This window comes from Sphingomonas guangdongensis, from assembly GCF_900199185.1.
In the GTDB taxonomy this organism is placed as follows: Bacteria; Pseudomonadota; Alphaproteobacteria; order Sphingomonadales; family Sphingomonadaceae; genus Sphingomonas; species Sphingomonas guangdongensis.
In genome coordinates, this window is sequence record NZ_OBMI01000003.1 from 779,255 (window position 1) to 952,040 (window position 172,786).

The 172,786-nt window shown below is 69.0% G+C and carries 151 protein-coding genes, 4 tRNA genes and 1 pseudogene; 76 read left to right on the plus strand and 80 right to left on the minus strand.

All coding sequences use genetic code 11. From position 1 onward, the window contains the following. The first annotated feature begins 227 nt into the window (after positions 1-227). From CRO12_RS15950 to CRO12_RS15965, 4 genes are all read left to right on the plus strand, one after another. Positions 228-2,675: a tellurite resistance TerB family protein gene (locus CRO12_RS15950; protein ID WP_179641058.1), complete on the plus strand. Its 2,448-nt coding sequence runs from the start codon at positions 228-230 to the stop codon at positions 2,673-2,675. Continuing rightward, positions 2,672-3,955, plus strand: a complete 1,284-nt coding sequence (locus CRO12_RS15955; RefSeq protein ID WP_097064910.1) for an ATP-binding protein — start codon at positions 2,672-2,674, stop codon at positions 3,953-3,955. Before CRO12_RS15950 ends, CRO12_RS15955 begins: the two co-directional genes overlap by 4 nt. Continuing rightward, on the plus strand, positions 3,936-6,137 hold the full coding sequence (locus tag CRO12_RS15960; RefSeq protein ID WP_245858553.1) for a DEAD/DEAH box helicase: 2,202 nt from the start codon (positions 3,936-3,938) through the stop codon (positions 6,135-6,137). The genes CRO12_RS15955 and CRO12_RS15960 overlap by 20 nt, the downstream gene beginning before the upstream one ends. A 271-nt stretch (positions 6,138-6,408) precedes the next feature. Beyond that, positions 6,409-7,224 (plus strand): protein NO VEIN domain-containing protein, encoded by an 816-nt coding sequence (locus tag CRO12_RS15965; RefSeq protein ID WP_097064912.1) that lies wholly within the window; start codon positions 6,409-6,411, stop codon positions 7,222-7,224. 51 nt (positions 7,225-7,275) lie between these two features. Here the strand turns inward: CRO12_RS15965 and CRO12_RS15970 are convergent, their stop codons facing one another. The 7 genes from CRO12_RS15970 to CRO12_RS16000 all read right to left on the minus strand — a co-directional run bounded on the left by CRO12_RS15970 (position 7,276) and on the right by CRO12_RS16000 (position 15,090). Beyond that, positions 7,276-7,815, minus strand: a complete 540-nt coding sequence (locus tag CRO12_RS15970; RefSeq protein WP_097064913.1) for a ubiquitination-like system serine protease family protein — start codon at positions 7,813-7,815, stop codon at positions 7,276-7,278. Beyond that, positions 7,812-9,158, minus strand: a complete 1,347-nt coding sequence (locus tag CRO12_RS15975; RefSeq protein ID WP_097064914.1) for a HesA/MoeB/ThiF family protein — start codon at positions 9,156-9,158, stop codon at positions 7,812-7,814. Before CRO12_RS15975 ends, CRO12_RS15970 begins: the two co-directional genes overlap by 4 nt. Then, positions 9,155-9,538, minus strand: a complete 384-nt coding sequence (locus tag CRO12_RS15980) for an E2/UBC family protein (RefSeq protein ID WP_097064915.1) — start codon at positions 9,536-9,538, stop codon at positions 9,155-9,157. The genes CRO12_RS15975 and CRO12_RS15980 overlap by 4 nt, the downstream gene beginning before the upstream one ends. Next, positions 9,538-10,281 carry a multiubiquitin domain-containing protein gene (locus CRO12_RS15985; RefSeq protein ID WP_097064916.1) on the minus strand — a complete coding sequence of 248 codons (744 nt, stop codon included), beginning with the start codon at positions 10,279-10,281 and terminating at the stop codon, positions 9,538-9,540. Before CRO12_RS15985 ends, CRO12_RS15980 begins: the two co-directional genes overlap by 1 nt. A gap of 83 nt (positions 10,282-10,364) precedes the next feature. Then, a complete protein-coding gene (locus CRO12_RS15990) occupies positions 10,365-13,802 on the minus strand; it encodes an ATP-dependent helicase (RefSeq protein WP_097064917.1) in 3,438 nt (1,145 codons plus the stop codon). Positions 13,803-13,805: 3 nt separating this feature from the next. Beyond that, positions 13,806-14,402 carry a hypothetical protein gene (locus CRO12_RS15995; RefSeq protein WP_097064918.1) on the minus strand — a complete coding sequence of 199 codons (597 nt, stop codon included), beginning with the start codon at positions 14,400-14,402 and terminating at the stop codon, positions 13,806-13,808. Continuing rightward, a complete protein-coding gene (locus CRO12_RS16000; protein ID WP_097064919.1) occupies positions 14,395-15,090 on the minus strand; it encodes a response regulator receiver protein in 696 nt (231 codons plus the stop codon). The genes CRO12_RS15995 and CRO12_RS16000 overlap by 8 nt, the downstream gene beginning before the upstream one ends. A gap of 299 nt (positions 15,091-15,389) precedes the next feature. Between CRO12_RS16000 and CRO12_RS16005 the strand changes: the two genes are divergently transcribed. Then, positions 15,390-16,604, plus strand: a complete 1,215-nt coding sequence (locus CRO12_RS16005) for a hypothetical protein (protein WP_144033622.1) — start codon at positions 15,390-15,392, stop codon at positions 16,602-16,604. 175 nt (positions 16,605-16,779) lie between these two features. Here the strand turns inward: CRO12_RS16005 and CRO12_RS16010 are convergent, their stop codons facing one another. Genes CRO12_RS16010 through CRO12_RS16020 form a run of 3 tightly spaced genes read right to left on the minus strand, consistent with a single transcriptional unit; the run spans position 16,780 to position 22,063 of the window. Then, entirely contained in the window at positions 16,780-17,367 is a 588-nt protein-coding gene (locus CRO12_RS16010; protein ID WP_097064921.1) for a hypothetical protein, read from the minus strand. A gap of 14 nt (positions 17,368-17,381) precedes the next feature. Then, positions 17,382-20,816 (minus strand): ATP-binding protein, encoded by a 3,435-nt coding sequence (locus CRO12_RS16015; RefSeq protein ID WP_097064922.1) that lies wholly within the window; start codon positions 20,814-20,816, stop codon positions 17,382-17,384. Continuing rightward, entirely contained in the window at positions 20,816-22,063 is a 1,248-nt protein-coding gene (locus tag CRO12_RS16020; RefSeq protein ID WP_097064923.1) for a metallophosphoesterase family protein, read from the minus strand. The genes CRO12_RS16015 and CRO12_RS16020 overlap by 1 nt, the downstream gene beginning before the upstream one ends. 648 nt (positions 22,064-22,711) lie before the next feature. Here CRO12_RS16020 and CRO12_RS16025 point away from each other — a divergent pair. Beyond that, a complete protein-coding gene (locus tag CRO12_RS16025; protein WP_097064924.1) occupies positions 22,712-22,918 on the plus strand; it encodes a helix-turn-helix transcriptional regulator in 207 nt (68 codons plus the stop codon). Positions 22,919-23,090: 172 nt separating this feature from the next. Here the strand turns inward: CRO12_RS16025 and CRO12_RS16030 are convergent. Beyond that, positions 23,091-23,167: transfer RNA gene (locus CRO12_RS16030), tRNA-Arg, on the minus strand. Positions 23,168-23,250: 83 nt separating this feature from the next. Between CRO12_RS16030 and CRO12_RS16035 the strand changes: the two genes are divergently transcribed. Next, positions 23,251-23,742, plus strand: coding sequence for a hypothetical protein (locus CRO12_RS16035; protein WP_097064925.1), 492 nt, complete (start codon positions 23,251-23,253; stop codon positions 23,740-23,742). Here the strand turns inward: CRO12_RS16035 and CRO12_RS16040 are convergent. Genes CRO12_RS16040 through hemB form a run of 3 tightly spaced genes read right to left on the minus strand, consistent with a single transcriptional unit; the run spans position 23,739 to position 27,498 of the window. After that, positions 23,739-25,982, minus strand: a complete 2,244-nt coding sequence (locus CRO12_RS16040; RefSeq protein WP_097064926.1) for a spermidine synthase — start codon at positions 25,980-25,982, stop codon at positions 23,739-23,741. The two genes, CRO12_RS16035 and CRO12_RS16040, sit on opposite strands and share 4 nt — an antisense overlap. Further along, positions 25,979-26,515 carry a GNAT family N-acetyltransferase gene (locus CRO12_RS16045; RefSeq protein WP_097064927.1) on the minus strand — a complete coding sequence of 179 codons (537 nt, stop codon included), beginning with the start codon at positions 26,513-26,515 and terminating at the stop codon, positions 25,979-25,981. The genes CRO12_RS16040 and CRO12_RS16045 overlap by 4 nt, the downstream gene beginning before the upstream one ends. After that, positions 26,512-27,498: a porphobilinogen synthase gene (gene hemB, locus CRO12_RS16050; protein ID WP_097065130.1), complete on the minus strand. Its 987-nt coding sequence runs from the start codon at positions 27,496-27,498 to the stop codon at positions 26,512-26,514. Before hemB ends, CRO12_RS16045 begins: the two co-directional genes overlap by 4 nt. Positions 27,499-27,580: 82 nt before the next feature. Here hemB and CRO12_RS16055 point away from each other — a divergent pair, with 82 nt between their 5' ends. Beyond that, positions 27,581-28,468 carry a diacylglycerol/lipid kinase family protein gene (locus tag CRO12_RS16055; protein ID WP_097064928.1) on the plus strand — a complete coding sequence of 296 codons (888 nt, stop codon included), beginning with the start codon at positions 27,581-27,583 and terminating at the stop codon, positions 28,466-28,468. A 137-nt stretch (positions 28,469-28,605) separates the two neighbouring features. On the opposite strand, the gene CRO12_RS16060 is transcribed toward CRO12_RS16055, so the two are convergent. The 6 genes from CRO12_RS16060 to CRO12_RS16085 form a co-directional block, all read right to left on the minus strand. Next, entirely contained in the window at positions 28,606-31,317 is a 2,712-nt protein-coding gene (locus CRO12_RS16060) for a valine--tRNA ligase (RefSeq protein WP_097065131.1), read from the minus strand. 126 nt (positions 31,318-31,443) lie between these two features. Next, the gene (locus tag CRO12_RS16065; RefSeq protein ID WP_097064929.1) at positions 31,444-33,507 is read right to left on the minus strand and encodes a S9 family peptidase; all 2,064 of its coding nucleotides are present in this window, start codon (positions 33,505-33,507) and stop codon (positions 31,444-31,446) included. Positions 33,508-33,547: 40 nt separating this feature from the next. After that, the gene (locus CRO12_RS16070; protein WP_179641059.1) at positions 33,548-34,084 is read right to left on the minus strand and encodes a DUF2497 domain-containing protein; all 537 of its coding nucleotides are present in this window, start codon (positions 34,082-34,084) and stop codon (positions 33,548-33,550) included. A gap of 29 nt (positions 34,085-34,113) precedes the next feature. Next, positions 34,114-35,634, minus strand: a complete 1,521-nt coding sequence (locus tag CRO12_RS16075) for a TolC family outer membrane protein (RefSeq protein ID WP_425443030.1) — start codon at positions 35,632-35,634, stop codon at positions 34,114-34,116. A gap of 8 nt (positions 35,635-35,642) precedes the next feature. Beyond that, positions 35,643-36,308, minus strand: coding sequence for a protein-L-isoaspartate O-methyltransferase family protein (locus CRO12_RS16080; protein ID WP_097064930.1), 666 nt, complete (start codon positions 36,306-36,308; stop codon positions 35,643-35,645). Between the two features lie 119 nt (positions 36,309-36,427). Continuing rightward, positions 36,428-36,501 (minus strand) — tRNA-Cys (locus tag CRO12_RS16085). 115 nt (positions 36,502-36,616) lie between these two features. On the opposite strand from CRO12_RS16085, the gene CRO12_RS16090 reads away from it, so the two are divergent. The 4 genes from CRO12_RS16090 to CRO12_RS16105 are packed head-to-tail and all read left to right on the plus strand — an operon-like array spanning position 36,617 to position 39,779. Beyond that, complete coding sequence (locus CRO12_RS16090) at positions 36,617-36,895, plus strand: PqqD family protein (RefSeq protein WP_097064931.1); 279 nt, start codon at positions 36,617-36,619, stop codon at positions 36,893-36,895. A gap of 40 nt (positions 36,896-36,935) precedes the next feature. Then, positions 36,936-38,354, plus strand: a complete 1,419-nt coding sequence (gene cysS / locus CRO12_RS16095; RefSeq protein WP_097064932.1) for a cysteine--tRNA ligase — start codon at positions 36,936-36,938, stop codon at positions 38,352-38,354. Beyond that, a complete protein-coding gene (locus CRO12_RS16100; protein ID WP_097064933.1) occupies positions 38,351-39,286 on the plus strand; it encodes a D-2-hydroxyacid dehydrogenase in 936 nt (311 codons plus the stop codon). Before cysS ends, CRO12_RS16100 begins: the two co-directional genes overlap by 4 nt. A gap of 46 nt (positions 39,287-39,332) precedes the next feature. Next, positions 39,333-39,779, plus strand: a complete 447-nt coding sequence (locus tag CRO12_RS16105) for an NINE protein (protein WP_097064934.1) — start codon at positions 39,333-39,335, stop codon at positions 39,777-39,779. An 8-nt stretch (positions 39,780-39,787) separates the two neighbouring features. On the opposite strand, the gene CRO12_RS16110 is transcribed toward CRO12_RS16105, so the two are convergent. Together CRO12_RS16110 and CRO12_RS16115 are read right to left on the minus strand one after the other, a co-directional pair. Beyond that, positions 39,788-40,906 (minus strand): pyridoxal phosphate-dependent aminotransferase, encoded by a 1,119-nt coding sequence (locus CRO12_RS16110; protein ID WP_097064935.1) that lies wholly within the window; start codon positions 40,904-40,906, stop codon positions 39,788-39,790. A gap of 15 nt (positions 40,907-40,921) precedes the next feature. Continuing rightward, positions 40,922-41,770 (minus strand): sulfite exporter TauE/SafE family protein, encoded by an 849-nt coding sequence (locus tag CRO12_RS16115; RefSeq protein WP_245858554.1) that lies wholly within the window; start codon positions 41,768-41,770, stop codon positions 40,922-40,924. 450 nt (positions 41,771-42,220) lie between these two features. Between CRO12_RS16115 and CRO12_RS16120 the strand changes: the two genes are divergently transcribed. Next, positions 42,221-43,594: a class II 3-deoxy-7-phosphoheptulonate synthase gene (locus CRO12_RS16120; RefSeq protein WP_097065135.1), complete on the plus strand. Its 1,374-nt coding sequence runs from the start codon at positions 42,221-42,223 to the stop codon at positions 43,592-43,594. A gap of 103 nt (positions 43,595-43,697) precedes the next feature. After that, positions 43,698-43,773 (plus strand) — tRNA-Glu (locus CRO12_RS16125). Between the two features lie 78 nt (positions 43,774-43,851). Here CRO12_RS16125 and CRO12_RS16130 read toward each other — a convergent pair. Continuing rightward, entirely contained in the window at positions 43,852-44,040 is a 189-nt protein-coding gene (locus tag CRO12_RS16130) for a hypothetical protein (RefSeq protein ID WP_097064936.1), read from the minus strand. 503 nt (positions 44,041-44,543) lie between these two features. On the opposite strand from CRO12_RS16130, the gene CRO12_RS16135 reads away from it, so the two are divergent. From CRO12_RS16135 to CRO12_RS16165, 7 genes are all read left to right on the plus strand, one after another. Then, positions 44,544-45,635, plus strand: a complete 1,092-nt coding sequence (locus CRO12_RS16135; protein WP_097064937.1) for a DUF3616 domain-containing protein — start codon at positions 44,544-44,546, stop codon at positions 45,633-45,635. A gap of 175 nt (positions 45,636-45,810) precedes the next feature. Beyond that, positions 45,811-48,204 carry a TonB-dependent receptor gene (locus CRO12_RS16140; RefSeq protein ID WP_097064938.1) on the plus strand — a complete coding sequence of 798 codons (2,394 nt, stop codon included), beginning with the start codon at positions 45,811-45,813 and terminating at the stop codon, positions 48,202-48,204. 19 nt (positions 48,205-48,223) lie between these two features. Next, complete coding sequence (locus tag CRO12_RS16145) at positions 48,224-48,907, plus strand: Fe2+-dependent dioxygenase (protein WP_097064939.1); 684 nt, start codon at positions 48,224-48,226, stop codon at positions 48,905-48,907. Then, the gene (locus CRO12_RS16150; protein ID WP_097064940.1) at positions 48,904-49,530 is read left to right on the plus strand and encodes a PepSY-associated TM helix domain-containing protein; all 627 of its coding nucleotides are present in this window, start codon (positions 48,904-48,906) and stop codon (positions 49,528-49,530) included. Before CRO12_RS16145 ends, CRO12_RS16150 begins: the two co-directional genes overlap by 4 nt. 11 nt (positions 49,531-49,541) lie before the next feature. Next, the gene (locus CRO12_RS16155; protein ID WP_097064941.1) at positions 49,542-50,021 is read left to right on the plus strand and encodes a DUF2271 domain-containing protein; all 480 of its coding nucleotides are present in this window, start codon (positions 49,542-49,544) and stop codon (positions 50,019-50,021) included. A 13-nt stretch (positions 50,022-50,034) separates the two neighbouring features. Then, on the plus strand, positions 50,035-50,877 hold the full coding sequence (locus tag CRO12_RS16160; protein WP_097064942.1) for a DUF4198 domain-containing protein: 843 nt from the start codon (positions 50,035-50,037) through the stop codon (positions 50,875-50,877). A gap of 92 nt (positions 50,878-50,969) precedes the next feature. Further along, positions 50,970-51,839, plus strand: coding sequence for an FAD:protein FMN transferase (locus tag CRO12_RS16165; protein WP_097064943.1), 870 nt, complete (start codon positions 50,970-50,972; stop codon positions 51,837-51,839). 98 nt (positions 51,840-51,937) lie between these two features. On the opposite strand, the pseudogene lysA reads toward CRO12_RS16165, so the two are convergent. The 4 genes and pseudogenes from lysA to CRO12_RS16190 all read right to left on the minus strand — a co-directional run bounded on the left by lysA (position 51,938) and on the right by CRO12_RS16190 (position 55,118). Further along, positions 51,938-53,183, minus strand: a pseudogene (gene lysA / locus CRO12_RS16170) (diaminopimelate decarboxylase). A 20-nt stretch (positions 53,184-53,203) separates the two neighbouring features. Then, positions 53,204-53,449: a hypothetical protein gene (locus tag CRO12_RS16175; RefSeq protein WP_097064944.1), complete on the minus strand. Its 246-nt coding sequence runs from the start codon at positions 53,447-53,449 to the stop codon at positions 53,204-53,206. Further along, positions 53,446-53,832, minus strand: coding sequence for a methyltransferase domain-containing protein (locus CRO12_RS16180; protein WP_245858555.1), 387 nt, complete (start codon positions 53,830-53,832; stop codon positions 53,446-53,448). Before CRO12_RS16180 ends, CRO12_RS16175 begins: the two co-directional genes overlap by 4 nt. 755 nt (positions 53,833-54,587) lie before the next feature. Continuing rightward, positions 54,588-55,118 (minus strand): hypothetical protein, encoded by a 531-nt coding sequence (locus tag CRO12_RS16190; RefSeq protein WP_097064945.1) that lies wholly within the window; start codon positions 55,116-55,118, stop codon positions 54,588-54,590. A gap of 255 nt (positions 55,119-55,373) precedes the next feature. Here CRO12_RS16190 and CRO12_RS16195 point away from each other — a divergent pair, with 255 nt between their 5' ends. Next, the gene (locus tag CRO12_RS16195) at positions 55,374-55,739 is read left to right on the plus strand and encodes a hypothetical protein (protein WP_097064946.1); all 366 of its coding nucleotides are present in this window, start codon (positions 55,374-55,376) and stop codon (positions 55,737-55,739) included. A 101-nt stretch (positions 55,740-55,840) separates the two neighbouring features. Here CRO12_RS16195 and CRO12_RS16200 read toward each other — a convergent pair. Both CRO12_RS16200 and cpdR read right to left on the minus strand, forming a co-directional pair. After that, positions 55,841-55,915, minus strand: a tRNA-Val gene (locus CRO12_RS16200). A gap of 56 nt (positions 55,916-55,971) precedes the next feature. After that, positions 55,972-56,349 (minus strand): cell cycle two-component system response regulator CpdR, encoded by a 378-nt coding sequence (gene cpdR, locus CRO12_RS16205; protein WP_097064947.1) that lies wholly within the window; start codon positions 56,347-56,349, stop codon positions 55,972-55,974. Positions 56,350-56,452: 103 nt separating this feature from the next. Between cpdR and CRO12_RS16210 the strand changes: the two genes are divergently transcribed. Further along, on the plus strand, positions 56,453-57,289 hold the full coding sequence (locus tag CRO12_RS16210; RefSeq protein ID WP_245858556.1) for an N-formylglutamate amidohydrolase: 837 nt from the start codon (positions 56,453-56,455) through the stop codon (positions 57,287-57,289). Between the two features lie 175 nt (positions 57,290-57,464). Here the strand turns inward: CRO12_RS16210 and CRO12_RS16215 are convergent, their stop codons facing one another. After that, the gene (locus CRO12_RS16215) at positions 57,465-58,028 is read right to left on the minus strand and encodes a cytochrome b (RefSeq protein ID WP_097065138.1); all 564 of its coding nucleotides are present in this window, start codon (positions 58,026-58,028) and stop codon (positions 57,465-57,467) included. Between the two features lie 25 nt (positions 58,029-58,053). Then, positions 58,054-59,502 carry an FAD-binding oxidoreductase gene (locus CRO12_RS16220; protein ID WP_097064948.1) on the minus strand — a complete coding sequence of 483 codons (1,449 nt, stop codon included), beginning with the start codon at positions 59,500-59,502 and terminating at the stop codon, positions 58,054-58,056. Positions 59,503-59,584: 82 nt separating this feature from the next. Between CRO12_RS16220 and CRO12_RS16225 the strand changes: the two genes are divergently transcribed. The 3 genes from CRO12_RS16225 (at position 59,585) to CRO12_RS16235 (ending at position 61,743) form a co-directional block, all read left to right on the plus strand. Beyond that, positions 59,585-60,055 (plus strand): hypothetical protein, encoded by a 471-nt coding sequence (locus CRO12_RS16225; protein WP_245858557.1) that lies wholly within the window; start codon positions 59,585-59,587, stop codon positions 60,053-60,055. 90 nt (positions 60,056-60,145) lie between these two features. Beyond that, positions 60,146-61,519, plus strand: coding sequence for a DEAD/DEAH box helicase (locus CRO12_RS16230; RefSeq protein ID WP_097064949.1), 1,374 nt, complete (start codon positions 60,146-60,148; stop codon positions 61,517-61,519). 5 nt (positions 61,520-61,524) lie between these two features. Then, positions 61,525-61,743, plus strand: coding sequence for a DUF1289 domain-containing protein (locus tag CRO12_RS16235; RefSeq protein WP_245858558.1), 219 nt, complete (start codon positions 61,525-61,527; stop codon positions 61,741-61,743). Positions 61,744-61,808: 65 nt separating this feature from the next. On the opposite strand, the gene CRO12_RS16240 is transcribed toward CRO12_RS16235, so the two are convergent. The 7 genes from CRO12_RS16240 to CRO12_RS16270 all read right to left on the minus strand — a co-directional run bounded on the left by CRO12_RS16240 (position 61,809) and on the right by CRO12_RS16270 (position 67,546). Continuing rightward, positions 61,809-62,426, minus strand: a complete 618-nt coding sequence (locus tag CRO12_RS16240; RefSeq protein ID WP_425443032.1) for a glutathione S-transferase family protein — start codon at positions 62,424-62,426, stop codon at positions 61,809-61,811. Positions 62,427-62,482: 56 nt separating this feature from the next. Further along, complete coding sequence (locus CRO12_RS16245; RefSeq protein ID WP_097064952.1) at positions 62,483-63,112, minus strand: dienelactone hydrolase family protein; 630 nt, start codon at positions 63,110-63,112, stop codon at positions 62,483-62,485. 87 nt (positions 63,113-63,199) lie between these two features. After that, entirely contained in the window at positions 63,200-63,877 is a 678-nt protein-coding gene (locus CRO12_RS16250; protein ID WP_097064953.1) for a DUF1013 domain-containing protein, read from the minus strand. 97 nt (positions 63,878-63,974) lie between these two features. Then, positions 63,975-64,994 carry a glycosyltransferase family 4 protein gene (locus CRO12_RS16255; RefSeq protein WP_097064954.1) on the minus strand — a complete coding sequence of 340 codons (1,020 nt, stop codon included), beginning with the start codon at positions 64,992-64,994 and terminating at the stop codon, positions 63,975-63,977. Between the two features lie 8 nt (positions 64,995-65,002). Continuing rightward, a complete protein-coding gene (locus CRO12_RS16260) occupies positions 65,003-65,878 on the minus strand; it encodes a UDP-2,3-diacylglucosamine diphosphatase (protein WP_097064955.1) in 876 nt (291 codons plus the stop codon). Between the two features lie 82 nt (positions 65,879-65,960). Beyond that, a complete protein-coding gene (locus CRO12_RS16265) occupies positions 65,961-66,572 on the minus strand; it encodes a glutathione S-transferase family protein (RefSeq protein WP_097064956.1) in 612 nt (203 codons plus the stop codon). Continuing rightward, positions 66,569-67,546 carry an NAD(P)H-quinone oxidoreductase gene (locus CRO12_RS16270; RefSeq protein ID WP_097064957.1) on the minus strand — a complete coding sequence of 326 codons (978 nt, stop codon included), beginning with the start codon at positions 67,544-67,546 and terminating at the stop codon, positions 66,569-66,571. The genes CRO12_RS16265 and CRO12_RS16270 overlap by 4 nt, the downstream gene beginning before the upstream one ends. Positions 67,547-67,639: 93 nt before the next feature. On the opposite strand from CRO12_RS16270, the gene CRO12_RS16275 reads away from it, so the two are divergent. From CRO12_RS16275 to CRO12_RS16300, 6 genes are all read left to right on the plus strand, one after another. After that, positions 67,640-67,834 (plus strand): DUF1192 domain-containing protein, encoded by a 195-nt coding sequence (locus CRO12_RS16275; protein WP_097064958.1) that lies wholly within the window; start codon positions 67,640-67,642, stop codon positions 67,832-67,834. A gap of 135 nt (positions 67,835-67,969) precedes the next feature. Then, complete coding sequence (gene clpA / locus CRO12_RS16280; protein WP_097064959.1) at positions 67,970-70,291, plus strand: ATP-dependent Clp protease ATP-binding subunit ClpA; 2,322 nt, start codon at positions 67,970-67,972, stop codon at positions 70,289-70,291. A 326-nt stretch (positions 70,292-70,617) separates the two neighbouring features. After that, a complete protein-coding gene (locus tag CRO12_RS16285; RefSeq protein ID WP_097064960.1) occupies positions 70,618-72,675 on the plus strand; it encodes a S9 family peptidase in 2,058 nt (685 codons plus the stop codon). Between the two features lie 50 nt (positions 72,676-72,725). Next, positions 72,726-74,408: a sensor domain-containing diguanylate cyclase gene (locus CRO12_RS16290; protein ID WP_245858559.1), complete on the plus strand. Its 1,683-nt coding sequence runs from the start codon at positions 72,726-72,728 to the stop codon at positions 74,406-74,408. A 51-nt stretch (positions 74,409-74,459) separates the two neighbouring features. Next, entirely contained in the window at positions 74,460-74,660 is a 201-nt protein-coding gene (locus CRO12_RS16295) for a hypothetical protein (RefSeq protein WP_097064961.1), read from the plus strand. A 37-nt stretch (positions 74,661-74,697) separates the two neighbouring features. After that, complete coding sequence (locus CRO12_RS16300; RefSeq protein ID WP_097064962.1) at positions 74,698-76,395, plus strand: AMP-binding protein; 1,698 nt, start codon at positions 74,698-74,700, stop codon at positions 76,393-76,395. A gap of 99 nt (positions 76,396-76,494) precedes the next feature. Here the strand turns inward: CRO12_RS16300 and CRO12_RS16305 are convergent, their stop codons facing one another. Next, complete coding sequence (locus tag CRO12_RS16305; RefSeq protein ID WP_097064963.1) at positions 76,495-77,886, minus strand: NAD-dependent succinate-semialdehyde dehydrogenase; 1,392 nt, start codon at positions 77,884-77,886, stop codon at positions 76,495-76,497. An 82-nt stretch (positions 77,887-77,968) separates the two neighbouring features. On the opposite strand from CRO12_RS16305, the gene CRO12_RS16310 reads away from it, so the two are divergent. From CRO12_RS16310 to queA, 5 genes are all read left to right on the plus strand, one after another. Then, the gene (locus CRO12_RS16310) at positions 77,969-78,211 is read left to right on the plus strand and encodes an exodeoxyribonuclease VII small subunit (RefSeq protein ID WP_097064964.1); all 243 of its coding nucleotides are present in this window, start codon (positions 77,969-77,971) and stop codon (positions 78,209-78,211) included. After that, positions 78,212-79,123, plus strand: a complete 912-nt coding sequence (locus CRO12_RS16315; protein ID WP_097064965.1) for a polyprenyl synthetase family protein — start codon at positions 78,212-78,214, stop codon at positions 79,121-79,123. Then, positions 79,120-79,626 (plus strand): pantetheine-phosphate adenylyltransferase, encoded by a 507-nt coding sequence (gene coaD, locus CRO12_RS16320; protein WP_097064966.1) that lies wholly within the window; start codon positions 79,120-79,122, stop codon positions 79,624-79,626. Before CRO12_RS16315 ends, coaD begins: the two co-directional genes overlap by 4 nt. Before the next feature lie 73 nt (positions 79,627-79,699). After that, the gene (locus CRO12_RS16325; RefSeq protein WP_097064967.1) at positions 79,700-80,401 is read left to right on the plus strand and encodes a peptidylprolyl isomerase; all 702 of its coding nucleotides are present in this window, start codon (positions 79,700-79,702) and stop codon (positions 80,399-80,401) included. A gap of 25 nt (positions 80,402-80,426) precedes the next feature. Further along, a complete protein-coding gene (queA, locus tag CRO12_RS16330) occupies positions 80,427-81,470 on the plus strand; it encodes a tRNA preQ1(34) S-adenosylmethionine ribosyltransferase-isomerase QueA (protein ID WP_097064968.1) in 1,044 nt (347 codons plus the stop codon). Here the strand turns inward: queA and CRO12_RS16335 are convergent, their stop codons facing one another. Both CRO12_RS16335 and CRO12_RS16340 read right to left on the minus strand, forming a co-directional pair. Continuing rightward, complete coding sequence (locus CRO12_RS16335; RefSeq protein WP_097064969.1) at positions 81,471-83,804, minus strand: putative bifunctional diguanylate cyclase/phosphodiesterase; 2,334 nt, start codon at positions 83,802-83,804, stop codon at positions 81,471-81,473. Between the two features lie 46 nt (positions 83,805-83,850). Further along, positions 83,851-86,124, minus strand: coding sequence for a FecR domain-containing protein (locus CRO12_RS16340; RefSeq protein ID WP_179641061.1), 2,274 nt, complete (start codon positions 86,122-86,124; stop codon positions 83,851-83,853). Between the two features lie 145 nt (positions 86,125-86,269). Here CRO12_RS16340 and CRO12_RS16345 point away from each other — a divergent pair, with 145 nt between their 5' ends. The 4 genes from CRO12_RS16345 to CRO12_RS16360 are packed head-to-tail and all read left to right on the plus strand — an operon-like array spanning position 86,270 to position 89,657. Continuing rightward, complete coding sequence (locus tag CRO12_RS16345; protein ID WP_097064971.1) at positions 86,270-87,910, plus strand: ShlB/FhaC/HecB family hemolysin secretion/activation protein; 1,641 nt, start codon at positions 86,270-86,272, stop codon at positions 87,908-87,910. After that, a complete protein-coding gene (locus CRO12_RS16350; RefSeq protein ID WP_097064972.1) occupies positions 87,910-88,170 on the plus strand; it encodes a PilZ domain-containing protein in 261 nt (86 codons plus the stop codon). Before CRO12_RS16345 ends, CRO12_RS16350 begins: the two co-directional genes overlap by 1 nt. A 49-nt stretch (positions 88,171-88,219) precedes the next feature. Then, the gene (locus tag CRO12_RS16355; protein WP_097064973.1) at positions 88,220-88,711 is read left to right on the plus strand and encodes an EF-hand domain-containing protein; all 492 of its coding nucleotides are present in this window, start codon (positions 88,220-88,222) and stop codon (positions 88,709-88,711) included. Positions 88,712-88,724: 13 nt separating this feature from the next. Next, entirely contained in the window at positions 88,725-89,657 is a 933-nt protein-coding gene (locus CRO12_RS16360) for a cation diffusion facilitator family transporter (protein ID WP_097064974.1), read from the plus strand. On the opposite strand, the gene CRO12_RS18395 is transcribed toward CRO12_RS16360, so the two are convergent. Next, positions 89,654-90,268, minus strand: coding sequence for a cupin domain-containing protein (locus CRO12_RS18395; RefSeq protein ID WP_245858560.1), 615 nt, complete (start codon positions 90,266-90,268; stop codon positions 89,654-89,656). The genes CRO12_RS16360 and CRO12_RS18395 overlap by 4 nt on opposite strands. Positions 90,269-90,324: 56 nt before the next feature. Here CRO12_RS18395 and tgt point away from each other — a divergent pair, with 56 nt between their 5' ends. The 3 genes from tgt to CRO12_RS16380 all read left to right on the plus strand — a co-directional run bounded on the left by tgt (position 90,325) and on the right by CRO12_RS16380 (position 92,737). After that, positions 90,325-91,452, plus strand: a complete 1,128-nt coding sequence (gene tgt / locus CRO12_RS16370) for a tRNA guanosine(34) transglycosylase Tgt (RefSeq protein WP_097064975.1) — start codon at positions 90,325-90,327, stop codon at positions 91,450-91,452. A gap of 2 nt (positions 91,453-91,454) precedes the next feature. Further along, entirely contained in the window at positions 91,455-91,643 is a 189-nt protein-coding gene (locus tag CRO12_RS16375) for a hypothetical protein (protein ID WP_097064976.1), read from the plus strand. 89 nt (positions 91,644-91,732) lie between these two features. Then, positions 91,733-92,737, plus strand: coding sequence for a cell wall hydrolase (locus CRO12_RS16380; RefSeq protein ID WP_097065142.1), 1,005 nt, complete (start codon positions 91,733-91,735; stop codon positions 92,735-92,737). A 38-nt stretch (positions 92,738-92,775) separates the two neighbouring features. Here CRO12_RS16380 and CRO12_RS16385 read toward each other — a convergent pair whose 3' ends face one another. The 3 genes from CRO12_RS16385 to CRO12_RS16395 form a co-directional block, all read right to left on the minus strand. Then, positions 92,776-93,096, minus strand: a complete 321-nt coding sequence (locus CRO12_RS16385) for a hypothetical protein (RefSeq protein WP_097064977.1) — start codon at positions 93,094-93,096, stop codon at positions 92,776-92,778. Positions 93,097-93,218: 122 nt separating this feature from the next. Further along, the gene (locus CRO12_RS16390) at positions 93,219-94,976 is read right to left on the minus strand and encodes a DUF885 domain-containing protein (RefSeq protein ID WP_245858561.1); all 1,758 of its coding nucleotides are present in this window, start codon (positions 94,974-94,976) and stop codon (positions 93,219-93,221) included. A gap of 118 nt (positions 94,977-95,094) precedes the next feature. Next, complete coding sequence (locus CRO12_RS16395) at positions 95,095-95,577, minus strand: EF-hand domain-containing protein (protein WP_097064978.1); 483 nt, start codon at positions 95,575-95,577, stop codon at positions 95,095-95,097. Between the two features lie 175 nt (positions 95,578-95,752). On the opposite strand from CRO12_RS16395, the gene purB reads away from it, so the two are divergent. Continuing rightward, on the plus strand, positions 95,753-97,066 hold the full coding sequence (gene purB, locus CRO12_RS16400) for an adenylosuccinate lyase (RefSeq protein ID WP_097064979.1): 1,314 nt from the start codon (positions 95,753-95,755) through the stop codon (positions 97,064-97,066). Between the two features lie 90 nt (positions 97,067-97,156). Then, positions 97,157-98,464 carry a UDP-glucose dehydrogenase family protein gene (locus CRO12_RS16405; protein ID WP_097064980.1) on the plus strand — a complete coding sequence of 436 codons (1,308 nt, stop codon included), beginning with the start codon at positions 97,157-97,159 and terminating at the stop codon, positions 98,462-98,464. A gap of 9 nt (positions 98,465-98,473) precedes the next feature. Here the strand turns inward: CRO12_RS16405 and recN are convergent, their stop codons facing one another. Then, on the minus strand, positions 98,474-100,132 hold the full coding sequence (gene recN / locus CRO12_RS16410) for a DNA repair protein RecN (protein ID WP_097064981.1): 1,659 nt from the start codon (positions 100,130-100,132) through the stop codon (positions 98,474-98,476). A 195-nt stretch (positions 100,133-100,327) separates the two neighbouring features. Here recN and CRO12_RS16415 point away from each other — a divergent pair, with 195 nt between their 5' ends. Further along, on the plus strand, positions 100,328-100,975 hold the full coding sequence (locus CRO12_RS16415; RefSeq protein ID WP_097065144.1) for an RBBP9/YdeN family alpha/beta hydrolase: 648 nt from the start codon (positions 100,328-100,330) through the stop codon (positions 100,973-100,975). Between the two features lie 27 nt (positions 100,976-101,002). On the opposite strand, the gene dxs is transcribed toward CRO12_RS16415, so the two are convergent. After that, entirely contained in the window at positions 101,003-102,925 is a 1,923-nt protein-coding gene (gene dxs / locus CRO12_RS16420) for a 1-deoxy-D-xylulose-5-phosphate synthase (protein ID WP_097064982.1), read from the minus strand. A 39-nt stretch (positions 102,926-102,964) separates the two neighbouring features. Between dxs and CRO12_RS16425 the strand changes: the two genes are divergently transcribed. Then, positions 102,965-103,498, plus strand: coding sequence for a GNAT family N-acetyltransferase (locus CRO12_RS16425; RefSeq protein ID WP_425443039.1), 534 nt, complete (start codon positions 102,965-102,967; stop codon positions 103,496-103,498). Here CRO12_RS16425 and CRO12_RS16430 read toward each other — a convergent pair. Next, a complete protein-coding gene (locus CRO12_RS16430) occupies positions 103,495-103,962 on the minus strand; it encodes a Fur family transcriptional regulator (protein WP_097064983.1) in 468 nt (155 codons plus the stop codon). The genes CRO12_RS16425 and CRO12_RS16430 overlap by 4 nt on opposite strands. An 83-nt stretch (positions 103,963-104,045) precedes the next feature. Here CRO12_RS16430 and CRO12_RS16435 point away from each other — a divergent pair, with 83 nt between their 5' ends. The 8 genes from CRO12_RS16435 (at position 104,046) to CRO12_RS16470 (ending at position 112,217) form a co-directional block, all read left to right on the plus strand. After that, complete coding sequence (locus tag CRO12_RS16435) at positions 104,046-105,080, plus strand: COX15/CtaA family protein (protein ID WP_097064984.1); 1,035 nt, start codon at positions 104,046-104,048, stop codon at positions 105,078-105,080. Then, positions 105,077-105,391: a divalent-cation tolerance protein CutA gene (cutA, locus tag CRO12_RS16440; protein WP_097064985.1), complete on the plus strand. Its 315-nt coding sequence runs from the start codon at positions 105,077-105,079 to the stop codon at positions 105,389-105,391. Before CRO12_RS16435 ends, cutA begins: the two co-directional genes overlap by 4 nt. 156 nt (positions 105,392-105,547) lie before the next feature. Then, a complete protein-coding gene (gene rplM / locus CRO12_RS16445) occupies positions 105,548-106,027 on the plus strand; it encodes a 50S ribosomal protein L13 (protein ID WP_097064986.1) in 480 nt (159 codons plus the stop codon). Then, the gene (gene rpsI / locus CRO12_RS16450; protein ID WP_097064987.1) at positions 106,027-106,560 is read left to right on the plus strand and encodes a 30S ribosomal protein S9; all 534 of its coding nucleotides are present in this window, start codon (positions 106,027-106,029) and stop codon (positions 106,558-106,560) included. Before rplM ends, rpsI begins: the two co-directional genes overlap by 1 nt. Before the next feature lie 299 nt (positions 106,561-106,859). Beyond that, on the plus strand, positions 106,860-108,575 hold the full coding sequence (locus tag CRO12_RS16455) for a DUF1800 domain-containing protein (RefSeq protein ID WP_097064988.1): 1,716 nt from the start codon (positions 106,860-106,862) through the stop codon (positions 108,573-108,575). Between the two features lie 22 nt (positions 108,576-108,597). Further along, a complete protein-coding gene (locus tag CRO12_RS16460) occupies positions 108,598-109,953 on the plus strand; it encodes a DUF1501 domain-containing protein (protein WP_179641062.1) in 1,356 nt (451 codons plus the stop codon). Between the two features lie 95 nt (positions 109,954-110,048). Continuing rightward, positions 110,049-110,390 (plus strand): SWIB/MDM2 domain-containing protein, encoded by a 342-nt coding sequence (locus tag CRO12_RS16465; RefSeq protein WP_179641063.1) that lies wholly within the window; start codon positions 110,049-110,051, stop codon positions 110,388-110,390. Between the two features lie 51 nt (positions 110,391-110,441). Beyond that, positions 110,442-112,217: a M14 family metallopeptidase gene (locus CRO12_RS16470; RefSeq protein WP_097064990.1), complete on the plus strand. Its 1,776-nt coding sequence runs from the start codon at positions 110,442-110,444 to the stop codon at positions 112,215-112,217. Between the two features lie 2 nt (positions 112,218-112,219). On the opposite strand, the gene CRO12_RS16475 is transcribed toward CRO12_RS16470, so the two are convergent. The 5 genes from CRO12_RS16475 to ligK form a co-directional block, all read right to left on the minus strand. Next, the gene (locus tag CRO12_RS16475; protein ID WP_097064991.1) at positions 112,220-112,495 is read right to left on the minus strand and encodes a hypothetical protein; all 276 of its coding nucleotides are present in this window, start codon (positions 112,493-112,495) and stop codon (positions 112,220-112,222) included. A 29-nt stretch (positions 112,496-112,524) separates the two neighbouring features. After that, positions 112,525-114,072, minus strand: coding sequence for an alkaline phosphatase D family protein (locus CRO12_RS16480; RefSeq protein ID WP_097064992.1), 1,548 nt, complete (start codon positions 114,070-114,072; stop codon positions 112,525-112,527). 103 nt (positions 114,073-114,175) lie between these two features. After that, positions 114,176-115,072: an amidohydrolase family protein gene (locus CRO12_RS16485; protein WP_097064993.1), complete on the minus strand. Its 897-nt coding sequence runs from the start codon at positions 115,070-115,072 to the stop codon at positions 114,176-114,178. After that, positions 115,069-116,124, minus strand: a complete 1,056-nt coding sequence (locus CRO12_RS16490; protein ID WP_097064994.1) for a 4-oxalomesaconate tautomerase — start codon at positions 116,122-116,124, stop codon at positions 115,069-115,071. Before CRO12_RS16490 ends, CRO12_RS16485 begins: the two co-directional genes overlap by 4 nt. After that, the gene (gene ligK, locus CRO12_RS16495; RefSeq protein WP_097064995.1) at positions 116,117-116,791 is read right to left on the minus strand and encodes a 4-carboxy-4-hydroxy-2-oxoadipate aldolase/oxaloacetate decarboxylase; all 675 of its coding nucleotides are present in this window, start codon (positions 116,789-116,791) and stop codon (positions 116,117-116,119) included. The genes CRO12_RS16490 and ligK overlap by 8 nt, the downstream gene beginning before the upstream one ends. A gap of 104 nt (positions 116,792-116,895) precedes the next feature. Here ligK and CRO12_RS16500 point away from each other — a divergent pair, with 104 nt between their 5' ends. From CRO12_RS16500 to CRO12_RS16555, 12 genes are all read left to right on the plus strand, one after another. Next, complete coding sequence (locus tag CRO12_RS16500; RefSeq protein WP_245858562.1) at positions 116,896-118,092, plus strand: LysR family transcriptional regulator; 1,197 nt, start codon at positions 116,896-116,898, stop codon at positions 118,090-118,092. Between the two features lie 57 nt (positions 118,093-118,149). After that, complete coding sequence (locus tag CRO12_RS16505; RefSeq protein WP_097064997.1) at positions 118,150-119,028, plus strand: NAD(P)-dependent oxidoreductase; 879 nt, start codon at positions 118,150-118,152, stop codon at positions 119,026-119,028. Further along, positions 119,025-120,050, plus strand: a complete 1,026-nt coding sequence (locus CRO12_RS16510) for an amidohydrolase family protein (protein WP_097064998.1) — start codon at positions 119,025-119,027, stop codon at positions 120,048-120,050. Before CRO12_RS16505 ends, CRO12_RS16510 begins: the two co-directional genes overlap by 4 nt. Beyond that, positions 120,047-120,457 carry a protocatechuate 4,5-dioxygenase subunit alpha gene (ligA, locus tag CRO12_RS16515; RefSeq protein WP_097064999.1) on the plus strand — a complete coding sequence of 137 codons (411 nt, stop codon included), beginning with the start codon at positions 120,047-120,049 and terminating at the stop codon, positions 120,455-120,457. Before CRO12_RS16510 ends, ligA begins: the two co-directional genes overlap by 4 nt. Then, positions 120,457-121,299: a class III extradiol dioxygenase subunit beta gene (locus tag CRO12_RS16520; protein WP_097065000.1), complete on the plus strand. Its 843-nt coding sequence runs from the start codon at positions 120,457-120,459 to the stop codon at positions 121,297-121,299. Before ligA ends, CRO12_RS16520 begins: the two co-directional genes overlap by 1 nt. A 114-nt stretch (positions 121,300-121,413) precedes the next feature. Then, the gene (locus CRO12_RS16525) at positions 121,414-122,355 is read left to right on the plus strand and encodes a Gfo/Idh/MocA family oxidoreductase (protein ID WP_097065001.1); all 942 of its coding nucleotides are present in this window, start codon (positions 121,414-121,416) and stop codon (positions 122,353-122,355) included. After that, on the plus strand, positions 122,352-123,524 hold the full coding sequence (gene pobA, locus CRO12_RS16530; protein WP_097065002.1) for a 4-hydroxybenzoate 3-monooxygenase: 1,173 nt from the start codon (positions 122,352-122,354) through the stop codon (positions 123,522-123,524). Before CRO12_RS16525 ends, pobA begins: the two co-directional genes overlap by 4 nt. After that, the gene (locus CRO12_RS16535; protein WP_281253424.1) at positions 123,521-124,522 is read left to right on the plus strand and encodes an aldo/keto reductase; all 1,002 of its coding nucleotides are present in this window, start codon (positions 123,521-123,523) and stop codon (positions 124,520-124,522) included. The genes pobA and CRO12_RS16535 overlap by 4 nt, the downstream gene beginning before the upstream one ends. A 58-nt stretch (positions 124,523-124,580) precedes the next feature. Beyond that, positions 124,581-125,996: an aldehyde dehydrogenase gene (locus CRO12_RS16540; RefSeq protein WP_097065003.1), complete on the plus strand. Its 1,416-nt coding sequence runs from the start codon at positions 124,581-124,583 to the stop codon at positions 125,994-125,996. A 9-nt stretch (positions 125,997-126,005) separates the two neighbouring features. After that, positions 126,006-126,512, plus strand: coding sequence for a DUF3237 domain-containing protein (locus CRO12_RS16545; protein WP_218838909.1), 507 nt, complete (start codon positions 126,006-126,008; stop codon positions 126,510-126,512). 25 nt (positions 126,513-126,537) lie between these two features. Then, positions 126,538-127,380: a p-hydroxycinnamoyl CoA hydratase/lyase gene (locus tag CRO12_RS16550; RefSeq protein ID WP_097065004.1), complete on the plus strand. Its 843-nt coding sequence runs from the start codon at positions 126,538-126,540 to the stop codon at positions 127,378-127,380. A 42-nt stretch (positions 127,381-127,422) separates the two neighbouring features. After that, entirely contained in the window at positions 127,423-129,510 is a 2,088-nt protein-coding gene (locus CRO12_RS16555) for an acetate--CoA ligase family protein (RefSeq protein ID WP_097065005.1), read from the plus strand. A gap of 4 nt (positions 129,511-129,514) precedes the next feature. On the opposite strand, the gene CRO12_RS16560 is transcribed toward CRO12_RS16555, so the two are convergent. The 9 genes from CRO12_RS16560 to CRO12_RS16600 form a co-directional block, all read right to left on the minus strand. Then, positions 129,515-129,976 (minus strand): MarR family winged helix-turn-helix transcriptional regulator, encoded by a 462-nt coding sequence (locus tag CRO12_RS16560; protein ID WP_245858563.1) that lies wholly within the window; start codon positions 129,974-129,976, stop codon positions 129,515-129,517. Positions 129,977-129,990: 14 nt separating this feature from the next. Continuing rightward, positions 129,991-131,286: an MFS transporter gene (locus tag CRO12_RS16565; RefSeq protein WP_097065006.1), complete on the minus strand. Its 1,296-nt coding sequence runs from the start codon at positions 131,284-131,286 to the stop codon at positions 129,991-129,993. Between the two features lie 95 nt (positions 131,287-131,381). After that, the gene (locus CRO12_RS16570) at positions 131,382-132,128 is read right to left on the minus strand and encodes an IclR family transcriptional regulator (protein WP_097065007.1); all 747 of its coding nucleotides are present in this window, start codon (positions 132,126-132,128) and stop codon (positions 131,382-131,384) included. 51 nt (positions 132,129-132,179) lie between these two features. Then, entirely contained in the window at positions 132,180-133,286 is a 1,107-nt protein-coding gene (locus CRO12_RS16575; protein ID WP_097065008.1) for a 5-methyltetrahydropteroyltriglutamate--homocysteine S-methyltransferase, read from the minus strand. 87 nt (positions 133,287-133,373) lie between these two features. Continuing rightward, on the minus strand, positions 133,374-134,870 hold the full coding sequence (locus CRO12_RS16580) for a tannase/feruloyl esterase family alpha/beta hydrolase (protein ID WP_245858564.1): 1,497 nt from the start codon (positions 134,868-134,870) through the stop codon (positions 133,374-133,376). After that, positions 134,870-137,578, minus strand: a complete 2,709-nt coding sequence (locus CRO12_RS16585; RefSeq protein WP_097065009.1) for a TonB-dependent receptor plug domain-containing protein — start codon at positions 137,576-137,578, stop codon at positions 134,870-134,872. Before CRO12_RS16585 ends, CRO12_RS16580 begins: the two co-directional genes overlap by 1 nt. Positions 137,579-137,646: 68 nt before the next feature. Beyond that, positions 137,647-138,675, minus strand: a complete 1,029-nt coding sequence (locus CRO12_RS16590; RefSeq protein WP_097065010.1) for a hypothetical protein — start codon at positions 138,673-138,675, stop codon at positions 137,647-137,649. Next, positions 138,675-139,796 (minus strand): CapA family protein, encoded by a 1,122-nt coding sequence (locus tag CRO12_RS16595; protein WP_097065011.1) that lies wholly within the window; start codon positions 139,794-139,796, stop codon positions 138,675-138,677. The genes CRO12_RS16590 and CRO12_RS16595 overlap by 1 nt, the downstream gene beginning before the upstream one ends. Next, complete coding sequence (locus tag CRO12_RS16600; RefSeq protein ID WP_097065012.1) at positions 139,793-140,971, minus strand: cytochrome P450; 1,179 nt, start codon at positions 140,969-140,971, stop codon at positions 139,793-139,795. Before CRO12_RS16600 ends, CRO12_RS16595 begins: the two co-directional genes overlap by 4 nt. An 80-nt stretch (positions 140,972-141,051) precedes the next feature. On the opposite strand from CRO12_RS16600, the gene CRO12_RS16605 reads away from it, so the two are divergent. Together CRO12_RS16605 and CRO12_RS16610 are read left to right on the plus strand one after the other, a co-directional pair. Further along, positions 141,052-142,047: a LacI family DNA-binding transcriptional regulator gene (locus CRO12_RS16605; protein WP_097065013.1), complete on the plus strand. Its 996-nt coding sequence runs from the start codon at positions 141,052-141,054 to the stop codon at positions 142,045-142,047. A 62-nt stretch (positions 142,048-142,109) separates the two neighbouring features. Continuing rightward, on the plus strand, positions 142,110-143,072 hold the full coding sequence (locus CRO12_RS16610; RefSeq protein WP_144033624.1) for a poly(ethylene terephthalate) hydrolase family protein: 963 nt from the start codon (positions 142,110-142,112) through the stop codon (positions 143,070-143,072). A 6-nt stretch (positions 143,073-143,078) separates the two neighbouring features. On the opposite strand, the gene CRO12_RS16615 is transcribed toward CRO12_RS16610, so the two are convergent. Continuing rightward, positions 143,079-144,338 carry an alpha/beta fold hydrolase gene (locus tag CRO12_RS16615; RefSeq protein WP_097065014.1) on the minus strand — a complete coding sequence of 420 codons (1,260 nt, stop codon included), beginning with the start codon at positions 144,336-144,338 and terminating at the stop codon, positions 143,079-143,081. A gap of 81 nt (positions 144,339-144,419) precedes the next feature. Between CRO12_RS16615 and CRO12_RS16620 the strand changes: the two genes are divergently transcribed. Continuing rightward, positions 144,420-145,775 (plus strand): MmgE/PrpD family protein, encoded by a 1,356-nt coding sequence (locus CRO12_RS16620; RefSeq protein WP_245858565.1) that lies wholly within the window; start codon positions 144,420-144,422, stop codon positions 145,773-145,775. Positions 145,776-145,796: 21 nt separating this feature from the next. Here CRO12_RS16620 and desA read toward each other — a convergent pair whose 3' ends face one another. Beyond that, positions 145,797-147,194 (minus strand): syringate O-demethylase, encoded by a 1,398-nt coding sequence (desA, locus tag CRO12_RS16625; protein ID WP_097065016.1) that lies wholly within the window; start codon positions 147,192-147,194, stop codon positions 145,797-145,799. Between the two features lie 155 nt (positions 147,195-147,349). Here desA and CRO12_RS16630 point away from each other — a divergent pair, with 155 nt between their 5' ends. Together CRO12_RS16630 and purU are read left to right on the plus strand one after the other, a co-directional pair. After that, positions 147,350-148,246 carry a methylenetetrahydrofolate reductase gene (locus CRO12_RS16630; protein WP_097065017.1) on the plus strand — a complete coding sequence of 299 codons (897 nt, stop codon included), beginning with the start codon at positions 147,350-147,352 and terminating at the stop codon, positions 148,244-148,246. Next, positions 148,239-149,099 (plus strand): formyltetrahydrofolate deformylase, encoded by an 861-nt coding sequence (purU, locus tag CRO12_RS16635; protein WP_097065018.1) that lies wholly within the window; start codon positions 148,239-148,241, stop codon positions 149,097-149,099. Before CRO12_RS16630 ends, purU begins: the two co-directional genes overlap by 8 nt. Positions 149,100-149,109: 10 nt before the next feature. Here the strand turns inward: purU and CRO12_RS16640 are convergent, their stop codons facing one another. From CRO12_RS16640 to CRO12_RS16665, 6 genes are read right to left on the minus strand one after another with little or no spacing between them, the layout of a single operon-like run. After that, entirely contained in the window at positions 149,110-149,583 is a 474-nt protein-coding gene (locus tag CRO12_RS16640) for a MarR family winged helix-turn-helix transcriptional regulator (protein WP_179641064.1), read from the minus strand. Further along, a complete protein-coding gene (locus tag CRO12_RS16645) occupies positions 149,580-150,620 on the minus strand; it encodes a type 2 periplasmic-binding domain-containing protein (protein WP_097065019.1) in 1,041 nt (346 codons plus the stop codon). Before CRO12_RS16645 ends, CRO12_RS16640 begins: the two co-directional genes overlap by 4 nt. After that, complete coding sequence (locus CRO12_RS16650; RefSeq protein WP_097065020.1) at positions 150,617-151,918, minus strand: TRAP transporter large permease; 1,302 nt, start codon at positions 151,916-151,918, stop codon at positions 150,617-150,619. The genes CRO12_RS16645 and CRO12_RS16650 overlap by 4 nt, the downstream gene beginning before the upstream one ends. After that, positions 151,915-152,415, minus strand: a complete 501-nt coding sequence (locus CRO12_RS16655; RefSeq protein ID WP_097065021.1) for a TRAP transporter small permease — start codon at positions 152,413-152,415, stop codon at positions 151,915-151,917. The genes CRO12_RS16650 and CRO12_RS16655 overlap by 4 nt, the downstream gene beginning before the upstream one ends. Next, positions 152,412-154,223 carry a CocE/NonD family hydrolase gene (locus tag CRO12_RS16660; RefSeq protein WP_179641065.1) on the minus strand — a complete coding sequence of 604 codons (1,812 nt, stop codon included), beginning with the start codon at positions 154,221-154,223 and terminating at the stop codon, positions 152,412-152,414. The genes CRO12_RS16655 and CRO12_RS16660 overlap by 4 nt, the downstream gene beginning before the upstream one ends. Before the next feature lie 8 nt (positions 154,224-154,231). After that, positions 154,232-156,943 carry a TonB-dependent receptor domain-containing protein gene (locus CRO12_RS16665; RefSeq protein ID WP_179641066.1) on the minus strand — a complete coding sequence of 904 codons (2,712 nt, stop codon included), beginning with the start codon at positions 156,941-156,943 and terminating at the stop codon, positions 154,232-154,234. A gap of 92 nt (positions 156,944-157,035) precedes the next feature. Between CRO12_RS16665 and CRO12_RS16670 the strand changes: the two genes are divergently transcribed. Together CRO12_RS16670 and CRO12_RS16675 are read left to right on the plus strand one after the other, a co-directional pair. After that, a complete protein-coding gene (locus CRO12_RS16670) occupies positions 157,036-158,280 on the plus strand; it encodes a CaiB/BaiF CoA transferase family protein (protein WP_218838910.1) in 1,245 nt (414 codons plus the stop codon). Then, positions 158,280-160,367 carry a 2-hydroxyacyl-CoA dehydratase family protein gene (locus CRO12_RS16675; RefSeq protein WP_097065024.1) on the plus strand — a complete coding sequence of 696 codons (2,088 nt, stop codon included), beginning with the start codon at positions 158,280-158,282 and terminating at the stop codon, positions 160,365-160,367. Before CRO12_RS16670 ends, CRO12_RS16675 begins: the two co-directional genes overlap by 1 nt. Here CRO12_RS16675 and CRO12_RS16680 read toward each other — a convergent pair. From CRO12_RS16680 to CRO12_RS16690, 3 genes are read right to left on the minus strand one after another with little or no spacing between them, the layout of a single operon-like run. Then, positions 160,339-161,124, minus strand: a complete 786-nt coding sequence (locus CRO12_RS16680; RefSeq protein WP_097065025.1) for an OmpA family protein — start codon at positions 161,122-161,124, stop codon at positions 160,339-160,341. The two genes, CRO12_RS16675 and CRO12_RS16680, sit on opposite strands and share 29 nt — an antisense overlap. Next, complete coding sequence (locus CRO12_RS16685) at positions 161,121-162,605, minus strand: hypothetical protein (protein ID WP_245858566.1); 1,485 nt, start codon at positions 162,603-162,605, stop codon at positions 161,121-161,123. The genes CRO12_RS16680 and CRO12_RS16685 overlap by 4 nt, the downstream gene beginning before the upstream one ends. Next, positions 162,602-163,867: an MFS transporter gene (locus tag CRO12_RS16690; protein WP_097065026.1), complete on the minus strand. Its 1,266-nt coding sequence runs from the start codon at positions 163,865-163,867 to the stop codon at positions 162,602-162,604. Before CRO12_RS16690 ends, CRO12_RS16685 begins: the two co-directional genes overlap by 4 nt. Positions 163,868-163,947: 80 nt before the next feature. Between CRO12_RS16690 and CRO12_RS16695 the strand changes: the two genes are divergently transcribed. Next, positions 163,948-165,120: a cytochrome P450 gene (locus CRO12_RS16695; RefSeq protein ID WP_097065027.1), complete on the plus strand. Its 1,173-nt coding sequence runs from the start codon at positions 163,948-163,950 to the stop codon at positions 165,118-165,120. Positions 165,121-165,141: 21 nt separating this feature from the next. Here CRO12_RS16695 and CRO12_RS16700 read toward each other — a convergent pair whose 3' ends face one another. From CRO12_RS16700 to CRO12_RS18170, 7 genes are all read right to left on the minus strand, one after another. After that, the gene (locus tag CRO12_RS16700) at positions 165,142-168,099 is read right to left on the minus strand and encodes a TonB-dependent receptor plug domain-containing protein (protein ID WP_097065028.1); all 2,958 of its coding nucleotides are present in this window, start codon (positions 168,097-168,099) and stop codon (positions 165,142-165,144) included. Between the two features lie 121 nt (positions 168,100-168,220). After that, entirely contained in the window at positions 168,221-168,916 is a 696-nt protein-coding gene (locus CRO12_RS16705) for a GntR family transcriptional regulator (RefSeq protein ID WP_245858567.1), read from the minus strand. Between the two features lie 16 nt (positions 168,917-168,932). Further along, positions 168,933-170,345, minus strand: coding sequence for a hypothetical protein (locus CRO12_RS18400; protein WP_245858568.1), 1,413 nt, complete (start codon positions 170,343-170,345; stop codon positions 168,933-168,935). Between the two features lie 72 nt (positions 170,346-170,417). Continuing rightward, the gene (locus CRO12_RS16715; RefSeq protein WP_097065029.1) at positions 170,418-171,218 is read right to left on the minus strand and encodes a transglutaminase family protein; all 801 of its coding nucleotides are present in this window, start codon (positions 171,216-171,218) and stop codon (positions 170,418-170,420) included. Between the two features lie 57 nt (positions 171,219-171,275). Continuing rightward, positions 171,276-171,914, minus strand: coding sequence for a TetR/AcrR family transcriptional regulator (locus CRO12_RS16720; protein ID WP_097065030.1), 639 nt, complete (start codon positions 171,912-171,914; stop codon positions 171,276-171,278). Positions 171,915-171,970: 56 nt separating this feature from the next. Then, the gene (locus CRO12_RS18165; protein WP_218838911.1) at positions 171,971-172,081 is read right to left on the minus strand and encodes an SDR family oxidoreductase; all 111 of its coding nucleotides are present in this window, start codon (positions 172,079-172,081) and stop codon (positions 171,971-171,973) included. 18 nt (positions 172,082-172,099) lie between these two features. After that, positions 172,100-172,324, minus strand: a complete 225-nt coding sequence (locus CRO12_RS18170; RefSeq protein ID WP_218838912.1) for an SDR family oxidoreductase — start codon at positions 172,322-172,324, stop codon at positions 172,100-172,102. Positions 172,325-172,786 lie beyond the last annotated feature (462 nt).

Consider the following 172,786-nt stretch of genomic DNA (forward strand, 5'->3'; position numbering starts at 1 on the left):
GCTTCAGTTCCCCCCGACGGCGCGTCCCCAGCGCCGAATCCAGACAGAGCGTCCCGGATGCTTGTCATGCTGCAACAATTCGATCGCCCGTTCAAAGAGTAACAGCGGTCCGCGTGAGGACCTAAGACCCCGTTGCGATGCGAAAAACTATGGAAAAGCCGCCCGGACTGGGACAGCATGGCGACCGTGGGGGGAAGATGAGCGACTCTGGAGGCTGGATCGCGCGTATGGCGCGTCGATTCGGCGACATTCTCGGTGGCGGTGCCGCATCGAGCGTCGATCTTGGAACGTCGTCCGAGGTCCGCGACGACTTCTGGGCGGAGGAGCCCGAGCGGCATCGCGCCAGCGATGCCGCGCCCGCCTCGCCAGCCGCTTCGAACCAAACTAGCGGCGGTTCGGGCATTCGCCGTGACGGCAACGGCCGCTACGTGGTGGCGGGCTGGACCTTCTCGACGCTCGACCAGGCGCTCGAGTTCGAGGCGGACCGTGCTCCGGCTGTGCGGACGCCGACATCGCAGCCGCCGGCCTCACCCGCTCCTGCGGTCCCGGCCACTCCGGTGGCTTCCGTTCCCACGTCTCAGAGCGTGACTCCGGCTTCCAGCGGACGCGCCGCCCCGCGCTGGATCGGATCACCCGAGGCGCTTTCGGCGGGCGGCGTCGGCTTCGAGACCGAGATGGTGTACTTCGGAACGCCGCTTCGTCACGAACCGAGGCACGACCACTCGCGCATCGATCCGACGCTGAAGGTCGACACGCGCGGTGATCCCGCGGGCGCAACCCTTGGCTACTGGCCGTCGTATCGGGAGTTCGATCCACGCGCTCGCGCGACCTACCTCGGTTGGCTGACGGGCGGGCGCCGCGCCGTGTCCGTGCCCAGCGGCTACCTGTTCGTCTTCTTCTACGGATTGGAGCAGCGCCTGCTGGTGGACGACGCGCGTGCGGATGCGCCCGCGATCTTCTCCGAGCTGCGCCGGCTCATGGCGCTCCACCATCAGGACTACTCGTTCCAGGGCCACGCCTCCAGACTCCTCGCCCTCGCCGCACTGTACGAGGACGAGGACGACGCTCCTCCGACCGCCGAGTGCGCCCGCAACTGGGACGTCGAGCTTCCGCTCGACGTACGCATCCGGCTCGGGCGGCGGCTTAGGGACGGCGTACCCTTCAACGCCGACGACGCGCTCCGGTGGGTGCTGGCACTTCCCGACGTTCACCTCCGCACGCCTGGGCAGCGATGCTTCGCCGAGCTGCGTGACCTGTGGAGCGCCAGGTTTGCGATCCGGCACCCCGACGGGCTGACCGTGCGACGCCCCAAGAGGACGCTGCGGCACGAGTACAGGGCGGCCAGCGGCAAGTTCAGCGTCGACCTCAGCGTGGACGAACTACCCGACGTGTCCGGCATCTCCGCGCCGCTCGGACCGCTGCGGGCCATGCTCGACCTCTGCATCGACGACCTCTCGGCCTACAGCCGGCTCGTCGGCCGCGATCCGGACGCGAGGGGCAGGCTTCACGCCGAGCTCCTGCTCCCTGTCGAACTTCGGGACCGCAACCCGGCGCTCGCCTCCTGCCGCGAGCGGCTGGAGAAGCTGGTCAGCGGTGGGACGCGCGGCGTCATAGCGGCTGTCGAGCTCGCGCGACTGCTCGACCTCGACGTGAACGAGGCAGCCGACAAGCTGCCCACCGCGGTGGTTCGCCAGATTGGCATGGCGCTCGATGCGCTGCAGCACGGCTTCGAGCCTGACCGCCGTTACGGTCCGGCGCCGACCCCGCGGGCTGACACACCGATGGCCGTCTTCCCTGCCCATGGCGGCGGCGCGGTCGAGCACGAACGGCAGGCCTATGCCGATGCGCGAACGGCCATGGAGGTCGCCGTGCTCGCTGCCGCGTCCGACGGCGAGGTCGTCGCGGCCGAGCTCGAAGCGGTCGAACGGCGCCTCCGGTCAACGCCCAATCTCGCGGAGCACGAGATCGCCCGCCTGGTCGCGTCCGGTCGTGCCCTGGCGGCGGATCCGCCAAAGGTGCGGGCGGCGATGAAGCGCCTGGCGGACGCTCCCGCCACGGCCCGCGCCTCGATCGCGACCGCGGCCGTCGAGGCGGTGCTCGCCGATGGCATGGTGCAGCCGGGCGAGGTGAAGTTCCTCGAGACGCTGCACGCCACGCTGAACCTTCCCGCCTCCGCTCTCTACGCGGCGCTTCATCGCGGGGCGGAGGACGTGGGGCCGATCCTGGTGGAGCCCGGACGTCCTGAAGAGCTGATCTCCATACCGTCGGAGCCGGTCTCGTCCTCTGTCGCGATCGACGCTGCGAGGCTCGCGCGCATTCGGGGAGAGACGTCACGCGTTTCCGCGCTGCTCGCCACCATCTTCGTCGAGGAGGAGCAAGAGGCTTCGGCATCGGCCGTCGCGGCGCCCAGGCCCACTCCCCGCGCGACCAACGGCTTCGATGGTCTGGATGGACCGCACTCCGAGCTCCTGACGCGTCTCCTGTCCGGCCCGCTCGATCGTGACGCGTTCGACGGCGCGGCGGCCGCGCTTAGGCTCATGCCGGAAGGCGCAATCGAGACGATCAACGAATGGGGGTTCGACCGGTTCGGCGAGCCCGTCCTTGACGATGACGACATCGTCCGGGTTTCACCCGAGATCATGGACCAGATCATGCCCATGGGAGCCGCAGCTTGAACGCCATCCGTCGCAAGGACCGTGACCTGATCGTGCAGGCGCTCTCCGCCGGGGTCGTGCCCCGTGTCGGGCTGCGTCACATCCAGGTCGGCCGCTCGCGCGAGGTCGAGGCGCTCGTGCGCGACATCGATCGCATCGCGGACGCGGGTTCCGCCATGCGCTTCGTCATCGGCGAGTACGGCGCGGGCAAGACCTTCTTCCTCAACCTCGTCCGGCTCATCGCCCTCGAGCGGAAGCTCGTGACCGTCCATGCCGATCTCGCCCCGGACCGCCGCATTCACGCGACCGGAGGTCAGGCGCGAGGGCTCTACGCTGAGGCGGTGCGCAACATGGCGACCCGCACCCGACCCGAAGGCGGAGCGTTGCCGAGCGTCGTCGAGCGCTTCGTCACGGACTGCGTGCGCGAGGCCGAGGACGCCGGCAGCCCGGTCGAGCGGGTGATCGACCGGCGGCTCGCCCCGCTTCTCGACATGTTGGGTGGTCACGACTTCGCCTGCGTCCTCAAGGCGTATTGGCGCGCCCACGAGGACGGTGATGACGCATTGAAGGCGGCGGCGCTGCGCTGGCTACGAGCGGAGTTCCCGACCAAGACGGAGGCGAGACAGGCGTTGCCGGTCCGCAGCATCATCGACGATGTAGACGTCTACGATACCTTCAAGCTGCTGTCCGGGTTCGTGCGCATCGCCGGATACGCCGGCCTACTCGTGGTCTTCGACGAGCTCGTGAACCTCTACAAGCTGCAGAGTGCCCAGGCTCGAAACCAGAACTACGAGCAGATCCTGCGTATGCTGAACGACGTCCTCCAGGGCAACGTCGAGGGGCTCGGCTTCGTGTTGGGCGGCACCCCCGACTTCCTTCTCGATAGCCGCCGCGGGCTCTACAGCTACCAGGCGCTGCAGTCGCGTCTCGCCGAGAACAGCTTCGCGACCGAAGGCCGGATCGACATGACGGGGCCGGTCTTGCGCCTGCAGAGCCTCTCCCCGGAGGACCTGCTCGTGCTGCTCTCCAACATCCGGTCCGTGTTCGCGATCGGCGACCCCGCAGCCCAACTCGTGCCGGATGAGGCGCTCACCGCTTTCATGGAGCATTGCAATCGCCGCATCGGCGAGGCCTACTTCCGCACACCGCGCAACACGATCAAGGCGTTCGTGCAGCTTCTAGCCGTCCTGGAGCAGAACCCGGGCACGGACTGGCGAGGACTGATAGGCGGCGTCACGCCGGAGCCTGAGGAGGCCGAGGAGGCGGACGCGGACGACGAGCTTGTCGACCTCCGCCTCTGAGCCGTCCGCCTTCGACCGCCTTCATCCCGAGATAAGGCGCTGGATTCGAGACCAGGGATGGATGGGCCTGCGGCCCATCCAGGATGAGGCGATCCGCACGGTGCTCGGCTCCGAGGCGGACGTTGTGGTCATGGCGGGAACGGCCTCGGGCAAGACCGAGGCCGCCTTCCTGCCGCTTCTTACCCGAGCGGCGGAGCCTGGCGACGGCGGCCTGCGCATCCTGTACGTGAGCCCTCTTAAGGCTCTCATAAATGACCAGTACCGCCGGCTGGAAACGCTGTGCGAGCGGCTCGAGATGCCGGTGACCCGCTGGCACGGCGACGCGCCGGCAGCGGCCAAAGCCAAGCTGCTGCGTCACCCCGCGGGCGTCGCGCTGATCACGCCGGAGTCGATCGAGGCGCTGTTGCTTCGTCGGCAGGCGGACGCGGCCAGGCTCTTCCGGGGCCTCCAATCTATCGTCGTCGACGAGCTGCACGCGTTCCTCAAGGGACCACGCGGTCTCCACCTCTCCTCCCTGCTCGGACGTGTCGACCGGCTCTGCGAGAAACGGCCGCGGCGCATTGGATTGTCCGCTACCTTGGGCGACGATGATGCGGGCCGTTGCTGGCTGAATCCCGCGCAACCCGAAACGCCGGTCGTGCTCCGCTCGCGGGACGGCGGCTCTGGGCTCAAGCTGCAGGTGCGGGGCTACGAGGAGCCACCCGACGCCAGCGGCGTCGATGAGATCGCCGATGACGGAGACGACGCGCTCAGCCGCATCGCCGACCACATGTTCGAGCACCTGAGGGGTTCGAACAACCTGGCTTTCGCGGGGTCGCGCAGGACGGTGGAGGCGCTGGCCGATCGCCTCCGCCAGCGCTGCGTGGCGAAGGGCCTGCCCGAGGAGTTCTTTCCGCACCATGGCAGTCTCGCGAAGGAGCTGCGCGAGGAGCTTGAGCTGCGCCTCAAGTCGGGCGACCTTCCCACCACGGCGGTCGCGACTACCACGCTCGAACTCGGCATCGACCTCGGCAACGTCAAGTCGGTCGCGCAGGTCGGCGCGCCGAAGTCGCTGGCGGCGCTCAGGCAGCGGCTGGGTCGGAGCGGTCGTCGCGGGGATCCCGCCGTTCTGCGCATCTACGTGCGCGAGCGCCACGTCGCGGCGGACGCCGATCCGCTTGACCAGCTTAGGATCGCTACGGTCCGCTCGGTGGCGGCGGTGCGCCTGCTCGTCGACGGCTTCGTAGAACCCGCGGGCGACGACCCTTCGCTTGCCACCGTAGTGCTGCACCAGACCCTGTCGACGATTGCGGCGGATGGCGCGATCCGCCCGGTCGCGGCGCACAGGGCCATCTGCGACAAGAATAGCTATCTGGCGATGGGCACCTCCGACTATGCAGCCCTGCTGCGTGGTGCCGCGCGAGACGACGTTGGCCTGCTCGAGCAGAGCTCCGACGGCCTGCTGATGCTGGGGCCGGAGGGTGAGCGCGTTACCGCCGCGCACGACTTCTATGCCGTCTTCGAGACCGACGACGAGTGGCGTCTCGTTGCTGAAGGCCGGACGCTGGGCACCGTGCCCATCTCGAACGTTCTGGCGATTGGAGCGCTCGTAGGCTTCGCGGGACGGCGCTGGCGCGTTGAGTCAGTGGACGACAGGTCGAAGGTGCTCGTGGTTGCGCCGCACCGGGCGGGCAAGCTGCCGAAGTTCGATCCCCCGACCGGCGAGCCCGTCCACGCCCGGCTTTCGCAAGAGATTCGCCACGTCCTCGCGTCTGAAGATGTGCCGTCCTACCTGGACCCCGCCGCGCGCGCCTTTCTTCAGGAGGGCCGAGCGGCCTACAGGCGGCTCGGGTTGGATCGGAGCTGCGCGATCGCGTCGGGCAGTGACACTGTACTGGCAACTTGGGCCGGCACGGCGGTCAATGACATCCTTATGGTCCTCCTGCAGTCCGCGGGATTGGAGTGCCAGGCGGACGATGTCGCGATTGAGATCGCCGACTGCTCGCCGGACGAGCTGCGCAAGCTGCTCGGCACTATCTCTGAGGTACCCTCCACCGAGGCTCTTGCGAGTTTTGTAGAGAACCTGCGCAGCGCCAAATACGACCAGTTCGTGGACGAGGACCTGCTTCGCCGACTTTGGGCGAAGAGAGCCAAGCCTGCGCGCGAGCAGGCGATCGCCACAATCGGCGATCTTGTTTGGTGATTCGCGCGAAGGCGGAACGTGGGCGCTCAGCTAGTTCAACAAGACCCAGTTCCGGTCATCCGGCGGGCAGAACCGCATTCCCGACTCCGGCCGCTTGTTCACCTTGCACAGCGTCCGGCTTCCGCCGCCCGCCCCCTGGAACGCGAGCCGCCGTTTAGAGGGTCATTAGGAGCGGGCTACGATCTGCTGCATGCGGTGTAACGAGCGCTTGGGCCTAGTCTGCCGGGTGCTACCTGGTATCGTGCCCCGCGGTCTGGTTTCGGGATGGCCTATGGCGCGTGGGGAGGACTGGTCGGATATCGAGCTAGACGCCATCGTTGCGGACTATTTCGCGATGTTGCGGGACGAGATAGGCGGCATCTCCTTCTCGAAGACTGCTCATCGCCGCGCTCTGGCGGAACGCGTCGACCGTTCAGAAGGCTCGATCGAGTTCAAGCACTGCAACATCACGGCGGTGCTCGAGGAGCTCGGCGTCGCCGGGATCAGGGGGTACCGGGCGAGGGCCAATTATCAGGGTGCGATCCTGGAGGCGATCGAGCGGCATCTGGACCGCGACGGCGGGCGTGATCTGTCCATGGTGCCGACGGCTTCGGCCCCGACGATCCGCATGGTCGACGTACCTGGTATTGAGCTGAGGAACGAGCCCCCGCCGACGGCAGTGCAGCGGATGGTTCGCCGGTTCGATCCGGTCGAACGGGACATGCGCAACCGCGAATTGGGGCTTGCCGGCGAGCACGCCGTTTTAAGTTTCGAACGGCACCGCCTAGATTCGGCGGGCAGACCGGACCTTGCGGCGCGCGTGCGCCATGTCTCAGTCGAAATCGGTGATGGTCTCGGCTACGACATCGCCTCCTTCTCGGAACTGGGGGATGATCTGGTCATCGAGGTTAAGACGACGCGCGGGCTGGCGCGGACGCCGTTCTTCATGTCCCGCAATGAGCTTGAGGTCGCCGAGCGAATGGAGGGCGGGTATCGGCTCTATCGATTGCACGAGTTCGGCCCGAAACCCGCCCTGTTTATGATGACGCCGCCATTGGCCGGAAGCCTGCGGTTCACCACCGAGACGTGGCGCGCAGACTTCAGGTGATGGGCTTCCGGAGTTGATACCAGTCGCCTGCGCCCACTGCTGGCAGGCTCATCACCCTTCGTCTTCTTCGTCGGCCCTCACGAAATACCATGTCCCATCCTGCTTCCAGCTTCGGGCGAGCCCTTTTCCGACCAAGCGGTTTGCAGCGCGATTCACGTCCCAGACGATCTCGTCGATCGCGTCCGCGATGGCTTCCGCGGTGAGCGGGATCGTCGCATCCAACCCGGCGAGAACCCGCTTTTCGATGTCAGGGTTGTAGCGCGGTTCGACATTCCCCGAAGTGAAGCGGTCACACCAAATTAGCACGCCGCGCCAGACGACGAAGTGGCTCTCGCAGCCCCCATCCCGCCACACCGAAGGGTAGAGCGTGACGCCTTCCCCGCGCATGTCGAGACGCCACGCTTTGTTGGCGCGGGGGTCGAGATTGACGACCAGCGTCTCGCCACAGCCATCGGGGCAAGTCATGATGACCGAGCGGGCGCGGCCGCGCACGACCAGCGCGGCGTCCCCGGGCCCGTTCAGCAGGGCTTCCGCTTCATCGCGGTATTTGGCCTGGCCTACGAGCCGCAGCGACCTGGCGGGCGCCGTCACGATGCCTCTCCGTCATTCGGCGCGTGCCGAACCGGCATCGGCCACGACAGGCCCTTCGCATGTGCGCCTGCGCTCGAGCAGACGATGCACTCCGGGTGTATGGCAGCGGCCAACTCGCTCACCCGGCCGCGAATTCCGTCGTAGCTCAGATGCCGCGGACGGGTCGGAACCGGGGTCACGGCTCCGAGCAGCATGGTGATGGCCAGCGACGTCACCGTGGAGTTGATCGAGATGACTGCTGGCTGGGGCTCATGAACCCCCAGAACATACGGGTCGGCGGCCCGCTGTTCCGGGGTCTGCAGTTCGCGCAGAATGGCCTTCCCGTCCAGCGCTCCGGTGCAGGTGAGGCAGGGCAGTTCCGGCGCGATCATCTGGACCCGCCCAGTGATGTGCGTGATGACGTCGTCCTTGACGGTGATGCTGACGCCCATGTCGATCGCCGGGACGAGAAACTGGTGGGCCGCCTGGTTCACGACCGCCCGGCTGGCATGCGAATCCGTGCAGAGGAGGATGAAGTCGAACGTCGAGAGGAGATGCGCGACGTCGCTATCGACGATGTCCGCCTGAAGCGCCGTGACGTTCGCATCGGGGTTGATGCTGCGGATCATGGCTGCGGCGACCTCGACCTTGGCGACACCGACGGTTGCCGGCGTCGATCCCACCACACGATTGAGGTTGGTGGTCTCGACATTGTCGGGATCGATGACGGTGACGTCGCGCGCTCCCAGGTGCGCGAGCTGCTGGCAGACGAGGGATCCCGTGCCACCGGCACCGACCACGCAGTAGCGGAGGCTCTTGAGAAGACGCTGCCCCGGTTCGCCGAAGGCGCGCACCTGCCGATCGTGGCGCTCCTGAGCCTCGCCGTCCGGGCGTGGCGATAGGAGCGTCAGGTGCTTTCCAACCTCCCACACGCTGATCTCGTCGCCGGACCCCAGGCGCCGCGCCCGGCAGCCGTTGGGGCTGATCACGAGAGCGGCGTGCGGAACCGGCGCGCCACGCCTGCCGAGATAGGGAGCGAGCTGAGCTTCCCCGTTGTCGTCCGTCGTCGAGAACGCCGGCCAGTCCGGGCAATCGGGATGGGTATGGATGAGGATCGCCGCCATGCCGGTGACGCGGCTGCGGTTGGCGACGTCCAGCAGGTACTGCGCCTTCAGGACGGCGGAGATGCGATCGCGCCGCTCATATGCGTGTTCGGGCACGGCCGCCGCGTCCGCCACGATCCACGCATCGGCAAGGGCGACGTAGTGGGCGTAGGCGATCGCGCAGCTCTCGACGCCACCGGCGTCGAGAAGCGTCGCCGACAGTTGACGGTAGACCGGCGATGGGAATCTGATGCCGCTCATCGCACTTCCTTCAGACGGTTGATCACCACGTTCATCCAGGTGGTGAGGGTGTCGCGGTTGGGGTCCCACGGTGCAGTGAGATGCCACGAGAACCAGAGCATGGGATCGGCGACGCCGGGGATCGGGTTGAATCCCGTGTTCTGCGGCTGACCGCCGTTCGCCAGCTTCAGGTCGGCATCGGCCCAGAAGCAGTCGAGATGCGCGTAGGGATACCCGGACGGGATGATGAAGCGGATGGTGGTCGAGGGCTTCGACCACCCATCCGGCAGGCGGACGTTCGGCACGGTGACGAGCATGGTACCGCTCATCGCCGGCCGAACGTCAGCGCCGCCGAACCGCTCCCGCAGCTTGTCCAGCTGCATGGTGACAGGGCCGGACATCAGCCGAAGTTCGCCTTCGGGACCGACGAGAAGCGGCGGACGCCGTGCTTCGGGTCGAGGCTGACGGTCTCTTCGTCGCCGATGGTGCGGTCGGGCTCGTCACCGTGCCCTTCCAGCGCCAGATCGTGCGTCGGGTCCCAGCCGGGCACCATCGCCTTGATCTCGGCGCCGGACAGCTTCTTCTTGTCGGTCTCGTAGCGCTTGCCGTTCACGAAGAAGAAGTAGGTGACCTTGATCGTCGCGGTGATGAACTTCTCGACGCCGGGGGCGGTGAGATCGACCTCGCTGCCCTCCTCGATCAGCTTGTCGGTACCGCCGCGGACCTCGAGGAACACCGCCTTGTCGGGGCCGATGCCCGCGAGGGTGCGGAGAACCGCTTCGGGGATGCTCGGCTTGCCCCAGACGATGCGGCTGTCGTCGAGCATGATGCGGTAGAGCGGGTCGGTGCTGAAGGCGACGAAGTGGTGGGCGACGCGATCGCGCAGGTCGATTTCCTCGTCGGCGCGGACATCTTCGAAATCGCCCTCGGGGGTGATCACGAAGAGCGAGTGACCATCGACGTCCTTGATCCCCGCGGCCTTCAGGACCTGACGGCCGAGCGGGACGGGGTCATCGAGAACGGTGGGGCGGTAGTCCACGCTGTCGAGGGCGAACGACACGCGGTAGCGCCCGGAGCGCAGCGGGCGGTTCTCCCGAACGGCGAGCTCGACGTCGTCGATGTCGGGGTGGTCGGTGATGGACATGGCTTGGTGTTCCTCTTGCGACCGCGGCGGCATTGCGTCGGTCTCAAAGGGTCAATCTCGCCAGCGCCGGACGACCGGTAATTTCAGTCGAAGATTTTTTTCAGGCCGCCTTCCGCGATCGGGCCGCAGGTGAAGAAGGCGGGACAAAAGGGGCACGTCCGGTCGGAACGCTTCGGTTCGAAGCGTCCGTTGCTGATCGCGGTGAGCGCCTCGACCAGCTTCTCCGATCGCTTGCCCAGGTCCTTCTGGTCGAAGGTCACCGGCACGATGGGATCATCGTCGCCGAGGTGGACGATTTCGACGGCGCAGCCTGGCAGTGCGTCGGCCGCGGCCATTTGGAAGGCTGCGTCCGCAAGATCCTTTCCGGTCGTGGAGGAGCGATGGCCTGTCCTGATCATCCGCGTGATGTGGCGTCCGCCGGCCGTGGTGACGACGTCGTCTGCGACTGCCGTCACCGTGTCGTTCCCGATGCGGGTGCGCATCGGACTGGGATCGAGCCGACTGGAACCGGCGCGGATCTCCACGAACTTCTGGATCAGCAGGTCGGCGATTTCGCGATAAAGTCCGTATTCGTCGCCTGCGAGCGGCCCCTCCGACCACAGTCGTTCCAGAATCGTGGCGGCCTCGGCGGACGAGGCCGGAGTGGGCTGCCTGCTCGAGATCTCGTCGATCACGGATCGCACGATGTCGTGCATGCTGGTCATCGTGGTCGGTGTGCGCCTGCCGCCGACGCCCAGGACGTGTGTGTACAGGAACCGGCGACGGCAGCGGGAATAGAGGTGTAGCTGGGCCGTCGCGATCTTGATGGGCGGGCCGAGCCGGATCGGTAGCGGTTCTTCCTCCGGGTCGCCGATGCGATCGGCGCGCGGTGTCGCCGCGCGCGTGCCCGTCACGCCCAGGCGGGCGATGAAGGGCGAGGGATCGCGACGCCTCGTGGCCCCGGTTGCCGACGGTGCCGTTCGGGTCGCCGAATACAGAAGGAGACGGTCGCGCGCGCGCGAGGCGGCCACATAGAAGAGGCATTCCTGCTCCAGGTCGTGGTCCATCGCGGCGAGGGCCATGGTGCTGCGTTCGCCCTGGTCATCTCCCTCGATCAGCCCGTCCGGCACCGGGCAGGTCGGCCTGCGCGTGGCGGATGAGGTGGGAAGGCTGTTCTTGTTGAGCCCCATGACGTGCACGACCGGGAACTCCAGCCCCTTGCTGCCATGGATCGTCATCAGCCTGACGGCATCGATACCTTGAGCCGCCTGTGGCAGCTGCCTGAGGTCGCGTTCGTCGGCGAGCTGGACGAGGCGGCGCACGCCGTCGAGCATCCGTTGCACCGGCAGGCCCGGGCCCGCACGCTCGGCGCGAAGGAACCCCATGAACTGCCAGATCGCGACGCCCATGGCCCGGCTGGCGACGCTGTCGGTCGCGGCGAGAAGGGCGGCGGTGCGTGTGCGGTCGAGAAGAAGTCGAGCCAGTATCGGCCACGGCCTCCCCGTGACCTCGAAGCCCGCAAGCATGTTGACCATGCGCTGAAGCGCGGCGGCATCTTCTTGAGACAGCTTGGGCAGCGAATTTTTCACGTCGGTCCAGGCGAGTGGTTCGGCGTCGGTAGCCCGCAGGTGCTCGACGACAGTCGCGGCGCCGGCGAGGCTGAGCCCGGTCTCCAGCCCCGCGAGAGACGGCTTTCGGACAAGGCCCATGGCCCGGCGGTCGACGAGCAGCGAGAGGATGGACAGCAGATCCTTGATCTCGGGACGTTCGAACAGGTTTCCGAGATAGAGGACCGGAATGCCGCGCCGTTCCAGTTCGCGCCCGATGCGGGTCAACCGGTCGTTGCCGGAGCATAGCACCGCATGGTCACGGTATTCGGTGTCCACCGATCGACGTTCGATCTCGTCGGCGAGCGCGTCGGCCTCGTCGTCATTGTCTCCGAACGTCACGTGTTCCGGTGCATTCCCGGTGGCAGGGCGATCAGCCGTCAGCGCCGCGTCGCTCGTTCCGGCCTTCATCTCCCGGCCGAAGGCGGAGAAGGCGCCGACGATCTCGGGCGTCGATCTGTAGTTCAGGCGGAGCCTTCCACCCTTCGCTCCGGGGAAGTCGCCGGTGGCGAACCTCGACATGTTGTAGGACGACGCGCCGCGGAACCGGTAGATCGCCTGGCGCGCGTCCCCGACCGCCCAGAGGTTGGCGCCGCCGTCGGTCAGCAGTTGGAGCAATCTCACGCTGCTTCGGTTCACATCCTGATACTCGTCGACGAGGATGTGGGTGTAGGTGTTGCGAAGGATCGACGCGGCTTCCGGATCGGAATCCAGGAGCGTGACCGGCAGCGACACCAGGTCGCCGAAGTCGACGGCTCCGGCAGCGTGCTTCAGCTCCTCGTAGCGGCTGTAGACGAGACCGATCTCGGCGCAGCGCTCCGCGGCCATGCGCTCGGCCGGATTCGAAGCCAGATCGAGCATCGTCCGGGCGAGAGTGGCGAAGCGTTCCGGGCCGGCGACCTCGTCCTTCGCGCGGGACATCGCGCCGAGCATCTCCTTCAGCGGCTTTGCTGGATTCATGATTTCGCGATGATGCTTGAGATCGAGGGCGAGATATTCCCGCTCCATGATCGCGATCGCCTCGCTCCGATCCATCATCCGGGGTTCGGAGGCGAAGCCCAGCTGCCGATGGTAGCGCCGCACGATGTCCAGCCCGAAAGCATGGAAGGTTCCGATCCACATCGCGGACGCCGCCTCGGGCCGCATCCCCGCGATGCGCTCCGAGAGTTCTCCGGCAGCCTTATTGGAGAACGTCAGGACGAGCATGTTCCTTGGGTCGACGCCCTCGTCGACAAGCCCGGCGACGCGTCCGACGAGCGTCTGCGTCTTGCCGGTGCCGGGACCCGCCTCCAGCAGATATGGCACGCCGCGATGCCGTGCTGCCTCGGCCTGCTCGGGATTCAGGGGCTTCGGGGGCTTCTCCGCCGCGTCTTCGGCCTGCGGCTCAATCTCCGGAAGCAGCAGTGCGTCGAACAGCTGCATCGCGACGACGTCGAAGGGTGCGCCCAGCCGTTCTGCGATCTCGGTCGCGGTAATTCCGTCCAGATGGAGGGCTTTGGCTCGCTTGCGGGGTAGGATGAGCTCGCGACCGAAGAGATCCATCTGGATCTCGCGGCGTTGTCGCCGACTGTAGTCCACGACCCGGTCCTCTCCGACCGGCGCTGCCTCGGAGGACCGGGTCGGATCGACGTCATGGGCGACATGCTCGATGCGATCGTCACCGAGCGTCGCGTGGCCGAGTTCATGGCCAACCAGGAAGGCTTTGTAGAAGTCCGTGCCGGCGTCTTCGTGCCGGATCGTCCTGTTCCTGGGATCGAACTGCGCGCGGCCACCGGCGAGCAGCGTACTGCCGGGCTCGATCGGTTCGATGTCGAGCCCGATCGCCGAAGCCGCGGCGCTGACGATCGCCTGGGGAGACCAGGGATCCGCACCATTGGCCGCCGCGCTCGCATGGAGGGCGGCAGCCCGATGTCTGGCGAGTTCGACGGCGTCCAATGGTCAGGCCCGATCTTCCAGCAGCCGCTGCCGCTTTTCCTCGGGCACCTTGCACTGAACGAGAAGCTCCTCGAACGATATCTTGCCGTCCGCCACGCGGGGCGCTTCGTCGGACTTGTAGCTCAGTCCGGTGGCAAGCCGGTTTGATCCCGCCATGAACGCGCGGATGTCGTCGGCGGTCGCCCGGATGCCCTGCGCGATGGTTTCGACGACCCACGCCGGAACGGACGCGATGTCGACGAGCCTCGTACTGAAGGCATGGATAACGCCGCTCGGCACTCCGAGAGTCCGACGCAGGGCGACGAGTTCGTCCGCCGTGGCCGACGCGAATGGATCGGCGACGGTACTCCCTGCAGGAGCACGAGCAGGGGCTGCTGACTGAAAAGCCGTCCACGACGCTTCGACCCAGGCCTCGTCAACCGAAGCGCTGGCGCCGTCGCTCGCTCGTAGAAGACGCAGGTCGAGCGACAGGTCGATCAGGTCGTCGGCGAGGTGCGGGTACGCCTGCAGATACCGTTCGAGCGTCGAACGGTCGTGCGCCGGCTCTACGGCGAACGCGAGGAGGATTTCCTCGTCGTCGTGTGGCAGACGATCAGTCATGGTCTGATCCGATCTCGAGCGCCTTGCGTATCGAGGCGAACGCGGCGTCGCGACGGTTGCGGACGGTCTTCTCGGACGAGACCCCGATCGCCTTGCGGATCGATAGGACGCCCTCGTCCGAGGAGTCGATGGGCATTTCCTGGAGTATCATCTCAATCACCCGGCGTTGCTTGTCTGGTAGGGCTTGTATCGCGGCGACGACGCGGGACCGGTAAATCGGGTCCTCCGACAGCAGCTCCTGCTTCAGGTCCAGGCTGCCGACGGCCTTCTCGACGGCGAGCGACGGTTCGTTGGTCTCGTCGTCGGCCTCGATGCGTTCGCTCCGCGCAGCCTGTCGTGTCGCGCGCTTCATGGCCGTCTTGCGCAGGGCGGCGATGGCGTCGGCGAACATGACCTCGAAATAGTCGAGCGCGGATCCCGATTGGGTGCGGTCGACGCTCAGCCTCTCGTTGAACAGGTCTCGGACGCGGTCGCGAGCGTCCGCTGCATGGACGTTTTCCACAAGGCCGGATCGTTCGCCTTCGACCCGCGGAAGCACGGCACCGATGCGTCGCATCAATTCCCGATAGAGCTCGGCGAAGTAGGACTGGTCGTTGTCGTTGCGAGCGGCCCGGATCAGATGGACGACGCACTCTGACTGAACATAGAGGTCGGAGCGCGCATCGCGTATCTTCAGGGCGGCGATCACTTCCGAGCGCGGTAGTTCGACGAGCCTCTCGAGCGACCCCTCAACGTCTGCGCGGCGGGAATATATTGTTCCGTCCGGCTTCTGCTTCGTCAGTGGCGGTACTGTCCGCGTTCCCAAAGTCGACCCCTCGCACAACTTCGATTTCGGGCCATCGTATCGCCCGTCGGATTCCCCGTCGATGGAAAGCGGATCGGATTTGCCGACTAAATGCGTCTTTGCCCCTCGCGTTTCAGGAGGGTGTGCTCCATCCACCAAGCGGGTAGTTGCGATCCCGAACCGCAGTCAGAGGGGGATCGTTCTTGATCGTCAGGGAGTACGTCAGGTGCACGGAGTGCGGCACCGCGCATGTCCTGCGGATCGGATTGGGCGGCGAATCCGTGCAGGCGCACCAGTTCGCGTGCAACAGTTGCGCTCAGGAGATGGGGGTTCGCCTCGAGCTCGGGGTCGGCTGGTCCTATGGGCCGAATACCGAGAAATCCGAGGAAGACAACGACGCGCCGATCGTGAACCTTCACCCGTCGTTCGTCTTCTCGAAATCGAAGATCGGCAGCGCGGACGCGTTCCCCAGCCTGGATTTCGGGAAGCGGATGATCGACGGGATACTGGCGGCTCGGACGCGTGCCGGCCTGCCGGCGACGCTTGAGCTCCTGTCGGACGGGCAGCCTCGACGGGCGCGCATTACAGAGGAGTGGGATCAGCTGAGGGCGGCCTGGTCGCTGCATCGGAACGGTAAGGATGAGCTTGCGAGGAAGCGGCTGGAGAAGTTCATCCCGGGCGCGGGATATTCCGATCCCCCCGACACGCTGGCCGACTGGGTGTTCCAGTTCGCGGCGAGCCTGATCCAACCACGGTTCGAGGAGCATTTCGAGGGCCTGTTCCAGCAGCTGATGATCGCGAAGGACAAGCCGGACTTCGACCGCTTCGTTCGTCATTTCGGTGACACGATGAGCGTCGCGCATGCGCGGCGCGCCTTCGAGGTCTGTAAGGCCTATCTCGGCGCCTTCTCCGAATTCTCGCAGGTACACCATCTGGTCGCATCCGGCGTCGAGGTCGGCGATGATCATACGGCGGCATCGACCAATTTCGACGCGACGCGGATGTTCTACGGAAATGCCTTCGAGGCGTTCGGCGACAATGTCGAGTTCCTCACCTGCCTCAATAACCTGATCGAGGGTCGGCCATTCGACCAGCTGCGCAACATCGCGCTGGCCGACTACCAGCGCACCGACAAGGCCGGACGGTGCAGGGCGATTTCCGAGAATGCCGCAATGGCTTTGGTCTGCGTGGAGTTCGACAACCAGGTGCGCAATGCCTCTCACCACGGTGGGATGGTCTTCGACAGGGCGACCGGCAGCATCGAGTACCGGTCGGGCAAAGGTGGTCAGGCCGACGTGCAATCCATGGGATATGCGTCATATCTTGCCCGGTGCTCGACCTTGTTCGCCCAGATACTCCTTCTCATGCGGCATGAAATCCTGGTCGCCAACGAGTTCAAGGTCCGGCTTCCGCTCTGACTCAAGTCCGGCGCCGTTCGGCGACTGGCTTGCGAGCGCTGAGCATTCTTTCTGCTTCATTGTACTGGATGGTGCATTCGGGCTGACAGCGCACTCTCCTCGCTTCGCCTAGTTCAACCTACCTGGCCCGAGGGGCGCCATAGTTAGGTTGCCGGCGCGCAGCCGCTCCAAGCTTTTAGTCGACAATCCGGAAGGTGAGCCAGACCGGCCCCATCCTACCAGCAATGCGGAATGCCACGTCCCCGTCGGCGTTGAGTTCGTCCACGTGCGCGATGAACTCCTCGCTCGGCTTGACGGCCGATCGCGGCACGGTCACGAGGCAGCCGACGCGGCGATCCGCCTCGTTCCTGTCGACCTCGCGGGCGTCCTTCGACGCTCGGTCCAGTTTGGCCTCGAAAGTGCCGCGACGCAGCCCGGCAGCGGCGAATTGCTGCTTTACCTCGAACGCCCAGGAGATCTCCTCGGCGACCTCAGCCACCCAGAGGTCACATCGACCCTGTCGGAAGGGCCTGCCACGCGAGGCGTGCCGCTTGAGCGCGACGTATTCCGTATGTGCGAGGTAGCCCGCCTGCGCCGCCGCGTTGGCGAGCACGGCGACGCTCGCCGCCTCGTTCGAGTGGAATGGATCGAAGTCCTGAGACCAGCGACAGAACTTGCGTCTGATCGCGGGCACGCGCCGGAACCACTCGGTCCAGTGCTTGACCTCTCGCGTCCGACGGTCGCCGGCCAGCAGCTTAACGCTCCGATGTTCGCGCAGGATCATCGCTCTCCCCCCTGTCAGGCCACCGCGCTAAGAGCTCGCTGAAGGCGGTGCAGCACGAATCGATCAGTGCCGATCGCGGCTGTCGCGACGTCGACCAGGTGCTCGTGGTGCGTGAAGAGGATCACCTGCGTGCCCGCGGATGCCGCAGCCAGCACCCTCAGCATGGCGCCCGCGCGCGCATCGTCCGCCGTGATCAGCAGGTCGTCGCACACGATCGGCAGCGGATGACCGCCAGTATCTATCGAGCCCAGGCGCAGCGCGAGATAGAGCTGATCCCGCGTCCCCTCCGACAGTCCCTCGACGCCGACTATCAAGCCGTCCTGGCGAACTGCAACGATCGTAGGCCGATCCTCTTCATCGTAATCGACCCGGAGTCCCTGGTAGGCGCCGTCGGTGACAGTAGCGAACAGTCCTCCCGCCCGCGCGATGAGCGGCGCCTGGTTCACCTGCCTGTGACGATCCAGAACCCACCTGAGCAACGCGGCCGCCGCGGCGGCCTCGACGTGCGCCTCCGCCGCCGTCGCGAGCGCCGCGCCGGTCTCCGCGACGACCTGCTGCGCGTCGGCGGCCGCGCTGTCGCGCGCCGCTTGGTTCCAAGCCTCGTCGGCCTCGGCGAGCGCCCGGCCGACCTCCTCGCGTGCCGCCGCCAGCGCTTCGCGGCGCTCCTCGATGCCCCGGCGCGCCGCCGCCTCCTCGTGGGCGGGGAACTCGGCGACCGCCGCGGCGAGCGCGTCCGGTCCGGACCCGTCGTCGAGCAGCCTGAGCTCCTCCTCCGCCGCGCCGATCGCGGCGACAAGTTCCGAACGTCGCCTCGCCGCGGCGACGGCGGCGTCGAGCTGCCGCTCGTCGGAGACGCCCGCCCGGGCCACGAGCTCGTCCAGCTCCGACTGGGCGCTCTTAATTCGCAGTCCGGACTTCTCAAGCTCCGCACTAAGCCTCGTGCGATCACCCGCCATCTGCTCCAATCTGTCCCTCGCCGTCTGCGCCGCCCGAACCTGCGATGCGAGGTCGGCGACTGTGCGGGTCGGCGTCTCGGACGCCGTCCTGCCGAGGGCGGCCAGCACCTCGGCCAGTCCGCCCACGAACTCGCGCACGTCGCGTTCCATTCCGGCGATCTGCCGCTCCAGGCCAGCACGCACCACGACGTCCTCCGAGATTGCTTCGAGGGCGACAAGGGCGTCGGACAATCCAGTCTCCCCGAGTTCAACCGCCAGCCCGACCTCGTTGACGAGCTCGGCCAGAGCCCGGTCGCGCTCGTCCGAGAGCTTCCGCTCGGAGTCGGCGGCGGTGGTCGCGACGGCAACCGCGTTGGAAGCCTCGGCAATCCGCTCCTCGAGCTGCTCGTGCCGAACCGCGGCGTCGGCCGCTTGGCGCACCAATGCGCTCGCCGCGGAGATCCGGCCGGATAGCGTCTCCGGCGCTTCGGCACCGGCCCCAGTCAGCGCCTGCTTCAGCGCGTCGGAGGATTCGCTCAGCGTCCGGCGCAGCTCGCTGGCGGACTCCTCGGCGTCGCGTACCTCGTCCGCGGCCGCTAGCGCCAGGGAGCGCCGATCCAGCCAGGACGCGAGGTCACCGGGCGCGACGGCTCGGGCGAACCCGAGCGCCGCCAACCGCCCAGTCCACTCTTCCTCCAGCGCACCAAGTTCCTGCTCCCGGCCTGCCACACGGGTTCGCGCGAGCTGCTCGAGTTGCACTGCGGTCGCCTCGGCGGCCCTCGCGGCAGCGTGCTCGGCGACCCGTTCGGCCTCCGCATCCCGCCGGTCCGCAAGTTGATCCGCCTCTGCGACGGCCGCGAGCGCCTCCTCGCCGCGGGCGAGCGCCCCCGCCACCACCTCGTTCAGCAGCATGTCGCGCCTCCGCCGGGCGTCACCGATCACCTCGGGCGTCGGCAGCGCGCCGCTGCCCGCCAGCGCCGTAGCCCGCGCCTGCGACCGGGTGGCGTCCGACAGGTGGGTGTCCGCCTCGCGGCGCGCCGCCTGGATATCGGCGCGCAGGTCGTCGGTTTTCCGCGCCGCTGCGGCACCCTCGCTCGCGCCGGGCGGGTCGAGCGAGCGAAGCTTCGCCACGTCGCCCGTCCAGGGCGCGAGCGCCGCCAGCGCCTCGTCCGCCCTCGTCCGCTTGCGCGTGGCCTCCTGCTGAAGCCGCTGTAGCCGATCGTCTCCCTCGGCGGGAACCGCGGCGAGGGCGGCTTCGACCGCCGCCAGCCCCGGAAGCTCCGTCAGCGAGCCCCGTCGCTGCAGCAGTTCCGCGTGAGTGCGCTCCAGCTCCGTCCTGCGCAGCGCGGTGGCGGCCGCCGACGCCGCGGCCTCCCGCCGCTGCTGGAGCAGCTGCTCGCCGCGCCGGCGCCAGCCGGCGGTTGGAAGCGGCGCGCCCTCCGGCAGTCGCGCCTCGGCGCGGGCCGCGGTGATCCGCTCGTCCGCGCTGTCGCGATCGGCCCGTCTGCGGAGCAGGTCGCGCTGGGCGGCCTCGATGACGGGGCGCCTCTCCTCCAGGTCCCGGACCCGGTCCGCGAGCCCGAGCAGGTCGGCGGGAGCTACGAGCGCGGAGGCCGCCTCGTCCTGTCGGCGCAGATCCTCGGCGTGCGCCTCCGCGCGTTCAGTCGCCGAAAGCCGCTCCGCCCTCGCCCTGGCGAGGCGTTCGGACGCGTCGACCGGCAGGTCGGTGGCCGGTCCGAGCCCTTCGAGTTCGGCACGGTTGTGGGCAAGCCGGGCGAGCGGTGCGCGCGCGCGCGCGATCCGCTCGAGCTTGGAGGCTTCCCGCTCGATCTCCCCCGCTTCCTGGAGCAGCGACGCCTTTTGATCCTCGGCCTCCTGCCGCCGACGGCGCTGATCGGACCACTGCGACTCCGTTATGCTGCGCTCGCGCACCTCCCTCAGAGCCTCGGCGCGCTCCCGCATCAGCCGGTTGACCAGCGGCACCGAGCCGCCGGGTTTGAAGAGCTCGGCCGCCATGCCGGACAGCAGTTCCATCTCGCGCCCGATACCGGCGACGCCGGTGCCGGCCTCCAGCGTGATGCGGGCGACGTCGTCGCGGCCCAAAAGAATCGCGTCGCCGCCTTCCCGCAGACGCTGATGTGTGAGGCCGTACATCCGCTCGAACGCAGCGCGGTCGATGCCCCGCAGCAGCGGCGCGATCGGGTCCGACCGCAGCGGACTGCTGTCGCGGTCCAGCAGCGTGTCCTTGTTGCCCTTCCGGCGGACGGCCTCGATCGTCTGGCCGTCGTGCTCGAGGACGGCCCTGATCCGCAGTTCCTGGTAGCCCCATCTCCAGCCCTGGCTGGTCTGGCCGCCGATGCCGAAGAGGAAGTCGCTGACTGCCTGCAGCGTGGTCGACTTGCCGGCTTCATTAGGGCCGACGACAACGTGCAGGTCGGGGCTACCATCGCCGAGGTCGAGGAGCCGGTCGGCGAAGCCGCCGTAGCGGATGAGCTCGAGTTCGCGGAACCGCATCAGTGCCCCTCCCCTCCGAGTCGAGCGGCCACCGCGGCCCTCGCTGCGCGCAGAAGCGCGTCCGCGTCGCCCGTGCGGGCGGCCGTCAGCAGCGGCGCAACGTCGGCCTCCCCGACGTCGGCAGGCAGCTTGCCCAGTAGGGGGGCGGTTGCTGCACTGACCGCCCGGGCGCAGTCCGGATCATTTACGGCTTCGGCCAGCAACTGGACGAGTTCGGGCGGCAGTCCGGCGCGCCCGCCCTCGGCCACCTCCAGGCGGACACGCTCGATCCACATGTCCTCGGCGACGCTCGCCGCCGCAGACCGCACCTCGCCCTCGCTCCATGCCGGGTCCGCCTGGAGGGCGCGTCCGACCTCGCCGTCGGCCCGCAACGAGACGCGCACGGCGAGCGGCCGCCCGTCTGCCGAACGCGACGCCTCCTGAAGCCGGCGCCGCACCTCCCCGACCGCCTCGACGGTGTCGCTCGCCCCGCGAATGTCGGCGTTGACGCGCGCCCAGCGGGCCTCGTCGCAGGCGCGGTGATTGACCGACCTCACCGTCCCGTCCTCCACCCGCACCACCATTGCTCCCTTGGCGCCGGTCTCCCGTGCGTGACGCCCCTGCGTGTTGCCGGGGAAGACGATCCACGGGTGCTCGGACCGGATCCCTGGCTCGTGCACGTGGCCAAGCGCCCAATAATCGTGGCCGGACGCCCGCAACTCGTCGATCGAGCAGGGGGCGTAGTTCGCATGGCCGTCGTGCCCGCCGAGCGCGGTGTGGAGGGCGGCGATGTTGAGCAGCCCGGACTCCGGCGGGCAGTAGGTGGCGGCTATGTTCTCGGTGGTCGCGGCGTCCTTGTAGCTGCGGCCGTGCACCGCGGCGCCGAGGTCGTCCAGGCGCACCGTCTCGCATTGCTTGTTCGACAGGAGGTGCACGCCCTCGGGCGGCGCGAAGTGGCGCGAGACCCTGCTCTCGGCGTCGTGGTTGCCGAACAGGACGACCGACCGGATGCCAGCGCGGGTGAGGCGCGCCAGCTCCCTGATCGCGAACTGTCCGGTGGACTGATCCTTCCAGGTGCCGTCGTACAGGTCGCCAGCGATCACAACGAGCTTGGCACCCTCCTCAATCGCGAGGTCCACGACGTTGGTGAAGGCGCGCCGCGTCGCGCCCCGTATGAGGCTCGAGAAGCCCTCGTCCTTACGCGATAGGCCGGCCAGCGGGCTGTCGAGGTGGATGTCGGCAGCGTGGATGAAGGTGAAGCTGCTCATGCCGTAAACCTACGCGCCTATGCGGTTGTGAGAAGAGGAAACTTCGTCGCGGGTTGGGACGAACTCGGCTGACCGCGACGTCAGGGGTAGACGGCCCCTCGGCGCTGCCTGGGGAAGCTGATCAGGAAAAATCACGATCGACAAGAGCCGCACGCAATCTCGTTCATGACCACGTCCGCTTCCGGGCTGGCAGCAGCGGCACCCGAACGGCCGACACGGGGCGCGCAGCTGCCAAGCACTCGATGGTGAACGAACGTCGGCTCACCTCGACATCTCGCTTCAAACCGGCCTTTCCGGTCGCACCAGAAAATGTCAGGCGATCGGCGTCTGTACGTCTCGGGGATTGTTGCCGAGCAGGCGCGTCCCGCCTTCTCTCGGCGTGTCCCCTATTCTCCAGGGCCCAAGTTCGCTTGTCATGGCTTGGATGGTGATTCGCGCGACAGGAATCGCGATAGTCGCGAGCCCGATCGCGTTTGCAGCGCCATGCACGTCGGAAAGGCGCGGGTGAGATTGTCGATGCCGCGATCCGCCTCCCCTCTACCGAGGCACAAAACGTCTTTTACCGGCTGCTGAAGCCCCAACGTTTCCCTGACAGTCCCTCAGGCCGTAGCATCGTACCGGAAGGGGCTATCCTGCTTGGAGCAGTTCATGGCCAAAGATGCTCACACACCCACGCGCCTTATACGGCTGCCTGAAGTCAAGCTTCGGACTGGGCTCGCCCGATCTTCGATCTACCGAATGATGGAGGAGGGCGGCTTTCCACGCCCTCGCAAGCTCGGACCGCGGGCCATCGCCTGGCTGGTGAATGACATCGATCAGTGGATCGACAGCCGGCCTGCGAAGCCGGGCGGTTAAGGCTGCAACGAAGAGAAAAGCTGGCGTAAGTTCGGCGAATTCGGAGGACAGCGTGGCAGACTCATCTGGCAGCTTGAACGGCTCTCGCCTCTCCCTGTGGAGAGACGTGTTACCTAGAATGTTACCTAGAGCCACTCGGGTGAGGGATGGCCCCTGCTAACCCTTTGAAAAATGGCGCGCCCGGAACGATTCGAACGTCCGACCCTCAGATTCGTAGTCTGATGCTCTATCCAGCTGAGCTACGGGCGCGCATTGGAGCAGCGCTGATAGAAGGGGTTTGCAGGATACGCAAGCCCGTTGCGCACCTAATTCCGCGCGCCTAGGCGAGCGCGATGACACGTATCAATCCCGGCCTTCCTGCGCTGCTTCTCGCCCTCTCCGCTTGCAGCGGAACCGGTGCGGGCGGGCCGTCGCTGCTGCCGCGCGCGGTTGAGACTAGGAGCAACGCCGAACCGGTCCGACCGGCGCCGGTCGCCACGCCGGACGCCGCGCTTGATGCGCAGATCGCCGAACGGTCGCACGCGTTCGATCGCGCCGCCGATGCGTTCGAGCGGCAGGCGGCTGCGATCGGCCCAACAATCACCCGCGCGCGCGGCGCACGTGAGGGAAGCGAGGCGTGGGTCGCTGGGCAAGTCGCCCTCGGCGAGCTGAGCGAGGCGCGCGCGGCGGTGGAGAGTGCCGCGGCGGGATTGGAAGAGCTGGCGATCGCGCGCGAGTCCGCCCGTGCGGCACCATATACCGCCCTCGACACCGCGCTTGCCGCTGCCAACGCTCGCGTCGAGCGGATCACGGCAGCCGACGCCGCCTTGCGCCAGCCGTTCTAGTTCCCGTTCACGCCGCGCAAAAGCGGCAGGATCGTCGCGTAATCGTCGGTCCACGCATCGAACCCGCGCTTGGTGCCGAGCGGGCGCCAGTCGCCGCCGGTCGCGACCAGCAGCCCCAGCACTTCCTGGTCACGGGTCAGCGCGATCCAGTCGGAGGTCGCGGCCTGCGTCCCCTCCCGAACGTCGGGGTGGTAGGTGATGCCCGCCGCGTACCAGCCGTTCCCGCGTGCCGCCGCGCTCACCACCGGCTCCAGGTTCAGGAAGCGATTGGAGATGTGGACCAGCAGCACGCCGCGCGGCTGCACCGCGCGCGCATAGGTCGCGAACGCCTCCTGCGTCATGAGGTGCATCGGCACTGCGTCGGACGAGAAGGCGTCGAGCGCGAGCACGTCGAAGCTCCCCGGCGGCTGCGCGGCGAGCTGCATGCGGGCGTCGCCGATCACGATATCGGCGCTGGGCAGGCAGTTCGAGAGGAAGCGGAACTTGGCCGGATCGCGCGCAATCCCGACGATCGCCGGGTCAATCTCGAAGATCCGCCAGCGCTGTCCTGGCTGCGCGTAGCAGGCGAGCGTGCCCGTCCCGAGCCCGACCACCCCGATCCGGGCATGGGGTCCATAGAGCTCCGGTGCGAGCGTCAGCGCGCGGCCGACGCCGGAGCCGCGAACGTAGTAGGACGTCGGCCAGCGCTCCCGCTCCCTTGAGCCGGTCAGCTCGATGCCGTGCAGCGTCGTTCCGTGCGCGAGCGTGCGCGATCCCTGATAGTCGCGGATCGTGTAGACGCCGAAGTAGCTGCGGGTACGCTGATCGCCCGCCCAGCTGGTCTGCAGCGCGCGGAAGCCGCCGAAGATGAACAGCCCGGCCGCCAGCGCGATAACGTACGGCGCGCGTCGGCCGGACACGATGATCCCAATCACCGCGACCGCGATGAAGGCCAGGTTCTCGTGCCGGACCCCGACCAGGTCGCCCGGGTCCTGCGTGCCGACGATGATCAGCAGCGCCACGACCAGCGCGATCAGCAGCGTCGTGATCCGCTGCCGCTGCGAACTGCCGCGCCACAGCCGCGCGAACACCGGCAGCAGGAAGATCTGCGGCGTGAGCGCGCCGGCCGCGAGCAGCAGCAGCGGATATTCATAGGTCCAATCGAACAGCACCGGGGCGAGCAGCCCGGCGAACACGCCGCCGAGCGCTCCCCCCACGGACATGGCGAGGTAGAAGCCGGTCAGCCGGTCCGGCTCCGGGCGCAGGGCGTACATCCGGCCGTGCAGCGCGACTGCAACCATGAACAGGAGAACGAGCGCGATCAGGGCGTTGAGGTAAGGGAAATCCTGGTGGCCGGAGATGACAACGCCGCCGAACAGCAGGATCACGGCCGGCGTGAACTTGGTGAAGACGTCCGTCATCGCCCGGTTGGCGGCGAAGGCGACGGTGAAGCTCAGCAGGTAGAGGCCGAGCGGCAGCACCCAGAGCAGCGGTACGGCAACGATGTCGGTAGTGAGAAAGGTCGAGGTCGCGAGCATCAGGCCCGAAGGCACTAGGGCAAGCGCGATCCAGGTGAGGACCCGGCGAAGACCGGGCGCGGGGCTGGTGACCCGGTGTGCTGGCACCGCATCGGTGACCCGGCGCGGTAGGAACCAGGCGCAACCCGCGACCAGTGCGACCAGCAGCAGGTACAGCCCGCTCCACAGCCGGCTCTGACTGTGGAGCGCGAGGAGCGGTTCGACCACCAGCGGATAAGCGAGCAGGCCGCCGAAGCTGCCGATGTTGGAGGCGGCATAGAGCGCGTACGGGTTACGCCCCGGCTCGCTCGCCGCGTACCATCGCTGCATGAGCGGGGCCTGCGCGGACACCGCGAAGAACAGCGGGCCGATCGACGCGCCGAGCAGCCACGGCACCCACACCGCCGGTTCCGCATCTGGCGGCATCGGCGCGGCGACCAGGCCGATCGGCAGCCACAGCGCGGCGAGCGCGAGCACGCCCAGGTGCACCAGCGCGCCACGGTGGAGCGGCAGCTTGCCGAGCAGATGGGCATAGGCATAGCCGCCGAGCAGCAGCGCCTGGTACACCAGCATCGCCGAGTTCCACACCGCCGGCGCACCGCCCAGCCGCGGCAGCGCCATGCGCGCGACCATCGGCTGCACCAGGAACAGCAGGAACGATCCCGCGAGGATCGTCACCACGAAGAGGGCGCGGAGCGGACTGCGGCCGCCAGCGTCGGGGGCGGGTGCGTCGTCTGTCGTCATGCGGGGCGTTCTACCGTGTAGACGAGGTGGCGGCGGAGCGGATGCCCGGCCGGGAAGCGCGGATGGTCGAAGTCGAGCGTCGGACGGTGCCGCATCCCGACCCGTTCCATCAGCCGCCAAGACGCGGTGTTGGCCGGGACGGTCCAGGCGGCGATGCGGGCGTCGGGCGTGTTCGCCCAGCCCCAGGCGATCGTAGCCGTCGCGGCCTCGCCCGCATATCCTTGCCCCCAGTTCGCCCGCGCGAGCCGCCAGCCGATCTCCAGCTCGGCACTGACCGGCGTGTCGGGGTGGCCGCCGCGGCGTAGGCCGCAGAAGCCGAGCAGCAAGTCGTCCTCCCGCCGCTCGACCGCCCAGAAGGTGAAGCCGTCCCGCTCGGCATGGCCGCGGAGCCGTTCGATCACCGCTTCACTAGCCGCACGGTCGATCGGCCCGTCCAGGTGCCGCATCACCTCGGCATCTGCGCTCATCGCCGCGAAGAGCGCGAGGTCGCGCTCCTCCCAATTCCGCAAGCGTAGACGCGCGGTGGTGATCACGCCGCCAGCAGCCGGGCGGCGAGCGGCGCGTGGTAGGTCAGCATCCCGGAAGCCCCAGCGCGCTTGAACGCCAGCAGGGTTTCCAACACCAGCGTGTCGCGATCGCCCGCGCCGACGGCAGCGGCCGCCTCGATCATCGCGTACTCGCCCGACACCTGATAGGCGAAGACGGGCACGCCGAACTCCGCCTTCACTGCCGCGACGATGTCGAGGTACGGCAGCCCGGGCTTGACCATCACGCTGTCGGCCCCTTCGGCGAGGTCGAGCGCGACTTCGCGGAGCGCCTCCTCGGCGTTCGCCGGATCCATCTGGTAGGTCTTCTTGTCGCCCTTCAGCAGCCCGCGACTGCCGACCGCATCGCGAAACGGGCCGTAAAAGCCGCTGGCGTATTTGGCCGCGTAGGACATGATCTGGACGTTGGCGTGCCCCTCGCCCTCCAGTCCGGTACGGATCAACCCGACCCGCCCGTCCATCATGTCGGAGGGTGCGACGATATCCGCTCCTGCCGCCGCCTGCACGATCGCCTGGCGGACCAGCACGTCCGCGGTTGCGTCGTTCAGAACATAGCCGGCCGCATCGACCAGCCCGTCGTGGCCGTGGCTGGTATAGGGATCGAGCGCGACGTCGGTCAGTACGCCGACGTTCGGCACCGCGTCCTTGATGGCTCGGATCGCGCGGCACATCAGATTGTCGGGATTGAACGCCTCACGCCCGTCGTCGCTGCGCAGGCGGGCGGGCGTGTTGGGGAACAGCGCGACGCACGGGATGCCGAGCGAGGCCGCCTCGCGGGCACGCTCGACGACACCCGCGATCGACCAACGCGACACGCCCGGCAGGCTCGCGATCGGCTCCTCTACGTCCCCTTCGGTCACGAACAGCGGCCAGATCAGGTCGGCCGGAGTCAGGACATGCTCGGCATAAAGCCGCCGGCTCCAGGCGCTCGCCCGGGTACGACGCAGACGAAGCGCGGGGTAGTGCGACATGGCGACAGGCTGTGGCCGCTCGTCCGCGCGGGCGCAAGCGCCGTTGCGCACCCGAAATGCCAGATGGAGCGTTGCCGCGCGCATGACCCGCTTCCGCTCCGCCGCCCTTATCGTCAATGCGCGGTCACGCAGGGGCCAGGCCTTGTTCAAGCGCGCCTGTGCCGCGTTTGCCGACGGCGACCTGCAGGTCGATGCTCACGCGGTCGAGGATCCCCGCGAGCTCGACGACGTGCTCGATCGCGCGCTCGCCCGCAATCCGGAGCTGGTGATCCTGGGCGGCGGCGACGGCACGATCTCCGGACTGGTCGACAAGCTGGTCGGTCGCGGGATCACGCTTGGCGTCCTGCCGCTCGGCACCGCCAACAGCTTCTGCCGCACCCTCGGCATCCCGCTCGACATTGCGGGGGCGGTGGAGGTGATCAAGTCGGGCGTGCCGCGCACCATCGATCTTGGGATGATCGGCGATGACTACTTCGCCAACGCAGCCACCATGGGGATCGCGCCGCAGATTGCGGAGACGGTGCCGCACGGCCTCAAGAAGGTGCTCGGCCGTGCCGGCTATCTTAGCTGGGCGGCGCTGCAATTCATCAAGTTTAAGCCATTCTGGCTGACGGTGGACGCGGGCAACGGTCCGCAGCACTTGAAGGTGGTGGAGGTCCGCATCGCCAACGGTCGCTATCACGGCGGCACCGAGCTGATGGAGGAGGCCGAGGTCGACAGCGGCGAGATCGTGATCGAATGCGTCCGCGGCCACGTGAAGCGCCGCCTCGTCGCCAACTGGGGGGCGAGCCTGCTGCGGCTGCCGCAGCGGCGCGAGGACGTGGTGGTGTTCCGCGGCAAGGAGATCCGGCTCGATTCTGACCCGCGCCTGCCGATCTCCATCGACGGAGAGGTGCTGGCCCACACGCCGGCTGTCGCGCGGGTGGCGGCCGGAGTGATCGACGTACTTGTGCCGGCTGAGGCCGCCTAATGGCCGTTCGTGCCGAGTAGAGACTGAGTAGCTGCGAGGCAGCGTCGCGGAGACTCGTATTCAAGCACCTGCCCCAAGTCCTTCGATACGCCACTTCGACTTCGCTCAGCGGCTACTCAGGATGAACGGTTAAGCGATCACCCTAATCGCTTGAGCGCCGCGCCCAATCGCTCCGCTTCCGCTGCCTTGTCGGCATGATCGGTGCGCGCCTTCTCCACCGCATCTGGCTTCGCGCGCTCGATGAAGCTCGCATTGCCTAGGCGACCAGCGAGCGCGTCGCGCTCCTTCTCTGCCGCCGCGATTGCCTTGGCGAGTCGCGCGCGCTCGGCAGCAAGGTCGATCACGCCTTCGAGTGGGATGACATAGGTTGCCTCATCCACGACGATTTGCAGGGCGCCGCCCTCACCGGGCACGCCGGACGTCTGATCGACGCGCGCCATGCGGGCGAGCGGCCCAGCCTGCCGCGCTAGCCGCTCGATCGTGAGCGGTCCGGCGTCGCGGACGTGGATCGGCAGGCGCGCGCCCGGCGGCACGTTGAGCTCGGTCCGCGCGGCGCGCACTTCGCCCACCAGCCGGATCAGCCAGTCAATCTCCTGCCCTGCCGCCGGATCAAGCGCGCGCGCGTCCGCCATGGGCCAGCGCGCGACGATCAGGTCGTACGGGCGCTCGCCCATCGCGTGCCACAGCTCCTCGGTGATGAAGGGCATGAACGGGTGGAGCAGGACCAGGATCTGGTCGAGCACCCAGCCCGCGACCGCACGTGTCTCGTCGTCGATCTGACCTTTGATCAACTCCAGGTACCAGTCGCAGAACCGACTCCAGGTGAAGTGGTAGATCGCCTCCGCCGCGGCGTCGAAGCGCAGGTCGGCGAGCGCGAGGTCGACCGTCTGGATGGTCGCCACCGCCTCGCCAATGATCCACTTGTTGACGGCGTGGACGGCGGCGGGCGGTTCCAGCGTCTGCGACGCGCCGATGCCGTTTGCCTGCGCGAAGCGGCTGGCGTTCCACAGCTTGGTCGCGAAGTTTCGGTATCCCTCGACCCGCTTCTCATCCATCTTGATGTCGCGGCCCTGGCTCTCCATCGCCGCCATGAAGAAGCGCAGCGCGTCGGCGCCGTACTCATCGATCAGGCCGAGCGGGTCGACCGTGTTGCCCTTCGACTTCGACATCTTTGACCCGTCCGCCGCGCGAACCAGGCCGTGGAGGTAGAGCTTGCGGAAGGGCACGTCGTTTAGGAAGTGCATGCCCTGCATCATCATGCGGGCATCCCAGAAGAACAGGATGTCGAAGCCGGAGACGAGGATGTCGTTGGGGTAGCGTTTAGCGGCGGTCACGTCCGTGTCGGGCCAGCCCAGCGTCGCGAACGGCCACAGCGCAGACGAGAACCAGGTGTCGAGCACGTCTCGGTCGCGCTGTAGCGTCACCTCACCCTTGCGGATGTCGCCGCCTTCCTCAAGGAAGATGCTGACACCCACACCGTAATACTCTTGAGCTTGCTCCAGTACGGCTTCCTCGGTTTCCGCCACGAAGACAGTACTGCCGCCTTCCGCTTCGTCGGTAGACAATACCTCCCGCTTTGGCCCGAACCATGCCGGAATGCGGTGACCCCACCACAGCTGGCGGCTGACGCACCACGGCTGGATGTTCTCCATCCAGTTGAAGAAGGTCTTCTCCCACGTCTTGGGCACGATCTGGACGCGACCGTCGCGCACCGCCTCGATCGGCGCGGTGCTGAGCGCCTTGGCGTCGACGTACCATTGGTCGGTCAGCCACGGCTCGATGACCTGGCCCGAACGGTCGCCGAACGGCGTTTGGATCGTGCGGTCCTCGACGCGGTCGAGGAACCCCGACCCATCGAGCATGTCGACGACCCGCGCGCGCGCCTCGAACCGGTCGAGCCCGAGCAGCTCCTCCGGAATGTCGCCGCACTGGACGATCCGCCCCCGCCCGTCGAGCATGTTGAGCATGTCGCGCGCTTCGATACCCGCGCGGCGGCCGACCTCGAAATCGTTGAAGTCGTGTCCCGGCGTGATCTTGACCGCGCCCGATCCGAGCGCCGGGTCGGCGTGCTCGTCGGCGATGATCGGGATCAGCCGGCCGGTGATCGGCAGGCGCACCTGGCGCCCGATCAGGGCGGTGTAGCGCTCGTCCGCCGGGTTCACCGCCACCGCCATGTCGGCGAGCATTGTTTCCGGCCGGGTGGTCGCGACCGAGATGAAGCCGCTGTCATCGGCGAGCGGATAGCGCAGGTGCCAGAACTTGCCAGCGACCTCGCGCGTCTCGACCTCCAGGTCGCTAATCGCGGTGCCCAGACCCACGTCCCAGTTCACCAGCCGCTTGTCGCGGTAGATCAGCCCGGCGCGGTGCAGCTCCACGAACACCTTGATAACGGCGCGGCTGAAGCCCTCGTCCATCGTGAAGCGCTCGTTCGCCCAGTCCATCGAGCAGCCGAGCCGGCGCAGCTGGCGCGTGATTTCGCCACCGCTCTCCGCTTTCCACTCCCACACGCGCTGGACGAACGCCTCGCGGCTCAGGTCGGTACGCTTCTCGCCGCGCGTGTTCATCTGACGCTCGACCACCATCTGCGTGGCGATGCCGGCGTGATCGGTCCCGACCACCCAGAGCGCGTCCTTCCCCTTCAGCCGAGCGTGGCGGACCAGGATGTCCTGCAGCGTGTTGTCGAGCGCGTGGCCGATATGAAGCGAGCCGGTGACGTTGGGCGGCGGGTTGACGATCGTCCACGGTTCGGCGCCGGGGCGTTCGGGCCGGAACAGGCCGCCTTCCTCCCAGTGCGCGTACCATTTGGCTTCGATGACGGCGGGGTCGAAGGTCTTGGCGAGTTCGGTCATGAGGGCGCGCATAAGCGACCTCCTCGCTACAATAAACCACCGTTCGTACTGAGTAGCGGCTGAGCGAAGTCGAAGACGCGTATCGAAGCATCCTACGATACAGAGCCTTCGCCTCCGCTCAGTCTCCTACTCAGGACGAAGGGAGCTTGCAGCTCTACCCGTCCACCGCCCCAGCCAGCCCAGCACCTCGCCGTACCACTGGCGCGAGTTTCTCGGCTTGAGGACCCAGTGGTTCTCGTCCGGGAACACGATGAGCCGTGACGGGATCTCGCGTCGCTGGAGCGCGGTGAAGGTGGCGAGGCCCTGCGTGTAGGGGATGCGGAAGTCGCGCTCGCCGGTAATGACCAGCATCGGCGAACGCCACTGCGCGACGTGGTTGACGGGGTTCCAGCGCTCGAACGCGGCCGGATCCTCGAAGTACGCCTTGCCGCCGTGCTCCCACTCGTCGAACCACAGCTCCTCGGTCTCGTACGCCATGGCGCGCGCGTCGAAGACGCCATCGTGCTGGACCAGGCACTTGAAGCGGTCTGCCCAGTTGCCCGCGATCCAGTTGACCATGTAGCCGCCGTAGGAGGCGCCGAGCGCGCAGGCGTTGCCGGTGTCGGCCCAGGCGAAGCGCTCGCCCGCCGCCGCCAACCCCTTCTGCAGGTCCTCGAGCGGCCACCCGCCCCAGTTGTTGCGGATCGCATCGGTGAAAGCTTGGCCGTAGCCGGTGGACCCGTGAAAATCGACGAAGACGGTCGCGTAGCCCGCACCGGTGAACAGCGCGGGGTTCCAGCGGTACGACCAGCCGTTGCTCATCGATCCTTGCGGCCCACCGTGGATGATGAACGCGACCGGTGCCTTTGCGCCCGCGGCTAGCCCGGCGGGCTTGAGGGCATAGCCCCACACCTTGTCGCCGTTCGCGCCGGTGAAGCTGAAGTGATTGACTTCCGGCCATTCGATGCCGGCGAGCTTCGCGGCGTTGACGCGGGTCAGCTGCACGGGCTTGCCGCGCCCTCGCGCCATCCAGAAGTCGTCGGGGGCGACCAGACTGTTCGACGCAAAGACCACCCCGCCCGCGGTCGGCGCGACCATCGAGACATGCCCTTCCTGAGTCAGGCGCGTCACCTTGCCGGAAGTGACGTCGACGCCGAACAGCGGCGCCTCGCCCGTGTCGTCGGCGGTGACGTAGATGGTGCGGCTGTCGGGTGCCCAAGCGATCGAGCTCGCCGAGCGGTCCCAAGCCTCGGTCAGTGCCCGCACCTCGCCGGTTGCGAGGTTACGCAGCATAACGGTCAGCTTGTCGGCCTCGTAGCCGGCGCGCTTCATCGCCGCCCAGGCTAGCCACCTGCCGTCCGGCGAGACGGACGGGAACGTGTCGGTCGCGTCGTTGTCGGCGCTCAGGTTGGTCGGCGCGGCCGATCCGTCGGCGGGTGCGGCAAAAATGTCGAGGTTGGTCGACGTCGCCTCGATCCGCCCTGCCTCGCGCAGCGCGAAGTAGACGGTCCGGCCGTCCGCGCTCCACGCAATCTCCTCCGTGCCGCCGAACGGCTTGGACGGGGTGTCGCCTGCGAGCTGGCCGACGATCGGCGTGCCCCAGCCACTGGCGACACCGCCGGCGAGCGGCAGGACGAAGATCTGCGAGCGGTCGCCGGTTGCCCACGCATCCCAGTGACGGACGAACAGCTGATCGTAGATGCGGGCGGAGCCGACGTTCGGGTCGCGCTTGACCTGCGGCTGCTCCAGGCTCGGCGCGCCGGGCTTGCGATCGGCAAAGACCAGCAGCTTGTCGAGCGTCGGAGCGACCCTGAACCCGCCGATCCCGCCGGGGATGCTGGTCACCTGCCGCGCTGCGCCGCCCGCAAGCGGCACGGACCAGACATTGTCGTCACCGCCCTTGTCCGACAGGAAATAGACGGTGCCGTCGCTGCCGATCTCGGGTGCGGTCTCGTTCACCTCCGCCTCCGCCGCGAGCTTCTGCGGCGCCGCGTTGCGGGTCCGCAGATCGAGCCGCCACAGGTCGAACCGGCCACGATTGTTAGCGAGATCGGTCTCGCGCTGCTGCCAAACCAACCAGCGCCCGTCCTTCGACACGGCCGGCGCGCCGACCCGCGACAGGGTTGTGACGTCCTTGATCGTGAGGGTGCGGGCAGCGGCGGGAACGGCGGCGAGCGAGAGGCCGGCAGCGGCCCAGAACAGCGACTTCATGGCCGCGGAGCGTAGATCAACGCGCCCGCGCGACGCAACCTTACCGGCCGGAGATGCGCGCGATCTCCCGCGCGACCATCGTCTCCACGATGCCGGGCAAATTCTGGTCCAGCCACTCGCGCAGCATCGGGCGGAGCAGTTCGCGGACCAGCCCCTCGAGCGTATCGGAACCGGCCAGGTCGGGCTTTACGATCAGGCGCGAGAGCGCCTCCAGCGAGCCGCGGCTCACCTCCGCGGTGCTGGGCGAGAGGATGCCGTCGGCACCCGCGACAGGCGGCGTTGCCGGCGCCGGCTGCTCACGGGCTGGCTCCGGCTGCGGTCGCGATTCCGGCTCGTACGCGGCAGGCGGCGGCGTCTCGTCGACCGGGTCGCGGACGATCGCGCGCGGGGTCGGTGCGACTGCCGGGAACGGGACACGCTCGTTGAGTTCGAGCACTTCGTCGGCGCTGTCGCGGACAGCCGACTTGCCGGGGCGGCGCGGCCTGGCCGCGCCTGGCGCGGACTCACTCTCTTCAATCACGCGTTTAATGGAGGACAGGATTTCCTCCATCGTCGGTTCGTTGCTGACGTCCCCCATGCTCGAACCTGCGCGCCTGTCGATCGTGGTTAAGGCCGCACACCTGATCGAAGCGCGGGGGTGCTGTCAACCGGCCGCTGCAGCGCGGGATCGCTGAGCGTCGGGTCGGCGGTGACCGCGGGTGTCTGCGGCGCGGTGTCGTTGGTGCGGGTCGCAATCGGATCGGCTGGCCGGTCGTCGCGCCAGTCGTTCAGGCGCCGGCGATTGCGCTCGTAACTGACGGTCGGATCGTAGAGCGGCCCGCCCTCGAGCCCCAGGTCACGCGCCTCCGCCCGACCCATCGCGGCCAGCAGCGCGAAGCCCGCGACGTACGCGTTGCGCCGCGCGCTCACCAGCGTGACCTGCGAGTTCAGCAGCTCCTGCTCGGCGTTGAGGATGTCGAGGATCGTGCGGGTGCCGACGCTGTTCTCGGCCCGAACGCCCTCCAAGCTCAACTTGTTGGCATTGACCGCGATCTCGCTGCTTTCGATCACGCGCAGCGACGACTGCCAGTTGGCGAACGCGGAGCGGGCCTGCGCGATCACCGTGCGCTCGGTGCCGGTCGTCAGCTCGACCGCCTGAGCCTCGCGGGCCTGCGCCTGGCGGACCTGCGCCCCGATCCGCCCGCCCTGGAACAGCGGCAGCGACAGGTTGACGCCCCCGGTCAGTCCGATCGAGTCGTTGCGGAAGCCGGCAAGCGCGGCGGCATTGCCGACCGATCCCAGATAGTTCTGGTACGCGGTGCCCACGCTGACGCTGACCCGTGGCAGGCGATTGGAGCGTGCGACGTCCACGTCGAAGCGGGTTGCCTGGCGCTGCTGCTGGGCGGCCTGCAGGTTCGGATTGTTGTCGATCGCGACCGTTACCGCCGCCGTGGGATCGCCCGGCAGGTTGGGAAGCGGCGGCGGCGGTGCGAGCGTGCCCGGCGGTGAGCCGACGACGCGGATATAGTTCTCTCGGCTCGCGACAAGCGTCGCCTCCACCGTCCGCAGCTGGCCCTGTGCGAGCGCCAGTCGCGCCTCCGACTGGGCGACGTCGGTACGGGTGAGGTCGCCGACCTCGAACCGGTCGCGCGCGGCCTGGAGGTTGGTTTCCAGCACGCGCACGTTCAGCTGGTTGAGACGCACGATTGCCTCGTCGCGGATCACGTCGTTGTAGACGCCTACCACCTGGGTGAAGAGGTCGGCCTCCGTGCCGCGCAGCAGCGATCGACCGGCCTCCACCCGCGTCTCGGCCGCGCGCACCGTGTTGCGGACCGCGCCGCCGGTGTAGACGGGCACGCTGAGGTCGACCCGAGCGGTCGTATTTCGCAGCGGCCCGGTCCCGCCGGCCGAATCGTACAGGTTCTCCGTATAGCCGCCACCCGACGTCACGCCCGGCAGTCCGGCGGCACGGGCGATCGGCACGCCCTCATCGGTCGCGCGCAAGTTGGCGCGCTCCGCGGTGATAGTGGGATTGGTCTCGTACGCCTTGATCAGTGCGTCGCGCAGCGTCTCGGTCGGCGCGGTCTGCGCCGCGGCGGGGGCGCCGGCCATGAAGACCAGCGCCGTTCCCGCAAGGAGATGGTTCATGGAATGCCTTAAAAGGTGAAGGCGCGCGGCCGGGCGAACCCGGGCAGCACCACGCAGTCGATATCGGCAAAGGGCAGCAGGGCGAAGCCGTTCGTGCTGCGCGCACCCCGCGCGAGCTTGGCGACACCGCGATCGACCACGCCGGAGACGATCCGGCCGCCGGCGTGGACCTGTGCCACCAACGCCTCCGGCAACTCCTCGACCGCGCCGTCCACCACCAGCGCGTCGAAGGGCGCGTGGTCGGGCGCGCCGGCCTTCAGCGACGCCTCGACAACCGTGACGTTCGGCCAGTCAGCCAGGTTCGCCCGGGCGCGCTCGGCGAGCACCGCATCCTCCTCGACCGCGACCACCGTCGCCGCGATCTCGGCCAGCACGGCGGCCGTGTAGCCGCCGGCCGCACCGATCAGTAGCACCTTGTCGGTCGGCTCAATCGCCGCCTCCGTCAGCAACCGCCCGGTCGCGAGCGGCGTGTTCTGCTGGCGCCCGCCGGGAAGCGGCAGCGGCCGGTCGCGGTACGCCATCTCGGCGTTCGCCTCCCCCACGTAGCGCTCGCGCGGGATGGTCGACATCGCCGCAATCACCCGCGCGTCGTTGACGGCGGTGGTGCGCAGCTGGCTCGCCACCATCGCGTGGCGGGCGTGCTCGGTGACGCTGGGGGTGCTCGTGTCCATCATGTCCCTTGCTGTCGCACAACTGTGTTAGTGTTGCAATACAGTAGTTGCTGGTTCCAGACCTAGCGCGTGCGGCGCGGGCCGCCAAGCAACATGCGTTTACAATCGGAAGCGCCGCCGCGTGGAGGCCCGAGCCGGAATCGAACCGGCGTGCACGGATTTGCAGTCCGCTGCGTCACCACTCCGCCATCGGGCCTCGGTGCGGTGGAGGGGGGCAGATGCGCGGCAGGACCTGACCTGTCAAGGCGCGGGTGATTGCGCAGGCGGTGTCCCCGCGGCTAGGGGCGCGGTGCGGCGCGAGGGAGAGTGCGATGCATGACGATCTGCTGGTCACGCGCGGGGACGGGCTGCTGGAGGCGGAAGTCGACGGCGAGCTGATGGGACTGCACATCGAGCGTGGTCAGGCCTACGGCTTCAATCCCACCGCCACGCGGATCTGGGGGCTGATCGCCGCACCGCAGACCGTCACGCAGTTGTGCGAGACGCTGTCCGCCGAGTACGAGATCGAGCCCGACGAGGTCCGCGGCGACGTGCTGGCGCTGCTGCGCGATCTGGAGGGTGAAGGGCTGGTCACGCTGACCCCGGCCTGAGCGCTTGGCGCGCCGGGTGCGCGGCGGTAGACGCCGGCCCATGCCGCTCACCCTCTACAACAGCCTGACCCGCTCGCTCCAGCCGTTCACGCCGATCCGCCCCGGCGAAGCGCGGGTCTACACCTGCGGCCCGACCGTCTACAATTACCAGCACATCGGCAACATGCGGGCGTTCCTGTTCGCCGACACGCTCGGCCGCGCGCTCCGCTCGGAAGGCTACGCGCTCACCCACATCATCAACATCACCGACGTCGGCCACCTGACCAGCGATGCCGACGAGGGCGAGGACAAGATGGAGCGCGCGGCCGCGACCCGCGGCCAGTCGATCTGGGAGATCGCCGCCCACTATACCGACGCGTTCAAGCGCGACGTCGCCCGGCTCAACATCGTGGCCCCGGCCGAGTGGACGGTCGCCACCGATTTCGTGCCCGAGATGATCGAGTTCGCGCGCGCGATCGAAGGAAACTGCTACCTGATCGAGGGCGGGCTCTACTTCGACGTATCACGTGTGCCCGACTATGGGGCGCTCGCCCGCGCGGCGACTGACGAGGGCGAGAGCCGGATCGATCCGGTATCGGGCAAGCGCAACCCGCAGGATTTCGCGATCTGGCGGCGCTCACCGCCGGGTGAGCAGCGCCAGATGGAGTGGGACTCGCCCTGGGGCCGCGGGGCGCCGGGCTGGCACCTCGAATGCTCGGTGATGAGCCGCGCGCGGCTCGGCCACCCCTTCGATATCCACACCGGCGGCATCGACCACCGCGAGATTCACCACCCGAACGAAATTGCGCAGAATCAAGCCTTCTGCGGCTGCGACGATCCCGGCGCGCGGTGGTGGATGCACAACAACTTTCTGGTCGACCGCCGCGGCAAGATGTCGAAGTCGACCGGCGAGTTCCTGACGCTCCAGCGGCTGGTCGACGCCGGCTACCACCCCCTCGCCTATCGCCTGCTGTGCCTCCAGGCGCACTACCGCAGCGAGCTGGAGTTCAGCTGGGACAATCTCCAGGCCGCCTTCACCCGGCTGAAGCGGCTGGTGCAGGCTGTCGAGCGGCTACGCGCGCGGTGTGAGGCGGAACCCGCCGGTGATCGGGCGCTGCCGGAGGTGGCGGAGGCCCGCGCGGCCATCGCCGACGATCTCAACACCGCCCGCGCGCTCGTCGCGCTGGAGACCGTCGTCGCGGGCAAGCGGCAGGCGGGGGACCGGCTGGCGGCGGCGATCGAGATCGACCGGATGCTCGGGCTCGGGCTCGACACGCTGACCCGGGCCGACCTGCGCGTCCGCCCCGCCGCGGCGACGATCGAAGCTGACGCGGTCGAGCAGGCGCTCGCCGCGCGCAAGGACGCCCGCGCCGCCAAGGACTTCGCGCGGTCGGACGCGATCCGGGATAAGCTTTCCGCCCACGGCGTCGAGGTGATGGACGGCGACCCGCTCGGCTGGGAGTGGAAGCCCGACGCATGAAGGCTGTCCTGCCCGCCCTCGCCCGTCCGCTCCTCGAGGCCGATCTGCCGGGCGATCTGGACGTCCACTGGTTCACCGATCGTGCGTCGGCCGAGGCGGCGATCGCCGACGCCGACATCGCCTGGGTCGACCAGCAATCCCCGGCCGACACCGCCGCGATCGTCGCGCAGGCGACAACCGCCAGATGGGTGTCGACCATCTACGCCGGCGTGGACGCGTTCGATCTAGGGCGGCTGGCGGCGCGTGGCACGATGCTGACCAACGGCACCGGCATCAACGCCGCTGCGGTCGCCGACTACGCGGTCATGGGCGTGCTGGTCGCCGCCAAGCGCTTCGACCAGGTCGTGCGCCAGGCCGACCGGCGCGAGTGGACCACCGCCCCGCCCGGCTCGATCGAGCTCGACGGCAGCCGCGCGCTGGTGATCGGCTACGGCACGATCGGGCGGCTGATCGGGGCGCGGCTCGCGGCCTTCGGAGTGGTGGTGACCGGCGTCACACGTTCGGGGCGAGACGGCACGCTAGGACCGGACGACTGGCGACCGCACCTGCCCGCGTCCGACTGGGTGATCCTTGCCGCACCCGGTACGAGCGATACCGCGGCGATGATCGGTGCGGCCGAACTCGCGGCGATGCGGCCGGAGGCGTGGCTGATCAACATGGCGCGCGGCGACATGGTCGACCAGGACGCGCTGATCGCGGCGCTCCTTGCGCGGCGGATCGGTGGCGCGTTCCTCGACACCGTCACGCCGGAGCCGCTTCCTGCCGATCATCCGCTATGGCAAGCGCCGGGCGTGATCCACAGCCTGCACCTGTCGGGGCGCAGCCAGCGCAGCATGTTCGCCAAGGCCGCGCAGCTGTTCCTCGCCAACCTGGCCGCGTTCCGTACGGGCGCGCCGCTCGCCAATCAGGTCGATCTGCAGCGCGGTTATTGACGCCCCGCGCCGCCCCCGCCAATCCTCCCGGCCGGGAGGAACGGGCATGCGCGGACAGGTGTTGGGAGTGGACCGCCACAGCGGCGACGGGCAGATCGCGGGCGACGACGGCCGCCGCTACCGCTTTCGTCCGGAGGACTGGAGCGACCGCCACCAGCCCGCGATTGGCGCGCTGGTCGACTTCGAGGCGGCGAGCGACCGCGCGCTCAGCATCTATCGCCTGCCGGTGCCCGCCAACGATGCGATTCCGTTGCTCGCCGACCGGCCCGCCCCGCGCAAGCGGCGCAGCAAGTTCATCGCTGCGCTGCTCGCCCTGTTCCTCGGCGCGCTCGGCGCCCACCGCTTCTACACCGATCGTACGCTCAGCGGCGTGCTGGTGCTGGCGCTCAGCTGCACCGTGATCGGGTTACTGATCACGGTGCCCTGGGCGTGGATCGACACGGCCCGCCTGCTCGGCCTCGATCACGGCGAGTTCGACCGCCGCTACAACTGATCGCCCCGCTACGCGCGGACCACCTGCGGCAGTGCCGCGACGTAGCGCTGAACATCCTCGATCCGCCCGGTGCTGACCCGCGAGTAGCCGGTCCACTTGCCATAGGCGCCGCGGATCAGGATGCCGTGCTCGGCCATCGCCTTCTGCACGGCGTTCGCGTCGGGCACCTTCACGAACAGGAAGTTGGCCTGGCTCGGCAGCGCGGTGAGGCCGCTGCGCTTCACCGCCTCCTCCATCATGCCGCGTGCCTCCACGATCCGCTGCTTGGAGAAGCGGGTAAAGGCCGTGTCGTTGAACGATGCGATCGCGGCCGCCAGCCCCGCGCTCGAGCCGCCGAAACTCATCAGGTACCCGCGGACCTGCTGCGCCAGCGCCGGCTGCATCAGCGCGTAGCCAACACGGAGCCCTGCCATGCCATAGATCTTGGAGAAGGTGCGGCAAACGATGAGGTTCGCGCCCTCCTTCACGAGGGAGGCGACCGACGACGCTTCCGGCACCTCGGTCAGCTCATTGTACGCCTCGTCGACCAGCACCGGCGCGACCGGCGACACCTTGCGGACGAAGGCGGCCATGGTCGGCCCGTCGATCAGCATGCCGGTCGGATTGTTGGGGTTGCAGACGTGGACGAGTGCCGTGCCCGGCGTCGCCGCCGCCGCCATCGCGTCCAGGTCGATCCCCATGTCCGGCCGCATCGCGACCCGGATCGTCTTTGCCCCCTGTCGCTCGCCATAGAGCGTGGTCGTATCCCAGTAGAGGTCGGGGGCGACCGTCGGCCCCTTGCCGATCGTCATCAGCGCGATTGCGCTCAGCACCTCCGACGATCCGGAGCCGATCACGACGTGCTTCGGCGTGACTCCGAACCGCTCGGCGATCATGGCGGTCAGCCGCCGATAGCCGGTGTCGGCGTAGTAGCAGCCCTTGGCCGCCGATTCCGCCATCGCCGCGACCGCGCTGGGGGCCGGACCATAGGGGTTCTCGTTGCGGCTCAGCAGCGCGATCCCCGGCTCGGGGCCGAACAGTGTCGCGACCCCCGCCGGCTCGGCAGCGCGTGCGCGCCCGCTCGCCACCAGCGCGCCGCCGGCGGCGGCGGCTCCGATCAATGTGCGGCGTGAAAGCTCCAGTCCCATCGCGTGCTCCCCTTCTCAGTGGTTCAGTCCGTTACGGATCATCAGTGCGCCGATCGCCAGCAGGTAGAGCCCGAAGACGCGGCCGAGCACCTCCGGGCTCAGCCGGTGCGCGGTTGCGACGCCCACCGGCGCGGTCAGGATGGAGGCGGATGTGATGACCACCGCCGCTGGCAGGTTGACGTAGCCGAGCGAGCCCCAGGGCAGTCCCGCCGCGTCGCGGCCGATCGCCATGAAGCCGATCATGCCGGGCAGCGCGATGATGAAGCCGATCCCCGCCGCGGTAGCGATCGCGCGGTGGATCGACTTGCCGCACAGCGTCATGACGATGATCGCGATTGTGCCGCCGCCGATGCCGAGCAGCGAGGAGAAGGCGCCGAGCCCGCCGGCGATCCCCGCGCGCGCCGCCCCTGAAGGCATGGTCTCGGCAACCTGCCGGCGGCTGAGCAGCGGGAAGAGGAAGTGCAGCGCCATCAGCGACACGCCCGTGCCGAAGATGGTGGCGAGCCCATTGCCCGAGACCCGCGCGGCGAGCAATACGCCGAGCCCCACGCCGCCGACGATCCACGGCGCCCAGGCACGCAGCAGCGCGAAGTCGACCGCACCGCGGCGCGCGTGCGCCTGGGTCGAGCGCGCCGAGGTGACGACGATGGTCGCCAGCGAGGTGCCGATCGCCACATGGGCGAGCTCACCGGGCACTGCGCCGAGCAGCGGCAGCACCGCGAACAGCGCCGGCACGACCACGAAGCCGCCGCCGATCCCGAACAGCCCGGCCGCGAAACCGGCGAGCACGCCCGCGCCCAGCATCGCCGCGCCCGCGACCGCAGGATAGAAGGTCGTCACCGACATTGCGGACAACGCAGCCATGAAGCGACGGCAAGCAGCATCGATCCCCTTTCGCTGGGTCGAATGAAGTGCTTCCTCGTGCCTCTCCACCGGCGGCCGTCTCGTGACCGGGCCGCATGTCGCTGTACCCGGGGGCGATCCGCCTTGGCCGACGCTGCGAGTCGCCGGTGCAACGAGGCTATCAGCAACATGGCAATCTGCAAACAGCGACAGAGGCTTGTCATACTTACCCCATCCGGGTAAGCGACCGCGATGACGACGGTCGCCGGCACGAAAATCAGACAGTTTCGCGAGGAACGCGGGCTCAGCCGCGCCGCCTTCGGCGCATGGTTCGGCACGCCTGGCAGCACGGTTCAGGGCTGGGAGGAGGACGGCAAGCGCGCAGGCGCGAAGGCCGCCAATCAGATTGCCGCAAACGGGATCGCCGACCACGCCGACTGGGCGCTGCCGGCACGAACAGAAGGAAGTGACATGGCCGCGCGCTGGACCCCGGAGAGCTGGCGGAGCGCCGATGCGCGGCAGATGCCGGATTATCCGGACGCGGCGGCGCTCGACCGCGCGACGGCCGAGCTCGGCCGATTCCCGCCCCTGGTCTTCGCCGGCGAGGCGCGCGCACTGACTGACGATCTGGCGCAGGTCGCGGCCGGCAAGGCTTTTCTGCTGCAGGGCGGCGACTGCGCGGAGAGCTTCGCCGAGTTCCACCCGAACAACATTCGCGACACCTTTCGGGTTATCCTGCAGATGGCGGTGGTCCTGACCTTCGCCTCCAAGCTGCCCGTGGTGAAGCTCGGCCGCATGGCCGGACAATTCGCCAAGCCGCGCTCGTCCGGCATGGAGGAGGTCGGCGGCGTCGAGCTGCCAAGCTACCGCGGCGACATCGTCAACGACATTGCTTTCACGCCGGAGGGTCGCTCGCCCGATCCGCAGCGGCTCATCCGAGCCTATTCGCAGTCGGCGGCGACGCTCAACCTGCTGCGCGCCTTCGCAAGCGGCGGCTACGCGAACCTCCACCAGGTCCACCGTTGGACCCACGACTTCATGGGGCGGTCGCCCTGGGCCAAGAAGTATGAGGATCTGGCCGACCGGATCGGCGAGGCGCTCGATTTCATGGCCGCGTGCGGGATCGACGCCGACCGCGTGCCGCAGCTGAAGGCCACCGAGTTCTACACCAGCCATGAGGCGCTGTTGCTCCGCTACGAGGAGGCGCTGACCCGGCAGGATTCGCTGACCGGCGACTGGTACGACACCTCCGCGCATTTCCTGTGGATCGGCGACCGCACGCGCTTCGAAGGGTCGGCGCACGTCGAGTTCCTGCGCGGGATCGGCAATCCGATCGGCATGAAGTGCGGGCCGAGCCTGGAGCCGGACGTGCTGATTCGCCTGCTCGACACGCTCAACCCGGCGCGCGTGCCCGGTCGCATGACGCTGATCACCCGCTACGGCCACGATCAGATCGAAGGCGGCCTGCCCAAGCTGGTGCGCGCCGTCCAGCGCGAGGGGCATCCGGTGGTGTGGAGCTGCGATCCGATGCACGGCAACGTCGTCAAGGCGGCGAACGGCTACAAGACGCGACCGTTCGAGCGGATCCTGGCGGAGGTCCGCGGATTCTTCGCCGTGCACCGCGCAGAAGGGAGCTTCGCCGGCGGCATTCACTGCGAGATGACCGGGCAGAACGTGACCGAGTGCACCGGCGGTGCGGTCGACGTGACCGAACAGTCGCTCGCCGATCGCTACCACACCCACTGCGACCCGCGCCTCAATGCCTCGCAGAGCCTGGAACTCGCGTTCCTCTTGGCCGAGATGCTCAACCTGGAAATGGCGGAACGGCGCAAGATCGCGGCCTGACCGCGCGGTCGCGTGTGGCGTGAGCGGAACGGCGCGCTGCGCCCGACCGAACCCGCTTGACGTCCCCGACCGCCCGCCCTAATGGCCCCGCTCCCGCTTGCACGGCCCCTTCGTCTAGCGGTCTAGGACGTCGCCCTCTCACGGCGAAAACACGGGTTCGAGTCCCGTAGGGGTCACCAAAGCGTTGAGTTTCGCGCATTCATAGGCCTTCGTCTGCTTCGGGTTTGCTCCCGTTATTGGGACGTTCATGCCCTCGATCACGCGCTTGCCCGCGCCAGGATCAGCGGGCGGGCAGCCGGGACGGACCGTCGCGCCGACAGTTCAGTCGAACCTTGACCGATCAGGTTGGCCCCGACGGCGTCCGTTGTGTCGATTACCGCACCGCCCTCGCGGCTGTCGTTCGACCAGCTGGCGCGGCTCGCGGTTCCGAAGGCGACATCGCTCATGGGCTCGGGATGCAGCAGCCAAGTGCTACGCGCCGTCGCACGGGCATCGGACCAAGCGTTGCCAGTTGCCCAAGAATGCTCACCATTCGGCTCGCTTAAGCTGAAACGCGAGAGGTCAAGTCGGCAAGGCTGCCACGAATCGCGGATGCTGTCGGTCAGGCCCGCTTACGCCCTATCGAACTCCGCCTAGTTGCCGGTGTCAGCCAGCGAGCCGTCTGATCGCTTAGCTCAAGGTCGGCAGATGACGAGTCCCCAGATCGACCGACAAGCTCCCTCGTACCCCGGATCGGCGGCCCGCTTCACACTCGCCTTCAAAAACTTCTCGTGCAGCCCAAACACCTACGGTCCGACCACCTATGACGCTTGAGGCCGAGCGGCTCGGTCCGCCTTCCGTACGGGTTGTAGCGTAGGCTGCGAGGCAGGATAACACTTGTGCAAGGGCGAAACTCGCTACTGGGAACCGGTTCGGCCCGGCCTTTCTCGATCGAACAAGGCCCCATGACGTGACTGTTCGACACGATCGGGCGGGATGGCCGGCGCTTACACAGCCTTCTGGTCACCTCCTGCTCCAGCTTGCACCCGCGGCGGACGGTGAGGATGATCCGATCCTGGATCTCTCCGCCGCGGTGCGGATCGGCTCGACCCTGTTCCTCGGCAGCGATGAGGGCGTCGCCGTGGAACGCCTCTCCTGGAACGGCGAGCGATGGGTGAGTGCCGGTCGCACCTCGCTCATCGAGTGTCTCGACGTGGCCTCGGGCGAGGAAGCCGATATCGAGGGACTTGCCGAAGATGACGGTTGGCTGTGGGTGCTCGGTTCGCATGCGCGGACCCGACCAAAGCTCAAGAAACGTGACGACGAGCGGCTCGATCTCACCGTTTACGCCGACCTGAAGGACACGCGCGCGCGATGCCTGCTCGCGCGCCTGCCGCTCGCGGCGGACTCGGTCGAGCCCCGCCTGCTTGCACCCGTCGCGAACGCCGGCGATCGGCGAGCGCAGGTGTTGAAGCGCACCAAGCACGGCAACCTGCTCTCGCGGGCGCTGGCGAAGGATCCGCTGATCGGTCCCTCTACCAGAATCCCGGCCAAGGAGGGCGGTGTCGATCTCGAAGGCATTGCCGTCTGCTTTCCCCGCGTGGCGCTCGGCATGCGCGGGCCGGTGATCCAGACCTACGCGGTTCTGCTCGAGTTCGAGGTCAACCAAAAGGGCGGCGACCTCAAGATAGACGGCCCGGTCTACAAGCGGTTGTTGGACTTGGAGGGGCTCGGCATCCGCGATCTGAAGCGGGTTGGCGATGACCTGCTGATCCTGGCCGGGCCGACGACCGCGCTCGATGGTCCGTGCGCCGTGTACCGCTGGCGCGACTGGGCCGGTAATCCGCCCGAGCACAAGCACGCCGTCCGACTCCACCGGCCCGAGCGCATCGTCGAGCTGCCCTTCGGCCGGGGTGACGATCACCCGGAGGCACTGGCCGTTGTTGAACAGGACGGCGCGCGCCAGCTCCTGGTCATCTGTGACTCGCCAGCGGCGTGGCGGGTTGATTCGGATCGGCGTAGCATCTCGTGCGACGTGTTTGATCTGAATGTGCTGCGCTAACGCTGCCTGGCCCAATCCACATCCTGCCGCAAACCGCTCCGCATAAGACTGACTACCTGCTCAAGGCAGCGAATCGCTCGTTGCGCTCCTTCCCTCATTCCAGTCGAGAATGACTCGCATTTGCGTTGACACTGCGATCGCTTCGCAATAGCACAAGCAGCGAAGGGGCACGACGATGAACAATTATCTAGCGCTCGGCTGTGTGAGCTTCCTCGCGGCCGCGCCGGCACTGGCAGCAGACAAGAACGAAGTCGCTTCACCGGCAACGACCAAGCGCGACCTGCCGCCCACGCAGACCGCGACCGGCGATCGCGACATCGTCGTGACGGGACAGAAGCAGAGTGCGCCCGTTCAGGTCGAGAGCCCAAAGGCCACCTCTGCCCTGCTCGATACGCCGCAGACTATCACGGTGGTGAGCGAACAGACGATCCGCAAGCAGAACCTCCAGACGCTGCGTGACGTGCTCCAAACCATCCCCGGCATCACCTTCGGCGCCGGTGAAGGCGGTGGCGGATACGGTGACTCGATCAACCTGCGCGGCTACTCGGCGAACAACGACGTCACCGTCGACGGTGTCCGGGACAGTGCGCAGTACAGCCGCACCGACCCCTTCAACCTACAGCAGGTCGAGGTCTACAATGGTGCCAACAGCGTCTTCAGCGGCAGCGGCAGCGTCGGCGGTACCATCAACCTGGTCAGCAAGGTGCCGACCGGCGAAACCCTCACCATCGTTCAGGGGGCGGTCGGCACCGATCGCTACTACCGAGGAGCGATCGACAGCAACGTCCGCGCGAGCGACCTCATCGCGGTGCGTTTGAACGCCGCCTATCACCGCAACGACGTGCCGGGCCGCGACGTCGAACGCTTCAAGCGCTGGGGCGTCGCCCCCGCCGTCACGATCGGCTTCGCCGGCCCGACCAGTCTGACGATCGGCTACGTCCATCAGGAAGACCGCAACACCCCGCTGTTCGGCGTTCCCTATTTCGACAACGGGCTGTTCGACGGGTTCCCGCCAGACTTCGATCGCAGCGCCTATTACGGAATCGTCAACCTCGACCGGCAGGACATCACGGTCGATCGGTTGACCGCGACCTTCCGCCATGATTTCGGTGCCGGCGCGTCCGTCCGTAACCTATCCCGCTGGCAGCGGGTCGGCCAGTTGAGCGTGACGTCGGCGCCGCAGGGGACCTTCTGCCTTGCCTCGACCGGGCGCCAGCCGGTGACCGCGACGCCCGGCGCCAGCGTTGGTGCGGCCTGCCCGGCGAACGTGCCCGCCGGCTTCTACCTGCCCTCCGGACCGCGCGGCCTGGTGCGGGAGCAGGAGAACCAGCTCCTCTACAACCAGACTGACGTTCGTCTGGAGCATGGCGCGCGAGGCGGCCTGCGCAACGTGCTCAACGTCGGCCTGTCCGGCACGATCGAGGATTACCATCTCCGCCAGGGATCGCTGCTGCGTACCGCGAACGGCACGGCGGTGTCGCCGCTGCCGCTGATCAACATCAGTAATCCGGACACGACCTACACCGGTCCGGTCAACGACATCACCACGTCGATCTCGCGCGGCGAGACGCAGAACATCGCCGTCTACGCGTTCGACACGCTGGAGCTTAACCGCTTCTTCGAGTTGAACGGCGGTGTTCGCTGGGAGTATCAGCGGGCGGACTTCCGCGCTGTGCCGCTGGCCGTCGTTCCGCCGGGAACGACGCCGCTCACCCCTCTTCAGGCGCAGCCGCAGGTGAGCCGGGAGCGGCTCTTCTCCTGGCGCGCAGGCGCTGTGTTCCACCCGGTGGAGGACGTCAGCCTTTATGGCGGTTACGGCAACTCGACCTCTCCCTCGTCGACGACCGTGCGTCTCGGCTGCGGCGTTCCCGCGAGCGCCAGCGCCGCCGATCCGTGCGCGGTCGCGCCGGAGACCGCGCGCAACTACGAGGTGGGGGTCAAGGCCGGTCTGTTCGGCCGCCGGCTGGAGCTAACCGCCGCGCTGTTCCGCAACGAGCGCACCAACTTCCGCGTGCCGTCGAACGATCCCGCGCTGCCAGCGAGCCTCCAGGTGCTCGACGGTCGTAGCCGGGTCGACGGCATCGCGCTTGGCGCGTCGGGCAACATCACGCGGGCCTGGACCGTCTTCGCCAACTACACCTATCTCGATGGCAAGGTGCTCCAGAGCATCTCGGATCGCGACCAGGCGGCGGGCGTCGTCGATCTTCAGGCGGGGCAGCGCTTGCTCCAGACGCCGGAGCATTCGGGCAGCCTGTTCACCACCTACAAGCTGCCGTTCGGGCTGGAGCTCGGCTACGGCCTCAACTACCAGGGCCCGTTCGTCACCAATGCGCCGGTCGCAGGCACGCTCGCGCAGTTCAGGGTGCCCGACTATCTGATCCATCGCGCCTTTGCCGCCTACACGATCGCATCGCGGTGGACGGTGCAGCTGAACGTCCAGAACCTCACCGACGAGAAGTACGTGACGGGCGTCCGCAACAACGTCAGCGCGACGACCGGCGTGACGGGCGGGTGGGCGACGCCGGGCGACCGGCGGCAGGCAACGATCGGCCTGTTCCACAATTTCTGATCTTGCTAGGCAGTATCAGATGCTGGTCGCGATCCCCTCTCTCCTCGATGCCGAAGGCGTCGCGCGTGTTCGCGCGGTGATCGACGCGGGCTCTTGGGTGGACGGTAACGCGACATCGGGGCCGCAGGCGGCGCTCGCCAAACGCAACGAGCAGCTGATCCAGGATGACGCCGCAACGCTGGAGGCAGGCCGGCTGGTGCTCGACGCGCTGGGTCAGTCCCCCCTGTTCATTGCCGCGGCATTGCCCTTGCGCATCTTCCCGCCGCTGTTCAATCGCTACGCCGGAGGGCAGGCGTTCGACACCCACGTCGACAATGCAGTCCGGCTGAAGCGCGGCACCGACTTCCGCCTGCGCAGCGATCTGTCCTGCACGCTGTTCCTCGAGGATCCGGCCAGTTATGACGGCGGCGAACTGGTGGTCGAGGATGTGTTTGGCGAGCAGCGGGTGAAGCTCGGCGCCGGGGACGCGGTGCTCTATCCGGCTTCGAGCCTCCACCGCGTCGAGCCGGTCACCCGCGGGACCCGCGTCGCCTCCTTCTTCTGGGTGCAGTCGATGGTGCGCGACGACGGCGAGCGCCGCATCCTGTTCGACCTCGATCGCGCGGTCCAGCGGGTGGCCGCGGCGCAGGGCACCGGCGACCGCGCGACGGTCGAGCTGACCGGCATCTATCACAACCTCCTGCGTCGCTGGGCCGACGCATGACCGCGGTGGTGAAGCCGAAGCGTCGGTGGCGCGGCTGGTACCTGAAGCAGCTACACACCTGGCACTGGGTGAGTGCGGCGATCTCGCTCGCCGCGATGCTGCTCTTCTCGGTCACCGGCATCACGCTCAACCACGCCGGATCGCTGTCGGCGAAGCCGGTGACGTCGGAGCGCACCGGCACGCTGCCCAAATCGCTATTGCCGCAACTCGCCGACGGGTCTGGCGCGGCACCCCTGCCGAGCGCCGTCGCCGATGCCGTCGCGGCCGCGGTCGAGCTGGATGCGCACGGCAGCGCCGCCGAATGGTCCGACGGAGAGGTCTACGTCGCCCTGCCCCGCCCCGGCGGCGACGCCTGGGTGTCGATCGACCGGGCGTCGGGCGCGATCACGGCCGAAATTACCGATCGCGGCTGGATCAGCTACCTGAACGACCTGCACAAGGGACGGAATACCGGTGCGGCGTGGTTCTGGTTCATCGACGTCTTCGCGGCCGCCTGCATCCTGTTCACGCTGACCGGGCTGCTGCTGCTCCAGCTGCACGCCCGTCACCGCCCGAGCACCTGGCCGATCGTCGCCGCCGGGCTCGTACTGCCCGCGCTCCTCGCCGTTTTGCTGATCCATTGAGGGACCCGCCCATGCGCTTCGTCGCTTCCATGCTAGTCGCCGGCGCGGTGGCCGCCCCCGCCACCGCGGGCACGGTCAGCGTCACCATCCCCAGACTGTCCGTCGCGGAGTATCACCGGCCATACGTCGCCGTCTGGATTGAGCCGGCCGGCGGCGGCGCGGCGCGCACGCTGGCGATCTGGTACGACACCAAGAAGCGCGGCAACGAGCCCGGCACCAAGTGGCTGGCCGACTTGCGAGCCTGGTGGCGCAAGGGCGGGCGCAGCCTCCAGATGCCGGCGAACGGGGTGAGCGGCGCGACCCGTCCCCCCGGCACCCACACCATCCCACTGCCCGCCGACCTGAAGCCGGGCGCCTACACGCTGAACGTGGAGGCCGCGCGTGAGACCGGCGGTCGCGAACTGGTTCAACTGCCGCTGACCGTTCCGACCAAGGCTGCCCGCGCTGCCGGCAGTCATGAGCTCGGCGCCGTCACCCTTTCGGCTCGTTGAGGAGCGATCCAGCATGAAGACCCTCGCCCTTCGCCTGCTTGCCGCGGCCGCGCTGCTCGCGGTTCCCGCCGGGCTCTCCGCGCATCGACTATGGCTGCTGCCGTCGGGCACGATCTTCTCGGGCACCGACAGCTGGGTGACGGTGGACATGGCCGCGTCGAACGACCTGTTCTACGCCGACCATCAGCCCGGCCGGCTGGACGGCATGAAGGTGTGGCAGCCCGACGGAACGGCCGGGCAGATCCAGAACGGATCGACCGGCCGCTACCGATCGGTGTTCGACGTCCGGCTCGACAAGCCGGGTACCTGGAAGATCGGCACCGAGACAAGCGCGCTCATGGGAAGCTTCAAGGTCGGCGGGGTCGAGAAGCGGGTCGGTGGCCGCCCGGGCACCGGGCCGAACGGCGAGCGGATTGCGCCCTTGACGGTTGCCGAGATCCCGGCCGATGCGTCCGACGTGCAGCTGACGGAGGTCGGCGCACGCAACGAGATCTTCGTGACGGCAGGCGAGCCGACCCGCACCGTCCTCACGCCGACCGGCAAGGGGCTGGAGCTCGACGCGATCACGCATCCCGACGAGCTCGTGGCGGGCGAGACGGCAAGGTTCCGCTTCCTGGTCGACGGCAAGCCGGCGGCGGGACTGAAGGTCACGGTCGTACCCGGCGGCAAGCGCTACCGCGATGCGGAGGGCGCGCGGGAACTGACGACTGGTAGCGATGGCGTGCTGTCGGTCGACTGGCCGGCGGCCGGCATGTACTGGCTGAACACCACCTACCAGGACGCGAAGGCGTCTGTCCCGCGCGCTGCAGGTCGGCGGCTCAGCTACACGACCACGCTCGAGGTCATGACACCCTGACCACCCGGATTGCACTGCCGGAGATCATCGATCCGGCCGCTTTTGCCGGGCTCGACCCCTCCAAACCGATCGTCGCGCTCGAGGGCGAGACGATGGGAACGACCTGGCGGGTCCTCTACGTGGGACCTGATGCCCCGGACGGCGTTCAGCTGGCGATCAAGGCGCTTCTCGCGACGCTCGATGATCAGCTGAGCCACTGGAACCCGGCATCACGGCTGTGCGCCTTTAATCGCGCACCCGCCGGAAGCTGGATAACCTTGCCGCATCACCTAGCGTCCGTGATGGACACGGCATTGCGTGTCGCTGCGGTGAGCAACGGCGCTTTCGATCCGTCGATCGGTGCGCTCGTCGACCTCTGGGGTTTCGGGCCGCCAGGGCCCAAGCCGACGCCGGACGACGCCGCGATCTCTGAGGCTCTGGCGGTATCCGGCTGGCGCAGGCTCCGCTGGGATCCAGCGGCGCGTCGCCTGCGCCAGCCAGGAGGCCTGTCGCTAGACTTGTCGGGGATTGCCAAGGGTTACGCCGCAGACGCGATCGCCGACCTGCTCGGTGCGCGCGGTCTGGTCCACGCCCTCGTCGAAGTCGGCGGCGAACTAGTCGGTCGAGGTGTCCAGCCCGACGGCTCACCATGGTGGGTAGACCTGGAGTCACCACCCGGATTGAATGTTGAGCCGATCCGCGCTGCTCTCCACGGCATCGCCGTCGCAACATCCGGAAACTACGTGCGCGGCGCTCACTCGATCGATCCGCGCAACGGACGTCCGTCCGACAACAATGTCGCGTCGGTCAGTGTCCTTGCCGAGACGGCGATGCTCGCCGATGCGCTCGCCACGGCATGGACGATCGCGTTCCCGAACGATGATTTTCGTGACATGAACGTCGCTGCGCGCATCATCACTCACGCAGACAGTGGTGCCGTTGAACATCTCACTCCTGCGATGGCTCGCATGCTGTGCATGTGAGAAATCGGAGGCTCGGGAACGCGATCGAGCTCAGATGCCTTTGACGAAGTGAGGGACAACACAGAGCACGTCCCCTCTCAACTGGTCTCCGGTTGTCGCTAAAGCGCTTTCTCAGCCGGGAGGAGGCGATCACCGACGACGGCGACGTCCGCGCCGTCGACATGCGACTGTGGAGCGAGCGGCCGACAATTGTAGCTCGACGCCATCGCGGCTCCGTAGGCACCCATGGTGTGGAACACCGCCAGGTCGTTGCGAGCGACACGGTCGATGGTCTGCGCGACGCCGAATGTATCGCCGGTTTCGCATACCGGCCCGGCGATCGTGGCGACCATCGCCTCGCCGTCGGCTCTCACCGCGGTGAGGCGGTGAGGCGCGCCGTAGAGTGCCGGACGTGCCAAGTCGTTCATGGCCGCGTCGACGCTGACGAGCGGGTGCGAGGCACCGGGCTTGACCCAGATGACGCGGGTGAGGAGGACGCCGGCCGCCCCGGCCATGACCCGCCCGGGCTCGAACGTCAGCCCGACTTTCCACTCCCGCGTCATCCGCGCGACCATCTGTCCGTACGCCGCAGGTGATGGTGGCCGATCTTCCGGACCGTAAGGAATGCCAAGCCCTCCGCGGAGGTCGACCCGCGTGCTCGTGTGGCCGCGGCGTCTCAGCTCGAACACCAACGCGCCGATCCGATCTCAGGCCGCCTCGAGCGGGGCAAGATCACTCAGCTGACTGCCGATATGCAGCGCAACCCCGCGAAGGTCGAGCCCGTTCAGCCGCGCGAGCCGGTCGTACATCGCCGGCGCGTCGGCGGTGGCAACGCCGAACTTGTTCTCCCGCTTCCCCGTCGAGATCTTGGCGTGGGTGCCGGCGTCGACGTCCGGGTCGACCCGCAGGAGCGACGGCGCCCGCATCCCGCGTCCGTGCGCCAGCCGCGCGAGCACCTCGCCCTCCTCCTCCAGCTCGAGGTTGAACTGGCCGATCCGTGCCTCAAGTGCCTCCGAAAGTTCCCGGTTGGTCTTGCCGGCGCCCGAGAAGACGACGTCTCGCGGGTTCATGCCGGCACCGAGCGCCCGCCGCAGCTCGCCACCGGACACGATGTCCGCACCGTAGCCGCGCTCGGCCAAGCAGGCGGAGTACCGCCGTGTTCGGGTTGGCCTTGACCGCGAAAGTGGTGCGCGCGCCCGGCAGATGGTGAACGGTGGCCGTGAACTCGTCCGCGGCATGCCGGAGCGCGCCGGCCGAGTAGACGTGGACCGGCGTTCCTACCATGTCCGCAATCCGGGTGAGCGCGACATCCTCTACGTGCAGCACGCCGCTCCGATAGGCGAAGAACGGCGGGTGGCTCGCCATGAGATAAGCGGTCATGCCAGCTATCGCCTGCGCTGCCGGCGCAACCGCGCCGCATGAACCACATCGGCGGTATGACAATGCCCGCCGCGCTCTGCACGGAACAACTGCGCGAGCCGTTTACCATGGATCATCAGCGGCAACCCGAGCAGCGCCAACAGGAAAAGCGGAACGGTGGCCACCCCCATGTCGAGCGCCAGCGCTACGAGACAGGAGGCGGCCGTCAGCGCGGAGCCTCCCAACCTCCACCGGAGATCACGCAAGGTCATGCGGCATGCCTTCCGCTCTCATGCAGCACCGCGGCAGCGATCACGCAGCTGCCGGCAGCGGCGACGGCTGCGGCCAGCTCGACACGATGGTCTGGATGCATCTTGCCGGACCACAGCACGAGGTCGGCCGGCAACTCGGTCTCCGCGGCAAGCGCGGTGAGCAGATCGACGCACTCGAACGAGACGCCGATCGCCGGCTCCTGCAGCCCGGCGGCAGCGATGCGGGCGCGACTGATCATCGCGGGCGACCCGTCGATTCCCCTACCCTCGATCGCGGTGAAACCCAGCGCGCGGGCGTGCCGCGCGGCCTCGATCAACAGCGCACCGCTGCCGCAATCTGCATCGACGATGCGGACGGCATGGCGGCCCTGCTCACGCAGCATCGCCAGTGTTCCCGCAATCTTGGACCAACGCGGGTCCGCACGAACGGGCCGCGCGCCGGGCGAGGCGCACGATCGCGGCAGGCGCGCCGACCGACGGGACAGCGCCGCGGCCGATTTCAGTCGAACAATCATCGAAGCAGTTCCTCAAGGCGCGTGGAACGACGCGCTCCGCCGGCGAGACGGGAGCGAAGGAGACGAGCGGCACCAGCGGCACCGGCGCCTTCTCGACGCTAGCGTGGTAGATCTGGCGCTCCGCCTCCGCGAAGCTCAGCGCGGCGCGAGACGAACCGCTCCAGCTTGCCGCCGCTGTCCTGAACGAGTCACCGTCCCGCGATCGTCGGGCTTCGGGATGGGTTCGGACGACATGTCGCCTTCTCACGCCTTCTATAAGCGAGCGTCCTGCACTCGCGACGGCTGAGTCACGCGCGGGGCCATAGCCTTTCGAGATCGATCTGGGGAAAGCGCATAGCGCGGTGTCGAACGATGATGCCGTTTGTGACGATGATGCCGACCAGTGCGTGGGTCCGTCGCGGTCACTTCGCCGGCCTCCCGGCGCTGTTCGGCGCGCTAACAGAGCGGCGCCGTGAATCAGGAGCAAGATACCGGTCGCCGCCAGCGTGAAGGTAAGCATCGCCAGCGCGAACTCGGCAAGCTGAGCTGGTCCGTGTGGCGGAGCGTCGAAGACCCGCTTGTGCGCCAGCGTCGACCCGCAGGACGCCGCCAGCATGATCATGCCGTATAGGCGCGGCGGCACGCTAGCCACGGCTGTCCTCATTTCGATACGGCGGCTTCGCGGGCAACGTCAGGCGACCGCGCACACGATTTGCGCCGCCAGCCGGGCTTGCACAATCATCGGCCCGCTGTGCCTGCACGAACTGGTACGCGGCTCGAGCCGACGGGAACCTGCCAATCGAAACGTTTGCGCCATCGCGAACGATCCAACCGCCGTCCGAAGCGCGGCTTACCCGAGACTTTGCCGGACCAGCGTCCTTGAACACAATGCTGCCTTCCTGAAGATACATTGTCGGGGTATCGGCGCAGGGCCGCCAGCGGGCGCTCACGTCGATCTCGTCGAACAGGCGCCGGCCGAGCAACAGCAACGCCGCTGCGCCACCCACCGCGACGAAGCTGACAGCGGCGAGCGCATGGTCGATCAGGTTGGCCGAATGCGCTTGCGTGTGCAGATGGAGCAACTCGGCGAAGGCGAGATAGCCCATCCAGCCGAGCAGGATACCTGATGCACGCAGCGCGATGTCCGCCTGCCGCTTTCTGAGCCACACTGCCATTTCGCCAACTCGCTTGCGGCAGCCGAGCTATCCACCCCGGCATAGCAATTCGAGAGCGATTGACCGCTTTCGCATAGCAGCGGCGTAATGATCGACGCGGAGGCTGTGAGTTGCCAGTGGTGCCAGCGCCGACACCGAGCGCCGCTATGCCGGCGCTACGCGGATCACCGGGATCGCTCTCGAAAACCAACGTCTCGAGCGTCAGATCGGCCGACGTTGCTGTCGATCGCGATCGGTATGCAGCCTCGCTCTCCAATGCTCGACATGCAGTTCGGGCTGCCATCAAAGAGGAGCTCAGCGGTGCATCTTACCTATGCTGCTTTCCCCGGGCTCCTTGCGATGCAGCTTGCGGGACTGTTCGCCACCTGGACATGGTCCCGGTGCGCGTCCGGCTCGCGCTACCTTGTGACAGGCAGCGCCGTTCTCTTGTCGATGGTGGGCATCCTCTGCCTCCTGCCTGGCGTCGAACCACGCCGGTACCTCATCTTCGCGGCCGGTTATCTGCTCGCAGGGCTGCTCTGGGCCTGGTCGATCGACGATCTACCGCCGACCCGGTGGCGGAGCAACGAGGTGACCGTGGCGGCCCTCTCCACCAGCCTGTTCGCGCTGGCTGCGATGTAGGATGAAGACCAGCGCGTCTTGCGCCGGCAAGCGTCCTCATTGAACCAGCGCGGTAGCAAAGTAAAAAGCCCGCCCAGTCAGCGACTTGGGCGGGCTTTTGGTGGTGGGCGTGGCAAGGATTGAACTTGCGACCCCTGCGATGTCAACACAGTGCTCTACCACTGAGCTACACGCCCACGGGGAAGGGCGCGTCTAGCGGCGGTCGCCGCGGCGCGCAACACCCCTGAAGCGATTAATTGTGGCCGCTCGCGCTCTCGACATCGAACATGCGGTCGATCTCCAGCACCAGGTCGCGCAGATGGAACGGCTTGGACAGCACGCGCGCCTGCGGCATCGTCTTGCCCGCCTTCAGCGTCACCGCCGCGAAGCCCGTGATGAACATGACACGCGTGTCCGGCGCGATCTCGGCGCAGCGCTGCGCAAGCTCGATCCCGTCCATTTCGGGCATGACGATGTCGGTGAGCAGCAGGTCGAACCGGTCCGCCTGCAGAAGCGGCAGCGCCTCCGTTCCGCGATCCACCGCGGTGACGCCGTAGCCGGAGCGTTCGAGCGCGCGGGTGAGGTACTGACGCATCACCGCATCATCCTCGGCCAGCAGGATCCTGATCATTGGAAACTCCGCGAAGTGACGGTGTTATGCGCTGCACCGCCGCAAAATGCCAGTGTCGTCGCGCGGCATTGTCGCCGCGCGGTGCAGTGGCTAGCACCAAAACGTGGACTCTTCGTTCGACTGCTACGGCCCGCCGGAGCCGCGCTCGCCCGTCGTGGTGTCGGTGCCGCACGCCGGGCGGGACTATCCCTTGACGCTGCGCAGTGCGTTGCGCGGCAGCGTCGACTCGTTGCTGCCGCTGGAGGATCGGCTGGTCGACGAGGTCGCCCGCGCGGCGCACGGTCATGAGACGCTCATCATCGCACGGCGCGCCCGCGCCTGGATCGACCTCAACCGTGCAGAGCATGAGCGCGATCCCCGCATCGACGAGGGCGCGGACGCGAGTGCTGCTCCCCACCCCTCCGCCAAAGTGCGAAGTGGACTGGGGCTGATCCCGCGCCGCGCGACCGGCAGCGCGGAGTTGTGGCGGCGGCGCTGGTCGGCGGACGAGGTCGCTCAGCGCATCCACGCCGATCACCGTCCCTACCACGCCCGCGTTGCGGCGGCGCTCGCTGCCGCCCGGGCCCGCTACGGCACCGCCGTGCTGGTGGACCTGCACTCGATGCCGTCGCTCGGCACTCCGAACGCAGCGCGCGTCGTAATCGGCGACCGCTTCGGGCGGAGCGCGGGCGGCGGGCTGATCGCACGCCTGGAGGCCACGGCGCGTGCGCACCGGTTGCCCGTGACGCTGAACACACCCTACGCCGGCGGCCACATTCTCGACCGGCATGCCGCCCCGGCCAGAGGCATCCACGCGGTGCAGATCGAGCTCGACCGCGCAGTGTACCTCGATGCGGTCGGCCGCGCGCTAGGTCCGGGCTTCGCGCGCACCGTGGCCTTCGTTCGCGACCTGTTCGCGGCGGCCGCGGACGATGTGCTGCCGGCTCTCGCCGCCGAGTAGCCGTCCAAGAAAAAAGCCACCCCGAGACAAGCCCGGAGTGGCCAAGGTTCAGGGAGGAGACATGCCCGAGGGCATGTCGTACGACCTCGCGAAAGGGGGGACACGAAGCCGTACGAGACAGATATAGGCGAGCGGTCGGTGGCGTTCAAGGTGCCGGCAGAAAACAATTACCGGCTCAGTGCGGTTGCGACGTCCGCAGTCGAGGCAGGATGCGGACCAGCGTGTCGTCGCGCAGGATCAGGTGGTGGCGCAGGGCCGCGAGGATATGCACGAGCAGCAGGGCCGCGGTTGCGTAGCCGAGCAGTTCATGCGCCTCGTGCGCGGCACCGCCGACGCTCGGGCCGACCGGCAGGAAGGGCAGCGGAAACAGTCCGAACCAGTCGAGTGGCCGCCTGACCGCCGCGCCGGACACCATCAGCCAGCCGGACAGCGGCACGCCGATCATCAGCGCGTAGAGGGTCCAGTGCGCCGTCTTGGCGAGCGTCCGCTCCCAGCGCGGCAGCGCCGGCGGAAACGGGGGCGGCCTGTGCGCCAGCCGCCAGCCGAGCCGTGCGAGGCTCAGCACGAGGACGGTGATGCCAAGCGCCTTGTGGACCGGCATGACCCGCCAGTTGCCCGGCAGGCTCTCGTGGAACAAGCCCAGCCACAGGTTGAAGAGGATGGCCGCCGCGATCGTCCAGTGGAAGGCAATGGCACCGCGCGTGTAGCGGTGCCCGGTTCGACCTGCGTCCGCCACCATCATCCCTCCTGCTCTCCGGCTCAGGCTAGGGCTGCGCTTCCTCGCCCGCAAGCGGCACGAGCTTGCCCGGGTTGAACAGCGCCTGAGGGTCGATCGCCGCCTTGATCGCGCGCAGCGCCGCGATCCGGCTCGCGGGACCCAGCCGGGCGAGCTCGGCGACCTTCATCTGTCCGATCCCGTGCTCGGCGGAGATCGAGCCGCCCGCGGCCACCACGAGGTCGTTGACGTAGGCCGTGATGGCGCCGGCCTCCTCTGCATACCAGGCCGGCCCGTCGACGCCGGCCGGCGCGCGGACATGGAAGTGGACGTTTCCGTCGCCGAGATGTCCGAAGGCGGCCGTGCGCGTACCCGGGAAGCGCCGCTCTACCCGTGCGGCATCATCCACCATGAAGTCGGGCATGCGCGCCACGGGCACGGAGATGTCGTGCTGCACCGCCGGGCCGCTCGCGCGCTCCGCCTCCGACAGCGAATGGCGGATGCGCCAGAACGCCTTCGCCTGCGCCTCGCTCGCGGCAAGCACCGCGTCGCCGATCACGCCGTCCGCCAGCGCACCGGCGAGCAGGTCTTCCAGCACCCGCTGTGGATCGTCAGCGCCCTCACCCGCAGCGACCGCCTCGATCAGCACGTGCCACGCAAAGGCTTGCGCGAGCGGCGACCGCGTGTCCGGAATATGCCGGATCACCTCGCCGAGGCTGTGCCCTGCAACGATCTCGAAACTTTCGACCGCGCCACTCGCCCGCTCGGCACGACGCAGCAGCTCCAGCGCCGCGTGGGGGCTGTCGACGCCGACCCAGCCGACCGCCCGCGCCCGCACCGCCGGCACGATCCGCAGCGTCGCGGCGGTGATGATGCCGAGCGTGCCCTCCGCTCCCACCAGCAGCTGATCGAGATCGTAGCCGCGATTGTCCTTCTTCAGCGCGGCGAGCCCATCGTGGACCTGGCCGTCCGGCAGCACCGCCTCCACCCCCAGTACCAGCGCGCGCATCGTGCCCCAGCGCAGCACCTGCACGCCGCCGGCATTGGTGGAAGCGAGCCCACCCACGGTCGCCGAGCCTCGCGCGCCGAGATCCAGCGGGAAGCGGTGCCCGACCGCCGCCGCGGCATCGTGCAGCGTCTGGAGAATGACCCCCGCCTCCGCCACGATCAGCCCGTCGTCTTGCGCGACTCGGCGGAGGCGGTTCAGCCGCCTGGTGCTGAGGATCAGCGCCCGACCGTCGGCGGGCGGCGTCGCCCCGCCGACCATGGAGGTGTTGCCGCCCTGCGGCACCAGCGGCACGCCGTACTCGGCCGCCAGCGCGACAATCGCCGCCACCTCCTCCGTCGAGCCGGGCGAGAGGATCGCCGGCGCCGCGCCGCGGTAGCGGCCGCGCCAATCGACCAGCCACGGCGCGATCGCGTCGGGATCGGTCGATACGCTGCGTGCTCCGAAGCGGGACCGGACGGCGGCGACCAGCCGCGACTGCTGTGGCGTCATGACACGCGATCGACTAGCATCGGCCGCCTGTCACCGCCAGTTCATCGGCGGTTCAATCCCGGAGCGTATTGGCGCCAGACCCATGTCACCGGTCAGAGCCCTTCTCCTCGGCGCGCTCTCGCTCACCTGCGCCGCGCCGGCGGCCGATGCGCAGCGCGGTGCCGGTTCGACGCGCATCGCGCAGGTCACGGTCCAGCAGCGGCTGATCATCCGGATACCGCGGCTGCCGGTCGGGCGGGCGCCGCTCTCTGCCGGCGCGGCGCCGCTGCCGCCGATCCGCTGGATCGAGAAGAAGACGGACAAGTGCGTGCCCGTCGTCAATCTCGCCGCGGCGACGATCACCACCCGCGACAGTGTCGACCTGCTGCTGAACGGCGGCAAGCGGCTGCGCGCGCGCTTCGACGACGACTGCCCGGCGATCGACTTCTACTCGGGTTTCTACGTCAAGATGCCGCGCGACGGGAAGGTCTGCGCCGATCGCGACTCCATCCGCTCGCGCTCGGGTGGCGAGTGCCGGATCGAATCGTTCCGCGCGCTGGTGCCCGCGCGCTGACGATTGCTTGACAAAACTAGGTAAATCCGCGACCCGCGGGGGCGGACGCCAGCGCCGCACGGGCGCAGGCCACAATCCGGACAATCTTGCATGAGTTTTGCCGACCTCGGCCTTTCCGACGAGTTGCTGCGTGCCGTGGAAGGCGCCGGGTACAGCGATCCGACCCCCATCCAGGCGGCGGCGATCCCGAGCGTGCTGATGATGCGCGATCTGATCGGCATCGCCCAGACCGGCACCGGCAAGACCGCGTCGTTCGTGCTGCCGATGATCGACATCCTGGCCCACGGCCGCAGCCGAGCGCGCATGCCCCGCAGCCTGATCCTGGAGCCGACCCGCGAACTTGCCGCGCAGGTGGCCGAGAACTTCGAGAAGTACGGCGTCAATCACAAGCTATCCATGGCGCTGCTGATCGGCGGCGTGTCAATGGGCGACCAGGTCAAGGCGCTGGAGAAGGGCGTCGACGTGCTGATCGCGACGCCCGGGCGGCTAATGGACCTGTTCAGCCGCGGCAACATTCTGCTGAACGGCTGCGACCTGCTCGTCATCGACGAGGCGGATCGGATGCTCGACATGGGGTTCATCCCCGATATCGAGGAGATCTGCACCAAGCTGCCCAAGAGCCGGCAGACGCTGCTGTTCTCCGCCACCATGCCGCCGCCGATCAAGAAGCTTGCGGACAAGTTCCTGTCGAACCCCAAGACGATTGAAGTCGCGCGGCCTGCGACGACCAACATCAACATCACGCAGCGGCTGGTGCCGGTGAAGGCCGACCGCAAGCGCGAGGTGCTTCGCGCGCTGCTGACGCGCGAGGACGTGAAGACCGGCATCATCTTCTGCAACCGGAAGACGACGGTTCGCGAGCTCAACAAGAGCCTGCAGCGCTACGGCTTCCGCTCGGGCGAGATCCACGGCGACATGGAGCAGGCGCAGCGCCTGGCCGAACTCGACCTGTTCAAGCGCGGCGAGATCAACATCCTGGTGGCGTCCGACGTCGCCGCGCGTGGCCTGGACGTGAAGGGCGTGAGCCACGTCTTCAACTTCGACGCGCCGTGGCATCCCGACGATTACGTCCACCGGATCGGCCGCACCGGGCGCGCGGGCGCGACCGGCACCGCCTACACGCTCATCACGGCGGAGGACGCCGATAACATCGAGAACATCGAGAAGTTGACCGGTCAGACGATCGAGCGCGAAACGATCGCGGCGGACGAGCGGCCCGCGCGCGACGAGCCGGCGGCGCGAAGCGAGCCGCGGGCGCGGCGCGGGCGCGATCGCGAGCGGCAGCGGGCCGACACCCAGGAGCGGGCCGAGCCGTCCGCCGCGCCTGCCGAGCGGCCGCGCCCGCCCCGCGCCGAGCGGCCGCGTAGGGACGAACCGCGGCGCTCCGACGCAGTCGACGCCACGCCGGACGACGGCTGGAACGGCCCGGTTCCCGCGTTCCTGGGCGTGAAGCTCGGCGCCTGAGCGACGTGGACGAGGACTTGTTCGGCCATGAAGCGCCGGCCCAGGTTCTCAGCCCGTGCGTCAACGTCTGCCGGCTCGATCCCGCGACCGGCTGGTGCGTGGGCTGTGGCCGGACCGGCGACGAGATCGCGCGCTGGAGCGCGGCGAGCGATGCGGACCGCGCGACGATGCTGGTGCCGCTCGCGGCCAGGCTGAGCGCCCTGATGTCCTCACGCCAGCCTTGATGGCTTCGTCACGCGGTCGGTTCTTGCCTACCTGAATGCCGCTCGCGTCGTCGCGACTGCACCGCTTAGTCAGATGCCTGTGGCATCAGCGCATCGTCGAGCGCGTTGGCGCGCTGGGCCGCAGGGCGCGCGGCGGTCCGCTCCACGAAGCGCACGAAAGCGTCGCGCTTCGGGATCGAGCCGAACATCGTTCCCCAGCCGAGATGCGCCCCCACGTAGAGGTCCGCCGCGGTGAAGCGCTCACCGGTCAGCCAGCCGTCCCCGGCCCCCTCGACTGCCTGCTCCAGCGTGTCGATGGTGCGGTCATAGGTTCCGAAGCCGACCAGCGCCTGCTGCTTATCCTCCGGCTTCCAACCAAGCGAGTTGCTGACCACCGCCTGCTCCAGCGGCCCGGCGGCGAAGAACAGCCAGCGGTAATAGGCGGCACGTTCCGCCACCGGCGGCGCCAGCCCCGCGTCGGGGAAGGCGTCGGCCAGATAGGCGCAGATCGCCGCACACTCGGTGATCGTGGTGCCGGCGTGGACGATCGCCGGCACCTTTCCCATCGGATTGACCGGCAGCAGCGCCGGGTCGCCGCCGAATTCGACCACGACCGTCTCGTAATCGGCGCCGACCTCCTCCAGCATCCAGCGCGCGATGCGCCCGCGCGACATCGGGTTGGTATAGAGCGTCAGGTCGGTCACGGCGCGTCTCCCGGTCCAGAACATGTCATGAACATGCTCTGTCGGGTCGATCGATGTCAAGCCTGTAACGATGTCGAGAGCAGCGCCAGCAGGCGGGTCCAGGCGCGGTCAGCCTGCGCGGCGTTGTAGACGCGGCTGTCGGGCGGACACCAACCGTGCATGGTGCCGGGATATACCTCGATCTCCGCCGGCAGCCTCGCGGCGGCGAACGCCTCACGCAGTCGCTCCTTCTCCTGCGGATTGCGCTCGGCGCGGGTCGCGGCCTGGGTCAGCTTCTCGCGCCACGGCATGATGCGCGCGCGCACCTCCGGCTGGTCGAACGACTCGCCTGCGCCCAGGAACGGCGCCTTCACCGATCGGTAGAACTGGTTCACCGTGAGCACGGCGTAGCCCGACTGCGCCAGCCGGTCTGCCATCTGCCGGAACGCCGGGCGCAGTCCCATGATGTCGGGCCAGACCAGCACCGCCGGGTGGCGCCCCGTCGTCGGCGCGACGAAATATGCGTCGCAGGTGCCGTCCGGCGTCCGGATCGTGACGTCGCGACCCTTGACCGCGACGGCGCCGGCGGGGCTCGGCAGCATCGCCACCAGCCCGGCCGCACCCGCGATGGTCGCGAAGCGCCGACGCGAGACCGCCGCATCGGTCAGATATAATTCGTTGTCCTGCGCGGTCAGCTCATCGCACATCGATCGGCTCCCTCCCACGGCCCACGAGTCGGGGCGTCCGGCGCAGCAGAGCCGAGCAGACCGGACCGGGCAAGCCCGGTGCCGGACTTATTGCTTGAACAGCGTCTCCGCGGTGTGCTCGACCGGGCCGGTCTCGCCGCCCTCGCCTGCCTCCAGGCTGCGCTGCGCGGCCTCGCGCTCGGAGCGGAGCTGCGCCAGCAGCGCCTCCCGGTCGCCGGCCAGCCGCTCGTCGGTCGGCGCCTCGATCCCCGCCGCCTTCGCCGCCTTGGCGACCAGCGCGTCGAGTTCGCGCTGGCTGGTCAGCCCGAGCGTCACCGGATCCTTGGGCACGATGTTGGCGATGTTCCAGTGGCTGCGATCGCGGATTGCGGCGATCGTCGTGCGGGTGGTGCCGATCAGCTTTCCGATTGCGCCGTCGGACACTTCCGGGTGGTTCTTGATGATCCACGCAATGCCGTCCGGCTTGTCCTGCCGCTTGCTGACGGGCGTGTAGCGCGGCCCCTTGGTACGGCGGACCTGCTCCGGCCCCTTGGACATGACGAGACGGTAGTCAGGATCGGCCTGACCCTTCTCGATCTCCTCCATCGTCACCTCGTGCGCGCGCACCGGGTCACGCCCGGTCAGCTTGGCGGAGGCGGTGTCGTCGGCGATCGCCTGCACCTCCAGGATGTGGAGGCCACAGAAGTCTGCGATCTGCTCGAACGAGAGCGAGGTGTTGTCGACCAGCCAGGAAGCGGTCGCGTGCGGCATCAGCGGCTGGGCCACGTGCAAAGTCTCCAGAAACGACTGTGGCCGCCCCTGCCCGGAGCGGCCACATGCTGGGGAGCGATCTACTGCGCCTGTCGCCCGGAGGCAAGCCGCGTCACGCCGCGAGCCGGCGCGGCACCGGAACCAGCGCCTGGAGGAACTGCGCGGCACTCGCCGCCCAGGTGAAGGTCGCACCATGCGCGGCACAGTCGGCGCGGTCGCGGGTGAGTGCGGCGGCGACCGCGTCCTCCAGCCGTTCGGCCATCGCGCCGGTGTCGGGCGTGAGCACATCCACCGGCCCGGTCACCGGATAGGCCGCGACCGGCGTGCCGCAGGCCATCGCCTCGATCATCACCAGCCCGAAGGTGTCGGTGCGGCTCGGGAACACCAGAACATCGGCCGCGCGGTAGGCACCGGCGAGCGCCGCGCCGAACAGCGGCCCGGCAAAGATCGCGTTGCGGTGCTCGGCCTGAAGCGCGGCGCGCGCCGGGCCGTCGCCGACCACCAGCTTGGTGCCGGGATGATCGAGCTTCAGGAAGTCGCCGATGTTCTTCTCCACAGCGATCCGCCCGACGTAAAGCAGCAGCGGCCGCGGTAGGTGCGCGAAGCTCTCGTTCGGCATGACGTCGGGATGGAAGGCGGCGAGATCGACTCCGCGCCCCCAGTGCCGGACATGGCCGATGCCGTGCTCGACCAGCGTCTGGCGGATCGACGCGGTCGATGCGAGCACCGCGCAGGCGGGCGTGTGGAACCAGCGAATATAGCGCCAAATCCACTCGGCCGGAATGCCGGTCCGCGCCGAGACATAGTCGGGAAACTGGGTGTGGTACGCAGTGGTGAAGGGTACGCCGCGGCCGAGGCACCAGCGCCGCGCCGCCAGGCACAGCGGCCCTTCGGTCGCGAGATGGATCGCCTCCGCCCCGAAAGCGGCCAGGCGCCGCCCGACGTCGCTCGCGCTGGTCAGCGCCAGGCGGATCTCCGGATAGGTCGGGCACGGCACGGCGGTGTAGAGGTCGGGGGAGATGACCATAACCTTATGCCCCTGCCCCTGCAGTTCGGCACGGACGGCATTGAGGGTGCGGACGACGCCGTTTACCTGCGGCGTCCATGCATCGGTGACGATCGCGATCCGCACGGCCGAAATCAGGCCGCTTCGCGCGCCGGCAGATCGGTGACGACGCGCGCGTTCACCTCGTCGGCCCAGTGGAGCAGCTCCATCCGTCCATCGTGATGCTCGACGAGCGCGGTGCAGCCTTCGACCCAGTCGCCGTCATTGTAATACTCGATCCCGTCGATCTCGCGGATCTCGGCGGTGTGGATGTGGCCGGCGATCACGCCCTGCACGCCGCGGGCGCGCGCCGCATCGGCCACGATCTCCTCGAAACGCGAGATGAACTCGACCGACTTCTTGACGCGGTGCTTGGCGTGCTTGGACAGCGACCAATAGGGCAGCCCGCGCCAGCGGCGATAGCTGTTCACCACGCGGTTCAGGTACATCGCGAGGTTGTAGGCGGCGTCGCCCAGGTGCGCGAGCCAGCGGTGCGACAGCATGATCGCGTCGAACTCGTCGCCGTGCATCACCAGCAGGCGGCGGCCGTCGGCGGTCTCGTGCACCGCCTGACGCTTGATCTCCACGCCGCCGAAGTTCAGCCCGGTGAACTGGCGGAACATCTCGTCGTGATTGCCGGGGATGTAGACGATACGGGTGCCGCGCTTGGCGCGCTTCAGCACGCGCCAGATGATGTCGTTGTGGGTGGCGGGCCAGTAAAACTTCTTCTTCAGCCGCCACCCGTCGATGATGTCGCCGACCAGGTACAGCGTGTCGCTGTCGGTGTGGTCGAGGAAGTCGATCAGCAGGTCAGCGTTGCAGCCGCGGGTGCCGAGGTGGACGTCCGAGATCCAGATGGTGCGGTAGCGGCGGCGCTCCTCGACCACCCTTTCCGGCACGCTCGGCCGTGAGGCGGCGAAGCTCGCCAGATCAGTGACATCCGCACCCAGTGCCTGCGTGATCGCATCCATGTCCGTGCCCTCACCCCTGTGAGCCCGGCCGACGCTATGCTGTTGGTTTGTTACAGCTTAACTTGCAATGTTACAGTTCTGCTCAAGTAAAGGGTATGAAGCCGGGTAGTTGCTCGACTTGTCGGAGCCAGCGGCGGAGGTGTGGATGCGGCGACAGGTCGAACCCGCCCTCGCCCGCCCGCGAGGTGTAGGGATAGAGCACGAGGTCGGCGAGCGTCACCGCGCCGCCGATGATCCAGGTTCGGTCGACCAAGTGGCCCTCGAGAAGCGCGAGTGCGGCGGCGCCGCCCGCCCGTTTGCCCGCGACCTGCGCCAATTGCGCCTCGCTCAGCCGGTCGAGCCCGACCACTGTCGTCCAGTAGCGGAGCGTCGCGATGTTCGGCTCGTGATTGTACTGCTCCCAGAACATCCAGCGCAGCATGTTGGCGTGATCGAACCGGTCGGACGGGATCAGTGGGGTGCCCGCCGCGATCCACGCGCACGCCGCCCCGCTCTCCGGCAGGAAGCGGTCGCCGATCTGGAGCACGGGGATCCGGCCGTTGGCGTTGACCTGGGCGAGGAACGCGGGCGTGCGGGTCTCGCCCGCGGTGATGTCATACTCGCGCCGTTCGATCGCCACGCCGGCCAGTGCGGCGGTCAGCCTGATCTTGTAGCAATTGCCGGATGCGGCGTGTTCGTGGAGGATCGGCGTCACGGGATCAGCACGATCTTGCCGACATGTTCTCCCGCCTCCATCCGTCGGTGCGCGTCGGCTGCCTCGGCCAGCGGGAAGCTCCGGTCCATCACCGGGCGAAGCCGTCCTTCCTCGACGAAGGGCCAGACCGTGCGGGCGAGCTCGTCGGCGACCAAGCTCTTGAACGCGACGTCGCGGTTGCGCAGCGTCGAGCCCGTGAGCGTCAGCCGTCGGCGCATGATGTCGAAGATCGGGATGGGCGCGGTAGCCCCGTTCTGGACCGCGATCGACACGTGGCGGCCGTCCTCCGCCAGGCACTGGAGGTTGCGCGGCAGATAGTCGCCGCCGACCATGTCGAGCACGACCTGCACGCCGCGGCCGCCGGTCATCCGCTTCACCTCCGCGACGAAATCCGCCTGCCGATAGTCGATCGCGTGGGTGGCGCCGAGGTCGAGCGCGCGCGCGACCTTTTCCGGCGATCCCGCAGTGACGATGATCTCGACGCCGAACAGGTTGCAGAGCGCGATCGCCATGGTACCGATGCCGCTGGTGCCGCCGTGGACCAGCACCGTGTCGCCCTCGCTTGCGAAACCGCGTTCGAACAGGTTGGTCCAGACGGTGAACAGCGTCTCCGGGATTGCAGCCGCTTCCTCCATCGACAGCGTTGCGGGAACCGGCAGGCACTGGCCGACCGGCGCCACCGCAAAGTCGGCATAGCCGCCGCCGCTCACCAGCGCGCACATCGGCTGTCCCAGCAGCTCGGGCGGAACACCGTCACCGAGCGCGACCACCTCACCCGCGATCTCCAGCCCGGGAATGCTGGTGGCTCCCGGCGGCGGCGCGTAGAGCCCGCGGCGCTGCATAACGTCGGGGCGGTTGACGCCGGCTGCGGCGATCCGGATCAGCACCTCGCCGGCACGCGGGTGCGGCACCGGACGCTCGACCGGAACCAGCACCTCCGGCCCGCCTGCTTCCGCCGGGTCGATCGCCGTCATCGTCTCCGGTATCGTCACCTTCCGCCCCGTTTCTCGCGTCTACCCGTGCGGGCTTATTGACAGCGGCGGGCGATGGGTCAACGCTGTGCAACGATGGATCTGGACGACTTCCCGAAGCGTCAGCACGACCTGGTGGCGGAGCTCGCCCGGCAGGACCTTGATCCGCTGTCGGTCGCCGAACTCACCGCGCGGATCGCCGCGCTGGAGGCGGAGGTCGCGCGCACCCGCCGCAAGGTTGAAGGCGCCGTTAACCATCGCGCAAGCGCCGACGCGTTATTCCGATCGTGAGCATGGCGGGTTCGGCGCGGCACGGGGTGCCTGTCCGGACCGGACCGAACGCGCGGTGCTTGATGCCGGGCCACGCACTTCCGACATTCACGGGAACGGGGCCGGGCATGTGCGCCCGCCCGCTGGAGTAATATCATGCCATCTTTCGCATCCGCGCTGGAGAACACGCTGCATGAGGCGCTCAAGGCCGCCTCAAACCGGCGCCATGAATATGCGACGCTGGAGCACCTCCTCCTGGCGCTGATCGACGACGAGCACGCCTCCAAGGTAATGAGCTCGTGCGGCGTCGATCTGGGCGACCTCAAGACCACGGTCGCGCATTATCTCGATACCGAGCTCGACGCGCTGAAGGTGCAGCAGTCGGCTGATCCCTCCCCCACCAGCGGCTTTCAGCGGGTGGTGCAGCGCGCGATCCTGCACGTCCAGTCGTCGGGCCGTGACGAGGTGACCGGCGCCAACGTGCTGGTCGCGTTGTTCTCCGAGCGGGAGAGCTACGCCGTCTACTTCCTGCAGCAGCAGGACATGAGCCGCCTCGACGCGGTCAGCTTCATCAGCCACGGCGTCGGCAAAGGTGCAGCGCCGACCGAGGCGACGCCGCCGAAGGGCGCCGACGACGAGAAGCCGGCCAAGGGCGACGCCAAGGGCAAGAATGAGAGCGCGCTGAAGCAGTTTACCGTCGACCTCAACGAGAAGGCGAAGAACGGCAAGGTTGATCCGCTGATCGGCCGCGGACCGGAGGTCGACCGGACCGTCCAGATCCTCTGCCGCCGCTCCAAGAACAATCCGCTCTACGTGGGCGATCCCGGCGTCGGCAAGACCGCGATTGCCGAGGGCCTCGCGCGCAAGATCGTTGAGGGCAACGTCCCCGACGTGCTCAAGGAAGCGGTGATCTACTCGCTCGACATGGGCGCGCTGCTCGCGGGCACCCGCTACCGCGGCGACTTTGAGGAGCGGCTGAAGCAGGTCGTGACCGAGCTGGAGAAGCTGCCGCACGCGGTGCTCTTCATTGACGAGATTCACACGGTGATCGGCGCCGGCGCGACCAGCGGCGGGGCGATGGATGCGTCGAACCTGCTGAAGCCTGCGCTGTCGGGCGGCACCATCCGCTGCATCGGTTCGACCACCTACAAGGAGTTCCGCAATCACTTCGAGAAGGATCGCGCGCTGCTGCGCCGGTTCCAGAAGATCGACGTGAACGAACCGACGATCGAGGACACGATCAAGATCCTCTCCGGGCTGCGTACCGCGTTTGAGACGCACCACTCGGTCAAGTACACGCCCGACGCGATCAAGTCGGCAGTGGAGCTGTCGGCGCGCTACATCAACGACCGCAAGCTGCCGGACAAGGCGATCGACGTGATCGACGAGGTCGGTGCGATGCAGATGCTGGTGGCACCCAACAAGCGCAAGAAGACGATCACACCCAAGGAGATCGAGGCGGTGATCGCGACCATGGCGCGTATCCCGCCGAAAACCGTGTCGACCGACGATACCAAGGCGTTGGCAAGCCTCGAAACCGACCTGAAGCGAGTCGTGTTCGGCCAGGACAAGGCGATCGAGGTGCTTTCCTCCGCGATCAAGCTGTCGCGCGCGGGCTTGCGCGATCCCGACAAGCCGATCGGCAACTACCTGTTCTCCGGCCCGACCGGCGTCGGCAAGACGGAGGTTGCGCGGCGGCTGGCGGAAATCATGGGCATCCCGCTCCAGCGCTTCGACATGTCGGAGTACATGGAGCGGCACTCGGTCAGCCGCCTGATCGGCGCGCCTCCGGGCTATGTCGGCTACGATCAGGGCGGGCTGCTGACCGACGCGGTCGACCAGAACCCGCACAGCGTGCTGCTGCTGGACGAGATCGAGAAGGCGCATCCGGACCTGTTCAACATCTTGTTGCAGGTGATGGACAACGGCAAGCTGACCGATCACCATGGCAAGACCGTCGACTTCCGCAACGTCGTGCTGATCATGACGACCAACGCTGGTGCGTCGGACATGCAGCGCGAGTCGATCGGCTTCGGCCAGATCACGCGGGAGGACGTGCAGGAGGAGGCGGTGAAGAAGCTCTTCACTCCTGAGTTCCGCAACCGCCTCGATGCGATCGTGCCGTTTGATTACCTGCCGACCGAAGTGGTGGGTCGCGTGGTGGAAAAGTTCATCCTCCAGCTCGAGCTGCAGCTCGCCGACCGCGGTGTCCACATCGCGCTCGACGAGGAGGCGAAGGCGTGGCTGACCGAGCGCGGCTACGACAAGCTCTACGGCGCGCGTCCGATGGGTCGCCTGATCCAGGAGAAGGTCAAGCAGCCGCTCGCCGAGGAGCTCTTGTTCGGCAAGCTCGTCCACGGCGGCGAGGTGTCGGTTAAGCTCAGGGATGGTGCCCTCGCCTTTGAGGTGACGCCCGCCGCCCCCAAGAAGCCGGGTAAGACCGGCGGCAAGAAGATCGCGCCCGTCGACGCGAAGTGATGGTGGGGGAGAGGCGGTGTCCTCTCCCCCTCTCGTCACCCCGGACTTAGCCCGGGGTCCGTTCCTCCGCGAGCGCTTCGCTACCTGATTACTCGCAGTGCCGGCGCCACTAAGGATCCCGGCTCAAGGCCGGGATGACGGCGATGGGTAGCAGACACACCTCCATCAACGTCACCCCGGACCTGATCCGGGGTCGCGCTTGTTACAACAGCGGAAAGTCATCGGTACCCCGACCAGGGACGAGGGGTGACGTCGTTCCACCGCCCGCTTGCACCCTCCCCCGCACCTCCGCATGATGCGCGCAACAACACGCCAGGGGGCAACACATGATCCGTCGCTTCGCCGCTGCCGCGCTGCTGCTTGCCGGCACCACCCACCTGTCGGCGCAGCAGGCGACCGGACCGACCCGGACCTTCACCGGGGCCGACCTGTTCGCGCTGGAGATGGCGAGCGATCCGCAGATCAGCCCGGACGGCACCACCGTCGCCTATGTGCGGCGAAGTGGCGACGTCATGAGCGACACGATGCGGTCGTCGATCTGGCTGGTGAACGTCCCATCGGGCAAGCAGACCCCGCTGGTCGCGAGCGGCACCGGGAGTGCCTCGCAGCCGCGCTGGTCGCCCGACGGCACCCGCCTCGCCTATGTCGCGAGCGAGGGCGGGTCGCCGCAGCTATACGTGCGCTGGATCGCGACCGGCACCACCGCGAAGGTCACCGGGTTGCCGACCTCGCCGTCTGCGCTCAGCTGGTCGCCGGACGGCACCCGCATTGCCTACACCATGCTGGTCGCCGACGAGGCGCCCAAGCTCGGCAAGGCGCCGCCGAAGCCGGAGGACGCGAAATGGGCCGAGCCGCTGGAGGTGATCGAGCGCGTGACCTACCGCGCCGACGGCGACGGCTATCTGAAGCCCGGCTACAACCACATCTTCGTCGTCTCGGCGGACGGCGGCGCGCCGCGCCAGTTGACCTTTGGGCAGCACCATGACGACGGTCCGCTCGGCTGGACACCGGACGGGCGGCAGATCCTGTTCGGCGCGGTGCGGACGCCCGACTGGGAGCGCGAGCCCAACAATTCCGAAGTGCTCGCGCTGAACGTAACGAGCGGCGCGCTCACCCCGCTCACCAAACGTTACGGCCCCGACTTCGCGCCGCAGGTCTCGCCCGACGGTCGCCAAATTGCCTTTCTCGGTTCGGACGACAAGCGCGCGAGCTACACGGTGACGCAGGCCTATGTCATGAACCGCGACGGCAGCGGCGTGCGCTCGCTCACCGCCAACCTCGACCGCGATATCGACACGCTGATGTGGGCGCGCGACGGCCGCTCGCTCATCGTCTCCTATGACGACGACGGCGCCAAGAAGGTCGCGCGGCTCGGGCTGAACGGCCAGCTGACCACGCTGGCCGAGAAGCTCGCCGGCGGCGGTCTCGACCGGCCCTACACCGGCGGCAGCTTCTCCGTCTCGCGGGCCGGCACCGTCGCCTACACCGCCAATGACGCCAGCCGCCCGGCCGACGTCTACGTGGCTGGCAAGCGGCTGACGCGCCTCAACGACGAGGTGCTCGCCGCCAAGACGCTGGCGCCGGTGCGCGAACTCGCGGTCACCGCCCCGGACGGCCGCCGAGTTCCCGCGTGGCTCGCGCTCCCGCCGAACCATCAGCCGGGCACCCGCGTGCCGCTGATCCTGGAGATCCACGGCGGGCCGCACACCGCCTACGGCCCGACCTTCGCGACCGACGTCCAGCTCTACGCCGCGGCGGGCTATGCGGTGCTCTACACCAATCCGCGCGGCTCGACCTCCTACGGCAGCGACTTCGCGAACCTGATCGACAAGAAGTACCCGGGCGACGACTACAACGACCTGATGGCGGCCGTCGACGCCGCGGTCGCGAGCGGTGTCGCCGACCCAGAGAACCTGTTCGTCACCGGCGGCTCAGGCGGCGGCGTGCTTACCACCTGGATCGTGGGCAAGACCAACCGCTTCAAGGCCGCGGCCGCGCAGAAGCCGGTGATCAACTGGATCAGCGAGGCGCTGACCATGGACAGCACCGGCTTCACCAGCCGCTACTGGTTCGCCAAGCAGCCTTGGGAGGATCCGATGAGCTACTGGAGCCGCTCGCCGCTGAGCCTGGTCGGTTCGATCAACACGCCGACCCTGGTGGTGGTCGGCAGCGAGGATTACCGCACCCCCGTCAGCGAGAGCGAACAGCTCTACGCCGCGCTCCAGATCCGCGGGGTGCCGACCGCGCTGGTCAAGGTGACCGGCGCCAGCCATGGCGGCTTCACCGCGCGACCCAGCCAGTCGGCGGCAAAGGCATCGGCGATCCTCGCCTGGTTCGATCGCTACCGGAACAAGCCCGCCGCCGCTCCGCCCGTCGCAGAGTAGCGGCAGCCTTAACGGCTTGTTGGTCAAACGGGCGCTAGCACCTCGCCTGCATGGCGGGGTGGACGATCTGGAAAGCGGTGCTCGCCACGGTGCTGGCGGTTGTCGCGCTGTGCGCTGCGATGCCAGTACGGGCGCAGCTCGCCGACGTGCCGCTCGCCACCTGCATCGCACCGGTTCGCCCCGGCGACACCCCCGCGGCGATGCTGACGACGCCGGCGCGGTTCACCTGCGACACCAGGCAGCACCTGCTCGGCGCGGGTGACTTCTGGGCGCTGTCGGAGCCGATCACGGCCCGGCTGCCCCATTACCCGCGTATCCGCCTGGCCAGTCTCTGGCAGCGCTCGCTGACGCTCTACGCCGTCTATGCCGACGGCAAGGTGGCACGGCTTCATGCCGACAGCCGGCAACTGTCCTCCTATATCCAGCTTGGCGCCCACCCCGAGTTTAAGCTGAGCCCCCGCCCGGCCCGACTCCAGCGCCTGCTGTTCCGGATCGACGGCTCGGCGAACGCCCGCGGCGTCCTGCTCCGTCTCGCGGTCGTCGACGCACAGAGCAGCAGCCGCAGCAACACGCAGATGGCGGCGATCTACGCCGGGTTCGCGGGGCTGGCGCTCGCGCTGCTGGTCTACAATCTCGCGCTGTTCGGGGCGATGCGACATCGCTTCCAGCTCGCCTACTGCGCCATGGTGGTCATGCTAGCGGGTTACGCGCTCTCCTCGTCCGGCGCGCTGGCGTGGCTCTATCCCGCGATCGACAACAATGATCGGCTGCGGATCAACTACATCACGCTCGGGTTGACCGCAGCGGCGGCCGTGCAGTTTGCCCGCCATTACTTTGAGGACAGCGTCTTCGCGGGTTGGCTCTCCCCCGCGACCGGCGTTGCGAGCGCACTGCTGGCGCTCAGCGGCCTCGTCTTCGCCATCCTCTCGCCCTTCGGCATGGTGGTAGCCGACTGTGTGTATCAGTGGAGCTTCGTTGCCGGGCTGAGCATCGTGGTGCCGATCCTCCACCGGGCCTGGAGGGTCCAGAGCCGCTTCCTGTGGCTGTTCTCGCTTGCCTGGGCGGCACCCATTTTCTTCGCGCTCGCGCGCACGCTGGCGGTCATGCACCTGATCCCGATGAGCTTCTGGATGGACAATTCCACCGTGCTCTCGATGGCGCTGGAGGCACTGCTCTCCAGCCTCGCGATCGCCTACCGCGTCCAGATGCTCAGTCGCGAGCGGGACGAGGCTCGGGCCCGCGCGCTGTCGCTCAAGATGCTGGCCGACGCCGATCCGCTGACCGGCCTGCTCAACCGCCGCGCGTTCCTGCACGCCGCGATCGGGCGGACAGGGGCCCAGACGCTTCACATTATCGACATCGATCACTTCAAGGCGGTCAACGACACGCTCGGCCACGACGGCGGGGATGAGGTGCTGCGCCGCTTCGCCCGCACGCTTCGCCAGATGGCGGCCGGGGACACGCTGGTGACCCGGCTGGGCGGTGAGGAGTTCGCGGTGCTCGCGAGCGCCGACCATCCGATCGATGCGGAGCGCATGCTCACCGCGCTCCGCCGGGCGCCCATGCCGTTCGATCTGTCGGTGACGGCAAGCATCGGCACCTGCGTCGGCCCGCTGACCACGGAGGCAGAGTGGAAGCTGCTCTACCGCAGCGCCGACCGCGCGCTGTTCGATGCGAAAGCCGCCGGCCGCGACCGCGTGCGACGCGGCCAAATGCGCGCGCTGGCCGCTTAACTGCACATCGTTACGCTTGTGACGCATCGCGATCACGGGTATGTGAGGTTCATGGAAAAGCGGCGTCTGGCAGTACTGGCGGTGGCGGGGCTCCTGGTCCTCTCCTCCGCGCGCGTCCCCACCGCCAACATCCGGATCGAGACGCACGATGTCGCCGATCTCTCACCGGAGCGGTTCCAGGCGGCGGTCGATGTCGGCGTGTTCGCCGTCAAGCTGCTGGTTACCTGGAGCGCGGAGCGCCTCGCCAACTGACTTGTCGCTTGCCGCGCGCTTGCTTACACCTGTGTAAATGAGCGACCCCGAAGCGATCTGGCGTACCAACTTCCATCATCCGGGCAACTGGGACCGGACCTACCCGCCCACATCCATGGTCGCACTGTTCGAGCAGAGCGCCCGCGCTCACCCGGACGCACCGCTGCTCGACTTCCTTGGGCGCCGCTACAGCTACGGCGAGACGCTGGATGGGGCGAACCGGGTCGCCTGCGGACTGGCGGCGATGGGCTACGGCCGTGGCGACCGGATCGGGCTCTTCCTGCCGAACGTGCCGCATTACGTCGCGGCCTACTACGGCATCCTCAAGCTCGGCGCGACGGTGGTCAACTACTCGCCGCTCTACTCGGTCGACGAGCTCGCCCACCAGGTCGCGGACTCGGGCACCCGCCTGCTCTTCACCCTGTCCGCGACGGCGCTGCTCCCCACCGCGCTCAAGGTGCTGGAGCGGAGCGGCCTGGAGCGGCTGGTGGTCGGGTCGGTAGCGGGCGCGTTGCCGCCGACCAAGTCCTTCTTCTACCGTCTGCTCCGCCGCCGCGAAGTGACCGCAAGGCCCGACGATCCCCGCATCACTGCCTTCTCCGCCCTGATCGCCAACGACGGCGCCTGCACGTCCCCGGTGATCGATCCGGAACGCGACGTGGCGCTGATCCAGTATACCGGCGGCACGACCGGCACGCCGAAGGGCGCGATGCTGACCCACCATAACCTGTCGGCCAACGCCCGCCAGGTCGCCGAACTCGACCCGCACCCGGAGGAGCGCGACTCCGTGCTGGGCGTCCTCCCCTTCTTTCACGTCTTCGCCAACACCTGCGTGCTCAACCGCACGGTGGTGCGCGGCGGCGAGATCGTAATGCTGCCGCGCTTCGACGCCGCGCAGACTCTCGCCGCCATCACCCGCACCAACCCCCGCGCGCTGCCGGGCGTGCCGACGATGTATCAGGCGCTGCTCGATCATCCGGACTGTACGAAGACCGACTTTTCCGCGCTGCACGTCTGCATCTCGGGCGGGGCGCCGCTGTCGGCGGAGCTCAAGGCGAAGTTCGAGGCGCAGACCGGGTCGACGATGCTGGAGGGGTACGGCCTGTCGGAGAGCTCGGGCGTCGTCTCGACCAACCCCTATGACGGCCCGGCCAAGAGCGGCACCATCGGCCAGCCGCTCGCCGCCACTCGCGTCCGGCTGGTCGACAAGGAGGACCCGCGGCGGGCCGTGGCGGATGGCGAACCCGGCGAGATCGTGATCGCCGGGCCGCAGATCATGCTGGGTTACTGGCAGCGTCCCGAAGCCGATGCCGAGGTGTTCGTGGAGCTGGACGGCGTCCGCTGGCTGCGCACCGGCGACGTCGGGACGATCGACACAGACGGCTTCATCCGCATCGTCGACCGGCTGAAGGACATGATCGCCGTCGGCGGGTTCAAGGTCTTCCCGAGCCAGATCGAGGCGGTCCTACACCACCATCCGGCGGTCAAAGAGGCGCTCGTGATCGGCCTTCCCGACAGCTACCGCGGCGAGGTACCGCGCGCCTATGTCACGCTGGACGAGGGGTCGGATGTGACCGGCGAGGCGCTGTGCGGCTGGCTCAACCCGCAGCTCGGCAAGCACGAGCGGGTCGACGAGGTCGTGGTGCGGCTAACGCTCCCTAAGACCATGATCGGCAAGCTCAGCCGCAAGGATCTGATTGCGGAGGTGCTGGACACGTCGTCACCGCGGACTTGATCAGGGGTCCATGGCTTTGCCGGCGCTACGCTTCGTGATCGTAGCGAAACGCTCGTCCATAGCTAGACTCCGGGTCAAGTCCGGGTTGACGGCTTGGCTCTAATCTCCCACCTGCCCGCTCTTCTCGCCCCTCGGCAACATCACCGCCTTCAGGTTCATGAACTCGTGCAGTCCCCACGGCCCGAGCTCCCGCCCGTGACCTGACCGCTTGACGCCGCCGAACGGCGCCTCGGGTGTCGAGGCGAGCATCGCGTTCACCGCCACCATGCCGCATTCCAGGTCGCGGGCAAAGCTCGCCTGCTCGGCGGGATCGGTCGTCCACACGCTCGAACCCAGCCCGAACGGTACGTCGTTGGCCCGGGTGATCGCCTCGTCGAGGTCGGCCACCTTCCAGACGCTCGCCACCGGTCCGAAGATCTCCTCGCGGGCGAAGCGGCCGTCGGGCGGCAGGTCGGTCAGGATCCCAGCCGTCATCCACGCGCCCGGGCGATCGATCTTCTCGGGGGCAAGCACCGCCGTGGCCCCCTCGGCGACGGCGTCGGCCGCCTGCTGCAGCACCTCGTCCCGCTGCGCGGTGCTGGAGAGCGGCCCCATCGCCGTGTCCGCCGCCATCGGATCGCCAATCGCGAGGTCGCGCATGCCTGCGCTGAACCGCGCCATGAAGTCGTCGTAGACGTCAGCGTGAACGATCATCCGCTTGGCGCAGATGCACGACTGGCCGGCGTTCTGCGTCCGTGCGGTGACCGCCACGGCCGCTGCCTCCGCGATGTCGGCGGATCGCATGACGACGAACGGGTCCGATCCGCCGAGCTCCAGCACCACCTTCTTCAGCGCACGCCCGGCGGCCTCCGCGATCTGGGCGCCTGCGCCCTCGCTGCCGGTCAGCGTTGCCGCGACGATCCGGTCGTCGGCGAGCAGCGGAGCCACCCGCCGCGCCTCGATCGCCAGGTTCTGGAAGAGCCCCCGCGGCGCGCCCGCTTCAAGGACCACCTCCTCCAGCAGCGCCGCGCATCCTTGCGTCAGCGACGCGTGCTTCAGCAGCCCGGTGTTCCCCGCCATGATCGCCGGCGCGACGAAGCGGACGACCTGCCAGTAGGGGAAGTTCCACGGCATGATCGCAAGCACGGGCCCGAGCGCGTGCCAGCTGGCGACCGCGCGCCCGCTCGCCGTCGTCACCTCCGCATCGGCGAGCAGCGCCGGACCGGCTTCTGCATAGTAGCGAAAGGCCGCCGCGCATTTCTCCACCTCGGCAATGGCGGAGGTCAGCGTCTTGCCCATCTCGCGCACCGCCATCTCGGCCAGCCGCTGCTTGTCGGCCGCGAAGCGGTCGGCGATCGCGCCGAGCAGCGCCGTCCGCTCGTCTAGGTTGCTGGTGCGCCAGCGCCGGTACGTCTCGGCTGCCAACGCTAGCCGACCCTCGACCTCCGGGTCGTCGTGCGGGCGATGCGTCGCGAACGCCTCGCCGGTCGCCGGATTGACGCTGCTGAACATGGCTCGCTTCCCTTCTTTGGTGAGAACCGGTGCGACTTGCTTTCGGTTGCAAATCCGCCCGGCCCTGCCGCATAGCAGCGCCATGTCAGACAACCGCGCTGCCGAGCTTTCGTTCGAGGATGCCTTCAAGGAGCTGGAGCGCATCGTCGCGCGGCTGGAGAGCGGCGATGCCGCGCTACAGGAGGCGATCGACCTCTACGCCCGCGGCGACGAGCTGCGCCGCCAGTGCGACGCGCGCCTCAACGCCGCGCAAGCCCGGATCGAGGCGATCAGGAGCGACGCCGACGGTCGCGCCACCGGCACCACGCCGTTCGCCGCGGGCTGAGTGGCCAGCGTGACGACCACCACCGCCGTCACCCTGGCCGACGCCACCCGCGAGGTGGGGGTGGAGATCGACCGGCAGTTCGACCGGCTGCTCACCGTACCAGACGATCCCCGCGCCGATCTGTACCGGGCGATGCGGCATGCGGCGATCGGCGGGGGCAAGCGGCTGCGCCCGCTCCTCACCTTTGCCACCGCCAACCTGTTCGGGGTCGACCGCAGCTGCACCGCACGCGCGGCCACCGCGATCGAGTGCATCCACGTCTACAGCCTGGTGCACGACGACTTGCCGGCGATGGACGACGACGACCTGCGCCGCGGCAAGCCGACGGTGCACAAGGCCTTCGACGAGGCCACCGCGATCCTGGCCGGCGACTGCCTTCACGCGCTCGCGTTCGAGCTGTTGACCCACCCCGATACGCACCCGGACCCGTTCGTCCGCTGCGAGCTGGTCGCCGATCTTGCCCGCGCGTCGGGGCCGAGCGGCATGGCCGGAGGCCAGATGATGGACCTGAGGGCCGCGAGCGCCAGCTTCGACATTGCGACCGTCACCCGCCTGCAAGCGATGAAGACGGGCGCACTGATCAGCTGCGCGGTGGAGGCTGGCGCGATCCTCGGTCGCCTTCCGGTTGAGGGGCGCACCTCCCTGCGCGGCTACGCTCGCGACCTCGGCCTCGCCTTCCAGATCGCCGACGACATCCTGGATGTGGAGGGCGACGAGGCCGCGGTCGGCAAGGCGCTGCACAAGGACGCCGACGCGGGCAAGGAAACCTTCCTGTCGCTGCTCGGGCTGGAGCGGGCAAAGGAACAGGCGGCGATGTTGGTCGAGCAGGCGATCGCCCACCTGCACGCCTTCGGGGCGGAGGCCGACCTGCTCCGCCAGATCGCTCGCTTCGTCCTGGAGCGCGACAGGTGACCCGGATCGGGGTCTATCCGGGCACGTTCGATCCCATCACGCTCGGCCACATGGACATCATTCGGCGCGGCGCGAAGCTGGTCGACCGGCTGGTCGTCGGGGTCACGACCAACCCGTCCAAGTCGCCGATGTTCACCGTCGAGGAGCGGATGGCGAGCGTGCAGCGCGAGGTCGCGGAGGTGGACGGCGACATCACCGTCGTGACCTTCGATTCGCTGCTGATGGACTTCGCGACGCGGGAGGGCGCGAGCATGATCGTCCGCGGGCTGCGCGCGGTCGCCGACTTCGAGTACGAATACCAGATGGCCGGCATGAACCAGCAGCTTAACGCGCGGATCGAGACGGTATTCCTGATGGCGGACGTGTCGCTGCAGCCAATCGCGAGCCGGCTGGTGAAGGAGATCGCGCTGTACGGCGGCGCGATCGGCAAGTTCGTCAGCCCGGCGGTGGAGGCGGAGGTCGTCGCCCGGGTCGCATCGATCGGGCGCAAGGGCGCGCCGTGACGTTCATTTTGCCGCAAGCGCCAATTTGATCTAAGCGGCGCGGCACGTCTGATATTCCCGAGGTCGATCGTTGATGCGTCTGTTCTTCGCCGCGGTGCTGTTCGCCACCGCCTTCCTCGCCGTACCCGCCGATGCGCAGTCGCTGATCCCGGTCCCGGGACGCGCCGCCGCGCCGGCGACCACCGACAAGGAGAACCTTTGGCTGCTCGACCTGTCGAACGGCGGCCGCGTCACCATCTGGCTCCGTCCCGACGTCGCGCCCAAGATGGTCGAGCGGATCAAGACGCTGACGCGCCGCAAGTTCTACGACGGACTGCTGTTCCACCGCGTGATCGAGGGGTTCATGGCGCAGGGCGGCGACCCGAAGGGTGATGGCACCGGCGGTTCCGACCTCGGCGACCTGCCCGCCGAGTTCAACTACCTGCCCCATGTGCGCGGTGCGGTCTCGGCCGCGCGAGAGGGCGCACCGGAGGGCGCGGACGCCGCGGTAAAGAAGAAGGCGGAGGACAGCGCCAACTCGCAGTTCTTCATCGTCTTCACGCCGCGCCTGTCGCTCGACAAGAAGTACACGGTGTTCGGCCGCGTCATCGACGGCATGCAATATGTCGACACGATCGAGCGCGGCGAGCCGCCCGCTAACCCGACCCGGATCGTGCACGCCTACATCGCCGCGGACAATCCGCCGGCCTATGTCGCGCCCACGCCCGAGCGGGTGATGGTCGATCCGGTCAGCCTGCCGCCCGGCCCCGGTCGCCGCGTACCGCCCGCCCGGTGAGCAGCCGCGCACGGCGCCCGCGCCCGTGAACGTCGACCTGTTCGATTTCGAGCTGCCGCCTGAGCGGATCGCGCTGCGGCCGGCCGAGCCGCGCGACGCCGCGCGCCTGCTGGTGCTCGACGGCCCTGAAACGCGGGACTGCGTGGTCGCCGATCTGCCGGCGCAGTTGCGGCGCGGCGACCTGTTGGTCTTCAATGACACGCGCGTGATCCCGGCCCAGCTCGACGGCCGGCGCGGTGAGGCGCGGATCGGCGCGACGCTCCACAAGCGGGAGGGCCCGCGCCGCTGGCGCGCCTTTGTCCGCAACGCCCGCCGGTTGCGCGACGGAGACGTCATCGACTTCGGCGAAGGCGTGAGCGCGGCTGCCAGCGGCAAGGCGGCTGACGGCAGCATCGCGCTCGACTTCGCCGGCGACGAACCGGTCGAGCTGCTGCTGGCGCGGGCCGGGCGCATGCCGCTCCCGCCCTACATCGCCGCCCGCCGGGCGCCCGATGCGCGTGACGCCGACGACTACCAGACGATGTTCGCGACCGAGCCTGGCGCCGTCGCGGCGCCCACCGCCGCGCTGCACTTCACGCCCGACCTGCTCGCCGGGCTGGCGGCCGCCGGCGTCGAGCACGCGACCCTCACCCTGCACGTCGGTGCGGGTACCTTCCTCCCGGTCAAGGCGGCGGACACCAACGAGCACCGGATGCACGCCGAGTGGGGCCGCATCGACGCAGCTACAGCCGATCGGCTGAACGCGGTCCGCGCTCGCGGCAACCGCGTGATCGCAGTTGGCACCACCAGCCTCCGCCTGCTCGAGAGCGCCGCTAATGCAGATGGCCGCATCCGGCCGTTCGAAGGCGACACTGCGATCTTCATCACGCCGGGCTTCCGCTTTCGCGCGGTCGACGGCCTGCTCACCAACTTCCACCTGCCCCGCTCGACGCTGTTCATGCTGGTATCGGCGCTGATGGGCCTGGAGCGTATGCAATCGGCCTACGCCCATGCCATTGCGAACGGCTACCGCTTCTACTCCTATGGCGACGGGTCGCTCCTGCTGCCTGAACAGCCAAATTCCAGGTAGTTAGGCCGCTTCCTTCGTCCACTTTCGTAATAGGTCGGCGATAGCGTCCGCCGCGATCGGCTTGCTGATCAGGTAACCTTGAGCCAGGTCGCAACCGACGCTCCGAAGAAAGGCGAGGCACGCCTCGTCCTCTACGCCTTCCGCGACGACTTTCAGCCCGAGCTCGTGCGCGAGGTCGATGGTCGAGCGCACCAGGATCGCATCGCCTCGGTTCTGATGAGCGTGCTGAACGAAGGAGCGATCGATCTTGAGCTCGTTGAGTGGGAGCTGCTTCAGGTACGACAGCGTCGACTGACCAGTGCCGTAATCGTCCATCGAAATCGCGATGCCAAGCTCGCGGAATCGGTCCAGCGCGGCGGTTGCGGCGTCGGGGTCGGTCATCGCCGCTGACTCGGTCACCTCGAAGATCAGCCGGTCCGGTGCGATATTGGTTTCTTCGAGCAAGGCGATGAGGTCGGCGTTGAAGCCCGGCGACGACAGCAGCTTGGCCGACAGGTTGACCGCGCCGGTGATCGGATGGCCCGCCGCGGCCCAGTGCTGCAGGTCGGCGATCGTCCGGCGCACGACGAAGAGCGTCAGGCCAGCAATGCGGTCGTTCCGCTCGGCAAGCGGGATGAACAGGTCGGGGCGGAGGAAACCGCGGGTTGGATGCTGCCAGCGGATCAGCGCCTCGACACTCGCGATCCGTCCGGCCGCGAGCGCAAGCTTGGGCTGGTAGACGACCTGCAGCTCGCCCCGCTCCAGCCCCTCGTTCAGCTCGCCGAGCAGCGACAGGTCGCGGTCGACCGCCTCCTCCTCGGCGCTGGTGTGGAGGTGCCAGCCGCTGCCGTCCACCTGCGCCTGCTCGGCGGCGAGCGCCGCCTGGGCGATCACGCGGTCCGCGCGGCGGCCCTCTCCTTCGGCAACGCCGATCGTCACGCTGACGTCGATGCGGCGACCGTCGACCTCCACCGGCGAGAGCATCAGGGCGCGAAGCTGGGCGTAGCGGTCGCCGATGAGGCTGACATCGACGGTTGCGTTCCAGGCGAGCACGCCGTCGTTGATCCGGTGCAGGTCGACGCCCGGACCGATCAATCGCAGGCGGTCGGCAACGCGGAGCAGCAGGGTGGCCGCGGACTCGGGTGACAGGCCCGCCGCCAGTCGCTCGAACTCGCTCACGCGCGCGACAACGAGGAGGACCGTGGGCTCGTTGCGCAGCGCCTGCACCAACGCGGGCCGGTTCGGCAGCCCGGTCGCCTCGTCGCGCAGTCGCCGCTCCCGCCAGACGCGCTCCAGTCGTAGCGCGCCACCGATGAGCGAGACCATGCCGAGCATCGCCAGCGCGGGAACCAGCTCAAGCACGAGCCCGAACAACGCCTGCAAGCCGACCGCGGCTGCGAACAGCGCGACGGCGCTCGCCACGCACGCCGCGGCGAACGCGCGATTGCGGCGCTGGCGAAGGATCAGCCAGCCGGCCGCAAGCGTGGCGAGCAGCACGAGCGGCCAGCCGATCCGCACCGGCACCCCGGCCATCAGCGTCTCGGCGGCGAGCGCCTGGATCGCGACTCCGGGGATCACGCCATAGTTCGGGACGGCGTAGCGATCGCCGAGTTCGACCGCCGTTGCACCGATCAGCACGTGACGGCCGCGCAGCGCCGCGGGATCGAACCGACCATCGCGGATATCGATAAAGCTGTGGCGGGGAATGGTGCCCGGATCGATCGCGAAATCGATCGGAAATTGGTCACCCGCCTGCCCGTTCCTCGCCGCCAGCATCGCCGAGAGCGACGGCCGCGGCGTGCCGGCGGTCACGGTGCCGATCGGCGCGGCGCGAACCTTGCCGTCATTGTCGGGCTGGACGCTCACGGTGGCGAGTTGCGCATGGTCGCGCAGCTCGGGGGCGGGTAGCGAATCGATCTCCGCCGTGCCGTTGCTGCCGGCGGCCTGGCGCATGGTCGGGAGGACGACGTGTCCGTCCGCCCGCCGCAGCGCCGCGGCGAGCGCGGCATCGCCGCTCCCGTCCGAGCGCGACGAGAAATCGACGTCGAAGGCGATCGTGTCGACCCCAGCCTGGCGCAGCCGGTCGATGACCCGGGCGTGCTCGGCGCGCGACCACGGCCAGCGATCGATGGCGACGATGCTGCGCGCGTCGACTTCCACGATGTGGAGTTGTCCGCTCGCGGGATGACGGCGCAGCGCCGCGCTCCACCCCGCAGCGACGCGCTCCGCCGTCGTACCGGCGCCGGTGACGCCGGTCGCGACGCCGACGGTACCGGCGACCAGGAGCGTCAACGCGCGCCCGGCCCTATGCGTCATCACGGCCGAAGACAGGGCCGACAGTCGAAGCAGCATCATGCGGCCGGGTTAGGCGACGACCTGCTAAGGATTGATCAACCCGCGATCAGTCGTCGTCGTCGTCATCTCCGTCGTCGCGATCGTCATCACGATCGTCGTCGTCGCGATCCTTCTTGAGGTCATCTAGCGCCTTCTTCACGTTCTCCGCAGCCTTTTTCGCCTCTTCGGCCGCCTTCTTGATCAGGTCGTCCGCGACCTTCTTGGCTTCTTCGGCCGCCTTCTTAGCGTCATCGGCGGCCTTTTTGTCGGCTTCCTCGGCCGCCTTCTTCGCCTCCTCGGCTGCCTTCTTCGCGTCGTCGGCAGCCTTCTTGTCGGCCTCGTCCTTGGCCTTCTTGGCCTCCTCGGCGGCCTTCTTGGCGTCGTCGGCGGCCTTCTTATCGGCTTCCTCAGCAGCCTTCTTCGCCTCTTCGGCTGCCTTCTTGGCGGCGTCGTCGGCCTTCTTTGCGTCCTCAGCCGCCTTCCTGGCGTCATCGGCCGCCTTCTTGTCGGCTTCGTCGGCCGCCTTCTTCGCCTCTTCGGCCGCCTTCTTCGCAGCCTCGGCCGCCTTCCTGTCGGCCTCCTCCGCCGCACGCTTCGCGTCCTCGGCAGCCTTCTTGGCAGCCTCTTCCGCGGCCTTCTTCGCGTCGTCGGCCGCCTTGTCGGGCTTGTCCTTGCCCTGCTCCTTGGCGAGCTCCTCGGCCGCCTTCTTGGCGGCATCCGCGGCCTTCGCCTCGGCATCCGCCTTGTCGCGCGCGTCCTTGGCGGCCTTGGCCGCGTCGTCGGCGGCGCGCTTGGCGGCTTCCTCGGCAGCGCGACGCTCCTCGCGCGCCTTGGCTTCGGCGGCCCTGGCCGCCTCGTCGGCTGCCTTGGCCGCTGCCTTCTCGGCGTCGGCATCCGCCTGCTGCTGCTGGCGGGCGAGTTCCTCGGCTGCCTTGCGCGCCTCGTCCGCGGCCTTCTGCTCCGCGGCCGCGCGATCGGCCGCGTCCTTTGCGGCACGGTCTGAGTCGGCCTTCGCCCGCGCAGCCGCCTCCTCCGCAGCCTTGCGCGCGGCGGCGGCATCGCGCTCGGCAGCGCGCGCCGCCTCCTCCGCCTGCTGGAGGGCGGCACGGCGCGCCTCCTCGGCCGCGGCGGCATCGCGGTCCTTGGTGTCGGCGACCGGCTCCGGAGCCGGTGTCGGCGTGGGTTCCGGCGTCGGCGTCGGCGTAGCTGGCGACGCACCTGCATCCTTGTCCGCGGGAGCTCCCGTGGCCGGCGCCGGCTGTGTTTCGGGCGCGGGTTGCGTGGCGGGCTCTGGCGTGTTGGTGACGGGCGTCGGCGCAGGTGTGCTTGCCACCGGCTCTACCGCCGGAGCAGGCGACGGCGTGGTCGTGACCGGGGTCGGCGCGGGCGCGCTCGCGACCGGCTCGGTTCCGGTGCCGATTGCCGGCGTCGGCGCGGTCGTGGTCGGCGCCGGCGTCACCACCGCCGGGATGGTCAGCGCCGGACGTCCGGTCGCGGGCGTGACGGCGAGCGCGACGACCGCTGCGGTCGTGCCCGTGATCAGCCCACCCGTGACGCTGCCGAGATCTACGGGCTTCTCCTGGATCGCCGCCGCGATCACGTCGGCGGTGGTCACCGGCGCCTCACCTACCGTCTCCTGCACGTTCGGGAGCTCCGCGGTCGAGGCGGACTGGTCGGACGATGGAGCGGGCGTGCTCGGCGTGGCGGGCGCGGGCGCCTCCGCAGCGGGCGCAGCCGGCGCCGGCCCCGTGGCGGCGCGCGCCGGCGAATCGATCACTCGCGCCGCGCTGCCCTGCACCGTCAGGCGGAAGCGGTCGGTTGCGGAAACGAGCGCGACCGAGCCGGGGCGGATCAGGTCGCGGGCGCCGCCATCGTCGGTCGACACCTCGACCGCCCCCTCGACCACCTGCATAGACGCGCCCTCGCGCCCGACCGTGATCGAGAAGGTCGTCCCCTTCACCACGGCGGCGAGGTACGGCGTCTTGACGCCGAAGTGCGGGTTCGGCTGCTTGTCGATGCGGAAGACGGCATTGCCCCAGTCCTGCAGGATCTGGATGAGGCCGCTCTGCTGCGCCGCCTCCGGCACGCGCAGACGGCTGTTGGGCGAGACGGTGACGAACTCCGGCCCGCGCACCATCACCGCGCGGCTGCCGGCGGCGGTGGTGACGGTTGCGCCGGGTGCGACCACGGTGCCGCGGTTCGCGGGGCGAGATCCTTGCGCGTCGGCGATCATGACGCGGCCGCTCGTCTCGCTGATCTTCCACTCCCGCGCCTGCGCGAACGCCGACGTGCTGGAGAGAAGTGCGATCGCAACGGCCGCAAGCCTGACGCTGTTCTTCATCGGGAACCCCATTTGTGTAGGGTGCGGCCTAGGGGCGCTTCCTTGCCAGCGCGTGTGATTGCTTGGTTACCGCCCCTTCAACTTGAGGCTTTCGTAACGATTACAGCCATATCGCCGGGCCCGGATCGAACCGGGGCCTTGTTGCATGATGAATCGCACGCTGCTGAGCGTGGTCGCGTTGCTTGCGGCAGTGCCGGCGGTGGCCCAGACCAGGGTCGACCGCGTCGATCCGGCACGTATCGAGCGCGAGAACCTGCCGGTGACCAGGCCCGAGGCGAAAGCGGCGCCCACCGTTGAGCGCCCAGCCGTCGCGCCGCCCGCGGCCGCTACGCCCGCCAGCATTGCGGTCGGCGCGGTCGCGATCGAGGGGCTGCAAGAGCTGTCGCCCGAGGACTTCGCCGACATCATTGCGCGCTATGTCGGGCGGTCGCTCAGCGGCGCCGAGCTCGCGACCCTGACGGAGGAGATCGGCCGGCGTGGCCGCGAGCGCGGCTATGTCTTCGCCTCGGCCTCCATCGTGCCGCAACGGCTGACCGCCGGCGTCCTGGTCGTGCGCTACGATCCGGGTGCGCTCGACGAGATCCAGCTGGAGGGGGCTGAGAGTGCCGCGGTGCGCGCCGCGCTTGCGCCGCTGCTCGGACGACCCGCACGCCTCGACCAGGTCGAGCGCCGCCTGCTGCTCGCGGGCGACATCGACGGCATCTACGTCCGGCGCAGCCGCTACGTGCGCGAGGGAAACCGCGGCATCCTGCTCGTCAGCATCCTCGAAACCCGCCGCCGCGTGCGTGCGGTGCTGGAGAACGACAGCACGGGACCGATCGGCCCCAACCAGCTGCGGCTCGACGCCGACTGGAACCGCGTGCTGTTCGCCGACGATTCGATCAGCCTGACCCACGTCAGCACGCCGTTCGAGCCGGAGGAGCTGCAGTACGTCCGCGCCCGCTACGCCAAGCGCCTGAACGCGAGCGGGACGGAGGTGACGGTCAGCGGCTCCTTCTCCGCGACTCACCCGGGCGCCTATCTCGAGCCTCTCGACCTGGCGGGGCGGAGCTGGTTCGGCAGCGTCGCGGTGCTTCAGCCGCTTCAGCGTCGGCGCGACGGCAGCCTGTGGTTTAGCGGGGGGCTCGACCTCCGCGATACGGTGCAGGACCGCGCCGGACTGCGGCGCCGCCACGACCGGCTGTTCGCACTGCGGCTGATCCTGTCGGGCAGCCGCAAGGCAGGCGGCGGTGCGCTCCGCGGCAACGCGACGCTGTCACGCGGGCTGGATGGGCTCAGCGCGACGCGTCACGGCGATCCGCTGGCGTCGCGCGGCGACGCCGATCCGACCTTCACCTCGCTCGTGGTCTGGGGCGACTGGACGCGGCCGCTGCCCGACGATCTCAGCATCCGGCTAAGCGCGCAGGGACAGCTCGCGTCGCGGCCGCTGCTGATCGCGGAGGAGATCGGGATCGGCGGCAACGCCTTTCTGCGCGGCTACGATTACAGCGAGCGGTCGGGCGATCAGGGCGTGATGGGGAGCGCGGAGCTCCGCTACGACTGGCGCAACCCGCTCGGGCTCGGCCGCAAGGCGCAGCTATACGGCTTCGCCGATGCCGGGCGCGTGACCAATCTCCGGCGCGGGTCCGGCGGCGGCAGCCTGGCGTCGGCGGGTGCCGGCATTTGCGCGGACGTGAGCTCGTCGATCGACGCATCGATCGAGGTGGCAGTGCCACTCTCCGGCCCGCGCTACGAGACCGATGATCGCCGGCCGCGCATCAACGTGCGCCTGCTGAAGCTGTTCTGATGGCGAGCGCTTCGCCCGACCGCCGCGGCACGCCGCGCGCCAAGGTATTCGAGGTGTCGTTGCTGGCGATCGACGGACGCGAGCACCGCGCGCACCTGCTCGACGTCAGCGCGGCGGGCGTGCGCGTCCACTGCCGCAGCACGCTCGCAATCGGGCAGCTACTGGCGCTGCGCGCGCCGGACCTGGACCGCCGGGCGGTGGTGCGGTGGGTGCACCCGGACGGGCGCGCCGGGCTGGAGTTCGCGGCGCGGGGCAGCTGAGCGCGCTCCCCGCTGTTGCCGAGCGCACGGAGGCGCTACAGCGGGCGCCATGCTGATCATCGCCCTGCTCGCGCTACAGGCGGCCCCCGCGCCGGAACCCTATCGGCCGCCCGTCTCCACGATCGTCGCCGAGCCGGTTGCCTTGTACCTCGCCTTCGCCGATCAGGACCGCGACGGCCGCACGACCCTCCCCGAACTGCGCAAGACGGTGCTGGAGACCACCTCGGCCGATCCGCCGTGGCAGGCGGCGGGCGAGGCGGGGATCGGCTACATACAATATGCCGATTGGGCCCAGCGCTGGCTCGGCGACCGGAACGCGCTGCCCTCCCCCTTCGAGGTCGATCGCAACGGCGACAACCGGATCAGCGTCGACGAGTTCGAGACCCGGATGGCCGCGATCTTCGCCCGCGTCGATGCGGACAGGAATGGCGCGGTCACCCGCGCCGAGCTGCTGACGATCCGGGGCGCCCCGCGCGGCGATCGGCCGGAGGGCCGGCGCGGCGGCGAGGACGGCGGCGATCGTTCGCGGCGGCGGCGCTGATCCCGGAGCAGCAATGGGCGCGCACCACGGTCACAGCCACGGGCACGAGCACGGCGAGCACGGGCACCATCATCACGCCCCCGCCGATTTCGGGCGTGCGTTTGCGATCGGCGCGGCGCTCAACATCGCCTTTGTCGTGGTGGAGGCGGGGTTCGGCCTGGCCGCCCACTCGGTCGCGCTGCTGGCGGATGCGGGCCACAACCTGTCGGACGTGCTCGGGCTGCTGGTCGCCTGGGGCGCGGCGACGCTCGCCAGGCGGCCCGCCTCCGGACGTTTCACCTATGGGCTGAAAAGCTCATCCATCCTGGCCGCGCTTGCGAACGGCGTGCTGCTGCTCCTCGCGGTCGGCGCGATCCTGTGGGAGGCGGTGCGGCGGCTGGCCGACCCGCCACCGGTCGCGGCCGGCACGCTGATCTGGGTCGCGGCGGCAGGCATCGTCGTCAACACCGCGACCGCGCTTCTCTTCGCGCGCGGGCGGCACGGCGACCTGAACATCCGCGGCGCCTACCTCCACATGACGGCGGACGCGCTGGTGTCAACGGGCGTGGTGATCGCCGGCATTGTCATCGCCGCGACCGGCTGGCGCTGGGTCGATCCGGCCGTCAGCCTGGTGATCGTGGCGGTGATCCTGGTCGGCACCACCGGCCTCCTCCGCGATGCGCTGGTGATGGCGCTGCAGGCGGTGCCGCGGAGCATCGATCCGGCCGCCGTCCGCGCGCTGCTGGCCGGCCTACCCGGCGTTGCGCGGGTACATGATCTCCACATCTGGCCCATGAGCACGACGGAGAACGCACTGACCGCGCACCTGGTCATGCCCGGTGGTCATCCGGGCGATGCTTTCCTATCAGAGGTGCAGCACCGCCTAGCGCACGACCATGCGATCGGTCACACGACGCTCCAGATCGAGCTCGCCGACGCGCAGCCATGCGAGCCGCACCACCACTAGGCCAGGTGGACGGCCAGCCACACGGTCGGCGGATCGGCGCTGGTCCGCGTCACCCAGTGCGGCTGATCGGCCGCGATGAGCAGGTGGTCGCCGGCGCGCAGCGTCACCTCGTCAGAGTCGGCGATCCGCATGCCCGCGTCGCCCGCGAGGACGACGACCCATTCGTCATGCGGCTGAACCTTGGGCGTGTCGGCGGGCGTCACCTGTCCGGCGGACACGATCCGCTCGATCCTGCAGCCCGGTCGCTCGATAAGCGCCGTGAAACCCTCCGCTCGCCTGGCGGACGGCAGCTTCGCGTACAGATTTCCGATCGTCGGGCGGAACCGCGGCGGTGGCGGCGGTGGTGGATCAGGTGCAGGCGTTGCCTTGACCCGCTTCAATCCCTTGGTCGAACGCTGCCACGTCGAGCGGGTTCGGTCGCGCAGAAACCTTTCGATCGCGGCCGGCGTGGCCTCGAGCCCGTCCTCACCGATCCCAAACACCGCCTTGCCCGCGGCGTCGCTCAGCCCGTAGCGGCCGAAATCACCGCCCGGCTTGCGCCGCCGGGAGGTGCGCAGTTTCAGGCCCTGATGCGCGGCCATCTCGCGCAGGCGGTCGCTCTCCTCGCTCATGCTCCCCGCAACGCCCGATCCTTGCCGCGCGTTGCACGAACGCTACAGCAGCCGGCATGCCTCCCCGTTTCGACTTCACCATCACGGCGAGCGATGGTCGCGCCCGCACCGGCATTATCGCCACCCGCCGCGGCGAGATCCGTACCCCCGCCTTCATGCCGGTCGGCACCGCCGCGACGGTGAAGGCGATGAAGCCCGCCGACGTCCGCGCGGGCGGTGCCGACATCATCCTCGGCAACACCTATCACCTGATGCTCAGGCCCGGTGCGGAGCGGGTCGCGCGATTGGGCGGCCTGCACGCCTTTATGAGGTGGGACCGGCCGATCCTGACCGATTCCGGTGGCTATCAGGTGATGAGCCTGTCCGAGCTGACCACCCGCAGCGAGAACGGAGTCGCCTTCCGCTCGCACCTGGACGGGTCACGCCACCTGCTGACGCCCGAACGCTCGATCGAGATCCAGCGGCTGCTTGGCAGCACGATCACCATGGCGTTTGACGAGCTGGTGCCGACCACTTCCCCGCGAGAGGTTCAGGCGGCGGCAATGGAACGCTCCATGCGCTGGGCGAAACGCAGCCATGACGCCTTCTTCGGCGCGGAGGCGCATGCCGCGGACAACGCGATCTTCGGCATCCAACAGGGCGCGCTCGACGAGGGACTGCGCCGCGCCTCGGCCGATGCACTGACCGACATCGGCTTCGACGGCTACGCGATCGGCGGCCTCGCGGTCGGCGAAGGGCAGGAGGCGATGTTCGCGTGTCTCGACTACGCGCCCGCGCAGCTGCCAACCGGACAACCGCGCTACCTGATGGGGGTCGGCAAGCCGGACGACATCGTCGGCGCGGTGGAGAGGGGCGTCGACATGTTCGATTGCGTGCTGCCGACGCGGTCTGGACGGACCGGACAGGCGTTCACGCGGAACGGCCCGATCAACATCCGCAACGCCCGTTTTGCGGAGGACCAGGCGCCGCTCGACCCGGCCTCTCCCACTGCGGGGTGGAGCAAGGGGTACCTCCACCATCTCGTCAAATCGGGCGAGATGCTGGGTGCCATGCTGATGACCGAACACAACCTGTGGTTCTACCAGCAGCTGATGGCGGACCTGCGCGCCGCGATAAGCGCGGGCCGGTTGGCGGCGTTTGCATCGGCCTTCCGTGCGGCCTATCGCGGCGGTCAAGGAGAGTAAGCGTGGACGACACCCCAACCAACGAGATCGTCGCGGCCGCCGCCGACGCAAAGGCGCGGCGCGCAGACGAACAGAAGCACAAGCGCTGGCCGCTAAAGGCAATCGGGCTGGGCGTCGGCATCGGTTCGGCCGCGGTCGCCGCGGCGCTGCTCTATGCCAATCGCGAGAGCGACAAGGACGCCGACAAGTAAGTCGTTAGCGCGATGCCGGAGCGTGCCGTTCCGGGACGCGACTGAAATCGGGCGCGCGGCAGCCGCGCGAGCGCGTTATGGGCGCGCTGATGAGGCGGGTGCGGTTCAACAGGCAGGCAGGTGGGGCAGCGGCGGCGCTGCTGGTGTCGCTTGCCGGCGTCGGCTTCTCCGCGCACGCGGGCCTCAGCCGAACTCCGGACCTTGCATCGAATCGTATAACAGCGCAGCAAGACGCTGACGAGCCTCAGCATTTTCCTGGCGCCGCCCTGCTGTATGCCGAGGAAGCGGGCGATGATGGCAAATCGACGACGGTCGGCGCCACCGGCACGGTCGCCCTCCCAGACCTTCCCGCGGGAGTCCAGCCAGCTCTGGCAGAAGCCGACGCCTCGATCCGTCCGGCGGCACCGTTCATGCTGCGTGGCACGACGCTCGACAAGGCGCGGGCGCTGCAGTGCCTGACAACGGCGATCTACTATGAGGCGGCAACCGAGCCCGACGATGGTCAGGCCGCGGTGGCGCAGGTGATCCTGAACCGCGTGCGGCACCCGACCTTCCCGGGCAGCGTCTGCGGCGTCGTCTACCAGGGATCGCAGCGGCGTGGGTGCCAGTTCAGCTTTGCCTGCGATGGCGCGCTCGCCCGCGCGCCGGCGCGCGTCCCCTGGGAGCGTGCCCGCCGCGCGGCGGCGCGGGCGCTCGCCGGACAGGTCTTCGCCCCTGTCGGCCTCGCGACCCACTACCACACCTACGCCGTCACCCCGGCGTGGAACCGCAGCCTGGTGATGACCGGCATGTTCGGGGCGCACCTGTTCCACCGTTGGAAGGGATGGTGGGGGACCCCCGCCGCCTTCACGCGCAGCTACGTCGGCGGAGAGCCGCTGCCGGAACCGCACGCGCCGGCCGCGCCAATCCAGCAGGTGACGATCGACGTCGCGGTTGCCGCGCGGACGGCGGCGTTGCTCGCGGCAACGCCGCCCGCCCCGGCCACGGTCCAGCCTGCGCATGTGGAAAGCGGCGAGGTGCGCGCCGCCTATGCCGCGCCGGCGGAGTCACAGATCCTTGATCGCTGGAAGGACAGCGGCAAGCCGCTGCGCTGACCTCCCCTCCCCGATCGGGAGGAGAGGCCAGGCGTACGTCAGCGACGGTTGCGGTCCCGGCGCTCGTAGCGGATGCGCTGCGACAGCTGGTCGAAGCGGCGATCGAGGTCGCGGCGCTCGCCGATCGACAGGCCGCCCTGGCGATAGCGCGCCTCCAGCCGGGTCAGCTGACGAAAATCGTTGCGTAGGTTGCGCGCCTCGACACGGCTGAGCGATCCATTGCGGACGCCGACGTCGATCCGGCGATCGAGATTGGCCTGGCGGGCGTTGATTGACTGCCAGCTCTGCGCACTGGCGACAGCGGGAATGGCCGCGGTGGCAATGCCCAGCCCTGCGATCATCAGCGTAAAGGTCTTCATGTCCGTGCTCCTTTGGTCACAGCCCCTCTGGGGACAGGAGCGGTATGGAACGCGTCTGTGTCAGACCCGTGCCGCACGACATGCCAATGTGTCGCAACATTGTCGCAGGCAGTCGGGAGCGTTCAGCTTCGCGTGCTGGGGCCGCCGGCAGCTATCCACGCATCCACGTGTCGCTCCAGCACGTCGAGCGGCACCGATCCCTGCTCCAGCACCGTGTCGTTGAAGCTCGCGAGATCGAAGCGGACCCCGAGTGCCTTTTGCGCCCGCGCGCGCAGCTCCAGGATCTTGAGTTCGCCGAGCTTGTAGCCGAGCGCCTGCCCCGGCCAGCTGATGTAGCGGTTGACCTCCGCGTCGATGTTGGCCGCGCTGAGCGCCGTGTTGTCCAGCATGAAGGCGACCGCCCGCTCCTTGGTCCAGCCCTGGGCGTGGATCCCGGTGTCGACCACCAGCCGGCATGCGCGCCACATGTCGTAGCTCAGGCGTCCCATCCGCTTCTCCGGCGTGTCGTAGAGGCCCATCTCCTCACCCAGCGTTTCCGCGTAGAGCGCCCAGCCTTCGGTGAAGGCGGTGAAGGAAGCGAGCCGGGTCCGGAGCGGCGGCAGGGCCAGTTCCTGCTGGGTCGCGATCTGGTTGTGGTGGCCGGGCACCGCCTCGTGCGCGGTCAGCGACGGCAGCTCCCACAAGGGGCGCTGGTCCAGCTTCGACGTGTTGACATAATAGGTGCCGGCTAGGCCGTTGGGTGGCGATCCCGGGCCATAGTAGGCGGTGGTCGTGCCCTCCGCCGTCTCGGCCGGGATCGCGCGGATGCCATAGGGTAGCCGCGGCAGGCGGTGGAAGAGCTGGGGGAGCTTGCCATCGATGGTCTTGGCGACCAGCGCGGCGGCGGCGAGCAGTTCGTCCGGCGACTTGACGTAGTAGCGCGGGTTGGTGCGCAGCTCGGCGACGAACGCCTCGCGGGTCGGATAGCCTGCCGCCACTGCGACGCCGGTCATGGCGCGGCGGATGCGGGCGACCTCGTCCAGGCCGATGCGGTGGATCTGCGCAGGCGTGTAGGTGGTGGTCGTCAGCTGCCGCACGCGGAAGGCGTAGTAGGCTCTGCCGCCGGGCTGCGCGGAGACGCCGACGGTGCGGGCGCACTTGGGAAGGTAGGTCGTTCTGTAGAAGGTCGCGAACTTGGCATAGGCCGGGCTGACGCGATCAGCGATGACGCGGGTGGCCGATGACTGAAGCGCCGCCCACTCCGCCGGGCTCGCGTCGGCTGGGCGCGGTCCGCGGAACGGCGCGTAGAAGCGCGAGGTGGCCGGATCGGCGGTGATCACGCCGGTGATCGACCGCTCGAAGCCGGCGAGCGCGACGCAGGGCTGGACATAGCCGTCGCGGATCGCATTTGCGGTGATGGCGATCAGCTGATCGTTGACCGCCGGCCACTTGTCGAGCCGCGCGAGATAGTTGGCGAAGTCCTGCTTGCCACGAAACGCCAGTCGCTCGCCGAGGCCGGCCATGCCCTGCCAGGGTGACGAGTAGCTGGTGAACAGGATTGCGCGCTGGCCGAAGCGGTTTGCCTCCACATCCTCGGCCAGCAGGCGGGCGAGGATCGCCTTGTTAGTGCGCTCGATGCCCGAAAGACCCTCGTCCGGGATCGCGCGGAGGCGCGACAGGAAGGCGGCGGACTGCGCCGCCCGGCGGTCCTCCGCCGCGAGCGAGGGGTCGCCAAGCTCCGTGTCATAGTCGTGCACGCCGACGGAGGATGCGAGCTGCGGCGATTCGCGCAGGGTCACCGTCCAATGCTCGGCAAGCAGTTGCTGCAGGTCCTGGGACGGCGTCGCTGCGGCCGGTGTGGCGCCCAGAAGAAGCAGCGCGGAAAGATGGCGGATCGTCATGGCGAGGATGCTGCCGCAAGCGGTGCGCCCGTGACAAGGCTCCGCGCGGCTGGCGAGTTACACAAAGAAATGGCCGGAGCTTGCGCCCCGGCCACCTGCTTAATCTAATGCGAAGCGCTTAGCCCTGACCCTGCGACAGATAGGTCGTCAGCTCGGTCTTCGACACGCTCTTCGACTTGTCGGTGTCCGCCGAGGCGAAGGCACCGTTGACCCAGGTCTTGGTTGCCGGATCGGTCGCCTTGGTCGACGGATCGCTCGCGCTCTTCAGCGCCACCATCCATGCGCCGAACTCGGTCTTGTCGAGGTTCGAGTCCGCGTTCTTGTCATAGGTCGGGAACTCGGTGTCTACGACCTGTGCGATCTGGCTGGCGCCGGTCACGGCCGCGCCGGTCTGGGCGGGCGCCGCCGGTGCGGTGTCGGTCGTTGGCGTGGCCTGAGCAGCCGTCGCGGCCGTCCCCGCATCCGTCGGCGCAGCGGCCGGGTCAGTATTGGTTGGCTGCGCGGGCGATGTCGTCTGCGGCGCGCTCTGCACCGGCGTGTCCTCCGCCATCACAGGCGCCGAGATCGCAAGTGCACTAACAAGCATAACCATCTTCAACATGATAATTCTCCTGTTAGCCGGACAGCGGTACCTTAGAGGTACTCACGGAATTGCTTCCCCGTCTTCGTCGGCAACAACGGTATATTTAGGGGGACAGTTCCAGCGATGCCAGTTTTGTCAGCACGCTTCGTCCCTGCTAACGGCTCGATTCACCCCGCTTAAAGGATCTCCAGACATGATTCCGCGCTACTCGCGCCCCGCCATGGCCGACATCTGGTCGCCGGAAAGCCGCTTCCGCATCTGGTTCGAGATCGAGGCGCATGCGACCGAAGCGCTGGCAGACCTGTGCGTGGTGCCCGCATCGGCGGCCAAGGCGCTGTGGGACTGGTGGGCGACCGAGCCGGCGATCGACGTCGCGGCGATCGACGCGATCGAGGCGGTCACCAAGCATGACGTCATCGCCTTTCTGACCTGGGTCGCCGAACAGGTCGGCGACGAGGCGCGGTTCATGCACCAGGGAATGACCAGCTCGGACGTGCTCGACACCTGCTTGGCGGTGCAGCTCGCACGGGCAAGCGACCTGCTGCTCGCCGACCTCGATCAGCTGCTGGCGGCGATCAAGCGGCGTGCGGTCGAGCACAAGCTAACGCCGACGATCGGGCGCAGCCACGGCATCCATGCCGAGCCGGTGACCTTCGGGCTCAAGCTCGCGCAGGCCTATGCCGAGTTCAGCCGCTGCCGTGCCCGGCTGGTCGCCGCGCGGGCGGAGATCGCGACCTGCGCCATTTCAGGGGCGGTCGGCACCTTCGCCAACATCCATCCGGCGGTGGAAGCGCATGTCGCGGCCAAGCTCGGCCTCGCCGTCGAGCCGGTGTCCACCCAGGTGATACCGCGCGACCGCCACGCCATGTTCTTCGCGACGCTGGGCGTGATCGCCGGGTCGATCGAGCGGCTGGCGACAGAGGTGCGGCACCTGCAGCGGACGGAGGTGCTGGAGGCGGAGGAGTATTTCTCGCCCGGGCAGAAAGGCTCGTCGGCTATGCCGCACAAGCGCAATCCGGTTCTGACGGAGAACCTCACCGGGCTCGCCCGCATGGTCCGCGGCTATGTGACACCGGCACTGGAGAACGTCGCGCTGTGGCACGAGCGCGACATCAGCCACTCGTCGGTGGAGCGCTACATCGCGCCGGACGCCACCATCACGCTCGATTTCGCGCTCGCGCGGCTGACGGGGGTGATCGACAAGCTGGTGGTCTATCCCGAGCGCATGGCACGCAACCTCGACCGAATGGGCGGGCTGGTCCACTCGCAGCGCGTGCTGCTCGCGCTGACGCAGGCCGGCGTCAGCCGCGAGGACGCCTATCGTCTGGTCCAGCGCAACGCCATGAAGGTCTGGGAATCGGACGGCGCGCTGTCGCTGCTGGAACTGCTCCAGGCCGATCCCGAGGTGACGGCCGCGCTCTCGCCGGAGGAAATCGCAGCGCGCTTCGACCTCGGCTACCACTTCGCGCAGGTTGACACGATCTTCGCGCGCGTGTTCGGCGACTGACATTCCTTGAACGGTGCGGCGGCGTTGAGGCTCGCCTGCGACGGTCATGACAATTGAGCAACCGCGATTCAGCGAATTCGGGAGTGAGACGTGCGTATCACGATGATTGGGACGGGCTATGTCGGGCTGGTGTCGGGCGCCTGCTTCTCCGATTTCGGGCATGACGTGGTGTGCGTCGACAAGGACGAGCGCAAGATCGCTGCGCTGCACGACAACATCATGCCGATCTACGAGCCGGGTCTCGCCGAGCTGGTGGCGACCAACGTCCGGGCCGGACGGCTGGCGTTCACCACCAACCTGGCGGAAGGGGTCAAGGACGCGGATGCGATCTTCATCGCGGTCGGCACGCCCTCGCGACGCGGCGACGGCCACGCCGACCTCTCCTACGTTTTCGCCGCCGCGCGCGAGATCGCGGAGAACCTGACCCGGCCAAGCGTCATCGTCACTAAGTCGACCGTGCCGGTCGGCACCGGGGACGAAGTCGAGCGCATTCTGGCGGAATTAGCGCCGCAGTCGGGCGCCAAGGTCGTGTCCAATCCCGAGTTCCTCCGCGAGGGCGCGGCGATCTCCGACTTCAAGCGGCCGGACCGCGTGGTGGTCGGCAGCGACGACGAGGCGGCGCGCGCCGTCATGGCCGAGATTTATCGCCCGCTCTCGCTCAACCAGTCGGCCCCGGTCCTGTTCACCGGCCGGCGTACCGCCGAGCTGATCAAGTACGCGGCCAACGCCTTCCTCGCGGTCAAGATCACCTTCATCAACGAAATCGCGGACCTGTGCGAGCAGGTCGGCGCCGACGTGCAGGAGGTCGCGCGCGGGATCGGGCTCGACAACCGGATCGGGCGCAAGTTCCTGAACGCCGGCCCGGGCTACGGCGGATCCTGTTTCCCCAAGGACACGCTGGCGCTGCTCAAAACCGCCGATGATGCCGAGGTGCCGCTCAGGATCGTCGAGGCGACCGTCGCCGTCAATGACACCCGCAAGCGCGCGATGGGACGCAAGGTCATCAAGGCAATGGGTGGCGACGCGCGTGGCAAGACGGTCGGCGTGCTTGGGCTCACCTTCAAGCCCGACACCGACGACATGCGCGATGCGCCGAGCCTCTCCGTGATCCAGGCGTTGCAGGATGCGGGAGCCACCGTCCGCGCCTACGACCCCGAAGGTATCGAGCAGGCCAGGCCGATGCTGAAGGACGTCACCTTCGCGACCGATGCCTATGCCGCGGCCGACGGCGCCGACGCGCTGGTGATCGTGACGGAATGGGACGAGTTCCGCGCGCTGGACCTGAAGCGGATCGCCGCCGCGATGGCGTCGCCGACGCTGGTTGATCTACGCAACATCTACCCGCGCGACGAGGTGGAGCGGGCCGGGCTGCGGGTCACGGGGATCGGCAAGTCCTAAGGCGAAGGCCTAGGCCGCCAGCAGCCGTCCCGCCTGCGCCCGCGCCTCCGCCGTCACCTCGGCGCCCGAGAGCATCCGCGCGATCTCCTCGCGCCGCTCCATGTCGTCCAGGCGGCGGACGCCGGTGCGCGTGACCGTGCCGTCGCTGCTCTTGGCGATCAGCAGGTGGGCGGAACCGCGCGCCGCGACCTGGGGACTGTGGGTGACGACCAGCAGCTGCGCCGTTGCCGACAGGCGCGCCAGCCGCTCGCCGATCGCGCTTGCGACCGCGCCGCCGACGCCGCGGTCGATCTCGTCGAAGATCAGCGTTTCGGCCCCGCCCTCCTCCGCCAGCGCGACCTTGAGCGCCAGGATGAAGCGGGACAGCTCGCCGCCGCTCGCAATCCGGGTCAGCGCCCCGAACGGCGCGCCCGGGTTGGTCGACACCAGGAACTCGACCCGGTCCCGCCCGCTCGCGGTCCACTGATCCTCGCCGAGCGGCTCGACTGCCGTGCGGAAGCGGGCTGCATCCAGCTTCAGCGGTGCGAACTCGCCGGCGACCGCCGCGTCGAGCCGGGCAGCCGCGGCGATGCGCGCGTCGGTGAGCGCGGCCGCCGCCGCGACATAGCGCGTGCCAGCCGCCGCAACCGCCGCCTCCAATGCCGCGATGACGGTTTCGCCACCCTGCAGCCGATGGAGCCGGCCGCGCAGCTCATCCGCAAGCGCCGCCAACCCGTCTGGCTGGACCCGGTGCTTGCGGGCCATGCCGCGTAGTTCGAACAGGCGCTCTTCATCCGCCTCCAGCGATCGCGGATCGAAGGACAACGCGCGCGCCGCATCCGCCACCTTCTCCTCGGCGAGCGACGCCTCGATCAGCGCGCGGTCGATCGCCTGCAACGCCTCGGCGAGCGCCTCGTGATCCTCCGCCACCCGCTCCAGCGCGCGCGCCGCCTGGCGCAATCCGGCGACCGCGCCGTCGCTGTCGGAGAGCAGCGTATCGACGGTGGTCAGGTCGCCGGCGATCTTCTCAGCGCGCTGCATGCCGCGGCGGCGCTCGGCCAGACCCTCCTCCTCGCCCGGCTCGGGCGCGAGCGCGTCGAGTTCGGCGACCGAGTGCTCCAGCCACTCACGGTCGCGAGCCGCGACCTCAGTCTCCGCTCTGGCCGTCGCCAAAGCCTCTTGCGCCTCCCGCCAGGCACGGTGAGCGGCGGAGACAGGCCCCACGTCGATCCGGCCGAAGCTGTCGAGCAGCGCGCGGTGGCCGCGCGGGTTCAGCAAGCCGCGATCGTCGTGCTGACCGTGGATCTCGACCAGTTGGCTGCCGAGCTCGCGCAGCAGCCCGGCCGAAACCGGTTGGTCGTTGACGAAGGCGCGGCTGCCGCCATCGGCCTTGACGAGCCGACGGACGATCAGCGGCTCGCCCGGCTCCATCTCCGTCCCATTGTCAGCCAGCGCCGCGCCGGCGGCATGTCCAGGCGGCAGCTCGAAGGTCGCGGTGACGCTCGCCTGAGCCGCGCCGTGGCGGACCAGCCCGCTGTCTGCGCGGGCACCGAGCGCCAGACCCAATGCGTCGAGCAGGATCGACTTGCCCGCCCCCGTCTCTCCGGTCAGCACACCGAGCCCGGCGGCGAAGTCGAGGTCGAGCGCCTCGATCAGCACCACGTCGCGGATGGAGAGCGCGGTCAGCATATGTTCCGCCCCTTGCCACGCCGGACGGCGGTCTGGAAAGCCCCAAGCGGCCGGGCCGCTTCGGCGATATCAGTTCGGCGGGAATCTTCGTCATTCGGGCGCAGCAAGGATTACCTACTCGGATACTAGGAATTATACAGGCGTTGGTGGTTCGGGTCGGCCCGCACGGGGCGATGAACCAGTGGAGTGAAGCGCATGACGCAAGCTGCCTCGATGCCGACGATCCTGACGGTGCCCGGACTCGGAAGCTCCGGGCCGACTCACTGGCAGACGCTCTGGGAGCGCCAGCGCGCCGAAGTGGTGCGCGCCGAGCTCGGCATGTGGGACACGCCGCACCGCAACAGCTGGGTGACGAAGCTCGACCAGGCGATCCGCGGTGCGCAGGCACCCGTTGTCCTCGTTGCGCACTCGCTCGGGTGTCAGGCGGTGGCGTGGTGGGCGGCGTTGTCGGGGCAGCCCTATGGCTGGCCGGTCGCAGGGGCGCTGCTGGTCGCGCCTGCCGACGTCGACCGCGCCGACGCGCCGCCCGAGCTGACCGGCTTCGCGCCCGCGCCGACGGTGTCGCTGCCGTTCCCGTCGCTGCTCGTGACCAGCACGGACGATCCGTGGATCAGCGAGGGCCGCGCGCGCGCGCTCGCCAATCAGTGGGGCAGCCACCTTTTCTCGGTCGGCGCGCTCGGCCACATCAACGCGGCGAGCGGCGTCGGGGACTGGAGCGAGGGGCAGGCGCTGCTCGCCGAGCTGATCGACATGGCGGGACTGGCGCACAACCCGACGCAGGGCCGCGCGCTGCTCGCGGCGCGGCTGTCGGTATCTGCCGAACAGCGGCCAACCCTCTCCTGACCCGGACGCACCAACGTCCCGCGGCGTTCAGGCGCGCGCCTCCAGCACGCCGTCGCTGTTGTGGCGTAGCGCCTTCAGCACCGTATCGATGATGTGCTCCGCGTTCAGTCGCGCCTCGTCATACTGCGCTTCCGGCTTGTCCTGATCCTGGAACAGGTCGGGCAGGCGCATGGTTCGCAGCGTCAGCCCGGCATCGATCAGACCGGCATCGCTCGCGAAGGTCAGCACATGGGCGCCCAGCCCGCCGACCGCCGCCTCCTCCACGGTCACGGCGACTTCGTGGGTGGTGAGCAGGCGACGGATCAGATCCTCGTCGAGCGGCTTGGCGAAGCGCAGGTCGGCGACGGTGGTCGACAGGCCCCTCGCCTCCAGCGCGTCGGCGGCCTTGAGCGCCTCGCCCAGTCGGGTGCCGAGCGACAGGATGGCCACCTTCTTGCCCTCGCGCACGATCCGCCCCTTGCCGATCGCAAGCCGCTCGGGAACCGCTGGAAGCGCCACGCCCGTGCCGTTGCCGCGCGGGTAGCGGAGCGCGATCGGCCCCGTGTCGTGGCACGCGGCGGTGTGGGTCATGTGGACCAGTTCCGCCTCGTCCGCCGCGGCCATGATCACGAAATTGGGCAGCGTCGCGAGGTAGGTGACGTCGAAGCTGCCGGCGTGGGTCGCACCGTCCGCCCCGACCAGCCCGGCGCGGTCGATCGCGAAGCGGACCGGCAGGTTCTGGATGGCGACGTCGTGGACGACCTGGTCGTAGGCGCGCTGGAGGAAGGTCGAGTAGATCGCGCAGAACGGCCGCATTCCCTGCGCGGCGAGGCCCGCGGCGAAGGTGACGGCATGCTGCTCAGCAATGCCGACGTCGAAGGCGCGATCCGGAAACGCCTTGGCGAAGCGATCGACGCCGGTGCCCGACGGCATCGCGGCGGTGATCGCCACGATCGTCGGATCGCGCTCACCCTCGCGAACCAGTTGGTCACCGAACACGTTCTGATAGGAGGGCGGCCCTGGCGGTGCCTTCGCCTGCGCGCCGGTGATCACGTCGAACTTCTGGACGCCGTGGTACTTGTCGGCCGACGCCTCGGCCGGGGCGTAGCCCTTCCCCTTCTTGGTCACGACATGGACCAGGACGGGACCTTCCTTCGCGTCGCGAACATTCTCCAGCACGGGGATCAGGTGGTCGAGGTTGTGCCCGTCGATCGGGCCGACGTAGTAGAAGCCTAGCTCCTCGAACAGCGTGCCGCCGGTCGCCATGCCGCGGGCGTATTCCTCCACCTTGGCGGCGGTCTTGTGGACGCGGCGGGACAGCTTGGCCGCGATCTTGGAGGCGGCGGAGCGGAGGCCGAGGTACTCGCTGGAGGACACCATCCGCGCGAGATAGGCGGAAAGGCCGCCGACCGGCGGTGCGATCGACATGTCGTTGTCGTTGAGGATCACGACCAGCCGGTTACCGGCGGCGGCCGCGTTGTTCATGGCTTCATAGGCCATGCCGGCGGACATGGAGCCGTCGCCGATCACGGCGATCGCCTTGCCGTCCGCGCCCGACAGCTTGTTGGCGATGGCGAAGCCGAGCGCAGCCGAGATCGAGGTGGAGGAGTGCGCCGCGCCGAACGGGTCGTACTCGCTCTCCGACCGCTTGGTGAAGCCGCTGAGACCGCCGCCCTGGCGCAGGGTTCGGATGCGGTCGCGCCGACCGGTCAGGATCTTGTGCGGGTAGCATTGGTGCCCGACGTCCCACACCAGCCGGTCGGCCGGCGTGTTGAAGACGTAGTGGATCGCGACGGTCAGCTCGACGACGCCGAGGCCCGAGCCCAGGTGCCCGCCCGTGTGCCCGACCGCGGAGATCGTCTCGCTGCGCAGCTCGTCGGCGAGTTGGCGAAGCTGCCGTGGTGCGAGCTTGCGAAGATCGTCGGGTACGGCCACCGTGTCGAGCAGCGGCGTGGTGGGAAGATCGGACATCCTCCACCCTGTATCTCAGCGGAGGAACCCTGTCGATTGATACAACACCGTACCAGACTGGCGAGCCCAGCCGACGAGCCGGCGCTGGCCGGGCTGATCGACCGCGCGATCGCCGAGCTTCAGGCCGGTTTCCTCTCACCCGCGCAGGTCGCGGCGAGCAGGCTCAGCATGGGGCTCGATCCGCAGCTGATCGCCGACGGCACCTACTACCTGGTGGAGCTGGACGGTCGCCCGATCGGCTGTGGCGGGTGGAGCCGGCGGGCGACGCTGTACGGCGGCAGCACGAGCGCGATCGCACGCGACCCGCGGCTGCTTGATCCGGCAAGCGAACCGGCGCGGATCAGGGCGATGTACACCGACCCCGCTCACGCGCGGCAGGGGGTCGGCCGTGCGATCCTGGCGGCGTGCGAAGGGGCGGCGCGGCGTGCGGGCTTCGCGCGGGCCGAGCTGATGGCGACGCTCGCGGGCGAGCCGCTGTATCGGGCGTGCGGCTATGCGGTGATCGAGCGGGTCGCAGCGATGGCGCCAGCGGGCCTCCCCGTCCCCGGCGCGCGGATGGGCAAGACGCTCTAGCTCGCTCCGGCGCAAGCCGCGCAGGTGCCGCGGACCTCGATGACCGGGCGCACTGGCTGGAACCCGGCACCTCTCGCCGCTGCGCGAACCCGACGGGTGATCGCGTCGTCGTCGATGTGGGTGGTGACGCCGCACGCATCGCAGACCAGAAAGATGCAGTCGTGCAGGCAGTCGGGGTGCGCATTCGCCACATAAGCGTTGGCGCTCTCCACCCGCCGGGCCAGGTTCGCGCCGACGAACAGGTCGAGTATGCGGTAAACGCTGTTGGCGGCAACGCGCCGATCCTGGGACTTCGACACCGCCTCGGCGATGTCATAGGCGCTCGCCGGCTTGCGGAAGCCGGACAGCGCGGCGAACACCTGCGCACGCATCGGCGTCCACTGCTCGCCCGCCTTTACCAGCGCGCGCTCCGCCGCCTCGGCCAGGTCGGTGCCGTGGTGCTCCTGATGATCGTGCGCGGCCATGGGCTGGATGTAGGCGGACGGAGGGGTGGCGGCAAGCGAGCGTTGGTCGACGCGCGCGCGTGTACGCGCTAGTAGGGCCTGCGATGCTTGCACCGCCGCTCCAACCCACCACCGCCCGCCCGCTCGCTGTCGCGCGCTGGCTGTACGCCGTTGCCGCCCTGATCGTCGTAATGGTGGTCGTCGGCGGGATCACGCGCCTGACCGAATCGGGGCTGTCGATCACCGAATGGCGGCCGGTCACGGGCACGCTGCCGCCGCTCAGCAACGCGGCGTGGGCGGCCGAGTTCGCCAAATACCAGCGCATCCCCGAGTATCAGCAGTTGAACCAGGGCATGACGCTCGCGCAGTTCAAGGGCATCTTCTTCTGGGAGTATGTCCACCGGCTGCTCGGCCGCGTGATCGGCATCGCCTTCGCGGTGCCGCTCATCTGGTTCGCGATCCGGCGGGCAATCCCGGCCGGCTACGGTCCGCGCCTGGTCGCGCTGCTGGCGCTCGGCGGGTTGCAGGGGGCGATCGGCTGGTGGATGGTGACCTCCGGCCTCGCGGAGCGGACCGACGTCAGTCACGTGCGGCTGGCCGTTCACCTCAACGTCGCGCTGCTGATCCTCGCCGGGATCGTCTGGACCGCACAGGACCTCAGCGGGCTGGGCAAGCGGCGGGAGCGGCCGGCGCGGCTGACCGGCGTCGCTGCCGCGGCGCTCGCGATCCTGTTCCTGCAGCTGATCTACGGCGCGCTGATGGCCGGGCTGAACGCCGGCCTGGCGGCGAACGACTGGCCGCTGATGAATGGCCGCGCCTTTCCCGGCGAGGTGCTGGGCGCGCGCAAACTGCTCGACGCCGCGATCAACGATCCCTTCCTTGTTCACTGGATCCATCGCTGGTGGGCGTTTGTCGCCTTTGCCGCGCTGATGCTGCTCGCGCGCGCCGCGAAGCGCAGCGGCGATCGCCGCGCCTCCGTGCTGATCCACGCGAGCGTCGGCACCCAGATACTGCTCGGGATCGCGACGGTGATGGCGGGCGTGCCGATCTGGCTGGCTGCGCTGCACCAGCTGGTCGGCGCGCTGCTGCTGATCGCGGCTGTCGCGGGCGCGCACGCGATCGGGCGCGGGCGCGCGTGAACAGCATTGCGCTGGTACAGGTGACCTTCGCCGACGCGGCCGAGGCGGAGCGGATCGGGGCGGACATGATCGCCGAGCGGCTGGCGGCGTGCGTGACGATCGGCGAGCCATGCCGGTCGATCTATCGCTGGAACGGCGCCGTCGAGCGGGGCCGCGAAGTACCGGCGACATTCAAAACGACGGGCATGCGCGCCCGCGCGCTCGCCGCCGCGATCCTGAAGCGGCACAGTTATGAGCTGCCGGTGATTGAGACGACGGCGGCGGAGGTCGATCCTGCGGTGCGCTCCTGGGTCGAGGAGAGCACGCGCTGATCCGGGCTACCGTGACAAGATGCATCCGGTATTATCGTACCCATCAGCAAAGCCGCGCTTTGCTTGACTTTTCCGCATCAAGGCAGCAAATGGCCGCATCCGCGCCGCCCGGGTCCACCCAGGCGGCGCGTTCCATTCCGGGAAGGTCCGTAGCCCATGAAGGCGCTAATGAAGACCACCAAGTCGGCCAAGCCGCACGAGGTGGAGAAGAAGTGGCATCTGATCGATGCCGAGAACCTGGTGGTCGGCCGCGCCGCGGTGATCATCGCGAACCTGCTGCGCGGCAAGCACAAGACGAGCTTCACGCCGCACGTCGACTGCGGTGACAATGTCATCGTGATCAACGCCGACAAGGTGCAGTTCACCGGCAAGAAGCGCACGGACAAGGTGTACTACAAGCACACCGGCTATCCTGGCGGTCTGAAGGAGATCACCGCGGACAAGGTTCTGGACGGTCGCTTCCCGGAGCGCGTGCTGGAGAAGGCGGTTGAGCGCATGATCCCGCGCGGTCCGCTGGGCCGTCAGCAGATGCGCAACCTGCGCATCTTCGCCGGCACCGAGCACCCGCACTCGGCGCAGAACCCCGAAGTCCTCGACGTCGCGGCCCTGAACCGCAAGAACAAGGTGGGCGCATAATGTCCGACAATCGCCAGTCCCTTTCCGACCTCGGCAGCATCGCCGCGGGCCAGCCCGCCCCGGACGCGACCGCCGGCAGCACGGATGAGGCGACGCCCGCCCCCGCCGCACCGACGACGCCGCTGCGCGCGCAGGAGCTCGACAAGTACGGCCGCGCCTATGCGACCGGCCGCCGCAAGGATGCCGTTGCGCGCGTGTGGCTGAAGCCCGGCTCCGGCAAGATCACGGTCAACGGCCGCGACCAGGAGATCTACTTCGCGCGGCCGACGCTGCGCCTGGTCATCAACCAGGTGTTCGGCGTCGCCGGTCGCGAGGGTCAGTATGACGTTGTCTGCACCGTCAAGGGCGGTGGCCTGTCGGGCCAGGCCGGCGCGGTCAAGCACGGCATCGCCCAGGCGATCACCCGTTACGAGCCGGTGCTGCGGTCGCCGGTCAAGGCCGCCGGCTTCCTGACCCGCGACAGCCGCACGGTGGAGCGCAAGAAGTACGGCAAGGCCAAGGCCCGCCGCAGCTTCCAGTTCTCCAAGCGTTAAGTTTCGGGGGATCGCGCAAGCGATCCCCGGACACGGCTTGCCAAGCGGCGTGATCGGCGGAGCCAGTCACGTCCGACGTAAACACGGCCCTCAACCGATCGAAAGGGCAGCCCGGCAACGGGCTGCCCTTTCTCGTTTCCGCACACACCCTTTTCCGACAGGCTGTGTTCGTCACGCGACCAGACGCCAAGCTAAACAATCGTTTAGGGGAGAGCTTGGCTTGGTCGTTAACCCTCTTGCCGGTATGATGATGGCTAGGGCCGGCGCGCCGGGGGGCGTGGCGGGGGGACGGCAAGACAATGGAACGTGTTCGTGTCCGCGGTATGGTTGCGGCATCGTGGCTGGCGCTTGCGACGCTCACCGCGTGCGGGGGCGGCGGCAAATCGGGTAGCGGCGGTGGGCTGGTTTCCGTCACGCCTGCCCCGACGCCGACGCCGGCACCCACGCCCACCCCGCCCTCAACCACCGATGCCGTCCGACTCGCCAAGCAGGCGACCTTTGGCCCGACGCAGGAGATCGTCGACCGCATCGTCACCCTCGGCATCAATGGCTGGATCGATGAGCAGTTCGCTGCAACCGGCAGCCGCTACGCCGACATCGCCGGCAGCACCGCCGTCCTCGGCAACTACTGCTCGGCCGGCGCGGGGATGGGCGACCTCAACTGCAACCGCAAGTTCTTCAGCCGCGAGCCGGTTGCGATGCGCTTCTACGCCGACGCGATGGTCGCTCCCGACCAGCTCCGCCAGCGGGTCGCCTTCGCCCTGTCGCAGATCGTGGTTGCGTCTGAAACGGAGGTGAACCGCACTGCCGGCATCGCCGCCTTCCAGCAGATCCTGCTCGACGGCGCGCTCGGCAACTACCGGGACCTGCTGATGCAGGTGACGATGAGCGGCTACATGGGCGACTATCTCGACATGGCGGACAGCAGCAAGTCCGCTCCGTCCGAGAACTATGCGCGCGAGATGCTGCAGCTGTTCAGCATCGGGCCCGACCAGCTCAACATGGATGGCACCCGGCGGCTGGACGCGACCGGCGGCGCGATCCCCAACTATTCGACCGACGACATCAAGGGGGTCGCAAGCGCGCTCACCGGCTGGACCTACGCGCGACTGAACGGCGCGGCGATCACCGACGGCAACGCGCGCGATTACGCGAGCCCGATGGTACCGAACCCCGCGCGATACGACACGGGCGTGAAGACCTTCATGGGCACGACCGTACCGGCCGGTGCCGCGCAGCAGGACAGCGTCGCCGCCGCGGTCAACACCGCTTTCACCCACCCGTCGACGGCGCCGTTCGTGTCGAAGGCATTGATCCAGCACCTCGTGACCGCCAACCCGTCCCCGGCCTATGTCGGGCGCGTCGCCGCGCGCTTCGCCGACAACGGCAGCGGCGTGCGCGGCGACATGAAGGCGGTGGTGCGCGCGATCCTGACCGATGCGGAGGCGCGCGGGCCCGTTCGCACGGGCTCGACCGACGGCAAGGTCAAAGACCCGATCCTGCTGCTCACCTCCCTGATGCGCGTCGTCGGCATGTCGACCGACGGCTACGCCTTCGTGACCCAGGATGGCGGTGTGCTCCAGCCGGTCTTCCGCAGCCCGTCGGTGTTCAACTTCTACCCGCTCGACTATCCGCTGAGCGGCAACCCGGTGCTGAAGAGCCCGGCGTCCAAGCTGATGACGACCGCCAACGTCGTGCGGCTGCACAACCTGGTCTACAATTGGACGGTGTCCGGTGACCAGGCACGCGGTGAGTTCACCAACAATCCCGGATTGCCTGGCTGGGCCGGCAGCAGCACGCAATGGGCGACGTGGGAAGCGCTGGAGGTCGATGCCGCGATCGAGCGCATCAACCTGCTGATGCTCGCCAACGCCATGACCGAGCCGCAGAAGGCCGCCCTCCGGGCCGCCGCGGCTGCGATCACCAACGCCAATCCCTCGCTCCAGGCGCGGCGCCGGGCGCAGATGATGCTCTACATCGTCGGCACCAGCCCGCTGTTCCTGGTCGATCGCTGACAAGGGAGACGGAACGATGTGCATGACCCGTCGCCATTTCCACAAGTTCGTCGCCGGTGCCGGCGCGGCCGCGGTGCTGGGGCAACTCGCGCGGACCTCCGCCATCGCGGCCGGGGGCTCGGGCTACCGCGCGATGGTGGGCGTCTTCCTGTTCGGCGGCAACGACGGCTGGAACATGGTGGTGCCGACCGACGCGCGCTACGCCGGCTACGCCGGATCACGCGGCACGGTCGCGCTGGCGCAGACCAGGCTGACGCCGCTCACCGGCGTGCCCTATGCCCTCCACCCCGCCATGGCGCCGCTGGGGGCGATATGGGACGAGGGCGCACTTGGTCTGGTGCTGAACGCCGGCACGCTCCACGCGCCGCTCACCAAGGCATTGTACCAAAGCCGCGCCGACCTGCGCCCGACCAACCTGCTCAGCCACTCGGACGAGCAGGCGCACTGGCAGGGCCTGCGCGCGCGGACGGACAATTACGACGGCTTCATGGGCCGGATCGCCGATCGCTCCAACCGCCCGGCCACGCCGGCGCTGATCTCGCTTGGCGGATCGAACCTGGCAGTGATCGGGCAGACCGCCACGCCGCTGGTACTACCGTCGACCGGCACGCTCGGCCGCAACGGCTACGCGGCCGGCTCGTCGGCCAAGAACGCAGCCATCGATGCCTTCGCGACCGCCGCCGGGCTCGGCACGGTCGCGGACGTGACGGCGGGGCAGATCACCGCCGCCTATGCGCAGGCGACCGCCGCCAACACGATCCTGTCGGCCGCCAGCGTGGTCGACACGCACTTCGTCAATCCGGCGACCGGGGCGGCGCTGACAAGCGACGTGTCGCGCCAGCTCGCCCGCGTCGCCCGCATGATCGAGGCGCGGGGTTCGCTCGGCCACGATCGCCAGACCTTCTTCGTCAGCCAGGGCGGGTACGACAACCATTCGGCGCAGGTGAACGGCGACACGTCGACGGGCACGCACGCCAACCTGCTCGGCGACCTGGCGCTGGCGCTCGCCGCCTTCCACAACGCGCTGAAAGCGATCGGCGCGGCCGACGCGGTCACGACCTTCACCATGAGCGATTTCGGCCGCACCTTCCGCGGCAATGCGCAGAACGGCACCGATCATGCCTGGGGCAACAACCATCTGGTGATGGGCGCCGCGCTAAAGCCCCGCACGGTGCACGGGCTCTATCCCTCCACCGTGCTCGGCGGTGCCGACGACGTGTCGTCGGAGGGTCGATTCCTGCCGACGGTCGCGCAGGAGGAGTATTTGGGCGCGATCGCCCGCTGGCACGGCGTGACGGACACCGACATGCCCTACGTGATGCCCAACTGGTCGGCGTGGAACGGCAACGGCCGGGCGCCGCTGCCGCTGTTCGCCTGATAACCGCGGCAGCGGCGGCAACTGTTACGGTTCTGTAGCGTTGCTCCCGCTCTTGTCCTACACAGGGCACAGAATCGACCAAGCAGGGGATGACCATGGCACGTACGGCGGAAAAGCGCGGCAAGGATGAGACCAAGGCCGCGGAGAAGAAGGTCAAGGCGACCGGCAAGCCCGCCGGCGGCGCGCGCGGCGGCATCACTGCGCCGGTGACCCCCTCCGCCGACCTGGCCGAGATCGTCGGCAAGGACGATCTGCCGCGCAGCGAAGTCGTCAGCAAGGTGTGGGACTACATCAAGAAGCATGACCTGCAGGACGCAAAGGATCGCCGCCAGATCAACGGCGACGACAAGCTGGCCAAGATCTTCGGCAAGAAGTCGGTCAGCATGTTCGAGATGAACAAGCATCTGAGCGCGCACCTCACCGCCAAGAAGGCGTAAGCGGCCGGCCGGGCGTCCGCGCCCGGCCCGCCCTCCGGCGTCAGGCAATCGATGCTTCGCTACCTGCCGCTTCTCGCCGCGCTGGCGGCGACCACCGCATCCGCGCAGCGCGCAGCGCCGCTGCCGCCGGCGCTCCAGTGGTCGGGCGCGAGCGAGCGGTTGATCGTCCACGCCGACGATCCGTGGATCACGCCGGCCGAGCGCGACGGCTTCGACCGTACGCCGGACGGATCCGAGACGCGGGCGTGGCTCGACCGGCTGGTCGCATCCGCCCCGACGCTGCTGTCGATCGAGCCGTTCGGCCGCAGCGCGCAGGGCCGCGAACTCTATTTCGTCCGAGCGAGCAAAGGTGGTGCGGCAAAGCCGGTGCTGCTGGTCCAGGCCGGCATCCATGCCGGCGAGATCGACGGCAAGGACGCCGGATTGATGCTGCTGCGCGACATCGCGCACCGCGGCAAGGATCGGTTGCTCGACCGGGTCGACCTGGTCTTCGTTCCCGTCTTCAACGCCGACGGGCATGAGCGCGCGAGCCTGTGGAACCGGCCGAACCAGCGCGGTCCGCGTAACATGGGCTGGCGCACCACCGCGCAGAACCTCAACCTCAATCGCGACTATGTGAAGGCCGACGCGCCCGAGATGCAGGCGATGCTGCGCCTGATCCAGCGGTTCGATCCGGCCCTCTACCTCGACCTGCACGTGACCGACGGCATCGATCACCAGTACGACATCACCTATGCGTTCAGCGGCTGGCGGGGTCGCTACGCGCGCTCGGCCGCGATCGGGGCATGGCTCGACACGCAGCTGCGCCCGGCCATGGATCGGGCGCTCACCCGCGCAGGCCACATCCCCGGCTTCTACGTCAGCGCGCTCAGCAACACCGATCCCGACAAGGGGATCGAGCACACGCCGGACACCCCGCGCTTCTCGACCGGCTACGGCGACGTCGCCCGCATTCCGACCGTGCTGCTCGAGACCCACTCACTCAAACCGTACCGCCAGCGCGTGCTCGGCACCTATGTGTTCGTCGAGGAGGCGCTGCGCCTGCTCGGACAGGAGTCGGTCGGCCTGCGCACGGCGATCGCACGTGACCGCGCGAGCCGTCCCGACCGGCTGACCGTGACCTGGAAGCCGCGCGCCGAGCCGCTCTACACTCTCGACTTCAAGGGTGTCGCCCATGACCGCTACCGCTCCGCCGCGTCCGGGCGTGAGGAGATCCGCTGGCTCGGACGCCCCGTCATGCAGAAGATGCCCGTGTTCGGCCCCGATCCGGACAAGAGCGTCGCCCTGCCACGAGCATGGTGGGTCCCGGCGACAGCGCGGGACGTGATCGCGCGGCTGAAGCTGCACGGCATCGCGTACGAGACGATCGCCGCGCCGCGCACGCTGACGCTCGACACCGTCCGGATCGGTGCGCCCAAGCTTGGCAACGCGAGCGAGGGGCATGTTCCGCTGACGGCCGGCAGCTACACGCACGCGCCCCGCCGCGAGACCTTCCCCGCCGGATCGGTCCGCGTCCCCGCCGATCAGCCGCTCGGCTTGCTCGCCGCCGTCATCCTAGAGCCGGAGAGCGCCGACTCGCTGCTCGCCTGGAACTTCTTCCCCGGCATGCTCCAGCGCACCGAGTACATCGAGGGCTACGCCATCGCCCCCGTCGCCGATCGCATGCTCGCCGAGGATGCCGATCTGCGCCGCGCGTTCGAGGCGAGACTCGCCGCCGATCCCGCCTTCGCCGCCGATGGCAGCGCGCGGCTTGCCTGGTTCTACGAGCGCACGCCCTACTACGACGACCGCTACCTGCTCTACCCGGTCGGGCGCGAACTGCGCTGAGGTCAGCGCCGGTGCAGGATCAGCCAGCTCACCAGCAGGCACAGCGCCGCCGCCGGCAGGGCCGCCATCACCAGTCCGGGACCGGGCGGGATCATGTCGGTCGCGGCGTCAGGCGCGTGATGGAGGTGCCACGCGCCCCACAGCATTATGGTTAGTGGCGCAATCAGGCCGGTAATGATGATCGTTGCCGCGCGACGGCCAAGCCCGATCCACTCGGCCCGGATGATCCATGCTACGAACGCCGTCACCGCCGCCGCCGGCGCGGCGAGGAGCAGCACGTACGTGCCGATGAAGGCGACTCTCGTGATCAGGCGACCGTCACGCTCGGCTGACCCGCGGCGATCGTCGCGGTCGCCAGCGTCGCGACCTCCCCGTCCGGCTGTGACACCTCGCGCACGACGCGGAAGCTGCTCTGCCAGGCGTCGCGGGTCACGTCGCACAAGGTGTAGCCGCGGCGGTCACCGGTGAACTTAAGATAGGGGTTGCCTGCCAGGATCTTCTCACCGTTCGCCCGCCGATCGGCACCGTTGCCGCCCGACGAAATGGAGGTGGTGACCAGCTCCACCGCCACCGCCTTCCCCGTTCCCGCGTTCAAGCGGAGGTCGCCGGCGAAGGTCTGGTGCTCGTCGCCGGTCAGCACCACCGCGTTCCGCCCGGCAAGCTGGCGGAGCAGCCGCTCGCGCGGCGCATCATACGCGCCCCAGCTGTCCATGTTGCGCAGCGGCGCGGGCTCATCCCCGGTGCGCCGGTCGAGCGGCATGACCATGACCTGCTGCGCGATCGCGTTCCACCGTGCGCGGCGCTGCTGGAGATTGGTGGCGAGCCACTTCTCCTGCGCGTCGCCTAACACCGCAGCTTTCGGGTCGCGGACCCCCGCGCACACCGGCTTGAACCCGTCGTCACAGGGCTGGTCGCTGCGAAAGCTGCGGGTATCGAGCAGGTGCAGGTCGAGGAGGTTGCCGATTGTCGCCCGGCGATAGGCCGTGACGCCCGCAACCGTCGGCAGCGACGCGCGCCGCACCGGCAGATGCTCGTACCACGCCTGGAGCGCCATTGCGCGGCGCAGCGCGAAGAACTCGGGCGGTGTGCCCTTCTGATCGGTCATCGAGACCCAGTTGTTCTCGACCTCGTGATCATCGAAGGTCGGGAACCAGGCGGCAGCGGCGTGGGCGGCCTGCAGGTCGGGGTCTAGCTTGTACTGGGCGTAGCGCTGCCGATAGTCGGACAGGTCGTGGAGCAGCTGCCCCTCGTGCGCGCGGACGAAGCGGCGCGGACGACCGTCATAGCCGACCGGCACGGGCGAGCTCCGCCCCTCGTAGATATAGTCGCCATAGTGGAAGACGAACTCGGGGTCCTCCGCTGCCAGGTGGCGATAGGCGGTGAACAACCCGTCCTCATAGTGCTGGCAGCCCGCGACCGCGAAGCGCACCCGATCGACCGGCGTACCGACGGGTGGCAGCGTGCGCGCCTTGCCTCGTATCGAGCGTTCCCGCCCGATCTGGAAGCGGTACCAATAGGGTCGCGCGGGCTCCAGCCCGGCGACCTCGACGTGGACGGCGTGGGCGAGTTCGGGCAGCGCCATCGCGGTGCCCTTGGCGGCGATATCGCGCATCGCCTCGTCGCGCGCGACTTCCCAGCTCACTTCCACCGGCGCCATCGGCATGCCGCCGTGCGGCTGGAACGGATCGGGAGCGAGCCGGGTCCAGATCACGAAGCCATCCGGAGCCGGGTCGCCCGAGGCGACGCCGAGCCGGAAGGGGTAGGCGGTGAACAGCTGCTGCGCGCGCAGGATTGCGGGCGCACCGGCAAGGACGAGGCCCGAGCCGAGCAGGACGCGGCGGGTGAGTGAGATCATGACCTCACCCGCGCGACAGCAAGAAAGCGGACGGCGTGGCAGCTGGAATCGTCGGACATCTGCCCTCCCTAGCGCCGCCGCATGTCACTTGCACGACGCCCGGTCAGCGCGCGTCCTCCTCCGGCCAATAGAGGCGCATTGGGTTAGCGACGAGCAGCTTGTGCTGGAGCGCCTCGGTCGGCGCGATCGCCGGAATGACGTCGACCAGCGCGCCGTCGTCGGGAATGTTCGTCTCCATATTGGGGTGTGGCCAGTCGGTCCCCCACAGCACCCGGTCGGCGTAGGACTCCACCAGCGGGCGGGTGGCGGCGACGAAGTCGGCGTAGGGCGGTCCGGCCGGGTCGAGCCGGTCCGGGCAGGTCACCTTGGTCCAGATGTCGTCGCGGCTGTCGAGCAGCGCACGAAACGCGCGCATCTCCGCGCCGTCCGGCCCTTGCGCGACATCGGGGCGACCCATGTGGTCGATCACGACCGGGACGGGAATGGCTGCCAGGAACGGACGCAGCTCGGCAAGTGTATCCGCCTCGAAGTAGACGACGACGTGCCAGCCGAGCCGCGCGATCCGCCCGGCCACGTCGAGGAACTTGTCCTTGGGCGCATCGTCCACCAGGCGCTTGAGGAAGTTGAAGCGGACGCCGCGAATGCCGCCGGCGTGGAGCGCGTCGAGCTCGTCGTCGCCGATCGCGGGGTCGACCACCGCGACTCCCCTTGCCGCGCCATTGGACGCCGCGATCCCGTTCAGCGTCGCGCGGTTGTCGGTGCCGTGGCAGCTCGCCTGGACGATGACGTTGCGTGCGAAGCCGAGCCGATCCCGCAGCGCGAACAGCATGTCCGGCCCCGCGTCCTGCGGCAGGTATTTGGCCTTGGCGCTGAACGGGAAGTCGGCGGCGGGGCCGAACACGTGGCAATGCGCGTCGACCGCTCCGGCAGGCGGCATGTAGCGCGGCTGCGACGGCTCCAGCGTCCAGCTGCGGATGCGTCCCTCGGCATCGGTGCTCATGCGAAGACCTCCCCGTCCATCAGCTTGCGCGCGGTGCGTAGCATCCCCGCCTCGACCGGCTGGCCAGCGGCATCGATCGTCACCACGCACTCGGTGACGCCAGTCGGGTGCTCGACGCCGAGCGTCTTGGTGCTGCCGTCCGGAACATCGGCCAGCGCGGCGGCGGGCGAATCCGGCACCAGGCAGGCGGTGGCGACGCTGACCGCGCCGAGCACGCCGATCGAAGCGTGGACGCGGTGCGGGATGAGCGAGCGGACGGCGACCGCCCCACCCTCGCGCGGTGCGGCGACCAGCATCATCTTGGGCACCGACTTCTCCCGTACGTCGCCCAGGTTCATCAGCGGCCCGGCGAGGAGGCGAACTGCCTCCACCCGCGCCTTCATGGAGTCATTGCCGTCGAGCGTCTCCCGATCCTCATAGCCGGTGACGCCGACGTCGGCGGCGGCCAGGACGACGCAGGGCATGCCGTTGTCGATCAGCGTGCAGGCGACCCCGTCAATCACGTCGACCCCGTTTCCGGTCGGCAGCAGCGCGCCGCAACTCGACCCCGCGGTATCGCGGAACAGGAGCGGGATCGGGGCGGCTGTGCCAGGTACGCCGCTGATCTCCGCGTCCCCGTCGTAGCGGACGCGCCCGCCGGGCGTCTGCACGCGGGCGACGGCGACCTGACCGGTATTCTCCATGTAGATGGCGACCGGCGTCTCGTCGCCCGCCGGCGCGACCAGCCCGCGCTCGATCGCAAACGGCCCGACGCCGGCCAGCATGTTGCCGCAATTCTGGCTGTCGGTGACGATCGGCTGGTCGACGAAGACCTGCAGGAACAGATAGTCGACGTCTACTCCGGGGCGCTCCGACCGGCGCACGACCGCGACCTTGGACGTGAGCGGGTCGGCGCCGCCCAAGCCGTCGATCTGGCGTGGATCAGGCGAGCCCATGATCCGGAGGAGCAGTGCGTCGCGCTGACCAGCGTCGCTCGGCAGATCGTCGGCGAGGAAGAACGCCCCCTTCGACGTGCCGCCGCGCATCCACATGACGCGGGTGCCCTCAGACATAGCGGAGGCCTATCTGCTCCAGCTTGCCGCGCATGTCGTAGATGTCGAGGCCGAGTTCGCCCGCCGCCAGCCGCTGCCGCTTGCTCTCCTCCGCCGCCTCCCGCGCCTGCGCCTTCTCCAGCACCGCCGCCGCATCGCCGCGCGGCACCACGCAGACGCCGTCGTCGTCCGCGACGATCACGTCGCCGGGCTGGATCGCCGCACCCGCACAAACGATCGGTACGTTCACGGAGCCGAGCGTCGCCTTCACCGTCCCTTGCGCGAACACCGCCTTTGACCAGACGGGAAAGCCCATCTGGGTCAAATCGCGCACGTCGCGGACGCCGGCATCGATCACCAGCCCGCGGCACCCGCGCGCCATCGCGCTGGTCGCGAGCAGGTCACCGAAATAGCCGTCGACGCACGGCGAGGTCGGGGCGAGCACGATGATGTCGCCCTCGCCCAGTTGCTCGATCGCGACATGAACCATCCAGTTGTCGCCGGGCGGGGCGGAGATGGTCACGGCCGAGCCGGCGATCCGCGCGCCGGGGTAGATCGGCCGCATGTAGTGGGCGAGTAGCCCGGTGCGGCCCTGCGCCTCGTGCACGGTCGCGACCCCTGCCGATGCAAGGCCGTCGATCACGGCGGCATCCGCGCGTTCGATGTGTCGTACCACCGTGCCTGCCATCCGCGCGCTCCTTATCCGCCTTGGTCGAGCCAGCTAGGCTTTTGCACCGGCCTCCGGGCAATTCGGATTGCGGGCGACCCATAAGAATTTGCTATATGACGCCGGTGACTGCACCTGATCCCTTCAGCCTGAACCCCCGTCACCTGCGCGCGCTGTCCGCGATCATCGCGCGCGGCAGCATGAGCGCGGCGGCAGAGGCCGTCGGCCTGTCGCAGCCCGCGCTGACGCAGGGGATTGCGAAGCTGGAGCAGCGGCTGGGCACCAAGCTGTTCGAGCGGCACGCGGACGGCATGCGAGCGACGGAGGAAGGACAGGTGCTGGCCGGGCGCAACGATGCCGCGATCGCCCATCTCTCCGGCGCCGTTCGCGGCGGCGGCCGCGGTTTCGCACGGCCCGAGCTGCTGATGACGGGCACCCAGCTTCGCGCCTTTCTCGCGCTCGCCGACGCGGGCGGATTTGCACGGGCGGCGGCGGCGACCGGCCTGTCGCAGCCGGCGCTGCACCGCGCGGTACGCGAACTGGAGCAGATTTGCGGCCTGGCGCTGGTGGAGCGGCGCGGGCGCGGCGTGGCGCTGACTCCGCGCGGGCTGCGCCTCGCGCGTGGGGTGCGCCTGGCCCGCGCGGAGATCGGCGCGGCGATCGTGGAGATCATGGGCGATGTCGCGGAAGGAGCCGGAAGCCTGACGATCGGCGCCATGCCGCTGTCGCGCGCGCTGATCGTGCCGCGCGCGATCGCGCGGCTCACCGCCGAGCAGCCGGGCGTCCGGATCGACGTGGTGGAAGGATCGTGGCGCGAGCTGATCGATCCGCTGCTCGACGGTGTCCTCGACCTTACCATCGGCGCGCTGCGCGACACGGCGCCGGCCGGGCTGGAGCAGGAGCCTCTGCTGGTCGACCAGCTGGTGGTGGTCGGCCGCGCCGGCCACCCGCTCGCGGCAACCGCGGCGCCGAGCCTTGAGGACATCGCCCGCTACCCCTGGATCGTCGGGCAAAGCGGCACGCCGCTCCGGGCGCAGTGGCAGGCGTTGTTCGCGGGCCGCGCTGCACCCGCCGCGCCGATCGATTGCGGATCGGTGATGGTGATCCGCGAGGTCCTGCGCCAGAGCGACTTCCTGACCCTGCTCTCCCCCGCCCAGATCGCGCTGGAGACGGAAGCGGGCGTGCTGGCGCCGATCGGCCCGCCGCTGCACCAGGGCAACCGCACGATCGGAATTAGCACACGTGCCGGGTGGCGACCCACCCCGGCTCAAGCGCGTTTCCTTACGCTGCTGCGTGATGCGGCGAACACTTTCGGAAACTGAATAGGCTCGGGCGAAATCCGATTGGCAGTGCCGGGTGCGGTGGATCAGTCCCGGGCTATGGAGAGCAGGTTTGCGATCATCGGGTTTGGGGAAGCTGGGCGCACACTCGCTGCCGACCGGAACGCGGGCGTGTCCGTCAGCGCCTACGATCGCAAGCTCGACTCGCCTGCCACCCGTGACGCCATCGGACACGCCTGCCGCGCCGCCGACGTGACGGCGGTCGACACGCCGGCCGATGCTCTTTCCACCGCGACCGCCGTGCTGTCGCTGGTCACCGCCGATCAGGCGCTCGCCGCGGCCCGCCAATATGCGCCGCTGCTCGCTGCCGGCGCGCTGTGGCTCGACGGGAACAGCGTCGCGCCGCAGACCAAGCGCGCCGCCGCCAACGCGATCGAGGCGGCAGGCGGGCGCTACTGCGACGTCGCGATCCTGGCGCCAGTCGATCCCGCGCGGCGCGCGGTCCCGCTGCTGGTCAGCGGTGCGCACGCCGACAAGGGCGTGGCGGCGCTCCGTCAGTTTGGCTTCACCAACGTTCGCGCGGTCGCGGGCGAGATCGGTGCGGCGTCGGCGATCAAGATGATCCGCTCCGTCATGGTCAAGGGGCTGGAGGCGCTCACCGCGGAGTGCCTGCTCGCGGCCGAAGCGGCGGGGGTGCGGGCCGAGGTGCTCGCTTCGCTCGACGCGAGCGACCGCGCGGTGCCGTGGGCAGCGCGCGGTGACTACAACCTCGACCGCATGTTGGTGCACGGCCTGCGCCGCGCCGCCGAGATGGAGGAGGTCGTCGCGACCCTCGATGCGCTCGGCACCGGCAGCGTCATGTCGCGCGGCACCGCCCAGCGCCAGCACGACATCGGCGCGCTCGGGCTCGCTCCGCCGCGCGGGCTCGACGCCAAGCTCGCCGCACTCCTGCCCACCGCCGAGGAGAAGGCCGCGTGAGCCTCGTCATTGACTGCCACGGCCACTACACGACCGCGCCCGCCGCTCACAACGACTGGCGCGAGGCGCAGAAAGCCGCGTTCAAGGCCGGTGAGGCCGCCCCGCCCTACCCCCAAATCTCCGACGACGAGATCCGCGAGACGCTGGAGGCGAACCAGCTCCGGCTGCTGCGCGAGCGCGGGGCGGACATGACGATCTTCTCTCCTCGCGCCTCCGCCATGGCGCCGCACGTGGGCGACGAGGGCGTGGCGCTCGCCTGGGCGCGCGCCAACAACGACCTGATCGCGCGCTGCGTTGCACTTTATCCCGAAACCTTTGTCGGCGTCTGCATGCTGCCGCAGAACCCGAAGGCGGACCTCTCCGGCTCGATCGCCGAGCTGGAGCGGTGCGTCACCGAGCACGGCTTCATCGGCTGCAACCTCAATCCCGACCCCGGCGGCGGGCACTTCACCGCGCCGCCGCTCACCGACCGCTTCTGGTACCCGTTTTACGAAAAGATGGCGGAGCTGGACGTGCCGGCGATGATCCACGTGTCGGGCAGCTGCAATCCCGGGCTGCACGCGACCGGCGCTTATTACATCGCCGCCGACACGATCGCGTTCATGCAGCTGATTCAAGGCGACCTGTTCCGCGACTTCCCGAACTTGCGTTTCATCATCCCGCACGGCGGCGGCGCGGTGCCGTATCACTGGGGCCGCTACCGCGGGCTCGCCGACATGCTGAAGCAGCCGAGCCTCGACACGCACGTCATGAACAATGTGTTCTTCGATACCTGCGTCTATCACCAGCCCGGCATCGACCTGCTCGCCGACGTGATCGATACCAAGAACATCCTGTTCGGGTCGGAGATGGTCGGCGCGGTGCGCGGGATCGATCCCGAGACCGGGCACTATTTCGACGACACCAAACGCTACGTCGACGCGCTGCCGATCACGCCCGAGCAGCGCCATGCGATCTTCGAGGGGAACGCCCGCCGCGTCTTCCCCCGTCTCGATGCCAAGCTGAAGGAGCGCGGCCTGTGAGCACCCCACGCGATATCCACGCCTATCTCGCCGAGTTCGACGACATCCCTGGCACCCGCGTCTTCACCGCGCAGCGCGCGCGGCAGGGCTATCACCTCAACCAGTTTGCGATGAGCCTGATGAAGGCGGACAATCGCGCGCGGTGGAAGGCGGACGAGCGCGCCTACCTCGACGAGTGGAAGCTCACGGACGAGCAGAAGGCGGCCGTGCTCGAGCGCAACTACACCAAGCTGCTCGACCTCGGCGGCAACATCTACTTCCTGTCCAAGGTTTTCTCGACCGACGGGCAGAGTTTCCTCCAGGCGGTCAGCACGATGAGCGGCATGTCGCTGGAGGACTACCAGGCAATGATGATCGCCGGCGGCCGCTCGCCGGAAGGTGTCCGTTCCAAGAAGGAGGCGCGCTGATGGCCCGCATCACCGCTGGCGTCGCCAGCAGCCATATACCGGCGCTGGGCGTCGCGATCGACCTCGACAAGACGCAGGAAGCGTACTGGAAGCCCGCGCTTGCTGGCTACGAATGGACCCGCGAGTGGGAGAAGGCGGAAAAGCCCGACGTCGTGATCCTGGTCTACAACGACCACGCGTCCGCGTTCGACATGCGGGTCATCCCGACCTTCGCGATCGGTTGCTCGGAGGAGTTCAAGCCGGCGGACGAAGGCTGGGGGCCGCGCCCGGTGCCGGTGGTGAAGGGTCACCCCGATCTCGCCTGGCATATCGCGCAGAGCTGCATCCTCGACGAATTTGACATGACGATCATCAACGAGATGGACGTGGACCACGGCCTGACCGTGCCGCTGTCGCTGATGTTCGGCCAGCCCGACGAATGGCCGGCGCGTGTCATTCCGCTCGCGGTCAACGTCGTCACCTATCCCCCGCCCTCCGGCAATCGCTGCTGGGCACTGGGTGAGGCGATCCGCCGCGCGGTGGAGAGCTTCCCCGAGGACCTGAACGTCCAGGTGTGGGGGACCGGGGGCATGAGCCACCAGCTCCAGGGCGAGCGCGCAGGCCTGATCAACAAGGAATGGGACAACCGCTTCCTCGACCGGCTGGAGGGCGACACCGACGAGCTGCGCCACGTGCCGCACATCGAGTATCTGCGCGAGACCGGGTCCGAGGGGATCGAGATGGTCATGTGGCTGATCATGCGCGGCGCGATGGGCAAGACCACGCGCGCACTGCACCGCCACTATCACGTCCCCGCCAGCAACACCGCGGTCGGGCACCTGGTGCTCGAACCGGTCGACTGAACCATCGTCGTGCCAGCGTAGGCTGGCATCCATGTCTGTCGGCGATCGTCGCATCGACACAGAGATGGACCCCGGCCTTCGCCGGGGTGACGGCTGAAGATTGGAGCTAAAGCAATGAAGATCGCCCTCGCCGGTGCCGGCGCCTTTGGAGAAAAGCACCTCGACGCGCTTCAGCGGATCGACGGGGTCGAGGTCGTCTCCGTCGTCGGTCGCTCGCTTGAGCCGACCCAAGCCGTCGCTGCCAAGTACGGCATCGGCCACGCCTGCACCGACTTGGCCGAGGCGCTGGAGCAGCCCGGCCTCGATGCGGTGATCCTTGCCACCCCCACCCAGCTCCACGCCGCGCAGGCGCTCCAGTGCCTGGAGGCGGGCAAGCACGTCCAGGTCGAGATCCCGCTGTGCGACAGCCTGGCGGACGGCGAGGCGGTGCTCGCCAAGCAGCAGGAGACCGGGCTGGTCGCGATGGTCGGCCACACCCGCCGCTTCAATCCGTCGCACCAGTTCCTTCACCACAAGATTGCGGCCGGTGAGCTGAGCGTCCAGCAGATGGACGTCCAGACCTATTTCTTTCGCCGCAAGAACATCAACGCGAAGGGCGAGCCGCGGTCGTGGACCGACCACCTGCTGTGGCACCACGCCGCGCACACGGTGGACCTGTTCGCCTACCAGGCCGGGCCGATCGTGGAGGCGCACGCGCTGCAGGGGCCCAAGCACCCGGAGCTCGGGATCGCGATGGACATGTCAATCCAGCTGAAGGCGGAGTCGGGCGCGATCTGCACCCTGTCGCTCTCGTTCAACAACGATGGTCCGCTCGGCACCTTCTTCCGCTACATCTGCGACAACGGCACCTGGATCGCGCGCTACGACGATCTGGTGACGGGCAAGGAGGAGCCGGTCGACCTGTCGGGCGTCGCCGTATCGAACAACGGCATCGAGCTGCAGGACCGCGAGTTCGTCGCCGCCATCCGCGAAGGGCGCGAGCCGAACGCCAGCGTGGCGCAGGTCATCCCCTGCTACCGCGTGCTCGACCGCCTGGAACAGCAGCTCGGCGCATGAGGACGCAGGTCGCGATCATCGGCAGCGGCCCGTCCGGCCTGCTGCTCGGCCACCTGCTCCGCGCGAGCGGGATCCACTGCGTGGTGGTCGAGCGGCAGACCCGCTCCTACGTCGAGAGCCGGATTCGCGCGGGCGTGCTGGAGACGGTGACGACCGACCTGCTCCACCGGCTCGGCATCGACGCGGGGCTGAACGCCAATGGCTTGCTGGAGGAGGGTTTCGCCCTCGCCGACGGCGACCGGCTGTTCCGGATCGAGATCACCAGGCTCACCGGCAAGCACGTCACCGTCTATGGCCAGACCGAAGTGACCCGCGACCTGATCGCCGCCGCGCCGGAGCGCGGGCTGGAGATCGTGTGGGAGGCGGGCGATCTTGCCATCCACGACATCGACGGCGACCGGCCGAGCGTCACCTTCACCAAGGACGGCGCTGAGCAGCGGATCGAGGCCGACTTCATCGCCGGGTGCGACGGCTTCCACGGCCCTTCCCGCAAGGCGATCGCCGCGGCGGGCGGCGCGGCCGAGTTCGAGCGCGAGTATCCGTTCGGCTGGCTCGGCATCCTGGCCGACGTGCCGCCGTGCCATGACGAGTTGATCTACGCCAACGGCCCGCGCGGCTTCGCGCTCGCTTCCATGCGCTCGCCGACGCGGAGCCGCTACTATATCCAGGTGCCGTTGACCGAGAAGCTGGAGGAATGGCCGGAGGACCGGCTGTGGGACGAGCTTGCCGCGCGGTTCGATCCGATTTCTCAGCACGGCGTCACCCGCGGACCCGCACTCGAGATGTCGATCGCGCCGCTCCGCTCCTACGTGTTCGAGACGATGCGGCGCGGGCGGCTGTTCCTGGCGGGGGACGCCGCGCACATCGTGCCGCCGACCGGAGCCAAGGGGCTGAACCTCGCGGCATCGGACGTCGCGTACCTGTCTGACGCGCTGATCGCCCATTATCGCGACGGCAGCGACGCCGCACTCGACGCCTATCAGGCACGCGCGCTCGCGCGGATTTGGAAGGCGGAGCGGTTCAGCTGGTACCTGACCAAGCTGATGCACCGCTTCCCCGACGACGGCACGTTCGAGCACCGGATGCAGTCGGCCGAGCTCGATTACGTCGCCTCCTCGCCCGCCATGCAGAAGGTGATAGCGGAGAACTACGTCGGGTTGCCGCTGTGACCCTCCCGACCCGGCAACTCGGCACACTGACGGTGTCGGCGATCGGGCTAGGATGCATGAACCTCAGCCACGCCTATGGCACGCCGCCACCGGCAGATGAGGGCGCACGGCTGCTCAACCGCGCGCTCGACCTAGGCGTCACCCTGCTCGACACCGCGGCGCTCTACGGCGGCGGCCGCAACGAAGCGCTGATCGCCGACGCGGTTGGCCACCGCCGCGGTGATTACGTGCTCGCGAGCAAGTGCGTGCTCGGCCTGCGCGAAGGGAAGCGCATCCTCGACGGGTCGCCGGAGGCGATCGCCTGGTCGATCGACCAGTCGCTCCAGCGGCTGCGCACCGACCATATCGACCTCATGTACCTGCACCGCGCCGATCCGGCGGTACCGATCGAAGACTCCGTGGCTGCACTGGTGCGGGCCAAGGAGGCGGGCAAGATCGGCGCGTTGGGTCTGTCGGAGATGGCGAGCGACACGATTCGCCGCGCGCATGCCGTGCATCCGGTCACCGCTGTCCAGACCGAATACTCGCCTGCCGTGCGCAATCCCGAGATCGCGGTGCTGGAAACGTGCCGTGCGCTCGACATCGGCTTCGTCGCCTTCTCGCCGGTCGGGCGCGGGCTGCTCGCCGGCGGTGTTCGCGACGACGCCTATGCGAGCGGCGACCTTCGCCTCTCCATGCCGCGCTTCACGGGCGAGAACCTGCGGCACAATCTGTCGATCGCCGCGCGGTTCGCCGATCTTGCCAGCTCGCTCGGGATCACGCCCGCGCAACTGTCGCTCGCCTGGCTGCTGGCGCGCGGCGCAATTCCGATCCCGGGCACCACCAGCGTCGCTCACCTGGAGGAGGACGTCGGCGCGGCGGAGGTCACGCTGCCGGCTGAGGCGATCGCCGCAGTCGAAGCGATCCTGCCGCCGGGCAAGCTGCGCGGCGCCCGCTACCCGCGCGCGGCGCAGGCGCAAGTGACGACGGAGACGTTTCCGGACGAAGAACTCGCCTGAGAATGCTTGCATCACCTCGCTCCGATGGTATGATCCATAACAATAGGAGAGAGGACTTATGGCGACAGCAGTTCTTGAGCGCACGTTCGAGCGGCACAACCCCGTCACCGGGGAGGTCGCGACCACCGCCCCGGCAGCAACGATCGACGACGCGAACGCGGCGGTCGAGGCGGCCGCGGCAGCCTTCCCCGCCTGGTCCGCGCTGGGGCCGAACGCGCGCCGCGCTGCGCTGATGAAGGCGTCGGTCGCGCTGGAAGCACGCGCCGACCAGTTCGTCGATGCGATGATGGGGGAGATCGGCGCGACCGAAGGCTGGGCGCGCTTCAACCTGATGCTCGCCGCCAGCATGATCCGCGAGGCGGCGGCGATCACCACCCAGATCGGCGGCGAGGTCATCCCCTCCGACAAGCCCGGCTGCATTGCCATGGCGCTGCGCGAACCGGTCGGGGTCATGCTCGGGATCGCGCCGTGGAACGCCCCCATCATCCTGGGCGTGCGCGCGGTCGCGGTACCGCTCGCCTGCGGGAACACGGTGGTGCTGAAGGCAAGCGAGCAGTGCCCGCGCACCCACAGCCTGATCGCGGAAGCGTTCAACGAGGCGCTGCCCGCGGGCGCCGTCTCGATCGTCACCAACGCACCGCAGGATGCGCCGGAAATCGTCGGCGCGCTGATCGACCATCCGGCGGTGCGCCGCATCAACTTCACCGGATCGACCCATGTCGGACGGATCATCGCCAAGCGCGCGGCCGAGCACCTCAAGCCGGTGCTGCTGGAGCTGGGTGGCAAGGCACCGCTCCTCGTGCTGGAGGACGCCGACCTGGATGAGGCGGTCAAGGCCGCGGCATTCGGCGCGTTCATGAACCAGGGCCAGATCTGCATGTCGACCGAGCGGATCATCGTGGTCGATGCCGTCGCCGACGCCTTTGCCGCAAAGTTCCGCGAGAAGGTCGGCACCATGGCGGTCGGCGATCCGCGTGAGGGCAAGACCCCGCTGGGCGCGGTGGTCGACCAGAAGACCGTCGACGTCGTCCGCGCGCTGATCGACGATGCGCTGGCGCAGGGCGCCGAGCAGCTGGTCGGCGGCGAGGCGAACGGCGTGCTGATGCCTGCCCACGTCATCGATCGTGTCACGCCCGAGATGAAGCTGTTCCGAGACGAGAGCTTCGGCCCTGTCGTCGGCATCGCCCGCGCCCGCGACGAGGCGGAAGCGATCGAGATGGCGAACGACACGGAATATGGGCTGTCGGCGTCTGTCTTCACCCGCGACACCGCCCGCGGCCTGCGAGTCGCGCGGGCGATCAAGTCGGGTATCTGCCACGTCAACGGTCCGACCGTTCATGACGAGGCGCAGATGCCGTTCGGCGGCGTCAAGGCGTCCGGTTACGGGCGCTTCGGCGGCCGCGCCGGGATCGACGCCTTTACCGAGCTGCGCTGGGTGACGATCGAGACGCTGCCCGGCCACTATCCGATCTGAGCAGGTCCGGTGCTTACCTCAGGCCCCCTCCTGGTGGCGGTCGCGGCGGCGGCGCAGGTCGCCCCGCCACGGCTGGCCCACGCCTTCACCGTGTCGGTGGATGTCGGCGCTCCGCAGGAGCAGGGCCGCGTCGACGGCAAGCGGATGCGCTTCGTGCCGATCACCGGGGGGCGGGTGTCCGGTCCACGGCTGACCGGCACGGTGCTCGCTGGCGGCGGCGACTGGCAGGCGCTCCACGACGACGGGCTGACCGAGGTACGCGCGCGCTACTCGATCAGGGCCGATGACGGCACGATCATCGACGTTGTGAACGAAGGGGTTCGCACCGCCACGCCCGAGGTTGCCGCCGAGCTTGCCCGTGGCGCTCAGGTCGATCCGTCACGCTACTACTTCCGCAGCAATCCGCGCTTCACTGCGCCCACGGGCGCACACGGCTGGCTGCGTCGCACCCACTTCGTCGCGGTCGGCATTCGCCGGCCGGCTAATGTCGAGATCCAGGTCTTCGCCGTCGAGTGACGGCCACTTTATCAGGGGAACAATCATGGCAGAAACCAGCAGCAACGGCGTCGTCGCCTATGAGGTCGTCGACCGCATCGCCTGGGTGAAGTTCAATCGCCCGGACAAGCGCAACGCGATGAGCCCGACGCTCAACCGCGACATGATGGAGGTGCTCGACGCGCTCGAGTTCCGCGACGATGTAGGCGTGCTGGTACTGAGCGGCGAAGGCGCTGCCTGGACCGCGGGCATGGACCTCAAGGAGTATTTTCGCGAGACCGAGGCCGACGGGCTGAAGGGCACCCGCAAGGCGCAGCGCGAGAGCTACGGCTGGTGGCGGCGGCTACGCTGGTACCAGAAGCCGACGATCGCGATGGTCAATGGCTGGTGCTTCGGCGGTGGCTACGGTCCGCTGTTTGCCTGCGACCTGGCGTTCGCGGCCGAGGAGGCAAAGTTCGGGCTCAGTGAAATCAACTGGGGCATCCTGCCGGGCGGCGGTGCGACCAAGGTTGCGGTCGAGCTGCTGCCGTTCCGCAAGGCGATGTACCACGCGATGATGGGTGAGAACATCGACGGCAAGACCGCCGCGGAATGGGGCCTGGTCAACGAGGCGGTGCCGCTCGCCAGGCTGAAGGACCGCGTCGCCGAAGTCGCGAGCGTGCTGCTCCAGAAGAACCCGGTCGCGCTCAAGGCGACCAAGGATGCGGTGCGCCGCGTGTCGCTGATGAGCTACGAGGACGCCGAGGACTATCTGGTCCGCGCGCAGGAGGCCGCCAACTCCTACGACAACGAGGGTCGCAAGGAAGGCATCCGCCAGTTCATCGACGAGAAGAGCTACAAGCCCGGGCTCGGCGCCTACGACCTGTCGAAGCAGCAGGCGAAGAGCTGACGCCGTCCACCCTGCCCTGCCCTGACGCCGGATCTCTGACCCATGCCTGATCTTTCCCGCCTGCTTGCGCCCCGTTCGGTGGCGATCGTCGGGGCGTCGCCGACCCCCGGTTCGCTTGGCAATTCGGTGCTGATGAACCTGGAGCGGCACGGCTATGCCGGTGCCATTCACCTCATCAACCCGAAGCGGGACGAGATCGGCGGTCGGCCATGCCTGAAGTCGATCGCCGACCTGCCCGACGGAGTCGATGCGGCGGTGCTGGCGATCCCGGGTCCGGCGGTGCTCGACGCGGTGCGGGCGCTCGCGGACCGGGGTGTGGGTGCGGCGGTGATCTTCGCCGCCGGCTTTGCCGAGGGTGGCGAGGAAGGCCTGGCGGCGCAGCGCGAGGTAGCCGAGATCGCCCGCGCCCGCGGGATGGTCATCGAGGGTCCCAACTGCCTCGGCATGACCAACTTCAAGGCCGGGGTGCCGCTGACGTTCGTGGAGACGCCGCCGCACCCGATCACCGGTGCGGGGATCGGCATCGTGTCGCAGTCGGGGGCGATGGCGGTGGTGCTCGGCACGACGCTGATGGCGAAGGAACTGCCGATTACCCTCACCGTCTCGACCGGCAACGAGGCGGCGAGCGGGGTCGAGGACTATGTCGAGCACCTGCTCGGCGATCCGGACACCCGCGTGATCGGGATGATCGTGGAGCAGTTCCGCCAGCCGGCACGCTTCCTGAAGCTGGCGGAGGCTGCCCGGGCGGCAGGCAAGACGATTGTCCTCCTGCACCCGGGCACCTCCAGCGCGGCGCGCGAGTCCGCCGCGACCCACACCGGCGCGATGGCGGGCGACTATGCCCTGATGCGCGCCAAGGTGACGCGCGCGGGCGTGGTGCTGGTCGAGGGACTGGAGGAGCTCGGCGACGTGCTCGACATCGCGTTCCGCGCCAACCCGGTCGCGCAGGGCGGTACCGCGGTGCTGACGGAGAGCGGCGCGTTCAAGGCGCTCACGCTCGACCTCGCCGAGCGGATCGGCCTGCCGCTGCCGGCGATGGGGGACGCGACCGCCGCTGCGATGCGCGCAGCCATCCCCGACTTCATCCCGGTCAGCAACCCGATGGACCTGACCGCGCAGGCGCTGGTCGACCCCGACCTTTATCGCCGCACGCTGGAGCCGCTGCTCGCCGACCCCGCCTATGCTGCGGTCGTACTCGGAATCATCCAGACCGACGAGACGACGGCCGCGCGCAAGTTCAAGCCGATCATCGAGGCGATCCGCACGCTCGCGCCCGACAAGCCGGTGCTGTTCGCCGGGCTGGACGACGGCGCGGTGTTCGACCCCGGTTATGTCCGCGACCTGCGCGCGCTCGGCGTGCCCTATTTCCCGACGCCGGACCGCGCCTTCCGCGCGCTTGCGCAGCTCTCCCGGCTTGCCGCGCGGGATGCGAGTCGGGTGTCCGACGCACCGGTCACCATAGAGGTGCCCGCCGGCGTGATCCCCGAGTATCAGGCGAAGGAACTGCTGGCGCCGCTCGGCATCGCCTTTCCCGCCGGCGGTTTCGCGCGCGACGCAGCCGAGGCGCAGGCAATCGCGACGCGCGTCGGCTATCCGGTCGCGATCAAGGCGCAGGCGGCCGCGCTAAGCCACAAGAGCGACGCCGGCGGCGTGATCCTGAATATTGCGGACGATGCCGCGCTTGCCGCAGCCTGGAACCGTCTGTTCGCGAACGTTGCCGCCTATGATGCCGGGATCGCACTCGACGGTGCGCAGGTCGAGAAGATGGGCGCGCGCGGGACCGAGCTGATCATCGGCGCAAAGAGCGATCCGGAATGGGGACCGGTGATCCTGGTCGGCTTCGGCGGTGTTCAGGCCGAACTGCTCCACGACGTCCGCCTGCTCGCACCCGACCTGCCGCCCGCGGCGATCGCGGCCGAGCTGCGCCAGCTGAAGAGCGGCGCGCTGCTCGACGGCTACCGCGGGTCGCCCGCGCTCGACGTCGACGCGGTCGCCACGCTGGTGGCGGCACTCGGCCGCGTGCTGCTCGGCACACCCGCGATCCGGGAGATCGACCTCAACCCGGTCGTGGTGTACCCGAATGGTCAGGGCGTGGTCGCGCTCGACGCGCTGATCCTGGCGGCCGACTAGCGGCTCAGCGCTCGCGCGCCTCGATGCGGGAGAGCAGCGCGATCAGCTGCGCCCGGTCGTCGGCCGACAGGTCCGCCATCATCTGATCCTCGTGCGATCGGATGCGGGCGAGCGTCGCCGCGAGCACTTCCGTGCCGCTGCGGGTGATGGTGAGCGCGAAGGCGCGGCGATCGTCGGCGGCGACCGTCCGGTCGATCCAGCCCTGTTCCACCACCTCGTTGATCAGCGCGACCATGTTGGCGCGCTGGATGCCGAGCAGGCGACCGGCGGCGCCCTGGTTGATTCCCGGGTTCGCGTCCACCACCGACAGGATGCCGAACAGTACCTGCCGCACACCCGTGCCCGCCACCGCGCGCGCGAAGTCGCTGCCGACCGCGTTGGATGCGCGCCGCAGGTGGTACCCCGCCAACTCCGCCAATACCCCCAGGTCGGAGCCGTCGCGCTCCTCGATCATCTGTGTCGCCATCGCCCCTGTTTCCTTCAGACCGACCGGGCGCGCAAGCCAAGCAGCGCAAGAAGCGCGACAATCGACCCCATCGCCATCAGGATCGCGACCGTCTGCAATCCGTAACCGGCCGCGAACAGGAAGCCGGCGACGGCGGGCGCGAGCGCGGAACCACCGCGTCCCACCCCGATCGCGAAGCCGGTGGCGGTCGCGCGCACGTCGGTCGGGAAGCTCTGCGCAAGCAGGCCGTAGAGCCCGACGACGCCGGCGTTGGTGCAGAAGCCCGCCGCCGCGGCGACCAGTGAGAGCTGCGCCAGGTCGGCCTGCCCCGCCCCGAACAGCGTCACCAGAACGGCGGAGGCAACCATCGCGACGATCGTCAGCGTCCACAGCCGCACCCGCGCGGTGAGCAGCCCGAGCAAGAGCGAACCGCACGCGCCCCCGACATTGGCCCAGACCAGTACGCCCGCCGCCGAGGCAGGCGCGAACCCGCGGTCGTTCACGATCTGCGGTATCCACTTCAGGATGAAGTAGAAGGTCATGATGTGCGCCAGATAGGCGAGCGTCAGCAGAACGGTAGTGCGGACCAGCGCCGGCGAGAACAGCGCCGCGATCGGCAGGCGCGCACGCGCACCGGTCGGCGCGGGCAGGCTGTCGACCGTGCCGTGACCCATGCGGGTCAGTGTCCGGTTGATCGCGTCCAGCGTCCGCGGCCCGCGCCGCTCGAGCTCGAAGGCGATCGACTCGGGTGCGAAGAAGTAGACGATCGGGATGAACGCGAGCGTGACAACGGCGCCGAACTCGAACACCGCCGTCCAGTCGTAGAGCCGCAGCAGCTGCGCCGCAATCGAGCCGCCGATGATCGCGCCGACCGGATAGCCTGCCGCCATCAGCACCACCGCCAGGCTGCGCCGCGCGGCGTTGGACGCCTCCGCTACCGCCGCGTTGGTCGCGGCCAGCATCCCGCCGATGCCGAGCCCGGTCAGCACGCGCCAGACCGAGAGCGTCGCGATGTTCTGCGCAGTGGAGGCGAGGAACATGCCGGCTGCCATCACCACCAGGCAGCCGAGGATGGTTCGGCGTCGGCCGATCCGGTCGGCGACCCCGCCCAGGATGATGGAGCCGATCGCCATCCCGACGAGCTCCATCGACAGCACGATGCCGAGCGCCGCGCGGTCGATCCCCCAGTCGCGGGTGATGCCGGGTGAGGCGAAGCTGATCGACAGCACGTCGAAACCGTCGAGCGCGTTAAGCCCGATCATGACCGACACAACGACCCACTGGAACCGCGACATCGGCCGCTGATCGATAATGTCCCGCGGATCCGCCATGCCGCCTTCCCCTCCGTTCCGTTTCTTCGCCTACCGCTATGCCAGACAACACCTAGCGGCAAGTGCCCGCTTGCCACGGACACGTCCGGGTCCGCTCAGCTACCCTCGAGCAGCGCGGCGACACGTCCGAGCAGGTCGACGATCCGTGCTCGGAGCGCGGGCGTGTCGCGAGTCTGGGGGTAGGCCACGCTGAACGCGCCTGCGACCTCGCCGCCGACGATCGCGGCTCGCCCGATCCCGATGATGCCGAGGTCGTACTCGCCGATGGTGACCGCCACCCCGTCGCGGCGGGCGATGGCGAGTTCGGCCCGCAGCACCGCCTCGTCGGTGACGGTCCGCTCGGTAAAGGGCAGTCGCTCGCTTTCCTTGAAGTAGCGGTCGAGCTCGGCGTCAGGCAGCGCCGCCAGGATCGCCTTGCCGGCCGCGAAGCCGTGCAACCCGTTGTGGGCGCCGGGCGGAACGGCGTAGCGGAGCGCCTGCTCGCTGGTCTCGGTGACCAGCGCCTCCAGCTGCCAGCCATCGCGCACGAAGAAGGAGCTAGTTTCGTTCAGCTGCGTGCGCAGCGTGCGGACGAGCGGCGCCGCGCGATCGGCCAGGCTGAAGCCGCGCTCGCGCAGTCGCAGCCGCTCCAGCCCCGCCCCGGGCAGGTAGCGTCGCCCGTCCCGCGCGAGGTAACCGCGCGCGACCAGCGTGGAAAGCAGGTAGGACAGGCTGCTGATTGGGATGCCCAGCCCGGTCGCGATCTCCTGCGCGACCAGCGGCTGGCCGCGCGCGATCACCAGCTCGATGATGTCGAGCGCACGGTTCGCGGACTTGACCCCGCCTTGATCCCTGTCAGCCATCCGCCAATCATGACGGAGTGCGGCGGCGTGATCCAGCCGCACTCGCGCCCGTCAGCCCCACACCTCGCGCGCGACATCCTGAACCAGTCGCAGCTTGGCCGACTGCTGCTCCACCTCGATGTCGTTGCCGTGGACGGTGGAGGAGAAGCCGCACTGCGGCGACAGCGCGAGCTGGTCGAGCGGGGCGTGACGCGCGGCCTCATCAATGCGGGCACGGATCTCGGCTGCGGACTCGAGCGCGCCGAGCTTGGTCGTGACGAGCCCGAGCACCACCGTCTTGCCGGCGGGCAGGTGGCGGAGCGGCGCGAAGTCGCCCGAGCGCGGATCGTCATACTCCAGGAAGTAGCCATCGACCGCGAGCTCGTTGAACAGCACCTCGGCGACCGGCTCGTAGCCGCCCTCCGCGGCCCAGGACGAGCGGAAGTTGCCTCGGCACAGGTGCACGGTCGCGACCATGTCGGCCGGGCGATCGCGAACCGAATCGTTGATGATCTGCGCGTACAGTCGCGGCAGCGCATCCGGGTCCATGCCCCGCTTGCGCGCGTTCTCGCGCTGCGTGTCGTCGCACAGATAGGCGAGGTTGGTGTCGTCAAGCTGGATGTAGCGGCAGCCGGCGTCCGCCAGGCTCGCGATCTCGGCGCGGTAGGCAGCGGCGAGATCGGTGTAGAATTCCTCCAGGTCCGGGTAGGTGTCGGGATCGATCGCATCACGCCCGCCGCGGAAGTGCAGCATGGTCGGGGACGGGATCGTCACCTTGGCGGTCCGGCTCGTGCAGCCCGCGAGGAACTCGTAGTCGGCGCGCTGGATGTCGCGGCCGTGCCCGACCTTGCCCGCGATCTTCATGACAGGAGGTGCGTACTCCAGCTCCTTGCCGCCGTGCTGATGGAACTTGACCTGGGTGCCGCCAGCCTCCTCAACGCCGTCGAGCTGGAGCAGGAAGTCGGTGTGGAAGTAGGTGCGACGAAACTCACCGTCGGTCACGCCCTCGTAGCCGAGCTCTTCCTGATAGCGGACGATGTCACGGATCGCGTCGTCCTCGACCGTGCGGAGCGTCGACGCGTCGATCTCGCCGGCCTTGAACGCGGTGCGGGCGTCGATCAGCGCCTTGGGCCGGAGGAAGCTGCCGACGTGATCGGCACGGAATGGGGGCGTCGGCATCCTCTGGACTCCTGGGATTGTAGGTCGGCGTAACAATGCCGCTCGTAGGCGAGACGAGGGCCAGCACGCAACGGCGCGCACGCCAATTCAGCGCGCAGCGAGCTCGCTCACCAGCAACGGATCGGGGCGGCAGACGTAGGACGCGGCCGAGCGCTCGTCCCCGCCAGTGAACACCGCCGCGTTCGGGGCGGCGCAGAGCGCCCGCGTGAACTCGGGCTTGCCCACCGTCAGGCGGGTGCCGACGATCCGCTCGGGCGCCTGGCCCTGCTCGACCCAGCGGATCAGCGCCCACAGCATGTCGCGTGAGGGATCGTCGGGGTAGCTCTCCTGCCCCGATGCGCCGAAGCTGTCGACGCCGGGACCGCCGCGGCAGTGGTACATTCCCGGCACCATGAACAGCCGCACCGCTTCGTCCAGGCGTTCCACACCGCCGTTGGCGCGGGCGAGCGCCGCATAGTAATCGAGCGTGGGGCGGGCGATCACCGACGGGTCCGCCCAGCCCTGGTAGATGATCGCCTTGCCGCCGCGCGCCAGGAACGGCGCGATCCGGGTCCGATCGGCGCGCAATTCCGGCATGACGCGGTTCGCCGCCACCAGATCGGCGGTGCGCTGGAAGCGGTCCTCGTCCCAGTTCGGGTCGTTGTAGACGGCATCGGCCCACATCGCGCGGAGCAGCGGTGACGGCGGTCCCGGCCGGGTGCGGATGCCGGGCAGCAGCCCCTTGTCCATCGGCCGGCCCTGCTCGTCCGGCATCGGCGCGACGATCCGCTCCAGCATGGCGAGCTTCGGCGCCGACAGGCAGTCTCCCGCCTGCCCCGCTTTGCACAGCAGCGCCGCAGGCCGGAAGCGGCAGGCGAGCGGATTCTCGACGATACCGTCGGCGACTCCGTCCGCACGGTCGCACGCCTCCGTCGCCTTGCGCTCGTACAGCGCCCAGTCGGCGTCGGACAGCGCACCGGCCGGATCGTTCTTCTGGAGCAGCGCGCCCCACATCATCCTCACCGACACCAGCGGCATGTACGGCCCCGGTGCGCCGGCAATGACGCCGTCGTAGTCGCCGGGATAGTTCTGCATTTCCTTGAGCGCCTGGCGCCCGCCACCGGAACAGCCAGTGAAGTAGCTGCGGTTCGCGCGTCTGCCGTAGAAGCGCTGGACGATTGCCTTGGCCGCCGCCGCGGTCAGGTGAACGGCGCGGTGCTCGTAATCGATCCGCGCCTTCGGATTCGCCATCCAGCGCGCCTGCGTGACCTTGTGACCGCTGTCGGTGGTGACGGTGGCGAAGCCCTCCGCCACCCGGCGGCTCATGTCGAGGTAGTTGTAGATGCCGGCGTCGCCGCCCACGCCCGCGCCGAGCAGCCGGCCGTTCCACTGCGCGGGCAGCCAGAGCTCGAAGCCGATCGTGCCCTCGATGGTGCCCTCGACCCGGCACAGCGGCTTGCCGACCGGCATTGGCGCGTAGCCGCGTTGCGCGACTGTCGGCGTCCATCCGTTCTGCTCGGCGACGGCAGTCGCGCGCACGATCGTCGCGCCGCCCAGTTGAGCGCCCGCGAGACTCGCGCACGCGGCCGCCGCCGCCAGCAGCATCAGAACTTCACCTGCGCGGTGAGCGAGACGATGCGCGGGATCGGGTTCGCACCCTGCGGATCATAGCCGCCGGTGGTGTCGACGAAGGGCGGCTCCTCATCGAACAAGTTGCGGACGTCGGCGCCGATCGTGACATTGCGGGTCAGCTCGAACCCGACCGACAGGTCGAAGGTGTCGTAGTTGGAGATCTGCTGCCGCGGCGTGACGGTGGTGTTGAAGTAACCCGCCAGGTGATTCCAGGTCAGGCGGCTGCGCAATCCCCGCCACTGCACGCCTATGTCGGCCTGGTTGCGAAACTTCTGCGTGAAGCCGAAGGTGTCAACGACGCTGACCAGCCCTGATCCCGGCACCGCCTCGAACAGATAGTCGAGGATGTAGCTGCCCTGGATGCCGGCATCCATCCGGATGTCGCCCATCTGCCAGTTGTAGCTGAGCGCGAAGTCCAACCCGCGCAGCAAGGAGGTGCCGAGGTTCTGGCGGCGCCCGTCGGCGATAAAGGTGACCTGGCTCTGGTCGATCACGGCGTTGAGCGGCAGGCCGGAGTTGACCAGCCCGCTGATCGTTGCAGCCGTCGGGTTGAACTGCACGAACTGGCGATAGATCGGGTTGGTCAGCAGCCCCGGCGTACCGCGCAGCGCCTGGATCTGGTCGGTGTAGTCGATTCGAAAGTAGGTGAGGCTCGCGACCAGCCCCGGGATTTCGGGCGGGGCCGCCTCCACGCCGAATGACCAGGTCGTCGCCTGTTCGGGCTGCAGGTCGGGATTTCCGCCGGCAATGCCGATGCCGATCTGGTTGCCGTTCGGCCCCGGCAGCGTGTCGAAGTAGAGCCCGGCGCCACCGCCGACCGTCGAAACCTCGGTAAAAGTCGGCGCGCGAAACGACGTGCCATAGGTGCCCTTGAGCGACAGCCCGCGGAACGGCTTGTAGGTGACGCCGATCTTCGGATTGGTGGTGCTCCCGAAGTCGCTGTAGTTCTCGTAGCGAAGCGCCGCGCTGAGCGAGAGCTGCTCCAGCCCCGGTGAGGCGTTCCCCGCGCCGACGATCGGCACGAACAATTCGCCGAACACCGCGTCGACGTTACGCTCCCCATCGCTGCCAACCGCGACCGGCGCGGCCGAGGTGCCAGTCTGCAGGTCGGTGAAGGTGTACTCGACACGGTGCTCGCCGCCGATTGCCAGGCGAACGTTGCCGCCCGGCAGCGCGAACAACGTGCCGTCGGCCTGCGCGTTGTAGACGTCGAGTTTCGTGCGGCCGGTGATTACGAACAGGTTGTCGATCAGCCGCGCGTAGGTCGCGGGATTGTTGGTACCGCCGAAGACATTCAGCGCCGTCGCCGGGTTGGTGTCGCGCAGCGCCGCGGCGAGGGCGGCGGCGTTGGCGCCGTTCTGCCGCCGATTGTCGACCTCCTCCGACTCGCCATGGCTGTAGTAGGCGGTCGCGCGGAAGTCGCCGAACAGATCGACCTCGACGCCCCCGACAGCGTTCCACGTCTCGTTCCAGAACCGGCGCTGGATCTGCCCGAACTCCGGATAGAGCGAGTAGGCAACGGTGACGCAGCGCGTGCCGGCCGCAACCCCCGCGCTTGCCGGGCACAGCCCCGGCGTGACCCCGGCAGGTGCGACGTAGAACGGATTGGTGCTGGGCACGGCCGTGTTGATGTTGGCGATCAGCGGAAGCGTCCCCTCACGCCTGGACCAGAAGCCGTCGGCGAACACGCGGATGCGGTCGCCGATCTCCTGGCTGAGCGCGCCCGTCAGGCTGAAGCGCTCCTGGTCGGGGATGACCTCCAAGTCGCGGTCGTAGAAGCAGCGGTTGCTGGTGCCCGCGACCAGACTGCCGCGGTTCGCCGCGGTCACGCCGCCGGTCGGGATCGCGTAGCTGACGCCGTTTGCGGTAATCGTGCCGGGATTGCAGGTCAGCACCCGCAGGTCGCGCCCGCCGCGCGCGCGGTTGTCGTTCTGGTAGAAGTCGAGGTCGGTGCCGATCAGCGCCGAGTTGTAGGTCCACTCGCCGGCGAGCATCGCATAGCCGCCGCTCCAGCGCTTGCCGGCGATCGCCGATGCCTGACGCTCGTCATAGTTGCCGTCGGTGAAGCCGTAGCGGCCGCGCGCCTCCAATCCGTCGAAGTCGCGGCGCAGGATCAGGTTGACCACGCCGGCGACCGCGTCCGACCCGTAGATCGCCGAGGCGCCGTCGGCGATCACTTCCACGCGGCTGAGCGCGATGGAGGGAAGCACGGACGGGTCGGTGAACTGACCCTGGGTGCCCTGCGGCGGAAAGCGGCGGCCGTCGTAGAGCAGCAGGGTCGCGTTGGTGCTGAGCCCGCGCAGGTTGATGCCGGCCCCGCGTGTCGCGTTGGCCGCGCCGTTCTGCGCCGAACCGCCCGCCCGGTTGGCGCCGAGCGAGACCACCTGGGGCACGCGACGCAGCAGGTCGTTCGTGGAGGTGACCGGCGTTTCCGCGATCTTGGCCTGGTCGATCGCGATCACGCTCGATCCGACCGGCGCGATGCCGCGGATGCGCGATCCGGTGACGACGATGTCCTGCGCCGCGCCGTCCTCATCGGGCGCGGTGTCGGCGGTGGCGGGCGTTGCCGGCTGCTGATCGGTGACCGGCTCGGCCGTCTGCGCGGCGGCGGGTGCGGCGAGCGCGAGGGTCAGCGCGAGCGGGGCGGCGCCCAGCAGCAGGCGTTTGGACGTGGTGATCATGGCCTTTCGTTCCTCTCTCTATGCCCGCTCCCGCTTGTTGCCGCGAATGGGGCCGGTCAGTGGTAAGATCAGTTGGCTTCGGCGCGCGCTGCCCTTGCCGGCCGTGACGCGAGCCGCGGCGCGACCGACAGCAGCACGATCGCGGCGATCAGGATGGCCGCGCCGATCAGCTCGGCGGAACGCGGGTATTTGAGCCCCCATCCCGCCGCGAGGATCAGCGCGGCGCCGACGCCCGCGACCAGGCTGGCGGCACGCTCCAGCGGCACGCAATAGGCGTTCTCGCGCGGGTCGAGCAGGATGATGATCGCAAACACGGAGACGATCGTCAGCGTCAGTCCGATCACGAACAGCGGCAAGATCACCGGGTCGGTCCAGACCGCCAGGAACCCCCAGCTGAGCTCGCTCGACTGGCCGCCGATCCCGCTTGCCGAGACGATCGCGAGGAACAGGACGGAGAGCGGCAGCGCGAGCACCTTCTCCTCGACGAAGTAGCGGCGGACGGAGGCCGGATCGCCGCTTTTCGAGACCTTGGTCATGACGAGGAGGCGGAGAAAATAGCCGGCGGTGTAGAGCACCACCGTGAGGATCGCGATCGGCGGCAGCTTCAGCCCGCCGCGGTCGCCAAGCGTCAGCACAAGGGCACCCAGCACCATGACGAGCGCCGTCCAGCTCCACCAGCGCACCCGCCGCCCAAACACAAGATCGACCAGCGGCGCGATGATGAGGATATCGCCGCGCATCAGCAGCTGGATAAAGGGGATGCTGACGTTCGGGATCGTGAACGAGAGCGGCACGGTAAACAGCACCAGCGCAGTGCCGAGCCCCGACAGCAGCGTGTAGCGCGTGGGCACCGGCACGCGCGCGCCGGCGATCGTCACGCCGTGCGCGTCACGGTGCCAGCCCGACCACCAGATGAAGAGGTACGTCAGCAGCGTGCTGATGATCAGCGATGCGGGCAGCGTCTCCAGCCCGGTCAGCGGGCGGCCGAGCCCGGCGTGCGGAGACGAGGACAGCAGCTTCAGCAGCACCGCGTTTGGCAGGTAGGCGAGAAAATAGAGAAGGACGTAACCCTCCAGCGGAAAGTCGCGCCAGCGCATCACGCCGCCTCCGCCAGCTCGACCATGTCGTCAGCGGGCGTGTAGCGGGCGTTCAGCCCCGCCTCCTTCGTCACCGCCGTCAGATAATCGATCACCTCGGCATGGCGCGCGGTTCCGGTCTTGCAGAACCGCGGCACCGCGTCGCGGTCGATGTAGAGCGGGAGGAGGCCCGCACGGGTGACGCGCCCGCCCGCGATCTCCAGCCGCGCGACCATCGACAGGCGCGATGCGGGCGGGAAATTGTAGAGGCTGTCGAAGTCCGGCTCCCAATTTTCGGCAAGCACCCGAATTTCGTTGAAGCTCTTCGATGCCGCATGAGCGGCGTCCATGCGCAGGTCGGTCGCGAAATTGCAGAGCGAGTGGAAGACCGGCTTGCCCTCGATCAGCTCGCAGCCCTTCAGAATGTGCGCGTGCCCGCCGATGATCGCATCGGCGCCAGCCGCGATCGTCGCGCGGGCGACAGCGCGCTGATAGTCGGCCAGCGTCGCGCGGACGAAGTGGATGCCCCAGTGATGCGAGACGACGACCACGTCATGGGCCGCTTTGGCGGCGCGCACGTCCGCCTCCAACGCGGCCAAGTCCTCGCCGTGCGGCCAGCTGTGGATGCGCGCAGGCGTCCCCGGCTGATCGTGCTCGATCTGCTCATAGTGGGTAAAAGCGCGCATCGGTGCGCAACCCGGGCGCCGCTCGGTCGCCCAGTAATCCTGCGGCAGGATAGACGAGTAGGCGAGGATCGCGACGCGGGTGCCGTCACCGAGCGTGATGCTGACGGGGGTGCGCGCCTCGGCGATCGTCGCGCCTGCGCCGACCACCTGCATGCCCGCCCGCTCGATATTTCCGACCGTTTCAGAGAAGGCGTCGTTGCCCCAGTCCAGTACGTGATTGCCGGCCATGGAGATCACGTCGAAGCCGGCGTCGGCGAGCGCGTCGGCGCCGTCAGGCCGCGCCAGCACCGCGTGCCGGGCCTGCGGCGCGCGAACGCCGCTCAGTGCGAAGCTCGTCTCCAGCTGCCCGAAGACGATGTCGGCGGCGCGCAGCACGTCACGGGTTGCCGTGAAACTCTCCGCATAGTCCGCCCGGTCCATGGCGAGGTCCCCGGTCGCGAGCAGGACGTGGCTCATGCCGGTTTGACGAAGCTGATCGGCGTTGACAGGGCCCCGATCTCGGGGAAGCGGGTCGGCTGCGGCTCGCCTGCGAGTTTGAAGCCGGGGGCAGCGGCGAGCAGCTCCTCCAGCGCGACGATCAGCTCCAGCCGGGCGAGCGCAGCCCCCACGCACTGGTGCGGCCCGCGGCCGAACGCGACCGAGTCCTTCATGTTGGCGCGGTCGAGCCGGAACTCGTCGGCGCCCTCGAACACCTGCTCGTCGCGGTTGGCGCTGGCGTAGACCAGCGCGATCGGCTCGCCCGCGGGGATGGTCCGGCCGCGGATCGTCACGTCGGTGAGCGCCGTGCGCGCGAAACCGCGGTAGGGCGTGTAGAGGCGCAGGAACTCGTCGATTGCCGCAGGCACCAGCGCCGGATCGGAGCGCAGCCGGGCCTGGAGCGCCTGGTCACGGCCGAGATGCGCGGCGATCGAGCCGATCATGACGCTCGGCGCGATGATGCCGACCACCAGCACCTGGCGGATCGTGCCGACGATCATCTCGTCCGGCAGTGGCTCTCCATCGACTCGCGCGGCGAGCAGCGCGCTGGTCGCATCCTCGTTCTCCGGCAGCGGATTGGCGCGCCGGTCAGCGACGATCGCGCGCGCCATGTCGTAGAGCCACAGGCTCGATTCCTTGGTCGCGTCGACGTCATTCGACTGTACGGCGATGTTGTAGCGTTTGCCCACCTCCGTCAGCTCGCGCACCGCCTGCGGGTCCAGGTTCATCCAGTGCGCGAAGGTCGCGATCGGCATGTGGGCGGAGAAGTCCGCGACCACGTCGCCGCCGCCTGCGCTCACCATCCGGCCGAGCAGCTCCCGGCAGATGCCGCGGATCACGGGACGAAGCCGCTCCACGCGCCGTTCGGTCAACAGCGGAGCGAGCGCACGGCGATAGGGGGTGTGTTCGGGTGGATCGAGGTGGAGCGGCGGCCGACGCCCGGTGAAGGCGACTTTGGGCACGACATTCTGCTTGGAGGTGACGAAGCTGCGCCAGTCGGCCGCAGCCTCCGCGACGTCGGCGTGCTTCATCAGGGCCCAGAACCCGCCCCAGGTATCGCTGTGCGCGACCGGGCAACCCTGACGCAGCCGCGCGTATTCGACATGCGGGCTGTCGAAGGTCTCGAGCTGAAGCGGATCGAAGTCATGGCTCATAGCGATCAGCGTACGGTGATGTGCAAGCGCTTGCAAGATTGTTCTTTGCGGCAACCTTCGTCTTGTGAGTAGGGTAAAGCATGACCATCGCCCGCACGCCGCGCCTGGACGACGTTGCCGCCCGCGCGGGCGTGTCGGCCGCGACCGTCTCGCGCTTCCTGAACACCCCCGATGTGGTGAAGGACGCGACCGCCGAGCGCATCCGCGAGGCGATCGCCGCGACCGGCTATGTGCCAAACATGACCGCCGGGGCGCTCGCCACCAACCGCTCGCGCCTGATCGCGGCGCTGGTGCCCGACATCGCGCAGTCGATCTTCAACGACACGGTCGAGGCGATGATCGACGAGCTCGCCGCCGACGGGAACAGCGTGGTGCTGGCGCTGACCGGCGCCGACAATCGCCGGCTCGATCGGGAGATCAGCGTCGCACTCGGCCGCAGGGTCGACGCGATCATCCTGACCGGGATCGTCAGCGATCCGGATGCCCGCGCCCGGCTGCGCTCGCAAGGCACCACGGTCATCGAGACCTGGGGACTGCCCGATGATCCGATCGACGTGTCGATCGGCTTCTCGCACCGGCAGGCGGGTGAGGAGATGGCGCGGTTCCTGCGCGGGCGCGGCTATCGCCGGCCGCACCTGGTGGTGCCGCGCTCCACCCGGTCGGAACGGCGCGCGTCCGGCTTCACCGAGCGTTGGGTGCGCGACGGCGGCGAGGCGCCGACGCGGCTCGACGTCAACGTACCCAGCCACTTCGGCCAGGGCCGCTTCAGCTTCCGCGCGCTCGCCGACCTGCCCGAGCGGCCGGACGTGGTCGTGTGCGGGTCCGACTGGATCGCGCAGGGGCTGATCGTGGAAGCGCAGGCGGCGGGCATCCGCGTGCCGGATCAGGTCGCCGTGACGGGGTTCGGCAACCTGCGGCTCGCGGGCGACATGCGCCCGACGATCACCACCGTCGACGTCGATGGCGGCCGGATCGCGCGCGAGGTGATCCGGGTGCTCCGCGCCCGGGCCGCGGGCGAACGGGTGGAGACCCGGATCGACGTCGGCTTCCGGATCATCGCGCGCGAGAGTGCGTGAAAGGGCTTGCACCCGGCAGCGATCCGGCTAGCTTTGCGCCATAACAAAGCTGGAGAGAGCCGATGCGCCGTTCGCTGACCTTCACCCTGCTGACCGGCATCGCCACGCTGGCGAGCGCGCAGCAGCAGCCGCCGCGCGGCCCCGCTCCCGTCGATCCCGCGCTCGCCGCGCGCGAGGCGGCGCAGCGCGCGGCGGCGGACAAGCTCCCCGACGCGGCCGGCTCCGGCCCCTTCAAAGCGATCAAGGAAGTCGATCCGACGCTTGCGAACCACGTCGTCTATCGGCCCGCCACCATCCCAGCCAGCCGCAAGCTGGGCATGATCGTCTGGGGTAACGGCGGCTGCCGTGAGGACGGGGCGAGCGCGCGCCAGCACCTAGGCGAGCTCGCCAGTCACGGTTATGTCGTGATTGCGCCGGGCACGATCCTGAGCGGCCCGGGCGCGCCGCCGCCCCAGCCCGAGAAGCAGGGGCTATTCGTGCAGACCACCACCGCCGACGTGCTGGCCGGGCTCGACTGGGCGCTGGCCGAGAACAAGCGGCGGGGTAGCCGCTACTTCGGACGGATCGATCCGGCGCTGGTCGGGGTCGCCGGGCACAGCTGCGGCGGATTGCAAGCGATCCAGGCAGCGGCTGACCCGCGGATCCGCGCCGTGATTGTTCACAACAGCGGCGTCTTCGCCGACGGCAGCAACCCCATTCGCGGCATGACGATCGACAAGTCCGCCTTGACGAAGTTCCACACGCCGGTGCTCTACGTGCTCGGCGGATCAAGCGACGTCGCCTACCCGAACGGGACCGACGACTTCCGCAAGATCGCGCACGTGCCGGCCATGCTCCTCAACCTCAACGTCGGGCACGGCGGCACCTTCCGCGAGCCCGGCGGCGGTGCCGTGGCGCAGGTCTCCGCCAAGTGGTTCGAATGGCAGCTGCGCGGCGACAAGGCAGCGGCGCGGACCTTCACCGGGCCGAACTGCGGTGTCTGCACCGATCCCAAATGGACGGTGGAACGCAAGGGAATCAGCTGAGCCGACCTACTTGCACCGCACCCCGCGTACGCAGGGCCGCAGCATGGGGGACGGCGTGTGCGCGACGAAGCCGGCCGGGCGCCCCGGCCAGCGCCCGCTGTCGAGCCGCGCCTCCAGGTAGCGGATGCTGGCGAGCACCGTATCGGGCGTGAAGGTGCAGTGCCCGGCCTGGCGCACCCAGAGGCTCTGCACCCGCGCGCCCGCCGCCTCGGCATAGCCGCGCTGGAGGGCGGGTGCGGTCAGGCCGTCGCCGATCGCCTGCACGGCGATCAGCGGCACGGCGGCCCGCGCGTTGGGCGTATAATGCTGCATCATGTAGCGGACCGCTGCCGGCTTGGCGGCGATGGGCGGCGCGGCCTGCAGGCGCTTGAGGTCCGCGTCCAGATCGAGCCCGGCCGCCCGGTAGAGCGCCGCAACCATCGCCCGCCGGCCGGACTGGTCGAGCTGGCGGCGGTAGTCGACACCTGTCGTCCAGGAGAAGACGCCCCCGGCCCGCCGCTCCTGGTCCAGGCGCGGCAGGAAAACGCCGCGCGAGAAGCTGCGGGCGATCTCGTCGGCCTGCGCGGCATAGTCGGTCGGTGCCGGCTCCGCGCGGTCGCGACTGGTCCACCCGGGAATCCCCGCCAGCACACCGGCGAGCGCGATGCGGGCGCGACCGGCCGGTGTCGCGGCAGCGTCGGCGACGGCAGCCTCCACCTTCTTGCCGTTCGCCATGTCGTCGTCGATGTCGACGACGCGGATGCCGGCGTCGGGCGCGACCAGCGTGCGGAAGGCGGTGGCCCCGTCAAGCGCCATGTTCATCATCCCGACCGCGCCGCCGATCGAGGCGCAGAGCGCCACCGCGCCGTCGATCGCCGCCGGGCGCTGCTCGGCGAGTGCGGTGGTCACCAGTCCGCCCATCGAATAGCCCCAGGCGATCACCCGCTTCGGTTTGCCGTGGCGCGCGGCGAAGGCGGCAATGGTCGCGCGCTGGGCGGGAACGGCCTCCTCCAGCGCCCAGCCACCACTGCCGTAATCGGACCCTGCGATCGCATACCCGCGGGCGAGCAGCGCCTCCCGTAGCGCCGCTGGTGCCGTCTCCGGCTTGCCAACGGTCGGCGAGTAGCCGCGGCTCCACAGCAGCAAGGTGCCGTTCCAGTTCGCCGGACGCTCGCTCGCCCAACGCGCACCGCCCGGCAGCAACTGCGCGGGATCGGCAGGGGACTGGGCGGCGGTCGGGGATACCAACACGGCCATGCTGACGACGGGCACCAACCACCGCTTCATCGCGCTCTCCTCCGCTTTTCGCTTGCCTTCGCTTCCTCCGAATGAAAGCGTTTGCAGATTATGTTGGTAGATACAACAGCAGTGCCGCTGAGCCGCCACCTTGCCGATCATGTCGCGGCGATCGGCTTCGATGATCTGAACGACCACACCATCGATGCCACGCGCCGGGCACTCCTCGACGCCACGGGAGTGATGCTCGCGGCGAGCGGGCTTGCACCGGATGCGGCGCCATTCCGGGCGCAGGTGATCGCGGAGGGCGGCACCGCGGAGGCCCGGGTGCTCGCTACCCCAATGCGGGTACCGATGGCGGCGGCGGCCTTCGCGAACGGCGCGCTCGGCCACGCGCTCGACTTCGGCGACACCTTCGATGTCGGACCCGCGCATCCAAATGCCGCGCTGGTCCCTGCCCTGCTGGCGATCGCCGATGCCGACCCGACGATCGACGGCGCTCGGTTCCTCGCCGCCATGGCGCTCGGCAGCGATCTCGCCTGCCGCATATCGCTCGCCCCCGCGCGACCGTTCGAGGAAGGCGGCTGGTACCCGCCGCCCTTCGCCGGGCTGATCGGGGCAGCGGCGGCCTCGGCCAAGCTGCTCGGACTGGATGCCGGCGGGATCGTCCAGGCGATCGGCCTCGCGCTCTGCCAGGCGAGCTTCCCCGCCGAGATAAAGCACGACGCCGCCACCCGCCTGCGCGGGGTGCGGGAGGCGTTCGCCGCACGGGCGGCGGTCAGCGGGGCGCTGCTGGCGGGACGGGGCGTCCGCGCCTTTGCCGCGCCGCTCGAAGGGCGCGGCGGCTTCTTCGCGCTTCATGGCGGCGGCGTGCGCGCGGAGGTTCTGCTCGACCGGCTAGGGACCCGCTTCCTCGGAGACGAGGTGAGCTTCAAGCCCTGGCCGGCGTGTCGCGGCACCCACGCCTATATTGAGGCCGCGCTCGCGCTCCGCTCGCAGACGGCAGCCGACCGGATCGTCGGGATCGAGGCGGAGATCGGGCCCGTGCAGGAGATGCTGGTCAACCCGCCCGCGGCAAAGGCGGCGCCGGCGAGCGCAATCGAGGCCAAGTTCTCGATCCCGTTCACGATCGCCGCGGCGCTGGTTTATGGCTCGGTGACACTCGACAGCTTCGACGCGGCGGCGCTTACCGACTCCGCCGTCCTCGCCATCGCCGCCAAGGTGCAGCCGGTGCGCAATCCGACATGGGGCCGCGCGGAAGCGGCGAGCGGCAGCGTGACGATCGTGACGAGTGACGGCCGCCGCCTTCACCACGCCGTGCCGCAGGCCGCCGGCCATCCCGATCGCCCGATGCCGAACGACAGCCTGGTCGCCAAGTTCGTCGATTGCTGCGGCCGGGCCGCCGAGCCGATCACGGCCGAGCGCGCGCGTGCCCTCGCCGACCACCTTCTAGCCCTCGGTCCGGGAGCGCCGATCCTGCCGCTCTGATCGGCACTCCCGGATCAGCGATCACGCCGCCTTGGTGCGCCACCCGTCGGCATAGGTATCGCGCGCGACCTCTGAATAGGGCACCGGCGCGACGGTCGCCTTGATCTCGGTCTGGACGTGGCGCTCGACCGTCGGCTTGGCGGTGCCGCCGTTTGGCTCGCCCCACAGCAGCGTGACCTCCGTCCCCGGCTCGGCAAGCGACTCGTCGATCATTGCAAGCGCCAGGAAGCGCCCGGCGTTGACGGTGTAGCCGATCCAGGTCGAGATACCGACCGTCCTCCCGTCCTTCAGCACCGCGTCATAGGGGTGCATCGCATAGACCGACATCGGAAACTCCAGGAACTTGGCCTTGTCGCCGGTCTGGAGCATCGAGCTGATCACGCGCGCGACATCCTCGTTGTCGAGCGCGAGCGTCACCTTGCGGCGGTGCGGCTGGTCCTTGATCCGCTCCAGCGCCTCGCGCCCGACGAAATCATGGTCGAACTTGACCATGATGCCGTAGCCGAGATCCCAGGGCGTCAGGTAGTAATCCTCGATGCTGTCGCCGACGAAGCTGCCGCCGATCGAGCAGGTCCCCTCGTACGACTTGGCCGGCAGCCACTCGCGGAAGGCGCGGCTCCCCTCCCCCGTGTAGGTCGCGGGCAGCGGCGACGGGATCCAGCCCGATTCAAGCGCATTGGAGCTGTAGGTACGGCCGCCGCAGAGCGTCAGGCCGAAGTCCCTGCCCGCCTCGATCAGCGCATTGCGGACCGTGTCATAGTCCTTCCACGGCCCGAACAGCTCGTAACCCGGCTGGCCGGACATGCCGTGGCGCAGTGCCCGCACCTCGACGCCCGCGAAGGTGATCGGCGCCATGTGGAAGAACTTCAGATCCGGCGGCGTCTCACCCATCGCCCGCTCCAGCACCTGCATCGCGTTCGGGCCCTGAAGCTGGAAGCGGTAGTTGCGTCGGGTGCCCTGTTGATCGAGCGGGCGCGCGGCGGTGCGCTCGTCACGCTCGACCTTGACGTCCCACTTGCCGGTCGACGCCCAATACTCGACCCACTCGATCGACGGCGCGCGCCCGACCAGCTCGAACGTCTCCTCGGCCAGGTAGAACAGGATCACGTCGCCGATGACATAGCCCTCCGGCGTCACCGGCGCGAACTGCTTGGCACGGTTCGGCACGAAGCCCTTGAAGCTGTTCGGCGCGAGATACGACAGCATGTCGAACGCGCCCGGCCCGGTGACCAGCAGGTCGACCATGTGGAAGCTCTGATTGAACAGCACCGCGCTTTCCGCCCAGGAGCGCTGCTCATCCCGCCAATTCGAATACTCGCCCGGCACGCCCGGGTAGGCGTTGGGGCCGGTCTGCTGGTTGCGCAGGAAGTCGACGATGTCGCCCTTGCTGTCCAGGAGCTGCTGCAGCGTCTCGGTCATTGTCTCGATCCTTCTCCGATGAGGGCGACGGGCATCGCGCGAACGCGCAAGCGGCGCCTCTTCTGCTCGCACCCAATCACATGCTTGAAGTTTCGTCTATACGAATCTTCTAATCAGTCCTAGGCTGCGACAAAATGGGCGAGGAGAGAGGCGCCATGATCCCGATCATTCACCCGAACTGGGCACGCGCCCCGATCAACATGGTCGACGGCTACTCGCTGGAGATGACCGCCAAGGACATCGACTCGCTGCGCGCCGCCGCCCCGGCGATCGCGCCGGTCACGCCGGTCGCCGTGACCTTCCTGCCCGGCGAGGATGCGGCGGCGCGGGTCGCCGCAGCACGCACCGTGCGCGCGCTCGGGTTCGAGCCGATGCCGCATTTCTCCGCCCGGCGGATCCGATCGGAGCGCGAGTTCCGCGACTACCTGGCGGCCGCGGTCGCCGAAGCGGGCGTGCAGCGCTGCTTCGTCATCGCCGGCGACCCGGCCGAGCCCGAAGGCCCTTACAGCGACAGCTCCGCGCTGATCGAGAGCGGCGCGTTCGAGGCGAACGGGATCACCGCGATCGGCATCGGCGGGCATCCGGAAGGGCACCCGAACATGACGCCGGACCAGGGCTGGGCCGTGCTGGAGGGCAAGTGCGCCGCGATCGAGCGCCGCGGCATGGCACCGCTGATCGTCACACAATTTGCCTTTGACGGTGAGCGCGTGCTGGACTGGGTCGCGGCACTGCGGGCGCGCGGCATCGATGCGCCCGTCCGACTTGGCGTGCCGGGACCGGCCGGGATCAGGACGCTGCTGCGTTTCGCCGCACGCTGCGGGGTCGGCGCGTCGGCGGCGGTGCTCTCCAAATACGGCATCTCGCTCGGCGCGCTGCTCGGCTCGGCGGGTCCCGACCGGCTCGTCGATACGCTCGCGGCCGGGCTACGCGCGGAACATGGCGCCGTCCGGCTGCACTTCTACCCCTTTGGAGGGATCGAGAAGACGGTTGCCTGGATCAACGACTATGACAATGCGCACGGATCGGTGATGGGGAGGATGACCGGTGAGTGACGAGAGCTTTATCCTGCGGCTGCAATGCCCGGACCGGCCGGGGCTGGTCGCGAGCGTCGCCGGGTTCCTGGCGGAGCGCGGCTGCAACATCATCGACGCCCGCCAGTATGACGACTGGTCGGTCGACCGCTTCTTCATGCGGGTCGCGTTCACGCCCGGTCCCGACGCCGCGCTGGACCAGCTCCGCGCGGCCTTCGCGCCGGTCGCCGCGCAGGCCGACATGGACTGGTCGCTGCGGCGCAGCGGCGAGCGCAAGCGCGTGCTGCTGATGGTGTCGAAGTGGGACCATTGCCTGGGCGACCTGCTCTACCGCCAGCGGCTGGGTGAGCTGCCGATGGAGGTGGTGGGAATCGCCTCCAACCACCCGCGCGACGTGCTCCACACCTCGCTGATCGGCGACGTGCCGTACCACTACCTGCCGGTCACCCGCGACACCAAGCCGCGCCAGGAAGCGCAGATCAAGCGGCTGGTGGAGGAGAGCGGGGCCGAGCTGGTCGTGCTCGCCCGCTACATGCAGATCCTGTCGGACGACCTCGCCGGCTTCCTCTCGGGGCGCTGCATCAACATTCACCACAGCTTCCTGCCCGGCTTCAAGGGCGCCAAGCCGTACCACCAGGCGCACACCCGCGGCGTCAAGATGATCGGGGCGACCGCCCACTACGTCACCGCCGACCTGGACGAGGGCCCGATCATCCACCAGGACGTGGAAACGATCAGCCATGCCGACACGCCGGACGACCTGGTCCGCAAGGGCCGCGACATCGAGCGGCGGGTGCTGGCGGAGGCGGTGCGGCTGCACCTGGACGAGCGGGTGTTCGCGAACGGCGTGCGGACGGTCGTCTTCCGCGACTGAGCCGCGCGGCTCAGATCTGGTCGTAGATCCGGTCCAGCGTGCGGTTGAGCAGCAGCAGTTCGGAGGAGGAGAGCGCACGCAGCACGGCATGCTCGGTCCGGTCGAGGATGCGGAACAGCTCGTCGAGCGTTTCACGGCCCGCGGGCTCCAGGTAGATCGCCCGCCGCCGCCGATCGCTCGGCACATGGCGGCGCGCGATCCAGCCGCGCTCCTCCAGCTCGTCGATCAGCGCGACGACCGCGGACGAGTCCATCCCGATCTGGCGGCCGATATCGGCCTGCGAGATGCCCGGGTTGTCCTCGATGATCGCAAGCGCGCTGAGCGCGCCCGAGCGGAGCCGGTACTGCGCTGCCGCATCGGAGAACTGCCGCGACAAGTGGTTCTGGATCCGGCGCAGGCGGAAGCCGACGAAGTTGTTGAGCCGACCGAGCCCGGGCTGCTCGTCCTCGGGCAGCAGCGGCTCGGGCTCGGCCTTGGCGCTCACAGCGCGGGGCCTGCGCAGGGCGGACGCGATCCGCTCCGCAAGCGCCGGAGCGTGTCCTGCGCCACCCGAAGCATCGCTTGCCCGGGCAGGCCGTGGTCGGCGTTCGCCGCGGCCTGTGCCGCTTCGGCCAGGTAGAGCGCGTCGAGCCGCTGCTGCGCCACCGGATCGGGCTGAACAAAGGTCATGCCGAGCCCGCGCGCATAATCGATCCCGACCTGCTCGGCCTGCTTGAACTCGCTCGCCACCGCACGCTCCCAGACGATCCTGCTGTCCAGCAATAGGCGCTCGAGGTCGGGGGGCAAGCGACGAAGGCTGTCTTCCGAGATCGCACGGGCCGGATAGGCGCCGCGCGCGATCCGGAGCTGGTTGTAGAAGCGCGCGACCTCCGCGAAGTGGAGCGCCTTCAGCGTGTCGGCGGGGGCGACCACGCCGTCGATGACGCCCTTCGCCATTGCCGGGTAGACGTCGGCCATCGGCATGTCGAGCGGGTCGGCGCCCAGGCGGCGGAGCAGCGGCACCAACTCGCCCGGCACGCGCAGACGCAATCCGCGCAGATCCTCCAGCCGGCGGACCGGGCGGGTACGCGTGACGATGCCGAGCACGTTGCCGCCCTGCACCTCCATCGGCACCAGTCCGGCGAGCTCCTGTCCCAGCCTCGGGAATGATGCCTGGAGGCAGCGGTACACCGCCACCTGATCGTCGATCGACTGCTCGCCGCCGTAGAAACCGGCTTGGAGGCGGATCGCATGGGTGCCGCCGCGCGTGTAGATTGGGCTGATGGTCGCGACATCGACCACGCCGTGGCGCAGCTCCACCAGGTTGTGCTCGGAGGAGATCAGCCCGCCTGCCCACGACGGCTGGATGCGCAGCCGCCCGCCCGAGATGCGCTCGACATGCGCGATCCACTGCTGGTCGGCGCGGCTCAGTGGATGCCCGGCCGTGTAGGGCGTGGCGTAGCGCAGCACGGTTGGCGCGTCCGGCGCTGGCGCCTCGCTGCACCCGGCGAGCAGCAGCAGCGCGGCGAGCAGCCGCCTCACGCCAGCACGCCGGGCAGCCACAGCGCGGTGGCGGGCACGAGGATCAGAAGCGCGATGTGGAGCATGTCAGCGGCCAGGAACGGCAGCACGCCGCGGAAGATGGTGCCGAGCGGCACGTCCTTGGCAATGCCCTGAATGATGTAGACGTTCATGCCGAGCGGCGGGTGGACGAGCCCGAGCTCGATCGTGCGGACGACGAAGATGCCGAACCAGATCGGGCTCATGCCGAGCCCCACCATCATCGGCAGGAAGATCGGCACGGTGAGCAGCATCAGCGCCATGCCGTCGAGCACCGAGCCGAGCAGCAGCAGCACGACCACGATCACCGCCGCCGCCGCCTTCGCATCCAGGTTCGCGTCGATGACGAGCGCGGTCAGGTGGGAGGCGAGGCCGGTTGCGCCCAGGAACACGCTGAACACGATCGCGCCGATGATGATCGCGTAGATGACGCCCGCGGTCCGCAGCGTCTCGGCGAGCGCGCGGCGCAGCGCCGGGATCGTCAGCTTGCCGCGCCTGGCGCACAGCAGCATCGCCAGGACGCTGCCGATCGACGCGGCCTCGGTCGGGGTGAACCAGCCGACAGTGAGGCCGCCGATCACCAGCACGATCAGGACCGCGATGTCGGCGATCCGCCCGAGCGAGGCGAAGCGCTCCCGCCACGGCACCCGCTCGCTGACCGGCCCGAGCGCGGGATTGCGGCGGCACAGCAGGATGATGACGGCGATGTACAGCAGCGCCTGGGTTGCGACCGGGACTAGCGCGGCGGCGAACAGCTTGGAGATCGGCTGCTCGGCGATCATGCCGTAGACGATCAGCGCGCCCGATGGGGGGATCAGCGAGCCAAGCGTGCCGCCCGCTGCGATCGATCCGGTCGAAAGCGACGGCGCATAGCCGCGCTTGCGCATTTCCGGCAGCGCAACCAGGCCGACGGTGGCGGCGGTCGCGAGGCTTGATCCGCTGATCGCGCCAAATCCTGCGCAGCCCGCGATCGAGGCGGTGGCAAGCCCGCCGCGGCGGTGACCGAGCAGCTTGGCAGCGGCATCGAAGAAGTCGCGGCTGGCGCCCGCGGTGAAGCACAGGTGCGCCATCAGCAGGAACAGCGGCAGTACGCCCAGTTCGTAGCGGGAGATGGTCTCCCACCCGACCACGCCCGCCTTGATCGTCGCAGCCTCGATCGAGGTGAGCAGCGCGAGGCCGGTGAAGCCGACGAGTCCCAACACCGCGGCGATCGGCACGCCGAGCGCGAGCAGCGCCAGCAGCACCGCGATCGAGAGCGCCCCGATCAGCTCCGGCGTCATGCGCGGCGAGCCGCAGTGCGCACGAAAAGCGTGGCCGTGAAGATCAGCGCGAACGTCGCGAACAGGCGCAGCGGCGCGAGCGGGATGCCGAGCAGGTCGGTCGCCTCCGCCGCCGCCCGCAGATCCCAGGCGATCCAGCCGCAGCCGACCGCCAGGACCAGGAAGAAGGCTGCACCCAGCAGCTGCCCCGCCGGCGCCAGCACGGCGCGCGAGGCGGGCGAGACGCGGTCGAGCACGGCGTGGATTACCGCGTGCGCGCCCGCCGCACTCGCGCAGACGATCGCGCAGGCGCCCGCCACGCTGACCGACGCCTGGACCAGCTCGAGCGCGCCGAGCAGCGGAAAGCCGAAGTGGCGGCCGAGCACCGCCAGTGCATCGGTCGCCATCGCGACCAGCAGCGCGACCGATCCGAGCGCGACGGCGACGCCGGTCAGCCCGGTCGGCAGCGGCTGGGGCGCCCGCTCCTCGCCGAAATCGTCGGGCGGCGGCAGGCTCACCGCCGGGCCGCCAGCACGCTTGCCGGCGCGAGCGTCAGGTCGATGTAGGAGGCGTCCGCGCCCCCGAGCCTCAGGTCGATGCGCGGCGGCGGATCCTGCTTCAGCTGCGCGAGGTTGCGCTGACGCTGGTCGGCGCCGGTAATCGAGAAGCGCAGGCTGTGCCCGGCCGCGATGATCCGCGAGGTCGGGCTGAGTTCGAAGCGCAGGGTCGCCACTTCGCCAGGCGCAAGCGGCGCGGCGTCAACGCGCGCGTTGCTGTGCCAGGGCAGGCCCAGATTGGGGTAGGGCGCCTCCCCCAACTTGCGGTGCGATGCGAGCAGCCGGCCGTGCGTGATCAGCGTCGCCGATCCGTCCGCCGCGACATCCTCCAGGTAGCCGAAGACCGGGACGTCACGACTGTCGCTCGACAGCGTCAGATTGACGATCCCGAACCCCGACAGCCACATGGCCTGCGTCATTGGCGCGGTCACATAGCCCTTCGCAACCGCCGGATTGACGCACGGCCAGAAGCCCGGCTCGGGCAAGGCACCCGGCTTTGGCGGCGTGCTGACGGCGCGGCCCGGCATCGCCCAGGCCGGTGGCGTGCAGCCGACCGCGTAGGTCACCTGATAGGCATCGCGCGCCGCGCGGGGCCGGCGATCGCTCAGGCGGGCTGCGGCCGCCAGATAGTAGCGCGTCGCAGGCGTGTCGCTGAGCGGCAACTTGCTCGCGAAGCGCCACGCGCTCGCCTCCGGCAGGCCGATCGTCTTGAACCAGATCGGCGGCTCGCGATCGATGCCGTTGTCGACCCCCTTCAGCACGTGGTCGAACCAGCGCAGGTGCTCGGCGAAGCTGTCGATCGTGTCGACGTCGCAGTGTCCGCCCGGTCCCATGATCAGCCTGGCGGGGGCCGCGCCGCGCATGTTCTCATACCCGATCAGCGCCTGGTCGGCGGGCTCGTCCATCCAGTTGCCCCAGCTGTACACGGCGATCCCAGCACGGCGCATGGCGTCGATCTTCGGATAGGGAGAGGACAGCGGCCAGTACTGGATGTCGTCGGCCCGCGTCCGGTCGTCGCGAAACGCGAGTTCCCCGACCAGGTCCATCATCTGCCCGTTGCGAGCATGCTGCGCGAGTGCGGCCTCTCGCAGGGAACCGTCACGGTCGGCGTCGACCGGCGCGGTCGGCAGGTCCTCTTCGGGCCCCTGCGGCCGTGTGTTGAACTGTCCCGACAGGCCGCCGCGCCGGACATTGCGATAGCTGTCGAACTGCGCCGCCTGCGGAAAGATCGCGCGGAGATGCGGCGGCGTGTTGCGCGCCGTCGCCCACTGTGTCCCGCCGACGTAGGAGCAGCCGAACATGCCGACCTTGCCGTTGGCATAGGGCTGCGCGGCAAGCCACTCGACCAGGTCGTGGCCGTCCTCGCCCTCATGCTGGTCGGCGTAGCCGGCGCGGACGCCGAACGAGCTGCCCTTGCCGCGGACGTCGGCAACCGCGATGACGTAGCCGTAGCGGGTCAGCTCCGCGAACGGGCGGCCACGCGGCGACTTCGCCTCCAGCGTGCCGACAACCGTCCCGTCCGCGTCAATGCGGCGCGAGAGGTAGGGCGTGAAGGAGAAGAGCACCGGCAGCCGCTCGTTCGTCACTCGCCCGCCCCGCGTCGGGCGGTAGACGGTGACCGCCAGGCGAACGCCGTCGCGGACCGGAACCAACTCGCTGGTTCGCACGAAACCGCCGTGGGTTTCGCGCGCGCCCGGGTAGACGCCCGGACGCGTGTCCTGCGCCGCCGCCGCCGTGGTGGCGAGCAGCAGCGCAGCGACGGCGGCCATGCGCAGCATCAGAACTTCAGCGACATGCCGGCGGTGATCAGGCGGCCGAGCGGATTGTGCTGTTGCACGTCGAAGCCGCCCGACTGGTTCGGGCTCGGCGCGAGCGCGGCGTAGGGCGGATCGCGGTCGAACAGGTTGGTGGCGTTTAGGTTCAGCGTCGCGCCCTTCAGGAACGGATGATCGAGGTCGCCGAAGGTGTAGCTGAGGTCAAGGTCGACCGTCGTCCAGCTGTCGATGCGCTGCACGGGATTGACCGTGTCGTTCCGATAGGACGGGATGTGATTGATGTAGCTCGTCGCGCGGAAGCCGCCGCTCTCCCACCCGACATTGCCGCGCAGCCGGTACTCGACAGGGTAATTGACGAAGTCGAGCCGGTCGAGGATCGGCGCACTCGGCGTCTGCGCGACATCGAACTTGAAGTAGTAGATGCCGTTCAGCCCGAGCTGGATCGCGCCGGCGCCGACCGGCACCCGGTAGCGCGCGACGAAGTCGATGCCGTCCGTTTCCGTGATGCCGAGATTGGCTGGCCGCGCATCGACGATCACCGCCGGGTTGGCGAGCGGCACGCCGCGGATCGGCAGGCGCGAGGTGAGATCCTGCACGAAGGCGGCGGAAGGATTGCGAATGATGAAGTCGCTGAACAGCGCCGAGCGCTGGAGGACGCTCAGGTCACCGAGCAGTGAGGAAATCTGCCCCTCATACTTCACGTTGAAGTAGGTGATGTTGGCATCGAACCCCTCGAGCCCGCCGCGAGGCGCGAGATCGACGCCGGCCGTCCAGGTCGTCGCGGTTTCCGGCGACAGGCCGAGATTGCCCTCGCTCCACGCATAGCCCTGCGTGAAGCCGGTCGGCGAGGTCGGGTCGGCGAAGTTCTGGACGGTCAGCGACGGATTGGTCGACACCAGCGATCCGAGCCCGGGCGCGCGGAAGGACGTGCCGTAGGTGCCGCGGAAGGTGACACCCCGGACCGGCGCGTAGCTGACCCCGACCTTGGGGTTCCAGGTGTCGCCGACGTCGCTGTACGAATCGAGCCGGCCGGCGACGTTCACCTCCAGCCGCTGCAATCCCGGCCGGGCGTTCGCGGCACCGAAGATCGGGACCAGCAGCTCGGCGTAGCCGGACGTGAACGAGCGGCCGAGATCGAATATGGTGCCCGTCAGCCTGCCGTTCGGGCCGGTGTAGGTGCCGTTGTGGACGATGATGCGGTTGTACTCGCCACCGAGTGCCAGCCGCACGTCGCCGCCGGGCAGACCGATCAGCGGCCCGTCGAGCTTGGCCTGCACCTGGGTCTGCTTGGTCCGACCGATGGCGGCGAGCGCAGTGAAATTGCCGATCGCGTCGATGACGGCTTGGGAATTGCCGCCGCCGTAGGGGTTGAACGCGGTCGCGGGATTGCTGCTGGCGAGCGCGGCGGTCAGCGCGGGCGCGTTGACGCCGTAGTTGAACGCCTCGTCCTTGTTGTACCCGAACGATCCGCTGACCTCGCCCTTCCAGCCGGCGGCGATGTCGACCTGAAGCGCGACGGTGCCCTGGTAGCTCTCCGATCCGCCGTCATAGGGCAGGCTGTTGCCGAGCTCGGGTCCGAAGAAATACTGCACGTTCTGCGTGTTGGCGGTGCTGCCGGCCGGGCGGACGAAGAAGGCGTTGGTGCTGGGGACCGTCAGCGCCTGCGCGGTGGACTGGATGTTGCGGACGAAATCGCGCTTGTACCAGAAGCCGTCACCGGTGATGCGGACGCCGGGCAGGATTTCCTGCGAGAAGGTCGCGACCGCGCCGTTCTTCTCGATCTGCGGGATCACATCGCTGAACCGGCCGAGGTCGCAGCGGTTGGTGGTGCCGGCGACCAGCCGTCCGGCGGTCGCCTGGGTCACGCCGCCCACGGGGATCGCGTAGTTGACCCCGCCCGCGACGATCGTGCCGGGGTTGCAGGTGATGACCCGGAAGTCGGGGCCGCCGAACGGGCGCTGGTCGGCGACGATATAGTCGCGATCGAGCCCGGAGAGCGCGCTGTGGTAGCTGTGCTCGAAGGCGAGCATGATCTGCCCGGTGCTCCAGCGCTTGCCGACCGCGAGCCCGAGCTGGCGGGTGTTGTAGTTGTCGGCGACGCCGGCGCGCGCGCTCGCCTCCACGCCGTCCAGGTCTCGGCGCATGATGAGGTTGACCACGCCGGCGACCGCGTCGGACCCATAGATTGCGGACGCGCCGTCGGCGACGATCTCCACCCGCTGCAGCGCGAGCAGCGGCACGATGGAAGTGTCCTGATAGGCCCCGCCGGTGCCGCTGCCGGGCAGGCGGTGCCCGTTCAGCAGCGTCAGGGTCGCGTTGGGCCCGATCCCGCGCAGGTTCACCGAGTTGACATAGGTAATGTTGCCGGCGCCGCCCTGCGCACCACGGTTCGTTTCGTTCACGCCGATGTTGATCGCCTGCGGCACATCGCGGAACAGTTCAGCGGTCGACACGGCGGCGGTGGCGGTGAAGTCCTCTCGCCCTACCGCGATCACGCTGGAGCCGACCGGGGCCGCGCCGCGGATGCGACTGCCGGTCACGACGATGTCGGCGGCCTGTTCCTCGCTCGCCTGTGCGGCTTCCTGCTCGGGCTCGGGGACCGCTTCGACCTGCGGCGTCGGCACGTCCGCCTGCCGGGGAGCGACCGTCTGCGCCGTGGCAGGCAGCGCCATCACGATTGCCGTTCCCGCCAGCAGTGCCTTCATCGGAGCCATCGACCCTCTCCCACTTTGTTTATATTTATATCTATTGAACATTACAGCGAAAGCCTGTCAATAGGCGACATGGTCGAATTGGGAGAACAGGCGTGAGCGCCAGCAAGGAACAGCCGCTCGCCGGGCTGCGGGTGATCGATCTGACGCGGGCGCTCGCCGGCCCTTACGCGACGCTGCTGCTCGCCGGGCTGGGCGCCGAGGTCATCAAGGTGGAAGACCCGCGTCACGGCGACCTTGCGCGGGAGAACAGCCCCTATGTGGGGCGCGACGGGGTGGTGGTGCAGAAGGCGCACGACGACGACGTGTCGATCTCCCACTTGTCGCGTGCGCGCGGCAAGTGGGGCGTGTCGCTCAACTTCAAAAAGCCGGGCGCGCTCGACGTGTTCGCCGACCTGATCCGCGACGCCGACATCCTGGTCGAGAATTTCGCGAGCGGGACGGCCGATCGGCTCGGCATCGGCTATGCCGCGGCAAAGGCGATCAACCCGCGGCTGATCTACTGCTCGCTGAGCGGCTTTGGCCAGGGTGTGGATGAAGGCGCGAAGGCGATGGACGTGATCGTTCAGGCGCTGTCGGGCGCAATGTACGCGAGCGGCGGGCCAGGCGAGCCGCCGGTTCGCATGGGCATCCCGATCGCCGACATGCTCGCCCCCGTGTTCGGGGTGATCGGCATCCTCTCCGCACTGGAGCAGCGCCATCGCACCGGCGAGGGGCAGCAGGTCGACGTCTCCATGCTGGGCGCGCTCACCTCCTTCGTCGGGATCGAGAACTGGCGCGCGATGCGACTGGCCGGCCTGCCGCGCCGTACCGGGCTGACCGTCCATCGGCTGTCGCCGTTCGGCATCTTCAAGTGCCGTGACGGCCATATCGCGATCGTCGCCGCGCATGATCCGCTGACGATCGGGTTGTTCAAGGCGATGCGCGCCGACGACATGCTCGCCGACGCGCGCTACGCCACCCGCGACGCCCGGGTCGCCAATGCCATCCTGCTGGAGGAGCGGATCACCGAGTGGACCAGCGAGCTGTCGGTGGCCGAGGCGGTCGCCGCGCTGGAGGCGGAGGGCGTGCCGGTGGCTCCGGTCCGCTACCCGGAGGACGCGCTCGCCGATCCTCGCGTCGTGGCGCGCGAGGAAACGATGCAGATCGTCCATCCCCGATACGAGACCGATGCCGAGCTGCGCACCGTGGGTGTGCCGATCCGCTTCTCCGACGCGCAGACCGGCTTCGCCGATCGCCTGCCGGTCGCGATCGGCGAGCACAACGACGCGGTCTACCGCGACCTGCTCGGCTACCCGCCCGAGCGGATCGCCGCGCTGCGCGAGGCGGGCGCGATCTGATGACGGTGGCGGCGGAGATCGCGTCCGCAGCGGAGTCGGGCGCGCGCGTCGTGCTCTGCGCGGGCGGCGACCTCCCCTTCCCGCTCCTGCGCGCGGCCGGGCTGACGCCGGTGCTGCTCCGTCCCGACCCGACAGCCGTCACCCCCTTCGCCGACGCGCGCGGGCTCGGCGCCAGCATGGGATGGCGCGCGCGTGCGCTGCTCCAGCTCATTGCCGATCATGGCCGGGCAGCGATTGGCCTGGTCGTGAGCCACGAAGACGCGGTGCTCCCGCAGCTGTTCGCGACGCTGCGCGAATTGCCGGAGCTTGGGCGGAGCGACGCCGATACCTTCTTCTGCGACCTCCTCCACCGCGACTTGCCGGAGGTCAGGGCCTATAACGAGCGCCAGCTCGCCGCGCTGGAGGGCTGGGCCGCGGCACTCGGCCACCCGGTCGATCCCGCGATATCGACCGAGCAGCCCGCGGCCGACCCTGTCTTGCCGCATCTCGTCGTCGGATCGGACGCGGTGCTGCCGCAGCCTGGACCAGCGACGCTGCTCGACCGCGCGGTGCAGTGGACCGGCGGCAGCTTCGCCGGGCTGGACCGGTTCGAGCAGGCGCTGGATGAGGCGCTGGCGAGCGGCCGCGTCGATACGGTCACGCACCTAACCCGCTACGAGGATGAAGCGGCACCCTGGACCGCCGGGCCGGCCGAGCGGCGCTGCGTCGCGGCGGGCGTGCCGTTCCGGGCGCTACCCGAGCGGCGTGCCGGGGATCCCGCCGTTGCGGCGCAACTGCGTGGCGAAGAGCCGCCACCCGCTGTGCGGCCAGCGGCTGCCGCGCGCCCGCCCTCCGCAACGCCGCCACCGCGCAGCCGCAAGCTCCTCGCCTCCACCGACAGCTTCGGTGCCTATCAGCGCGCCTGGTTCGCCCGCACGCGCGAGCGCGCCGCCGCCGGCGAGCCGTTCGCGGTCGTCAACGCCAACGCGCCGCAGGAGCTGCTCCAGGCACTCGACATCTCCTTCGTCGTCAACCAGTGGTGGGCATCGATTGTTGCCGCCAAGCAGCAGTCCGGCCGCTACGCCGCGCTGCTGCGCGCCAACGGGCTGCCCGACCGGACGGAGGCGTACAGCAGCCAGGGGCTCGCCGCCGCCTTCGACACCGATCCCGAAGCGCAGCCCTGGGGCGGGCTGCCGCGGCCGACCATGCTGCACGCGGTGCTCGATACCGATGCGACCCGCGGCCTGTTCGATAGCTGGGCGCGGGTGACCGGTGCCGAGCTGTTCTACTACGACCGCACGATCGAGCGGCGGTGGCAGGTGCCGACCGCTTGGTGGGACGACCTTCACGATCGCTGGGAAGCGACGCTCGAGTCCGATCGGCTCGACCTCTTCGAACAACAGCTGCTGGACGCGGCGGAGCGCCTGCACCGGACGACCGGTCGCCGGCTCGACCCGGATCGCTTCGCCACCGTGCTCGCGCTGGTCAACGAGCAGGAAGGCTATTACCGCCGCACCCGTGACCTGATCGCCGCGGCGCCGCGCGCGCCGGTCAGCGTGGTCGACACCATGCCCGCGACGATGGTGCCGCAGTGGCACCGCGGGACTGAGTGGGGACGCGACGCCGCCCGCGCCTTCCACGACGAGGTCGCCGCGCTGGTCGCGTCGGGCAGCGCCGCGTGCGCGGATGAGCGGCTGCGGCTGATGTGGGTCGGTCGAGGCTTGTGGAACCGCACCAGTTTCTACCAGCAGTGGGAGCAAAGCCACGGCGCCGTCTTCGTCTGGTCGATGTACCTGGCGCTCGCGGCGGACGGCTATATCCGGCGCTACGATCGGCCGGATGAGGCGATGCGCTCGCTCGCCGCGCGGTTCCTGACGATGGGCGACGAGCTCCGGATGCCGACCTGGTCGGGCGCGTGGCACGTCAAGGAAGCGCGGAGCCACCGCGTCGACGCGGCCGTTGCGCTGGACGACGCCGATCCGCTGGTGCTGGCGGCGCTGGAGCGGAGCGGCGTGCCGGTGCTGCGGCTGCCGCTCTCCAACTACGATACCGCCGGCTGGGAGGCGCAGGAGGCGCGCGTCACGGCGTTCCTCGACGGGCTTCGCTGAGTTCCGGCACGATCCGGATGTCGACCCGGCGAGCGGCCGGCGCCGCCAGTCCGTCGAACGCCGCGGGGACGAACGGCGCACCGCCGCGCCCGACCCGCACGGTGATCCGATCGGCCGCGATCCCGCGCATGATCAGCGCGTTGCGGACCAGCTCCGCCCGCTCGCGCGCGAGCGACGCCGGCTCGGCGATCGTGCGGCCGGAGACCTCGACCTTCCGCACATCGGCGAAGCCGGTCACCTCGATGCCGGCGGGCTGCACGTCGAGCGCGTAGTTGATCGTCGCGTCGAGGTAATAGTCGCTCAGCTGGTAGGTGATGAAGCGGCTCTGGTAGTCGAACGGGATGGTGAAGCGGCCGTCGGCGAACGGCCGGTCCGGGCGCTTGCGCTCCTCGTAGAGCGGCCGGACGTTGCGCTCGGGCAGCGCGAAGCGGCGGCCCTGATAGCCTTCGGCCGCCAGCATGTGGCGGGTGCATCCCTCCTCCAGCACCGACACGCGCGCAGGCTCCAGCACGGTGCCGCCGCACGGATCGCCCGCGGCCGCACTCTGCACGCCCTCGACCAGCACCGCATGGTTCCAGTCGGGCTTGGTCGGCGCGGCGGTCACGTCGTAGCGGACGCCGCTCGCTTCGTCCTCGACCAGCCAGCAGCCGGACTTTCGGCCGTTGTCGGTGTCGCGGTAGACCGGGCAGCCGATGTAGCGCACCGCCGCCCCGCCGTTCGCTGCGACCGCGGCGAGGAGGATGGCGACGCGGATCACAGCGCGCGCATCAGGTTGACCAGATCCTGCTTTTCCTGCTCGGTGTAGCCGATGTTGTAGCGACGTTCGTAATAGTCGACGACGCCGCGCAGATCCTTGGCCGATCCGTTGGAGAAATAGGGGGCGCGGCCCGACAGCCCGCGGAGTGTCTGGAGCGTGATCCGACCCACATCGGCGCAACGCCCGGTCGTTAGCGCATAGCCCGGATCATGGGTCAGGATCGTGCGGCCGTAGTGCGGGTGCGGCCGGCCGGTGCAGGTGACGCGGAACAGCGGCAGGTGGGCGAGCGGATCGGCGAACGGCTTGTTGGTGGTGCCGAGATCGACCTGCCCCGGCGCCACGTCCATCCCCATGTAGCTCATGTTGTGGCAGAACACGCAGCTGTTGCGCACCGGATTGCCGAAGCCGATCGGCGAGTTGATACCCGCCGTGTCGGAGATGAGGAAGGTCTTCTCACGGAACACCCGCGCGCCGCGGGCGACCGATGCACGAAACGCGCGCACCTCCGGCGTCCAGCCCGCCTTTACCGCGGGCGCCGCCTTCTCCCATGCCTCAAACTCGCTCCACACCGGGGTGCCCTGGCTCCCGAGCCGGCCGGGCGCCGACACCTGGAGCAGGCGGGGGCCGCCCTTCGCCCCGTCGCCGTCGAGCGCACCGCCGAGGCGGTCGGTCTGTTGCGCGACGTACAGGCGGCGCTCAAAGTCGAGCACCCGCGCGATGTCGGCGGCGTCCATGTTCTTGAGGAAGGCGAGGTGCGTGCCGGCGGCGTCGCGCATCTGGGCGGTGAGACTCGGCACCCGCCCGTCCGCCATCAGGTTGCCGCTGACCGGCTTGCCCGTCTCAGGATCCAGCGGCAGCGGCATCCCCGCCTTGGGATCATAGGCGAAACCCATCGCCTCGATATACTTGAAGTTGGCGACCGGACGCGGGCGGCGGAACACGGAGATGTGCGGCTGCGACGACGCGAGCCCGTGTTTGGGATCGAGGTTGCAGGTGGAGGGATCACGGACGACCTCCAACCGGAAGTCGGGGGTGACGTTCTTCGGCGGCCAGGGGCGCGCGATGCGGATCAGGCCGTGGTCGATCAGCAGCGAGTGCGATGCGCGCTCCTCCTGCGGCAGACTGGGACAGTTCGATCCGTCGCCGGCCGCGAACAGCGGATCCTTAGCTCCGTTCTTCGCCCATTGCGCGGCCACCGACGCCGCCGACAGGCTCATCGCGTCGGCGGGCTGGTGACAGGTGACGCAGGCGCGGCCGTTCGGGCCGAGCGCGGTGAAGAACGGATGCCCCTTCGTCTCCATGGGCCCGTTGTCGAGCAGCAGGCGGAGCGTGCCGGTGGCGTCGGCGTAGTCGAGCGTCGCCGGAAAGGTGCGGCCCTCGTCCGGGTTCCACCAGCGATCGGGCGGTGTGGCGCCCTGCCCCCAGGCGACCGCCCCCGCGAACAGCGCGATCGCCGCGCCCAAGATCGTTCGTCCCCTCATGTCCGCGCCTCCGCCACGCGCTTGATCGCTGGCACCACGAGCGCACCGGCCAGCAGCAGCGCGGCCAGGCCGTAGACCGGCACCGCGACGCTGCCGGTGCTGGCGACGATCCACCCGATCACGACGGGGGAGAAGGCGCTGCTGACGTTCCCCATCAGGTTGATGAAGGCGATCGCGCTCGGGTTGCGCCCGCCGAAGAAGCGGGTCGGCACCGTCCAGAACACCGACTGCGCGCCGCCTAGCCCGAGCCCACCGAGCATCAGGAGCGCGAGCGCGAGCGGACCGGAACCGATCGCGAGCGCGGCGCCGACCAGCGCCGCAGCCGCCAGCAGCATCGGATAGCCCAGGTGCGCGAAGCGCTCTCCGGTCCGGTCGGAGTGGCGCGCGTTGAGGAACATGCCCGCGCCGATCGCCACCCACGGAAGCGCGCTTAGAACGCCGATCAGGAGCGGATCGGTCTGACCGAGCGACTTGAGCGCGATCGGCATCCAGAAGATGATCGCGTTCGCGCCGGTGATCAGCACGAACCACACCGCGCCCGACAGCCAGAGCAACCGGTCGCCGAGCGCGGCGCCGAGCGGTGCCTCGATCCGGGCGCCCGCTGCTGCCTGCTCGGCGGCGATCTCCGCCTCGATCGCCAGTCCCGTGTCCGCCGGCAGCCAGTGCGCGGCGGCCGGCCGGTCGGCAAACCAGAAATAGGCGGCGATGCCGGCGATCACGGTGGCGATCCCCTCCACCGCGAACATCCAGCGCCACGACGCAACTGCGCCCCAGTCGAGCGACAGCAGCCAGCCGCACAGCGGCCCGCCGATCACGACGGAGGTCGGAATGGCGAGCAGGGTCAGCCCGATCGCGCGGGCGCGGTACGCCTGCGGCAGCCACTGGCTGACGTACCAAACGACGCCGGGCGCGAAGCCGCTCTCGAATACGCCGAGCAGCAGGCGCAGGCCGTAGAAGTGCCCTGGCGTCTGGATCAGTGCCATCGCGCCCGCAGTCGCTCCCCAACCGATGACGCTGCCCGCGATCCAGGCGCGCGCGCCGATCCGCCGCAGCACCGCCGCGCTGGGCAACTGCATCAGCAGATAGGTCCAGAAGAACAGGCCGACGCCGAACCCATAGGTTTTCGGATCGAGGCCGATGTCGGCGTTCATGTGGATCGCGGCGAAGCTGACGTTGACCCGATCGATCGAGCTCAGCACGATGAGCCCGGCAAGCGGCAGTACGACCCGCAACGTCACCCGGCGATACGTCACGCCGTCCATGCACCTCTCCCTCGCGCAAAAGGCTATGCGGCACGACCGATTTGTGTCAATTATATTGTCAACAATCGGCGGAGTTCCCCATGGAGTACGATCCCCTCGTCCACGAGGAGTTCGACACGGCGCACGCGGTCTTCGCCGATCTGCGCGCGCGCTGCCCGGTGGCACGATCGGAGGCGTTCGGGGGCTTCTGGATTGCCACCCGCTACGCGGACATCCGCGCGATGCTCGACGATCCGCTGGAGTACACAACCACCGTCCGCAACGTCGTCCCGGGTGCGTCGGCGACCGGGCGCCGGCCACCGCTCCACCTCGATCCGCCCGAGCACACCCCCTATCGCCGCGCGATCGACCGGGCGCTCGGCCCCGCGCGTGTGGCCGCGACCGAGCCGGTGATCCGCGAGCATGTCGCCCGCCTGCTCGATGGCTATGTCGCCAAGGGCGGCGGCGACTTCGTGGAGGATTTCGGGAGCCCGCTGCCCGCGCTGCTGTTCGCCGACTGGTTCCAGCTCGCCCCCGAGCAGACGGAGCTGCTGTGGCGGACCGCTCAAGCCTTTGTGAAGGCGTGGGAAGCGTTCGACGTCGCCGCTGTCTCGCGGACCAGCGACGTGCTCTACGACCTCGCGCGGGCGCTGATCGCGGAACGTCGCGATCACCCGCTCGACCCGAGCAGTGACCCGGTCTCGTCCCTGCTGGATGCGCGGGACGATGCGGACCATTCGCTACCCGACGAGATGCTGGTCGGTTGCGTGCGCCAGATCCTGGTGGTCGGGCTGGTCGCGCCGCCCGTGTTCCTCGGCAGCGTCGCGGTGCACCTGGCGCGCGATCCCGCGTTGCAGGAGTTCCTGCGCGGCAATCCGCAGCACGACGTCGCCGCGGTCGAGGAGTTCCTGCGCCTCTACACGCCCTATCGCGGCTTCGCGCGCACCAGCCGGAGCGGCACGGCGCTCGGCGGACGCGACATCCGGCCCGGCGAGCCGATCGCGCTCGCCTATGCCTCCGCCAACCGCGACGAGGCGGTGTTCGCCGATCCCGACCGCTTCATCCTGAACCGGCCGAACGTGCGCGATCACCTGGCCTTCGGGCGCGGCCCGCATCGCTGCGCCGGGATGAGCATGGCGCGCGCGGAGTTCCGCATCGCGCTGCGCGGCCTGCTCGACCGCACCCGTACAATCGAGCTCGCCGGCACCGTCCGGATGAGCGGGATGCCGGAGGTCGGTCCCGTCTACGTGCCGCTCCGGGTCACCGCCGCCTGAGCGGCGGCGGCGCCCGGCACGTCAGAACGTCTTGGTGATCTGCAGCGTCGCCACCGCGCCGTACGGGTTCGCGTTCTGGGTATCGATCGCGTAGAGCGTGCCGCCGGCCGCGTTGCCGTTCGACGACAGCACCACCGGCGGATCCTTGTCGGTGATGTTGCGGATGTTGAGCGCGACGTTCAGCCCGTCCGCCCAGGCCGGATCGGCGAGCTTGGAGAAGTCGAACGCGACCATCAGGTCGAAGGTGGTCCAGCTCGGCACGCGGCTGTTCGGCTGCACCACGCCGCCGACCGCGATCGGCAGGTTGTTGGTGTACGGACCGATGTAGTTGACCGCGGGCGACACGGTCAGCGGCCCCGTGTTCCACGTCAGGTTGCCGCGGCCGCGCGCACTCACCGGATAGTTGATCAGATCGCGCCCGTCGATCACCGGCCCGTTGGCCACGATCTGGGTCTTGTTGCCGAGGATCTTGGTGAAGGTGCCGCCGATCGTGAAGTTGTGTGCGCCGACCCCGAACTGGTAGCTCGCGACCACGTCGATGCCGTCCTGCTGCACGCTCGACGCGTTGGCGTTCTGGACATAGGTGATCGCGCGCGACGAGCAGAAGTTGCTTTCGTCGACATTGGCGACGGTCGGTCGGGCGAGCGCATCGAGGTAGGCGGGATTGTAGGTCGCGCGGTTGCCGTTGACGCAGCCGGCCGGCTGGATCGCGGGCACAATGTACGCGCTATAGAGCGCGCGATTGACGGCGTTCGCCAGGAACGACGCCTGGAAGCCCTGCAGACCGATGATCTGGTCCTTGTAGTCGATGTTGTAGTAGGTCACCGACGCACGGAAGCCCGGCAGGAAGGTCGGGCGGAAGTCGACGCCGAACGAGTAGTTGGTTGCGGTCTCCGGCACCAGATCGGCGTTCGAGCCGGTGACGCTGACCACGTTGGTCTGGTTGGTCGCGGTGTTGGTCAGCCCGATCGCGGGATCGTTCGACAGGTTGGTGATGGTGGTCAGCGCCACGCGGCTGAAGAAGGCCGGGTTGTTCTCGATCAGATTGGGCGCGCGGAACGACGTGCCCCAGGCGCCGCGTAGCGACAGGCCGTCGACCACGTCCCAGGTCACGCCGATCTTGGGGTTGGTGGTCGATCCCGCGTCCGAATAGTCCTCCACGCGGATCGCCGCGTCGACGAGCAAGCGGCGGACCAGCGGGACGTTCATGTCCTCGCCGATGACGGGGACGAACAGCTCGCCGTACGCCGCCTTGATGTTGCGGTCGGCCTGCGCGAGCGGCACGTCGCTGGTCGCGCGCACGCCGATGGCGCTTCGCCACTGGTCGTAGCGGAGATACTCCGCCCCGACCGCGGCCTTCAGCTCGCCGCCCGGGAGCTGGAACAGCGGTCCGTCGAGGCGCAGCGAGTACTGGTCTAGGCCGGAGCGGTTGCGGTCGAACGCGCTCGGCAGGATGCGGGCGAGCACGTCCTGCGATGCCGGCACCGGGCTGAACGGATTGTAGGTGCCGTTGTTCAGCGCCGCCTGCAACGCGACCGGATCGACGTTGTTGTTGAACGCGGGGATACAGTTCGCGCAGTTGCGATTGCGCGACAGGTTGACCATCGCCTCCGCCGTCCAGCCGCCGAACTTGGCGCGCAGCGATGCCGATCCCTGGTACTGGACGTCGTAGATCTCCGTCAGCCCCGCGCCACCGATGTCGCGCGCGAGCGAGAAGGAGACCGTGAGCGGCGCACCCGGCGCGACGCCCGGAATGCCGGGGATGTATAGCGGGCTGGTCGCCGGGATCGTCCGCAGGCCCGACTGGGCGTAGCTGTTCAGCTCGCTGTCGCGACGGTTGTAGAAGCCGAAGGCGGTGAAGGTCAGCCAGTCGGTCAGGTCCTGCTCCAGGTGCGCCGACACCTGGTTGCGGATCGCCTTGGGCAGGAAGGTCGTGAAGTCGGCGACGTCGGCAAGATTGGGCTGGTTGAGCAGCAGGTTCGCCGCGGTGATCCCGGTGCCGTTCGCGGTCGCCGGAATGCCATAGTAGTCGAACCGGCCCGCCGTCGGGAAGAGCGGGTTGTTGGTCGCGCGCGGCACGATGATGTTACCGTACAGCCCCGATGTCGCCTGGTTGGTGCGGATGCGGTTGTCGAGCCCGCCGAAGCGGCGCAGGTCCTGACGCAGGTAGATGCTCTCCCCCGCGCGCATCTCGCCGCGCTCGTCATGGTCGTAGGCGACGACGATGCCGCCGCCTTCCCACGTCTTGCCGACCAGCAGGCTCGCGCCCCACTGCTCGTAGCCGCCCGCCGAGGTGCCGCGCACCGACGCCTCGACCCCGTTGAAGCGCTTGCGGGTAATGTAGTTGACGACGCCCGCGACCGCGTCCGACCCGTAGATTGCGGAGGCGCCATCGGCGATCACCTCGATCCGCTCGATCGCGGAAACCGGGATCTGATTGGCCTCGGTGAAGGAGAAGACGTTGCCGGTCGGCGCGATGCGACGACCGTCGATCAGCAGCAGCGTCGCGTTGCTGCCGAGCCCGCGTAGGTTGACGGTGGAGCCGCGCTGGATGTTGCCTGCGCCGTTCTGCGCCTGCCGCGGCGTGTCGTCGAAGCCAAGGCCCTGCACCTGCGGCAGTTCGCGCAGGAGGTCGACGGCGGTCGAGCGGCCGCTGATCGCCAGCTGGTCGCGCGCGATCGCCGTGGTGGCGGAACCCACCGCGCTGATCCCGCGGATGCTGGTGCCGGTGACGATGATGTCCTCGCCTGAGACCTGGCCGAGCGTCGGGTCGGTGTCCTGCGCCTGGTCGGGCTCGGCGCTCGGCAGCACGGCGGTCTGCGGCGGGCGCGCCTGCGCATCGTCGGTGTTGGTCTGCCCGGGCGCCGCCGGCTCGCTCTGGGTGGAGGATGGCGCGCTCTGCGCCGAGGCGGGTGTTGCGAGTACCGCCACCAGCGCGGCCAGTGATACCTTGGACAGCGTGCGCGAACGACTGATCATCGATCCTCCCCCTTCATCTTGCTCTTGGGCGCCGCGTACCGCGGTTCTTTCCCGACGAAATCGTCAACAATCCTAATCCTCGTTGTCCGGCATAACAAGTGACAAAGTGTAGCGCTGGAGATCAGGCGGGGAGGTCATCCTCCAGGCGGCCGACCGCGTCGAGCGCGTCGGCGATGTGCTGGCGCATCTCGGTCTCGGCGAGCGCGGCGTCGCCAGCCACGATTGCCGCGGTGACCAGACGGTGACCGCGATTGGCATCGTCGATGCGGGAAGGCTGGTAGAAGGCGGAGAAGAGCAGCCGATAGAGCGGCAGGCGCAGCCGATCGACAAAGGTGCGGATGTAGTCGTTGCCAGCGCCGTCCAGGATCAGGTCGTGCCAGTCATCGTTCAGCGCGGCAAAACGGCGGTGGTTGCCGGTGTGCTCCAGGGTGTTCATCTCGTCCTGCAAGCGGACGAGTTCCGCCTTGCGGACGGGATCGTCGACCAGCGCGAAGTCGTGCGCGGCGATGCCCTCCAGCGCCAGCCGCGCGCGGTAGATCTGCCGCACCTCGCTCGGCGAAAGGCGCCGGACGGACGCGCCGCGGAACTCCTCGATGACGACCAGCCCTTCGGCTTCGAGCCGCTGGAGCGCCTCGCGCACCCGCGCGCGCGATGCGCCCGTCTCGGCGACGATATCCGCCTCCACCAGCCGCTGCCCCGGGACCAGCCGCCCGCGCCGGATTCGCTCGCGCAGCCAGGAACGGACGGACGCGGCCGTGTTCGTGCCGCCTGTGGGTTCGCTGTTGCTCGCCATGCTGCCGGTCTCGGCGCGGGCCATGCCGCCTGTCAACGGCTCAGCGGGCGCGATAGCTGTCCCAGTTGCGCTCATCCCAGCGGTTCGGCGCTCGCGGCAGCTCACCGGGATCGAAGAGGGTCGAGTTGCCCAGATCGACCGGACTGCCCGCGCGGGTCGCCGCCGCTATCTGCTGCAGGGCAGGCAGCGACGTGTCCGCCCAACGCCCGGTATCGAGCCGGTCGATCAGCAACTGGAAACCGACCGCACGGTCTAGCGGAGTCTGACCGCCGTGCCCGGCACCGTTCGCCCACAATAGGCGGAACAGCCGGTCGGTGCCGGCGTGGCGCAGCGTGTCCTGGTAGACCAGCTTGTCGGACGCTGGGTCGACCGGATCGTCGTTGTCGACGTTGACGAGCGGATCGCTGATCCGGCCGGTATAGGTCATCATCGGCTCGATCCGGCGCACCGCCACTTCATCGGCGGCGATCCGCGGCGCGCGCGCGAGCGTTCGCAGGTCATCGTCCAGGCTCAACCCAGCCTGTGCGTAGAGCGCCGCCACCATCGCCTGCCGCCCGGATAGGCGAAGCAGACGGGCGTAATCGGCGTCGGTGTTCCACGACACGTTGCCGCGCGCGATCTTCTCGACGCCCGCGCGGACCGGCAGCGCGGCGGCGAAGACGAAGCTCTGCGCCATCTGGTCGACCTGCCCTTCGTAGTCGTCGGCGGCGGGCGGCGGCGATCCCGGCACTGACCAGAGCGAGAACTGCTCCACCGCGCCGGCGAGCGCCAGTCGCGCGCGACCCGCCGGAGTAGCCTTGGCCTTGTCGACGAGCGCGGTCAGCGCGGGCATGTCGCGCGCGAGATCGACGTTGACCAGCCCGAGCGCGGATGCCGGATCGACCAGGGTCTTGAGCACGAACAGCGCGTTGAGCTTGTTGCGCAGCACCGCAACCTCCCCCGCCCCGCCACCCGACCACATCACCCCGCCATCGAACACGTCGGGCCGGAGCTCCAGCGCCTTGCGAACCACGAACGCGCCGCGCGACCCGCCGACCGCCAGCGTCCGCTTCGGCAATCCCCAGCGCGCGGTCGCCTGGTCACGCAGGTCGACCAGCAGCTGCACGGCGCGCGGGAAGTCGTAACCGACCGGCTCGCGCACGATCCCGCCGTACGCGTAACCCTTGCTCAGCAGCCACTGGGTAAAGGCGCCGCCCGGCGGCCCGGGCGGCTGCGGTCGGGCCGGCGCACCCGGCCGCGCCGCAGGGCCGGCCCCATCGAGATCGAGCAGCAGCGTTCCGTTCCAGTTGGAAGGCGTCAGCACCTGCCAGCGCGTCCCATCCTCCAGCACGCCCGCGATCGATTCGGTAGTCGGCGACGCGGCCACGCTGCTCCCGACCTGCCGCGCGACCACGGCCGGCGCCAGCGCCTGAACCCCGCACGCCATCGCCAGCGCAAGCACGTATCGACGCATCCGCCCTCTCCCGATCTGTTATGCGCTATGGCTAAGTCGATCGGGCGGTCGGGTCAATTGGCGCGTCGCACGCTACTCGGTCGCGAGCGCCTCCAGCAGCTCGGACACGCGCTCGCGGAGCGCCGGGTCGCGGGTGATCTCCAGCATCGCGCCCAGGCTGCTGCGCGCCTCGGCGAGCTGCTCGTCGACTACTTCGAGGCGGGCACGTTCCCACCATGCGTGCGGGTAGCTCGGCGCGAACACGGTCATCCGCCGGTAGAGTTCGAGCGCGCGGCGGCCGCGCCCGGCCTGCTCGGCACGAGAGGCCTGGTTCTGAAGCAGGCGGACCAGCACCGCGCGGTTAGGCATCGCCGCGACATGGGTGACCGCGCGCCCGCCACCTCCCGCCGCCTCGACCAGAGCGGCTAGACGATCGGCATCGACGCGCGCGCCGCGGGCGAACGGGTCGACGATCACCGGCTGCGCCTCGGCGCCGACGACGACCAGCACGTGGCCGGGAACGTCGAGCACGTGCGCGCTCCAGCCGAGCCGGCGCGCCATCGCGACCCACAGGATCGACAGGCTCACCGGCAACCCGCGGCGGCGGGCCAGCACGCTGATCAGGTCCGCGTTGGCGGGATCGTCGTAGGTCAGCGCATCGCCCGCCAGGTCGAACTCGCCGCCGAGCACCGCCGCCAGCGCATCGGCCTGCGCAGCCGGGGTCGCTGCATCGGCCCCGACGATACTCAGCCGCGCCGCCATGTCGTCGAGCAGCCGCTCGTCGTGCGCGAGATCAGCGTCGTCGTGGTCGAGCGCCGCAAGCGCCAGCGCTGCCTGGTCGAGCGCGATGTCGTCCTCGTCGATCAGGCCGAGGCGGGAAAGGTCATCGTCCATTCGCCATAGATGGGCACGACACGGCTCGATCGAAAGCGACGGCCGCTGAACTTTGTCTCAGCCGGCCAGTTGCCGATCGACGCCGAGCAGCGCGGTGTGCGCCACTGCCGCCAGCTCTCCCGCCGTTGCACCGTCCCGCGCGAGGATCGCCATGCCCGCCTGGACGCTCTGGACGAATCGGGCAAGGCCGTGGAGGTCGACGTCCGCACTGATCTCACCCGCCGTCACACCCGCCGCCAGCCGCGACTCCAGCCGATGGAGAGTCTCGGCCCGGGCCGAGCAGACGGTCGCGCCGAGCGCCGCATAGCCCTCACTCCCAACCGCGGAGAGCGTCACCATGCACCCGTCGCGCGACTGCCCGAGGTTCAGCGCCGAGTCCTCGAGAAAGCACCCAAGCGCCGCCCTGGCCGTCTCCGCCGCGAAGAAGCGCTGCCAGACGAGGTGCTCGTTGGATCGGAGATAGTGATCGAGCGCCTCCGCATAGAGCTGCTCCTTCGACCCGAAGGCGGCGTAAAGGCTCGGCGAGGCGATCCCCATCGCCTCCATCAGATCGGTGATCGACGTCGCCGAATAACCCTTGCGCCAGAACAGCCGCATCGCCGCGTCGAGCGCCGCCACGCGATCGAACGCGCGTGGACGGCCACGCCCGCGTTTGGGCGCGGCGTCGCAGGAGGCAGGTTCGAGGTCGTTCTGCATCAATCACTACATATCGTCCGCCGCTCGGGCCGCGACAAGGAGGGAACATCGGAAACTCAGACCTGCGCCATGCCGCCGTCGACGAGCAGTTCGGCACCGATTACGAAGCCCGCCTCGTCGGTCGCCAGGGACAGGGCATTGGCGGCGACCTCCTCGGCCCGCCCCATGCGGCCGAGCGGGATCAGCTAGGTGAGCGCGTCGCGAATTTGCGGCATCGTCGAGGCCATTATCGCGGCATCAATCGGCCCGGTGCCACCACGCTGAAGCGGATCGCGCGGGGCGCGAGCTCGTTCACCGAGGTCCGCGCAAAGGATCGCACCGCCGCCTTGGTCACCGTAGACGCCGTAACCCTTGGTGCCGATCGTGCCAGCGATCGAGCCGATCAGCACCACCGAGCCACCGTCCGGCATAACCCCGCCTGCTCCGCAAACAGGAGCGCGCGCACGTTCAGCCCGAACGCGCGGTCGAAGTGAATCTCGTCGACGGTGTAGAACGTTTGCGAACTCGGACAGCCCTGCGTTCACCACGAGCACGTCGAGCCGCCCCGCCCCCCGTCCACCGCTTGGAAGAAGCCAGCGAGCGCGGTCACGTCCGACGCAGCGACACGGCGGATGCGCAGCACGCCGCTTCCGTGGGGCTCGTCGTCCTCCGCTCCGCGCCGGCTGTCCGCGTAGACGGTCGCGCCCTGGACCACAGCCGGGCGATCTCTATATCTCCACTTCCTTGCGGTGCGGATGGGCGCGTCGGCGGGGTCGGTCGTTTTGTATTGCCGGGAATGCAGAACGCCCCCGTCGATCTCACGACGGGGGCGTTTCTGTGGTGTTGGTTGCGGGGACAGGATTTGAACCTGTGACCTTCAGGTTATGAGCCTG

Excerpts from the sequence above, each read along its gene's own strand:
- CRO12_RS16060 (WP_097065131.1), bottom strand. The coding sequence starts at position 31,317 with ATGACCGAACTCGCCAAGACCTTCGACCCCGCCGTCATCGAAGCCAAA.
- CRO12_RS16300 (WP_097064962.1), top strand. The coding sequence starts at position 74,698 with ATGAGCGACCCCGAAGCGATCTGGCGTACCAACTTCCATCATCCGGGC.
- CRO12_RS16290 (WP_245858559.1), top strand. The coding sequence starts at position 72,726 with ATGGCGGGGTGGACGATCTGGAAAGCGGTGCTCGCCACGGTGCTGGCG.
- CRO12_RS16520 (WP_097065000.1), top strand. The coding sequence starts at position 120,457 with ATGGCCCGCATCACCGCTGGCGTCGCCAGCAGCCATATACCGGCGCTG.
- CRO12_RS16590 (WP_097065010.1), bottom strand. The coding sequence starts at position 138,675 with ATGCGCTGGCGCGACTTTCCGCTGGAGGGTTACGTCCTTCTCTATTTT.
- CRO12_RS15995 (WP_097064918.1), bottom strand. The coding sequence starts at position 14,402 with ATGACTGATCGTCTGCCACACGACGACGAGGAAATCCTCCTCGCGTTC.
- CRO12_RS16550 (WP_097065004.1), top strand. The coding sequence starts at position 126,538 with ATGGCAGAAACCAGCAGCAACGGCGTCGTCGCCTATGAGGTCGTCGAC.
- desA (WP_097065016.1), bottom strand. The coding sequence starts at position 147,194 with ATGACCGAGACGCTGCAGCAGCTCCTGGACAGCAAGGGCGACATCGTC.
- CRO12_RS16700 (WP_097065028.1), bottom strand. The coding sequence starts at position 168,099 with ATGATCAGTCGTTCGCGCACGCTGTCCAAGGTATCACTGGCCGCGCTG.
- CRO12_RS16150 (WP_097064940.1), top strand. The coding sequence starts at position 48,904 with ATGACCGCGGTGGTGAAGCCGAAGCGTCGGTGGCGCGGCTGGTACCTG.
- CRO12_RS16610 (WP_144033624.1), top strand. The coding sequence starts at position 142,110 with ATGCGCCGTTCGCTGACCTTCACCCTGCTGACCGGCATCGCCACGCTG.
- CRO12_RS16460 (WP_179641062.1), top strand. The coding sequence starts at position 108,598 with ATGACCCGTCGCCATTTCCACAAGTTCGTCGCCGGTGCCGGCGCGGCC.
- CRO12_RS16540 (WP_097065003.1), top strand. The coding sequence starts at position 124,581 with ATGGCGACAGCAGTTCTTGAGCGCACGTTCGAGCGGCACAACCCCGTC.
- CRO12_RS18395 (WP_245858560.1), bottom strand. The coding sequence starts at position 90,268 with ATGAGCGAGGAGAGCGACCGCCTGCGCGAGATGGCCGCGCATCAGGGC.
- CRO12_RS16630 (WP_097065017.1), top strand. The coding sequence starts at position 147,350 with ATGATCCCGATCATTCACCCGAACTGGGCACGCGCCCCGATCAACATG.
- CRO12_RS16345 (WP_097064971.1), top strand. The coding sequence starts at position 86,270 with ATGATGAATCGCACGCTGCTGAGCGTGGTCGCGTTGCTTGCGGCAGTG.
- CRO12_RS15965 (WP_097064912.1), top strand. The coding sequence starts at position 6,409 with ATGGCGCGTGGGGAGGACTGGTCGGATATCGAGCTAGACGCCATCGTT.
- CRO12_RS16065 (WP_097064929.1), bottom strand. The coding sequence starts at position 33,507 with ATGAAGTCGCTGTTCTGGGCCGCTGCCGGCCTCTCGCTCGCCGCCGTT.
- CRO12_RS16505 (WP_097064997.1), top strand. The coding sequence starts at position 118,150 with ATGGAGAGCAGGTTTGCGATCATCGGGTTTGGGGAAGCTGGGCGCACA.
- CRO12_RS16705 (WP_245858567.1), bottom strand. The coding sequence starts at position 168,916 with ATGGCCCGCGCCGAGACCGGCAGCATGGCGAGCAACAGCGAACCCACA.
- CRO12_RS18165 (WP_218838911.1), bottom strand. The coding sequence starts at position 172,081 with ATGGGGCGGGCCGAGGAGGTCGCCGCCAATGCCCTGTCCCTGGCGACC.
- hemB (WP_097065130.1), bottom strand. The coding sequence starts at position 27,498 with ATGTCGCACTACCCCGCGCTTCGTCTGCGTCGTACCCGGGCGAGCGCC.
- CRO12_RS16025 (WP_097064924.1), top strand. The coding sequence starts at position 22,712 with ATGGCCAAAGATGCTCACACACCCACGCGCCTTATACGGCTGCCTGAA.
- CRO12_RS16015 (WP_097064922.1), bottom strand. The coding sequence starts at position 20,816 with ATGCGGTTCCGCGAACTCGAGCTCATCCGCTACGGCGGCTTCGCCGAC.
- CRO12_RS16130 (WP_097064936.1), bottom strand. The coding sequence starts at position 44,040 with ATGAGCGATGTCGCCTTCGGAACCGCGAGCCGCGCCAGCTGGTCGAAC.
- CRO12_RS15950 (WP_179641058.1), top strand. The coding sequence starts at position 228 with ATGGCGCGTCGATTCGGCGACATTCTCGGTGGCGGTGCCGCATCGAGC.
- CRO12_RS16055 (WP_097064928.1), top strand. The coding sequence starts at position 27,581 with ATGACCCGCTTCCGCTCCGCCGCCCTTATCGTCAATGCGCGGTCACGC.
- CRO12_RS16585 (WP_097065009.1), bottom strand. The coding sequence starts at position 137,578 with ATGATCACCACGTCCAAACGCCTGCTGCTGGGCGCCGCCCCGCTCGCG.
- CRO12_RS16035 (WP_097064925.1), top strand. The coding sequence starts at position 23,251 with ATGACACGTATCAATCCCGGCCTTCCTGCGCTGCTTCTCGCCCTCTCC.
- CRO12_RS16120 (WP_097065135.1), top strand. The coding sequence starts at position 42,221 with ATGGCCGCGCGCTGGACCCCGGAGAGCTGGCGGAGCGCCGATGCGCGG.
- CRO12_RS16565 (WP_097065006.1), bottom strand. The coding sequence starts at position 131,286 with ATGGCGGATCCGCGGGACATTATCGATCAGCGGCCGATGTCGCGGTTC.
- CRO12_RS16230 (WP_097064949.1), top strand. The coding sequence starts at position 60,146 with ATGAGTTTTGCCGACCTCGGCCTTTCCGACGAGTTGCTGCGTGCCGTG.
- CRO12_RS16220 (WP_097064948.1), bottom strand. The coding sequence starts at position 59,502 with ATGACGCCACAGCAGTCGCGGCTGGTCGCCGCCGTCCGGTCCCGCTTC.
- recN (WP_097064981.1), bottom strand. The coding sequence starts at position 100,132 with ATGCTGACCGCGCTCTCCATCCGCGACGTGGTGCTGATCGAGGCGCTC.
- CRO12_RS16685 (WP_245858566.1), bottom strand. The coding sequence starts at position 162,605 with ATGAGGGGACGAACGATCTTGGGCGCGGCGATCGCGCTGTTCGCGGGG.
- CRO12_RS16090 (WP_097064931.1), top strand. The coding sequence starts at position 36,617 with ATGCATGACGATCTGCTGGTCACGCGCGGGGACGGGCTGCTGGAGGCG.
- CRO12_RS16525 (WP_097065001.1), top strand. The coding sequence starts at position 121,414 with ATGAAGATCGCCCTCGCCGGTGCCGGCGCCTTTGGAGAAAAGCACCTC.
- CRO12_RS16580 (WP_245858564.1), bottom strand. The coding sequence starts at position 134,870 with ATGCTGCTGGCGGCGGCGGCCGCGTGCGCGAGTCTCGCGGGCGCTCAA.
- clpA (WP_097064959.1), top strand. The coding sequence starts at position 67,970 with ATGCCATCTTTCGCATCCGCGCTGGAGAACACGCTGCATGAGGCGCTC.
- purB (WP_097064979.1), top strand. The coding sequence starts at position 95,753 with ATGATTCCGCGCTACTCGCGCCCCGCCATGGCCGACATCTGGTCGCCG.
- CRO12_RS16215 (WP_097065138.1), bottom strand. The coding sequence starts at position 58,028 with ATGGTGGCGGACGCAGGTCGAACCGGGCACCGCTACACGCGCGGTGCC.
- CRO12_RS16430 (WP_097064983.1), bottom strand. The coding sequence starts at position 103,962 with ATGGCCGCGCACGATCATCAGGAGCACCACGGCACCGACCTGGCCGAG.
- CRO12_RS15980 (WP_097064915.1), bottom strand. The coding sequence starts at position 9,538 with ATGTCCGGCCCTGTCACCATGCAGCTGGACAAGCTGCGGGAGCGGTTC.
- CRO12_RS16165 (WP_097064943.1), top strand. The coding sequence starts at position 50,970 with ATGGGAACGACCTGGCGGGTCCTCTACGTGGGACCTGATGCCCCGGAC.
- CRO12_RS16485 (WP_097064993.1), bottom strand. The coding sequence starts at position 115,072 with ATGAGCACCGATGCCGAGGGACGCATCCGCAGCTGGACGCTGGAGCCG.
- CRO12_RS18170 (WP_218838912.1), bottom strand. The coding sequence starts at position 172,324 with ATGCCGGACGGTGGCTCGGTGGTGCTGATCGGCTCGATCGCTGGCACG.
- CRO12_RS16160 (WP_097064942.1), top strand. The coding sequence starts at position 50,035 with ATGAAGACCCTCGCCCTTCGCCTGCTTGCCGCGGCCGCGCTGCTCGCG.
- CRO12_RS16245 (WP_097064952.1), bottom strand. The coding sequence starts at position 63,112 with ATGTGCGATGAGCTGACCGCGCAGGACAACGAATTATATCTGACCGAT.
- CRO12_RS16350 (WP_097064972.1), top strand. The coding sequence starts at position 87,910 with ATGGCGAGCGCTTCGCCCGACCGCCGCGGCACGCCGCGCGCCAAGGTA.
- CRO12_RS16115 (WP_245858554.1), bottom strand. The coding sequence starts at position 41,770 with ATGGCTGCGTTGTCCGCAATGTCGGTGACGACCTTCTATCCTGCGGTC.
- CRO12_RS16480 (WP_097064992.1), bottom strand. The coding sequence starts at position 114,072 with ATGATCTCACTCACCCGCCGCGTCCTGCTCGGCTCGGGCCTCGTCCTT.
- CRO12_RS16190 (WP_097064945.1), bottom strand. The coding sequence starts at position 55,118 with ATGGCAGTGTGGCTCAGAAAGCGGCAGGCGGACATCGCGCTGCGTGCA.
- CRO12_RS16600 (WP_097065012.1), bottom strand. The coding sequence starts at position 140,971 with ATGAGCCATGACTTCGATCCGCTTCAGCTCGAGACCTTCGACAGCCCG.
- CRO12_RS16570 (WP_097065007.1), bottom strand. The coding sequence starts at position 132,128 with ATGGCTGACAGGGATCAAGGCGGGGTCAAGTCCGCGAACCGTGCGCTC.
- CRO12_RS16390 (WP_245858561.1), bottom strand. The coding sequence starts at position 94,976 with ATGACGATCCGCCATCTTTCCGCGCTGCTTCTTCTGGGCGCCACACCG.
- CRO12_RS16555 (WP_097065005.1), top strand. The coding sequence starts at position 127,423 with ATGCCTGATCTTTCCCGCCTGCTTGCGCCCCGTTCGGTGGCGATCGTC.
- CRO12_RS16360 (WP_097064974.1), top strand. The coding sequence starts at position 88,725 with ATGGGCGCGCACCACGGTCACAGCCACGGGCACGAGCACGGCGAGCAC.
- cpdR (WP_097064947.1), bottom strand. The coding sequence starts at position 56,349 with ATGATCAGGATCCTGCTGGCCGAGGATGATGCGGTGATGCGTCAGTAC.
- CRO12_RS16260 (WP_097064955.1), bottom strand. The coding sequence starts at position 65,878 with ATGGATGCGATCACGCAGGCACTGGGTGCGGATGTCACTGATCTGGCG.
- CRO12_RS16665 (WP_179641066.1), bottom strand. The coding sequence starts at position 156,943 with ATGGCTCCGATGAAGGCACTGCTGGCGGGAACGGCAATCGTGATGGCG.
- CRO12_RS16310 (WP_097064964.1), top strand. The coding sequence starts at position 77,969 with ATGTCAGACAACCGCGCTGCCGAGCTTTCGTTCGAGGATGCCTTCAAG.
- CRO12_RS16225 (WP_245858557.1), top strand. The coding sequence starts at position 59,585 with ATGTCACCGGTCAGAGCCCTTCTCCTCGGCGCGCTCTCGCTCACCTGC.
- CRO12_RS16285 (WP_097064960.1), top strand. The coding sequence starts at position 70,618 with ATGATCCGTCGCTTCGCCGCTGCCGCGCTGCTGCTTGCCGGCACCACC.
- CRO12_RS16715 (WP_097065029.1), bottom strand. The coding sequence starts at position 171,218 with ATGGACGATGACCTTTCCCGCCTCGGCCTGATCGACGAGGACGACATC.
- CRO12_RS16070 (WP_179641059.1), bottom strand. The coding sequence starts at position 34,084 with ATGGGGGACGTCAGCAACGAACCGACGATGGAGGAAATCCTGTCCTCC.
- CRO12_RS16415 (WP_097065144.1), top strand. The coding sequence starts at position 100,328 with ATGACGCAAGCTGCCTCGATGCCGACGATCCTGACGGTGCCCGGACTC.
- CRO12_RS16595 (WP_097065011.1), bottom strand. The coding sequence starts at position 139,796 with ATGAGCCACGTCCTGCTCGCGACCGGGGACCTCGCCATGGACCGGGCG.
- CRO12_RS16275 (WP_097064958.1), top strand. The coding sequence starts at position 67,640 with ATGGATCTGGACGACTTCCCGAAGCGTCAGCACGACCTGGTGGCGGAG.
- CRO12_RS16695 (WP_097065027.1), top strand. The coding sequence starts at position 163,948 with ATGGAGTACGATCCCCTCGTCCACGAGGAGTTCGACACGGCGCACGCG.
- CRO12_RS16690 (WP_097065026.1), bottom strand. The coding sequence starts at position 163,867 with ATGGACGGCGTGACGTATCGCCGGGTGACGTTGCGGGTCGTACTGCCG.
- rpsI (WP_097064987.1), top strand. The coding sequence starts at position 106,027 with ATGTCCGACAATCGCCAGTCCCTTTCCGACCTCGGCAGCATCGCCGCG.
- CRO12_RS16180 (WP_245858555.1), bottom strand. The coding sequence starts at position 53,832 with ATGCTGCGTGAGCAGGGCCGCCATGCCGTCCGCATCGTCGATGCAGAT.
- CRO12_RS16305 (WP_097064963.1), bottom strand. The coding sequence starts at position 77,886 with ATGTTCAGCAGCGTCAATCCGGCGACCGGCGAGGCGTTCGCGACGCAT.
- CRO12_RS16395 (WP_097064978.1), bottom strand. The coding sequence starts at position 95,577 with ATGTTGAAGATGGTTATGCTTGTTAGTGCACTTGCGATCTCGGCGCCT.
- CRO12_RS16110 (WP_097064935.1), bottom strand. The coding sequence starts at position 40,906 with ATGGGACTGGAGCTTTCACGCCGCACATTGATCGGAGCCGCCGCCGCC.
- CRO12_RS16075 (WP_425443030.1), bottom strand. The coding sequence starts at position 35,634 with ATGAACCATCTCCTTGCGGGAACGGCGCTGGTCTTCATGGCCGGCGCC.
- CRO12_RS16295 (WP_097064961.1), top strand. The coding sequence starts at position 74,460 with ATGGAAAAGCGGCGTCTGGCAGTACTGGCGGTGGCGGGGCTCCTGGTC.
- CRO12_RS15975 (WP_097064914.1), bottom strand. The coding sequence starts at position 9,158 with ATGAGCGGCATCAGATTCCCATCGCCGGTCTACCGTCAACTGTCGGCG.
- CRO12_RS16455 (WP_097064988.1), top strand. The coding sequence starts at position 106,860 with ATGGAACGTGTTCGTGTCCGCGGTATGGTTGCGGCATCGTGGCTGGCG.
- pobA (WP_097065002.1), top strand. The coding sequence starts at position 122,352 with ATGAGGACGCAGGTCGCGATCATCGGCAGCGGCCCGTCCGGCCTGCTG.
- CRO12_RS16340 (WP_179641061.1), bottom strand. The coding sequence starts at position 86,124 with ATGAAGAACAGCGTCAGGCTTGCGGCCGTTGCGATCGCACTTCTCTCC.
- CRO12_RS16675 (WP_097065024.1), top strand. The coding sequence starts at position 158,280 with ATGACGGTGGCGGCGGAGATCGCGTCCGCAGCGGAGTCGGGCGCGCGC.
- CRO12_RS16140 (WP_097064938.1), top strand. The coding sequence starts at position 45,811 with ATGAACAATTATCTAGCGCTCGGCTGTGTGAGCTTCCTCGCGGCCGCG.
- CRO12_RS16435 (WP_097064984.1), top strand. The coding sequence starts at position 104,046 with ATGCTTGCACCGCCGCTCCAACCCACCACCGCCCGCCCGCTCGCTGTC.
- CRO12_RS16145 (WP_097064939.1), top strand. The coding sequence starts at position 48,224 with ATGCTGGTCGCGATCCCCTCTCTCCTCGATGCCGAAGGCGTCGCGCGT.
- CRO12_RS16380 (WP_097065142.1), top strand. The coding sequence starts at position 91,733 with ATGAGGCGGGTGCGGTTCAACAGGCAGGCAGGTGGGGCAGCGGCGGCG.
- CRO12_RS16560 (WP_245858563.1), bottom strand. The coding sequence starts at position 129,976 with ATGGCGACACAGATGATCGAGGAGCGCGACGGCTCCGACCTGGGGGTA.
- CRO12_RS16325 (WP_097064967.1), top strand. The coding sequence starts at position 79,700 with ATGCGTCTGTTCTTCGCCGCGGTGCTGTTCGCCACCGCCTTCCTCGCC.
- CRO12_RS16155 (WP_097064941.1), top strand. The coding sequence starts at position 49,542 with ATGCGCTTCGTCGCTTCCATGCTAGTCGCCGGCGCGGTGGCCGCCCCC.
- CRO12_RS18400 (WP_245858568.1), bottom strand. The coding sequence starts at position 170,345 with ATGCGTCGATACGTGCTTGCGCTGGCGATGGCGTGCGGGGTTCAGGCG.
- CRO12_RS16650 (WP_097065020.1), bottom strand. The coding sequence starts at position 151,918 with ATGACGCCGGAGCTGATCGGGGCGCTCTCGATCGCGGTGCTGCTGGCG.
- CRO12_RS16175 (WP_097064944.1), bottom strand. The coding sequence starts at position 53,449 with ATGACCTTGCGTGATCTCCGGTGGAGGTTGGGAGGCTCCGCGCTGACG.
- CRO12_RS16105 (WP_097064934.1), top strand. The coding sequence starts at position 39,333 with ATGCGCGGACAGGTGTTGGGAGTGGACCGCCACAGCGGCGACGGGCAG.
- tgt (WP_097064975.1), top strand. The coding sequence starts at position 90,325 with ATGCCTCCCCGTTTCGACTTCACCATCACGGCGAGCGATGGTCGCGCC.
- CRO12_RS16040 (WP_097064926.1), bottom strand. The coding sequence starts at position 25,982 with ATGACGACAGACGACGCACCCGCCCCCGACGCTGGCGGCCGCAGTCCG.
- CRO12_RS16470 (WP_097064990.1), top strand. The coding sequence starts at position 110,442 with ATGCTTCGCTACCTGCCGCTTCTCGCCGCGCTGGCGGCGACCACCGCA.
- CRO12_RS15985 (WP_097064916.1), bottom strand. The coding sequence starts at position 10,281 with ATGTCCATCACCGACCACCCCGACATCGACGACGTCGAGCTCGCCGTT.
- CRO12_RS16355 (WP_097064973.1), top strand. The coding sequence starts at position 88,220 with ATGCTGATCATCGCCCTGCTCGCGCTACAGGCGGCCCCCGCGCCGGAA.
- rplM (WP_097064986.1), top strand. The coding sequence starts at position 105,548 with ATGAAGGCGCTAATGAAGACCACCAAGTCGGCCAAGCCGCACGAGGTG.
- dxs (WP_097064982.1), bottom strand. The coding sequence starts at position 102,925 with ATGTCCGATCTTCCCACCACGCCGCTGCTCGACACGGTGGCCGTACCC.
- CRO12_RS16270 (WP_097064957.1), bottom strand. The coding sequence starts at position 67,546 with ATGACGGCGATCGACCCGGCGGAAGCAGGCGGGCCGGAGGTGCTGGTT.
- CRO12_RS16465 (WP_179641063.1), top strand. The coding sequence starts at position 110,049 with ATGGCACGTACGGCGGAAAAGCGCGGCAAGGATGAGACCAAGGCCGCG.
- CRO12_RS16020 (WP_097064923.1), bottom strand. The coding sequence starts at position 22,063 with ATGAGCAGCTTCACCTTCATCCACGCTGCCGACATCCACCTCGACAGC.
- CRO12_RS16080 (WP_097064930.1), bottom strand. The coding sequence starts at position 36,308 with ATGATGGACACGAGCACCCCCAGCGTCACCGAGCACGCCCGCCACGCG.
- CRO12_RS16385 (WP_097064977.1), bottom strand. The coding sequence starts at position 93,096 with ATGAAGACCTTTACGCTGATGATCGCAGGGCTGGGCATTGCCACCGCG.
- CRO12_RS16575 (WP_097065008.1), bottom strand. The coding sequence starts at position 133,286 with ATGCCGACGCCCCCATTCCGTGCCGATCACGTCGGCAGCTTCCTCCGG.
- CRO12_RS16010 (WP_097064921.1), bottom strand. The coding sequence starts at position 17,367 with ATGATCCTGCGCGAACATCGGAGCGTTAAGCTGCTGGCCGGCGACCGT.
- CRO12_RS16660 (WP_179641065.1), bottom strand. The coding sequence starts at position 154,223 with ATGGCCGCCGTCGCTGCGCTGCTGCTCGCCACCACGGCGGCGGCGGCG.
- ligK (WP_097064995.1), bottom strand. The coding sequence starts at position 116,791 with ATGGCAGGCACGGTGGTACGACACATCGAACGCGCGGATGCCGCCGTG.
- CRO12_RS16720 (WP_097065030.1), bottom strand. The coding sequence starts at position 171,914 with ATGCAGAACGACCTCGAACCTGCCTCCTGCGACGCCGCGCCCAAACGC.
- CRO12_RS16100 (WP_097064933.1), top strand. The coding sequence starts at position 38,351 with ATGAAGGCTGTCCTGCCCGCCCTCGCCCGTCCGCTCCTCGAGGCCGAT.
- CRO12_RS16195 (WP_097064946.1), top strand. The coding sequence starts at position 55,374 with ATGCTCGACATGCAGTTCGGGCTGCCATCAAAGAGGAGCTCAGCGGTG.
- CRO12_RS16615 (WP_097065014.1), bottom strand. The coding sequence starts at position 144,338 with ATGAAGCGGTGGTTGGTGCCCGTCGTCAGCATGGCCGTGTTGGTATCC.
- CRO12_RS16335 (WP_097064969.1), bottom strand. The coding sequence starts at position 83,804 with ATGATGCTGCTTCGACTGTCGGCCCTGTCTTCGGCCGTGATGACGCAT.
- CRO12_RS16490 (WP_097064994.1), bottom strand. The coding sequence starts at position 116,124 with ATGTCTGAGGGCACCCGCGTCATGTGGATGCGCGGCGGCACGTCGAAG.
- cysS (WP_097064932.1), top strand. The coding sequence starts at position 36,936 with ATGCCGCTCACCCTCTACAACAGCCTGACCCGCTCGCTCCAGCCGTTC.
- CRO12_RS16605 (WP_097065013.1), top strand. The coding sequence starts at position 141,052 with ATGACCATCGCCCGCACGCCGCGCCTGGACGACGTTGCCGCCCGCGCG.